This is a genomic window from Nocardia blacklockiae, assembly GCF_015477355.1.
GTDB classification, from domain to species: Bacteria; Actinomycetota; Actinomycetes; order Mycobacteriales; family Mycobacteriaceae; genus Nocardia; species Nocardia blacklockiae.
Genome location: NZ_JADLRJ010000001.1, coordinates 688,502 through 919,187, shown reverse-complemented (window position 1 = coordinate 919,187; position 230,686 = coordinate 688,502). Strand labels below are relative to the sequence as shown.

Annotated in this window: 201 protein-coding genes (2 of these 201 cut by a window edge); 98 read left to right on the top strand and 103 right to left on the bottom strand. The window is 72.0% G+C overall.

Translation table 11 applies throughout. The annotated features are described in order from the left end of the window. The 5 genes from IU476_RS04005 to IU476_RS03985 all read left to right on the top strand — a co-directional run. Positions 1-753 carry the 3' portion of a histidine phosphatase family protein gene (locus IU476_RS04005; RefSeq protein WP_195096563.1) on the top strand. Its footprint begins 9 nt before the window's first position, so only the last 753 of its 762 coding nucleotides appear in the window; the start codon falls outside the window, past its left edge; its stop codon occupies positions 751-753. A 24-nt stretch (positions 754-777) separates the two neighbouring features. Beyond that, complete coding sequence (locus IU476_RS04000; RefSeq protein WP_195096561.1) at positions 778-1,362, top strand: DUF3090 domain-containing protein; 585 nt, start codon at positions 778-780, stop codon at positions 1,360-1,362. 4 nt (positions 1,363-1,366) lie between these two features. Then, positions 1,367-2,227, top strand: coding sequence for an SCO1664 family protein (locus IU476_RS03995; RefSeq protein ID WP_195096559.1), 861 nt, complete (start codon positions 1,367-1,369; stop codon positions 2,225-2,227). A 150-nt stretch (positions 2,228-2,377) separates the two neighbouring features. Next, positions 2,378-3,616 carry a cysteine--1-D-myo-inosityl 2-amino-2-deoxy-alpha-D-glucopyranoside ligase gene (gene mshC / locus IU476_RS03990; RefSeq protein ID WP_195096557.1) on the top strand — a complete coding sequence of 413 codons (1,239 nt, stop codon included), beginning with the start codon at positions 2,378-2,380 and terminating at the stop codon, positions 3,614-3,616. 88 nt (positions 3,617-3,704) lie between these two features. Further along, positions 3,705-6,656: a type II toxin-antitoxin system Rv0910 family toxin gene (locus tag IU476_RS03985; protein ID WP_324193852.1), complete on the top strand. Its 2,952-nt coding sequence runs from the start codon at positions 3,705-3,707 to the stop codon at positions 6,654-6,656. Between the two features lie 79 nt (positions 6,657-6,735). Here IU476_RS03985 and IU476_RS03980 read toward each other — a convergent pair whose 3' ends face one another. Beyond that, complete coding sequence (locus tag IU476_RS03980; protein ID WP_324193851.1) at positions 6,736-8,001, bottom strand: methyltransferase; 1,266 nt, start codon at positions 7,999-8,001, stop codon at positions 6,736-6,738. A gap of 311 nt (positions 8,002-8,312) precedes the next feature. On the opposite strand from IU476_RS03980, the gene IU476_RS03975 reads away from it, so the two are divergent. After that, positions 8,313-9,152, top strand: a complete 840-nt coding sequence (locus IU476_RS03975) for a patatin-like phospholipase family protein (RefSeq protein WP_195096552.1) — start codon at positions 8,313-8,315, stop codon at positions 9,150-9,152. 16 nt (positions 9,153-9,168) lie between these two features. Here the strand turns inward: IU476_RS03975 and IU476_RS03970 are convergent, their stop codons facing one another. After that, positions 9,169-9,801 carry a Pr6Pr family membrane protein gene (locus tag IU476_RS03970; protein ID WP_324193850.1) on the bottom strand — a complete coding sequence of 211 codons (633 nt, stop codon included), beginning with the start codon at positions 9,799-9,801 and terminating at the stop codon, positions 9,169-9,171. Between the two features lie 334 nt (positions 9,802-10,135). Between IU476_RS03970 and IU476_RS03965 the strand changes: the two genes are divergently transcribed. The 6 genes from IU476_RS03965 (at position 10,136) to IU476_RS03945 (ending at position 17,746) form a co-directional block, all read left to right on the top strand. Continuing rightward, positions 10,136-11,404, top strand: coding sequence for an MFS transporter (locus IU476_RS03965; protein ID WP_195097449.1), 1,269 nt, complete (start codon positions 10,136-10,138; stop codon positions 11,402-11,404). A gap of 100 nt (positions 11,405-11,504) precedes the next feature. Beyond that, complete coding sequence (locus IU476_RS03960) at positions 11,505-12,869, top strand: MFS transporter (protein ID WP_195096550.1); 1,365 nt, start codon at positions 11,505-11,507, stop codon at positions 12,867-12,869. A 29-nt stretch (positions 12,870-12,898) separates the two neighbouring features. Continuing rightward, a complete protein-coding gene (locus IU476_RS03955; RefSeq protein ID WP_195096548.1) occupies positions 12,899-13,558 on the top strand; it encodes a response regulator transcription factor in 660 nt (219 codons plus the stop codon). Positions 13,559-13,562: 4 nt separating this feature from the next. Further along, positions 13,563-14,978 (top strand): sensor histidine kinase, encoded by a 1,416-nt coding sequence (locus IU476_RS35870; RefSeq protein ID WP_228822987.1) that lies wholly within the window; start codon positions 13,563-13,565, stop codon positions 14,976-14,978. Beyond that, positions 14,975-15,889, top strand: a complete 915-nt coding sequence (locus tag IU476_RS35865) for a TAXI family TRAP transporter solute-binding subunit (RefSeq protein ID WP_324193849.1) — start codon at positions 14,975-14,977, stop codon at positions 15,887-15,889. The genes IU476_RS35870 and IU476_RS35865 overlap by 4 nt, the downstream gene beginning before the upstream one ends. A 180-nt stretch (positions 15,890-16,069) precedes the next feature. Continuing rightward, entirely contained in the window at positions 16,070-17,746 is a 1,677-nt protein-coding gene (locus tag IU476_RS03945; protein ID WP_195096546.1) for a serine/threonine-protein kinase, read from the top strand. Positions 17,747-17,765: 19 nt separating this feature from the next. On the opposite strand, the gene IU476_RS03940 is transcribed toward IU476_RS03945, so the two are convergent. Next, positions 17,766-18,287 carry a L,D-transpeptidase gene (locus IU476_RS03940; RefSeq protein WP_195096544.1) on the bottom strand — a complete coding sequence of 174 codons (522 nt, stop codon included), beginning with the start codon at positions 18,285-18,287 and terminating at the stop codon, positions 17,766-17,768. A gap of 641 nt (positions 18,288-18,928) precedes the next feature. Here IU476_RS03940 and katG (IU476_RS03935) point away from each other — a divergent pair. Then, positions 18,929-21,160, top strand: a complete 2,232-nt coding sequence (katG, locus tag IU476_RS03935) for a catalase/peroxidase HPI (protein ID WP_195096542.1) — start codon at positions 18,929-18,931, stop codon at positions 21,158-21,160. Positions 21,161-21,334: 174 nt separating this feature from the next. Next, complete coding sequence (locus IU476_RS03930) at positions 21,335-22,741, top strand: FAD-binding oxidoreductase (RefSeq protein ID WP_195096540.1); 1,407 nt, start codon at positions 21,335-21,337, stop codon at positions 22,739-22,741. A gap of 4 nt (positions 22,742-22,745) precedes the next feature. On the opposite strand, the gene IU476_RS03925 is transcribed toward IU476_RS03930, so the two are convergent. Beyond that, positions 22,746-23,618 (bottom strand): P1 family peptidase, encoded by an 873-nt coding sequence (locus IU476_RS03925; protein WP_324193848.1) that lies wholly within the window; start codon positions 23,616-23,618, stop codon positions 22,746-22,748. Positions 23,619-23,991: 373 nt separating this feature from the next. On the opposite strand from IU476_RS03925, the gene IU476_RS03920 reads away from it, so the two are divergent. Both IU476_RS03920 and IU476_RS36970 read left to right on the top strand, forming a co-directional pair. Further along, positions 23,992-26,244: a serine/threonine-protein kinase gene (locus IU476_RS03920; protein ID WP_195096536.1), complete on the top strand. Its 2,253-nt coding sequence runs from the start codon at positions 23,992-23,994 to the stop codon at positions 26,242-26,244. Positions 26,245-26,342: 98 nt separating this feature from the next. Next, a complete protein-coding gene (locus IU476_RS36970) occupies positions 26,343-26,996 on the top strand; it encodes a metal-dependent hydrolase (protein ID WP_369123132.1) in 654 nt (217 codons plus the stop codon). Here the strand turns inward: IU476_RS36970 and IU476_RS03910 are convergent. Further along, complete coding sequence (locus IU476_RS03910; RefSeq protein ID WP_195096532.1) at positions 26,934-27,803, bottom strand: MmyB family transcriptional regulator; 870 nt, start codon at positions 27,801-27,803, stop codon at positions 26,934-26,936. The two genes, IU476_RS36970 and IU476_RS03910, sit on opposite strands and share 63 nt — an antisense overlap. 101 nt (positions 27,804-27,904) lie before the next feature. On the opposite strand from IU476_RS03910, the gene IU476_RS03905 reads away from it, so the two are divergent. Then, entirely contained in the window at positions 27,905-28,621 is a 717-nt protein-coding gene (locus tag IU476_RS03905; protein ID WP_195096530.1) for an SDR family oxidoreductase, read from the top strand. An 80-nt stretch (positions 28,622-28,701) separates the two neighbouring features. Beyond that, positions 28,702-29,196: a phosphoribosyltransferase gene (locus IU476_RS03900; RefSeq protein WP_324193847.1), complete on the top strand. Its 495-nt coding sequence runs from the start codon at positions 28,702-28,704 to the stop codon at positions 29,194-29,196. Positions 29,197-29,260: 64 nt separating this feature from the next. On the opposite strand, the gene IU476_RS03895 is transcribed toward IU476_RS03900, so the two are convergent. The 5 genes from IU476_RS03895 to IU476_RS03875 form a co-directional block, all read right to left on the bottom strand. After that, positions 29,261-29,752, bottom strand: coding sequence for a peptidylprolyl isomerase (locus IU476_RS03895; RefSeq protein ID WP_195096528.1), 492 nt, complete (start codon positions 29,750-29,752; stop codon positions 29,261-29,263). Between the two features lie 147 nt (positions 29,753-29,899). Beyond that, on the bottom strand, positions 29,900-30,286 hold the full coding sequence (gloA2, locus tag IU476_RS03890) for an SMU1112c/YaeR family gloxylase I-like metalloprotein (protein ID WP_195096527.1): 387 nt from the start codon (positions 30,284-30,286) through the stop codon (positions 29,900-29,902). Positions 30,287-30,467: 181 nt separating this feature from the next. Beyond that, positions 30,468-31,331: a fructosamine kinase family protein gene (locus IU476_RS03885; protein ID WP_195096526.1), complete on the bottom strand. Its 864-nt coding sequence runs from the start codon at positions 31,329-31,331 to the stop codon at positions 30,468-30,470. A 14-nt stretch (positions 31,332-31,345) separates the two neighbouring features. Continuing rightward, a complete protein-coding gene (locus IU476_RS03880; RefSeq protein ID WP_195096525.1) occupies positions 31,346-32,131 on the bottom strand; it encodes a helix-turn-helix domain-containing protein in 786 nt (261 codons plus the stop codon). A gap of 62 nt (positions 32,132-32,193) precedes the next feature. Next, positions 32,194-33,057 carry an NmrA family NAD(P)-binding protein gene (locus IU476_RS03875; RefSeq protein ID WP_195096524.1) on the bottom strand — a complete coding sequence of 288 codons (864 nt, stop codon included), beginning with the start codon at positions 33,055-33,057 and terminating at the stop codon, positions 32,194-32,196. Positions 33,058-33,167: 110 nt separating this feature from the next. On the opposite strand from IU476_RS03875, the gene IU476_RS03870 reads away from it, so the two are divergent. The 9 genes from IU476_RS03870 to IU476_RS03830 all read left to right on the top strand — a co-directional run bounded on the left by IU476_RS03870 (position 33,168) and on the right by IU476_RS03830 (position 39,561). After that, entirely contained in the window at positions 33,168-34,016 is an 849-nt protein-coding gene (locus IU476_RS03870) for an SDR family NAD(P)-dependent oxidoreductase (RefSeq protein ID WP_195096522.1), read from the top strand. Between the two features lie 64 nt (positions 34,017-34,080). Then, entirely contained in the window at positions 34,081-34,590 is a 510-nt protein-coding gene (locus IU476_RS03865; RefSeq protein ID WP_195096520.1) for a GtrA family protein, read from the top strand. Between the two features lie 103 nt (positions 34,591-34,693). Further along, positions 34,694-35,482, top strand: coding sequence for an SGNH/GDSL hydrolase family protein (locus tag IU476_RS03860; RefSeq protein WP_324193846.1), 789 nt, complete (start codon positions 34,694-34,696; stop codon positions 35,480-35,482). 84 nt (positions 35,483-35,566) lie between these two features. Further along, positions 35,567-36,046, top strand: coding sequence for a hypothetical protein (locus IU476_RS03855; protein ID WP_324193845.1), 480 nt, complete (start codon positions 35,567-35,569; stop codon positions 36,044-36,046). 196 nt (positions 36,047-36,242) lie between these two features. Beyond that, a complete protein-coding gene (locus tag IU476_RS03850) occupies positions 36,243-36,776 on the top strand; it encodes a copper chaperone PCu(A)C (RefSeq protein ID WP_195096518.1) in 534 nt (177 codons plus the stop codon). Beyond that, complete coding sequence (locus IU476_RS03845; RefSeq protein WP_195096516.1) at positions 36,769-37,965, top strand: Dyp-type peroxidase; 1,197 nt, start codon at positions 36,769-36,771, stop codon at positions 37,963-37,965. Before IU476_RS03850 ends, IU476_RS03845 begins: the two co-directional genes overlap by 8 nt. Before the next feature lie 161 nt (positions 37,966-38,126). Beyond that, positions 38,127-38,405 (top strand): hypothetical protein, encoded by a 279-nt coding sequence (locus tag IU476_RS03840; RefSeq protein WP_195096514.1) that lies wholly within the window; start codon positions 38,127-38,129, stop codon positions 38,403-38,405. Next, complete coding sequence (locus IU476_RS35860) at positions 38,402-38,731, top strand: hypothetical protein (protein WP_228822986.1); 330 nt, start codon at positions 38,402-38,404, stop codon at positions 38,729-38,731. The genes IU476_RS03840 and IU476_RS35860 overlap by 4 nt, the downstream gene beginning before the upstream one ends. Positions 38,732-38,844: 113 nt before the next feature. Next, complete coding sequence (locus IU476_RS03830) at positions 38,845-39,561, top strand: 5-formyltetrahydrofolate cyclo-ligase (protein WP_195096512.1); 717 nt, start codon at positions 38,845-38,847, stop codon at positions 39,559-39,561. Positions 39,562-39,570: 9 nt separating this feature from the next. On the opposite strand, the gene IU476_RS03825 is transcribed toward IU476_RS03830, so the two are convergent. Next, positions 39,571-40,533, bottom strand: a complete 963-nt coding sequence (locus IU476_RS03825) for a GlxA family transcriptional regulator (RefSeq protein ID WP_195096510.1) — start codon at positions 40,531-40,533, stop codon at positions 39,571-39,573. 93 nt (positions 40,534-40,626) lie between these two features. Here IU476_RS03825 and IU476_RS03820 point away from each other — a divergent pair, with 93 nt between their 5' ends. Then, the gene (locus IU476_RS03820) at positions 40,627-41,091 is read left to right on the top strand and encodes a nuclear transport factor 2 family protein (RefSeq protein ID WP_195096508.1); all 465 of its coding nucleotides are present in this window, start codon (positions 40,627-40,629) and stop codon (positions 41,089-41,091) included. An 11-nt stretch (positions 41,092-41,102) separates the two neighbouring features. Here IU476_RS03820 and IU476_RS03815 read toward each other — a convergent pair whose 3' ends face one another. Together IU476_RS03815 and IU476_RS37220 are read right to left on the bottom strand one after the other, a co-directional pair. Beyond that, complete coding sequence (locus IU476_RS03815) at positions 41,103-44,474, bottom strand: ATP-binding protein (protein ID WP_195096506.1); 3,372 nt, start codon at positions 44,472-44,474, stop codon at positions 41,103-41,105. A gap of 149 nt (positions 44,475-44,623) precedes the next feature. Continuing rightward, positions 44,624-44,959 carry a WhiB family transcriptional regulator gene (locus IU476_RS37220; RefSeq protein ID WP_195096504.1) on the bottom strand — a complete coding sequence of 112 codons (336 nt, stop codon included), beginning with the start codon at positions 44,957-44,959 and terminating at the stop codon, positions 44,624-44,626. Between the two features lie 247 nt (positions 44,960-45,206). Here IU476_RS37220 and IU476_RS03805 point away from each other — a divergent pair, with 247 nt between their 5' ends. Both IU476_RS03805 and IU476_RS03800 read left to right on the top strand, forming a co-directional pair. Continuing rightward, on the top strand, positions 45,207-45,563 hold the full coding sequence (locus IU476_RS03805; protein WP_195096502.1) for a hypothetical protein: 357 nt from the start codon (positions 45,207-45,209) through the stop codon (positions 45,561-45,563). Positions 45,564-45,705: 142 nt separating this feature from the next. Next, positions 45,706-48,315 (top strand): winged helix-turn-helix domain-containing protein, encoded by a 2,610-nt coding sequence (locus tag IU476_RS03800; protein WP_195096500.1) that lies wholly within the window; start codon positions 45,706-45,708, stop codon positions 48,313-48,315. 84 nt (positions 48,316-48,399) lie between these two features. Here the strand turns inward: IU476_RS03800 and IU476_RS03795 are convergent, their stop codons facing one another. Both IU476_RS03795 and IU476_RS03790 read right to left on the bottom strand, forming a co-directional pair. Further along, a complete protein-coding gene (locus IU476_RS03795; RefSeq protein WP_195096498.1) occupies positions 48,400-50,142 on the bottom strand; it encodes a SulP family inorganic anion transporter in 1,743 nt (580 codons plus the stop codon). Continuing rightward, positions 50,061-50,477 (bottom strand): DUF7144 family membrane protein, encoded by a 417-nt coding sequence (locus IU476_RS03790; protein WP_195096496.1) that lies wholly within the window; start codon positions 50,475-50,477, stop codon positions 50,061-50,063. Before IU476_RS03790 ends, IU476_RS03795 begins: the two co-directional genes overlap by 82 nt. A gap of 226 nt (positions 50,478-50,703) precedes the next feature. Here IU476_RS03790 and IU476_RS03785 point away from each other — a divergent pair, with 226 nt between their 5' ends. Further along, positions 50,704-51,072 carry a PLDc N-terminal domain-containing protein gene (locus IU476_RS03785; RefSeq protein WP_195096493.1) on the top strand — a complete coding sequence of 123 codons (369 nt, stop codon included), beginning with the start codon at positions 50,704-50,706 and terminating at the stop codon, positions 51,070-51,072. Beyond that, positions 51,069-52,892: a glycoside hydrolase family 15 protein gene (locus IU476_RS03780; protein WP_195096491.1), complete on the top strand. Its 1,824-nt coding sequence runs from the start codon at positions 51,069-51,071 to the stop codon at positions 52,890-52,892. The genes IU476_RS03785 and IU476_RS03780 overlap by 4 nt, the downstream gene beginning before the upstream one ends. Here IU476_RS03780 and IU476_RS03775 read toward each other — a convergent pair. Beyond that, positions 52,889-53,581 (bottom strand): diiron oxygenase, encoded by a 693-nt coding sequence (locus IU476_RS03775; protein ID WP_195096489.1) that lies wholly within the window; start codon positions 53,579-53,581, stop codon positions 52,889-52,891. The two genes, IU476_RS03780 and IU476_RS03775, sit on opposite strands and share 4 nt — an antisense overlap. 139 nt (positions 53,582-53,720) lie before the next feature. After that, on the bottom strand, positions 53,721-54,071 hold the full coding sequence (locus IU476_RS03770) for a hypothetical protein (RefSeq protein ID WP_195096487.1): 351 nt from the start codon (positions 54,069-54,071) through the stop codon (positions 53,721-53,723). 353 nt (positions 54,072-54,424) lie between these two features. Between IU476_RS03770 and IU476_RS03765 the strand changes: the two genes are divergently transcribed. Next, entirely contained in the window at positions 54,425-55,411 is a 987-nt protein-coding gene (locus IU476_RS03765) for a glycosyltransferase family 9 protein (RefSeq protein ID WP_195096485.1), read from the top strand. Here the strand turns inward: IU476_RS03765 and IU476_RS03760 are convergent. Beyond that, positions 55,393-55,722 carry an ArsR/SmtB family transcription factor gene (locus IU476_RS03760; protein WP_195096483.1) on the bottom strand — a complete coding sequence of 110 codons (330 nt, stop codon included), beginning with the start codon at positions 55,720-55,722 and terminating at the stop codon, positions 55,393-55,395. The genes IU476_RS03765 and IU476_RS03760 overlap by 19 nt on opposite strands. 185 nt (positions 55,723-55,907) lie before the next feature. On the opposite strand from IU476_RS03760, the gene IU476_RS03755 reads away from it, so the two are divergent. After that, on the top strand, positions 55,908-56,594 hold the full coding sequence (locus IU476_RS03755) for a M23 family metallopeptidase (RefSeq protein ID WP_195096481.1): 687 nt from the start codon (positions 55,908-55,910) through the stop codon (positions 56,592-56,594). A 1,047-nt stretch (positions 56,595-57,641) separates the two neighbouring features. On the opposite strand, the gene IU476_RS35855 is transcribed toward IU476_RS03755, so the two are convergent. Continuing rightward, complete coding sequence (locus IU476_RS35855) at positions 57,642-57,995, bottom strand: hypothetical protein (RefSeq protein ID WP_324193844.1); 354 nt, start codon at positions 57,993-57,995, stop codon at positions 57,642-57,644. A 216-nt stretch (positions 57,996-58,211) separates the two neighbouring features. Between IU476_RS35855 and IU476_RS03745 the strand changes: the two genes are divergently transcribed. Next, on the top strand, positions 58,212-58,547 hold the full coding sequence (locus IU476_RS03745; RefSeq protein ID WP_187688593.1) for an RNA polymerase-binding protein RbpA: 336 nt from the start codon (positions 58,212-58,214) through the stop codon (positions 58,545-58,547). Positions 58,548-58,619: 72 nt separating this feature from the next. Here the strand turns inward: IU476_RS03745 and IU476_RS03740 are convergent, their stop codons facing one another. The 8 genes from IU476_RS03740 to IU476_RS03705 form a co-directional block, all read right to left on the bottom strand. Then, positions 58,620-59,402, bottom strand: coding sequence for an ABC transporter permease (locus IU476_RS03740; protein ID WP_195097441.1), 783 nt, complete (start codon positions 59,400-59,402; stop codon positions 58,620-58,622). Between the two features lie 113 nt (positions 59,403-59,515). Then, a complete protein-coding gene (locus IU476_RS03735) occupies positions 59,516-60,505 on the bottom strand; it encodes an ATP-binding cassette domain-containing protein (protein ID WP_195096476.1) in 990 nt (329 codons plus the stop codon). Beyond that, a complete protein-coding gene (locus IU476_RS03730; RefSeq protein ID WP_195096473.1) occupies positions 60,502-74,253 on the bottom strand; it encodes a non-ribosomal peptide synthetase in 13,752 nt (4,583 codons plus the stop codon). Before IU476_RS03730 ends, IU476_RS03735 begins: the two co-directional genes overlap by 4 nt. Before the next feature lie 389 nt (positions 74,254-74,642). Further along, complete coding sequence (gene lnt, locus IU476_RS03725) at positions 74,643-76,337, bottom strand: apolipoprotein N-acyltransferase (RefSeq protein WP_195096471.1); 1,695 nt, start codon at positions 76,335-76,337, stop codon at positions 74,643-74,645. Further along, entirely contained in the window at positions 76,334-77,929 is a 1,596-nt protein-coding gene (locus tag IU476_RS03720; protein WP_195096469.1) for an amidohydrolase, read from the bottom strand. The genes lnt and IU476_RS03720 overlap by 4 nt, the downstream gene beginning before the upstream one ends. 52 nt (positions 77,930-77,981) lie before the next feature. Next, positions 77,982-78,464, bottom strand: a complete 483-nt coding sequence (locus IU476_RS03715; protein WP_195096467.1) for an FxsA family protein — start codon at positions 78,462-78,464, stop codon at positions 77,982-77,984. An 87-nt stretch (positions 78,465-78,551) separates the two neighbouring features. Continuing rightward, the gene (locus IU476_RS03710; protein WP_195096465.1) at positions 78,552-79,211 is read right to left on the bottom strand and encodes a response regulator; all 660 of its coding nucleotides are present in this window, start codon (positions 79,209-79,211) and stop codon (positions 78,552-78,554) included. A gap of 30 nt (positions 79,212-79,241) precedes the next feature. Beyond that, complete coding sequence (locus IU476_RS03705; RefSeq protein WP_195096463.1) at positions 79,242-80,450, bottom strand: sensor histidine kinase; 1,209 nt, start codon at positions 80,448-80,450, stop codon at positions 79,242-79,244. Between the two features lie 71 nt (positions 80,451-80,521). Between IU476_RS03705 and IU476_RS03700 the strand changes: the two genes are divergently transcribed. Continuing rightward, complete coding sequence (locus IU476_RS03700) at positions 80,522-81,289, top strand: TSUP family transporter (protein WP_195096461.1); 768 nt, start codon at positions 80,522-80,524, stop codon at positions 81,287-81,289. Positions 81,290-81,295: 6 nt separating this feature from the next. On the opposite strand, the gene IU476_RS03695 is transcribed toward IU476_RS03700, so the two are convergent. After that, positions 81,296-81,979 carry a TetR/AcrR family transcriptional regulator gene (locus tag IU476_RS03695; protein WP_195096459.1) on the bottom strand — a complete coding sequence of 228 codons (684 nt, stop codon included), beginning with the start codon at positions 81,977-81,979 and terminating at the stop codon, positions 81,296-81,298. Positions 81,980-82,185: 206 nt separating this feature from the next. Here IU476_RS03695 and IU476_RS03690 point away from each other — a divergent pair, with 206 nt between their 5' ends. The 6 genes from IU476_RS03690 to IU476_RS03665 all read left to right on the top strand — a co-directional run bounded on the left by IU476_RS03690 (position 82,186) and on the right by IU476_RS03665 (position 90,043). Further along, complete coding sequence (locus IU476_RS03690; protein WP_324193843.1) at positions 82,186-83,715, top strand: TldD/PmbA family protein; 1,530 nt, start codon at positions 82,186-82,188, stop codon at positions 83,713-83,715. Between the two features lie 52 nt (positions 83,716-83,767). Next, positions 83,768-85,174 carry a metallopeptidase TldD-related protein gene (locus tag IU476_RS03685; protein ID WP_324193842.1) on the top strand — a complete coding sequence of 469 codons (1,407 nt, stop codon included), beginning with the start codon at positions 83,768-83,770 and terminating at the stop codon, positions 85,172-85,174. Positions 85,175-85,334: 160 nt separating this feature from the next. After that, entirely contained in the window at positions 85,335-85,757 is a 423-nt protein-coding gene (locus IU476_RS03680; RefSeq protein WP_195096455.1) for a hypothetical protein, read from the top strand. Continuing rightward, the gene (locus tag IU476_RS03675) at positions 85,754-88,201 is read left to right on the top strand and encodes a hypothetical protein (RefSeq protein WP_195097573.1); all 2,448 of its coding nucleotides are present in this window, start codon (positions 85,754-85,756) and stop codon (positions 88,199-88,201) included. Before IU476_RS03680 ends, IU476_RS03675 begins: the two co-directional genes overlap by 4 nt. Further along, positions 88,201-89,022 (top strand): ESX secretion-associated protein EspG, encoded by an 822-nt coding sequence (locus IU476_RS03670; RefSeq protein ID WP_195096453.1) that lies wholly within the window; start codon positions 88,201-88,203, stop codon positions 89,020-89,022. Before IU476_RS03675 ends, IU476_RS03670 begins: the two co-directional genes overlap by 1 nt. Positions 89,023-89,077: 55 nt before the next feature. Further along, positions 89,078-90,043 carry a S1C family serine protease gene (locus tag IU476_RS03665; RefSeq protein WP_195097437.1) on the top strand — a complete coding sequence of 322 codons (966 nt, stop codon included), beginning with the start codon at positions 89,078-89,080 and terminating at the stop codon, positions 90,041-90,043. Positions 90,044-90,056: 13 nt separating this feature from the next. Here the strand turns inward: IU476_RS03665 and IU476_RS03660 are convergent, their stop codons facing one another. Next, positions 90,057-90,320: a helix-turn-helix transcriptional regulator gene (locus IU476_RS03660; RefSeq protein WP_195096451.1), complete on the bottom strand. Its 264-nt coding sequence runs from the start codon at positions 90,318-90,320 to the stop codon at positions 90,057-90,059. Between the two features lie 76 nt (positions 90,321-90,396). Here IU476_RS03660 and map point away from each other — a divergent pair, with 76 nt between their 5' ends. After that, complete coding sequence (gene map / locus IU476_RS03655; RefSeq protein WP_195096448.1) at positions 90,397-91,164, top strand: type I methionyl aminopeptidase; 768 nt, start codon at positions 90,397-90,399, stop codon at positions 91,162-91,164. A 6-nt stretch (positions 91,165-91,170) separates the two neighbouring features. Here map and IU476_RS03650 read toward each other — a convergent pair whose 3' ends face one another. After that, positions 91,171-91,872: a DUF8817 family protein gene (locus tag IU476_RS03650; RefSeq protein ID WP_195096446.1), complete on the bottom strand. Its 702-nt coding sequence runs from the start codon at positions 91,870-91,872 to the stop codon at positions 91,171-91,173. A gap of 104 nt (positions 91,873-91,976) precedes the next feature. Between IU476_RS03650 and IU476_RS03645 the strand changes: the two genes are divergently transcribed. Both IU476_RS03645 and IU476_RS03640 read left to right on the top strand, forming a co-directional pair. Further along, the gene (locus IU476_RS03645) at positions 91,977-92,567 is read left to right on the top strand and encodes a PadR family transcriptional regulator (RefSeq protein ID WP_195096444.1); all 591 of its coding nucleotides are present in this window, start codon (positions 91,977-91,979) and stop codon (positions 92,565-92,567) included. Positions 92,568-92,576: 9 nt separating this feature from the next. Beyond that, positions 92,577-92,960, top strand: coding sequence for a PPOX class F420-dependent oxidoreductase (locus IU476_RS03640; protein ID WP_195096442.1), 384 nt, complete (start codon positions 92,577-92,579; stop codon positions 92,958-92,960). Between the two features lie 9 nt (positions 92,961-92,969). Here the strand turns inward: IU476_RS03640 and IU476_RS03635 are convergent, their stop codons facing one another. The 3 genes from IU476_RS03635 to cobN form a co-directional block, all read right to left on the bottom strand. Further along, entirely contained in the window at positions 92,970-93,356 is a 387-nt protein-coding gene (locus tag IU476_RS03635; protein ID WP_195096440.1) for a PPOX class F420-dependent oxidoreductase, read from the bottom strand. 131 nt (positions 93,357-93,487) lie between these two features. Beyond that, a complete protein-coding gene (locus IU476_RS03630) occupies positions 93,488-94,027 on the bottom strand; it encodes a DUF8020 domain-containing protein (RefSeq protein ID WP_195096438.1) in 540 nt (179 codons plus the stop codon). 277 nt (positions 94,028-94,304) lie between these two features. Continuing rightward, positions 94,305-98,054 carry a cobaltochelatase subunit CobN gene (gene cobN / locus IU476_RS03625; protein WP_195096436.1) on the bottom strand — a complete coding sequence of 1,250 codons (3,750 nt, stop codon included), beginning with the start codon at positions 98,052-98,054 and terminating at the stop codon, positions 94,305-94,307. A gap of 351 nt (positions 98,055-98,405) precedes the next feature. Between cobN and IU476_RS03620 the strand changes: the two genes are divergently transcribed. From IU476_RS03620 to IU476_RS03600, 5 genes are all read left to right on the top strand, one after another. Beyond that, entirely contained in the window at positions 98,406-98,645 is a 240-nt protein-coding gene (locus IU476_RS03620) for a hypothetical protein (RefSeq protein WP_195096434.1), read from the top strand. A gap of 44 nt (positions 98,646-98,689) precedes the next feature. Continuing rightward, positions 98,690-99,871, top strand: coding sequence for a precorrin-3B synthase (gene cobG / locus IU476_RS03615; protein ID WP_195096432.1), 1,182 nt, complete (start codon positions 98,690-98,692; stop codon positions 99,869-99,871). 48 nt (positions 99,872-99,919) lie between these two features. After that, a complete protein-coding gene (locus IU476_RS03610) occupies positions 99,920-100,555 on the top strand; it encodes a precorrin-8X methylmutase (protein WP_195096430.1) in 636 nt (211 codons plus the stop codon). Next, positions 100,552-102,294, top strand: a complete 1,743-nt coding sequence (locus tag IU476_RS03605) for a precorrin-2 C(20)-methyltransferase (RefSeq protein WP_228822983.1) — start codon at positions 100,552-100,554, stop codon at positions 102,292-102,294. The genes IU476_RS03610 and IU476_RS03605 overlap by 4 nt, the downstream gene beginning before the upstream one ends. Before the next feature lie 225 nt (positions 102,295-102,519). Further along, complete coding sequence (locus tag IU476_RS03600) at positions 102,520-103,065, top strand: PadR family transcriptional regulator (protein WP_195096428.1); 546 nt, start codon at positions 102,520-102,522, stop codon at positions 103,063-103,065. On the opposite strand, the gene IU476_RS03595 is transcribed toward IU476_RS03600, so the two are convergent. The 4 genes from IU476_RS03595 to dprE2 form a co-directional block, all read right to left on the bottom strand. Next, entirely contained in the window at positions 103,056-103,790 is a 735-nt protein-coding gene (locus IU476_RS03595) for a cobalt-precorrin-6A reductase (RefSeq protein ID WP_195097434.1), read from the bottom strand. The genes IU476_RS03600 and IU476_RS03595 overlap by 10 nt on opposite strands. Before the next feature lie 2 nt (positions 103,791-103,792). Beyond that, entirely contained in the window at positions 103,793-104,392 is a 600-nt protein-coding gene (locus tag IU476_RS03590) for a DUF456 domain-containing protein (protein ID WP_195096426.1), read from the bottom strand. 110 nt (positions 104,393-104,502) lie between these two features. Beyond that, positions 104,503-105,756 (bottom strand): precorrin-6y C5,15-methyltransferase (decarboxylating) subunit CbiE, encoded by a 1,254-nt coding sequence (cbiE, locus tag IU476_RS03585; protein WP_195096425.1) that lies wholly within the window; start codon positions 105,754-105,756, stop codon positions 104,503-104,505. After that, on the bottom strand, positions 105,753-106,508 hold the full coding sequence (gene dprE2 / locus IU476_RS03580) for a decaprenylphospho-beta-D-erythro-pentofuranosid-2-ulose 2-reductase (RefSeq protein ID WP_195096424.1): 756 nt from the start codon (positions 106,506-106,508) through the stop codon (positions 105,753-105,755). The genes cbiE and dprE2 overlap by 4 nt, the downstream gene beginning before the upstream one ends. Positions 106,509-106,583: 75 nt before the next feature. On the opposite strand from dprE2, the gene IU476_RS03575 reads away from it, so the two are divergent. Then, positions 106,584-106,991, top strand: coding sequence for a PPOX class F420-dependent oxidoreductase (locus tag IU476_RS03575; protein WP_195096423.1), 408 nt, complete (start codon positions 106,584-106,586; stop codon positions 106,989-106,991). A 207-nt stretch (positions 106,992-107,198) separates the two neighbouring features. Here the strand turns inward: IU476_RS03575 and IU476_RS03570 are convergent, their stop codons facing one another. Then, on the bottom strand, positions 107,199-108,326 hold the full coding sequence (locus IU476_RS03570; RefSeq protein ID WP_195096422.1) for a M24 family metallopeptidase: 1,128 nt from the start codon (positions 108,324-108,326) through the stop codon (positions 107,199-107,201). 68 nt (positions 108,327-108,394) lie between these two features. On the opposite strand from IU476_RS03570, the gene IU476_RS03565 reads away from it, so the two are divergent. Next, entirely contained in the window at positions 108,395-109,360 is a 966-nt protein-coding gene (locus IU476_RS03565; protein ID WP_195096421.1) for a 5'-3' exonuclease, read from the top strand. Between the two features lie 99 nt (positions 109,361-109,459). Here the strand turns inward: IU476_RS03565 and IU476_RS03560 are convergent, their stop codons facing one another. The 13 genes from IU476_RS03560 to dop all read right to left on the bottom strand — a co-directional run bounded on the left by IU476_RS03560 (position 109,460) and on the right by dop (position 123,310). Next, complete coding sequence (locus tag IU476_RS03560) at positions 109,460-110,029, bottom strand: GNAT family N-acetyltransferase (RefSeq protein ID WP_195096420.1); 570 nt, start codon at positions 110,027-110,029, stop codon at positions 109,460-109,462. Positions 110,030-110,073: 44 nt separating this feature from the next. Continuing rightward, positions 110,074-110,811, bottom strand: coding sequence for a DUF4333 domain-containing protein (locus tag IU476_RS03555; protein WP_195096418.1), 738 nt, complete (start codon positions 110,809-110,811; stop codon positions 110,074-110,076). A gap of 164 nt (positions 110,812-110,975) precedes the next feature. After that, on the bottom strand, positions 110,976-113,669 hold the full coding sequence (locus IU476_RS03550; protein WP_195096416.1) for a DEAD/DEAH box helicase: 2,694 nt from the start codon (positions 113,667-113,669) through the stop codon (positions 110,976-110,978). Between the two features lie 2 nt (positions 113,670-113,671). Then, entirely contained in the window at positions 113,672-114,658 is a 987-nt protein-coding gene (gene tatC, locus IU476_RS03545; RefSeq protein ID WP_195096414.1) for a twin-arginine translocase subunit TatC, read from the bottom strand. Positions 114,659-114,747: 89 nt separating this feature from the next. Continuing rightward, positions 114,748-115,008, bottom strand: a complete 261-nt coding sequence (tatA, locus tag IU476_RS03540; protein WP_195096412.1) for a Sec-independent protein translocase subunit TatA — start codon at positions 115,006-115,008, stop codon at positions 114,748-114,750. Positions 115,009-115,071: 63 nt separating this feature from the next. After that, positions 115,072-116,118 (bottom strand): 2-dehydropantoate 2-reductase, encoded by a 1,047-nt coding sequence (locus IU476_RS03535; protein WP_195096411.1) that lies wholly within the window; start codon positions 116,116-116,118, stop codon positions 115,072-115,074. Further along, positions 116,115-117,125, bottom strand: coding sequence for a helix-turn-helix transcriptional regulator (locus IU476_RS03530; RefSeq protein WP_195096410.1), 1,011 nt, complete (start codon positions 117,123-117,125; stop codon positions 116,115-116,117). The genes IU476_RS03535 and IU476_RS03530 overlap by 4 nt, the downstream gene beginning before the upstream one ends. A gap of 13 nt (positions 117,126-117,138) precedes the next feature. Further along, the gene (locus IU476_RS03525) at positions 117,139-118,137 is read right to left on the bottom strand and encodes a helix-turn-helix transcriptional regulator (RefSeq protein ID WP_195096409.1); all 999 of its coding nucleotides are present in this window, start codon (positions 118,135-118,137) and stop codon (positions 117,139-117,141) included. A gap of 66 nt (positions 118,138-118,203) precedes the next feature. Beyond that, entirely contained in the window at positions 118,204-119,562 is a 1,359-nt protein-coding gene (gene pafA, locus IU476_RS03520) for a Pup--protein ligase (protein WP_195096408.1), read from the bottom strand. Between the two features lie 275 nt (positions 119,563-119,837). Beyond that, positions 119,838-120,623, bottom strand: a complete 786-nt coding sequence (gene prcA, locus IU476_RS03515) for a proteasome subunit alpha (RefSeq protein ID WP_195096402.1) — start codon at positions 120,621-120,623, stop codon at positions 119,838-119,840. Continuing rightward, positions 120,620-121,501 carry a proteasome subunit beta gene (gene prcB / locus IU476_RS03510; RefSeq protein WP_195097431.1) on the bottom strand — a complete coding sequence of 294 codons (882 nt, stop codon included), beginning with the start codon at positions 121,499-121,501 and terminating at the stop codon, positions 120,620-120,622. The genes prcA and prcB overlap by 4 nt, the downstream gene beginning before the upstream one ends. Then, positions 121,477-121,671 (bottom strand): ubiquitin-like protein Pup, encoded by a 195-nt coding sequence (locus IU476_RS03505; RefSeq protein ID WP_195096390.1) that lies wholly within the window; start codon positions 121,669-121,671, stop codon positions 121,477-121,479. The genes prcB and IU476_RS03505 overlap by 25 nt, the downstream gene beginning before the upstream one ends. Before the next feature lie 139 nt (positions 121,672-121,810). Further along, the gene (gene dop, locus IU476_RS03500; RefSeq protein WP_195096386.1) at positions 121,811-123,310 is read right to left on the bottom strand and encodes a depupylase/deamidase Dop; all 1,500 of its coding nucleotides are present in this window, start codon (positions 123,308-123,310) and stop codon (positions 121,811-121,813) included. A gap of 140 nt (positions 123,311-123,450) precedes the next feature. On the opposite strand from dop, the gene IU476_RS03495 reads away from it, so the two are divergent. From IU476_RS03495 to IU476_RS03485, 3 genes are all read left to right on the top strand, one after another. After that, positions 123,451-124,647, top strand: coding sequence for a DUF418 domain-containing protein (locus IU476_RS03495; RefSeq protein ID WP_195096382.1), 1,197 nt, complete (start codon positions 123,451-123,453; stop codon positions 124,645-124,647). 178 nt (positions 124,648-124,825) lie between these two features. Continuing rightward, complete coding sequence (locus IU476_RS03490) at positions 124,826-125,890, top strand: permease (RefSeq protein ID WP_228822981.1); 1,065 nt, start codon at positions 124,826-124,828, stop codon at positions 125,888-125,890. 5 nt (positions 125,891-125,895) lie between these two features. Beyond that, positions 125,896-126,636 (top strand): TIGR03943 family putative permease subunit, encoded by a 741-nt coding sequence (locus IU476_RS03485; protein WP_438943963.1) that lies wholly within the window; start codon positions 125,896-125,898, stop codon positions 126,634-126,636. Positions 126,637-126,726: 90 nt separating this feature from the next. On the opposite strand, the gene IU476_RS03480 is transcribed toward IU476_RS03485, so the two are convergent. Then, positions 126,727-127,443 carry a DUF6882 domain-containing protein gene (locus tag IU476_RS03480; protein ID WP_195096378.1) on the bottom strand — a complete coding sequence of 239 codons (717 nt, stop codon included), beginning with the start codon at positions 127,441-127,443 and terminating at the stop codon, positions 126,727-126,729. Positions 127,444-127,498: 55 nt separating this feature from the next. Next, on the bottom strand, positions 127,499-128,236 hold the full coding sequence (locus tag IU476_RS03475; RefSeq protein WP_195096376.1) for a TetR/AcrR family transcriptional regulator: 738 nt from the start codon (positions 128,234-128,236) through the stop codon (positions 127,499-127,501). 98 nt (positions 128,237-128,334) lie between these two features. On the opposite strand from IU476_RS03475, the gene IU476_RS03470 reads away from it, so the two are divergent. Beyond that, positions 128,335-129,291, top strand: coding sequence for an AurF N-oxygenase family protein (locus tag IU476_RS03470; protein WP_195096374.1), 957 nt, complete (start codon positions 128,335-128,337; stop codon positions 129,289-129,291). Then, the gene (locus IU476_RS03465; RefSeq protein ID WP_324193841.1) at positions 129,288-130,232 is read left to right on the top strand and encodes a DUF4873 domain-containing protein; all 945 of its coding nucleotides are present in this window, start codon (positions 129,288-129,290) and stop codon (positions 130,230-130,232) included. The genes IU476_RS03470 and IU476_RS03465 overlap by 4 nt, the downstream gene beginning before the upstream one ends. A 119-nt stretch (positions 130,233-130,351) precedes the next feature. Here the strand turns inward: IU476_RS03465 and IU476_RS03460 are convergent, their stop codons facing one another. From IU476_RS03460 to glnA, 4 genes are all read right to left on the bottom strand, one after another. Beyond that, positions 130,352-130,726, bottom strand: coding sequence for a nuclear transport factor 2 family protein (locus tag IU476_RS03460; RefSeq protein WP_195096372.1), 375 nt, complete (start codon positions 130,724-130,726; stop codon positions 130,352-130,354). A 93-nt stretch (positions 130,727-130,819) separates the two neighbouring features. Further along, positions 130,820-131,185: an arsenate reductase family protein gene (locus IU476_RS03455; RefSeq protein ID WP_228822980.1), complete on the bottom strand. Its 366-nt coding sequence runs from the start codon at positions 131,183-131,185 to the stop codon at positions 130,820-130,822. Between the two features lie 317 nt (positions 131,186-131,502). Continuing rightward, a complete protein-coding gene (locus tag IU476_RS03450) occupies positions 131,503-133,224 on the bottom strand; it encodes a DEAD/DEAH box helicase (protein ID WP_324193840.1) in 1,722 nt (573 codons plus the stop codon). A gap of 468 nt (positions 133,225-133,692) precedes the next feature. Next, positions 133,693-135,162, bottom strand: a complete 1,470-nt coding sequence (glnA, locus tag IU476_RS03445) for a type I glutamate--ammonia ligase (RefSeq protein WP_228822979.1) — start codon at positions 135,160-135,162, stop codon at positions 133,693-133,695. Positions 135,163-135,377: 215 nt separating this feature from the next. Here glnA and IU476_RS03440 point away from each other — a divergent pair, with 215 nt between their 5' ends. The 8 genes from IU476_RS03440 (at position 135,378) to IU476_RS03405 (ending at position 147,088) form a co-directional block, all read left to right on the top strand. Then, entirely contained in the window at positions 135,378-137,174 is a 1,797-nt protein-coding gene (locus IU476_RS03440) for an AMP-dependent synthetase/ligase (RefSeq protein ID WP_195096367.1), read from the top strand. A 17-nt stretch (positions 137,175-137,191) separates the two neighbouring features. Continuing rightward, entirely contained in the window at positions 137,192-138,373 is a 1,182-nt protein-coding gene (locus IU476_RS03435) for a PucR family transcriptional regulator (protein WP_195096364.1), read from the top strand. 373 nt (positions 138,374-138,746) lie between these two features. After that, positions 138,747-140,210 carry a condensation domain-containing protein gene (locus IU476_RS03430; protein ID WP_195096362.1) on the top strand — a complete coding sequence of 488 codons (1,464 nt, stop codon included), beginning with the start codon at positions 138,747-138,749 and terminating at the stop codon, positions 140,208-140,210. Then, a complete protein-coding gene (locus IU476_RS03425) occupies positions 140,201-141,655 on the top strand; it encodes a condensation domain-containing protein (RefSeq protein ID WP_195096360.1) in 1,455 nt (484 codons plus the stop codon). Before IU476_RS03430 ends, IU476_RS03425 begins: the two co-directional genes overlap by 10 nt. Beyond that, a complete protein-coding gene (locus IU476_RS03420; RefSeq protein WP_195096358.1) occupies positions 141,655-143,028 on the top strand; it encodes a condensation domain-containing protein in 1,374 nt (457 codons plus the stop codon). The genes IU476_RS03425 and IU476_RS03420 overlap by 1 nt, the downstream gene beginning before the upstream one ends. Positions 143,029-143,113: 85 nt before the next feature. Further along, positions 143,114-143,728 carry a TetR/AcrR family transcriptional regulator gene (locus tag IU476_RS03415; protein WP_195096355.1) on the top strand — a complete coding sequence of 205 codons (615 nt, stop codon included), beginning with the start codon at positions 143,114-143,116 and terminating at the stop codon, positions 143,726-143,728. A 51-nt stretch (positions 143,729-143,779) separates the two neighbouring features. After that, positions 143,780-145,342 (top strand): FAD-dependent monooxygenase, encoded by a 1,563-nt coding sequence (locus tag IU476_RS03410; protein WP_195096352.1) that lies wholly within the window; start codon positions 143,780-143,782, stop codon positions 145,340-145,342. Positions 145,343-145,591: 249 nt separating this feature from the next. Further along, positions 145,592-147,088: an alpha/beta fold hydrolase gene (locus tag IU476_RS03405; RefSeq protein ID WP_324193892.1), complete on the top strand. Its 1,497-nt coding sequence runs from the start codon at positions 145,592-145,594 to the stop codon at positions 147,086-147,088. Between the two features lie 13 nt (positions 147,089-147,101). Here IU476_RS03405 and IU476_RS03400 read toward each other — a convergent pair whose 3' ends face one another. The 5 genes from IU476_RS03400 to IU476_RS03380 form a co-directional block, all read right to left on the bottom strand. After that, positions 147,102-147,479: a nitroreductase family deazaflavin-dependent oxidoreductase gene (locus IU476_RS03400; protein ID WP_195096345.1), complete on the bottom strand. Its 378-nt coding sequence runs from the start codon at positions 147,477-147,479 to the stop codon at positions 147,102-147,104. 77 nt (positions 147,480-147,556) lie between these two features. Beyond that, entirely contained in the window at positions 147,557-148,429 is an 873-nt protein-coding gene (locus IU476_RS03395) for a 5-oxoprolinase subunit C family protein (protein WP_195097407.1), read from the bottom strand. A gap of 38 nt (positions 148,430-148,467) precedes the next feature. After that, entirely contained in the window at positions 148,468-149,103 is a 636-nt protein-coding gene (locus tag IU476_RS03390) for a 5-oxoprolinase subunit B family protein (RefSeq protein WP_195096342.1), read from the bottom strand. Beyond that, positions 149,100-149,846 (bottom strand): LamB/YcsF family protein, encoded by a 747-nt coding sequence (locus IU476_RS03385; protein ID WP_195096339.1) that lies wholly within the window; start codon positions 149,844-149,846, stop codon positions 149,100-149,102. The genes IU476_RS03390 and IU476_RS03385 overlap by 4 nt, the downstream gene beginning before the upstream one ends. Before the next feature lie 32 nt (positions 149,847-149,878). Continuing rightward, the gene (locus IU476_RS03380) at positions 149,879-151,144 is read right to left on the bottom strand and encodes an MFS transporter (protein ID WP_195096335.1); all 1,266 of its coding nucleotides are present in this window, start codon (positions 151,142-151,144) and stop codon (positions 149,879-149,881) included. A 164-nt stretch (positions 151,145-151,308) separates the two neighbouring features. On the opposite strand from IU476_RS03380, the gene IU476_RS03375 reads away from it, so the two are divergent. Further along, complete coding sequence (locus tag IU476_RS03375) at positions 151,309-152,037, top strand: GntR family transcriptional regulator (RefSeq protein WP_195096333.1); 729 nt, start codon at positions 151,309-151,311, stop codon at positions 152,035-152,037. A gap of 4 nt (positions 152,038-152,041) precedes the next feature. Continuing rightward, positions 152,042-152,560 carry an NUDIX hydrolase gene (locus tag IU476_RS03370; RefSeq protein ID WP_195096331.1) on the top strand — a complete coding sequence of 173 codons (519 nt, stop codon included), beginning with the start codon at positions 152,042-152,044 and terminating at the stop codon, positions 152,558-152,560. A gap of 16 nt (positions 152,561-152,576) precedes the next feature. On the opposite strand, the gene IU476_RS03365 is transcribed toward IU476_RS03370, so the two are convergent. Together IU476_RS03365 and IU476_RS03360 are read right to left on the bottom strand one after the other, a co-directional pair. Beyond that, positions 152,577-153,257: a TIGR00266 family protein gene (locus tag IU476_RS03365; RefSeq protein WP_195096328.1), complete on the bottom strand. Its 681-nt coding sequence runs from the start codon at positions 153,255-153,257 to the stop codon at positions 152,577-152,579. Positions 153,258-153,318: 61 nt separating this feature from the next. Beyond that, positions 153,319-153,594, bottom strand: coding sequence for a hypothetical protein (locus tag IU476_RS03360; RefSeq protein WP_195096326.1), 276 nt, complete (start codon positions 153,592-153,594; stop codon positions 153,319-153,321). 192 nt (positions 153,595-153,786) lie between these two features. Here IU476_RS03360 and IU476_RS03355 point away from each other — a divergent pair, with 192 nt between their 5' ends. Further along, complete coding sequence (locus tag IU476_RS03355) at positions 153,787-154,515, top strand: peptidylprolyl isomerase (protein ID WP_324193839.1); 729 nt, start codon at positions 153,787-153,789, stop codon at positions 154,513-154,515. Positions 154,516-154,543: 28 nt separating this feature from the next. On the opposite strand, the gene IU476_RS03350 is transcribed toward IU476_RS03355, so the two are convergent. From IU476_RS03350 to arc, 9 genes are all read right to left on the bottom strand, one after another. Then, positions 154,544-156,061: an ArnT family glycosyltransferase gene (locus IU476_RS03350; RefSeq protein WP_195096322.1), complete on the bottom strand. Its 1,518-nt coding sequence runs from the start codon at positions 156,059-156,061 to the stop codon at positions 154,544-154,546. Further along, positions 156,058-156,690, bottom strand: coding sequence for a TetR/AcrR family transcriptional regulator (locus IU476_RS03345; protein ID WP_195096319.1), 633 nt, complete (start codon positions 156,688-156,690; stop codon positions 156,058-156,060). The genes IU476_RS03350 and IU476_RS03345 overlap by 4 nt, the downstream gene beginning before the upstream one ends. Positions 156,691-156,744: 54 nt before the next feature. Further along, a complete protein-coding gene (locus IU476_RS03340; protein WP_195096316.1) occupies positions 156,745-158,274 on the bottom strand; it encodes a serine/threonine-protein kinase in 1,530 nt (509 codons plus the stop codon). A gap of 2 nt (positions 158,275-158,276) precedes the next feature. Beyond that, positions 158,277-159,521, bottom strand: a complete 1,245-nt coding sequence (locus tag IU476_RS03335; RefSeq protein WP_195096313.1) for a DUF7373 family lipoprotein — start codon at positions 159,519-159,521, stop codon at positions 158,277-158,279. A 32-nt stretch (positions 159,522-159,553) separates the two neighbouring features. Then, on the bottom strand, positions 159,554-160,936 hold the full coding sequence (locus IU476_RS03330; RefSeq protein WP_195096311.1) for a serine/threonine-protein kinase: 1,383 nt from the start codon (positions 160,934-160,936) through the stop codon (positions 159,554-159,556). Positions 160,937-160,957: 21 nt separating this feature from the next. Then, a complete protein-coding gene (locus tag IU476_RS03325; RefSeq protein ID WP_195096309.1) occupies positions 160,958-162,490 on the bottom strand; it encodes a serine/threonine-protein kinase in 1,533 nt (510 codons plus the stop codon). 4 nt (positions 162,491-162,494) lie between these two features. Continuing rightward, positions 162,495-163,736 (bottom strand): DUF7373 family lipoprotein, encoded by a 1,242-nt coding sequence (locus IU476_RS03320; RefSeq protein WP_195096306.1) that lies wholly within the window; start codon positions 163,734-163,736, stop codon positions 162,495-162,497. Between the two features lie 20 nt (positions 163,737-163,756). Then, on the bottom strand, positions 163,757-165,241 hold the full coding sequence (locus IU476_RS03315; RefSeq protein WP_195096304.1) for a serine/threonine-protein kinase: 1,485 nt from the start codon (positions 165,239-165,241) through the stop codon (positions 163,757-163,759). Positions 165,242-165,453: 212 nt separating this feature from the next. After that, positions 165,454-167,214, bottom strand: a complete 1,761-nt coding sequence (gene arc, locus IU476_RS03310; RefSeq protein WP_195096302.1) for a proteasome ATPase — start codon at positions 167,212-167,214, stop codon at positions 165,454-165,456. A gap of 182 nt (positions 167,215-167,396) precedes the next feature. On the opposite strand from arc, the gene IU476_RS03305 reads away from it, so the two are divergent. After that, the gene (locus tag IU476_RS03305) at positions 167,397-167,954 is read left to right on the top strand and encodes a WKL family lipoprotein (protein ID WP_228822978.1); all 558 of its coding nucleotides are present in this window, start codon (positions 167,397-167,399) and stop codon (positions 167,952-167,954) included. Between the two features lie 87 nt (positions 167,955-168,041). Here IU476_RS03305 and IU476_RS03300 read toward each other — a convergent pair whose 3' ends face one another. Then, positions 168,042-168,875, bottom strand: a complete 834-nt coding sequence (locus IU476_RS03300; protein ID WP_195096300.1) for a tRNA (adenine-N1)-methyltransferase — start codon at positions 168,873-168,875, stop codon at positions 168,042-168,044. Between the two features lie 52 nt (positions 168,876-168,927). Here IU476_RS03300 and IU476_RS03295 point away from each other — a divergent pair, with 52 nt between their 5' ends. Beyond that, complete coding sequence (locus IU476_RS03295) at positions 168,928-169,797, top strand: RecB family exonuclease (RefSeq protein ID WP_195096298.1); 870 nt, start codon at positions 168,928-168,930, stop codon at positions 169,795-169,797. A gap of 9 nt (positions 169,798-169,806) precedes the next feature. On the opposite strand, the gene hisG is transcribed toward IU476_RS03295, so the two are convergent. From hisG to IU476_RS03280, 3 genes are all read right to left on the bottom strand, one after another. Beyond that, complete coding sequence (gene hisG / locus IU476_RS03290) at positions 169,807-170,658, bottom strand: ATP phosphoribosyltransferase (protein ID WP_195096296.1); 852 nt, start codon at positions 170,656-170,658, stop codon at positions 169,807-169,809. 68 nt (positions 170,659-170,726) lie between these two features. Continuing rightward, positions 170,727-171,008: a phosphoribosyl-ATP diphosphatase gene (locus tag IU476_RS03285; protein ID WP_195097403.1), complete on the bottom strand. Its 282-nt coding sequence runs from the start codon at positions 171,006-171,008 to the stop codon at positions 170,727-170,729. Between the two features lie 48 nt (positions 171,009-171,056). Continuing rightward, positions 171,057-171,623: a GNAT family N-acetyltransferase gene (locus IU476_RS03280; RefSeq protein ID WP_195096294.1), complete on the bottom strand. Its 567-nt coding sequence runs from the start codon at positions 171,621-171,623 to the stop codon at positions 171,057-171,059. A gap of 199 nt (positions 171,624-171,822) precedes the next feature. On the opposite strand from IU476_RS03280, the gene IU476_RS03275 reads away from it, so the two are divergent. Then, positions 171,823-172,059 carry a hypothetical protein gene (locus IU476_RS03275; protein ID WP_195096292.1) on the top strand — a complete coding sequence of 79 codons (237 nt, stop codon included), beginning with the start codon at positions 171,823-171,825 and terminating at the stop codon, positions 172,057-172,059. Positions 172,060-172,093: 34 nt separating this feature from the next. On the opposite strand, the gene IU476_RS03270 is transcribed toward IU476_RS03275, so the two are convergent. The 6 genes from IU476_RS03270 to metH form a co-directional block, all read right to left on the bottom strand. Further along, complete coding sequence (locus IU476_RS03270) at positions 172,094-173,911, bottom strand: choline/carnitine O-acyltransferase (RefSeq protein ID WP_195096289.1); 1,818 nt, start codon at positions 173,909-173,911, stop codon at positions 172,094-172,096. After that, positions 173,908-174,732 carry a class I SAM-dependent methyltransferase gene (locus IU476_RS03265; RefSeq protein WP_195096288.1) on the bottom strand — a complete coding sequence of 275 codons (825 nt, stop codon included), beginning with the start codon at positions 174,730-174,732 and terminating at the stop codon, positions 173,908-173,910. The genes IU476_RS03270 and IU476_RS03265 overlap by 4 nt, the downstream gene beginning before the upstream one ends. A 12-nt stretch (positions 174,733-174,744) precedes the next feature. After that, the gene (locus IU476_RS03260; protein ID WP_228822977.1) at positions 174,745-175,677 is read right to left on the bottom strand and encodes a HalD/BesD family halogenase; all 933 of its coding nucleotides are present in this window, start codon (positions 175,675-175,677) and stop codon (positions 174,745-174,747) included. Positions 175,678-176,044: 367 nt separating this feature from the next. Continuing rightward, positions 176,045-176,713 carry an HAD family hydrolase gene (locus tag IU476_RS03255; protein WP_324193838.1) on the bottom strand — a complete coding sequence of 223 codons (669 nt, stop codon included), beginning with the start codon at positions 176,711-176,713 and terminating at the stop codon, positions 176,045-176,047. A 136-nt stretch (positions 176,714-176,849) separates the two neighbouring features. After that, positions 176,850-178,511 carry a serine/threonine-protein kinase gene (locus IU476_RS03250; RefSeq protein ID WP_195096287.1) on the bottom strand — a complete coding sequence of 554 codons (1,662 nt, stop codon included), beginning with the start codon at positions 178,509-178,511 and terminating at the stop codon, positions 176,850-176,852. 150 nt (positions 178,512-178,661) lie between these two features. After that, entirely contained in the window at positions 178,662-182,240 is a 3,579-nt protein-coding gene (metH, locus tag IU476_RS03245; protein ID WP_195096286.1) for a methionine synthase, read from the bottom strand. Between the two features lie 214 nt (positions 182,241-182,454). Here metH and IU476_RS03240 point away from each other — a divergent pair, with 214 nt between their 5' ends. Next, entirely contained in the window at positions 182,455-183,339 is an 885-nt protein-coding gene (locus IU476_RS03240) for a PAC2 family protein (protein WP_195096283.1), read from the top strand. Positions 183,340-183,446: 107 nt separating this feature from the next. Here IU476_RS03240 and IU476_RS03235 read toward each other — a convergent pair whose 3' ends face one another. Beyond that, the gene (locus tag IU476_RS03235) at positions 183,447-183,752 is read right to left on the bottom strand and encodes a hypothetical protein (protein ID WP_195096281.1); all 306 of its coding nucleotides are present in this window, start codon (positions 183,750-183,752) and stop codon (positions 183,447-183,449) included. 257 nt (positions 183,753-184,009) lie between these two features. Between IU476_RS03235 and IU476_RS03230 the strand changes: the two genes are divergently transcribed. From IU476_RS03230 to IU476_RS03215, 4 genes are all read left to right on the top strand, one after another. Beyond that, complete coding sequence (locus tag IU476_RS03230; RefSeq protein ID WP_228822975.1) at positions 184,010-185,200, top strand: helix-turn-helix domain-containing protein; 1,191 nt, start codon at positions 184,010-184,012, stop codon at positions 185,198-185,200. 275 nt (positions 185,201-185,475) lie between these two features. Next, positions 185,476-186,975: a TIGR02677 family protein gene (locus IU476_RS03225; protein WP_195097398.1), complete on the top strand. Its 1,500-nt coding sequence runs from the start codon at positions 185,476-185,478 to the stop codon at positions 186,973-186,975. After that, a complete protein-coding gene (locus IU476_RS03220; RefSeq protein ID WP_195097397.1) occupies positions 186,975-188,375 on the top strand; it encodes a TIGR02678 family protein in 1,401 nt (466 codons plus the stop codon). The genes IU476_RS03225 and IU476_RS03220 overlap by 1 nt, the downstream gene beginning before the upstream one ends. 75 nt (positions 188,376-188,450) lie before the next feature. Continuing rightward, a complete protein-coding gene (locus IU476_RS03215) occupies positions 188,451-192,656 on the top strand; it encodes a TIGR02680 family protein (RefSeq protein WP_195096279.1) in 4,206 nt (1,401 codons plus the stop codon). Positions 192,657-192,662: 6 nt separating this feature from the next. On the opposite strand, the gene IU476_RS03210 is transcribed toward IU476_RS03215, so the two are convergent. Further along, positions 192,663-193,250, bottom strand: coding sequence for a TetR family transcriptional regulator (locus tag IU476_RS03210; protein WP_195096277.1), 588 nt, complete (start codon positions 193,248-193,250; stop codon positions 192,663-192,665). A gap of 88 nt (positions 193,251-193,338) precedes the next feature. On the opposite strand from IU476_RS03210, the gene IU476_RS03205 reads away from it, so the two are divergent. The 6 genes from IU476_RS03205 to IU476_RS03180 all read left to right on the top strand — a co-directional run bounded on the left by IU476_RS03205 (position 193,339) and on the right by IU476_RS03180 (position 200,148). After that, entirely contained in the window at positions 193,339-194,535 is a 1,197-nt protein-coding gene (locus IU476_RS03205) for an MFS transporter (RefSeq protein WP_195096275.1), read from the top strand. A 364-nt stretch (positions 194,536-194,899) separates the two neighbouring features. Then, positions 194,900-196,336: an amino acid permease gene (locus IU476_RS03200; protein WP_195096273.1), complete on the top strand. Its 1,437-nt coding sequence runs from the start codon at positions 194,900-194,902 to the stop codon at positions 196,334-196,336. Further along, the gene (locus tag IU476_RS03195) at positions 196,333-197,430 is read left to right on the top strand and encodes an alpha-hydroxy acid oxidase (protein WP_195096271.1); all 1,098 of its coding nucleotides are present in this window, start codon (positions 196,333-196,335) and stop codon (positions 197,428-197,430) included. Before IU476_RS03200 ends, IU476_RS03195 begins: the two co-directional genes overlap by 4 nt. Further along, positions 197,427-197,807, top strand: a complete 381-nt coding sequence (locus IU476_RS03190; RefSeq protein ID WP_195096269.1) for a RidA family protein — start codon at positions 197,427-197,429, stop codon at positions 197,805-197,807. Before IU476_RS03195 ends, IU476_RS03190 begins: the two co-directional genes overlap by 4 nt. After that, positions 197,804-198,808, top strand: a complete 1,005-nt coding sequence (locus IU476_RS03185; RefSeq protein ID WP_195096266.1) for a class I SAM-dependent methyltransferase — start codon at positions 197,804-197,806, stop codon at positions 198,806-198,808. The genes IU476_RS03190 and IU476_RS03185 overlap by 4 nt, the downstream gene beginning before the upstream one ends. After that, positions 198,805-200,148, top strand: a complete 1,344-nt coding sequence (locus tag IU476_RS03180; RefSeq protein ID WP_195096264.1) for an FAD-binding oxidoreductase — start codon at positions 198,805-198,807, stop codon at positions 200,146-200,148. The genes IU476_RS03185 and IU476_RS03180 overlap by 4 nt, the downstream gene beginning before the upstream one ends. Here IU476_RS03180 and IU476_RS03175 read toward each other — a convergent pair. The 3 genes from IU476_RS03175 to IU476_RS03165 all read right to left on the bottom strand — a co-directional run bounded on the left by IU476_RS03175 (position 200,120) and on the right by IU476_RS03165 (position 202,189). Then, positions 200,120-201,142, bottom strand: coding sequence for a helix-turn-helix transcriptional regulator (locus IU476_RS03175; RefSeq protein ID WP_195096262.1), 1,023 nt, complete (start codon positions 201,140-201,142; stop codon positions 200,120-200,122). The two genes, IU476_RS03180 and IU476_RS03175, sit on opposite strands and share 29 nt — an antisense overlap. 135 nt (positions 201,143-201,277) lie before the next feature. Next, complete coding sequence (locus IU476_RS03170) at positions 201,278-201,529, bottom strand: hypothetical protein (protein WP_195096260.1); 252 nt, start codon at positions 201,527-201,529, stop codon at positions 201,278-201,280. Positions 201,530-201,706: 177 nt separating this feature from the next. Next, complete coding sequence (locus IU476_RS03165) at positions 201,707-202,189, bottom strand: M15 family metallopeptidase (protein WP_195096258.1); 483 nt, start codon at positions 202,187-202,189, stop codon at positions 201,707-201,709. A 178-nt stretch (positions 202,190-202,367) separates the two neighbouring features. Between IU476_RS03165 and IU476_RS03160 the strand changes: the two genes are divergently transcribed. Then, a complete protein-coding gene (locus tag IU476_RS03160) occupies positions 202,368-202,520 on the top strand; it encodes a hypothetical protein (RefSeq protein ID WP_195096256.1) in 153 nt (50 codons plus the stop codon). A gap of 28 nt (positions 202,521-202,548) precedes the next feature. Here IU476_RS03160 and IU476_RS03155 read toward each other — a convergent pair whose 3' ends face one another. Beyond that, the gene (locus IU476_RS03155; RefSeq protein WP_195096254.1) at positions 202,549-204,225 is read right to left on the bottom strand and encodes a fumarate hydratase; all 1,677 of its coding nucleotides are present in this window, start codon (positions 204,223-204,225) and stop codon (positions 202,549-202,551) included. A 235-nt stretch (positions 204,226-204,460) separates the two neighbouring features. On the opposite strand from IU476_RS03155, the gene IU476_RS03150 reads away from it, so the two are divergent. From IU476_RS03150 to IU476_RS03120, 7 genes are all read left to right on the top strand, one after another. Next, on the top strand, positions 204,461-204,973 hold the full coding sequence (locus IU476_RS03150) for a MarR family winged helix-turn-helix transcriptional regulator (protein WP_195096252.1): 513 nt from the start codon (positions 204,461-204,463) through the stop codon (positions 204,971-204,973). 128 nt (positions 204,974-205,101) lie between these two features. After that, entirely contained in the window at positions 205,102-205,995 is an 894-nt protein-coding gene (locus tag IU476_RS03145) for an STAS domain-containing protein (protein ID WP_195096250.1), read from the top strand. A gap of 14 nt (positions 205,996-206,009) precedes the next feature. Continuing rightward, complete coding sequence (locus tag IU476_RS03140; protein ID WP_195096248.1) at positions 206,010-206,384, top strand: STAS domain-containing protein; 375 nt, start codon at positions 206,010-206,012, stop codon at positions 206,382-206,384. A 35-nt stretch (positions 206,385-206,419) separates the two neighbouring features. Beyond that, a complete protein-coding gene (locus IU476_RS03135) occupies positions 206,420-206,803 on the top strand; it encodes an ATP-binding protein (RefSeq protein WP_195097396.1) in 384 nt (127 codons plus the stop codon). Then, positions 206,793-207,425: a SpoIIE family protein phosphatase gene (locus IU476_RS03130; RefSeq protein ID WP_195096246.1), complete on the top strand. Its 633-nt coding sequence runs from the start codon at positions 206,793-206,795 to the stop codon at positions 207,423-207,425. Before IU476_RS03135 ends, IU476_RS03130 begins: the two co-directional genes overlap by 11 nt. Next, on the top strand, positions 207,422-209,728 hold the full coding sequence (locus IU476_RS03125) for a SpoIIE family protein phosphatase (protein WP_195096244.1): 2,307 nt from the start codon (positions 207,422-207,424) through the stop codon (positions 209,726-209,728). Before IU476_RS03130 ends, IU476_RS03125 begins: the two co-directional genes overlap by 4 nt. Before the next feature lie 239 nt (positions 209,729-209,967). Continuing rightward, on the top strand, positions 209,968-210,306 hold the full coding sequence (locus tag IU476_RS03120; RefSeq protein WP_195097395.1) for an STAS domain-containing protein: 339 nt from the start codon (positions 209,968-209,970) through the stop codon (positions 210,304-210,306). A gap of 19 nt (positions 210,307-210,325) precedes the next feature. Here IU476_RS03120 and IU476_RS03115 read toward each other — a convergent pair whose 3' ends face one another. Further along, on the bottom strand, positions 210,326-211,363 hold the full coding sequence (locus IU476_RS03115; protein WP_195096241.1) for an LLM class F420-dependent oxidoreductase: 1,038 nt from the start codon (positions 211,361-211,363) through the stop codon (positions 210,326-210,328). A gap of 152 nt (positions 211,364-211,515) precedes the next feature. Between IU476_RS03115 and IU476_RS03110 the strand changes: the two genes are divergently transcribed. Next, complete coding sequence (locus IU476_RS03110; protein WP_195096239.1) at positions 211,516-212,172, top strand: cyclodeaminase/cyclohydrolase family protein; 657 nt, start codon at positions 211,516-211,518, stop codon at positions 212,170-212,172. A gap of 61 nt (positions 212,173-212,233) precedes the next feature. Here the strand turns inward: IU476_RS03110 and IU476_RS03105 are convergent, their stop codons facing one another. Beyond that, positions 212,234-213,496, bottom strand: coding sequence for an alpha/beta hydrolase fold domain-containing protein (locus tag IU476_RS03105; RefSeq protein ID WP_324193837.1), 1,263 nt, complete (start codon positions 213,494-213,496; stop codon positions 212,234-212,236). A gap of 223 nt (positions 213,497-213,719) precedes the next feature. Between IU476_RS03105 and IU476_RS03100 the strand changes: the two genes are divergently transcribed. Next, positions 213,720-214,460 (top strand): L,D-transpeptidase, encoded by a 741-nt coding sequence (locus IU476_RS03100; protein WP_195096235.1) that lies wholly within the window; start codon positions 213,720-213,722, stop codon positions 214,458-214,460. Between the two features lie 29 nt (positions 214,461-214,489). Here the strand turns inward: IU476_RS03100 and IU476_RS03095 are convergent, their stop codons facing one another. Then, a complete protein-coding gene (locus tag IU476_RS03095; protein WP_195096234.1) occupies positions 214,490-215,569 on the bottom strand; it encodes a hypothetical protein in 1,080 nt (359 codons plus the stop codon). A 130-nt stretch (positions 215,570-215,699) separates the two neighbouring features. After that, positions 215,700-216,554 (bottom strand): bifunctional 5,10-methylenetetrahydrofolate dehydrogenase/5,10-methenyltetrahydrofolate cyclohydrolase, encoded by an 855-nt coding sequence (locus IU476_RS03090; protein ID WP_195096232.1) that lies wholly within the window; start codon positions 216,552-216,554, stop codon positions 215,700-215,702. 368 nt (positions 216,555-216,922) lie between these two features. On the opposite strand from IU476_RS03090, the gene fabG reads away from it, so the two are divergent. The 3 genes from fabG (at position 216,923) to IU476_RS03075 (ending at position 219,070) form a co-directional block, all read left to right on the top strand. Beyond that, positions 216,923-217,651, top strand: a complete 729-nt coding sequence (fabG, locus tag IU476_RS03085; RefSeq protein WP_195096230.1) for a 3-oxoacyl-ACP reductase FabG — start codon at positions 216,923-216,925, stop codon at positions 217,649-217,651. A 132-nt stretch (positions 217,652-217,783) separates the two neighbouring features. Next, positions 217,784-218,224 carry a hypothetical protein gene (locus IU476_RS03080; RefSeq protein WP_195096228.1) on the top strand — a complete coding sequence of 147 codons (441 nt, stop codon included), beginning with the start codon at positions 217,784-217,786 and terminating at the stop codon, positions 218,222-218,224. Positions 218,225-218,347: 123 nt separating this feature from the next. Then, on the top strand, positions 218,348-219,070 hold the full coding sequence (locus IU476_RS03075; RefSeq protein ID WP_195096225.1) for a TetR/AcrR family transcriptional regulator: 723 nt from the start codon (positions 218,348-218,350) through the stop codon (positions 219,068-219,070). A 77-nt stretch (positions 219,071-219,147) separates the two neighbouring features. Here IU476_RS03075 and IU476_RS03070 read toward each other — a convergent pair whose 3' ends face one another. The 3 genes from IU476_RS03070 to IU476_RS03060 form a co-directional block, all read right to left on the bottom strand. Further along, a complete protein-coding gene (locus IU476_RS03070; protein WP_195096223.1) occupies positions 219,148-220,035 on the bottom strand; it encodes a hypothetical protein in 888 nt (295 codons plus the stop codon). 114 nt (positions 220,036-220,149) lie between these two features. Continuing rightward, complete coding sequence (gene katG, locus IU476_RS03065) at positions 220,150-222,378, bottom strand: catalase/peroxidase HPI (RefSeq protein WP_195096220.1); 2,229 nt, start codon at positions 222,376-222,378, stop codon at positions 220,150-220,152. Positions 222,379-222,424: 46 nt separating this feature from the next. Next, on the bottom strand, positions 222,425-222,829 hold the full coding sequence (locus IU476_RS03060) for a Fur family transcriptional regulator (RefSeq protein WP_228823153.1): 405 nt from the start codon (positions 222,827-222,829) through the stop codon (positions 222,425-222,427). Between the two features lie 117 nt (positions 222,830-222,946). Here IU476_RS03060 and IU476_RS03055 point away from each other — a divergent pair, with 117 nt between their 5' ends. Further along, positions 222,947-223,837, top strand: coding sequence for a TIGR03621 family F420-dependent LLM class oxidoreductase (locus IU476_RS03055; RefSeq protein WP_324193836.1), 891 nt, complete (start codon positions 222,947-222,949; stop codon positions 223,835-223,837). A 63-nt stretch (positions 223,838-223,900) separates the two neighbouring features. Here the strand turns inward: IU476_RS03055 and IU476_RS03050 are convergent, their stop codons facing one another. Further along, positions 223,901-224,701 carry a SigB/SigF/SigG family RNA polymerase sigma factor gene (locus IU476_RS03050; RefSeq protein ID WP_195096216.1) on the bottom strand — a complete coding sequence of 267 codons (801 nt, stop codon included), beginning with the start codon at positions 224,699-224,701 and terminating at the stop codon, positions 223,901-223,903. A gap of 263 nt (positions 224,702-224,964) precedes the next feature. Between IU476_RS03050 and IU476_RS03045 the strand changes: the two genes are divergently transcribed. After that, on the top strand, positions 224,965-225,102 hold the full coding sequence (locus IU476_RS03045) for a hypothetical protein (RefSeq protein WP_195096214.1): 138 nt from the start codon (positions 224,965-224,967) through the stop codon (positions 225,100-225,102). An 11-nt stretch (positions 225,103-225,113) separates the two neighbouring features. Here IU476_RS03045 and IU476_RS03040 read toward each other — a convergent pair whose 3' ends face one another. From IU476_RS03040 to IU476_RS03015, 6 genes are all read right to left on the bottom strand, one after another. Continuing rightward, positions 225,114-225,557, bottom strand: a complete 444-nt coding sequence (locus tag IU476_RS03040; protein ID WP_195096212.1) for an SRPBCC family protein — start codon at positions 225,555-225,557, stop codon at positions 225,114-225,116. Between the two features lie 112 nt (positions 225,558-225,669). Further along, complete coding sequence (locus IU476_RS03035) at positions 225,670-227,007, bottom strand: APC family permease (protein WP_195096210.1); 1,338 nt, start codon at positions 227,005-227,007, stop codon at positions 225,670-225,672. Between the two features lie 45 nt (positions 227,008-227,052). Then, a complete protein-coding gene (locus IU476_RS03030; RefSeq protein WP_195096208.1) occupies positions 227,053-228,120 on the bottom strand; it encodes an NAD-dependent epimerase/dehydratase family protein in 1,068 nt (355 codons plus the stop codon). 13 nt (positions 228,121-228,133) lie between these two features. After that, positions 228,134-228,922: an SDR family NAD(P)-dependent oxidoreductase gene (locus IU476_RS03025; protein WP_195096206.1), complete on the bottom strand. Its 789-nt coding sequence runs from the start codon at positions 228,920-228,922 to the stop codon at positions 228,134-228,136. Continuing rightward, a complete protein-coding gene (locus IU476_RS03020) occupies positions 228,919-229,266 on the bottom strand; it encodes a DUF2795 domain-containing protein (protein WP_228822974.1) in 348 nt (115 codons plus the stop codon). The genes IU476_RS03025 and IU476_RS03020 overlap by 4 nt, the downstream gene beginning before the upstream one ends. Before the next feature lie 208 nt (positions 229,267-229,474). Beyond that, positions 229,475-230,059: a cysteine hydrolase family protein gene (locus tag IU476_RS03015; protein ID WP_195096205.1), complete on the bottom strand. Its 585-nt coding sequence runs from the start codon at positions 230,057-230,059 to the stop codon at positions 229,475-229,477. Positions 230,060-230,200: 141 nt separating this feature from the next. Between IU476_RS03015 and IU476_RS03010 the strand changes: the two genes are divergently transcribed. Then, positions 230,201-230,686: the beginning of a GlxA family transcriptional regulator gene (locus IU476_RS03010; protein WP_324193835.1), read on the top strand. Its footprint extends 534 nt past the window's final position; 486 of the gene's 1,020 nt are visible here — the first part of the coding sequence; it begins with the start codon at positions 230,201-230,203; its stop codon lies off the right edge, out of view.

The window sequence follows — 230,686 nt, the reverse complement described above, 5'->3', positions numbered from 1 at the left end:
ATCCTGTTGCGGCACGGGGTGTCGACCTCGAACACCGCCGCGACCCTCGCCGGCCGCAGCCCCGGGGTGGATCTCACCGACCGCGGCCGCGACCAGGCCCAGGGTGTGGCGGAACGCTTGGCGGCGTTGCCGATCCAGCGGATCGTGCACTCGCCGCTGCTGCGCTGCACGCGCACGGTGGCGCCGCTGGCCGACAAGCTCGGCCTGGAACCGGTGCCCGAGCCGCGGCTGCTGGAGGTCGACTACGGCGAGTGGACCGGCCGCAAACTCGCGGATCTGGTCACCGAGCCGCTGTGGAAGGTGGTGCAGCGGCACGCCTCGGGCGCGGTGTTCCCCGGCGGGGAAGGGCTCGCGCAGGTGCAGTATCGTGCCGTGGCCGCCGTTCGCGACCACGATCGCGTCCTCGCCGAGCAACACGGGCGCGACGTGCTGTGGGTGGCGTGCACGCACGGCGACGTGATCAAGTCGCTGCTGGCGGACGCGTTCGGGATCCACCTGGACGGTTTCCAGCGCATCGTGGTCGAGCCGGCGTCGATGAGTGTGGTGCGGTACGCGCCGACGGGTCCGTCGGTGTGGCGGGTGAACGATACGGGCACCGACCTGTCGGCACTCGCGGCAACCGTCGAGCAACGCGGCGGCGAGCGGGCCGGGCCGGTGCCGGGCGGCGAGGTGGGACCCGTCGAGCAGACGGGCGCGGCCGCGCCGAGTACGGATAATGGGAATGCGGGAGCCCCCGATTCTCGTAGTGAGTAGTGCAGTCGGTTTCAGGAGGTGCAGATGGCCCGAGCAATCCATGTGTTTCGCACCCCCGACCGTTTCGTGGCCGGAACAGTCGGAGAGCCAGGCGATCGCTCCTTCTACCTGCAAGCCGTGGAGGAGCCCCGGGTGGTGAGCGTGCTGCTGGAGAAGCAGCAGGTCAAGGTGCTCGCCGACCGGATGGGGCTACTGCTGGACGAGGTGGCGCGCCGGTTCGGCGCGGAGGTGCCGCCGCAGGCGGCCGAGGTCAGCGACACCGATCCGCTGCAGATGCCGCTCGATGCCGAGTTCCGGGTCGGGACAATGGGTCTGGGCTGGGACGCCGACGCGGGCGCGGTGGTGGTGGAGTTGCTGGCGATCACCGAGACCGAGGTCGACGAATCGGTGGTGCTCGACGACACCGAGGAGGGCCCCGACGCGGTCCGGGTGTTCCTCACCCCTTCCCAGGCGCGGGAATTCGCGTTGCGGTCGACGAAGGTGATCGCCGCGGGCCGCCCGCCGTGCCCGCTGTGCGGGGAGCCGCTGTCGGCGAAGGGCCACATGTGCGTGCGCACCAACGGCTACAAGCGCGGCGACATCTTCGGCGCGGCGGATCTCGAGGAGTGAGGCGGTGAGCACCGACGGCGGCGCCGGCGATCCGTTCCACACCGGTGATCTGTCGGTGCTCGGGCGGGTGTCCACCGCCAGCAACCTGACCCTGGTGTGCGAGATCGGCGCGGACGGTTCGGTGCGCACCGACGGCCGCACCGCCTCGGAACATCTCGCGGCAGTCGATGCGTCGTTGCGCGTGGTGTACAAACCGGTGCGCGGCGAACGGCCCCTGTGGGATTTCCCCGACGGCACCCTGGCCGGGCGGGAGGTGGCGTCCTACCGGGTATCCGAGGCGCTGGGCTGGGGCGTGATCCCGGAGACGATCCTGCGCGAGGGCCCGCTGGGGCCGGGCATGGTGCAGCGGTGGGTGGAGTCGGTGGCGCCGCAGGACGGCCGCGCGGGCCGGCTGGATCTGGTGGACCTGGTGCCGCCGGGCGCGGTGCCCGCGGGGTTCCGGGAGGTGCTGCGCGCGGTCGACGGCACCGGTGAGGAGGTGTCGCTGGTGCACGCCGACGATCCGCGGCTGCGGCGCATGGCGGTGCTGGATGTGCTGCTCAACAACGCCGACCGCAAGGGCGGCCACGCCCTCGAGGGTGTCGACGGCGGCGTGTACGGGGTCGATCACGGCATCTGCCTGCACGCCGAGCCGAAGTTGCGCACGGTGCTGTGGGGGTGGGCCGGGGAGCCGGTGGAGGCGGAGTTGCTGGCCGATGTCGGCGCGTTGGTCAAGGCGCTGCCGGGCGGGCTGGGCGCGGAGTTGTCGGCGCATCTGACCGACGCGGAGATCGACGCGCTGGCCGCGCGGGGTCGGCGGTTGCTGGACGATCCGGTGATGCCGCTGCCGGTCAGCGCGCGCCCGATCCCCTGGCCGGCGTTCTAGGCGGCCGTTTCGGTGCTGCGTCATTGCAACCGTTGACTTTTGGCAGCGGCGGCGTCGGCGCAGGTCGTGCCGGGTGGCCGCGGGTGCGGTGGGAGCGCGGCGGGCGGGGGCGGCGCAGCCGGGCATCGATGCCACCTTTACCCTCGAATCATGCAGTCCTGGTCCGATATCGATGTGCCCGCCGTCCCCGGATCCGGACCGCCGTTGCGGTTGTTCGACACCGCCGACGCGCAGGTGCGCCCGGTGACGCCGGGCGCGACCGCCACCATGTACGTCTGCGGCATCACCCCCTACGACGCCACCCACCTGGGCCACGCCGCCACCTATCTCACCTTCGACCTGGTGCACCGGGTGCTGCGCGACGCCGGGCACCGCGTGCACTACGTGCAGAACGTCACCGATGTCGACGATCCGCTGTTCGAGCGCGCCGACCGCGACGGGATGGACTGGCGCGAGCTCGGTAGCCGGGAGATCGCGCTGTTCCGCGAGGACATGACGGCGTTGCGGGTGGTTCCGCCGCGCGACTACATCGGCGCGGTGGAATCCATCGGCGAGGTGGTGGAGCTGGTGGACAAGTTGCTGGCCTCGGGCGCGGCGTATGTGCTCGACGATCCCGAGTACCCCGATGTCTACTTCCGCCACGACGCCACCGAGCAGTTCGGCTACGAGTCGGGCTACGACCGCGAGACGATGGCGCGGTTGTTCGCCGAGCGCGGCGGGGATCCGCGGCGGCCGGGCAAGCGCGACGCGCTCGACGCGCTGCTGTGGCGCACGGCCCGCCCGGGTGAGCCGTCGTGGCCGGCGCCGTTCGGGGCGGGCCGGCCGGGCTGGCACATCGAGTGCGCGGCGATCGCGCTCAACCGCATCGGCCCCGAATTCGACATCCAGGGCGGCGGCAGCGACCTGATCTACCCCCATCACGAGTATTCGGCCGCGCACGCCGAGGCGCTGGTGGCGGGGCGGCGTTTCGCCAGGCACTACGTGCACGCCGGGCTGATCGCGCTGGACGGGGAGAAGATGTCGAAGTCGCGCGGCAATCTGGTGTTCGTGTCGAGACTGCGGCGTTCGGGGGTGGATCCGGGCGCGATCCGGCTGGGCCTGTTCGCCGGGCACTACCGGCAGGACCGGGAGTGGAACGATCAGGTGCTCGCCGAGGCGCTGGCACGGCTGGACCGCTGGCAGCGGGCGGCGGCGCTGAGTTCGGGCCCCGCCGCCGACGACACGGTGGCGCGGCTGCGCCAGCATCTGGCCGACGACCTGGACACGCCGAAGGCGCTGGCCGCGGTGGACTCCTGGGCGCGGCAGGCGCTGGATTACGGCGGCCCGGACCGGTCGGCTCCCGGCCTGGTCGCCGACGCGGTGGACGCGCTGCTGGGCATCCGTCTCTGACCCCGCCGGGGCGACCCGGCTTTGACTCGGCGAGACAAATGGTCATTAATGGTCTCAGGCTCGACGAGGAGGTTGGACGGTGGCACCTGTGCCTGATCGGATTCGTGCGCTGCGCACACAGCTCCGGGCCGGAGGCGCCCTGTTCACCGCGGTGCGCCGCGATCCGCGCATCGCCCGCGAGCTGATCGCGGGTTTGCGCGGCCGTCCCGCCGCCACCCCGGCCGAGGCGGTGCCCAGCGCCGAACGCCTGGCGCCGCCGGGGCTGGCGGAGTTCGTCAAGACCGCGCACGCCACCCAGGAGATCGACGCCCCGCGCGAGACGGTGCTGGCGTATCTGTCGGATCTCAACCGGCTGGGCGAGTGGTTCACCCTGCACACCGGGTGGCGCGAGGGCAACCCGGGCCCGGTGCGCGAGGGGCAGGCGTTCACCCAGCAGGCCCTGGTGATGGGGTTGCCCGCGGAGATCCGGTGGACGGTGCGCGCGGTGGGCCCGTCGGGGTTCGAACTGCGCGGCCAGGCGCCCCAGCACGTGCGGATCGGCTACTGGATCACCGTGTCGGGCACGGGTTCTCGGTCCACGGTGTATTTCGACGCCGGGGTGGCCGGGCCGCCGATCGAGGGCCCGCTGGGCGCGTCGGTGGCGCGCAGCCTCGGCGACGCGATGCGCGACTCGCTGGCGAAGCTGCCCGGCGCGCTGGCCGCCGCGGGCCCGCTGCGGTCGCGGCCCTCGCGGAAACCCGTGCCGCACACCGCTTCCGGCGTGGAGCTGGATCCGGACACGCCGGTGGTGGTGGGTGTCGGTCAGGTCGTGCAGCGCACCCCCGACCCCGCCTACGGTGATCCGGCCGGGCTGGCGGTGCGGGCGTTGCGGCGCGCCGCGGCGGACGCGGGCGGCGGGGAGGCGCTGCTGCGCGGCGCGGACGCGGTGTTCGCGGTGGCGTGCGCGTCGTGGCAGTACCGGGATCTGGGCGCGGTCGTCGCGCAGCGGCTGGGCGCCGACGGCGTGGACACGGTGCAGACCAGTCCGTTCGGCGGGGACGGCGGGCAGCTGGCGATCAACGAGGCCGCGGCTGCGGTGGCGGCGGGCGACTACGAGATCGTGCTGGTCACCGGCACCGAGGCGGGCGCCACCCAGGCCGCCGCCCAGCGTGCCGGAGTCGAATTGTCATGGCCGGAGCAGGGTCCGGGGGTGGCGCCGACCCGGACGATCGGTATCGACAAGGCCGCCAACAACGCCGCCGAGACCGCGGCGGGGCTGATCGCGCCGATCAACATGTACGCGCTGCTGGAATCGGCGAACCGCCACCGCCTCGGCCGCACACCCGCCGCGCACGCCCACGCGGTCGCCGAACTGTGGTCGCGACTGTCGAAAGTGGCCGCGGGCAACGAATACGCTTGGCAGCCACAGGAATTCAGCGCCGAGGAGATAGCGGCGGTGTCGGCGGACAACCGGATGGTGTCCACCCCCTACACCAAACTCGAGTGCGCGAACCTGACCGTCGACATGGCCAGCGGGCTCATCGTGTGCAGTGTCGCCGCCGCCCACGCCGCGGGCATCCCGCAGGACAAGTGGGTGTTCCTGCACGCGGGCGCGTCCGGGCACGACGAGTGGTTCACCAGCGAACGCGCCGAACTGGCCGCATCCCCCGCGATCCGGGCCCTGGGCGCGGCCGCGCTCGAACACGCCGGGATCGGCGTCGACGACCTCACGCACGTCGACCTGTACGCATGTTTCCCGGTGGCGGTGCAGATCGCGGCCCGTGAACTCGGGCTCCCGATCGACGACCCGGCCCGCACACCGTCGGTGACCGGCGGGCTGACCTTCGGCGGCGGTCCCGGCAACAACTACGGCGGGCACGCGGTGGCGAGCCTGATACCGAAACTGCGCGCCGAACCCGACACCTACGGCCTGGCCACGTCGCTGGGCTGGTATGTCACCAAGCACGCGCTGGGCGTCTACTCCGCGCGCCCGCCGCGCTCGCCCTACCGGCACCTGCGCCCGATCATCGAGCACCCGCCCGCCCGGCCCGCGCGCGACCACCACGACGGTCCCGCGGTGATCGAGGCCTACACGGTGCCCTTCACCCGCGACGGCTCCCCCGAACCCGCGGTGGTGAGCCTGATCGCCCCCGACGGCGCCCGGATCCTGTTGCGTAGCAACGACTCCGCGCTGACCGCGGAGTTCCTCGACGGCGACCTGCTCGGGCTGCCGGTCACGGTCACCGCGGGCCGCCTCGAGATCACCGGCCGCGACCGGGTCGAGCTGCTGCCGCCGCCCGCGCCGCCGGTACTGGTGGAACGCCGCGGACCGGTCACCATCATCACCGTGAACCGCCCGCAGGTCCGCAACGCCATCGATCTCGCCGCCGCCCAGGGCATCGAACGCGCCCTGGACGCCTTCGACGCCGACCCGGCCGCGCAGGTCGCGATCCTCACCGGCGCGGGCGGATACTTCAGTGCCGGAATGGATCTCAAGGCCGCCGCGCGCGGCGAGGTGCCGATGACCGAGGGCCGCGGCCCGCTCGGCATCACCGCGAAACCGCCGCGCAAACCGTTGATCGCCGCCGTGGAGGGCCCGGCGCTGGCCGGCGGCTGCGAGCTGGCGCTGTCGGCGGATCTGGTGGTGGCCGCGACCGATTCGACGTTCGGCATCCCGGAGGTCAAACGCGGCCTGGTCGCGGTCGGCGGCGGCGTGCTGCGCCTGGCGCAGCGGCTGCCCCGCGCGATCGCCTTGGAACTCGCGCTCACCGGCGACCCGATCACCGCCGCCCGGGCCGCGGCACTGGGCCTGGTCAACGAACTCGCCGAACCCGGCCACGCGCTGGAGGCGGCGCTGGCGCTGGCGCAGCGGATCGCGGTCAACGCCCCGCTGAGCCTGGCGGCGAGCAAACGCATCGTCGACGAGGCCGCCGATTGGACCGTGGCCGAGGCGTTCACCCGCCAGGGCGAGATCGCCGGACCGGCCCTGTCCTCGCAGGACGCCGCCGAAGGCATCCTGGCCTTCGCGCAGAAACGCGCGCCGGTGTGGAAAGGCCGCTGAGCGAGCAACCCCGCGGCCATGAACGAGGCCGAACTCTCCGGCCTCGTCTGCGACGGTAGAAGTTGCCGTTACGTGAAGGTCAAGCGCGCGGTGTCAGACGCCACAGGCTGACGGTTTCGGCGGCGCGCGCGGCGTGCAGCGGGTCGCCGGGGTCGGCGGCACGTGGGTGGCGGGGGCGGGTGTCGAGGCGGTTCACGACGCGCAGGCCCGCGGCGGTGATCGCGGCGGGGAGGTCGTCGGGTGCGCGCAGGCCGAGGTGTTCGGCGAGGTCGGACAGGATCAGCCAGCCTTCGCCACCGGGCGTGAGATGTGCGGGCAGGCCGTCGAGGAAGCCGCGCAGCATGGCACTGCCGGGGTCGTAGACGCCGTGGTCGAGGGCGGTGGCGGGGGTGCCGGGCAGCCACGGCGGGTTGCAGACGATCAGGTCGGCGCGGGTGTCGGGATACAGGTCGGCGGGGCGGATCTCGACGCGGTGCGCCACGTTCAGTCGTTCGATGTTGTCGCGGGCGCAGGCGAGGGCGCGCGGGGACAGGTCGGTGGCGAGGACGCGGGGGACGCCGCGGCGGGCCAGCAGCGCGGCGAGCACTCCGGTGCCGGTGCCGAGATCGAGGGCGGACCCGGCGTGCGGGGGCAGGGGCGCGCGGGCGACCAGGTCGACGTATTCGCTTCTGGTGGGGGCGAATACGCCGTAGTGGGGGTGGATGCGCGCGCCGAGCGCGGGCACGTGGACGCCGCGGTGACGCCAGTGGTGGGCGCCGAGTACGCCGAGCAGTTCGGTGAGCGGCACGCGCCGGGGGCTGGTCGGTGGTCCGTAGGCCTCGCGGCAGGCCTGCCGGACGTCGGGGGCGCGGCGCAGGGCGAGGTGGTAGCCGGGGTCGAGGTCGACGACCAGGCGGGACAGCAATTGTGCTTGGTGGGCGCGATGCCGGCGGTAGCGGGCGTATGCCTGGGCGGGATCTGTGGCACTTTCGTGCGCGGGGGTGAGCCTGCGGCGCAGGGCCGCGAGCAGCTGGCGGCCGTTGTGGTAGTCGCCGCGCCACAGCAGGGTGTGGTCTGTGCGGAGGAGTCGCAGGGCGGTGCGGGCGCGCATGCGGTCGTCGGCGACGACGAGGCTGGTTTCCGAGAGGTCGGTGAGGCCGGTGGCGGGGAGGACGGCTGCGCGGCCGGTGCCTGGGGTGCCGACGGGCCGGGTATGGCTGGTGTCGGGAGTGTCGCCGGAGCCGGGGGTCTCGAGGGGGCCGGTGTCGGTGCGGGCACTTGGTGTGCGAATTCGGCGGGTTTCGGGTGTGCCGGATTGTGTTGGCAGGCAGGGGTTTTGGCTGTGGGGTTCGGTCCGGGGGGACACGATTACTCCTCGCGATCGACCGTGATGGGGACGGTGAGCGCTTCGACGAGGAGCGGGGAAGGGCCGGCGTCAGTGCCGGGTGCTGGTGCCCGCGTCGAAGCGCGGGCGGCGGTCCCACAGAACCATGCCGGCTGTCATCACATGCCTTTCGTAGCAGCTGCCCGGGAGCCTACCGTGCCGGACTCGGCGGCGGCGACACGCGGTCCGGGCCGATCCGCAACCGACGTCACGCCGATCCCCCCGCTGATCCGACTGCGGTCCCGCGGCTCCGGCTGCCCGGGCCGGTCCGGGCTGTCGGTTAGGGTGACGCCATGACTGCGATGGCGCCCGACGGTTTCCGGTCCGCGCTGGTGCTCGGGGGCGGTGGGCCGGTCGGGATCTCGTGGATGGCGGGGCTGGTGACGGGCCTGCGGGCGGCCGGGGTGGATCCGGCGCGGGCCGATCGGTTCGTCGGCACCTCCGCCGGTGCGGTGGTGGGCACGGTGCTGGCCGGGGGCGGGGAGATCGCCGGGTTGTTGCGGCCGCCGTCGGAGGACGTGGCGCCGGTGCGGGCGGAGGTGTCGCAGATGTCGGCGATCCTCGCGACCGTGGCGGCGGAGAACCTGTCTCCGGCGCAGGCACGCCGCCGGGTCGGAGAGCTGGCTCTCGAGGCGCGGGTGGGCGATCCGGCCGAGCATGTGGCGCGGATCGCGGCCCTGATCGGCCGCACCGACTGGCCCGCGGGAGATCTGATCGTCACCTCGGTCGACGTCGCGACCGGGGAGCTGCGGGCGTGGACGGCGGCCGGGGAGGCGACGGTGGCGCAGGCGGTCGCGGCGAGCACCGCGGTGCCGGGAGTGTTCCCGCCGATTCCGATCGGCGACGGTCACTACATCGATGGCGGCATGCGCTCGCCGGTCAACGCCGACCTGGCCGCGGGCGCCGAGGTGGTGGTGATCGCGGAACCGCTCGCCCACATGTTCCCCCGCACCCGCGCCGACGCCGAATTGGGTTCGGCCGCAACGATTTCGATCGTCCCCGACACCCAGGCCATCGCCGCGTTCGGTCCGGACGTGTTCGCCCGCGCGGCACTGGTCCCCGCCTACGAGGCCGGTGTGCGCCAGGCCGCCGAGGCCGCGATCGCGCTGGGCGAGCTGTGGCCCGCGGCCTGAGCCGCAGGGCGAGCGGTCAGCGGCGCAGGCGGTCGCCGACCCGGCCGGCGAGGCGGTCCGCGCCGACGACGGCGAGCGCCAGGACCACGAATTCGACTGTCAGCACCACGATGTCGCGAGCCACCCCGCCGTAGCCGTGCGCGGCGGCGTCCAGGAACGGGTACGGGTAGCGGTTCACGAACTCCGGGAACAGCGCCCCGCGCACGAGCACGACCGCGGCGTATCCGATCGGGAAGCACAGCCACAGCGGCACGTCGCGCACCCGGGCGGCGCCGCGCGGGGGACCCAGCAGCCAGTCCAGCAGCACCAGCGCCGGGGTGAGGTAGTGCAGCAGGAAATCCGACCAGTGCGACAGCCGATCCGGGCCCTCGACGAGACCGGGCAGCGGGTTGGCGCCGTGCTGGAGGACGAAATGCGCGACCAGTCCGGTGATCGTGGTGTACAGCACCACCGCGCCGCGCAGCCGGGGCGCGGGCGCGTCGGCGGTGGCGCGCCGCCACATCCAGTAGAGCGCGCCGAGGTAGTAGCCGAGCGCGATCACGTTGCTGTCGACGGTGAAGTACACCAGCGAGCTCGTCCCCGTCGCCAGCCCCGCCCAGGCCGAGAGCACGATCAGCGCACGCCACCACATTGCCGGTCGGGTCCACACGGCCCAGCACACCTCCGTTCGTCGGTACCGCCGCACAACCTACCCACCCGGCGGCGGCCGACACGAAACCCGCACTTCCGCAGCACAGTTGCCCGCCTGAAAGCAATGTGATACCAATCACTTCGATGACTGTTCGCGCACGTCAGGTCACCCGCCGGACCAGCACGTATCGATAGCGCCCCGTTTGCCACCGGACCGGATCGGGTACCCCGGGACTCCGTGCCCGTGTCGACATCCTCGACCGGGTAGGTAACAACCGAAACAGGGGAGAGGAGCGCGCGTGACGAGCGCCGACCCGCAACCACAGCAACGCCGATCCGTCGCCGCGGCGGCCATGGGAAACGCCACCGAGTGGTACGACTACGGCGCCTACGCTGCCACCGCCGGATACCTCACCGACGCCTTCTTCCCCGGCAGCCTCGGCACCCTGGGCACCCTGCTCGGCTTCGCGATCTCCTTCGTGCTGCGCCCCCTCGGCGGCATGGTGTGGGGACCGCTGGGCGACAGGATCGGCCGCAAGGCCGTCCTGGCCACCACCATCCTGCTGATGGCCGGCGCCACCGGCCTGATCGGCCTGCTGCCCAGCCACGCCAGCATCGGCGTCGCCGCCCCGATCCTGCTGATCCTGCTGCGCGTCATCCAGGGCTTCTCCACCGGCGGCGAATACGGCGGCGCCGCAACCTATCTCGCCGAATCCGTCGACGACCGCCGCCGCGGCTTCCTCGGCAGCTTCCTGGAATTCGGCACCCTGTCCGGCTTCATCGGCGGCTCCGCGGTCGTGCTGCTCATGCAGGTGCTGCTCGACGACACCCAGATGGACCAGTGGGGCTGGCGCATCCCGTTCCTGCTGGCCGTGCCGCTGGGCCTGGTCGGCTGGTACCTACGCAACAAACTCGACGAATCCCCGGTCTTCACCGAGGTCGCCGAGCAGGAACAACCCAAGACCGGCCTGATCGAACTGGTCACCAAATACCGCCGCGAACTGCTCACCCTCGCCGGCCTGGTCATCGCCCTCAACGTGGTCAACTACACGCTGCTGGCCTACATGCCCACCTACCTGAACAAGACCATCGGCCTGGGCGACTCCCAGACCACCGCCATGGTCCTGATCGGGCAGCTGGTGATGGCGCTGGTGCTACCGATCTGCGGCGGCCTGTCGGACCTGTGGGGCCGCCGCCCGATGTGGCTGTTCTCCCTCATCGCGCTCGCGGTGCTGTCGGTGCCGCTGTACTGGCTGATGGGGCAGGGATTGGGCTGGGCCATCCTGGGATTCGTGATCCTGGGCCTGCTGTACGTGCCGCAGCTGTCCACCATCTCCGCGACCTTCCCCGCGATCTTCCCCACCCAGGTCCGCTACGCCGGCTTCGCACTGGCCTACAACGTGTCCACCGCCGCGTTCGGCGGCACCGCGCCGCTGATCAACGAATGGATCATCGACGAAACCGACTGGCACCTGTTCCCCGCCTACTACATGGTCGGCGCCTGCCTCATCGGCCTGGTCGCCTGGTTCTTCCTGCGCGAAACCGTCGGCGCCTCGCTGCGCGGCACCGAGGTCCCGCGCACCGACGAGATCCCCAAGGTCCCGAAGGTCGAAACGTCCTAAGCGACTGTTAGAAAACGGCCCGGACACTGTCGCACGGCCTGTGAGGACCGACACAGTGGTCTTTCGAACGACGCGATGCCGCGTCGGGAAGGAGACCCCTGTGACCACCACACAGCCGAGCCCCGGTGCGCCGGGCCGTGGCGGTGAACGCCGCGTCGTCGCCAACGTCCTGCGCGGCTCCATCGGCAACCTCGTCGAATGGTACGACTGGTACGTCTACGCCGCGTTCAGCGTCTACTTCGCGAAAACCTTCTTCCCCAAAGGGGATTCGACCGCCCAGCTGCTGTCCACCGCCGCGGTGTTCGCCGTCGGGTTCCTGATGCGCCCCATCGGCGGCTGGGCGCTGGGCCGCTACGCCGACCGCTTCGGCCGCCGCGCCGCCCTGACCCTGTCGGTCACCGTCATGGCCGCCGGCTCCCTGCTCATCGCCGCCACCCCCGGCTACCAGAGCATCGGCATCGCCGCACCCGCCCTGCTGCTGATCGCGCGGCTGCTGCAAGGACTGTCGGTCGGCGGCGAATACGCCACCAGCGCCACCTACCTGTCCGAGGTCGCCTCCCAGGGCAAGCGCGGCTTCTACTCCAGCTTCCAGTACGTCACCCTCGTCGGCGGCCAACTGGTCGCCCTCGCCGTGCAGATCGTGCTGCAGCAATTCCTCACCACCGCCCAACTGGACAACTGGGGCTGGCGCATCCCGTTCGTCATCGGCGCCGCCGGCGCGATCATCGTCATGATCCTGCGCCGCAGCATGGACGAATCGGCCGCCTTCCGCGCCGCCGCACAACAAGCCACGCCAGACCGAAACACGGGGGAGCAGACCGACACCGGCCGCGGCTCCCTGCGCGTGCTGCTGCAATACCCCCGCGAATGCTTGCTCGTGGTCGGGCTGACCCTCGGCGGCACCATCGCGTTCTACACCTACACCACCTACATGCAGAAATACATGATCAACACCTCCGGCATCGGCAAATCCACCGTCGCCTGGATCAACTTCCTCGCCCTGCTGGTGTTCGTGGTGCTGCAACCTCTCGCCGGCGCCCTGTCCGACCGCATCGGCCGCCGCAAACTCCTCGTGTTCTTCGGCGTCGCGGGCACGCTGGGCACCGTGCCCCTGATGACCGTGCTCGGTCACACCACCAACCCCGTCGCCGCCTGGGCGCTGATGATGACCGCGCTGCTGATCATCACCGGCTACACCTCCATCAACGCCATCGTCAAAGCCGAACTGTTCCCCACCGAAGTGCGTGCCCTCGGCGTCGGCCTGCCCTACGCGCTGACCGCCGCGATCTTCGGCGGCACCGCGGAATCACTGGCTCTGTGGCTCAAGAAGATCGGGCACGAATCGGTGTTCTTCTGGTACGTGTCGGCCACCATCCTCATCTCCCTCGTCACCTACTGGTTCATGCGCGAGACCTCCGCCGACTCGCCCATCGACGCCGCCGAGGAACACGCCCCCGCCCACTGAGCACACGACACTAGGGAAGAATCAGGCACGTGCAACTGGCAGTGGTGGAAGACGACGACGGCGTCGGCGACGCCCTGGTCGAGGCGCTCACCGCCCGCGGCCACACCGCCCAGCGCCTGCGCCGCGGCGCGGACCTGCTGATCGGCCACCGCGGCTACGACGCGGTCATCCTCGACCTCGGCCTGCCCGACGCCGACGGCATCCAGGTCCTGCGCCGCCTGCGCGAGGTCAGCACCGTCCCCGTCGTCATCCTCACCGCCCGCAGCGACGAACGCTCCATCGTGCGCGGCCTGCGCGGCGGCGCCGACGACTACGTCGTCAAACCGCCGCGCATCGCCGAACTGCTCGCCCGCATCGACAACGTCACCCGCCGCGCCGCCGCAGCCGCCGGACCCGCCACCCGCGTCGTCACCACCGGCGACGTCCGCGTCGACCTCGCCGCCCACCGCGTCGAGGTCGCCGGCCGCCCGATCGCGTTGACCGCCAAGGAATTCGAACTCGTCGAAGCCCTCGTCGAACGCCCCGGCGCCGCGGTCAGCCGCCAGCAACTGATGGACCGCATCTGGGGCGACGCGTTCGTCGCGGTCTCGCGCAGCCTCGACGTCCACATGACCGGACTGCGCCAGAAACTCGGCCGACCCGGACTCATCACCACCATCCGCGGCTACGGCTACCGCTGGGGCGAGTGACCGCATGCGGCGACGCGTCCTGGCGGCCCTGACCGCCTTCGCCACCCTCGCGGTCCTCGCCTTCGCGATCCCGCTGTGCCTGACCGCCGCCACCAGCCGCACCCAGCAACTGGTCCTCAACCGCACCGGCGACGCCGAATGGTTCGCCGCCCTCGCCGACGCCGCCGCCGGCACCGGCGACAACCGCGCCCTCACCGTCGAAGCCGGCCGCTACCACCAGCTCTACGGCGAGAACGTGCTCGTCGTCGACGCCCGCGGCGGCACCCTCGCCAACGCCGGCGTCGACGCCGCCAGCCCCGCCGTCGTCGCCGCGCTCGCCGCCGCCCGCCGCAACCAGCGCCCCGCACCGGTCGCCCAGCTCATGCCGTGGAGCCCCGCCACCGTCCTGATCGCCCGCCCCGTCGGCACCGGCGTCCAGGTCAACGGCGTCGTCCTCATCCAGGCCGCCACCGCCCGCGCCCGCACCGACATCCTGCGCACCTGGGGCGTGGTCGCCGCCGGCGGTCTCGCCGCCATGGTCGTATTCGTGGTCCTGGCGCTGGTCCTGTCACGCTGGGTGCTGCGCCCCCTGGCCGAATTGTCCGGCGCCGTCGAGAAACTCACCGAAACCCTGCCCAAACCGCGCCCCGAAACCGTCGGCCACACCACCATCACCCGCCGCCACGGCGGGCCACCGGAGATCCGCGCGGTCGCCGAATCCTTCGACGCCATGGCGTTGGCCGTCGCCGACTCCACCGAAGCCCAGCGCCAGCTCGTCGCCGACACCGCCCACGCCATGCGCAACCCGCTCGCCGCCCTGACCATCCGCCTGGACTCCCTGGAACCGGCCATCCCCGCGCACGCCGCGGCCACCTTCCGCGGCGCCACCGCCGAAGTCGAACGCCTCACCGGCCTGCTCGACGGCCTGCTCACCCTCGCCGTCGCCGAGGCCACCCCCGACTTCGACCCCGCCGCACCCGCCGCGGCCGCCGCCTGCGACGCCGTCGCGGTCGCCCGCGACCGCGCCGACGCCTGGCACAGCGCCTTCGACCACGCCGGGCTCACCCTCACCACCGACACCACCGCCGACCGCCTCGACACCGCCGTCGACGCCGACATCCTCGCCCAGATCCTCGATGTCGCACTGAGCAATTCGTGCCGCTACGCCGGCGCGGGCGCGCACACCCGCCTGCACGTCACCCGCACCGCCGACACCGTCACCCTCACCGTCAGCGACGACGGCGCCGGCGTGCCCGCCACCGAACTCGACCGCCTCACCACCCGCTTCTTCCGCAGCTCCACCGCCACCGCCGGCGGCTCCGGACTCGGGCTGCCCATCGCCACCGCACTGGTCAAGGCCCGCCACGGCCGCCTCGACGTGCGGCCGGTGGAACCGCACGGCCTCGCCGTGGTCATCTCGCTTCCGGCGGCCCGCTCGTGAACCGCCGCGGATTCCTCTGCGCCGCAACGGCGTTGGCCGCCGCCGGGCTCACCGGGTGCGGCGGCGACGGTCCGCCGACCGTGCGCCTGGCCGCCGGGGAGGTCGGCGGCTTCTATCACGCATTCGCCGTGCTGCTCGCCCAGGCCGCCGCCGAGGCGGGCACCCTGCGCGTCGAACCGGTCACCACCACCGGGTCGTTCGCCAACCTCGCCATGCTCGACCGCGGGGAAGTCGACGCCGCCCTGGCCCTGGCCGACTCCATCGAAGCCGATCCCGGCCTCGGCCATCTGCTCGCGGTGGGCCGCGTCTACGAGAACTACCTGCAACTGGTCGTCCGCGCCGACAGCCCGATACGGACCGCGGCCGCACTGCGCGGCACCCGGATCAGTCTGGGAGCCGCCGGATCGGGGGCGACCTTCACCGGCGAAAGACTGCTGCGCGCCGCCGGTCTGGACCCCGGCCGCGACGTGGAGATCACCCACCTCGCGCTGCGCGACGCGGTCACCGCGCTGCGGGACGGGGTCATCGACGCGCTGCTGTGGGCCGGCGGAGTGCCCACACCCGCCTTCGATGTGCCGCGGGCACTGCGCCTGGTGGATCTGGGTGATCTCGCGCAGCCCATGCGTGACCGGTTCGGCTATCTCTACGATCGTGTCGTCGTTCCCGCCGACGCCTATCCCGGGGCGGCGGCCGTGCGGACCATCGGTGTCGCCAACCTGCTGGTCGGCACCGCGGCACTGCCCGAGGACGCGGCCGCGGCACTCACCGAACTGCTCATCGCGCGACCGGAACGCCTGGTGCCCGCCGAGGCCGCCGGTACGCAGTTCCTGGATGTGCGGTCGCTGATCGGGACGGACGGGGTGCCGCTGCACCCGGGCGTGATTCCGGTGTATCGACGGCATCACGGGTGAAAGCGGGCGGGGCCCAACCCGTTTCGAATATGTCACTGTGACGATTTACGGGGATGTGCTGGCGGAAGCCGGGGGAGTGGCGGGACCTCCGGAGTTGCGCGACAGCGGGGGGCTCGTGTGGGATCAGGGGCACGCCGGCCACTCCACCGGCACGCGAGACCGGCGAAGGACACTGCACAGATGCGCCCACTGGGACCCGATGATCCGACCACCATCGGGCAGTACCGGCTGCTCGGCGTCCTCGGGTCCGGCGGCATGGGCCGGGTCTACCTCGGCCGCAACACCGGCGGCCGCACCGTCGCGGTCAAGGTCGTACGCCCGGACCTGTCCGACGACACCGAATTCCGCACCCGCTTCCGCCGCGAGGTCGCCGCCGCCCGCCGCGTCGCCGGACCCTACACCGTGCCCGTGCTCGACGCCGACGTCGACGCCCACCGCCCGTGGCTGGCCACCGGATTCGTCTCGGGACTCGCACTCAGCGACGCCGTCGAGGAATACGGGCCGCTGCCCGAACCGTCCCTGATCACCCTCGCGATCGGCCTGGCCCGCGCCCTGACCGACGTCCACGCCACCGGCCTGGTACACCGCGACCTGAAACCGTCGAATGTGCTACTGGCCGTGGACGGTCCGCGCGTCATCGACTTCGGCATCGCCCGCGCCGCCGACGACACCGCCCTCACCACCACCGGCAAGATCATCGGCTCGCCGGGCTACATGTGCCCCGAACAGATCACCGGCACCACCCCCGTCGGGCCCGCGGGGGACATGTTCGCCCTCGGCGGCCTGCTCGTCTACGCCGCCACCGGCACCGGCCCGTTCGGCACCGGCGACTCGGTCTCCATGCTGTGGCGGGTGGTCCAGGGCGAACCCCGCCTCGACGGCGTTCCCGCCACCCTGCGCCCCTTGATCGCGGCCTGCCTCGAGAAGGAACCCGAATCCCGGCCCACCCCCGCCGATCTCGCCGCCCGCCTCGCCCCGCTCGGCACCCCCGACACCCGCGGCTGGCTCCCGGCCCCCATTCTCGAGGACATCAGCCGCCGCGCCATCGCCCTGCTCGACCTCGAAATCATCACCCCGGCCCTCGACGCCCCGCAGACCCGGCCCGCCGACCCCGGCGGCTACCCGCAGCAGTCCGGGCCACAGCACCGACGGCCGGGACCGCCCGCACCGCCGACGCACCACCAGAGCGGCCCCTACGGCCATGAGGTCTACGGATCCTCGTCCGGCCCCCGCCCGGTGCCGCCCCAGGGCACGCCCTACGCGGACCCCACACTGCGCCGCGACCTCCCGCCGCCCACGCCGCCCTCACACCGTCCCCGTACGGCTCTGCTCGCCGTCGCCGCCGTGGTCATCCTCGCCGCCGGGGCTCTCAGCGCTTACCTCGCCTACCACCACAACACTGAAGCCGCCCCGTCCCCGCCGGTCGCCGACACCGGGTTCCCGGACTCCGCCACCGACTCCTACACCCCGGACACCACCGAAACCACCTCCGCCACAACCTCTTCCACGGCCCTGCCGAGCGACTACATCGGTACCTGGAAGGGGACGGCCACCGACGGGCTCGTCGCCTACAACATCGTCGTAGACCTCAAAGCGGGCAGCGTCGGCGACGAAGTCGGCACGGCCAGCAACACGAGCCGCAACTCCGGCCACACATGCGAACGCGCGGAGACCCTGACGGCCGCCTCCGCAGCCGAGATCACCTTGCGAGCGCGCCTCACCGGCGGCGACACCTCACCGCTCGGCTGCCAGGACGACGGGCAGTCGTCGACCCTGAGCCTGCTGCCCGACGGCAACCTCAATTACCGCATGCAGGGCATCGTCGGCAATATCGTGGGGACGCTGCGCAAGGGGTGACACCGCCGCGCAATCCCTTTCACACCACGAGTTCGAAGATGTCGCCGGGATTGACGTGGTTGTAGAGGGCTTCGGCGCCGTCGGGGGTCATGCGGATGCAGCCGTGGGATTGTTCTTCGATGGGGCCGATGTGGGTGGCGATGTCGCCGTTGAAGAACACCGCGAAACGCATTTCGGCGTTGTGCATGGTGCTCCAGTGGTAAATCTTCTTGAATGCGGCGCGGAATACGCCGGGGGGAGTCTCGTAGCCGGGGCGGCCGTGGGAGATGGGGGTGGGGCCGAAGACGACCTTGCCGTCGCCGTCGAGCAGCCAGGCCTCGTTGGTGGACAGCCGCATGCAGACCTTGGCGCCCTGCTGGGTGCACGGCGCGACGACCGGCGCGGGCGGAATCACCGGCGCGACGCCGGGAATGTCGGGGCCGCCGGGCCACAGCGGATCGGCCTGCGCGGGGCCCGCGAGCATCAGTCCGGCCGATGCCGCGCCGATACCCACGCACAGTGCCGACCGTGCCGTCCAACCGAGATAACGCTTGCCGCTCATCGAGTCACCGACCTCTCTAGCCATTACCCGCCGCCGGCAGGTGGCAGGACCTTCTCTCGAGCATCACGGACAAACCGGTATGGGCAATCCTAATGCGCTACTGTCGACCCTCGATCACAATTGATACCCACCCGATATCTTGACCCGCGCGGTATTTTTCCTACGCCAGCTCAGAGCTTGCCGACGCGATATCGGCGACGTTATTCAACCCTTATTACGTCACAGTGACGAATTGATAGTGGGTAAGCCGAACCCGGCGGGGAACAGGGCCGAGAACCCGAAAGGGGCGATCGGAAGAATTCCCGCCGAAGCGCGATATCGCCGAAAAGATCTTGATCAGGGTCGAGAGCATCCAGGACCTGAACCGCGTACGGCGCAGTCGACAGGACAAGATCGCCGGTTCGGGCGAGGATGGAGGCCGGCCCGGGGCGAGCAAGCGAAAACTGTTGCCACACAGCGCATCAACCTCGCCCCACGACCCCCGTTGTTGCGCCGATAATCAACATTATGTCAAGTAATGTCGAGCGGGCCTGCGTGGTTCTTGGTGAAGAGAACGTAATTTCCCAAACCCCTCCCTACTCATACTGGAATGAGTCATACTTCGGAACGCGTCCAGAGATCCAGCTCGAAAGGAACACGCTGTGCCCCAAGAACATCCGCCCATCGCCGAGGCCAACACCGAGCCCGCCGCCGGCGGCTGCCCCGTGGCGACCGGCCGGCTCAAGTACCCGACCGAGGGCGGAAGCAATCGCGACTGGTGGCCCGACCAGCTCAACCTGAAGATCTTGCAGAAGAACCCGCCCGCCGCCGACCCGATGGGCGAAGGCTTCGACTACGCGGCCGAATTCGCGACCCTGGACCTGGCCGCGGTCAAACGCGACATCGAGGCGGTGCTGACCGACTCGCAGGACTGGTGGCCCGCCGACTACGGCCACTACGGTCCCCTGTTCATCCGGATGGCCTGGCATGCCGCGGGCACCTACCGCGTGCAGGACGGCCGCGGCGGCGCCGGCGCGGGCATGCAGCGGTTCGCGCCGCTCAACAGCTGGCCCGACAACGCCAGCCTGGACAAGGCACGCCGGCTGCTGTGGCCGGTCAAGCAGAAGTACGGCCGCAAACTGTCCTGGGCGGACCTCATCGTCTACGCCGGCAACGTCGCCCTCGAGTCGATGGGCTTCGAGACCTTCGGCTTCGGCGGCGGCCGCGTGGACCGGTGGGAACCCGAGGAGGACGTGTACTGGGGTCCCGAGCACACCTGGCTCGGCGACGAACGCTACACCGGCGAACGCGACCTGGAGAACCCGCTCGCCGCCGTCCAGATGGGCCTGATCTACGTCAATCCCGAAGGGCCCAACGGCAATCCCGATCCCCTCGCCGCCGCCGTCGACATCCGCGAGACCTTCGCCCGGATGGCGATGAACGACACCGAGACCGCCGCGCTGATCGTGGGCGGCCACACCTTCGGCAAGACCCACGGCAACGGCAACCCCGACCTGGTCGGCCCCGAACCCGAGGCCGCGCCGCTCGAGGAACAGGGCCTGGGCTGGCGCAACGCCAACGGCACCGGCGTCGGCGCCGACACCGTCACCAGCGGCCTGGAAGGCACCTGGACCCCCACCCCGACCCGCTGGGACAACAGCTTCCTGGAAACCCTCTACGGCTACGACTGGGAGAAGACCAAAAGCCCCGCGGGCGCCTGGCAGTGGATCCCGGCCGGCGGCGCGGGCGCGGGCACCGTCGCCGACGCCCACATCCCCGGCAAGACCCACACCCCGGTCATGCTCACCACCGACCTGTCGATGCGGGTCGACCCGATCTACGAGCGCATCACCCGCCGCTGGCTCGAGCACCCCGAGGAACTGGCCGAGGAATTCGCCAAGGCCTGGTACAAGCTCACCCACCGCGACATGGGCCCCAAGTCGCTCTACCTCGGACCGCTGGTGCCCGAGGAGACCCTGCTGTGGCAGGATCCGATCCCGGCGGCCACCCACGAGGTGATCGGCGCGGCCGACATCGCCGACCTCAAGGCCCGGCTGCTGGACTCGGGTCTCACAGTGGCGCAACTGGTGTCGACGGCGTGGGCGGCGGCGTCGTCGTTCCGCGGCAGCGACAAGCGCGGCGGCGCCAACGGCGGCCGGTTGCGTCTCGAACCGCAGCGCGGGTGGGAGGTCAACGAACCCGACGAACTCGCGCGCGTCATCCGCACCCTCGAAGGCATCCAGGAGTCGTTCAACGCCGCGCAGACCGGGAACGTGCGGGTGTCGTTCGCCGATCTGGTGGTGCTCGGCGGTGTCGCGGCGGTCGAGAAGGCCGCCGCCGACGCGGGATTCGAGGTGACGGTGCCGTTCACCCCGGGCCGCACCGACGCCACCCAGGAGCAGACCGACATCGAATCCTTCGCCGCGCTCGAGCCGACCGCCGACGGGTTCCGCAACTACCTCGGCAAGGGCCACCGGTTGCCCGCGGAGTATCTGCTGGTCGACAAGGCGAACCTGCTGACGCTGAGCACACCGGAGATGACCGTGCTCGTCGGCGGCCTGCGGGTGCTGGGTGCCAACCACAAGCAGTCCGCGCTGGGCGTGTTCACCGACTCCCCCGGGTCGCTGACCAACGACTTCTTCGTCAACCTGCTCGACATGGGCACCCGGTGGGAGCCGTCCCCGGCCGACGACGGCACCTATGTGGGCAAGGACCGCCGCACCGGCGACACGAAGTGGACCGGCAGCCGCGTGGATCTGGTCTTCGGCTCGAATTCGCAGCTGCGGGCCGTGGCGGAGGTGTACGCGACCGATGACGCGAAGCGCAAGTTCGTCGACGATTTCGTCGCCGCGTGGGACAAGGTGATGAACCTCGACCGGTTCGACGTGCGCTGATCCCCCTCGCCACTGTGCGCCCCGCGAACTCGCGGGGCGCGCAGTCTTGCGGCGGGACGGGGGTGTCGCGCCGTCTACGCGCGGGTGCGCCGGGGACTTTCGGCCCTGACATCGAGTGGTAGCCGATTCCTATCGTGGATCGCGTGCTCGGCCGATCGTGAGGAGGCATCCGTCATGACCGCTCTCGGATTCGAGCCCGGCCGCGTGCGCGCCGAGATCGACGGGACGGTCCTCGTCCCGGGCGATCCCGGTTTCGACGAGGCCCGCCGCGTATGGAACGGCGACATCCACCGGATGCCGTCGATGGTGGTGCGGCCGACCTCGGCACGCGACGTCGCGACCTGCGTGCGGCGGCTCACCGACGCCGGCGCGGATTTCACCGTCCGCGGCGGCGGCCACAACTACGCCGGCCACGCCGTGGCCGACGGGGCCGTGATGATCGACCTGTCGATGCTCAATTCGGTTGTAGTGGATCCGGATTCGCGGCGGGCGCGGTGCGGCGGCGGCGCCACCTGGGCGCAGTTGGACGCGGCCACGCAGGTGCACGGGCTGGCGGTGACGGGCGGGTTCATCAGCGATACCGGAGTGGGCGGGCTGACGCTCGGCGGCGGGCTGGGCTGGCTGACCCGCCGGGCGGGACTGACCTGCGACAATCTGGTGTCCGCGCAGGTGGTGACCGCCGCCGGGGAGATCGTCACCGCCTCCGAGGAGGAGAATCCGGACCTGCACTGGGCGTTGCGCGGGGGCGGCGGCAATTTCGGCATCGTGACCGAATTCGGCTTCCGCCTGCACCAGGTGCCGCCGATGGTGCAGCTGACGCTGTTGTTCTGGACGCCGGAGGACGCCGCGGCCGGACTGGCGGCCGCACGCGACGCGCTGCCCGATCTGCCGCCCTCCTACGGGGTCGCGATGTTCGGGTTGTCGGCGCCGCCGGAACCGTTCGTGCCGGAGCACTTCCAGGGTCGGCCGGGGTGCGCGGTGGGCGTCGTGGGCTGGGCGGATCCCGCGCGGCTGGCCGCGGCCACGGCACCGTTGCGGGCGCGTGCGCCGAAACCGGCGTGGGAGCTGGTGACGCCGATCCCCTATCTGGCGTTGCAGCAGATGTTCGACGCGGCGGCCCCGTGGGGGCTGCGGTCCTACGAGAAGTCGCTCTACGTCGAGGAATTGAGTGAAGCGGTGCTCGAGGCGATCGTGGCCGCGGTGCCGCGCAAGAACTCCCCGCTCACCCTGGTGCCGCTCTTCCCGCTCGACAGCGCCTACTGCGAGACAGCCGACGAGGACACGGCGTTCTCGGGGCCGCGGTCCCCCGGCTGGGCGATCAACATCTCCGCCGCCTGTCCCGATCCGGCCGTGTTCGACGCCGAGCGCGCGTGGGTGCGGGCGCTGTGGGACACGCTGCGGGTGTACGCGCGCGACGACGCCGGCTACGTGAATTTCCTGGTGGAGAACGATCCGGAGCGGATCCGGCATTCCTACGGGGCGAAGTACGAGCGGCTGGCCGCGGTCAAGGCGGTGTGGGATCCACGAAACGTGTTCCGCCACAACGCGAATATCCCGCCGAACCCGGCGCTCGTGCCCTAGCCCGCTATTCGGGTGCGGTGGCGACCGAGCGGATGGCGTCGGTGACGGTGGCCAGGGCGAGCAGGCGGACGATGTCGACGTGGGCGGGGACCTCGCCGGTGGCGGCCGCGACGAAACCGTCGCCGTCGAAACGGGTGTGCGGCGGGGTGAGCGCGCGGGCCAGGCCGTCGTGGGCGCCTTGCGCGACGAGGTGGCAGGAGGTCTTGTCCAGGCGGGCGTTGGTGAGGACCACGCCGATGGTGGTGTGGGTGCGGGCGGTGGTGAAGTCGAAGATCTCGTCGAACAGCGGGAACGAGTCCAGGGTGATCTCGCCGGTGCCGTCGTCGATGTCGCCGAAGGCGTTCACCGCGCACAGGGCGCCGACCACCAGGTCGCCGTATTTCCGCTCGGCGTAGGCGAGGCCGCCGGGGCGGCGCTGCTCGGGGCCGCGCCACTGCGAGGTGTGGGCGCCGGTGCCCGCGCCGATCCGGCCGGACAGCACCTGCTCACCCGAAACAGCTCGAGCGGCAGCGTATCCGGAGTCGGCGGTGGGGCGGGCGGCGGCGTCACCGGCGGCCAGGTCGAACAGGGCGAGGGTCGGCACGATCGGCACCGGGCCCGCCGGGGTGGGCACGCCGCGCCCCTGCTCCCCGAGGTAGCGCAGCACCCCGTCCGCGACGGCCAGGCCGAACGCCGAGCCGCCGGTCAGCACCACCGCGTCGACGGCGACCACCGACTTGTCCGGGTGCAGCGCGTCCAGTTCCCGCGAGGCGGGCGCGCCGCCGCGCACCTCGCAGGACGCGACGGTGCCCTCGGGCAGGACGACGACCGTGCAGCCGGTGCGGCCGACCGGGTCGGTCCAATGACCCACTCGCACACCGGGAATCCCGATACCCACCCCGCGCTCCCTTCCCCGTCCGGCACGCACCTCGTCCGCACGCCACCGTACCGTGCGGACAGCCGGAGATGAGGACGGCCTGGCAAACCCCTCTCTGCGAGAACCGAACTCGGCCGGAGCATATCTCGCTATCGTGCACTGACGCCAGCCCGGGTCCGGCGCCACCCCACCCGCTCGTGCCATCGCATGCCCGGCCCCGCGACCCGCTGTGCCCGAGAACAAGGGGCTTGCACACCGCCCGCAACCGCCCGATGATGACCATCGACCTTCCGGCACCGCGTAACGGTATCGGCACACCGCCGATTACCGGCACGAGTGATCGAATAGTCTCGGGGCCGGGCCCGGGACCATTCCGAATTCGAAGCGAGCGACGATGGACGACGACCTCGGCGCGACCGCACCCCACCCCGGTGCCGACCGCGCGACCGCGACGCAGACGGCGTTGACCAGCCTGGTGGCGCTGTTCTCCGAACAGTGGCAAGCCACCGGCGCACCCCCGGACCTCTCCGCCCACCTGCCCACCGAACCCGCCCTGCGCCGCACCGCCCTCATCGAACTCATCAAGGTCGACCTCCAGGAACGCTGGCAACGCAGCGACGACGCCCTGCGCCTGGCCGACTACCGCGCCCGCTTCCCCGAACTCGCCGCCGCCCCACTGCCCCCCGACCTCATCTACGAGGAGATCAGCGCCCGCAGCCGCCGCGACGACGACCTCGACCTCACCGAGTACCGAGCCGACTACCCCACCCAAATGGCCCGCATCACCGAAGGATTCGACGTCGACGGCCTGCGCACCACCATGCTCGCCGACCCCACCGCCCTCGACGCCCTCGACACCATCAACCCCGGCGGCACCATCGACGACTTCGACCTGCTCCTCCCCCTCGGCCACGGCGCCTTCGCCCGCGTCTTCCTCGCCCGCCAGCGCTCCCTCAGCCGCCTGGTCGCGGTGAAGATCTCCCACGACCGCGGCACCGAACCCCAAACCCTCGCCCAACTCGACCACGACCACATCGTGCGCGTGTTCGACCAGCGCCAGATCACCGACCAGCACCTCAAACTCATGTACATGCAGTACGTGCCCGGCGGCACCCTGCTCGGCGTGCTGCGACTGCTGCGCCGCACCCCACCCGAACGCCGCTCCGGCCGACTGCTGCTCGAAGCCGTCGACGCCGCCGCCACCACCGGCGGCGTCCTCGAACCCCAACCCTCCGCCATCCGCGCCGAACTCCAGCGCCTCACCTGGCCCGAAACCGTCGCCTGGCTCGGCAGCCGCCTCGCCGCCGCCCTCGACTACGCCAACCACCGCGGCGTCCTGCACCGCGACATCAAACCCGCCAACGTCCTGCTCACCGCCGACGGCCTGCCCAAACTCGCCGACTTCAACATCAGCTTCAGCCGCCACCTGCCCGGCGCCAACCCCGTCGCCTACTTCGGCGGCTCCCTGCCCTACATGTCCCCCGAACAACTCGAGGCCTGCCACCCCCAGCGCGACACCACCGCCGCCGACCTCGACACCCGCAGCGACCTCTACGCCCTCGCCGTCGTGCTCTGGGAACTGCTCACCGGCAAGATCCCCTTCGACGACGACCACGGCGACGGCGAATCCGAACACTCGCTGCACGCCATGATCGAACGCCGCCGCCGGCCACCCACCCCCGCCGCCATCGACGCACTACCCCCCGACTGCCCCGCCGTCCTGCGCCACGCCCTGCTCACCTGCCTGGCCCCCGACCCCGCCGACCGCTACGCCGGCGGCGCCGAACTCGCCCACCAACTCGAACTCAGCCAGGACCGCGCCGCCCGCGACCTCGTCGACCCACCCGAACACAGCCTGCGCGCCCGCCTCAAGATGCGGCCCATGCCCGTGGTCACCCTGTCCAGCCTGCTCGGCCAGCTCCTCGGCGGCATGTATCTGGCGGCACACAACATCGGACTCATCCGCCACGAACTCGGCCCCGACGCCGCCACCCAGATCACCCGCCTGGGCTACCTGCTCATCGTCATCGCCTACCCGCTCGCCATCGCCTTCCTGCTGTACTGGTGCCGGCTGGTGCTGCTGGTCCCCGACGGCCTGCGCCGCGGCAGACAATTCGACCAGCCCACCCTCGCCAAGGCCCGCAGCGACACCCTCGCCTGCGGCGACCGCATCGCCGTGGTCACCTTCGCCGGCTGGATCACCGCCATGGGCATCTTCCTGGTCAAACTGCACACCCTGGGCACCCTGCCCGCCGGACTCACCGTCAACCTCATCGCCTCCAACCTCGTCGCCGCCGCGGTCGCCGTGGTCTACACCTACTTCCCCGTCACCTTCTTCATGCTGCGCTGGTACTACCCCGGCCTCGTCGCCGCCGGGCACACCACCGCCGACGACGTCACCCGGCTGCACCGCCTCGTCCGCCGCAGCCGCGTGTATCTCGGTGTCGCCGCGTCGGTTCCGCTGATCGGCGTCCCCGCCGGGCTGATGTTCCTCACCCCGCACCAGCAGCAGCTCGTCCTCGGCACCATCGTAGGACTGTGTGTCGGAGGGCTTTTCGCGTTCGCCATCGCCCTGCGCGCCTTCTACGCCCTCGAATCCGACCTGCACGCCCTCGACCGCATCGTCGACCCGCAACCGCACTCCTGACCACCGGCGGCCACCGGACCAAGATCGGCTAACCTGCCACGGTGCTAGGACATTCACATGCGACCAGTGGCGCACTGGCGTGGGCGGGAGCCGCTGCGGTGCTGCCACTTTCGATCCTGACCTACCCCGTGTTCCAGAACGGCGAGATCCGCACCGTCGACCTGCTGATGGGCACCTTCCTCACCGCCGGCGCCGCCCTGCTGCCCGACGCCGACCACCCCAACGGGACCATTTCGCATGTGCTGGGCCCCATCTCGCACACCGCCTGCCGCCTCATCTCCGCCGTCTCCGGCGGACACCGCCACGCCACCCACTCGCTGGCCTTCGTCGCCGCCGCCGCGTTCGGCACCTGGGCCGGCGAACACTGGATCGGCCGCTGGTTCACCCTCGGCCTGGTCTTCTTCCTGCTCGCGCTCGCCCTGCGCGCACTCAACCTGTGCCCGCCCGGCGAAGGCTTCCGCTCCTACTTCTCGGTCACCGTGCTCGCCGTCGCCGGCACCTTCGCCATGGACCACTGGATCTCCGACAAACCCTCCTGGCTGCCGTTCTCCGTCGGCCTCGGCGCCCTGGCCCACCTGCTCGGCGACTGCCTCACCGACCGCGGCTGCCGACTGCTGTGGCCGCTGAAACTGCGCTTCAGCCTGCCCGTCATCGACCGCACCGGCAACAAGGTCGAAACCTGGATCATCTCACCGCTGTTCGTGCTCGGCACGCTCGCCGTGCTCTGGTACATCGTCACCCACCAGCCCTAACAGGGCCACCGCGTCGCGATCCGGGCCCGGCGCGGCCTGGAACGCCACGAAGCGCTGACCGTCGCGGGCCGTCAGGATCTCCGAGGTCAGCGCGAACCGGCCCACCGCGCGATGCCGGAACACCCGCCGCGAGCCCCGTTTCGTCCGCACCTCGTAGTGCGCCCACAGATCGTCGAAATCCGCGCTCGCGGCACACAATTCCGCCGTCAGCGCCGCCAGGCCCGGCGACCCCGGGTCCGCGCCCTGCACCGTCCGCAGATGCGCCACGCAATCGCGCGCCATCCCCGGCCAGTCCTCGAACACCGTCCGCGCCGACGGGTGGGTGAAGACGTAGCGAATCAGGTTGCGCCGCCGCGGTTCCCAGTCGGTGATCCCGTCCAGCAGCCGCAGCCCTTCCGGATTCGCGGCCAACAGATCGCTCACCTGGTCGAGCACGAACGCGGGCGTGGGCCGCACCGACTCCAGCAACGCCACCAAACCCGGCCGCGCCGCCGCCGGTGCCGGACGGTCGCGAGAACGGCGATCGGCCACCGCCCGCGCCAAGTTGTAGAGGTGCGCGCGCTCGTCGTCGTGCAGGCGCAGCGCGGCCGCCAGCGCGTCCAGCACCGCCAGGCTCGGATTCGTGTCGCGGCCCTGCTCCAAACGGATGTAGTAGTCGACACTCAACCCCGCCAGCGTCGCGACCTCCTCGCGCCGCAAACCCGGCGTCTGGCGGCGGCCCGTCCCCGCGGGCAGGCCCACCTGCTCCGGCCGGACGCGGCCGCGGCGAGCCCGCAGGAAATCACCCAGCACGCGACGATCACTCACCCGACCAGTCTGCCCCGGCCCGCGGCCGCCGGGGTGGCCCCGCCAGGACCAGGCCCGCCACGGTCTCCCGGCCGGGCGCCGCGACGACCACAGTCGCCGACATGACCGACCTCTCCCACACCCTCGTCATCGGCGGCGGCTCCGGCATGGGCCACGCACTCGCCCACCGGCTGCTCACCGCCGGACACGAGGTCACCATCGCCGGACGCTCCACCGCACGACTCGAAGCCGCCGCCGCGACCCTGCCCGGTGAACGCCTGCACCTGCGGCAGGTCGACATCGCCGACGAGACCTCCGTCGAGCGCCTCTTCGCGGGCTTCGCCGCCCTCGACCACGTCGTCGTCACCGCCGCCGACATGAGCGCGGGATACGGTCCCCTGCAAGAACTTCCGCTCGCCGCCGCCCGCACCGTCCTCGACATCAAGGTGCTCGGCCCCTGGCTGGTCGCCAAGCACGCCGCGCCGCTGCTCACCGGATCGCTCACCGTCACCTCCGGCATCGCCGCCTACCGGCCCGCCGTCGGCGGCAGCACGGTCGCCACCGCCAACGCCGCCCTCGAAGGACTCGTGCGCGCCCTCGCACTGGAACTCGCCCCCGTCCGCGTCAACGCCGTCTCCCCCGGCTGGGTCGACACCCCCATCTGGGAGCAATTCGCCGGCGATGCCAAGGACGAACGGCTCGCCGCCATGGCCGCACGCCTCCCTGTCGCCCGCGTCGGCCGCCCCGACGACCTCGCCGCCGCCTTCCACGCCGTGCTCACCAACGAATTCCTCACCGGCACCGTGCTGCACGTCGACGGCGGCCACCGCCTCGTGTAGCGCGCGATCCGCGCATCGGCACCCGCCGGGCAACCGCGTCGACTAGGTTCGTCCCATCGACCATGGGAAAGGGGACGCGCGTGGCGGATCGGGAAGAACTCACCTGGGACCTGTTCGGCACGGCGAGCCGCGAACTCGCCGAACAGGTCGCCGACGACGGCTTCGAACCCGACCTGATCCTCTCCATCGCCCGCGGCGGCCTGTTCGTCGCGGGCGCGCTCGGCTACGCGCTCGACGTGAAGAACCTGCACGTGATGAACGTCGAGTTCTACACCGGCGTCGACCAGCGCCTCGACCTGCCCGTCATGCTGCCGCCCGTCCCCCAGGCCGTCGACCTCGCGGGCGCCCGCGTGCTCGTGGCCGACGACGTCGCCGACACCGGCGCCACCCTCAAACTCGTCCGCGACTTCTGCGCCGACAAGGTCGCCGAGGTCCGCTGCGCGGTCGTCTACCAGAAACCCCGCTCCGAGGTCGACTGCGAATACGTGTGGCGGCGCACCGACCGGTGGATCAACTTCCCCTGGTCCGTCCAGCCGCCCGTGACGCCCCGCGCCGCCCGCGTCCTCGACGCCTGAACCACCCCGGACACACCGAGGGCGGCCGACGCACCCAGTGCGCCGGCCGCCCGCCGTGCCGAACTCAGACCAGCTGGGCCGACGTGATCGTGATCGGCTCCACCGGCACATCCTGGTGTCCCCCACGGGAACCGGTACGCACGCCGTTGATCGAATCCACGACGTCGGTGCCGTCGGCCACCCGGCCGAACACCGTGTAGCCCCAGCCGTCCTGGCCCGGGTAGTTCAGGAAATCGTTGTTCGAGGTGTTGATGAAGAACTGCGCGCTCGCCGAATGCGGATCCGACGTGCGAGCCATCGCCACCGTGTACTTGTCGTTGCGCAGGCCGTTGTTCGCCTCGTTCTCCACCCGGTTCGGCGCCGGCTTCTGCTGCATGTCCGCGGTCAAGCCGCCGCCCTGCACCATGAAGCCCGAGATCACCCGGTGGAAAATCGTGCCCTCGTAGTGCCCGGCCTTCACGTAGTCCACGAAGTTCGCGACCGTCTTCGGCGCATTCTTCTCGTCGAGTTCGAGCGTGATGTCCCCGGCTGAGGTATTCAGCAGCACTTTGGTCATCCGGTCATCGTATGGGAGCCCTCGGGGCCGAGGGCGATGGGTATCCACCGTGAGGTGTGTCGAAATGGCGAGACGTGTTCCGACGAGCTGTAAATGGAGATACATGCGTCAATACGCACGTCTATATGTCGGTATCTTTTTACGGTCTCACGCTTCGTAGAGCTCCAGCGGCAGGTCGTCGGGATCGAAGAAGAAGGCGAAGCGCCTCCCCGTGTACTCGTCGCCCCGCACGTCCTCGGTGCGCACTCCCCTACCCCGCAGCTCCGCCAGCGCCGCGGCCACGTCGGCCACCGCGAAGGCCAGGTGCCGCAGCCCGCGCGCCTCCGGCCGCGACGGCCGCGCCGGCGGGTCGGGAAAGGAGAACAACTCCACCTGGCCGCCGTCCGGCAGCGCGAGATCCAGCTTGTGCGAACGACGTTCGGCCCGATAGTGCTCGGCGACCACCCGCAGGCCCAGGACCTCGGTGTAGAACGCCTTCGACCGCTCGTAGTCCGACGCGATGATCGCCGCGTGGTGGATCCGCAGTAGGTCCATGGGGCCGACGCTAGACCACCGCACCCCGGCGGGCGGCCCCTCCCCTGTTCTGTGCTGCTTTTGGGTGAGTCGGCCGGGTCGTGACGTTTCTAAAAGGCGGATTCACATGTTTAGATGCGCATATGTCCATTTAGGTATTTTTTATGGCTCTCCTTGGGGACCGATGGCGGCGTTGCAGCGGTTACCCGCGCAGCGTCGCCTCCGCCGCGTCGAGCGTCATCCCCCGGTACGAGTCGCCGAACAGCACCACGTGCACGAGCAGCGGGTACAGCTGATGCAGTGGAATCCGCTGTCGCCAACCGGGTTTCAGTGGCGCGGCCGCCTGGTAGGCGGCCAGGATCCGGTCGAGGTGCGGGGCGCCGAACAGGGCCAGCATGGCGAGGTCGGTCTCGCGGTGGCCGCCGTGCGCGGCGGGGTCGATGAGGCGCACGCCGTGCGCGGTCCAGAGCAGATTGCCCGACCACAGGTCGCCGTGGATGTGGCTCGGCGGTTCGGGATCGCCTGCCAGCGAGTCGATTTCGGCGATGACGCGGTCGAGCAGGCGGACGCCGTCAGGGCCCAGGACCGGTGCGGCGGCGGGCAGCAGCGGTGCCAGGCGGCGTTCGGCGTACCACCTCCCCCACTCCCCCGCTGTCGGCGTATTGTCTTGCGGCACAGTGGCGATGAAGCCGTTCCACGGTGCGCCGAAGGTGTCGGGACCGGACGCGTGCATGGCCGCCAAGGCGCGGCCGAACTCCTCTGCCGCCTGCGCCGAGGGTGTCGTCGTCTCGAGCCACGGCAGGATCAGAGTGCGGTCGTCCTCCCCCAGCACCGGTGGCACCGGGGCCGCCGCGCACTCCCCCAGCCAGCGCAGTCCGGCCGCTTCCGCGCGCACCGCGCCGCCGATGTCCGAATTGCCGTCGGTGGCCACGGCTTTCACGAAGACCTCGCGGCCGTCGGCGAGGCGGGCGCGGTGCAGGGTCCACGCGTGGCGGTGGCCGAGGTCCGAGAGCGTGGACACCGGAACGCCGAGCAGCTCATGTACGCGTGTCGCCGCATCGCTCATGGCGTCGATTGTCCCTATCCGGCGGAGGACAGGTCGCGCAGGTAGGCCGCGGTGGCGGGGTCGGCGGGGAAGAACGATTCGATGGCCAGCTCGGCGACCGTGACGTTCATGGGGGTGCCGAAGACGGTCATGGCGCTGAGGAAGGCCAGGTCCGTGCCGTCGTGGCGCAGGCGCAGCGGCACCACGGCCTGTTCGGGTTCGGGCAGGCCGGGCGGGTGCTCGCCGCCGGGGTACCCGCGCACCTCGTCGAGCAGCGCGGCCAGGTGCGGCGAGCCGGTGATCTCGATCTGGCGCTGCACGCGTTCGAACAGGTGCCCGCGCCATTCGGCGAGGTTGGTGATCCGCGCGGCCAGGCCGTCGGGGTGCAGGCTCAGGCGCAGCGCGTTGACCGGCGGGGTCAGCAGCGCGGCGGGGATGTCCTGGAGGAACAGGCCGGCGCTGGCGTTGGCGTCGACCATGTTCCAGTGCATGTCGACCGCCAGCGCGGGATGCGGTTCGTGGCCGACCAGGATCTGGCGCATGGCGGTGCGGACGGGCTCCATCTGCGGCGTGTCCAATCCGGGTTCGGCGTAGACCGGGGCGTAGCCGGCGGCGAGCAGCACCCGATTGCGTTCGCGCAGCGGGATTTCCAGTTCCTCCGACAGGTGCAGGACCATCTGGCGGCTGGGGGTGGCGCGCCCGGTCTCGATGAAACTGAGGTGGCGGGCGGAGGTTTCGGCGCGGCCGGCCAGTTCGAGCTGGCTGAGGCGGCGGGTGACCCGCCAGTGCCGGAGCAGGTCGCCTGCGGTCTGGGTTTGCACGGGCTCGATCGTACGGAGGCGCGTGCGGCGTGCCGATTACGCGCGAGGTAATGGCCCGGGTGTCAGCGGGAGCGGTGGGCGGCGAAGTGCGCGAGGGTGGTCGGCGGGTGGCCGCCGTACTTCTCGATGTCGGGGGTGACCTGGTACAGGCCGGTGCCCTCGCCGAGCAGGCGGAAGATCTCCCACAGTTTGGACAGGTGGTCGGCGGCGTGCGTGGAGCCGTAGAACTCGAGCGCCCAGCGGTGCCACCGGTCGGGCGGCACGTCGGTGTAGGTGCGGCCGAGCAGGCGGGCGGCCTCGCCGATGGGCAGGACGTCGCCGGTGAGCAGGACGACGGGGTCGGCGGGGCGGTCGGTGTCGGCGAGCAGGCCGGCGGCGACGCGGGCGACGTCGGCGGCCGCGATGAGCGGCAGCACGGTGGTGGGCGGGCCCATCGGCAGGGCCAGGCGGGTGCCGTCGCCGGTGTCGGCGATCAGGGCGAGGTTCTCGTGGAAGACGGCGGCGCGCAGGTGGACGGCGCCGATGTCGGCCCAGTCGAGGATCTGTTCGGCGACCCAGTGCTGGCGCATGCGCGGGGTGAGGGCCTGGGGTCCGGCGGCCAGTTGCGAGACGGCAACGACGCGGCGGACGCCGGCGTCGCGGGCGGCGACGGCGAAAGCGCCTGCGGCGTCGACCAATCCGTCGAGGACCGGGTAGGTGAAGTAGGCGTGGCGGACGCCGTCGAGGGCGGTGCGGGTGATGGCGATGTCGCGCAGGTCGCCGACGACGACTTCGGCGCCGAGGGCGCGCAGGGGTGCGGCGCGGTCGTCGTCGGTGTGCACGAGGGCGCGGACGGGGATGCCGCGACCCAGTAGCTGTGCGGTGAGGTGGCGGCCCGTGGAGCCCTGCGGTCCCCCGGCGGCGCCTGTCACGAGTACCGGCTCCATGCGGTCACCGTACCGGGACGCGGAGTGCCGCGGAGGCGGTTTCGGGGCTCGTAGGGGGTGGTTCGCGAGGGCGGGACAGGGGGCGGGTGGTTCTGGCATGGTTGACGGGCATGAAGACGATCCTGATTACGGGGGCGACGTCAGGCATCGGGTTGGCGGCCGCTCGGCAGCTCGCCGCGGGGGGCGATCGGCTGGTGCTCGTGGGGCGCAATCCGGACAAGCTGGCGGTGACGGCCGAGCAGGTGCGCGCGGCGGGGGCCGGTGCGGTGGACACGCTGGAATGCGATGTGTCGTCGCAGGATTCGGTGCGGCGGCTGGCGGGCGCGGTGCTGGAGTCGTGCCCGCGGCTGGATGTGCTGGCCAACAACGCGGGCGGGTTCTTCTTCCGGCGCGGCACGACGGCCGAGGGTGTCGAGTCGACGTTCGCGACCAATCATCTGGGCGGGTTCCTGCTGACGGAGTTGCTGCTGGAGCGGCTGGTGCACAGTGCGCCGGCGCGGGTGGTGTTCACCTCGTCGGTGATGCATTACGGGGCGAGCCTGGATCTGGACGATCTCGGTTACGCGCGCGGGTATTCGGGGCAGAAGGCGTACAGCCGGTCGAAGTTGGCGAATGTGCTGTATGTGCGGGAGTTGTCGCGGCGGTTGGCGGGAACGCGGGTGACGGTCAACGCGTTTCATCCGGGTGCGGTGTCGACGGGGATCTGGGATGTCGCGCCGTGGTTCGCCAAACCGTTCATGGAGGTGGCGCGGCGGGTGTTCATGGTGTCGGCCGAGGAGGGCGGGCGGCGGCTCACGGCGTTGGCCACCGATCCGGATCTGGAGGCGGTGACGGGCTGCTATTTCCAGAAGGGGCGGGTGAAGGCGCCGTCGCGGGTGGCGCAGGACGACGAGCTGGGTGCGCGGTTGACGGCGGTGTGCGCGGGGTTGGTTGGGTTGCCCGCGCCGTCGCGGCCGTGACGGCTCGAGGGGTTCGCGGGTGCGTGGGTCGGCGCGTGGCGGCGGGCGCGGTTATGGTGGTGCCGTGTCGCTGGTGCAACCCGTCCTCGATCGGCTGCCGGAGAATTATCGCGCCCTGCTGGTCCGTCATCAGGAGCTGATGAAGTTCGCGGTGGTCGGCGCCGTCACGTGGTTCGTCGATACCGGGACGGTGTACGCGCTGAAATTGACGGTGCTGCAGGACAAGCCGTTGACGGCGCGGGCGTTCGGGGTGCTGATCGCCACGATCGTGTCCTACATTCTGAATCGGGAGTGGTCGTTCAGTGCGCGGGGCGGGCGGCAGCGGCATCACGAGGCGGCGTTGTTCTTCGCGGTGAGTGCGCTGGCGATCGTGGTGACGTTGGTTCCGCAGGCGATCTCGCTGTATGTGTTCGACATCCGGGTGCCGCAGGTGAGTGCGGCGACGCAGGCGGTGGCGAATTTCGTGACGGGTCAGATTCTGGGTGTGCTGCTGGCGATGGCGTTCCGGTTCTGGGCGTTGCGGCGGTACGTGTTCCCGGAGGAGTTGCGCGCGGCCGAGCTCGAGTTGCTCTGAGCCCGCTGTCGGGTAGCCGTCATCCGGTGGCGGGCCGGTGTACCCGTGGTGTTTTCCGCGTGGTCGTACGCTGTGCTGCCGCAGGGCTCCGCGGGAGGTGAAGGTGACGTCGGAAATCGCAGTGGCGCAGCCGGTCAGGCGTTTCGTCGCGCTGGGTGACAGTCAGACCGAGGGTATCGGTGATCCGGACGGGCGGGGCGGGCATCGGGGGTGGGCGGATCGGCTGGCGGCGTTGCTGGCGGGGTCGTGTCCGCAGTTGGCGTATGCGAATTTCGCGGTGCGGGGGCGGCGGGCGGGTGAGATCCGGGCGGAGCAATTGGGTCCGGCGTTGGCGGCGGCGCCGGATCTGGCGGCGGTGGTGGCGGGGATGAACGATCTGATCCGGCCGCGGTTCGATCGCGACGCGGTGCTGGCCGATATCGATGCGATGCTGGCGGCGCTGACGGCGGCGGGGGCGCGGGTGGTGACGTTCACGTTTCCCGATATCGGCGGGGTGGCGCCGATCGTGCGGCCGTTGTCGGCGCGGGTGCGGGAGATGAATGCCCGGATGCGGGAGCTGGCGCGGCGGCCGGGGGTGGTGCTGGTGGATTTCGAGCCGGTGGCGGCGACGACGGATCGGCGGGTGTGGGCGGAGGATCGGTTGCATCTCAATCCGCTGGGGCACGATCTGGTGGCGCGGGCGGTGGCCGAGGCGTTGGGTGTGCCGGGGGCCGACGGCGGGTGGCGGCAGCCGTTGCCGCCGTGCCGGCGGGAGTTTCCGGAGTTGGTGGCGGCGGAGTTGCGGTGGGTGGCGTTGCATATGGCGCCGTGGATCGGGCGGCGGTTGCGTGGGGTGTCGTCGGGGACGCGGGTGACGGCGAAGCGGCCGCTGTTGCTGCCGGTGTCGGACTGAGCGGGTCGGTCCGGGGGCGTGCGGGTTTCGCGGGTGCGGGCGGGGTCGTGGGCGGTGGCCGGGGGGTGACCTTAGGATGAGCGGGTGCGGTCGACGACGGATCCTGCGGCGCGTTTGCGTGGTGCGTCCGTGGGTGCGGCCGCGGGGGTGGTGAGTATCGCGGCGCACGCGCTCGGTGGCGGGATGGTGACGCCGGGTTCGGCGGCGGTGGCGCTGCTGGTGGCGGCGTGCACGCTGATCGGTGTGCTGGTGGCGGCGGCGGGTGGCGGGTTGCCGCGGTTGCTGGTGTTGCTGGCGGTGGGGCACGGGGCGTTGTCGGTGGCGCCGGGGCATTGTCATCCGGCGGTGTTCTCGCCGGGGATGCTGGTCGCGCACCTGGTGGCGGTTCCGGTGGGTGCGGTGGCGGTGCGCGGTGCCGAGGTGGCGTTGCGGCGGGTGTTGTCGCGGGTGTGGCGGGTGGTGGGGGCGCGGCGGTTGTTGTGGAGTTCGGGGGTGGGGCGGCGGGGGCCGCCGGGGGTGGTGGCAGGTGTGTTCATTCGGCCCGGTGTCCGGGTGTTCGGTTAGGCGCGTCGCTGCCTATAGACGTCGCTGCCTTTAGACACTGTCCACGGTGGGTGTGGGCCTGCGCTGTCGCTCTCGTAAAGCCTTGGACGCGAAGGGTTTTGGCGTCGGCATAGGCGTCGGTCCGCGGGCCTGGCGCGCGGGTGTGCACATCTGGTTCGGACGGTGTTCTCCCCCAATCTCTCGAACTGGAGTTTTCATGTCTGTTTCTACTTCTGTGCGCTGGGCCGGTGTCGCCGCCGCGGCGTTCGTGGTGCCCGTGCTGGTCGCCGGTTGCTCGTCGGAGCAGGCCGCCGCGCCTGCCGCGCAGGCGAATTCGGTGGTGGTGACCGAGCAGTGGATCAAGGCCGCCGATCAGGGGATGTCGGCGGCGTTCGGTGAGCTGACCAATTCCTCGGATGCCGAGGCGCAGATCGTCGACGCGACGAGTCCGGCGTCGGCGCGGATGGAGATTCACGAGACGGTGGCCGCCGAGGGCGGGAAGGTGATGCGGCCCAAGGCCGGTGGCCTGGTGGTGCCGGCGCACGGGTCGGTGTCGCTGGCCCCGGGTGCGGATCACCTGATGTTCATGGATCTGACGGGGCCGTTGCGGACGGGTGCGGAGGTGCCGGTGACGGTGAAGTTCGCCGACGGTTCCAGTGCGACGTTCACCGCGCAGGTGCGGGATTTCCCTGGCAACAAGGAGAACTACGCTCCCGCCGGCGAGGCGAGTTCGGCCGCGCACGGTGGCTGAGCGGAGACTGTCGCGGCGGCGTCTGCTCGGTGGGGGCGCCGTCGCGGCCGGGGCCGCGGGGGCGGCCGGGATCGGCTGGGGCGCTACGCGTTCCGCCGGGTCCGGGCCGGGCGCGGATCCGGCGGTGGCGGTCGAGCCGTTCTACGGCCGGCATCAGGGCGGGGTGGCGACCGTGCCGCAGTCGCACGCGGCGTTCGTGGGTCTGGATCTGCGGCCGGGCACCGGGCGCGAGGACATCGTGGGGTTGTTGCGGATCTGGACCGGCGACGCGGCGCGGCTGACGGCGGGGCGGCCGGCGCTGGCCGATACCGAGCCGGAGCTGGCGGCGCGGCCCGCGCGGCTGACGGTGACGATCGGGTTCGGGCCCGGGTTGTTCGACGCGGCGGGGCTGGCGGCGGCGCGGCCGCCGTGGCTGCGTCCGCTGCCGGGTTTCCCGATCGATCGGCTCGATCCGGCGTTCTGCGGGGGTGACCTGCTGTTGCAGGTGTGCGCGGACGAGGTGACGACGGTGGCGCACGCGGTGCGGGTGCTGTGCAAGAGCGTGACATCGCTGGTGTCGGTGCGGTGGGTGCAGCGCGGCTTCCGGGACGCGCCGCGCGGGTCGACGATGCGCAATCTGATGGGTCAGGTCGACGGCACGGTCAACCTCGCGCCCGGTTCCGCCGAGTTCGATCGGCTGGTGTGGGACGACGGGGCGGTGCGGCCGTGGCTGTCGGGTGGCACGTCGCTGGTGTTGCGGCGGATCGCGATGCATCTCGACACCTGGGACGAGCTCGATGTCGAGGGCCGGGAGCTCAGTGTGGGGCGCCGGGTCGCCACGGGTGCGCCGCTGACGGGGACCCGGGAGTTCGACGAGCCGGATTTCGCGGCGGTGGACCGGTTCGGTATTCCGGTGATTCCGGCGTCGTCGCATATCGCGCGGGCGCATCACGTCACCGAGTCCGAGCGGTTCCTGCGGCGCGGCTACAACTACGACGACGCGCCCGCGCCCGGTGCGGTGTCGAATTCGGGGTTGTTGTTCGCGGCGTATCAGCGGGATGTGGACGCGCAGTTCCTGCCGGTGCAGCGGCGGCTGGCGGAGTTCGACGCGTTGAACACGTGGACGACGCCGGTCGGGTCGGCGGTGTTCGCGGTGCCGCCCGGGGCGGAGCCGGGCGGGTTCGTCGGGCGGTCGCTGTTCGAAGGCTGAGCGGCGTGCGGGCCGGGTCCGGCAGCGGGTGCTGCGGCGCACGGCGTGCGGGTATGCGTCGGGTGCGCCGCGGTAGCCGGGCCCGGGCCGTCCGCGGTGGGTGCCGAATGCGCCTGACGTAACGCCCCCAGCAGGGGTTACTACGCGCGTAGTATCGGCGTATGGGTTTCGAGTGGCCGGATTGGGCGACGGCTCACCTGGTCGGCATCGAGACCTCGGAGGTTCGGCAGATCCTCGCCAGTGCGCGGCGGTGGCCGCGGCGGGCCGCCGACGGCACGGTCGAGGTGCTCACCCTGTGGGGCCGCACCGACGCCGGTCGCCCGCTCATCGTCGCCGCGCGCCGGCGGGACAGCTGGACGTGGTTGATCATCGGCGCCCGCGTGATGCGCGCGGACGAGTTGAGGGTGTTCGAACAGTGGGAAGAGGAGAACCGGCGATGAGCGACAAGGACCTGCCATCCACCCCCCAGGAGGTCACGGCGTTCCTGGACCGGTTGACCTTCGGTGACGCCCCGGTGCCCGCGGATCAGGTGCCGCCGCCGCTGCGTCCCGACGAGGACATCATGATCACCAGTTCGATCCGGTTGCCGCTGCGGCTGCACGCCCGGCTCAAGGAGCTGGCCGCCGAGCGCGGCATCGGGCTCTCGACGCTGGTGCGCGAATGGCTGGAGGCGGCCATCGCCGAACTCGACGACGATCAGCTCATCTCCCGCGCCGAGGCCCGGATGGCCCTGGCGCGGCTGCATGCCCCGCGCCGCGCCGGCTGAGCCGGTCCGTGCCGCTGCGGCTCGTGCGGGGCCGGGGCCGTCGGCGGGCGGGCGCCCGGACGATCAGCGGACCGTCCCGCGGTGCCGACGGCTACGAGACTAGGAGTGGCGCAGTGAGTGTCGATCGAGCGAAACAGGCCGTGCGCGAACGGATCTGGTCGTTGCTGGCGCGGGAGCGGGTGATCCCGCCGGAGGCGCCGTGCAACATTCCGGAGTTCGACGGGGCCGAGGCGGCGGCGGCGCTGCTGGCGGAGTTGCCGGAGTGGTCGGCGGCGCGGGTGGTGACCACCGTGCCCGATACCGCGCAGTTCCCGGTGCGCCGGCGGGCGCTGGAGGCGGGGAAGCCGATCTACATGGCGTGTCCGCGGCTGGCCGCGGCGAAACCGTTCTATCTGCTGGATCCCGAGCGGCTGCCGGTGCCGCCGGCCAAGGCGGCGCGCAAGGACACCGCCGCGCTGGTGGCGCGGAACGTGGAGGTCGACGAGATGCGCCCGGTCGATCTGATCGTGCTGGGCAGTGTGGCGGTGAATCGGCGGGGGGTGCGGCTGGGCAAGGGCGCGGGCTACTCCGATATCGAGATCGCGCTGCTGCAGGAGGTCGGGCTGATCGACGCCCACACCACGATCGCCACCACGGTGCACGGGTTGCAGGTGGTGGAGGAGGAGTTGCCGGAGGCCGAGCACGACTGCCGGCTCGATCTGATCGTGACGCCGGAGTCGGTGATCCGGTGCGCGGAGCCCTATCGCCCGGCGGGGCTGGACTGGGATGCGCTGCCGCCGGACAAGATCGCCGCGATCCCGGCGCTGGCCGCGCGGTACGCGCTGCGCTGAGGCGGGGTGTCAGGCGGGGCGGGCGGCGGTGCGGAAGCGGGCCCGGTACGCCGAGGGGGTGACGCCGAGGTGGCGCAGGAAGGCGCGGCGCAGCGATTCGTCGCTGCCCAGTCCGCAGCGGCGCGCGGTCGCGGTGACCGATTCGCCGGATTCCAGCATGGCCTGGGCCGCCTCGAGCCGGACCGATTCCACGAAAGCGGCCGGGGTGGTGGCCAATTCGTCGCGGAACAGGCGGGTCAGCTGGCGTACGCCGACGCCCGCGCGGGCGGCCATGGCGGGCAGCGAGTGGTGGCCGGCCGGGTCGGCGAGCACGGCCTGCTGGACGGTGCGCAGTTCCGCGCGGCGCGGGGCCGGGGTGCGCGAGGCCACCGAGAACTGGGACTGGCCGCCGGGGCGTTGCAGGAACACCACCAGGTCGCGGGCGACCTCGCGGGCCAGGTCGGCGCCCTCGTCCTCTTCGAGCAGTGCCAGGCACAGGTCGAGGGCCGCGCTGACGCCCGCGGAGGTGGTGACCGCGCCGTCGCGCACGTAGATGGCGTCGGGTGCGACGGTGATCGAGGGGTAGGCGCGGGCCAGTGTGGCGGCGTGGCGCCAGTGGGTGGTGGCGCGGCGGCCGTCGAGGACGCCGGCCTGGGCGAGGGCGAAGGCGCCCGTGCACACCGACGCCACCCGCCGCGAGCGACCGGCGAGCCGGGTGATCGCGGCGAGCAGTGCGGGCGGGGCCGGGCGGCGCGGCAGGGCGGGGGCGCCGGGGACGAGCAGGGTGTGCGGACGGTCGAGGTCGGCGTAGGCGGCGTCGACGTGCAGCCGGGTGCCCGAGGCGGTGTCGACGGGCTCGCCCGCCGGTGAGCACAACACGGTCCGGTAGTGGCCGCCCAGGGTGTTCGCGGTGCTGAACACCTCCAGGACCGCGGACACGTCCAGCAGTCGCACGCCGTCGAAGGCCAGCACGGCCATCTGCCTGTTCACCATGCCTCGACGGTAGCAATCGGCGGTGTCCGAATGTGTGGGGTTCCTGTCCGGATGGTCATGGCCGGCGTGCGTGCGCGGGACGATGCTGAAGGCATGGATACCGACCGCCCTCCCCTGCCGCCGTTCACCGACGAGACGGCCGCCCGCGCGAAAGTGCAACTGGCCGAGGATGCCTGGAATACTCGCGACCCGCGCCGGGTGGCGCTGGCCTACACCCCGGATTCGGTGTGGCGTAATCGCGACGAGTTCGTCACCGGCCGCGACGAGATCGTCGCCTTCCTCACCCGCAAGTGGGAGCGCGAACTGGATTACGCGCTGCGCAAGGAGCTGTGGGGGTTCCGCGGCCACCGCATGGCGGTGCGGTTCCAGTACGAGTGGCGCGACGCGGCGGGCGGGTGGTGGCGCAGCTACGGCAACGAACTGTGGGAGTTCGACGACGCGGGGTTGATGCGGCGGCGTGAGGCGAGTATCAACGACACCTCGATCACCGCGGCGGAGCGTCGGATCTTCGGTCCCCGGCCGGACGCGGAACGCGGTGTGGCGCTGCCGCTTCGGTGAGGGGGTGCCGTTCAGCCGCAGACCAGTTCCGGGTCGGGGTTCTCGGCCGCGTCGCTGCGGTCGGCCGCCGCCTCGGAGTCCAGGTTCTCGAGGTCGGCGCGGAGGCGGCGGACCAGGGCGGCGGCGCGGCGGCGGAAGGTGCGGGCCGCGGCCGGGTCGCCGGTGAGTTCGGCCAGATCGGCGAGGACGTCGTCGACCGGGCCGAGAACGGTGGTGCCGCACGCCAATCCGACCATCGTGCCGGAGTGGTCGCGCAGCCGCGCCAGCAGGTCCGCGGCCGCGCCGGTCTCGCCGAGCGCTATGGCGGTGCGCGCGCGGAACACCGCGGTCAGCGGAAAGTAGAAGTCCGGGCGGACGACCGGGTGGCGATGGAACACCGCGCGGGCCCCGTCGCGGTCGCCCGCGTGCGCGAGGGTCAGCGCGTACAGCTGCGCGACCAGGTCCGGTTCCACGGCGTAGAGCGCGCCCACCCGCTGTGCCAGCCCCGACAGGTCGCCGCGCGCCCACGCCACCGTCAGCGCACCGGCGAGCAGCGCCTCGTCCTCGTTGGCTACGCCGGACTGCCGCAGCCGGGCGTCGAAGCGCCGGTATTCGGCGGCGGCGGCCTCGAGGTCGCCGCGCAGCACCGCGGTCACGGCGGTGAACGCCTGCAGCAGGTCCAGCAGCGGGCGCAGCTGCCCGGCGGAGGCGTATTCGAGGGCGCGCGCCGCGTGAGCCGCAGCCGCCGGGAGGTCGGTGTCGCGGCACGCGGCGCGGAAGCGCAGGTAGTGCGCGACGGCCTGATATTCGGGCAGGTGCGCGGCGCGGGCGGCGCGCAGCAGGTCGTCGGCGACGCGACCCCAGCCGTCCAGCATCGCGGGGCCGGTGACGGCGTAGGCCAGGGCGTTGAGCGCCGCGCAGCGCAGTTCCGCGTCCCGGGTCCGCTCGGCCGCCGACACCGCCGCCACCGCCCATCGGTGTACCCGGTCGGCGTCGCCGGCCGCCTCGGACTCCAGCACCAGGGTGAGCAGCAGCCGGGCCCGTTCCTCCGGCGAATCCGCTTCGGCCAGTGCGGTTTCCAGGGCGCGCAGCAGGTCCGGGTCGGGGGTGCGCCAGTCGCGGACGCCCCAGACGACCGGGGCCCGCCAGCAGGTCAGTGCCCACACCAGCAGGGCCCGGTCGCCGAGCGATTCGGCGAGTTGCACCGCCCGGGCGCGCGCGTTACGGGCGGGGCCGGTGCGGCCGCTGTAGGCCAGGGCCGCGGTGAGCGAGCACAGCGTGGCCACCATGGCGGCGCGGTCCTCGGGGTCGGCGGTCTCGCCGCCGTGCCCGGCCAGCTCGTGCAGGGCCAGCGCCGCCTGCCACTGTTCGGCCGCGCCCGCGCGGGTGCCGACGCGGTGCGCGGCGGCCAGCACGTAGCCGAGGGCGACCGGGGCCGTGGCCCGGGTGGCGCCGCGCGCGGCGTGCTGGGCCAGTCCGGTCAGGTCGGCGGCGTCGCCCGGGCCGTCGTGGCGGCGGCGCAGGAATTCCACGGCGGCCCAGTGCATCCGGCGGCGGCGCAGCGGCGGGATGCCGTCGTAGACGGTGTCGCGGATCAGCGCGTGGTCCAGCGCGATGCGGCCGTAGGCGTCGAACCCGACCAGCCCGGCCGCGGCCGCGGTGTCGACGCCGTCGACCACCTCCCCCTCCTCCGCGCCCGCCAGCGCGGCCAGCGCGTCCAGGTCGATCGCGCGCCCCCACACCGCGAGGTGCTGCAGCACGGTGAGCGCGCCCGCGGGCAGCCGGTCGATGCGTTCGCTCAGCACCGCGCGGACGCTGCCCGGCAGCACCCGCGACTCCCCTTGCGCCACCATGTATTTCGACAGTTCCCGGACGAACAGCGGATTGCCGCCGGTGCGGCGGTGCAGCGACTGCAGCGCGTCGCGGTCCAGGGCGACCAGTCCCGCGCCCCGCGCCACCGCCCGCGTGCCGGTCAAGTCCAGTCCCGCCAGTTCGATGCGTTCGGCGACCCGGTCGGCCAGCGCCGCCTCGGTGGCGCGCAGCGGCGACGGCAGCTCCGGGCCGCGCGCGGTCACGATGACCAGCACCGGCTCGCGGTGCAGCCAGCTCACCAGCTGCCGCAGCACCTGCAGGCTGGCCGCGTCCGAGCGGTGCATGTCGTCGAGGACGATCACCACCGGCCCGGTTCCGGCCTGCTCCCGGCACCGCTTCGCCACCGCCCGCACGATCGTGAACGGGTCCGCGGTGTCGGCGAAGTCCTGCGACAGCACCGATTCCCCGCCGAGCTCGGCCAGGATCTCCCGCCACATCCACGCCGCGGGCGCGCCGTCGACCTCGGGAACTTTGGCGTAGGTGGTGGTCCAGCCCGCGTCGGCCAGCTCCGCGGCCACGGCGCACACCAGGGTGGTCTTGCCGGCGCCGACGTCGCCGAGCACCCACACCAGGCGGGTGCCCGAGGCGCGCACCGCGTGCGCGGCCGCCGTGATGGCGGTGTGCTCGACGGGATAGCAGCTGGTGTCCGACGCCGGGGGCGGCTCGTCGTCGGGGGTGTCGGGCGGCGGCAGCCGCGGCACCGGCGCGGGGCGCAGCGGCGCGGTCCGCGACTCGTCGGGCGCGAAGTCGGGCACGACCGTGTGGTTGAGGAACGCCGATTCCAGTGCGGCCAGGCGCGGGCCGGGATCGATGCCGTACTCCGCGCGCAGATAGTCGCGCACCCGCCGCACCGTGGCCAGCGCCTCCACCTGCTGGCCCTGCCGGTATTGGGCCAGGGCCAGCAGGCGCGCACTCTCCTCGCGGCCCGGGAATTCCTCCACCTGCCGGCGCAGCACCGCCACCACCTCGCCGACGCGATCCAATTCCAGTGCGGCCTGGGCGCGCATCTCGATCGCGGTGGCCCGCAGATCGGTCAGTCGCGCTGATTCCGCGCCCGCCCACGACGCGTCGGCGAACGATTCGAACGCGGCCCCGTGCCAGCACGCCAACGCGGCGTCGAGCATTCGATATCGTTCCGCCGCGGTGGGCGGTCCGGGGGCCGCGTGCACGCGGTCCTCGTATTGCCGCAGCAACGCCTCGAACCGCCACGCGTCGACATTTCCCGAATCCAATCGCAGCGCGTACCCGCTGCCCTCGGAGACGAGAATCCGCGCGGGCGTGCGCGGTCTTCGCGTGGGTTCCAGGATTCTGCGCAGATTGTGGATTTGGACCTGTAGCACCGAGGGCGCGTGCGGCGGCGGGGAGCCTTCCCACACGTCTTCGACCAACCGGTCCGCGCCCAGCGATTTACCACCGGCCAGTACCAACCGACCGAGTATCGCTCGTTGCCGGCCCGCGCCGATGCGGGCGGTCCTGCCACCGAGCAAGACCTGCAATGGACCGAACACCTGAACCTGTGGATCCGACATCATCTCGCGACGCCCCTCCGACCCGTTGGGCTGGCAAAGCACGAATAATCTTCAAAGTAGTTCGGTAAATTACCGTCGGCCGCGCGGGTTGACAAATCCACCCCGACCTAGATAGTCCAGCAAACTGCTTGAGCGACAACAAGTTCCGCGTTTCACGCCGGAATCTCCGCGAACCCGCAGAGGTCACACATTCGCTGTCCGGATTCCGGCCCGACGAGCCGCCAGCAGCGCAGACAACGCCGCAACCGGCCGCGCCCGGTCGCCATGACGCGCAATTGCGCGGCGCTGTCGCGATCACCGGCCGGCCATACTCCGGCCGCTATCCCACCCGGAACCCCGACTGCCAGCGAATGCCTGGCGCAGTCGGCCGCGACCGAACACCGGCGGCAGTAAGCGAGTGCTTGCCGCGGGTCTCCCCGCGGTGGCGGCGGCGGATGAAAGAGCCCCGGCACCGCGTCGCGGCAGGCCGCCTCTTTTCGCCAGTTCACACGATCACCTCCCGTTCCCGTCCCGCCCGAGCGGATGCCCCGCCCGCCGCCCGGCCGGGCGCCGCGGAATGCGGCCACTGTATTCACGGTAAAGCCCGAAATCCGCACCGCACCGAATTACGAAACGACAACGAAATAGATCCGAAGTCACCGGTAAGTGTCCCGAAATCAGTGCGGAAGAAATACGGAAGCCGACCGTCGGAAAATCCTCCGGAATATGTCTCCACTATCGGAGGAGTTGACGGACATGGATATACCGGTACCCGCGGGACCGCCCGCCCGCCCGAACGCCGACCACACGCGCGGCCCCGTCCTGGTGGGCCTGCTCGCGGTCGCCGACCGGGTCATGGAACTCGCCGCCCAGTTGCTGTCGGCCCCCGACCCGGGCGGTCCCGCGCCGGGCCGGGCGCTGCCCGCGACGCCGGAGCCGCCCGATCCCGGCTGGTATCGCGACCGCGACGGCGACATCTGGCAGAAGACCCCGGCGGGCTGGCGGCTGCACCTGCAGCACGGCGTCGCGGTGGACAGCGCCTCGACGTGGGACTGGGCCGACGGGCACGTGTGCGACTACGCGCCGTTCGTCCCCGTGCCGACCGGGATCTGAGCCGCCGCGCACCCCGGGCGCGCGCCCGGGGTGCGGGTTGCCCGGAGTCCGCCGAAAGAATTCCGGAAGCGCGCTGCCGAACACTGTGCTGGCCATATTTCGACAGCCGAATGCGGTTCCTCGCGAATCCAGGGAGGGGCGGATGCCCGAATCATCCATTTCGACGAGTACGACGTTTCCGCAATTCGCATTCCCGGTCGTTCCGCGACCGGAATTGTACGGTCGCCTCGACGCCGCGACGGCCGGGCGCGGCGGCGGCCCGGTGCTGCTGGTCACCGCCGCGGCGGGCACCGGCAAGACGGTGCTCGTCGCCCAGTGGGCCGGGCGGCACCTGCGCGGCGCCCACCCCGGCCTGCGGGTCGGGTGGGTGCGCGCGTCCGCCGCGCCCGGCCTGCACCGGGCGGTGCCCGCGGCCCTCGGACTGGCCGACCCCGGGCGGCAGAACGGCGAGACAGCCTCCGCCGCAACGCTTCTCGAAGACGACGAGACAGCCTCCGCCGCAACGCTTTCCGGAGACGGCGACCCGCGGGACCGGGCGGCGCGGCTGCTGGCGGCGGTGCACGACCACGCCCGCCCCACCGTGCTGGTCATCGACGACGCCCACGCGCTCACCGCACCCGCCGACCTCGCCTACCTGCAACGGCTGGTGACCGGCGCGCCGCCCAACCTCACCACCGTGCTGTCCGCGCGGCACGAACCCGCCCTGCGCTGGCACGCCGTGGACCTCGACCGGCGCGTCTCCCGGGTGCACGCGGGCGACCTGGCGTTCAGCGAGGACCGCGCCGCGCAGCTGTGCCGCCAGCGCCACCGCGCCCTCACCGGCGGGGAACTGGCCATGCTGATGGGCCTGACCCGCGGCTGGCCCGCGCTCATCACCCTCGCCGCCGGACACCTCGCCGCCCGCGACGACGGCGCCACCGCGCTCACCGAACTGGCCGAGGCGCCCGCGCCGATCGCGCACTTCCTCAGCGACGAGGTCCTCGCGCCGCTGCCGGACCGCCTTCGCCGCTTCGCTCGGATCACCAGCGTCCCAGGCGCTTTCACCGCCGCCCTCGCCGAACGGCTCACCGGCGAGGACGCCGTGCCGGTGCTGCACGAACTGACACGCCTCGGTTTCCCGATGACCCGCCACGCCCGCGACGGCGACCTCTGGCACACCTACCACCCGCTGCTGCGCACCCACCTGCTCGCCGAGGCGCGCCGCGACCACGAGGTCGACACGCTGCACCTGCGCACCGCCGACTGGTACCGGACCGCGGGCCTGCCGCGCTCGGCGCTGCACCACCTGCTGCGCACCCCGCACGCGCCGGAACTGCCGGAGTTCCTGCGCGGCAACGGAATCCGGCTCGTCCTCGACGGACAGGGCCCGGATCTGTTCCGCCAGCTCGACCGCGCCGGAGTCGCCGCGGGCGAGCCGCTGCTGCACGCGCTGCGCGCCGTGGACGCCCTCGAACGCCACGACGTCGCCGAGGCCATCACCCGCCTGGACCTGCTGCACCGCCGCCCCGACGGCACCGGAACCCTCGCCCCCGACACCTGGATCGCGCTGCTGACCTCCGCGGTGAGCGCCGGCATCGCCCTGGCCACCGGGGTAGGGCTCGCCGAGTTCCGCATTCCCGCCCGCGTCCCCGCCACCGGGCAGCCCGAGATCGACGGCTACGCGGCACTGCGCTTCGGCACCGTCGCCCTCGCCCACGACGACCTCGCCACCGCCGACCGGCAGCTGCGGCGCGCCCTGGCCCTGGCCGACTGCGCGGACAACCCCCGCCTGGCCGTGCGGACCCGGGTGCGGCTGGCCGCCGTCGCCGGCGTGCGCGGCGCCACCGGCCGGATGCGCGGGCACGCCGACCACGCGCTCGCCGTCGCCGCCCGGCACGGACTCGGCGAGTACACCGAAACGCAACGGGCACAACTACTCTCGGCGTTCGGCGGCTACCTGCGCGGAGAGCAGGCGCCGCGCCCGGGGTCCACCGGCACACCGGGGCGGCATCTCGAGGTCGTCGCCGCCCTGCTCGACTTCGACGTCGCCGCGGACAGATACACCGCCGCCGAAACCCTGCGCCGCGCCACCGTGGTCCTGCTGCGCCGCCCCCTGCCGCAACCCACCGTGGCCGCCCGGCTGCTCCCGCACGTGGTGTGCGCGCTGCTGCGCGTGGACGCCGCGCACTCGGCGCGGCTGCTCATCGAACAGGCCGGCACCGTCCTCGGCGACACCCCCGATCTCACACTGGCGCGCGCCGCGCTCACCCTCGCGCAGCGGCCCGCCACCACCCACGCCCTCGTCGAGCCGCTGCTCGCCACCGCCGGGCCCGCGCCGAACGCGATCACCGCGTGGGTCCTCGACGCCGCCGCGCACGCCGCGCTCGGCAACGCGCCCCAGGCCCGCACCGCCATCACCGCCGCCGTGCGCCACGCCGCGCCGCAACGCCTGCTGCGCCCGTTCCTCGACGTGCCCGGCACCGCGCAACTGCTCGACGCGCACAGCGAAACCTTCGGCCACGACAACGATTTCGCCGCCCGGATCCGCCGCCACCCCGCCCTCACCCGCAGCCACCACCCGCCCCGGCTGACCGCCAGCGAACGCACCGTCCTCGACCAGCTCCCCTCCGGCCGCACCGCCCAGCAGATCGCCGAGGTCCTCGGCGTGTCCATCAACACGGTGAAAACCCACCTGCGCGGCATCCACGCCAAATTCGGCACCAGCAACCGCGCCGACGCGCTGGACTCGGCACGGCGCACCGGGCTGCTGTGAGCGCGCGGTCTCGCACACCGAACCGGCTGCGGCACAACCGATGTCACCACACACCGCGACACCTCAGCCGGGCCGCCGCCGCGCTCAACCGGGCGTACCCGCCACCGCCGCGCGCACCGTCGGATAGACGCGGATCGGGCCGCCCGCCGCCCACGCCTGGGCCGAGGCGTCCCCCGCGCGGGCCGTGCGGCGCACCAGGCGGACCGCGATGCCGCGCCAGGCCAGGGCGGCGCTCAGCTCGCCCAGGGTGCGGGCCGCGGTCACGTCGATCACCGGGCAGTCGTCGGTGTCGAGGACCACGAGTCTGGTGCGCGGGGTGCACAGCGCGGCGACCCGATCGCGCAGGCGGTCCGCGTTCGCGAAATGCGCCGCCGACTCCACCCGCACCATCAGCACGCGGGTGTCCCGTACGCCCTCGGCTCCCGCAGGCGCGACAGCGGGGACGTGGCCGGTGCCGGACGCCACGAGCGTGGGCTGGGTGCAGCGGTGCAGCAGCAACAGCAACGCGCAGCACAGGCCGACCAGCAGGCCCGCCAGCACGCCGAGCAGCGGGACGGCGACGGCCGTCGCCAGGGCCGCCGCGCAATCGGCGCGCGCGGTGTCGGCGTAGATGCCCGTGCGCCGCTCCCGCCAGATCCGCAGCAGCCGGCGCAGATCGGCAGGATCGGCCAGCCGCACCGCCGCCGCGATCGCGATCACCGCGACCACCGTCCGCGGCAGCCCCTCGAACATGCCGGTGAGCGTCAGCAGTGTCACCAGCGTGAGCGCCGCGACGACCAGCCCCGCCCACCGGCTGCGCGCGCCCGCGCCGCGCAACATCGCCGTCTGCGCCGGGCTCCCGCCGACCAGCAGCCCCGAACACAGCGCCGCACCCACATTCGCCAGGCCCAGCCCGAACAGCTCCCGATGCGCCGCGACCCGGTAACCGTCCTGCACCGCAAGGCGTTCGGCGACGGCCAGCCCCTCGGCGAAGGCGAACACCAGCACCGCCAGCGCCGGCCCCAGCACCACGAGCAACTCGCGCGGCGCGATCGCCTGCGGCCACCCCAGCGGCGGCGGCCCCGGTTCCAGGCGCTCCACCGCGAGCATCCCCGGCTCGCCCCACAGCAGCAGCCGCGCCACCGCCACCCCGGTCACCGCCGCCGCCAGCGACGCCGGCACCAGCGGCAGCCACCGCTGCAACACCAGCACCAGCACCAGGCAGCCGCCGCCGAGCACCGCCGCCCGCCACTGCCACGACTCCGCCTGCGACAACGCGAAACAGGCCTGCCGCCAAGGCAATCCGTGCGTCCCCGGCACACCCAGCAGCGCGGGCAACTGCCCGATCACCACCACCACGGCCAGCCCCGCACCGAACCCGCGCCGCACCGGCCGCGGAATACCGGCGCCGACGAACCCCAGCCGCAGCCCGCCCGCGACCACCCCGGCCACACCGCACACCAGCGCCACCCCCGCGAGCACCGCCACCGGCCGCCCGCCCGCGACCACCAGCGGCGCGGCCACCGCCGCCGACAGCGCCGCGGTCACCGGGGTCGGCCCCACCACCAGCTGCCGGGACCGCCCGGCGAGCGCGTAGAGCAGCAGCGCCGGCGCCAGCGCGTACAACCCGGCCGTCAGCGGCAGCCCGGCGATCGCGGCGCACGCCAGCGCCTCGGGCACCGCCGCCGCCCACACCGCGAACCCCGCCACCGCGTCCGCGCGCCACCGGGCCGGAAGCCGGTGCGGCACAGCGCCGATCGGCCCGATCAACGCGCCCGCGACCGGATGTGCCAGGTCGCCACCGCCCAGATCACCACCACATCCAGCAGGATCACCAGGAACGACCACGCCGGGAAATACGGCAGCGACATGAAATTCGCGACGATCGACAGCGCCGCCACCGCCATCGCCGCCCACCGGGCCCACCGCGCACCGCTCATCAACCCGATCCCGGTGAGCACCAGCACGATGCCCACCGCGATGTGAATCCACCCCCACGCCGTGGTGTCGAACCGATACACGTACTCCACGCCGACCACATACAACTGGTCGGCGCCCACCGCGGAAATGCCCTGCAGAATATCGAGCACCCCGACGGTCACCAGCAGAATTCCCGCGGCGATCACCCCCGCGGGAACCTCCGTGCGATGCGACACCGGCTCGATGTCCGCGCTCTCCTTCATGACCCAACCCCTTCCTGACGGTCGTGGACGCACCTACGAACCTGCGCCGCGCCGCCGGAATCGGCTTCCCCCGAATCGGATGAACCCACCGCGAATTCCCGCGCCCCGGACCGGAATTCATCCGCCGCGAACGAAGAGTCCGCAAAACCGCTCCGGCACAGTCGTATTCCGTACGCTCGCCGCCGCGCGCCGCCCCGGCGCGCGGCCGGAGGAAAGGATGTGGGAGATGTCGTTCTGGGACATCGTCTGGTTCATCATCGTCAGCTTCTTCTTCGTCGCGTACCTGATGGTGCTCTTCTCGATCCTCGCCGACCTGTTCCGCGACCACCGGCTGCCGGGCTGGGCGAAGGCGCTGTGGGTGGTGTGCCTGCTGTTCGTGCCGTTCGTGACCGCGCTGATCTATCTGATCGTGCGCGGCCGGGCCATGGCGGAACGCTCGGCCGCCGACCTACGGCGCCGCCAAGAGGCCGAGGCCGACTACATCCGCCGCGTCGCCCGCGCCGACAGCCCGCCGCTGGCCGACGCCGCCCGGCTGCACGACGAGGGACTGCTCACCGACGCCGAATTCGACCGCATCACCAGGAGGTTCACGTGAGCGACTACCCACCGATCGCCGACCACGGCCTGATCGGCGATCTCCAGACCGCGGCGCTGGTCACCGTCGACGGCACCGTCGACTGGTTCTGCAGCCCCCGCTTCGACTCGCCCAGCGTGTTCGCCGCGCTGCTGGACCACCGCCGGGGCGGGCACTGCCGGATCCGGCCCGCCCAGCGGCCCTACCGCAGCATGCAGATGTACTTCCCCGACACCGCGATCCTGATCACCCGCTTCCTCACCGAGGAGGGCACCGGCGAGGTCGTCGACTTCATGCCGTCCGCCGGCCACACCGGCACCGGCGAGCACCGGCTGGTGCGGATGCTGCGCTGCGTGCGCGGGCACCTCACCTTCGAACTCGACGTCGCGCCGCGCTTCGACTACGGCCGCCGCGCCCACGTCACCACCGCGACCGCCGACGGCGCCACCTTCGACGCCGGCGACCTCGGCCTGACCCTGCACGCGGTGCGCGAACCCGGCGACACCCGTCTCGCCCAGGTCCAGGTCACCGAGAACGCCGCACTGCACGCCCTGCTGCCGCTGGCCGCCGGGCAGGTCCGCGGGTTCGTCCTCGACACCGGCACGCCGCGGCCCCCGCACGCGATCCCCGTCGGCGACATCGAGGCGTTGTTCGACGACACCGTCCGGTTCTGGCACACCTGGCTGGCCCGCTGCACCTACCGGGGGCGCTGGCGCGAACAGGTGCACCGCTCGGCGATCACCCTCAAACTGCTCACCTACGCCCCGACCGGCGCCCTGGTCGCCGCGGCCACCGCCGGACTGCCCGAACAGCTCGGCGGCGAACGCAATTGGGACTACCGCTTCACCTGGATCCGCGACGCGTCGCTGTCGATCTCGTCGCTGCTGGCCCTCGGATTCACCGACGAGGCCGCCGCGTTCGCGCAGTGGCTGCGCGCCCGCTACCGCGACACCGGCGAACCGCTGCAGATCATGTACCGGGTCGACGGTTCGGCGCGGCTGCGCGAGGAAACCCTCGACCACCTCGAGGGCTACCGCGGCTCGCGGCCCGTGCGGATCGGCAACGACGCCGCCGGGCAACTCCAGCTCGACATCTACGGCGAACTGCTCGACGCCCTCTACCAGGGCGACCGCCGCGGCCTGCGGATCGGCCACGACGGCTGGCAGTCCGTGACCGGGCTGCTCAAATGGCTCACCGTGCATTGGGACCAGCCCGAGGAGGGGATCTGGGAAACCCGCGGCGGCCGTGCCGAATTCACCTACGGCCGGGTGATGAGCTGGGTGGCGTTCGACCGCGCGCTGCGCCTCGCCGCCCGTCACGGCCTGCCCGGCCCCGTCGACCAGTGGCGGCTGCAACGCGACCTCATCCACCACCAGGTGTGGGCGCAGGGCTGGCATCCGCGGCGGCGCGCGTTCGTCCAGCACTACGACAGCGAGGTGCTCGACTCGTCGCTGCTGCGCATGGCGCAGGTCGGGTTCGTCGCCCCGCGCGACCCGCAGTGGCTGTCCACCCTCGCCGCGATGCGCGAGGAACTGGTCACCGACAGTCTCGTGTACCGCTACGACCCCGAGGCGGCGCCGGACGGGTTGCGCGGCAACGAAGGCACGTTCTCGCTGTGCACCTTCACCTACGTCACCGCGCTCACCCACGCCGGCGAGCTGGAACAGGCGCGGCTGGTGTTCGAGAAGATGCTCACCTACGCCAACCACGTCGGCCTCTACGCCGAGGAGATCGGGCTGACCGGCGCGCAGCTCGGCAACTTTCCCCAGGCCTTCACCCATCTCGCGCTCATCGATGCCGCGCTGGCGCTCGACGCCGCGCTCGACCGCGCCGGCGGCTAGGGCCGCAGTTCGGGGTGCAGGACCAGCGCGTGGGCGGCCGCGTGCGCCGCAGCCAGCGCCCACCGCAGCAGCGGATCGCCCACCGGCGCACGGGCATTCACGGCGGCGACCAGTTCGTCGCGGGCCTGTTCGAGGTGCCGCAGTCCCGTGTGCAGTCGCAGCCGGGCCGTGTGCCGGATGCGCGTCTGCCGCCGCGGGTCGTCGGCGAGCGCGGTCGCCAGCTGGGCGGCGGTCTGCTCGGCCAGCAGCAGCACGCCGGAATCTTCCCGGCCCGGCGGCAGCCACGTCGCGGCCAGCCGCAGCACGGGCGGCGGCTGACCGGGGCCCGGTCCGGTGGCCGCGACCAGCCGCAGGAACATCACCGAATTGCGGTGCGAGCGACCATGATCCGGCACCGACTCGGCCGGTAACCGCAGCAGCACCGACTGCGCGGACATCCCCGCCGTCAGCTGCCGCACCCACTCGCGCCGGCCGAGATCGCGGCGCTGGGCGGGGTGCAGCCGCCGCCACAGCCAGCTGCCGTACAGCGAGACCCGGTGGCGGGCACAGTGATCCAGGTCGGCCGAGGGCAGATACGAGACCGGGACGGACGAGTCGCGGGCCGCGGAGTGCGGCTGCGGCCCGAACCGGCGCGCCGGGATGCGCGGTATCGCGAAGGCGGGGAGATGATCATGATCGCTGTCGGACATCGTTGTCCCTCACGAGCTTCGCCGGATGACCGGAATCGCACGGTGAGCAGGCCTGCGGTCCCGAATACAGTCACGAGTGTGAGCGCCGTTACACCGCTTGTCAACGCGCCCCGGCAGCCGCCACTGCCGTACCGCGAGCTCAGGTCCAGAGCACGGCCACGAGCACGTTCACGATCGCGAGCCCGCCCGCGGCGTCGGCCATCCACGCGATCGTCTTCCCGCGCTTGGCGTCCGCGTGCGCCACCTCGGCCAGGCCCGCCACCGCCACCGCGATCACCAGCTTGACGACGACCTTGGCCATCACCAGGTTCTTGTCCAGCGAGTCGATGCCGTCGGCCATGCCCACCAGCGCCAGGCCGGTGAGGATCTGCGCCCGCGCGCCCCAGACCATCACCTCGTTCACCTTCGGCCGCCCCGACGCGTAGCCGCCGATGACGGCGGCCAGGCCGAGCAAGTGCGCCGCGACGACCAGGTTGTACACGAATGTCATGACCGCACAGCCTAGTTGATCGACACCCCGTCAACGACACTCGGTAGTAGTAGGAATCACCGTCTTTCGGACGATGCGCATCGGCCGCCGCCGAAACATACCGCCGAGCCCGTGATTGAGCCGCCCGTACGCGGGAAACCGGCCGATAAGTTGCCCAGACCCCGCCGCCGGAAGTCCGTCCCCGGCGAGTAGCGCGCCGCGACGCCGATCGCCGCGATTACGCGTTTCGCTGTCGCATGCCTCGGGTAGTCCTCTCCAAGTGGCTCTCTCAAGTCCATGCCGTGTCCTGCGGGCACGGGGGCGAAGTGGGTCGGGTTGTCGTGGGTCGCTCGGTGGATGGCTAGGAGAAGAGGGTGGCGGTTGTACTCGTGCTGCGCGCACGCGGACTCGGTGATCTGCTCACCGCGGTCCCGGCACTACGCGCGCTGCGCCGGGCCAGGCCACATGATCACATCGCGCTGGCCGCGCCGCACCGGCTCAAGCCGATCGTCGATCTGATCGCGTCCGTCGACGCGATGGTGCCCACCCCGGACCCGGAGAGCCTGCGCTACGACGGCGAAGCCCCGGCGCTGGCGGTCAACCTGCACGGCGCCGGCGCCGAGGGCATCGTGGAGTTGGTCAAGACCAATCCGCGCCGCATCCTCACCTACCGCAACGCCGCCTTCCCCGAGCTGGCCGGGCCGGCCTGGCAGCAGGACATGCACGACGTCGACCGCTGGTGTCACCTCCTGGAAGCCGACGGCATCGCCGCCGACCGCCGCAACCTCGGCCTGGTCCCGCCGGTCGCCACCACCAGCCACCGCGACTGCGTCGTCGTGCACATCGGCGCCGGGTCCCCCGCCCGGCGCTGGCCGCCCGAGCGTTTCGCCGCCGTGGTCCGCCACCTGCTGGTGCAGGGCCGCGAGGTGGTGCTCACCGGCGACGAATTCGAACGCGAGATCGCGCTGAACATCGCCGCGCGCGCCGGGCTGCCGCACCGGCAGGTCCTCGCCGGGCAGCAGAACCTCATCGAGCTATCCGCGACCGTCGCCGAGGCCGCGCTGGTGGTCTGCGGCGACACCGGCGTCGCGCACCTGGCCACGGCGTTCGGCACCCGGACCGTCCTGCTGTTCGGGCCCACCGCCCCCAGCCACAGCGGCCCGCCGCCGCACCTGCTGGGCCGCCACGTCGTGCTGTGGGCCGGGCGCACCGGCGACCACCACGCCGACACCCCCGACCCCGGCCTGCTCGAGATCAGCGTCCCCGAGGTGATCGACGCCATCGACAAGCAGTTCCGCAAGCGGCCGTGGCCCGGCGCCGAACCCGATCGGCGCAGCCCCACCTACCGCCGCGTGGGCTGAGCGCCGCCCGCCTGCGACAGCGCCGCCGCGTACGCCGCCAGCGCGCTCGGCCAGAACTGCTCCAAGTAGTCGCGGGCGTCGGCCAGCCCGCGCGGATCCAGCGAGTACAGCCGCCGGTTGCCGTGCGGGCGCACCATCACCAGCCGCGCCGCGCGCAGCACCCGCAGATGCTGCGAGACCGCCGAACTGCTCACCCCCACCACGGCGGCCAGCTCCCCCACCGCGCGCGGCGCCTGCGGCAGCGCCTCGAAGATGGCGCGGCGCGTCGGATCGGCCAAGGCCGTCAGCGCACGCACTCCGTTAGTCTGCACTAACACAGACTGCGCCGCCCGAGGGCGTTCGGTCAACTCCCGCGCGGTCTCGGATCGGCCCCGGTCGGCGCGGGCTTACCTGCGCTTCGTCAGCGGAACCGGAGAGATCGTCTGCGGGTTTGCCGGGCTGTGACGGTCACGACACGAGGCCGGAACCGGGCGGGAACTGTCGTAGGTTGCGAGCCATGCCCGTGACCGTTCCGTTATCTTCGCGCCGGGCCCGCCGTGCTGCCCGGGCCGTCGCGCTCACCGCCGTCGTCGGGGCCTCGGTGGGGACCTTCACCGCTGTCGAGGGCCGGGGAGACAGTTCCGCGGCCGGACTGGCGGCCGTGCGGCAGTCGCTGCCCGCCGTGGCGACCGTCGAATCGCCGGTATCTGCAACGGCCGCCGCCGTGGCCGAGCCGCCCGAGGCCGTACCCCCCATGCCCGTCGAGTGGGCGATGGCCAAGGCCGCCAAGGACACCCGGCCGACCACCGTGCGGCCCGTCGCCGGAGCGCTCAGCTCCGTGTTCGGACTGCGGTGGGGGGCATTGCACGGCGGGATCGACTTCGCCGACGCACTGGGGGCTCCGATCGCGTCGGTGACCGACGGGGTCGTCATCGAGGCCGGGCCCGCGTCGGGGTTCGGGATGTGGGTGCGGGTGCGGCAGGACGACGGGACCGTGGGGGTTTACGGGCATGTGAACGACGTGCTGGTCGGGGTCGGTCAGCAGGTGCGAGCCGGGGATGTCATTGCGACCGTGGGGAATCGGGGATATTCGACGGGGCCGCATCTGCACTACGAGGTGTGGGCCGGGGAAGGCGGGGAGAAGATGGATCCGGTGCCGTGGCTGGTGGGGCGCGGGATCGAAGTGGGGGGTGTGAGGGACTGAGGTGAGGTAGTACCGAGGTAGTGGGTGGGGACAGCACTCGAGGGGGACGTGGTTGTGGGGGCGGGGTTCCTAGGTTCGTGGCATGTCCTCGATTGCTGGTTCCGTTGCCTCTCTTCGGCGTTCGCATCGGCCGCTGGTTGCGGCCACCGGGCTGATGGGGGTGTTGGCGCTGTTCTGTCTGGGAGCCATGGTCGTCGATCATCGGCAGTTGCTCGGTGAGTCGGTGTGGCTCAAGCCGTTCAAGTTCGGGGTGGCGTTCTTTCTCTACTCGGCGACGTTGGCGTGGTTGTTGTCGTTGCCGCACAAGGGGGCTCGGGCCACCTGGTGGCTGGGGACCGTGTTCGCGGTGACGGGGTTCGTCGACGTCGGGTTCATCGTGCTGCAGGCCGCGCGGGGCACGTTCAGCCACTTCAACGCCGACCACACCGACCGGGTGAACGACATCGGGCAGATCGTGTTCGCCTCGGGGGTGCCGGGGTTGTTCGTCGCCAACCTCGCGATCGTGCTGATTCTCGCGTGGCAGCGCATCCTCGACCGGCCCACCACCCGCGCCGTGCACGCGGGGCTCGCGCTCGCGGTCGCGGGAATGGCGCTCGGCTACCTCATGGGCTTCACCGGCGAGCAGACCGCCCGCGACGCCGACGGCCACCCGGTGCCACTCGCCGCGGGGCACACCGTGACCCACACCCAGGACCCCGTCCGCGACAGCGGCGGCGGCATGCCGGTCACCCACTGGAGCACCACCGGCGGCGACCTGCGCGTCCCGCACTTCGCCGGACTGCACGGCATCCAGGTGCTGCTCGCGGCCGTGGTGACGCTGGCCTGGCTGGCGCGGCGGCACCCGTGGCTCACCGAACGCGCCCGCGCCCGCCTCGTCGGCGTGCTCGCCGTCGGGTACGCCGGACTGCTCGCGGTCCTGCTGCGCCAAGCCCTGCGCGCCCAGCCGCTGCTGCACCCGGATCCCGAGACGGCGCTCACCGCGGCCGGAATCGGCCTGGCATCCGCCGCCGCCGTGGTCGCCATCGCGCTGCGGGCTCGCCGCGACGCTCAGCGCAGCCGCTCGGCCTCTTTCGTCAGCGCGACCAGCGTGGCGGTCAGCTCGGCCAACTCGGCGGCGTCCGCGCCCTCGGCGACGGCGGTGGCGACATCCTCGGCCGCACAGCGCGCGGCGAACCAGCGGTCGGCCAGATCGGCGGCCTCCTGAGCGCTCAGCACCACCGAGTCCTCCGGAATCCCGGTGCCCTCCAAGCCTTTCCGGTGCTCGTAGGCCCGTTGACGGCACGACTGGCGGCAGTACCGGCGGCGGCGGCCGACCTCCGATTCGGCGATCTCGCGGCCGCACCACAGGCAGGACACGCGGCGATCGGGGACGTTACGGCCTGACCTGGGCGTACAAAGCACGCCGGACACGATAGCCCCGCGCGGGCCGAACGCAAACGACTCGCCGGGCGAACCGCCGCGGCGCCCCGACCGGCCCCGTATCCGGCACCCCGGCGGCGTGCGCCGGCGGAAACCACTAGAATATTCGGGTTGACCGTCGCCGGGAACTGAAGTAGGCCGTCGCGCGTTCACACTTGTGTAGAAACGTTGCCGACAGGCTAGAGAGGACCGCACACCATGGCAGATCGCGTACTCCGAGGCAGCCGGCTCGGAGCGGTGAGCTACGAGACCGACCGCGACCACGACCTGGCGCCGCGTCGGGTGGCGCGGTACCGGACCGACAACGGCGAGGAATTCGATGTCCCCTTCGCCGACGACGCCGAGATCCCGCCCACCTGGCTGTGCCGCAACGGCCAGGAAGGCATCCTGATCGAAGGCACCACCCAGGAGCCGAAGAAGACCAAGCCCCCGCGCACCCACTGGGACATGCTGCTGGAGCGCCGGTCCAAGGACGAACTGGAGGAACTCCTGCAGGAGCGCCTCGAACTGCTCAAGACCCGTCGCGGACGCTGAATCCCGCGGCCGCACAGGCGAATGCCCCCTCGGTCTGCGGACCGAGGGGGCATTTTCGTTTCCGATCGCCGGTCAGTGACTGGCCACCTTGCGGTACTGCAGCAACGCCAGCGGCACCGCCACCGCCAGGATCGCCAGCGAGCACGCCACCGCGTACAGCACGCAGTGGTCGGCGGCCCAGCCGTGCGGCGGCGTGAACGACGGCGGCGCGCCGTTGTCGAACAGCTCGCGGCCCGCCGCCGCCACCGCCGTGATCGGATTCCACGCCGCGATCGTGCGCAGCGGCCCCGGCAGCGTCTCGCTCGAGATGAACGCCGAGGACACGAACGTCAGCGGGAACAACCAGATCAGCCCGGCGCTCTGCGCGACCTCCACACTCGGTGACAGCAGCCCGGTCAGCGCGCCCACCCACGACATCGCGAAGGCGAACAGCAGGATCACCCCGAACGCCAGCGCGGCGTCGACGAGGCCGCCGTGGATGCGCCAGCCCACGACGTACCCGCAGCCGACCATGACCGCCAGCGCGAGGATGTTCACCACCAGATCCGACAGCGTGCGGCCCATCAGCACCGCCAGCCGCGACATCGGCAGCGTCCGCATCCGGTCGATGATGCCCTTCTGCAGATCGTTGGCCAGCCCGACGGTGGTGAACGCGGCGTTGAACGCGACGGTCTGGGTGAAGATGCCCGCCAGCAGGAACTCGCGGTACTGGCCGCCGCCCAGCGACGCGCCGAAGATGTAGGCGAACAGGAACACGAACATCAGCGGCTGGATGGTCGCGGTCACCAGCAGCGTCGGCACCCGCAGGATGGTCAGCAGGTTGCGGTAGGCGACGATGGCGCTGTCGCGGAACACCCGCACCGGCGCGGAGATCTCGCCGACGCCCCGCTCCACGGCCGGCGCGGTCGCCGCGTCCGCGCTCGAATCCTCTTGTCCCGCTACGGAATCCGCGTCGAGCTCGGCGGTCTTCACGACATGATCTCCTCTGCTACGTCGTCCTTCTGGGGTGCGGCCGCGGGAGTGGCGGGTGTGCCGGTCAGCGACAGGAACACGTCGTCGAGGCTGGGCCGGTGCACCTCGGCGTCCACCACGCACACGCCGGCGTCGTCGAGGCGGCGCAGCGCCTCGACCATGGTGCGCGAACCGTCGCCCACCACCACCGACACCTCCTCGGTGCCGGGCTCGTGCGCGGGTTCCCCGACGCCGACCTGGGCCAGCACCGACAGCGCCGGCTGCGGGTCCTGCCCGGAGGCCAGGGTCACCGTCAGCCGGTCGCCGCCGATGGAGGTCTTCAGCTCGTCGGCCGAGCCGCGCGCGATCACCCGGCCGCGGTCGATGACGGTGATCCGGTCGGCCAGCAGGTCCGCCTCCTCCAGGTACTGCGTGGTGAGCAGGACGGTGGTGCCGTCGTCGACGAGTTCGCCGATGACGCGCCACATGTCCAGGCGCCCACGGGGATCCAGGCCGGTGGTCGGCTCGTCGAGCACCACCACCGCCGGGCGGGCCACCAGCGCGCCCGCCAGGTCCAGCCGCCGCGCCATGCCGCCGGAGTAGGTGCCCGCGCGCCGGTCCGCGGCGTGCTCGAGGCCCAGCGCCGACAGCAGTTCGCCGGCGCGCACCGCCGACTGCCGGTGCGACATGCCGTACAGCCGCGCCACCATCCGCAGGTTCTCGAACCCGGACAGGTTGGCGTCGACCGCGGCGTACTGCCCCGACAGGCCGATGCGGGTGCGGGCGCGCGCGGGGTCGCGCAGCACGTCCACCCCCGCCACCCGCACCCGCCCCGAACTCGGGGCGAGCAGCGTGGTCACGATGCGCACGGTGGTCGTCTTGCCGGCGCCGTTGGGGCCGAGCAGGCCCATGACGGTGCCCGACGGTATCTCCATGTCCATCCCGTCGAGGACGCGCACCCGGCCGTAGTACTTCACCAGGTCGGCGACCTCCACCGCCAGACTCATGCCCGCTTCTCCTTCGCGTCGTCGGCTCGTGCGTCTTCCCTCGCCGCGCCACCTCCGGACGCGGTGCCCGCCAAGCGGTCTCGCAGCACCGGGCCGATGATCGCGAGCGCCTCGGGGGTGGTCATCCCGGAATGGCGGCAGCGCACCTTCCGGTCCTCGATCGTGCCGGTGACGAACGGCTGCCAGGCCGCGGCGCACCGGGTCGGGTCGGCCCGGTTGATCTCGTCGTCGGCGGCGGTGAAGAACAGCAGGTCGCCGTCGAACACGCGCGGCCGGAAGCCGTGCGCGAGCACCGCGCCGTTGGCGTAGCCGTTGTAGAGCCGCTGCAGGTGCTCGACGGTCAGCGCCGCGAACGGGCCCGGCCGGTTGCGCAGCAGCTCCGCCGCGTCGCGCAGGGTCAGGCGCGGATCCACCGCGTGGTCGCCGCCGAGCAGGTCGCTGCCGAACTCGCCGATGATGTCGGCGACGCCCGGGATCGCGTGCTCGAGCCATTCGTCGGACAGCTGGTAGCTGTCCATCAGGGCCAGCAGCTCCACCCGGTCCCCCGCGCGCTGCAACTGCACCGCGATCTCGTGTGCGATCAGGCCGCCCAGCGACCAGCCCAGTAAGTGGTACGGGCCCTGCGGTTGGACCGACTTGATGTGTGCCACATAGTTTCTCGCGGCCTCCACGATCGAGTTGTCCTCGTCGCCGCCGCTCACGTGCGGCGCCTGCAGGCCGTACACCGGACGGTCGGCGGGCAGGTGCGCGAGCAGGCCCGAATAGCACCACGCCAAGCCGATCGCCGGGTGCACGCAGAACAGCGGGGCCGCGCCGGTGCCCGTGGCCGGGCGGATCGGCAGCAGCGGCTCCAGGGCCAGGGCCAGCGCGTCGCCGGCCGACGCCGCCAGGCGCCGCGCGATGGCGGCCGGGGTGGACTCGCCGAACATCAGTTGCACCGGCAGCTCGATGCCCGCCGCGCGCACCTGCGCCACCACCTTGGTCGCCAGCAGTGAGTTGCCGCCCAGTTCGAAGAAGCCGTCGTCGGCGCCCACGGTGTCGACGCCGAGCGCCTCGGCGAACGCCGCGCACAGCGCCTCCTCCGCCGGGTTCGACGGGGCCCGGTAGCCGCTGCGGTTGCCGAACACCGGTTCCGGCAGCGCCGCGCGGTCCAGCTTGCCGACCGGGGTGAGCGGCAGCGCGTGCAGCAGCATGATCGATTGCGGCACCATGTAATTCGGCACCAGCTCGGCGACGTGCGCGTGCAGCGCGGCCGGGGTCGGGGTGCGGCCGGGGTGCGGCTTCACATACGACACCAGCGCGGTCGCGCCCGCCGGGGTGCGGTGGCCCAGCGTGGTCGCGAACTCCACGTCGGGATGTGCGGCCAGGGCGGCGTCGATCTCGCCGAGTTCGATGCGGAACCCGCGAATCTTCACCTGGTGGTCGGTGCGGCCGGCGTATTCGAGCGCGCGGTGGCCGTCGCGGTCGACCCAGCGCACCAGGTCGCCGGTGCGGTACATGCGCTCGCCCGGTTTGCCGAACGGGTTGGCCGGGAAGCGCTGCGCGGTCATGCCCGGGCGGTCCAGGTAGCCGCGGGCCAGCGCCGGGCCGGCCAGGTACAGCTCGCCGGTGACGCCGTCGGGCACCGGGTGCAGGCGGGCGTCGAGGACCGCGGCGTGCACGCCCCGGATCGGCGCGCCGATGGTGATGGGCACGCCGGGCGTCATCGGCTCGGAGATGACCGTGACGATGGTCGTCTCCGTCGGGCCGTACACGTTGTAGAGGTTGCGGCCCGGCGCCCACCTGGCCACCAGCTCCGGCGGCAGCGCCTCGCCGCCGACCAGCACGTGCCGCAGGTCGGTGACGCCGTCGGGGTCCGCGGTGCCCAGCGCGGAGGTGGTGATGAACGCGTGGGTGATGCGTTCCTCGGCCAGCACCCGGGTCAGTTCCGCGCCGCCGTAGACGCCCGGCGGGGTGATCACCAGCGTCCCGGCCCCGCCGAGCGCGAACAGCAGGTCCAGCATCGCGGCGTCGAAACTCGGCGTGGCGAAGTGCAGGATGCGGCAGCCGGGCCGGACGCCGAAACGCTGCGCGGTCTCGGCGGCGAAGTTGGACAGGCCGCCGTGCGTGACGACGACGCCCTTGGGCACGCCGGTCGAGCCGGAGGTGTAGATGACGTAGGCCGGGTGGTCGGTGCGCAGCGCGGTGCGCCGCTCGGCGGGATCGATCGGCGCGTCGGAGGTGCGCAGCACCCGCCGCCGGAACGAGGGCGCGTCGAGGACCGTCCAGCTCGTGCCCTCGGGCATCCGCTCCCGGTGCGCCGCGAGCGTGATGCCCAGCGCCGCACCGGAATCGGTGAGCATGTGGCGGATCCGGTGCTCGGGATAGTTCGGGTCGACCGGGACGAACGCCGCGCCCGCCTTGGCGACCGCGAGGGTCACCGCCACCGATTCCGCCGAGCGCGGAATGCCCAGCGCCACCAGGGTTTCCGGGCCGACGCCCAGCGCGATCAGCACGCGGGCGAGGCGGTTGGTCCACCGGTCGAGGGCGTCGTAGGTGATCTGGGTGTCCCCCGCGCGTACGGCCACCGCGCGCCGGCTCACCGCGACCGCCGCGTCGAACACCTCCGGCAGGGTGACCGGGTGGCCGGCCGCCGCGCCGCGCACCGGCGCCAGGCCCGACCACTCGGCCGGGTCCAGCAGTTCCAGATCGCCTACCGGCAGGGTGGGATCGGCCGCGGCCGCGGTGAGCAGCCGCACGAACCGCTGCCCGAGCCGGGCCGCGGTCGCCTCGTCGAACAGGTCGCGGGCGTAGTTCACCGACACGGTGATGCCGCCCGGTTCCCGCGCGCCGGGACCCGGGCCGGGCCTCCACGATTCGGTGAGGGTGAACTGCAGGTCGAATTTGGCGATGCCCGGGTCGGCGTCGGCGGCCTCGACGCGCAGGCCGGGCAGCTCCAGCACCCGCACGGGCTCGTTGCGCACCGACAGCATCACCTGGAACATCGGGTGGTGCGACTGCGAGCGCGCCGGGTTCAGCACCTCCACCAGCCGCTCGAACGGGACGTCGGCGTGCGCGAAGGCCTCGAGATCGGTGTCGCGGACCGCGTGCAGCAGATCGGCGAACGACAGGCCGCCGTCGAGGCGGGTGCGCAGCACCAGGGTGCCGACGAACATGCCGACCATCGGGTCCAGCGCCGGGTGGCCGCGCCCGGCGATCGGGGTGCCGACGGCGATGTCGTCGGCCGCGGTCAGCCGGTGCAGCAGGGTGGCCAGGGCGGCGTGCAGCACCATGAACATCGTGACGCCGTGCTGCCCGGCGACCGCCTGCAGTTCCCGGTGCGTGCGGGCGTCGATCGCGCAGTCGACGGTGCCGCCCCGGTAGCTGGGCACCGGCGGGCGCGGGCGGTCGGCGGGCACGGTCAGCAGTTCGGGCAGGCCGTCGAGCGTGCGGCGCCAGTAGTCGAGCTGGCGGGTCGCGGTGGAGTCCGGGTCGTCCTCGCTGCCGAGCGTATCCCGTTGCCACAGTGTGTAATCCGCGTACTGGACCGGCAGTTCCGCCCACTGCGGGGACTCGCCCGCCGCGTGCGCCCGATAGGCGGTGGCCACGTCGGCGGCCAGGGGTTCCAGCGACCAGCCGTCCATCGCGATGTGGTGCACGACCAGCACCAGCACGTGGTCGTCGGCGGCGAGCCGCAGCAGCCGGGCACGCAGCGGCACCGTGGTCGCCAGGTCGAAGCCGGTCGAGGCGAAGCGCCGCACCTCGGCGGCCACCGCCGCCTCGAGCGCTTCGGGGCTGGGTGCGGGTGCGGCCTCCGCAGAACCGTTCGAGGATAGTGCGGACGTGGTGGCCGCGGGACCACCGGGCCGGGACGTCGCCTCGGTGAGGTCGAGGACGGTGAGGGGGGCCGCGGCCTCGGTGAGGTCGAGGACGCGCTGGAACGGCTCGCCCTCGAGTTCGGGGAAGACGGTGCGCAGGGTTTCGTGCCGTTGCTGCACCGCGTGCAGGGCCGCGCGCAGGGCGTCGGGATCGAGGGCACCGCGCAGCCGCAAGGCCACCGGGACGTTGTAGACGCCCGCGACCTCGTCGCCGGCCGCGGCGTTGAACCGGTTGAGGAACCACAGCCGGCGTTGAGCGGCCGACAGCGGAACCCGTTGCGGGCGTGCGCGCCGGGACAATTCGGGCGTGGTGTCGGCGCTGCCGCTGTCGAGCCGGGCGGCCAGCGCCGCGACGGTCGGCGCGGCGAAGACCGCGCGGACCTCGAGCCGCGTGCCGGTGGCGGCGGCCAGCCGCGACACCAGCTGGGTGGCGAGCAGCGAATTGCCGCCCACGTCGAAGAAGCTGTCGTCCGCGCCGATCGTCTCCGCGCCGACCAGTTCGGCGATCACCTGGGCGACCAGGCGCTCGGTGTCGGTCTCGGGCGCGCGCGCCACGGTGCCGAGCAGTTGCGGCTGCGGCAGCGCGGCCCGGTCCAGCTTGCCGACCGGGGTCAGCGGGATGGTGTCGAGCACCGTGAGACTGCTCGGAACCATATGGGCGGGCAGGTGTGCCGCGACGTGGTCGCGCACCGCCTCCAGGTCGACCGCGGCCGGGTCCTGCGGCTGCACATAGGACACGATCCGCCGGACCCCGGCGATCTCGCGAACCTCGGTGTGCGCGAACCGGATTCCCGGGTACCCGGTGAGCACCTCGCTGATCTCGTCGAGTTCGATGCGGAACCCGCGCACCTTGACCTGGTGGTCGGTGCGGCCGAGGTACACGATCTCGCCGCGGTCGTTCCAGCGCACCACGTCGCCGGTGCGGTACATGCGCGCGCCCGCGGGCCCGCAGGGGTCGGCCACGAACCGTGCCGCGGTCAGGCCCCACCGGTCGAAGTAGCCGCGGGCCAGGCCCTGCCCGCCCAGGTACAGCTCGCCCGGCACGCCGACCGGGACCGGGCGCAGCCGCTCGTCGAGCACCAGCGCGCGGGCCCCGCGCACCAGGGTGCCGATCGTAATCGGCTCGCCCGGAGTGAGCGGGCCGGACATGGTAATCACCACGGTCGTCTCGGTCGGGCCGTAGCCGTTGAACATCAGGCGGTCCGGGGCCCAGCGCGCGACCAGCTCCGCGCTCAGCGCCTCGCCGCCGACCACCAGCGAGCGCAGGTGGGGCAGCGGCCAGCGGTCGTGATCGATGGTGGCGAGCGCCGCCGGAGTCATGAAGGTGTGGGTGACCCGTTCGCGGTCCATCAGTTCCGCGAGTTCGTCGCCGCCGTACACGTCGGGCGGGCAGATGATCATGGTGGCGCCCGAGCCGACGGCCAGCAGCAGGTCGAACAGGGCCGCGTCGAAGCTCGGAGTGGCGAAATGCAGTGTGCGCGAATCGCGGTCGACGCGCATCCGGTCGCGGATCTCGTCGGCGAAGTTGGACAGCCCGGCGTGGGTGACGGCGACGCCCTTGGGCTTGCCGGTGGATCCGGAGGTGTACACCAGGTACGCCAGGTCGGAGGTCCACACGGTGTGGACGCGGTCGGCGTCGGTCACCGTGGCCGGGTCGGCGTGCTCGATCTCGGCGAGCAGGTCCGGGTCGTCGAGCAGCAGCCAGTGGGTCTGCGCGCCGCCGGTGGCGGCCTGCCGCAACCGGTCCCGGTGCGCGGCGAGCGTGATCCCGGTCCGGCAGCCGGCATCGGCCAGCATGTGGCGCACCCGGTCGGCCGGGTAGTTCGGGTCGACCGGCACGAACGCCGCACCCGACTTCGCCACCGCCAGCATCGTCACCACCGATTCGACGGACCGGGTCAGGCCCATCGCCACCCGGTCGCCCGCGCCCAGGCCGCGGTGGATCAGCACGCGCGCCAAGCGGTTCGAGTACTGGTCGACCTCGGCGTAAGTGAGTTCGACCGCGCCGGAGCGCAGCGCGACGCGAGCGGGGTGCAGGTGCGCGGTGGCGGTGAAGTAGTTCGCGAGGCTGCACTGCGGGGTCGGGACGGGGCCGTAGGCCGGGGCCAGCTGGGTGCGCTCGCGCTCGGTGCGGGCGTCGACGTCGCCGACCCGGATGCGGGGGTCGGCCGTCACGGCCGCGCAGACCAGGTTCAGCCGATCGGCCAGCGTGCGCACCGTGTCCTCGTCGAAAAGCTCCGCCGCGTAGACGAATTCGAACGCGCGGCCGAAGGATTCGGCGTCGGGCAGCACCCGCAACTCCAGGTCGAACTTGGCCGTGGCGATGTCGAGTTCCTCGGCGCGCAACCGCAGGTTCGGCAGTTCCAGGGCCGGGACCTGCCCGTCCTCGACGGTGAGCGCGACCTGCAGCAGCGGGCGCAGCGCGCCGGCGCCGTGCCCCAGTTCCTGCACGATCCGCTCGAACGGCAACTCCGCGTGGGCCATCGCGGCCAGTTCGCCGTCGCGGTCGATCTGCACCTGTTCGACGAAACTGCGCGCCGGATCCACGTCCGAGCGCAGCAGCAGCGTGTTGACGAACATGCCGACGAGGTCGTCGAGCCGGGTGTCGGAGCGGCCCGCGACCGGCGTGCCGATCACGATGTCGCGGCCGCCGGTGGTGATGCGCAGCAGCACCGCCAGCGCCGAGCGCAGCACCATGAACAGGCTCACGCCCTGGCTGCGGGCCAGCGCCTCCAGCCCGCGCTGCACCTCGGCGGGCACCTCGAACCGTACGGTCCCGGCGCGCTGGGTGGGGTGCGCGGGGCGCGGCCGGTCGTAGGGCAGGGGCAGTTCCTCCGGCAGGTCGGCCAGCGTCTGCCGCCAGAACCGCAGCTGGGTGGCGGCCGGGCTGGCCGGGTCGGTCTCGTCGCCGAGGCATTCGCGTTGCCACAGGCTGAAATCGGCGTACTGCACCGGCAGCGGCTGCCAGGCCGGTGCCGCGCCCCCGCGCCGCGCGGTGTAGGCAACGGCCAGGTCCCGGGTCAGCGGGATCAGCGACCAGCCGTCGGCGGCGATGTGGTGCAGCACGATACCCAGCAGGTGGCTGCGGGAACCGGTGCGCAGCAACGTCATCCGCAGCGGGATCTCGCGGGTGAGGTCGAAGCCACGCTGGGCGAGGGCGCGCAGCGCCCGCTCGGCGCCGGCCTCGTCGGCGGCGACCGGCTCCAGGACCGGCAGGCAGCGGTCGAGATCCAGGACGCGCTGGTAGGCGCCGGAGCCCTCGGTGTCCTCGGGGAAGATCGTGCGCAGTACCTCGTGGCGGACCATCAGGTCGCCGAGCGCGGCGCGCAGCGCGCCCACGTCCGGTTCGCCGTCGATGCGGATCACGAAAGCGATGTTGTAGGCGCTGGATTCGGGCGCGTAGCGGTTGAGGAACCACACCCGCTGCTGCGGCAGCGACAGCGGGACCCGCGCGGGCCGCGGGGTACGGGCGGTGAGCGGCGTGCGCCGGGTGCGGGGCGCCTCGGCCAGATGCGCGGCCACACCCGCGACCGTCGCGGCCTCGAAGATGACCCGCACCGGCAGGTCGACACCGAACTCCGCGTGCAGCGCCGCGGTGAGGCGAGTGGCGAGCAGCGAGTTGCCGCCGGCGTCGAAGAAGCTGTCCTCGGCGCCGGGCATCGGGTGGCCGAGCACCGCGGCGAACACGTCGGCGACGCGCCGCTCCAGCTCCGACTCGGGCGGTCGGGACGGGCCCGCGCTGACGAACTCCGGTGCGGGCAGGGCCTTTCGGTCCAGTTTGCCCGAGGGGCCGATCGGCACCTGGTCGAGCACCGTGATCGCGGCCGGGACCATGTAACCGGGCAGCCGGCGGCGCGCGGTCGCCAGCACCGCCGCCGGGTCGACCGCGCCGTCGGCGGTGACATAGGAGGCCAGCCGGGTGTCGCCGTGCTCGCCGTGGTGGACGACGGTGAGCGCGAACCGCACGCCGGGATGCTCGCGCAGCACGTGGTCGATCTCGCGCAGCTCGATGCGGAAGCCGCGGATCTTCACCTGGTCGTCGGCGCGGCCGAGGAAGCGCAGCTGCCCGGCCTGGTCGGCGACGACGAGATCGCCGGTGCGGTACATGCGTTCGCCGCGGCGGCCGTGCGGGTTGGCGGGGAAGCGCTGCGCGGTGAGGCCGCGCCGCCCCAGGTAGCCGCGGGCCAGGCCGGGGCCGGACAGGTACAGCTCGCCGGGGATGCCGGGCGGCACCGGATGCAGGCGGTGGTCCAGCACGAACAGCCGCATGCCGCGCACCGGCAGGCCGATCGACACCCGCGCGCCCGCGGTCATCGGCCCGGTCGCGGTGGCCGCGACCGTCGCCTCGGACGGGCCGTACATGTTGTGCATGCGGTGTCCGGCGGTCCAGGTCCGGACCAGTTCCTCGGGGCAGGCGTCGCCGCCGACGATGACCGCCTCCAGCTCGTCGAGGCCGTCGGGCGGCACGGTGGCCAGCGCGGCCGGGGTGACGAAGGCGTGGGTGACCCGTTCGGTGCGCAGCAGCCGCGCCAGTTCGGCGCCGCCGTAGAGGCCGGGCGGGGCGACCACGACGGTGGCGCCCGCGGCGAAGCCGAGCAGCAGCTCCAGCACCGAGGCGTCGAACGACGGCGACGAGAAGTGCAGGGTGCGTGCGGAATCGGTGACGCCGAACAGATGCATCTGCTCGTGCGCGAGGGAGGCGAGCCCGGCGTGGGTCACCACCACGGCCTTCGGCGTGCCGGTCGACCCGGAGGTGTAGATGAGGTAGGCGGGGTGCGCGACCCGCAGCGGGTGGTGGCGGTCGGTGTCGGTCACCGGCGTGGCCGGGGACCGCTCGACCGCGGCGGCCAGCTCCGGGGAGTCCATCAGCAGCCAGTCCACGTACTGCTTGCGGTGCCGCCCGCGCCGGACCGGCCAATCCGGCATGGCCGCAGCGCATTCGGCGTCGGTGAGCCCCAGCATGGCGCCGGAGTCGGCGAGCATGTGCGCGATGCGGTCGGCGGGATAGTCGGGGTCGACCGGAACGTAGGCGGCGCCGGTCTTGGCGACCGCCCACACCGCGGTGATCGAGTTCAGCCCGCGCGGCAGCGCGATCGCGACGACCACTTCGGGTCCCGCGCCGTGCTCGATCAGTACGCGCGCCAACCGGTTCGACGCCTCGTCCAACTCCCGGTAGGTGGTGTCGACGCCGAGGTGGCGCACGGCGACCGCGTCGGGCAGCCGTTCCGCGGTCTCGGTGAGCAGGCGGGCCAGGGTGATCGCGGGTTCGCCGGGCGCGCCCTGGATGGGGACGAGCTTGCCGTTCTCGCGGGCGTCGAGGATGTTCAGGTCGCCCACCGGTACGTCGGGCGCGGCCACCGCGGCCGCCACCAGGCGGACGAACCGCCGCGCCAGCGCCTCCACCGTGACGGCGTCGAAAACGTCGGTGGCGTAACCGAATTCGGCCTTCAGCGGGCTGGTGTCGTCGCTCTCGGACTCGTGCACGGTCAGCTGCAGGTCGAATTTGGCGACGGCGACGTCCATCGGCAGCACCCGGGCGGCCACCCCGGGCAGGTCGATGCGCAGCTCCGGGGTCTTCTCGTAGGACAGCATGACCTGGAACAGCGGGTGCCGTCCGGCGTCGCGGGCGGGGTTCACCACCTCCACCAGCCGTTCGAACGGCACGTCGGAGTTGGCGAAGGCGTCCAGGTCGGTTTCGCGCACCCGGTCGAGCATGCGGTCGAACCCGGCGGCGGGGTCGACGGCGGTGCGCAGGACCAGCGTGTTGACGAACATGCCGACGAGGTCGTCGAGCGCGGGGTCCGAGCGGCCCGCGATCGGGGTGCCGATCGCGATGTCGGTGGTGTTGCACAGCCGGGCGAGCAGGGTGGCCAGCGCGGCGTGCAGCACCATGAAGGTGCTCACGCCGCGTTCGGCGGCCAGCGTCGCGATCGCGCGGCGGGTGGCGGCGGGGATGCTGAACGGCACGGTCGCGCCCTCGGCGCCGCGGTGCAGCGGCCGGGGGCGGTCCATCGGCAGGTCGAGCTGGTCGGGCAGGTCGGCCAGGGCGGCGCGCCAGTACGCGAGCTGCCGCGACAGCGCGCTGGTGGGGTCGTTCTCGTCGCCGAGCAGTTCGCGCTGCCACAGCGCGAAGTCGGCGTACTGCACCGGCAGCGGCCGCCACTGCGGGGCGGTGCCGGCGGTGCGGGCGGCGACCGCGGCCATCAGATCGCGGGCCAGCGGCGCGACCGACCAGCCGTCGCCGCAGATGTGGTGCAGCACAACGAGAAAGACGTGCGTGTCCGGGCCGGTGGTGTACAGCGCGACCCGGATCGGGGCCTGGCTGCGCAGGTCGAAGCCGTAGCCGGCGTACTCGGTGGCCAGCGCGAGCGCGTCGGTGCCGGTGGCGTCGATCGGGTCCAGGCTCAGCGGGATCTCCGCGGCCGGGTGCACCACCTGCACGGGGCCCTGGACGGCGGCGGGCGTGTCCCCGATCGGGGCGTCGGGGAAGGTGGTGCGCAGGCTCTCGTGCCGTTCCAGCACGTCGACCAGCCCGGCGCGCAGCGCCTCGATGTCCAGCGGGCCGGTGAGTTCGACCGCGAGGGGCATGTTGTAGGCCGCCGCGTGCTCGGCGAACCGGTTCAGGATCCACAGCCGCTGCTGTGCCAGCGACAGCGGGATGTGCTCGGGACGGTCGGCCGCGCCCAGCACCGGCGACGCGGCGTCGGGGCCGTGGGTGTCCAGGCGGTCGGCGAGGGCGGCGACGGTCGGCGATTCGAACAGGTCGCGGATGCTCAGGCCCGCGCCGAAGGCGCTGTTGACCCGCGCCACCACACGCGCCGCGGTCAGCGAGTTGCCGCCGAGGTCGAAAAAGCTGTCCTCGACACCGATCTCGCCGCCGCCGAGGACCTCGCCGACGATGGCGGCCAGTTGCCGCTGCACCTCGGTCCGCGGGGCCGCGGCCGGGCCGGACGCGCGCCGCGCACCGGTGTCGGGGGCGGGCAGGGCCTTGCGGTCCACTTTGCCGTTGGCGCTCAGCGGCAGTTCGTCGAGCACGATCAAGTGGGCGGGGACCAAGTGGCTCGGCAGGGTGCGGCGCAGTGCGGCCAGCAGCGCGGCGGGCTCGGCCGCGGCGGCCGGAGCGAGCACGGCGTAGGCGACCAGTTCGTCGCCGCCGGGCGCGTGCTGCGCGACGCAGACGGCGCGGGCCACCCGCGGGTCGGCCAGCAGCGCCGCCTCGATCTCGCCGAGTTCGATGCGCACGCCGCGGATCTTGACCTGGAAGTCGCTGCGGCCCAGGTATTCCAGCACGCCGCCGGTGTCGTCCTGTCGCCACCGCACCAGGTCGCCGGTGCGGTACAGGCGGCCGCCGTCGGCGAACGGGTCGGCGACGAACCGCTCGGCGCTCAGCCCCGGGCGGCCGAGGTAGCCGCGGGCCAGCTGCACACCGGCGAGGTAGAGCTCACCGGTCACGCCGGGCGGCACCGGCCGCAGCCGCTCGTCGAGCACGTAGGTGCGGGTGTTCCAGATCGGGGCGCCGATCGGCACGCTGTCGTCGGCGGGGTCGCACCGCCACGCGGTGACGTCCACCGCGGCCTCGGTCGGGCCGTAGAGGTTGTGCAGGGCGGGCGGCTCGTCGCCCAGCGCGGCCCGGAAGTCGCGGACGGTGGCGGCCGGCAGCGCCTCGCCGCTGCAGAACACCCGGCGCAGGCCGGTGCAGCCGCGCACATCGCTGTCGGTGACGAACACCGACAGCATCGACGGCACGAAATGCGCTGTGGTGACGCCCTTCTCGGCGATCAGCGCGGCCAGGTAGGCCGGGTCGCGGTGCCCGTCGGGCGCGGCGATCACCAGCCGCGCGCCGACCTGCAGCGGCCAGAAGAACTCCCACACCGAGACATCGAAGGTCGCGGGGGTCTTCTGCAGCACCACGTCGGTCTCGTCGAGGGGGTAGGCGTGCTGCATCCAGCGCAGGCGGTTGACGATCGCGGCGTGCGAGACCCCGACGCCCTTGGGCCGGCCGGTGGATCCGGAGGTGAAGATCACGTAGGCCAGGTGGTCGGGGCGCAGCGGGGTCCAGCGGTCGGCGTCGGTGACCGGCTCGGCGGCGAACCCGGTGGTGTCGAGGGTGTCGATGTCGAGCCGATCGGCGGTGGGCGGCAGCGCGAGTTCGACCTCCGAGGCGGTGAGCACGCACAGCGGGCGTGCCTGGTCGAGCAGGTGCCCGATCCGCTCGGCCGGGTGGTCGGGATCGATCGGCAGGTAGGCGGCACCCGCCTGGACGATCGCGTACATGCCCACGAGCAGGTCCAGGCCGCGCCGCAGCGCCAGCCCGACCACCGTGTCGGGGCCCGCGCCGCGGGCGATCAGCAGCCGCGCCAGCCGGTTCGCGCGGGCGTGCAGCTCGGCGTAAGTCATTGTCTCCGCGCCGAATTCGAGTGCGGTGGCCTCCGGGCAGGCGGCCGCGCGCGCGGCGAACAGGCCCGCGAGGGTGCCCTCCTGCGGTGCGACCGTCGTCGAATTCCAGTGCCGCAGTACGAGTTCGCGTTCTTGCGGGGTGATCACCGGGACCGACGTGGCGGGGGTGTCGGGGTCGGCGGCGAGCAGGCGGGCGAGGAAATCCAGGAACCGGACGTGGTGGCGGTCGAGTTCCGCGCCGGTGTAGAGCTGCGGGTTGGCCTCGAAATCGACGTGGATGCGGTTGCCCGCGCCGTTGTAGAGGTTGATCGACAGGTCCTCGACCGGGCCGGTGGACAGCACGTTGAGCGACCCGACCAGGCTGCCGAAGCGCAACTCGCTGTGGAACAGCATGATGTTGACCATCGGGCCGAAGAAGCCGCGCGCGTCGCGGGAGTAGCCGCAGTCGCGGCGGATGTCGTCGTGGCGGTAGCGCTGGTGCCGCAGCGCGCCGGTGATCTGCAGCTCCGCGGCCTTCACCACCTCGCGCACGGTGGTGGTGTCGTCGAAGCGGATCCGGATCGGCACCACGTTGGACACCACGCCCGCCGAGCGGCGCAGCGCCACCGTGGTGCGCGCCGACACCGGCAGGCTCAGCACCACGTCCGGGTTCCCGGTGGCCGCGCGGACGTAGCAGGCCAGCGCGGCCACGAACAGCGTGGAGTTCTGGGTGTCGAAGACGCCGGTGGCCGCGCCGAGATCGGCCTCGACCGCCGCGGGCAGGGTCGCGGCCGCGATGCGGCGGCCCGCGTCGGGCGTCGCCGCGGCGATGCCGGTGGCGGACAGGCTGATCGGCGCGCCCACCCCGGCCAGCTGCTCGGACCAGTACTCGCGGTCGGAGCGGAAGCGGCCGGTCTCCCGGTAGGTCGTCTCCCCCGCGTACAGCTCGGCCAGCGGGGTGGCGCGCGAGGCGACGGGCGGGGTCCGGTTCTCCAGGGCCGTATAGATTTCCGCGGTGCGGGTGAGGGCGTTCATCGCGCCGAAGCCGTCGATGAGGATGTGGTGGCCGCGGGAGTACCAGATGTAGTCGCGCGCGCCGAGGCGCAGTACGACGTTGGTGGTCAGTGGGTCGCGTTCCATGTCCATGGGCGTGCTGGCGTGCTCGTTCATCCAGCGCAGCGCCGCCGCGCGCGGGTCGGCCTCGTGCCGCAGATCCACCCGGGCCCAGCCGGGCCGGCGCGCCGGATCGATGACTTGCTTGGGGACGCCGTCGATCTCGAGCAGGCGCACCTGCCCGACCTGTGCCTCCGCGCCGAACCGTTCGATGGCGTACAGCAGCCGGCCGACGTCGAGGTCGCCGTGGATCTCGACGTACTGCGCGATGGTCAGCGGGACGTCCGGCCGGATGCGCTGGGCGTACCAGATGGCGGTCTGCGCGGGCGACAGATCGAAGGGCTGTGCTGAGAATTCGCCGGAAGAGCATTGGGCTACGCGATCCGTGGCCAATGAACTCATCAATCACTCCGTTCTGACGCTGTTGACGCAACTCCCCGAGCCCTCGAGAACGACGCTGCGGCGGATGCGCGCACGCATCCGCCGGAGGACGTGATCCACGCCCTATGATTCGGAGCATCGAGTCGGGCGGATCGGTAGCGATCTCGAGTTGTTTCACTTCGAACCACGATGGCGCAGCGAACTTTTAGCCAGTTACCTTTGCGCAAGCCACAAGATTTTGCCGGAAAACGCACAGAAAACGCGGTAGATCGCCACCTCGAGCAGACTCGGCCGAGAGGCACGCAATGTCAGGGCGAATCGCGTGCGACATCGCGGACCGGCGGCTGGCGGCCGCACCGGTCCGGCGGTGTCCCGGGTGTGCGCTGTTCGGGGTGAGAAGGTGTGCGCGGCTAGTGGTGCGCCCGGTCGCCGGGGGCGTCCTCATCGACCGGATGCTCGGGCGGCGAGATTCGCCGCCGGGTAACCACAACCACGACAACAGCCGCGGCAAGAATACACAACATCCGCTCCGGCCACGGCCCCCAGCGCGTGGCGGGTGTCGTGGCGGTGCGCAGCGGCAGCGTCGCCTCCAGTGCCGCCGGAACGAATTTCGGCGTCTGCCGCGCGAGCGCGCCGTCGGCGGTGACGATCGCGCTCACGCCACTGGTGGCCGCGACGACCAGCGCGCGGCCGTGTTCGACCGCGCGGACGCGGGACATGGCCAACTGCTGATAGGTCATCTCGCTGTCGCCGAAGGTGGCGTTGTTGGTGGGCACGGTCAGCAGCTCGGCGCCCGCGCGCAGCGAGTCCTCGAAGGCGCGGTCGAAGGCCACCTCGTAGCAGGTGGCGACGCCCACGGCGATCGGCGGGCCGCCGCTGGCGGGTTGCGCGTGCACCACGCCGTCGCCGTGGCCGGGCACGAAATATCCGGCGCGGTCGGCGTATTCGGAGAAGTGCCGGAAGAAGCCGCGCAGCGGCAGGTACTCGCCGAAGGGCTGGATGATCCGCTTGTCGTGGCGCTCCCCCGGCCCGGCCGTGCCGTTCCACACCAGCACCGAGTTGGTGGTGGTGCGGTCGGAGTTGACGAGCACCGCGCCGACCAGGATGGGCGCGTGGATCGCGGCCGACACGGCGCCGATCTCGCGCGCGGCGTCGGCGTTGCGCAGCGGGTCGATGTCGGACGAATTCTCCGGCCAGATCACCACATCCGGCTGCCGGGCCTGCCCGGCGGCGACGGCGCGGGCCAGTTCCTCGGTGCGGCGGACGTGGTTGTCGAGCACGGCGCGGCGCTGGGCGTTGAAGTCCAGCCCGAGCCGCGGCACGCTGCCCTGGATCGCAGCGACCGTGATCGGCCGGTCACCGTCGTCCGGGGCGGGCAGCGCGGTCCGGAGGATCACTCCGGTACCGGGGATGATAGCCACAAGGATTGCGACAGTGCCAATTCCGGCCACCCATCCGGGCCCCCGGCGGTCGCCGAGCCGAATCGCGAAGGCCGCCAGCAGGGTTCCGGTGAGCGCCACGGCGAAGCTCACGCCGGGCGCGCCGGCGAGCATCGCCAGCGGCAGGTACCAGCCGTCCGCCTGGCCGAAAGCCAGTCGTCCCCAGGGGAATCCGCCGAAGGGGAAACTCGAGCGACCCCATTCGGTGAGCGTCCACAGCGCCGCCACCCACAGCGGCCACCCGGGCTGCCCGCTCACCAGCCGCGCCAGCAGCCCGAACAGGCCCACGTACACCGCGCACGCCGCCGACAGCGCCAGCCACGGCACCGGTCCCACGTAGATCCCGGTCCACGGCAGCAGCGGCACGAAGAACGCCAGCCCCGCGACGAGTCCGTACCCGAACCCGCCGCGCAGCCGCCCGGGCCCGCGCACCACCAGCGTCAGCACCGCGATCCCCAGCGGGGCGAGGTACCAGCAGGTGCGCGGCGGGAAGCTGGCGTAGATCAGCAGTCCCGCGACCACCGCGCCGAGCGTCCGCGAGGCCACCGGAAACCGGGCGACCAGCGCGCCCGGACGCCTGAGCAGTCCCCGGACGCCTTCTCCCCCAGGACGTTTCGCGGCATCCGGGGCGCGGCGCGCGGCGGAGTCGGCGGGCACCGCGGTCATGCCTGGTAGATGGTGGTGCCGGAGTGGACGGTGCGCAGGCAGCGGGGTGGTTTTACACCCGGGTCGAGCGGGGGCAGGCCCGGGACGCGCGAGCGCGGGTCGGTGGACCAGCGCTGCACCTTGTCGGAGGCGGCGGCGACCACCAATTCGGTGGCGTCCCATACGGCGTAGGAGGCGGGGGCGCCGGGGACCAGGGTGCCCGCGACGCCGTCGCGCACGCCGCCCGCCCGCCACGCACCGCGGGTGGCGGCGGCGAAGGCGGCGCGCGGGGAGATCCGATGGCCGGGGGTGCGGTGGTGGGCCGCGGCGCGCACGGCCTCCCACGGGTCGAGCGCGGTGACGGGAGCGTCGGAGCCGAGGGCGAGGGAGATGCCCGCGGCGGCCATGGCGGAGAACGGGTTCAGGGCGGCGGCGCGCTCGGGGCCCAGGCGGGTGGCGTACATGCCGTCCGGGCCGCCCCACTCCGCGTCGAATCCCGGTTGCACGCTGGCGATCACGCCGCAGCCCGCCAGGGTGGCGATCTGTGCGGCGTCGAGCAGTTCGGCGTGTTCGACGCGATGCCCGCGGGCCGCGACCGCGGGGCCGCCGAGCGCGGCGGCGACCTGCGAGAAGCCTTGTGCCACCGCGTCGAGCGCGGCGTCGCCGATGGCGTGGAACCCGGCCTGCACGCCCGCCTCGGTGCAGGCGCGCACGTGCGCCGCCACCGCCTCGGCGTCCAGGTAGCCGACGCCCGCGGTGTCGCGGTCGGCGTAGGGGGCGCGTAGCCACGCGGTGTGCGAGCCGATCGAGCCGTCGACGAACAGGTCGCCGGCCAGGCCGTGCACGCCGAGGTCGGCGACGAGCGCGCGGGCCTCCTCGGCGCTGCGCACCGCCTCGCCCCAATACGCGCGCACCTGCACGCCGTGCGCGAAGTCGAGCAGTTCGGTGACGTCGGCGCGGCCCGAGATCTGCGGTCCGGCGCACTCGTGCACGGCCACGATGCCGTGCGCGGCGGCGTGGTCGAGCGCGGCCCGCCGGGCGCGATCGCGCTGCGGGCGGTCCAGTGCGTTCAGGGCGCTGGACCGCACCAGGTGGTGTGCCTCGGCGCGCAGCGGCTCGCCCGGCGTGTAGCCCGCGGCCGCAGTCACCCGCGGCACCGCGTCGAGCAGCGCCGAGGAGGCGACGGCCGAATGCGCGTCCACCCGAACCAGATACACCGAGCGGCCCGGCCCGGCGGCGGCGTCGATCTCCTCCACCGAGGGCGGGCGCCCCTCCGGCCAGCGGGTCTCGTCCCAGCCGTCGCCGAGCACCGCCCCGGGGTGCCGCAGCGCGTAGTCGCGCACCAGGTCCAGGCAGTGGGTCAGGGAGGTCGCGCGGGACAGGTCCAGTCCGGTGAGTTGCAGGCCCAGCGCGGTCACGTGGACGTGCGGATCCACGAAAGCCGGTGCCACGAAAGCACCGTCGAGTTCGAGCACCTCGGCGTCGGGATACAGCGCCCGCCCCGGCCGGTCGGCCCCCAGCCACACGACGGTCCCGTCGGTCACCGCCATCGCCGTGGCATCGGGTGAACTGGAACTGTAGATGCGTCCGCCGACCAGCAACTGGGTACTCACGGCAGTCCAGTGTGCCCCATGCCCGCGGCGCGGCCGGCCGCGGGCGAGCCGGTCAGCGGCCGTCGAGCAGCGGGCGGCCCGCGCCGCGGCCGTCGTCGTAGTACTCGTGCACAACGACGCCGTCGACGACGTCACCGGTCGGCTCCACGACCACGCCGCGATAGCCGGTCGCCATCGACAGCCGATCGATGCGGCGAGTGGCGAACGCCGACACCAGCGGCCGCAACAGCGCGCGGGTGGGCAGCAGCAGGAGCAGGCCGGCGACGGAGGTCAGCAGGCCCGGCACGAACATGAGTACGGCGCCGAGGGCGACGAGGACGCCGTCGGCGACCGCGGTCCCGGGCGCGATCTCGCCGCGGCCGGCGCGGCGGAACCGGTCGAACACCCGGCGGCCCTGCGACCGCACCAGGATCAGGCCCAGCCCGGATCCGGCGATGAGCAGCAGGATGGTGGGCACGACGCCGATCAGGTGACCGACCGCCACCAGTGCGGCGATCTCGACGACGAGGTAGAGCGCGAACAACAGGGCGGGCATGGCGGTCCTTTCGAAACGATCTACCCGTGCAACGTCCGGGCCGCCCGTTTTTCTCCCGCTCTCGCTGAGTTCCCGCTGAGAATGCGGTCAGGCGCCCGGCCGCACCAGCCCGGTCTCGTAGGCCAGCACCACCGCCTGCACCCGGTCGCGCAGGTTCAGTTTGGTGAGGACGCGGCCGACGTGCGTCTTGACCGTCGCCTCGGACAGGAACAGCTCGGCGGCGATCTCGGCGTTCGAACGGCCGGCGGCGATCTGCTCGAGCACCTCGCGCTCGCGGGCGGTGAGCACGTCGAGCACCGCGGGGTCGCGCATGCGGGCCGGGTCCTCGGCGATGAGCCGGCCCAGCAGCCGCTTGGTCACCTTCGGCGACACCACCGCGTCACCGGCGGCGACGCTGCGGATCGCGGAGATCAGGTCCTCCGGCGGCGTGTCCTTGAGCAGGAAGCCGCTGGCGCCGGCCCGCAGCGCGCCCAGCGCGTGCTCGTCGACGTCGAACGTGGTCATCACCAGAACCCTGCTGCCGCAACCGGATTCGAGGATCTGCCCGGTGGCGGTGACGCCGTCGACGACCGGCATCCGGACATCCATCAGCACCACGTCGGGCCGCAGCTCGCGGGCGCGGGCGACCGCGGCGGCGCCGTTGTCGGCCTCGCCGACCACCTCGACGTCGGGGTGGGCGCCGAGCACCATCTTCAGCCCGGCGCGCATGAGTTCCTGATCGTCGACGACGAGAACGGTGATCGGCACGTCCACAATCTATCGGCAGCCGTCGCGACGCTATTCCCGCGACTCGCGAACCAGCGGGATGGTGGCCCGCACCCGCCACCCGCCGGACGCGCGGCGGCCCGCCTCGAGGGTGCCGCCGAGCACGGCGACGCGTTCGCGCATGCCGACCAGTCCCAGGCCGCTGCCGCGCAGCGTGGCGCGCGCGACCGGGTCGGCGGTGGACGCCGCGGCGGTCGGCGGCCCGGCCTCGGCGGCGTGGCCGAGGTCGTCGACCTCGACGAGGACGTCGCTGTCGCGGCGGCGCACCCGCACCCAGGCCTTCGGGTCGGGCCCGGCGTGGCGGAAGGTGTTGGTCAGCGATTCCTGCACGATGCGGTGCACGCCGAGACTGACCTCCGGCGCGACGTCGTCGAGTTCGCCGGTCAGTTCCAGTTCCACCGCCAGTCCCGCGCTGCGCATCATGCCGACCACCTTCGCCAGTCCCGCGGTCCCGTGCTGGGGCAGTTGCTCGGGGGCGTGCTCGGTGCGCAGCAGGGCCACGGTGCGGCGCAGTTCGCGCAGGGCGTCGCGGCCGGTGGCGGCGATGGTGCGCAGTGCCTGTTCGGCCGCGTCCGGGTCGCGGCGCAGCGCGAATTTCGCGCCGTCGGCCTGCACGATGATGACGCTCACCGCGTGCGCGACCACGTCGTGCAGTTCGCGGGCGATGCGGGTGCGTTCGTTGGAGACGGCCTCGTGCGCGCTGCGGTCCCGGTCGTAGTCGGCGACCGCGAGGCGGGCGGCCACCTCGCGGTCGTAGGCGTGCCGGGCGCCGAGGAACTCCGCCAGCGTCCAGCACAGCGCGTAGTACATGACCAGGAATCCCACCGTCGACCAGACGGCCTGGTCCAGTACCACGATCGCGAGCACGTCGTCGACGATCAGCGCCGCCAGGTACAGCAGCCCCTCGCGCCGGCCCACGTAGGCGACCAGCGTGTAGAGCATGATGCCGACCGCGACCAGCGCCGGCGGCGCGAGGTCCTTGCCGGTCACGTAGCTGAGCGCGGTGTCGGTGACCGCCAGCGCCAGCAGTGCCGCCGCGCTCGCGCGCGGAGCGCTGCGCCGCCACACCACCGGCAGCGGCACCAGCAGCGACATCACGATGTACAGCGGCTCGTAGTGCTTGCCCGGCACCAGCGCCAGGTCGAGCAGCACCAGCGCGAGCGCGAGCATCGAGTCGGCCACCATCGGCTTGCCACGCAGCCACAGACTGAATCGACGCACCTGCTCAGCCTAGGTCCCGTCGGGAGCGAACCGGATTTGCCGGATCATCCCACGTCTGGTTGTCTCGGCCGGTGGATCTCGGAGAATGGGCGACGTTGCTCGCGGCCTCGACGGCGGCGGGCTGGGTGGACGCCGTGGTCGGCGGCGGCGGGCTGATCATTCTGCCCACACTGTTGCTGGTGGCGCCGACGCTCGCGCCGCAGACGGCGTTGGGCACCAACAAGATCGCCGCGTTCTCCGGGACCAGCGCCGCGGTCGCGACCTTCGCGCGCAAGGTGCCGATGCGCTGGCGGCTGCTCGTGTCGGGCGCGGCGATCGCGGCGGTGGCGGCCGCGGCCGGGTCGGCGGCGGTGGCGCTGATCGACCGCGAGTACTTCATCCCGATCGTGATGGTGGTGCTGATCGGGGTCGCGCTGTTCGTGACCGCGCGGCCCTCGATCGGCGTCACGATGGCCACCCACCCGCCGACCCGCCGCCGGACCATCCTGGTCGTCGCGCTCGCGGCCGGGCTGATCGGCTGCTACGACGGGCTGCTCGGTCCGGGCACGGGCACGTTCCTCATCATCACCTTCGCCACCCTGCTCGGCACCGAGTTCGTGCGGGCGGCCGCGATGGCGAAGGTGATCAACTGGGGGTCCAATCTCGGCGCGGTCGTGTTCCTCGGCGCGACCGGTCACATCATCTGGACGCTGGGGCTGGCCATGGCGGCCGCGAATATCGCGGGGGCCGTGGTCGGTTCGCGCATGGCGCTGGCGCGCGGCGCCGGGTTCGTCCGGGCCGTGCTGCTGATCGTGGTCGTCGCGATGGTCGCCCGCCTGGGCTGGCAGCAGTTCGGCTGAGCTGCGTCAGCAGCGGGCCTCGGCCATCATGTGACGTATAGAGCGGGTCTCGGCCGGTGCCGGCTGGGGCTGGGTCAGCCAGGGCGCCAGCACCTTCGTGGTGGTCTCGCGGATCTTGCGGTGCAGGCGTTCGCCGTCCTCGAGGGCGTGGCGGCCGGAGAACAACACGGTCAGCGCTCCCGACACCGCGCCCACCACGGCGCCCACCAGCGCGGCGGCGCCCACCTCGTCGAGTTCCTCGGGGAACGCCGCGCGCAGCTGCCGGGCGATCTCCTGCTGTGCGGCGAGCTGGGCGTGCGCGGCGCGGCCGCTGACCGCGGGCACCGTGCGCGAAACCTGCGCGCGCAGGACGGAGATGCGGGCGGCGAGGTCGTCGCCGAGATGGTCGCCGGGGTTGTCCCCGGCCGCGCGTAAGGCCCGTAACAACACCTCGACGGGGCGTTCGTCCGGGCGGCGGGTGGCGATGGCGTGCACCGCGGCGCGCACCCGCTCGTCGGGTTCGGGGAAGAGCAGTTCCTCTTTGCTCTCGAAGTAGTTGAAGAAGGTTCTGGTGCCCACCTCGGCGGTCGCGGCGATGTCGGCGACGGTGGTCGCCTCGTAGCCACGGGACTCGAACAGGTCGACGGCGGCCTCGAGGAGGGCACGGCGGGTGCGTTCCCGCTTGCGGTCACGGAGTGCGGATGGCGGCACGCGGGCACACGGTACGGCATGGATCACGACACACGCGGTAACCGAGGCGTCGGCGCGTGCCTCTCATACTGCGCCACCCCACATTTCGTGCATGTTTGCATCGCGTGCAGGCTTGCACGGCGTGTCGTGCGGAGCGGCGGCGCGGCCCGGGACCGCGGCCCGAATGCGGTTGAACGACCGGTCGGCAACCGATTAGCGTGTCCGGGGTGAGCATCGCATCCCGGGTGGTGGACGAGCAGTTCCGCGCCCTGCCGCTGGCCGCGCTGGCCGAGGCCGCGCTCACCGCGGCCCGCGCCGCCGGCGCCTCGCACGCCGACCTGCGCGTGCACCGGCTGGTCACGCAGTCGATCCGGTTGCGCGACGGCCGGGTCGAGGCGATCGGCAACTCCACCGACGTCGGTCTCGCGGTCCGCGTCGTCGTCGACGGCACCTGGGGTTTCGCCTCGCACGCCGACCTGTCGCCGGGCACCGCCGCCGAGGTGGCGCGCCGCGCGGTCACCGTCGCCACCACCTTGCGCGCGCTCAACCGCGAGCGGGTGGAACTCGCCGACGAACCGGTGTACCGCGACGCCACCTGGGTCTCGTCCTACGAGATCGACCCGTTCGCGGTGCCGACGCCGGAGAAGGTCGCGCTGCTGCAGGACTATTCGGAGCGGCTGTCGGCCGCCGACGGCGTCGACCACGTCACCGCCGCCGTGCTCCAGGTCAAGGAGCAGACCTTCTACGCCGACACCGCGGGCTCCTCGATCACCCAGCAGCGGGTGCGGCTGCATCCCGAACTGGAGGCGATCACCGTCGACCCGGCCGCGGGCGTGTTCGAGACCATGCGCACCGTGGCCGCGCCGGCGGGCCGCGGCTGGGAGTACGTCACCGGCGCCGACGGCGTCTGGGACTGGCACGGCGAACTGGCGCGCATCCCGGAGTGGCTGGCGGAGAAGGTGAAGGCGCCCAGCGTCGTCGCGGGCCCCACCGACCTGGTGATCGACCCCACCAACCTGTGGCTGACCATCCACGAGTCGATCGGCCACGCCACCGAGTACGACCGCGCCATCGGCTACGAATCCGCTTACGCCGGAACCTCTTTCGCGACCCCCGACCAGCTCGGCACGCTGCGCTACGGCACCCCGGTCATGCACGTGACCGGCGACCGCACCCAGGAGCACGGCCTGGCGACCGTCGGCTACGACGACGAGGGCGTGGCGGGCCAGCGCTGGGACCTGATCCGCGACGGCATCCTGGTCGGCTACCAGCTCGACCGGGTGTTCGCCCCGCGGCTGGGCCTGGACCGCTCCAACGGCTGCTCCTACGCCGACTCCGCGCACCACGTGCCGATCCAGCGGATGGCCAACGTCTCGCTGCAACCGGATCCGGTGCGCGACACCACGACCGAGGAACTGATCGCCCGCGTCGAGAACGGCATCTACATCGTCGGCGACAAGTCGTGGTCGATCGACATGCAGCGCTACAACTTCCAGTTCACCGGGCAGCGGTTCTTCCGCATCCGCGACGGCCGCCTGGCCGGGCAGCTGCGCGACGTCGCCTACCAGGCCACCACCACCGAGTTCTGGGGCGCGATGGAGGCCGTCGGCGGGCCCTCGACCTGGGTGCTTGGCGGCGCGTTCAACTGCGGCAAGGCCCAGCCCGGGCAGGTGGCGGCGGTCAGCCATGGCTGCCCGTCGGTGCTGGTGCGCGGGGTCAACGTGCTCAACACCCGCGCCGAGGCCGGGCAGTCGTGAAGCGGACGGTGACAGCGCGGCCGGTGCCGCCGCGCGCGAGCGAGGTGGAGTCGTGAACGCGGACAACGGACTTCCCGCCGCGGAGGTCGTCGAGCGGGCGCTGCGAGCCTCCCGGGCCGACGAGGCCGTGGTGCTGGCCACCGACGCCTACGACACCTCGCTGCGGTGGGCCGGGAACTCGATGACCACCAACGGCTCCTCGGTGTCGCGGGAATGGGCCGTGGTCTCGATCTTCCGCGACGGGCCGCACGCCGCGCGGGTCGGCAGCGTCGCCGCCACCAGCGTCGACCCCGCCGACGTCGAGGCCGTGGTGCGCGCCAGCGAGGACGCCGCCCGCACCGCCGCGCCCGCCGCCGACGCCATGCCGCTGCTGGACCCCGACGCCGCCGGCGGTCCCGACGCCGAACTGCCCTGGGCGGGCGCGCCGGGCACCACCGGCATCGAGGTCTTCGAACCGCTCGCCCGCGACCTCGCGTCCGGATTCGACGGTGCCGACCGGCTCTACGGCTTCGCCCACCACCAGCTGCACTCCACCTGGCTGGGCACCTCCACCGGGCTGCGCCGCCGCTGGGTCCAGCCCACCGGGTCGGTGGAGATCAACGGCAAGCGCGGCGCGGGCGCCGATCTGGCCAGCGCGTGGGTCGGCACCGGCACCACCGATTTCGCCGACGTCGACGTGCCGGCGCTGCTCGCCGAGCTGTCGCGCCGCCTCGACTGGTCCGCCCGCCGCGTCGAGCTGCCCGCCGGCCGCTACGAGACGCTGCTGCCGCCCTCCGCGGTCGCCGACCTGATGATCTACCTGATGTGGACCATGGAGGGCCGCGGCGCCCACGAGGGCCACACCGCCTTCGCCCGCGCGGGCGGCACCCGAATCGGCGAGCGGCTCACCGACATTCCGCTCACCCTCTACTCCGATCCGGGCGCGCCGGGGCTCGAATACCGTCCGTTCGTCGCCACCTCGGCCTCGTCGGAGGCGCTGTCGGTGTTCGACAACGGCCTCACCGCGCGGCGCGCCGACTGGGTGCGCGAGGGCGTCATCGAGTCGCTGATCTATCCGCGCGCCACCGCCGCCGAATTCGACGCCTCCGTCACGGTGCCCGGCGAAAACCTCCTGATGACAGGCGGTTCCGAGGCGACCCTCGACGACATGATCGCCCGCACCGAGCGCGGGCTGCTATTGACCTGCCTGTGGTACATCCGCGCGGTGGACCCCGCGACGCTGCTGCTCACCGGGCTCACCCGCGACGGCGTGTACCTGGTGGAGAACGGCGAGGTCACCGCCGCGGTCAACAACTTCCGCTTCAACGAGAGCCCCCTGGACCTGCTGCGCCGGGTCGGCGAGGCGGGCGCCACCGAGGTCACGCTGCCGCGCGAGTGGAAGGACTGGTTCACCCGAACGGCCATGCCGCCGTTGCGGATTCCCGATTTCCACATGTCGTCGGTGAGCCGGGCCACCTAGTCCCGCGCCACCGCTCCGGCGGCTCGCTACCGCCCCCACGGCGCGCGCCGGTGTGGCAGAATCGCCCCACCGGCACGGCCGGTCCGCACGTGCGGGAACCAGGGTGGGCCCCACTGCGTCGAATCGTTGAGAGACACGCACGTAGTCGTACGGGGGCAGCATGGTAGATGACAGCGGACACCAGGTCTTCGGCCCGCTGATCGAACAGGCCAGGACGGGTGCGGTGGCGCTGCGAGCCGACCCGCAAGCCTTCCTCGCGCTCGATCGGGCGATGGAACAGCGCAAGACGGAGATCCGGGCCATTCAGCAGCTGGTGCAGCGGGTCGACCAGCACGAGGTCTGGGGCCTGGGCGAGCAGTCCCCCGTCCTCACCTCGGCGCGGACACTGGTGGGGCGGTTCCGGGCGAAGGGCGCGGGCGGAGACGCCAGCGCCTACGACGCGCTCGAGGGACACTGGCAGGTCGCCGACGAGGTGCAGAGCCTGTTCCGCACCATCCGCGAACGCCTGCAGCAGACCGACAGCGAGTTCGCGGCCCGATTCCGCGCCATCGCACCGGGTTCCGCGAACGGGGGCGCGCAATGACCGGATACGACCAGCCGGGCATCACCAACCCGGAGAACGTGGACGCGCTGACCCACCAGCAGATCTACGACGCCTTCCAGACCGTGGACGACCGGACCGCCGAGGTCGTCACCACCTGGCAGCAGGCCCGCGACCAGTGGCGGGAGTCGACGACGCAGCTGGTGCAGGCCGTGCGTTCCGCCGTCGACGGCCGCTGGACGGGCGTCGCCTCCGAGACCGCGGTACAGGCGCTGTCGGACTACGGCGCCCGCGCCGGGCAGCTCGCCGAGCTGTTCGACCAGACCGGTCAGGTGGTGGCGAACACCGCCCTCGCCGCCCTCACCACCAAAGCCTTTGTGCCCCAACCGGTTCCCGTGACCGCGGACCAGACCAAGGACCCCACCGGCTACGACGGACAGACGCGCGCGGCCCAGCAGGCGCAGGACGACGCCCGCCAGATCATGCAGCAGCGTTACGTCGTCCCGTTCCTCGACCAGGACGCGCGGCTGCCCGCGTTTCCGGCGGCCGTGTCCCTCGCCGGGGACGAGGCCTCGTCCGGGCCCCTGGACGCGTTGCTGTCGGGCACCGGGTGGTCGCCGACCGGTGCCGCGCCGACCACCGCCGCGTCGGCGGGGACCAACGGGAGTTCCGTTGCGCCGCGGGTCGATCCGGTGAGTTCGCTGCTCGGCAATGTCCCGGGGCTGACCGGCGGCACGGCCGCGGACGGTGCTCCCTCGCTGTTCGGCACCCGGCCCGCGAAACCGGATTCGCACGGGCCGCTCGGGCTGGGGACGACGCCGGGTACCGGGCGACCTGTGCCCGGCGCCGGTACGCACAACGGCAGTGGGCACGGGGCGCCGCAGCCGCATGCCGAGCGGCCCGCCGGGGCCGAGAAGCCGTCGCCGCGGCCGGGGCACGCCGGGCCGGATTCGGGCGAGCCGGGGCCCAAGCCGGTCGATCACGCTGTTCCCGATCGGCCTCAGCACGGTGGCGGCACTGGCACTGGCACTGGCACTGGCACTGGCACTGGCACTGGCACTGGCACTGGACCGATTGTGGTGCAGCCCGAGCCTGTGCACGATGGGCCCGCCGAGACTGCTGCCGCGTCCAGTTCTCATACCGGCGCTTCGGCCAGCGGCGGGTCCGGTGGCGTGGCGCAGTCGCCGAACAGCGGTGCGCCGGTGCAGCATTCGCCGTCGCAGGGTCCTGCGGGACCGTCCGGGTCGGGCGCACCGTCGCCTGCCGCACCGGCTCCCGCTCAGCCGGGCCCACTTTCGGCCACGCCGGGTACGGGTCCCGCTCCACTGTCCACCGCACCCGGCCCGGCACCCGCGCCTTATTCCACCGCGCCCGGTCCGGTGCCCGGCCCGCTGTCCGCCACGCCCGGTCCGGTGCCCGCCCCATTTTCCACCGGGCCTGGTCCGTTCTCCGGTACGCCGACTCCGAACGCGCCGTCCGTGCCTCCGGTCGCCCCGGTGCCGCCGGTCGCGCCCGGTGGTCCCGGCGCGCCGGTTCCTGCGCCCTCGCCGCAGCCGTCGGCACCGGTGGGGCCGCCGCAGGGGTCGGGGGTGCCCGCGCCGACGCCGCACGCGCCGGGTGCGGCCTCGCCCGGCGGGCCGGTCCTCAAGCCGGTACCCGCGGTTCCGCCACCGGCGGCTCCCCCGGTGCCTACGCCGAATCCGCCTGTGCCCTCGCCTACTCCGAGCGCCCCGGTCCCGAAGATGCCCGGTTTCGAGCCGCCGGTCCCGCCGAACCCCGCGCCTGCCGACCTCACGCCGTACACCGCGGCGGGCGCGACAGCGGTCGGCGGCACCGCGGCGGCGGAACTCGCCCAGTCGGCGGACAACCCGCTTCCCCGCGTCCCGCGCCTGCGCACCCGCTTCCAGGGCGACCGCGACCGTTTCGGCATGCGCTTCGACCGACATCACGAAACCGACTCCGACACAACCGAACCCGATGCCCTCCTCCCCGGCCCGGACACCACCGACCCCGACATCACCGATGGCGAAACGCCGCCCACAGCGCACACCGGCCGACCCGACACGCTCACGACCGCCGAAGACGAAACCACAACCGCGGGCGACACCGGCCAAGCCGACATCCTCACAACCGCCGAGGACGACGAGCCCCCGACCGCTGTCGGCACCAGCGAACCCGACACCATCACGACCGCCGGGACGCCGCCGGAGGCGGTCATCGGTGGTTCGGAGACGGTCGCTGCCGCCGGAACCATCGGCGCGGAGGCCGTCGAGTCCGCGCCCTCCGGGGTGCTCGGCGCGCGCCGCGGGCGGCATGCCGCGCCGGACGGCGAGGAATCTCACACCGGGCCCTCGGGGGCCACGAGTGGCGGCGACCAAACCGCTTCCGGCACCATCGAATCCGTATCGGAGGATACGGTGCCCTCGCGCGGTTCCTCAGCAGCACCGGACACGTACCGCAATGTCCCACCCGTGATAGGTGAGTAATGGCGTCCTGGTCGTTCGATGAAGAAGAATTCGCGGCCCTGTGGTTCGGGCCGGCGAACGACCGCATGCTGTACCCCCTCGATTACCTCTCCCGTTTCAGCCATGTCAACGAACGCGACCGGTTCTGGGCGCAGGTCCGGCACGAGTACTCCGAGCGCGGCCGCCTGAGCTGGAACGAGGCCGATCTGCTGCGCCGCGCCTTCACCGTGCTGACCGAACCGGAGGTGTGGGCGGAGGTGCACGGGGTGTCCGACGAGTCCGGCCCGATCCGGGTCGCCGCCGCCCGGCACGACCGCCACGCCGCGCTGGCCATGCAGTTCACCCGCCGCGGCCGGATCGAACTGTCCATCACCGCCGCCGATCGACTACCCGACCGGCTCGCGATGCTGCTGCCCGAACGGCCGCCCGGCACCCGGCCGCCGGAGGCGTTCGTCGCCGCCGACCTGTATCCCGAGCGGCAGCCCATCCTGCGCTACACCGGCGAGTCGACGCCGCTGCAGCGCTACACCCGCCTGATCCGCCGCCCCGCCACGGGCGCGGGCGTCTTCACCGTGTTCCGGGGGCCGCGCCGCCAGGGCCTGCGTCCGCCCCGCAAGGTCGGCACCGTGCGCTGGTACGACATCGAGGACGACGGCCGCTACATGGAGACCGGCAGCCGCACCATCACCGTCCGTCCCGCCGACACCACCACCGTCCGCGGCGCGGTCACCCGGCTGCTCGACCACGCGCTGCTCGAATTCCGTGAGTACGTCGAGGATCTCGGCGCACTCGCGCCCCAGCGGGTCGTCGACGGCCCGGCGGCTCCCGAACTACACCCCTGAAATCCCGCGAATTGCGCTGCGCGCGAACACGCACGCGATGCCGCGATGGCAGCGGATGCTGGAAGGACAGCGGTGTAATCATGTAATCGGAAGGGTGATCGTCGTGGACGACGAAGCGCTCGACGCCTATTCGCGGACGGTCGTCACCGTCGCCCGCGAGGTGACACCGCACGTGGCGAGTGTGCAGACGCGGCGGGGCGGCGGGTCCGCGGTGGTGTTCACCGACGACGGCTACCTGCTCACCAACGCGCACGTGGTCGGCTCGGATCGCAAGGGCACCGCCGTCTTCGCCGACGGCGGCGAGGCACCGTTCGAGGTGGTCGGCGTGGATCCGCTGTCGGATCTCGCGGTCCTGCACGCCCGGGGCGACTCACCCGCCGCGGCGGCGCTCGGCGACGCCGACGCCCTGGTCGTGGGGCAGCTGGTGGTGGCGGTGGGCAGTCCGCTCGGGCTGGCGGGCTCGGTGACCGCGGGTGTGGTGAGCGCGCTCGGGCGGTCGGTGCCGGTCGGCACGCGCCGCACCACCCGCGTGATCGAGGACGTCATCCAGACCGACGCGGCGCTGAATCCCGGCAATTCCGGTGGGGCGCTGGCCGATTCGTCGGGACGCGTGGTCGGGGTGAACACCGCGGTGGCGGGGATCGGACTGGGCCTGGCCATTCCGGTCAATGCCACCACCCGCCGCATCGTCGACACCTTGCGCACCGACGGCCGCGTGCGCCGCGCCTACCTCGGCGTCGTCGGCGCGCCCTCGCCGCTGCCGGACGCCGTCGCCGCGCGCACGGGGCGGCGAGCCGCGCTGCGCATCGTCGAAGTGGTGCGCGACGGGCCCGCCGACCGCGCCGGCCTGCGCCGCGGCGACCTGATCCTGACCGTGAATCGCGCGGAAATCCGTGACGCCCAAGGCATTCAGCGACACCTGTTCGCCGAGACGATCGGCCGTCCACTGCCGGTCACCGTGCTGCGCAACGGCGCGATGGTGGACGTGATCGCGGTGCCGACCGAACTGACCGCCGACTGACCCGCGGGCCCCGCTACGCCGATTCGGCCAGCGCCGCGGACTGCCAGATGTCGGCCAGCTCCTGCAGCGGCACCTCGAGCGCCCGGCTCAGACCCACCACCGTGCCGAACGCGGGACTCGGCAGCCGGCCGGACTCGATCTTGCGCAGCGTCTCCGGGGAGATGCCGGCGGCGCGGGCCACCTCGGCCGGGTCGCGCTGCGCCCGCGCGGCCCGCAGATACGCGCCGAGGCGGCGACCCGCCTCGACCTGCGCGGGAGTGAGGGGGAGGCGAACCATGCGGCCAGACTACGGTTGGTATTCAAATACCGCAAGCGCTAGGGTTGGTATTTAAATACCGAACGAAAGGACGCTCGTGGTCGAGTTGAAAACCCCCGCCGAGATCGAACGCATGCGGGTCACCGGGCAGTTCGTCGCCGGCGTGCTGGCCGAACTGCGGGAGCGCGCGCAGGTCGGGGTCAACCTGCTGGATCTGGAACAGCATGTCCGGGAACGGATCCGGGAGCGGGGCGCGGTCTCGTGCTACTGGGACTACTCCCCCTCCTTCGGCCGCGGCCCGTTCCGCAACACCGTCTGCCTGTCGGTGAACGACGCCGTGCTGCACGGCCTTCCGTTCGACTACGCACTGCGCGACGGCGACGTGCTCAGCATGGATCTCGCGGTGAGCATCGACGGCTGGGTCGCCGACGCGGCGGTCACGGTCATCGTCGGCACGGCCGACGAGCAGGACCGCCGCCTCGTCCGCACCACCGAGCAGGCCCTGGCCGCGGCGGTCGAAGCGGCGCGGCCCGGCAATCGGATCGGCGACATCTCAGCCGCGATCGCCGCGGTCGCGCGCGGCAACGGCTACCGCGTCAACACCGAGTTCGGCGGCCACGGCCTGGGCCGCACCATGCACGAGGACCCGCACGTCGCCAACGACGGCCGCCCCGGGCGCGGCATGGTCCTGCGGCCGGGGCTGACCGTCGCCCTGGAACCGTGGCTCGCCGCCGGCACCGACCGGATCGTGACCGACCCCGACGGCTGGACGCTGCGCTCGGCCGACGGTTCGCGCACCGCGCACTCCGAGCACACCGTCGCCGTCACCGAGGACGGCCCGCTCGTGCTGACTCTCGCCGCCTGAGCGCCCTCACTCCCCCGGCAGCGGCACACCCGGGTACTCGGCGCGCAACGCGGCCTTCTCCTCGGCGGTCAGCGTCAGCTCCGCGAGTTCGGCCTGCCGTCGCGCCGCGGCCTCGGAATCGCCTGCGACCGTGTGGATATCGGCCAGCATGGCCAGTGCGCGACCGCGCTCCAGCGCGGAGGCGATGCGCGCGAACCGCCGCAGCCCCACCTCGACCACCTTGACCGCCGCCGCCTCGTCGGTCTTGAAGTCCCGCAGGATCCGCGCGTTGTCGAGCACCCGCGCGAGTCCGGTGAGCGCGCGCGAACCGCCGTATTCGACCTCGGGTTCGTCGCGCTGGATGTAGGTGATCGAATTCCCGGCCGGGTCGACGACGGTGAATCGCGTCTGTCCCGGCCGGAATCGGGTGATGCGGGGCGCGCCGCGCGCCGGAACCCGCCCGTACGTCCGGCGCAGGCACTCGGTGAACTCCGCATGCCAGCGCGCGGCGTCGTCGATCAGCACCAGACACCCCACCCGGGCCTCCTCCGCGCTGCCGCCGTGCTCCGGCATCGGGCCGAAATGCACCTGGCACCCGTCGCGCTCGATCACGCCGTAGGAATAGGGCCTGGTCTGCTCGTGGGTCACCGCGTACCCGAGCGCCCGGTAGAACTCCAGCGTGACCGCGAGGTCACCGCTCCAGAGCATCGGAATCGAAGTGGCTGTCACCCGTCCCCTCCTTCCAGTATTCAAATTTGACTAGCGAACGGTAGGTCGGCTGGCTCGGGAAGTCAAGTTTGACTAGCATGACGCGGTCGAGCGAAGGGAGAGTCGTGGCCGCCGTGCGCCTGCTCGTGCTGGGAGTGATCCGCCTGCGTCAACCCACCTACGGGTACGCGGTGCGCCAGGAGTTGCTGTCGTGGCGGGCCGAGACGTGGACCAATGTGAAGCCGGGGTCGATCTATCACGCGCTCAAACAGCTCACCGCCGAGGACAAGTTGCGCGCGGTGCGTACCGAGGACAGCAGCCAGGGCCCCGGGCGCACCCTGTTCGAACTCACCGATTCGGGCGAGGCCGAGTTCTTCGAGCGCCTGCGGGAGGCGCTGACGAGCGTGGACATGGAGGAACTCGGGGCGGGCATCGCGTTCATGGACGCCCTGCCGCGCCCGGACGTGGTCGAGTTGCTGACCGCGCAGCGCCGCGCCACCGCCGCGATCCGCGACGAACTGCTGGCGATGGTGCCGGAATATCCGGGCCGCGACGACGCGCCGTACTTCCCCGACCTGCTGGAACTGTGGAGCGGCGTGTTCGACAACTTCACCGGCTGGACCGCGCGGCTGCTGCGGCGGCTCGAGGACGGCGAGTACCGCATGGCCGGCGAACCCCCGCGCCCGTCCGCCGCGGCGGCGGACCCGGACCGTTAGGCTGCCCGGGTGGACAATCCCTTCGGCGCCGCCGGCACCGCGAATTACGTTCTGCTGACCACGTTTCGCAAGGACGGCACCCCGGTCGCAACGCCGCTGTGGGCGGCGCTCGACGACGGCAAGCTCTACGTCTGGACGGTCGCCGACAGCTGGAAGGTCAAGCGCATCCGCCGCAATCCGGCGGTCACGCTCCAACCGTGCGGCGCCACCGGCACCCCGCGCGGCGAGATCGTCGAGGCGACCGCGCGGGTGCTCGACGACGCCGGCAGCGAGCGGGTGCGCCGGCTGATCAAGCGGAAGTACACCGTGCAGGGCTGGCTGGTCGTCACCGGCAGCGTGCTGCGCCGCGGCCGCCGGGGCACCGTCGGCATCGAGATCACGCCGAAGGGCTAGGCGCGCAGGCTATTCCGCGGCCCGCGGGGTGACGGACAAGCCCACCGAGCGATCCTTGCCCAGGAACAGTTTGTGCCCCCGCACGGCGAGCGTGCCGAGCACCCCGTACTTGCGCCCGATCACGCCCCGCACCCGCTCGGTGCCGTCCTCGTCGAGCACCTCGGCGGTGCCCGCGACGATCTCCCCGCCGGCGGTGCGGCCGCGATTGTCACAGACCTGGAGCGTCACCGACGGGTTGCGGCGGATCCGCTTCACCTTCCAGGTCTTCGGGTTGGTCCAGATCACCAGGCGGTCGCCGTCGGGCGCCACCCACACGGGGGTGCCGACCGCGGTGCCGTCCTTCTTGTAGGTCGTCAGCAGCGCGTACTTCGCTTGCGCGAGATCGTTCCAGGTCATGCCGCCCACGCTACGGCGGCGCGGCCGCGACCACATCCGTCGGCGGGCGCACGACCCGGTACGCCTGCGGGCGTAGGGGTCGGCCGCCGGGCTGCGCGGCCCCGGCGGCCGACCCCGGTACGGCTATCGGGTCACGGCTGGTTGGCCCCGATCGCCCCGCCGATGAGCCCGCCGACGATGCAGCCGAGGATCGCGCCGACGCCGAAGAACCAGACGCCGATCACGATCCCGATCACGCAGCCCAGTGCGGCGCCGCCCGCGATCTGGCCGGGACTGCCGATGTTCTGCAGCGCCACGGTCTGCGGCGTCGGCGCGCTGATGTCGGCCGGACTCTCCGGCCGCACCGTCAATGTCGTTGCGGCGGCGTCGAGTTCGGGCGTGACGTGCACGGTCCGGCCGGCGGCCTGATAGGTCAGCGGCACCGTGGCGACCTGCGCGCCGTTGGGCGCGTAGACCGCCACCGCGTCGGGCACGACCTCGAACCGGCCGGACGCCAGCGTGGTGCTGACCGCCGACCGGTCCTGGGCCAGCGTCGTCGTGTAGGCCACGCCCTGGTCCGCGCCGCTGAACGAGGGCCCGGCCACACCGGCCTCGCCGTGCGCGGTGGCCCCCGCGATACCGAGCGCGGCGGCCGTCACGACCGCGGTGGCGGCGAATTTCGCTATTCTCATGATTCGATTCCTGTACCTGAAGGAACCGATTCGCCGACGGCCGCGTGCTGTTTCCGAGCAGGAGCGCACCACTCGCCCGTGCGGCGAATCCGATTCGTGGTGAATTGTCCTTCGGGATGACCTCATCCACCGCCCGGTGATATTTCTCCGGGCGGCCGTCGCGACAATTCTCATGGTCCGCTCAGGGCGCGCCGGGACCAAGCCCCCGTTTCATGGGGCCGGTGGTCTCGGACTCGAAAACGCCGGTGCCGCAAGATCGTTCACGACCGGCCGGGCGTCACTCCAATTCGCCCTCGGTCTCCAGGTACACCTGACGCAGCCGTTCCAGGGTTTCGGGCTCGGGGTGCTCCCACAGCTTGCGCTCGGCGGCCTCCAGCAGCCGCTCGGCGATGCCGTGCAGCGCCCACGGATTCGACTGTTCCATGAACTTGCGATTCACGTCGTCGAAAACGTAGCTCTCCGAGAGCTTCTCGTACATCCAGTCGGCGACGACATTCGTGGTGGCGTCGTAGCCGAACAGATAGTCGACGGTCGCGGCCATCTCGAAGGCGCCCTTGTAGCCGTGCCGGCGCATCGCCTCGAGCCACCGCGGGTTCACCACCCGAGCCCGGAAGACGCGGGTGGTCTCCTCCGACAGCGTGCGGGTGCGCACCGCGTCGGGGCGGGTGCTGTCGCCGATGTAGGCCTCGGGGTTGCTGCCGGTCAGCGCGCGCACCGCCGCCACCATGCCGCCGTGGTACTGGAAGTAGTCGTCGGAGTCGGCGATGTCGTGCTCGCGGGTGTCGGTGTTCTTGGCCGCCACCGCGATCCGCCGGTACGCCGTGCGCATGTCGTCGGCCGCCGGGACGCCGTCCAGGCCGCGGCCGTAGGCGAAGCCGCCCCACGCGGTGTACACCTCGGCGAGGTCGTCGTCGGTGCGCCAGCTCTTGGAGTCGATCAGCTGCAGCAGTCCCGCGCCGTAGGTGCCGGGCTTGGAACCGAAGATGCGGGTGGTGGCGCGGCGTTCGTCGCCGTGCCCGGCCAGGTCCGAACGCGTGTGCGCGCGAACGTAATTCGACTCGTCGGGTTCGTCGAGGGCGGCGACCATCCGCACCGCGTCGTCGAGCAGGGCGAGCACGTGCGGGAAGGCGTCGCGGAAGAAGCCGGAGATGCGGACCGTGACATCGATGCGGGGGCGGCCGAGTTCGGCCACCGGGATCGGTTCCAGGCCGGTGACGCGGCGGCTCGCCTCGTCCCACACCGGCCGCACGCCCAGCAGCGCGAACACCTCGGCGATGTCGTCGCCGGAGGTGCGCATGGCCGAGGTGCCCCACACCGACAGCCCGACCGAGCGCGGGTAGTCGCCGTGGTCGGCCAGATAGCGCCGCAGCAGCGAATCCGCCATGGCCTGACCGGTTTCCCAGGCCAGCCGCGAGGGCACCGCCTTGGGGTCCACGGAGTAGAAGTTGCGCCCGGTGGGTAGCACGTTGATCAGCCCGCGCAGCGGCGAGCCGCTCGGGCCCGCCGGGATGAAGCCGCCGTCCAGGGCGTGCAGGATGCGCGCGATCTCGACGCCGGTCCCGCGCAGTCGCGGCACGACCTCCGTCGCGGCGAAGCGCAGCACCGCGCGCAGGGTGTCGACCCGGTCGGCCGGCACCGCGATCGAGCCCGCCTCCGCCGGTGCGCCGCTCTCGCCGCGTCCCGGCGATTGCGCTTCTGGCACAGTCTCTTCCGGGGCGAGCGCTTCCGGGGCAGGCACGGAATCGACCACTGCGGAATCGACCGTCGCGGAGGAGACCGTCACGTACCGGTCCAGCACGTCGTCGACCGCCTCGGCCGACCAGTCCGCGGCCTGCAACGCGGCGAGCAGGGTGCGGGCGCGGGCCTCGACCGCGTCCACCCGCTCGCGGGACTCGTCGCCGGATTCGCTGAGCCCCAGCGCTTCTCGCAGTCCCGGCACCGCGATCTCGCCGCCCCACAGCTGCCGGGCGCGCAGCATCGCCAGCACGAGGTCGAGTTCACCCTCGCCCGCGGGGGCCTGCCCCAGCACGTGCAGGCCGTCGCGGATCTGCACGTCCTTGATCTCGCACAGCCAGCCGTCGACGTGCAGCAGCATGTCGTCGAAGACGTCCTCGTCGGGCCGTTCGGTCAGGCCCAGGTCGTGGTCCATCTTCGCGGCGCGCATCAGGGTCCAGATCTGCTGGCGGACCGCGGGCAGCTTGGCCGGGTCCAGCGCGGAGATGTTGGCGTGCTCGTCGAGCAGCTGCTCGAGCCGCGAGATGTCGCCGTAGGTCTCCGCGCGGGCCATCGGCGGGATCAGGTGGTCGACCAGGGTGGCGTGCGCGCGCCGCTTGGCCTGGGTGCCCTCGCCCGGGTCGTTGACCAGGAACGGGTAGATCAGCGGCAGATCGCCGAGCGCGGCGTCGGTGGCGCAGGCCGCCGACATGCCGAGGGTCTTGCCCGGCAGCCACTCCAGGTTGCCGTGCTTGCCCAGGTGCACCATGGCGTCCGCGCCGAAACCGCCCGCCTCCGGGGCGGCCGCGATCCAGCGGTAGGCGGCCAGGTAGTGGTGGCTCGGCGGCAGGTCCGGGTCGTGGTAGATGGCGACCGGGTTCTCGCCGAAACCGCGGGGCGGCTGCACCATCAGCACCACATTGCCGAAACGCAGTGCCGCGATGACGATTTCGCCGTCCGGGTCCGCCGACCGGTCCACGTACAGCTCGCCCGGCGGCGGGCCCCACGCCTCGATCACGGCCTCGCGCAGCTCGGCGGGCAGCGTGTCGAACCACTGCGCGTACCGGCGCGCGCCGATGCGAATCGGGTTGCCCTCCAGCTGTTCCGCCGTCAGCCAGTCCGGGTCCTGGCCGCCGGCGGCGATGAGGGCGTGGATGAGCGTGTCGCCGTCGCGTTCGTCGAGACCCGGGATCTCGCCGGGCGCGCCGAGATCGTAACCGGCGGCACGCATCTCGGTCAGCAGCCGGATGGCGCTGGCCGGGGTGTCCAGCCCGACCGCGTTGCCGATGCGGGCGTGCTTGGTCGGGTACGCCGACAGCATCAGCGCGATCCGCCGCCGCTCGACCGGCAGGTGCCGCAGCCGCGCGTGCCGCACCGCGATGCCCGCCACCCGCGCCGCGCGCTCCGGGTCGGGCACGTAGGTCGCCAAGCCGTCGACGTCGAACTCCTTGAACGAGAACGGGACCGTGATGATGCGGCCGTCGAATTCCGGCACCGCGACCTGGGTGGCGACATCCAGCGGGGAGAGCCCGTCGTCGTTGTCCGCCCACTGGTCGCGGGCGCTGGTCAGGCACAGGCCCTGCAGGATCGGCACGTCGAGGTCGGCGAGCGCGCCGATGTCCCAGGCTTCGTCGTCGCCTCCGGCGGTCGCGGCCGCGGGCTTGCTGCCGCCCGCCGCGAGCACGGTGACCACCAGCGCGTCCGCGCCGCGCAGCGTGTCGATCAGGTCCGGTTCCGCGGTGCGCAGCGAGGCGCAGTACAGCGGCAGCGGCCGCCCGCCAGCGTCCTCGATCGCGGTGCACAGCGCGTCGATGTAGGCGGTGTTCCCGGCCAGCTGCTGGGCCCGGTAGTACAGCACGGCGACCGTCGGCCCCTCGACCTCGCGGGCGGTCCGGTGCAACTCACCCCAATTGGGCAGGTGCACGGGCGGTTCGAAGCCGTGTCCCGTAAGCAGCACGGTGTCGGACAGGAAGTGGTGCAGCTGACGCAGGTTGTCCGCGCCGCCCGCGGCCAGGTAGTTGTGCGCGTCGGCGGCGACGCCGCCCGGGACCGTCGAGCACTCCATCAGCTCGGCGTCGGGCGCCATCTCGCCGCCCACCGCCACCACCGGAATCCCGCTGGCGCGCAGCGTGTCCAGGCCCTCCTCCCAGGCGCGCCGGCCGCCGAGGATGCGCACCACCACCAGGTCCGCGCCGTCGAGCAGCGCGGGCAGATCCTCGGGCAGCAGTCGCGCGGGGTTGGCCAGCCGATAGTCGGCGCCGCTGGCCCGCGCGGACAGCAGATCGGTATCGGAGGTGGACAGCAGCAGAATCACGGTTCGGCCTTCCTCGGGTGACGCGCCCAGCTGGGAGTTGACGCCCGCCAGGAGGGTCTGACTGTCACAGTGGCGCGACCGCACCGGAATTGCACCGGTTTCCTCGTGCTGAGCGAGCCTCCGGATGCTACCGCGCGGCCGCCGCGCCACTGTCGGGCCACCACCTCTCCACCGGGGCGACGGCTCGGCGTGCTCGGACCGTGATCTGGCCGGCGGGTGTGCATCGAACCGGCAACGACCGGCGGTGACCGCGTGTCACGACACGGCGTGTCGGCGTACGCTCGCGATATGCCCAACTCGCCCGGATGGGCCCGGCGGAACCGCTTCGCCGCCTGGTCAGGAATTGTTTGCATGATGATTGCGGTCGCATTGCTGGCCATGGCGTTGGCGGCCGCGGCCGGGCACCGGGGCGATCTGCTGCTGATCGCCGCGGGCGTGTGCGCGGCGGTGGCGATCTTCGGTTTGCTGGCCTTCCAGTCGACCTCGCGCCGCGACCGTCTCGACCAGCACGAGCGGCCGCATCTGCTCGACGAGAGCTACGTTCCGCGACCGTCGTGGAAGAACGTCCGCGGCGAGTCCGACGAGCAGTGACGCCGATCCGGTCCGCGCGGCGCGGGTCGTAGGCTGGACGGATCATGACTCGCTCCGTGCCCGATTCCTGCCCCGGCGTGCTGCGGCTGCACCAGGCCGCCGACGGACCGCTGGCCCGCATCCGGTTGCCCGGCGGCGCGCTGCGCCCGGCTCAGTTGCAGGCATTGGCGGAGGCGGCGCGCGACCTCGGCGACGGGCAGCTCGAACTCACCTCTCGCGGCAATGTGCAGGTGCGGCGGGTGCGCGACGCCGCGGCGCTGGCCGCGCGGCTCGACGCCGCCGGCTTGCTGCCCGCCCCGGCCCACGAGCGGGTGCGCAATATCGTCGCCTCGCCGCTGTCCGGGCGAGTCGGCGGGTGCACCGATGTGCACGCGCTGGTTCCCGCCCTGGACGAAGGCTTGCGGGCGGACCCGGAACTGGCCGAACTGCCGGGCCGGGTGCTGTTCACCCTCGACGACGGGCGCGGCGACGTGAGCGGCCTGGGCGGCGACCTCGGCGTGCACGCGGTGGACGGGGAGCGGTACGCGCTGGTGCTGGGCGGGCGCGACACCGGCGTGCGGGTCGCCGCGGCCGACGCGGTGGCCACGATGCTCGCCGCGGCCCGCGGTTTCCAGGCGCTGCGCGGGGAACGCTGGCGGTTGCACGAGATCGACGACGGTCCGGCGCGGGTCCTGTCGAGGCTCGGCCTGACGGCTACCGCGGAGCCGCTGACTTTCGGTGCGCGCCACGACATTCCCATCGGCTGGCACGACCAGTCCGACGGTCGCGTGGCGCTCGGCGCGGGCGTGCCGCTGGGCAGTCTGCCCGCCCGCACCGCGGAATTCCTCGCCGCCGTGGAACGTCCGGTGTTCATCACGCCGTGGCGCAGCCTCGTGCTCGCCGATCTCGACGAGTGGGCGGCCGAACAGGTGGTCCGGGTACTCGCGCCGATGGGCCTGATCTTCGACGCGGAGTCGCCGTGGCTGCTGGCGACCGCCTGCGCCGGGCAACCCGGATGTGCCAAGTCCCGCACCGATATTCGCGGAGAGGTGGCGGCGGCGGTCGCCGAGGGGCGGGTGGTGGCAGGCTCCGCACCCACACCGCAGGCCGGGGCGCGGGCGCTGGATCTCGTCGTGGCCGGGCGGCAGCACTGGTCGGGTTGTGATCGACGCTGCGGGCGGCCGCGGGGTGCGGTCACCGATGTGGTGGCCGAGGCGGACGGGTATCGGGTCACGCCGCCGAGCTAGCCAGGGTGGTGCGCGGGTGCCGGTCCGCGGGTGCTTAGGGTGAACACCATGTCCGATGTGCGTGCCGACTACCTCACCGACGGGGCCGAGATCTATCGGCGCTCGTTCGCGACCATCCGGGCCGAGGCCGATCTGGCGCGGTTCCCGGACGACGTCGCGCAGGTGGTGGTGCGGATGATCCACGCGTGCGGGCAGGTCGACCTCGCCGCCGACGTGGACCACAGCCCCGACGTGGTCGCGAAGGCGCGGGCCGCGCTGCGAGCCGGGGCGCCGATCCTGTGCGACGCCACCATGGTCGCCTCCGGCGTCACCCGCAAGCGGCTGCCCGCCGACAACGAGGTGCTCTGCCTGCTCGCCGATCCCCGCGTGCCCGAGCTGGCGCGGGCCATGCACAACACGAGATCGGCTGCCGCACTGGAACTGTGGCGCGACCGCCTGGACGGCGCGGTGGTCGCGATCGGCAACGCCCCCACGGCCCTGTTCCACCTGCTCGACATGCTCGACGCCGGAGCCCCGCGCCCCGCCGCGGTGCTCGGCATCCCCGTCGGCTTCGTCGGCGCCGCCGAATCCAAGCAGGCCCTCGCCGAGTACGGCGGCCCCGAATTCCTCACCGTGCACGGCCGCCGCGGCGGCAGCGCCATCACCGCCGCCGCGCTCAACGCGATTGCGAGCGAACAGGAATGAGCGAGGGGAACGGCACCACGGGAACCCCGGGGGCACAAGGCACCCTGGGCACCACGGGAAACCAGCGTGCGAAAGGCAAGTTGGGCACCGCGGGAGCCGAGGGCGCGAAGGGCGAGCTGGACGGCACCACGGGAACCGAGGGAGCGAAGGGCGAGCTGGACGGCACCACGGGGACCGAGGGTAAGGGCAAGCTCTGGGGCATCGGGCTGGGGCCTGGTGACCCGGAACTGGTGACGGTGAAGGCCGCGCGGCTCATCGGGTCGGCCGATGTGGTCGCTTTCCACAGTGCTCGGCACGGGCGGAGCATCTCGCGGGGGATCGCCGCGCCGTACATGCGGCCGGGGCAGCTCGAGGAGCACCTGGTCTACCCGGTGACCACCGAGACCACGGATCATCCCGGCGGTTACCAGGGTGCCATCGACGAGTTCTACGAGCAGGCCGCCGCCGTGCTCGCCGCGCATCTCGAGGCGGGGCGTACGGTCGCGCTGCTCGCGGCGGGCGACCCGCTGTTCTACAGCTCCTACATGCACATGCACCGCCGGCTGGCGGACCGGTTCGAGGCCGAGATCGTTCCCGGGATCACGTCGGTCAGCGCCGCGTCGGCCGCGCTGGGCACCCCGCTCGTGGAGGGGGAACAGGTCCTCACCGTGCTGCCCGGCACGCTGCCCGCGGACGAACTCACCCGCCGCCTCGCCACCACCGAGGCCGCCGCCGTCATGAAACTCGGCCGCACGTATCCCGGTGTGCGGCAGGCTCTCTCGGACTCCGGGCGGCTGGCTGACGCCTACTACGTCGAGCGCGCCAGTACCGGCCGCCAGCGCGTCCTGCGCGCGGCCGACGTCGACGACGCCGATGTCCCGTATTTCGCCATCACGCTCGTCCCGGGTCCGGAGCCCACCACGCCTATTCCCCTGACTCCCGCTGTGCCACAAGATTTCTCCACCGGCGTGCACACATCGGATACACCCGAGTCCGGCACTGGTGATGCCGCCGTCGGCGAGGTGGTCGTGGTGGGGCTGGGTCCCGGAGCGGCGGAGTGGACCACGCCCGAGGTGAGCCGGGCGCTGGCGGAGGCCACCGACATCGTCGGGTACACCACGTATGTCGACCGGGTGCCGGTGCGGGCGGGGCAGCGGCGGCATGCCAGTGACAATCGGGTGGAGTCCGAACGTGCCGCCATGGCACTGGATCTCGCCGCGCGGGGCGCTCGGGTGGTCGTCGTCTCCTCCGGCGATCCCGGAGTGTTCGCCATGGCCGCGGCCGTCGTGGAGGAGTCGGCCGACCCGCGGTGGCGCGAGGTTCCGGTCCGGGTACTGCCGGGCATGACGGCCGCGAGCGCGGTCGCCTCCCGCGTCGGCGCGCCGCTGGGGCACGACTTCGCGATGCTGTCGCTGTCGGACCGCCTCAAGCCGTGGGAGGTGGTGGCCCGCCGCATTGCCGCGATCGCGGCCGCCGACATGGCCCTCGCCGTCTACAACCCGGCCTCCTCGCAGCGCACCTGGCAGGTCGCGGCCATGCGCGATCTGCTGCTCGAACACCGCAAGCCCGACACACCGGTCGTCCTCGGCCGCGACGTCGGCGGACCCGCCGAATCGGTGCGCGTGGTGCGCCTGGCCGACCTCGATCCCGGCCAGGTCGACATGCGCACGCTGCTCATCGTCGGTGCCTCGACCACCACCGCCTTCGACACACCCGCCGGCACCAGGGTCTACACCTCCCGCCGCTACGAACCCAGCTGAGCGCCATCCCTCCCGCGCGCACCCGCCGGACGGGTCCGGTACCGTTGCCCGGACCGGGAGCAATCCCGCCGCGACCGGGGTCGGGCACGCTCGATCTTCCCGTCCGGCGGGCCGCGGAACGGCGGCGGTGCAGGGGTTTCGCCGCGATCCGCCGGACAGTGCTGCGGTCCGGTTTACGCACGGCTAATATTCCAATGTAGAAGGTTGTCGTGGGAAGGGGCTGGAGTGGCCGAGGTCTCGTCGAAGCGGGGGCTGAACTCGACCGCGGCGTCGCTGCTGGGGTTTCTGCACGAGGGGCCGATGTCGGGCTGGGACCTGGTGAACCTCGCCCAGGACCGGATCGGGGATTTCTGGACCATCACCCAGAGCCAGGTGTATCGCGAGCTGGCCGCGATGGACAAGGCCGGCCTGGTCGACAAGGGCGAGCCAGGCGCGCGCGACCGCACGCCGTATCACCTCACCGACGCCGGGCGCGAGGCCTTCGCGGAGTGGATCGCCCGCGACCCGGGCGCCGAGACCATCCGGGTGCCGCTGCTGCTGACCCTGTCGTTCGGCGAGTTCGTGGAACCCGCACGCCTGGACCGGATCATCGCGGCCAACCGGCGCATCCACGAGCAGCGCCTGGCCGGATACCTCGACAGCGACGAGGAGGAGATGTCGCGCTGCGAACGGGCCACCCTGGATTTCGGCATCGGCTACGAGCGCGCGGTGCTGGAGTGGTTCGATCGCCTGCCCGCACTGCTGGACCGCCCGGCGCGATCTCAGGCCTGAGCGCGCAGCCAATCGCGCACGGCCGCAGCCGTTTCCGCCGTCACCGCGCCCGGCGGCAGCGGCGGGCGGTCGATCATCACCACCGGCACGCCGCGGTTCCGCGCGGCGGTCAGCTTCGCGGCCGTGAGGTCGCCGCCGCTGTCCTTGGTGACCAGCACGTCGATGCGCCGGTCGGTGAGCAGCCGGAGTTCGTCGGCGACGGTGAACGGACCGCGGGCCAGCAGCAGCTCGTGGTCGGGCGGCACCGGGCCGGTCGGCGGGTCGATGGCGCGGATCAGGAACCACGCGTCCGAGTGCGCGAACGCGCCGACGCCTTGGCGGCCGATCGTGAGAAACACCCTGTCACCCGACGCCGCAACGGTTTTCGCGGCCGCGTCCAGGTCCGGGACGCGGGTCCACCGATCCGCGGACGTCTCCCGCCACCCGGGCCTGCGCAGGTGCACGAGAGGAATCCCGGCCGCCGCCGCGGCGGTGGCCGCGTGGCCGGACATGGTGTCGGCGAAGGGGTGCGTCGCGTCCACGACGGCGTCGACGGCATTGTCCGCCAACCAGTTCCGCAGTCCCGCCGCTCCCCCGAAACCCCCCACGCGCACCGCGCCCGCGGGCAGCACGGGCTCGCGAACGCGACCGGCGAGCGAGGAGACGATCTCGAATCCTCGCTCGCCGGTGACGATCTCGGCCAGCTCCCGGGCTTCCCGGGTGCCGCCGAGGATCAGGACCTTCAGGACTACTGCCCCGCGAAGTAGGCCTGGCCCGCGTCGATGAGCGAGGGCCCACCGGCGACGAGCAGACCGATGACCGCGCCGATCAGCGCGCCCGGGATGAGGCCGAAGCCCAGGAAGAAAAAGCCGATCAGGGCGCCGATCACGGCGCCGACGGCCGCGCCGAGCGAGGCGTGCTGCAACTCGGCGAAGAACCACTCCTGCGCGGAGACGTCCTTGATCTGGGCCACCGAACCGGCGGTCGGGGTGAGGGTCAGCCGGCGGCCGTCCTCGTCGATCGCCGCGGCGACCTCGCGCTTCTGGTCGCCCGACTGCACCGCGAGCGGGTACTGCATGACGGTCTCGCCGGCCGCGTTGGTCAGGCTGACCACCTTGGCGCTGTCGTCGAGGGTGAAGGCGCCGCCGGTCACCGTGGTCACCACCGACTTGGCGGCGGCGTCGAGCTGGGTGACGTAACCGACGCCGCGGTCCTCGCCCTGCACCGACGGCGTGGCCTGCTGCTCCTGGCCGGCCGGGGCGGCGGGCTGCGCGTAGCTGGTGCCGGCCGCGATGCCGGTGGCCGCGATGGCGATCAGCGCGGTGGCGGCGAACTTCTTGTACTTCATCTATCTCCCCATCAGGAAAACGACGTTCCGACACGAAATCGGAATCCGGGGACCGACAATACCCGGTGTCCAGTTCGGTGTTCACCCCCAGGATTGGGGGCGGCCGCGATTCACCCGATCTTTGTGACCGACCACTGGGTGACGGGCAGGTGCGGCCGCCAGGCCGTGAAGCCGCCCAACGGTTCCGCGCGCTGGATCTGGATCTTCCGCAGCGCGCCGCCGTGGGCCGCCGCCCAATTCACCAGCGCCGCTTCCGATTCCACCGTGACCGCGTCGGCGACCAGGCGGCCGCCGGAACGCAGTCGCGCCCAGCAGGTGTCGAAGACGCCGGGCTGGGTCAGGCCGCCGCCGAGGAAGATCGCGTCGGGGGCCGGCAGGTCGTGCCCGTCGAGTTCGGCGAGGACTTCACCGCGGACGTCGACGCCCGGAACGCCCAGCGCCGCCGCGTTTTCGGTGATCTGCGCGCGGCGCGGCGCCGAGCGCTCGAAAGTGACGGCGCGGCAGGCGGAATGGGTGCGGCACCATTCGATGGCGATCGTGCCCGAGCCGCCGCCGACATCCCAGAGCAGTTCGCCGGGGGCGGGGGCCAGGGCCGACAGCGCCAGGGCGCGCACCTCCGCCTTGGTGAGCTGGCCGTCGCCGCCGTACGCGCTGTCGGGCAGTCCGGGGATCCTGGTGAGGCGAGCGGCCGCCGGGTCGGCGACGCAGTCGACGGCGACGAGGGCGAGCGGGTCGCCCGGTGGCTCGGACCAGGTTTCGGCGACGCCGGGCACGAGGCGTTCGGCGGGGCCGCCGAGTTGTTCCAGCACCGTCATGGGTGATTGCCCGAAGCCGTTGTGTGCCAGTAGTTCCGCCAGTCGCGCCGGGGCCTTCTCGTCCGGGATCAAGACCAGGATCCGGCGGCCGTCCGCCAGTTCCGGCAGCACAGTCGCGAGCGGGCGGCCCACCGCGCTCACGACCGGCGTCTCGGCCAGGCTCCAGCCCAGCCGGGCGCACGCCAGCGAGGCCGAGGACGGCTGCGGCAGGACGCGAAGGGCTTGCGGCCCTACGAGTTTCGTCAAGGTCACGCCGATGCCGTAGAACATGGGGTCGCCGCTGGCCAGCACGCAGACACGGTGATCCCGCTGCGCCGCAAGCAGTTCCGGTAACGCGGGGACCAAGGGCGAGGGCCAGCTCATCCGCCGCGGCCGGTCTGCCTCCGCCGGGATCAGCGTCAACTGCCGCGCCGACCCGAACACCACGTCGGCCGCCGAGACCGCCCGCCGGGCCGCCTCGCCGAGACCGGCCCACCCGTCGGCTCCGATTCCCACCACGGCAATCGGCCGCTCCACCGGCCAGGTCGGCACCACGGCGGGCTCGCTCATCGCGGGAGCCGCCGCCAGATCGCCTGGGGCACGCAGCGGGCCACGACGTAGACGAAGCGGAGGATGCCGGGAACCCACAGGCGGGCGGTGCGGCGGCGCAGGCCCGTGACGACCGCGTCGGCGACCTGCTGCGGGGTGCTGGCGAAGGGGGCCGGGTCCATGCCCTCGGTCATCTTGCCGATCACGAAGCCGGGGCGGACCAGCAGCAGGTGAACTCCGCTGCCGTGCAAGGCGTCCGAGAGCCCGCTCGCGAACCCGTCGAGGCCCGCCTTGGCCGAACCGTAGACGTAGTTGGCGCGCCGCACCCGCACTCCGGCGACCGAGCTGAACGCCACGATCTGCCCGCTGCCCTGGGCGCGCAGCAGATTCGCGAGGACGGTCAGCACGCTGATCTGGGCGACGTAGTCGGTCTGCGCCACCGCGACAGCGGCGGCGGGATCGCGTTCGGCGGCGGCCTGGTCGCCGAGGATGCCGAAGGCCAGTACCGCGACGCCGAGGCGGCCGTGGTCGGCGGCGACCTTCTCCAGCAGCGGCTGGTGACCGGCCACGTCGTCGGCGTCGAATTCGACGGCGTGGACGGCCGTCGCGCCGGCCCGCTCCAGCCGCGCGCGCGGTGCGGCGAGGTCGCCGCTGCGGCGGGCCGCCAGCACCACCACGCGGCCGGGGGCGAGCCGCTCGGCGATCTCGAGTCCCATCTCGCTGCGGCCGCCCAGCAGCAGCACCACACCCTCGTCGACATCGCGTCCGCCCATGGCGCCCAGTCTGCCAAACCGCCCAGTCGCACCGCCCGGCGCGCCCGGGCGGGCCGTCTTGCTAGCGTCGCGGTCATGACGAGCGCCGATACCCGGATCGAACTGTCCCCCGCCGCCCTCGAGTTCGTGACCGAACGGCACCTCGCCACGCTCACCACGCTGCGCGCCGACGGCACCCCGCACGTGGTCGCCGTGGGCTTCACCTGGGACGCCGAGGCGGGCGTCGCGCGCGTCATCACCTCCGGCGACACGGTCAAGGCCCGCAATGCCCGCCTGCGCGGGTACGCCGCCGTCAGCCAGGTCGACGGCGCCCGCTGGCTCACCCTCGAGGGGCCCGCCGAGGTGCTCACCGACCCCGCCGCCGTCACCGACGCCGAGCACCGCTACGCGGCCCGCTACCGCACTCCCCGCGAAAATCCCCGCCGCGTGGTCATCGCCATCCGCGCCCGCCGCCTGCTGATCAGTAGCCGTCTGCACGACTGATACGCGCTGCGGCGCTGCAGGTTTGCGAGGGTATGCGCGCCACCAGGGTTCGCGAGGATTGCGCAGCACCGGTTTTCGCGCAGGGATGCACCGCACCGGGTTCGCGAGGATTCGCGCCGCACCGGATTCGCTCGGATTTCGGCACGGGCCGGGTTCGCTCGGATTTCGGCACGCACCGGGTTCGCACGGAATCCGGCACGGGCCGGTTCAGACCGCCGTCAGGCCGTGGGGGCGCTGGTTCATCGGCTCGCAGCCGTCCGGGGTGACCACGACGATGTCCTCGATGCGGGCGCCCCATTCGCCGGGGAAGTAGAGGCCGGGCTCGATGCTGAAGGCCATGCCGGGCTCCAGGACGATGTCGTTGCCCGCGACGATGTAGGGCTCCTCGTGCACCGACAGGCCGATGCCGTGGCCGGTGCGGTGGATGAAGTTGTCGCCGAAACCGGCCTCGGACAACGGGTTCCGGGCGGCGGCGTCGATCGACGCGGCGGTGACGCCGGGACGCACCGCTGCCACGGCGGCGGCCTGGGCCTGTTCCAGAGCGGCGCAGCGGGCGGCGACCTCCGAGTCGGGCTCGCCGAGCACGTAGGTGCGGGTGGAGTCGGAGAAGTACCCGGGCTCCACGGGGCCGCCGATGTCGACGACCACCACGTCGCCCGCCTCGATGCGGCGATCCGACACCGCGTGGTGCGGGTCGGCCCCGTGCGGGCCGCTGCCGACGATCACGAACTCGGCCGCGGTGTGGCCCTCCTCGATGATCGCGGCGGTGATGTCGGCGGCCACCTCGGCCTCCGTGCGGCCCGGCCGCAGCCACTCGCCCATCCGCGCGTGCACCCGGTCGATGGCCGCGCCGGCCCGGCGCAGCGCCTCGATCTCGCTGTCGTCCTTGCGCATTCGCAGTTGCCGCAGCACCGGCGTGGCCGAGACCGGCAACGCGGTCAGGGTGTCGGCGATGGGCAGCAGGTGCAGGGCGGGCATGGTGTCGTCCACCGCCACCCGCGCCCCGGCGTTCAGAGCCGACTTCACCACCCGGTACGGGTCCACGCCGTCGGTCCAGTCGAGCACCTGCAGACCCAGTTCGCCCGCGGCCGACCCGCCCAGCGACGCCAGCTCCAGCTTCGGGATCACCACCGACGGCGTCTCCCCGCTAGCCGGGATCACCAAGCACGTCAGCCGCTCGAACGACTGCGCCCGCGACCCGAGCAGGTACCGCAGGTCCGGACCCGGCGTGATCAGCAGCGCGTCCAGTTTCGCGGCCCGGGTCAGCTGCGCCGCCCGCTCCAGCCGCTTGCCGTAGACCTCCGCCGTGAACCGTGCCTCCGATTGCGCGCTCATAGCTCCCGACGTTACGCCACACGCGACTTCGCGCGGGTCTGTCGGGGCGATCGGCTAGCGTCTCGGGCATGAGCTCACCTGCCGCCGGTCCGCTGCTGCTGCTCGACGGGGCCAGCCTGTGGTTCCGGGCCTTCCACGCCATCCCGGAGAAGATCACCGCGCCCGACGGGCAGCCGGTGAACGCGGTGCGCGGCTTCACCGACATGGTCGCCGCGCTCGTCACCCGCCACGCGCCCGCGCGGCTGGTGGTGTGCCTGGATCTGGACTGGCGGCCCCGGTTCCGGGTCGACCTGCTGCCGTCCTACAAGGCGCACCGCCTCGACGCGGCGGCCGACGCCGAGCCGGGCGCGGAACAGGTGCCCGACACCCTCACACCGCAGGTGGACATGATCCTCGGCGTGCTCGCCGCGGCGGGCATCGCGACCGCGGGCGCCGAGGGCCTGGAGGCCGACGACGTCATCGGCACCCTCGCCACCCGCGAGCGCACCGCCGAGACCATCGTCGTGAGCGGCGACCGCGACCTGCTCCAACTGGTCCGCGACGAGCCCGCCCCGCCGGTGCGGGTGTTCTACGTCGGCCGCGGCCTGGCCAAGGCGGAGCTGTGGGGCCCGGCGGAGGTCGCCGCGAAATACGGTGTGCCGCAAGAGAACGCGGGCCCCGCCTACGCCGACATGGCGACGCTGCGCGGCGACGCCTCCGACGGTCTCCCGGGCGTCGCGGGCATCGGCGACAAGTCCGCCGCCTCCCTCATCTCCCGCTTCGGCAGCCTGGACGCGCTCATCGCCGCCGTCCACGACCCGAACGCCGATCTGGCCCAGGGTGTCCGAGCGAAACTGAAGGCCGCCGACGACTACTTGAAGGCCGCGGCCCCGGTCGTCCGCGTCGTCCGAGACGCCGACGTCCACCTCTCCGGCCCCGACCTCCTCCCCACCACCCCCGCCGACCCGGAAGGCCTACAGTCCCTCGCCGCCGCCTACAACGCCGAGAGCCCGATCAAGCGGTTGATTCAGGCCCTGGCGTCCCGCACGGCCTGACCGACGCACGCGCGTCCGAAAGCCTTTGCCCGCCACGGCCTTCGGCGCTCCGCAGCCGAAGCGCTTGCGCCTCTTCGGCTTTCCGCCGCGGCCTGCGCGTCAGGAACTCCAGGCCCCCTCTCCCGGCAACGCGGCATACAGGACAGTGTCGCGGCGTGTGCCTTGAAAAACCATGTGCGAACGGAGGATTCCCTCCTGGACGAACCCGCACCGCTCCGCGACACGTCGCGAGGCCGTGTTCTCGGGCGCACAGGTGAGTTCGACGCGCGCCAGGCCGAGATCGTCGAAGGCCCAGCGGGTCAGCAGCCACACGGCCCGCGTCGCCGCGCCCCGGCCGCGGGCGTCCGCCGCGAGCCAGTATCCGATCGCGGCGCGGGCCTGGTCGCGGTCCACGTCGTACAGCGACACCGAGCCGAGCAGGTGCGCGGTGTCCGCGGCGGACGCGATGGCCAGGGAGAGATCCGTGCCCGCCTGCCGGGCGGGTTCCGCACCGGCGAAGCGCCCGCGCACGTGCTCGAGCGTGCACGGCTCGGTCAGCGGCCAGGAGAAGCGCAGGCACTGCGGATCGGAGAAGGCGTCGAACCGCCACGGCACATCGGCGGCGCGCCACGGCCGCAGGGCCACCACTTCGTCGGCGAGCGGCGGATCGGGAAAGGGCAAGGGACTCACGGCCGTTCGCGCCCCGCCCGCGAGCGGGACGGGGCGCAACCCACTCAGTTCGGGCGGCCGACCTCGTAGGTGCCGTCGTCCTTGGTGATCTTGACGGTGACCTTCTTCTGTTCGCCGCCGACCTTCAGGGTGCAGTCGAAGGACTTGCCGACCTCGACCTTCTGACCGGAGGGGCAGCTGACGTTCTGGACGTCGTCGATGCCGTAGGAGTCCTTGAGCACCTTCTGCACGCCGTCCTGCACCGCCTTGTTGTCCAGCTTGTCGCTGGAGAGGAAGACGACGCCCAGCACGACCGCGACCACGACCACCACCAGTGCGACGACGCCGCCGATGAGCGGGCCCTTCTTCGACTTCTTCGCACCGGTCGGTTGTAGTCCGGGTTGCTGCTGGCCCCACTGCTGACCGGGCTGCTGCTGACCCCACTGCGGCTGACCCGGCTGCTGCGGCGGCTGCTGGCCCCACTGCTGCTGTGTCGGCTCCCAGGCCTGCTGCTGCGGGGGCTGCTGCTGCGGCCAGGACGGCTGGCTCTGCTGACCCCACTGCGGCTGCTGCGGCGGCTGGCCCCACTGCTGACCGGGCTGCTGCTGACCCCACTGACCCCCGCCCTGCTGCCCTCCCCACTGCTGGGTGGGCTGCGCGCCGCCGGGCTGCTGGCCCCACTGCTGAGTGGGACCGGCCTGGCCGGGGGGCTGCTGCTGCCCGCCGCTCCACTGCTGGGTCGGATCGTTAGGGCGTCCCTCCCCTGGACCAGGGGTGTCGCTCGGTCCGTACGGGCCGCTCATCTGCCTGCCTCCACTCGCACTCGTCGTACTCACGCTTGCCCCCCGAGTGAGGTCGTCACTGCCTCACCACGGTCGGTACACGCAAGCATCCAATCACAGTCGATTGCGCCGCGTCCGGATTGGCGTCGTTCGCGTGGTTCCCGCTCGCGGCGCGGCCACTCCCGCTAGGCCGCGTCGACGGCCACCACGCCGCGCCGGATCGCCTTCACCGCCTTGGCCGCGGTGGCGGCGACCTCGGTGTCGTCGGCGGTCTGGTGGATCTGGTCGAGCAGATCGATGACCTGCCGGCACCAGCGCACGAAATCGCCCGCCGACAGTGGACTGCCCTGCTCCCCACTGGCGAGCAGCGAATCGGCCAGGCTGTCGCCGCGCGCCCACTTGTACACGCCGGTGAGGAAGCCGAGGTCCGGTTCGCGGGTGGGCGCCAGCTTGTGCCGGGCCTCGTCGGTGCGCACCTGGCTCCACACCCCCACGGTGGCCCCGACGGCCCGGCGGATCGGCGGCGTGGGACCGGCCGGGCCGAGGTACCCGCCGCTCTCCTGCCGCGACTCGTACACCAGGATCGACACCACCGCCGCCAGCTCGGCCGCGCCGAGCCCGCGCCACAGGCCCTCCCGGAGGCATTCGGCGACAACGAGATCCGCCTCGGTGTAGATGCGCGCGAGCCGCCGGCCGTCGGCGGTCACCTCGCCGCCGTCGACGTAGCCGCGTTCCTCGAGCAGCCCGACGATCCGGTCGAAGGTGCGCGCCAGCGAATTGGTCGTGGCCGCCACCTTCTGCCGCATCGACTCGGTCTCGCGCTCGAGCCGGGTGAACCGTTCGCCGATGCGCGCCAGCTGTTCCCGGTCGGGGCGGGTGTGCGCCGGATGCGAACGCAGGGCCCGCCGCAGGTTCTGCAGTTCCCGGTCGTCGCCGCCCTTGGACCGCGTGCCGCGGCGCTGCCGCCCCGGCGCGCTGATCCCGGTGCTGCGCAGCGCCGAGGCGAGATCGCGGCGGGTGCGGGCGGTGCGGTGGTCGACGTGGCGCGGCAGCCGCATCCGGCCCAGCGGCTGCGCCGGGGTCGGGAAGTCGGCCGCCGAGATCCGGCCCGCCCACTTGTCCTCGGTGAGCACCAGCGGCCGCGGATCGCCCGGGGACGCATCGGGTTCCAGGATCACCGCCAGGCCCTGGCGGCGACCGGACGGGATGGCCACCACGTCGCCGCGGCGCAGCGAGGTCAGCGACGCCACCGCCGCGCCCCGGCGGTCGGCGCGGCCCTGGCGTTCCAGATCCTTCTCGCGCTGCTTCACCCGCTCGCGCAGCGACAGGTACTCGAGGAAGCTCTCGTCCCCGATCTGCGAGCGCAGCTTGCGCACCTGTCCCTCGTTGCGTTCGATGCCGCGCACCAGGCCGACCACCGACCGGTCGGCCTGGAACTGCGCGAAGGACCGCTCCAGCAGCGCCCGCGACTCGGCCGCGCCCATCCGGTCGATCAGATTGATCGACATGTTGTAGCCCGGCCGGAACGAACTGCGCAGCGGATACGTGCGCGTGGACGCCAGGCCCGCGACCGCGCTGGTGTCGACATCCGGGTGCCACACCACCACCGCGTGCCCCTCGACGTCGATGCCGCGCCGGCCCGCCCGGCCGGTGAGCTGCGTGTACTCGCCGGGGGTGAGTTCGGCGTGGGTCTCGCCGTTGAATTTCACCAGCCGCTCCAGCACCACCGTGCGGGCGGGCATGTTGATGCCCAGTGCCAGTGTCTCCGTGGCGAATACGGCCCGCACCAGGCCGCGCACGAACAGGTCCTCCACGGTGTGGCGGAAGGCGGGCAGCATGCCCGCGTGATGCGCCGCCAGGCCGCGGTGCAGCGCCTCGCGCCACTCCCAGTAGCCCAGCACCTCGAGATCGGTCTTCGGCAGGTCCCCGGTGTGCTTCTCGATGATCTCGTCGATCACCTCGTGGTCGTCCTCGCGGCTCAGGTCCAGCCGGGAGCGCAGGCACTGGGCCAGCGCGCCGTCGCAGCCCGCGCGGCTGAAGATGAACGTGATGGCCGGCAGCAGGCCCTCCTGGTCGAGCACGGCCAGCATCTCCGGGCGCGGCAGCGGACGGTAGAACCGGCGCCCGCCGCCGCGGCCGCGCGGCCCGCCCCAGCTCTCCATCCGGTCGGCCTGCTCGCGGTGTTTGATGTAGCGGACCAGGTCCTCGTCCACCAGCACTTTCTGGTCGCTGGACTGCTGATCGAACAGGTCGAACATCTTCCGGCCGACCAGCACGTGCTGCCACAGCGGCACCGGGCGGGTCTCGTCGACGATCACCGCCGTGTCGCCGCGCACCGTCTCCATCCAGGCGCCGAACTCCTCGGCGTTGCTCACCGTCGCCGACAGGCTGACCAGGCGCACGTCCGGCGGCAGGTGCAGGATGACCTCCTCCCACACCGCGCCGCGGAACCGGTCGGCGAGGTAGTGCACCTCGTCCATCACTACGTACGAAAGGCCTTGCAGCGCATCCGAACTCGCGTAGAGCATGTTGCGCAGGACCTCGGTGGTCATCACCACGACCGAGGCGTCCGGGTTCAGCGACTGGTCACCGGTGAGCAACCCCACCGAGGCGCGGCCGTAGCGCTCGACCAGGTCGGCGTACTTCTGGTTGGACAGCGCCTTGATCGGCGTGGTGTAGAAGCATTTGCCGCCCGCGGCCAGCGCCAGATGCACCGCGAACTCGCCGACCACGGTCTTTCCCGCGCCGGTGGGCGCGCACACCAGCACGCTGTGCCCGCCCTGTAAGGACTCGCACGCCTGCCGCTGGAACGGGTCGAGCGTGAATTTGAGCTCCGCGGCGAATGCCGCGAGTTCGCCGGAAAGCGACCGTAGTGTCACCGTCAGAGGGTATCGGAGTAGTCCGACACGGGGCGTGGGGTTTTGTCCGGCCTCGCCCCGACCGGCTCGGCCGGGGACACCGGTTCGGGCGCGGCGACCGGCGCGGCCCCGCCGACCTCACTCGGCCGATCGTCCAGCGGGGAGGCCTCGTCGTCGGACAGCTTGCTCCAGTCGTCCCTGCGGGCGCGCCGCCGGTCGTTGAGCCGCGCGATCTGCACCGCCACCTCGAACAACACCGTCAACGCACCGGCCAGCGCCAGCATCGAGAACGGGTCCTGCGGGGTCACCACGGCCGCGAACACGAACAGGCCGAAGATCAGGCCGCGCCGCCACTTCTTCAGCTTCTCGTAGCTGAGCACGCCGATCATGTTCAGGCCCACGATCAGCAGCGGGGTCTCGAAGCTGACGCCGAAGATGATCAGCAGCTGAATGATGAAACTGAAGTACTGCGAACCGCTCAGCGCCGTGATCTGCACATTGCTGCCGATGCCCATCAGGAAGCTCAGCGCGTGCGCGACGACCCAGTAGGCCAGCACCGAACCGGCCACGAACAGCGCCGCGCCCGCGGTCACGAAGCTCAGCGCGTACTTGCGTTCCTTCGCGTAGAGGCCCGGGGTGATGAACGCCCACAGCTGATACAGCCACACCGGGCAAGCCATCACCACACCGGCGGTGAGGCCGACCTTGAATCGCAGCATGAACTGCTCGAACGGCGCGGTCGCCAGCAGCCGGCAGGCGCCGTCGGGGCTCAGCGCGGCCCGCTGCGAGGCGGGCAGGGCGCAGTAGGGTCCGCGCAGAATGTCACCGAGACTCTCGACGCCCAGGAAACCGTACTGGTACCACAGGAAACCCAGCACCGTGGTGAGCGCCACGGCCAGCAGCGACTTCAGCAGCCGCGACCGCAGTTCGTGCAGGTGCTCGACCAACGACATGGTGCCGTCGGGATTGGTCCTGCGCCGACTGCGCCGGGGGTCGAACGGAATGCGCATGGAAGTGGCTGCCTCGCTGCTCGCCTGTCACCGGATCCGGACACAACGCGACCCGGGATGATCGCGTCATCCCGGGGTCGGCGACTCTGCTACGCCTTGTGCGTTTCCGGATTCGGTTGCGCCACCGGCGTGGTGGACGACGGCTGGGCCGGCGGCAGTTCCTGCGCGGGGGCCTTGGCGGGCTGCTCCGGCTGCTTCGAGCCGTCGGATTGCATCTCGCTCATCTCGCTCTTGAAGATGCGCAGCGAGCGCCCCAGGCCCCGGGCCGCGTCCGGCAGGCGCTTGGCGCCGAACAGGACCAGCACCAGCACCGCGATGATCAGCCAGTGCGTCGGGCTGAGTGAACCCATCGATAACCTCCAAAGACTGTGGTACGTCCGATGCTACCGGACCGCGGAGCGCGAACCCGCTCGTCAGCTCTCGGTCGCCGGATGCCGGGCGGTGTGCGCGCGGGCCTCCTGCAACTGTGCCAGCAGCTGCGGGCCGCTCCACGTCCGGGTGTCGCCGTGCTCGGCGGCCTCGACCAGCTCCACCAGCCGCGCGTTCACCGGGGTGGGCGACCCGACCATCCGGCCGAGGTTCACGATCTCCCCGCACAGCCAGCCGATCTCGGTGCGCCGGCCGCGGGCCAGGTCGTCGGCCATCGACGAGCGGGCCATCGGGTCCACCGCCAGCACGCTGCCCGCCACCCGCGTGAACAGCGCGTCCGGGACCGTGAGCAGCTGCGCCATCAGCGCGGGCGGCAGCACGGTCAGCCGGGCGGGCCGGATGCGCGCGCGGCTCATCACGGCCAGCGCCTCGCGCTGCGCCAGGGCCAGGCAGCGGCGGTAGTCGCGGTCGGCCAGTTGCTCGCGCAGCGGCCGCCCCGACAGCGCGTTGATCGGATTGTTCAGGTTCAGCAGCAGTTTCGCCCACTGGACCGGACGCAGGTCGGCGTGGCGGCTCAGTTCGAGGCCGCCGCGGCGGAACAGCGGCGCGAACCGTTCGAGGGCGGCGTCGTCGGTCACGGCGAGCCCGCCCTCGGTGCCGCGGTGGAAACGGCCGCCGTCGTGGTGCACGACGTTGAACATCACCATTCCGGCCAGCACCACGCAGGACGGCAGGATCTCGCGGATCGCGCTGTCGTTGCCGATGCCGTTCTGCAGGCTCAGCACCACCGTGCCGGGGCGGACGCGGTCGGCGAGCTGCCGCGCGGCCTCGGCGGTCTGCGCGGATTTCACGGTGATCAGCACCAGGTCGGCGGCGTCGGCGTCCTCGGGCGCGGTGGCGACCCGGAACGCCGAGGGCGCCACCCGGTCGTCGCCGCCGTCGAGGTCGGTCAGCCGCAGACCGGTCCGGGCGATCTCGTCGAGCAGCCGCGGGCGGCCGACGAAGGTGACGTCCGCGCCCGCGGCGGCCAGTTTCCCGCCCACGAAGCTGCCGACGCTGCCGGCGCCGAGCACGGTCACGCGAAAGGTCACGCGGGCCCGACCTCCTCGGTCACGGTGGTGTCGTACCCGGCGCCGCCCGCCTCGGCCAGCGCGCCGTAGGCCGCCAGCGCCGCGCCGGACCGATCCCGCACGGCCCGCACCAGTTCCGCCGGGCCCAGCACCGTCACGCCCGACCCGAAGCCCAGCAGCAGCCGCGCCATCCAGTCCAGGGTGGCGAACCGCATCGTCGCCTCCACGCTGCCGTCCTCGTGCACGGCCACCCGGTGCATCGGATATTGATCGAGGACCCAGCCGTAGTCGGCGTGCACGAGCAGGCGGGCGAGCGGGATCGCGGGATCGTCGGAGAACAGGTCCAGGGCCGCGGACTCGTCGGTGGCATGGCTCGGCGGGCGGGCGGGTTCGTCGAGCTGGGTCGCCTCCTCGATGCGATCGAACCGGAACAACCGCACGCCCTCCGCCTGCCGGCACCACGCCTGCAGGTAGGAGTTGTTGTCCACCAGCACGATTCGGATCGGATCGACGACGCGCTCGGACACCACGTCGCGGCTGGCCGAGTAGTACACCAGGCGCAGCGCCCGGCCGCTCGCCAGCGCCGAGCGCACGGTCGTCACCGCGGGCGCCTCCACCGGCGCCGGTTCCGGACCGGCCGCCCGCACCGGGTCGCCGGCGATGGCGGATTCGATCTTCGCCATCGCCGAGCGCGCCGCGGTCGGGTCGACCATGCCGGGCAGGTCGGCGATCGACCGCAGCGCCACCAGCACGGCCGTCGCCTCGGTGGAGGTCAGCCGCAGCGGGCGATCGATGCCCGCGGAGAAGGTGACCTCGATGCTCTCCTCGGAGAACGACAGGTCGATCAGGTCACCGGGACCGTAGCCGGGCAGCCCGCACATCCACAGCTGGTTCAGGTCGTTCATCAGCTGCTTGGTGGTGACGCCGAGTTCGCCCGCGGCCTCCGCGGCGCTGATGCCGGGGTTGGCCAGGAAGTACGGCACCATGTTGAGCAGCCGCGACAGCCGCGTCGACAATCGACTGCTCATGCCCTCGCCCCTGTCACGAAGCCCCTACTTCCGTCCCCTCGAGCACCGACCGCAGCCGGGCGACGACGTCCTCGCGCAGGTCGGCCGGCGCGAGGACCAGCGCGTCGGGGCCGAGCCCGGTGATCAAGCGCGCCAGCCAGTCCCGCGAGCGGACCGGGACCTCGACGATGGTGCCCGGCCGGCCGCCGAGCTCGCGTTCCTCCACGGCCGCGCCGAGACGCCGGACGTCCTGGCCGCGGCCTTCGGCGACCCACACCGTGGCGCTGCCCGTCACCTGCGCCGCCCCGGTCACCCGCGCGACGATGGTGCGCAGGTCCACGCCGTCGGGTTTGTGCACCGCGTTCTCCGGGCCGTAGGCGGTGACGTCGTCGCCGATGCGGGACAGGCGGAAGGTGCGGGTCGCGTCGCGGTCGCGGTCGTGCCCGACCAGATACCACCGGCCGTGATGGGTGACCACACCCCACGGCTCCACGTCGCGCATCAGATACGGCGCGTTGTGCGACATGCGGTGCTCGAAGCGGACCGCGCGCCCGGCGTCGATCGCCGAGAGCAGCCGGCCCAGCGCCGCCTCCGAGCCGCGGGTGCGCGCGGGCACCGCCGGGACCGAGGACAGCGTGGCGTCGGACTCCACGTGGATACCCGCCGCCCGCAACTTGAGCAGCGCGCCCTCCGCGGCGTTCGCAAGCTCCGGGGACTCCCACAGCTGCACGGCCACCGCGACCGCGGCGGCCTCCTCGCTGGTCAGATCGATGTCGGGGAGCTCGTAGGCGTCCCGGTTGATGCGATAGCCCTCCTGCGAGGAGTACCGGCTGACCTGGCCCACCTCCAGCGGGATGCCGAGATCGCGCAGTTCGTTCTTGTCGCGCTCGAACATCCGGCTGAACGCCTCGTCGCTGGCGGAGTCCTCGTATCCGGCGACACTGTCGCGGATCCGCTCCGCGGTCAGGAACTGCCGGGTCGACAACAGCGCGATGACCAGATTCATCAGCCGCTCGACCTTGGATATCGCCACGCGACACAGAGTAATCAACGTGCGCCGACGCATGCGCGTCGGCGCACGATTACGTCCCCGATTCGCCTACATCGAGGCGATCAAGCGGTCCACGCGCTCGTCCACCGAACGGAACGGGTCCTTGCACAGGACCGTGCGCTGGGCCTGGTCGTTCAGCTTCAGGTGGACCCAGTCGACGGTGAAGTCGCGGCCGGCCTCCTGGGCGGCGGTGATGAAATCGCCGCGCAGTTTGGCGCGGGTGGTCTGCGGCGGCGTGGTGACCGCGGCGTCGACCGCCTCGTCCTCGGTGACCCGCTTGGCCAGGCCCTTGCGCTGCAGCAGGTCGAACACGCCGCGGCCGCGCTTGATGTCGTGGTAGGCCAGGTCCAGCTGGGCGATCTTGGGATCGGACAGGTCCATGTTGTAGCGGTCCTGGTAGCGCTGGAACAGCTTGCGCTTGATCACCCAGTCGATCTCGGTGTCGACCTTCGCGAAATCCTGCGCCTCCACCGCGTCGAGGGTGCGGCCCCACAGGTCCACCACCGCGTCCACCTGCGGGTCGCGGTCGCGATTGCGCAGGTGCTCGACCGCGCGGGCGTAGTACTCGCGCTGGATGTCCAGGGCGCTGGCCTGGCGGCCACCGGCCAGGCGCACCGGGCGGCGGCCGGTCAGGTCGTGGCTCACCTCGCGGATGGCGCGAATCGGGTTGTCCAGCGCGAAATCGCGGAACGACACCCCGGCCTCGATCATCTCCAGCACCAGTGCCGCCGTGCCGACCTTCAGCATGGTGGTGGTCTCGGCCATGTTCGAGTCGCCGACGATGACGTGCAGGCGCCGGTACTTCTCGGCGTCGGCGTGCGGCTCGTCGCGAGTGTTGATGATCGGGCGCGAGCGCGTGGTCGCCGAGGACACCCCCTCCCAGATGTGCTCGGCGCGCTGCGACAGGCAGAACGTGGCCGCCTTCGGCGTCTGCAGCACCTTGCCGGCGCCGCAGATCAGCTGGCGGGTGACCAGGAACGGCAGCAGCACATCGGAAATCCGGGAGAACTCGCCGGCCCGCACGACCAGGAAGTTCTCGTGGCACCCGTAGGAGTTGCCGGCCGAGTCGGTGTTGTTCTTGAACAGGTAGATGTCGCCGCCGATGCCCTCCTCCGCCAAGCGCTGCTCGGCGTCGATCAGCAGCTCCTCCAGCACCCGCTCACCCGCTCGGTCGTGGGTGACCAGCTGCACCAGGGAGTCGCACTCGGCCGTGGCGTACTCCGGGTGGGAGCCGACGTCGAGGTACAGACGGGCACCGTTGCGGAGGAACACGTTCGAGCTACGGCCCCAGGACACCACCCGGCGGAACAGATACCGGGCCACCTCGTCGGGGCTCAACCGACGGTGTCCGTGGAACGTGCACGTCACCCCGAACTCGGTCTCGATCCCCATGATTCGTCGCTGCACACCATCGACATTACAGCCATGCCCAGCCCGAAACGGGGTGTCGCGCGGATGCGGATGCATACGGGTTCACAACAATTGCATCGGCGTCGCCTTCGGCGACGCGGGTTTGCGGTCCCTGGTGGCTCGGTTTTCGGGGGTCGCTGCTTGCTCCTTCGTCGCTTGCGCAGCGACCCCCGAAAACCGAGCCGGACCGCAAACCGGGGAGGTGAGCAAGGGGCGTAGATGCGAGATGCCCCCTGCATCCGTGGGAGGCAGGGGGCATGTCGTCGGTGCCGCTAGGCGTTGGAAGGGTCTCCGGCACTGGGGGTTTCGGGGCCGGAGTCCTTCGGTTCGGCCTTGCTCCCGCCCGCCTTCTCGTCGACGAGCAGGGCCTCCAGCTGGGGGCCCGCGATGCGGCGGAACGCCCGCCGCGGACGGGCCTGCTCGAGGGTCGCCACCTCGAGGGTTCCCACGCCGAGCACCCGCTTGTCCTTGTCGCCCTCGGGGGTGCCCTTCTGCAGCGCCTCCAGCGCCAGCTTGATGGCCGCGCGCAGGTCCAGGCCGGGCTGGTAGGTGTCCTTGAGCGCGCTGACGATCGGCTCGGTGTTGCCGCCCATCACCACGTAGTCGCGCTCGTCGACGATCGACCCGTCGAAGTTCACCCGGTACAGGACCGCGCTCTGCGCCTGCTCGGGATACCCGACCTCGCCGATGCAGATCTCCACCTCGAACGGCTTGAGCTGATCGGTGAAGATCGAACCGAGCAGGGACGCGAACATGTTCGCCAGCGCCCGGCCGGTCACATCCCGCCGGTCGTACTGGTAGCCGCGCAGGTCGGCCTGCAGAATGCCGTGCCGGCGCAGGTTCTCGAACTCGTTGTACTTCCCGACCGCGGCGAAACCCACCCGGTCGTAGAGCTCACTCACCTTGTGCAGCGTCGCCGAGGGGTTCTCGGCGACGAACAGCACACCCTTGTCGTACACCAACACCACGACACTGCGGCCCCGTGCGATGCCCTTGCGCGCGAGCTCGGTCTTGTCGCGCATGATCTGCTCGGCCGACGCGTAGTACGGCAGTGTCATGCTGTGGCGCTCCCTTCCCGATCGGACGCCGCCCGCCGCTCGACGATCGACCGCGCGATCTCCGCCAGCCGGTCGTCCGAAACCTCGTCCGCCCCTTCGGCGTTGATGGTCACCGCCGTGGGGAAGATGTTGCGCATCAGGTCGGGACCGCCGGTGGCGGTGTCGTCGTCGGACGCGTCCAGCAGCGACTCGACGGCGATCCGCAGTGCGTTCTCCTCGTCGATGTCGCGGTGGTAGGTCTTCTTCAGCGACGACTTGGCGAACATCGAGCCCGAGCCCACGGCGGTGTAGCCGAAGCGCTCCTCGCTGCGGCCGCCGACCACGTCGTAGGACACGATCCGCCCGGCCCGGTCCGGGTCGGTGGCCTCCAGGTCGTAGCCGACCAGGATGGGCACCACGGCCAAGCCCTGCAGGGCGGCGGGCAGGTTGTCGCGCACCATCTTCGACAGCTTGTTGGCCTTGCCGTCGAAGGTCAGCGGGACGCCCTCGATCTTCTCGTAATACTCCAGCTCCACGGCGAACAGCCGGATCATCTCCACCGCCACGCCCGCGGTGCCGGCGATGCCGGCCGCGGAGAACGTGTCGGTGATGTACACCTTCTCCATGTCGCGGCTGGCCAGCAGGTTGCCCTGGGTGGCCCGCCGGTCGCCCGCGATCAGCACGCCGCCGCGGTAGCTGACCGCGACGATGGTGGTGCCGTGCGGGGCGATATCCTGCGACGCCGCCCCACTCGGGGCGGCGCCCGCACGACCGAAACCGTTGCCGGGCAACAGATCCGGGGCATGCTCCCGCAGGTGTTCGGAGAAGGAGGACAGGGCGTACCCCGGTTGGAGCCGCAGGGGGTCACCTGGTGTCACTGGCCGCCTTTCTGAACATATGCGCGCACGAAGTCCTCCGCATTCTCCTCGAGCACATCATCGATCTCGTCGAGCAGGTCGTCGGTATCCTCCGCCAGCTTCTCGCGACGCTCCTGCCCCGCGGCCTCCGCGCCGACCGCATCGTCGTCCTCGTCGCCGCCACCGGCGCGCTTGGTCTGCTCTTGTGCCATAGCAGCCGACCTCCTCTGTACTGATATCGGCGAGCATCGGAGAAGATCCGATGCTCGTAGGTCAACACTACCCAGCGTCGGCGGCAACATGCCGGATTACATCGCAATGTGCCCCGCCCGCGACCGCGCGGCAGCCGGGTCAGGTGGTGAGTTGCTCGACCAGTTCCGCGGCGGTGTGCACACCGTCGAGCAGCTTGCCGACGTGCGACTTGGTGCCGCGGCGCGGTTCCAGGGTGGGAATGCGGACCAGGCTGTCGCCGCCGAGGTCGAAGATCACCGAATCCCAGCTGGCGGCCGCGATGTCGGCGCCGAAGCGGCGCAGGCACTCCCCGCGGAAGTAGGCGCGGGTGTCGGTCGGCGGGGCGGTCATGGCGTCGACGACCTGCTGCTCGGAGACCAGGCGCTGCATCGAGCCGCGCGCAACGAGGCGGTTGTACAGGCCCTTGTCCAGCCGGACGTCGGAGTACTGCAGGTCCATCAGGTGCAGTTTCGGCGCGGCCCAACCCAGGCCCTCGCGGCTGCGCATGCCCTCGAGCAGGCGCAGCTTCGCCGTCCAGTCCAGCAGGTCGGCGGTCTCCATCGGGTCGCGCTCGAGCAGGTCGAGCACGTGCGCCCACTTCTCCAGGATGTCGGTGACGCGGGCGTCGTCGGTGCCTTCGCGGCCGTGGAACTTCTCCGCCCGGTCCAGGTAGATCCGTTGCAACGCAAGGCCGGTCAGCTCGCGGCCGTCGGACAGCGCCACCGTGGCGCGCAGCGTCGGGTCGTGGCTGATGGTGTGCACGGCCGTGACCGGGCGGGCCAGCTGCAGGTCCGACAGGTCCTCCCCCGCCTCGATCAGGTCCAGCACCAGCGCGGTGGTGCCGACCTTGAGGTAGGTGGACCATTCGGCGAGGTTGGCGTCGCCGATGATGACGTGCAGGCGGCGGTATTTGTCGGCGTCGGCGTGCGGCTCGTCGCGGGTGTTGATGATGCCGCGCTTGAGCGTGGTCTCCAGGCCGACCTCGACCTCGATGTAGTCCGAGCGCTGCGACAGCTGGAAACCGGCCTGGTCGCCGGACTGCCCGAGGCCCACCCGCCCGGACCCCGACACCACCTGGCGGGACACGAAGAACGGGGTGAGGCCGACGATGATCTGATTGAACGGCGTGTCGCGGTTCATCAGGTAGTTCTCGTGGGTGCCGTAGGAGGCGCCCTTGCCGTCGACGTTGTTCTTGTACAGCTGCATGCGGGGCGCGTTCGGCACGCTGGAGGCGTAGCGGGCGGCGGCCTCCATGACGCGTTCACCCGCCTTGTCCCAGATGACCGCGTCCAGCGGGTCGGTCACCTCGGGCGCGGAGTACTCGGGGTGGGCGTGGTCGACGTAGAGCCGGGCGCCGTTGGTGAGGATCATGTTGGCCGCGCCGACCTCGTCGGCGTCGATCACGGGGGCGGGTCCGTTGAGCCGGCCCAGATCGAAACCGCGAGCGTCGCGCAGCGGGGATTCCACCTCGTAGTCCCAGCGGGTGCGCTTGGCGCGCGGCACGCCCTCGGCCGCCGCGTACGCCAGCACCGCCTGGGTGGAGGTGAGAATCGGGTTGGCCGACGGCTCGGTAGGCGTGGAGATGCCGTACTCGACCTCGATTCCGATGATGCGCTGCATGACTCGAGCCTAGGCGACCGGCGGACGCTCGGGGTGATCCCGGTGCCCGTCCGGCCCGGCCGGATCGGTCGCGAGGAGGACGCCGGAGTCCTCCGAAGGGCGGACGACCAGGGCAATACAGTCGTATGAGAATGGTCGGCATGACCGAATCGCTCGCCCGGGCCGACACGCCCGGCTCCGATCTCGCCGCAGCCCGCCCCGCCCGCCTGCCGGCGCTGGACGTGCTGCGCGGCATCGCCATCCTGGGCACGCTGGGCACCAACGTCTGGATCCTCACCGATCCCGAGGGAATCATCGGCTACCTGAAGGATCTAGGCGGCCCCGAGGGCGCGTGGGGCTGGACGGAGCGGGTGCTGCAGCAGCTGGCGCAGGGCAAGTTCCTCGGGCTGCTCACCGTCATGTTCGGCATCGGCCTGGCCATTCAGCAGCGCTCGGCGGTGCGGGGCGGGCGCGCCTGGCCGGGGAAGTATCCGTGGCGGGCCGCGCTGCTGCTGCTCGACGGGCTGCTGAACTTCCTGTTCGTCGCGGAGTTCGACGTGCTGATGGGCTACGCGGTCACCGGCGCGGTGGTGGCGTTTGCGCTCGCCACCGGGCCGCGGGCGCAGCGGCGCTGGCTGTACGGCGCGGCCGGGGTGCACCTGGTCCTGCTGACACTGATCGGTGTGCTGATGGCCGTTGCGGCGCAACCGGATTCGGGTGCGCGGCAGCCGCTGGATCCGAATCCGTATGCCGACGGGTCGTTCTGGGACCTGGTGCTGTTCCGGGTGGAGAACGCCGGGATGTTCCGGATGGAGCCGCTGTTCGTGTTCCCGATGTCGGTGGCGTTGTTCCTGCTCGGCGCCAGGCTGTTTCGGGCGGGGCTGTTCGAACCCGCGGGCGCGCCGCTCCGGCGGCGCTTGATGATTCTCGGGTTCGGCGTCGCCGCGCCGCTGGATCTGGTGCTGGGCGTGTGGAACGGGGATTTCGTGCTGTTCACCCGGTACGGGACCGCGCCGCTGGTGTCGCTGGGCATTCTCGCCGCGGTCGCGCGGTTCTATGTCGGGCGCTCGCGCACCGGGTTCGCGGGCAGGCGCTTCGCCGAGGTCGGGCGGATGGCGCTGAGCTGCTACATCCTGCAGAACCTGGTGGCGTCGGCGCTGTGCTACGGCTGGGGGCTCGGGCTCGCCGCGCGGGTCTCCCCCGACGCCCGTGTGCCGTTCACCGTGGCGGTGTATCTCGGGGTGTGCGCGGTGATGCTGGTGTTCGCGCACGTGTGGTTGCGGCGGTTCGAGCGGGGGCCGGTGGAGTGGTTGTGGCACAACAGTTATCGGGTGCTCGCGCGGGAGCGGGCGGCGTAACCGGGGCACCTCGATTCCGGTCTCGTCAGGCGTGCGAAGCCGAGATGTCACCCCGCTGTGCGATCATCGCTCGTGTTCGCTTCCGGTGACTCCCGGGTCTGCTCGGGCGGTTCGGGAAGCGGGCGGGCGCTCGGTATCGGTCGGAACGTCGTCAGCAACGGGGGTATACGCAGTGTCGATGCCGCATACGGGGTCGAGGCCGGGCACGCCGCCCGAGGCCGTGCCGGAGCCTTCGGCACCACCGGAGCGGGGCGGGGCCACGTACCGGCCCGCGCCGCGCTTGTCGTCGACGTATGTGCTGGCCGGATTACTGGCGCTCGGCTTCGTCTTCGCGGGGCCGATCGGCGGGTGGTTCGATGCCGAGGCGACATGGGGCACGGGCGCAACGGTTTTCACCGGCGTGTTCGTGCAGGCCGTGCCGTTCCTCGTGCTCGGCGTGGTGATCAGCGGGGGCATCGCGGCGTTCGTGTCGCCGGATCTGCTGCGGAAACTGCTGCCGCGCAACGAGACCGCGGCCATCGGCGTGGCCGGGCTGGCCGGGATCGCGCTGCCGGGCTGCGAGTGCGGGGCGGTGCCGGTGTCGCGGCGGCTGATGGACCAGGGCGCGCCCGGCGCCGCGGCTTTCGCGTTCCTGCTCTCCGCGCCCGCGGTCAATCCCGTCGTGCTGATCGCGACGGCCGTGGCGTTCCCCGGCGAGCCCGGGATGGTGGCGGCGCGGTTCGCCGGTTCGCTGGCCACGGCGCTGGTCATGGGTTTCCTGTGGGCGCGGTTCGGGCGGCCGGAATGGTTCACCGCGCGGCCGCACGGGCACGAGCACTGGACGCCCGGGCGCTCGCGGTGGCAGGTGTTCACCGAGGCCGCGCGGCACGACTTCCTGCAAGCCGCAGCGTTTCTCGTGGTCGGCGCCGCCGCGGCGGCCGCCCTGCACGTGCTCGTCCCGGCCGACTGGTATCGCCACCTCGGCGGGCAGCTCGCGGTGTCGATCCTGGTGCTCGCGGTGCTGGCGGTGGTGCTGGCGCTGTGTTCGGAGGCCGACGCGTTCGTCGCGGCGAGCATGTCCGGGCTGCCGCTGCTGCCGCGCCTGGTCTTCCTGGTGGTGGGCCCGGCGGTCGACGTGAAACTGTTCGCGATGCAGGCGGGCACGTTCGGGCGGCGCTTCGCCCTGCGGTTCGCGCCGATGACCTTCGCCGTGGCCACCGCGTGCGGCGCGCTGGCCGGTCTGCTCTTCGTGGGGGCGCGATGAACCGGGTGACACAGAATTTCGTGCTGCTGCTGATCGGCGGCGCGGTGACGAAGATCGCGCTGGACGACACCTACCTGCGCTACGTCAAACCCGGCCTGCAGCCGTACCTGATCGCCAGCGGCGTGGCGCTGACCCTGCTGGCGCTCGTCGCCATCGGGCGCGACATCCGGACCGGTTGGGCCGCGGCCGATTCCGACCACCAGCACACCGGCCGCCCGCAGTGGCTGCTGCTGGCGCCGATCGCGGCCCTGCTGATCGTCGTGCCGCCCGCCCTCGGCGCGGGATCGGTGCAGTCCGGCAGCACCGCACAGGCCAGCGTCGGCACTCCCGCGAGCACCGACGACGGCAAGTTCCCCTTCGGACCGCTCCCCGCGGGCGACGCCCCGACGCTGCGCATGTACGACCTGATCGACCGCGCCTCCTACGATTCGAGCGGCGAACTCGACCGCCGCGAGATCACCGTGCTGGGCTTCATCGTCCGCACCGAGAACGACGGCGCGCCGCGCACCGACGGCACCAGCGGCGGCGTCGACCTCGGCCGCCTGGTCATCACCTGCTGCGTCGCCGACGCCCAGCTCCTGCGCGTCCATCTGGCCGGGGTCATCGATCCCCCGCCGGACGACACCTGGGTCTCGGTGCGCGGCAAGGTGGAACCGAACAGCGCCCGGCCCGAGACACAGATGACGCCCACCCTGCACGTCACCGAGATGCACCCCGTCGCGACGCCCGCCCGCGTCTACGGCTGAGCCCCACAGCATTTACGAGAGAGCCCCGACACGCTGCCCGCAGCCACCGCGACGGCACCCGGTGCCGACAGCGCCCGGCGGGTCCGCGCCCTAGGTCCGCTTCGCGTGCACCGTGCCGATGCGGCCGTCGGCGTCGAATTCGACCGTGCCGAAGATGTCCGGACCGGTGAAGGTGAGGTGGCGGCGGGTCGCGTCGAGCGTGGCGGTCAGGCCGCGGCGGCGCAGGTAGCTGCGCACCGCGCGGCGGTGGTCGGACAGGCCGACACCGGTGGCACCCCGGGTCAGGATCTCGGCGATCCGGGCCGGTTCCGGTTGCGGCAGCCGGAATTCCGGGTGCTCGACGAGGAACGCCGCGCGGGCGCCCGCCTCCCCCACCACCGCGGTGTACCCCATCCAGTGGCCGGTGATGATCTTCGCGGCCTCCATCAGCACGCCGACGACCTGCGCCGGCTCCGGCCGCGTCCCCGACACCGTGGCGAACGGCAACTCGGCCGACGCCAGCTCGTTGATCCGGTGCTGAACCCCGAAGTACCGCACCGCTTTCGCGACCGCGGTCACCGGCTCCGGGAACCCCAGCGGGTTCGCCCACGACCACAGCCACGACTCCGCCTCCGGGGCCGCGGTGCCCAGCAGATGCACCTCCGTGCACGCGAACGTCGCCTCGGCGGCGACGAATTCGAACCGCCCGCCCGCCAGATCGCAGCGCCAGGAGTGCTCTCCGAGCAGATCGGTGAGATGCATCTGGTGCTCCAGCGAGAGCAGGGCGGCATCGTCGAGCAGGTCGATCAGGGTCGGTGTTGCGAGCACCGCTGCGACATTAGTGAAACCGACCGTCACGCACCACAGATGCGTCCGGCGGCGCTCACGAAACCTGCTGCACGCGCGGCGCTTCCGCCCGCTCCAGCAGCTCGGAGACCATGGTGTCGCGCTGCAGCGGAACACCCAGGCTGCGCGCGTTGCCCTCGAAGATGGCCAGCACCGAGGCCGAGACGATGCCCACCACCTGCTCGGAGGCGAGCGAACTCGCGGCATCCGCGCGCCAGCCGTTGACCACCCCGTCGACGAAGCCGATGATGCCCAGCGCCATCGGCCGCGCCCGGTCGGTCTCGATCCCGAATCGCGAGAGCGTGGTGGCGAACAGGTCCGACAGCTGACCCCCGATCCGGTCGCGGGCGCCGGCCAGCGCCGACGACGAATCACCCTGCGGCGCACCGCCGGCCAGGAATCGGTGCAGGCGCGGGTGCCGGTCCACCCAGCCGACGTAGGTGCCGACCGCCCCGCGCACGGCGTCCTTGAGCGTGCCGTCCGCCCGCAGCGTCGGCATCAGCTCCGCCAGCAGCGACTCCAGGATGCGGCGGCGGATCTGCTCGTCGAGGTCGGCGCGGCCGTCGAAGTGGCGGTAGACCACCGGGCGCGGCAGCCGCAGCCGGTCGGCGATCTGCTGCACCGACACCTCGACGCCGTGCTCCTCGATCACCGCGATCGCCGCGTCGAGCACCTCGGCGCGACGCTGCTGCTTGTGGCCGTGCCAGCGCGTGCTGCGGCCGTCGACGGCCGCGCCCGTCCGGCGCGATCCGGACTTTCCGCTGGTCTCGGTCACACCGCCACGATACTCGCCGCCCTATTGACCGATACATGGTGTCTCACTAATCTGAGTGTTACAGCCTGTATCGGTAATCGAGCATTGGGAGAGCTGTCATGGACAACGATGTCGTGCGGCGCCCGCGCGTCCCCGGGTCGCGGCGCACGCCGCCGGAGGCCGCGCGCGGGACCGCCGCGCTGCCCGCGGAGTCCTTCGCGCAACGCCTGCTCACCGGATCGGTGCGCAAGTCCTACGATCCGGTGGTCGACCTGGACTGGGACGCGTCGCTGGATCCGGAGAAGTTGTTCCTGCCGCCGGAGGTGGTGTCGCTCTACGGCACCGCGCTGTGGGAGTCGATGACGCCGGAACAGCGCCGCGAGCTGTCGCGGCAGGAGCTGGCGAACGTGCTGTCGGTCGGCATCTGGTTCGAGAACCTGCTGAACCGGCTGCTGTTGCGCGAGTTGATGAACGGCGACCCCACCACCCGGCACTCGCACTACACGCTCACCGAGATGGGCGACGAGTGCCGGCACATGATGATGTTCGGCAAGCTCATCGACCGTATCGAGGCGCGGCCCTACTGGCCGCGGCGGCCCGCGCGCCTGGCCATCTCGGGATTGCAGCTGTTCCTGCGCGGCTCGATGACGTGGGTCGGCGCGCTGGTCGGCGAGGAGATCTTCGACGCCCTGCAGCGCCGCACCCTCGACGATCCCGAGTTGCAGCCGCTGGTCTCGCGGGTGATGCGCATCCACGTCACCGAGGAGGCCCGTCACATCGGCTTCGCGCGGGACGCGCTGGCGCGGCGGGTCCCGGCCATGTCGCGGGCCGAACTCGCCTACACGCGGCTGTGTGTCGCGGTGGCCGCGCCGCTGTTCGTGCATCTGATGACCAACCGGCACATGTACGAGCGGGCGGGCCTGGACGGCCGGGCGGCGCGGCGGGTGGCGCGCGCGAACCCGCATGCCAAGCGCGCGCTGGGCAGCGGCGCGGCGAATCTCGGTGCGTTCCTGGACAAGCAGGGGCTGATCGGGCCGGCCGGGCAGTGGCTGTGGCGGCGGCAGGGGCTGCTGTGACGGCCGAGATCGTGGTCGTCGGCGCGGGGCTCGCCGGTCTCGCGATGGCGGCCGAGCTGCGGCGGGCCGGGATCGCGGACTTCGCGGTGCTGGGCGAGGCACAGGGTGCGGCTCTCGACTTCGACGAGGAGGCCGATCGCTGGACCGTCCGCACCGCCGACGGACGCGGGCTGCGGCCGCGGCTGGTCGTGGTGACGGCGGGGTCGCCGCACGACCCGGCGCGGTTCGCCGGGTTGCACATCACGGGGACGCGCGGCCTGTCGCTGCGGGACGCATGGAGTGCGCGGCCCTCGGCGTTTCTCGGTGTGGCGGTGCACGGGTTCCCGAATCTGTTTCTCGTCGCGGGGCCGAATTCGCCGGTGGGACAAGGGCGGACGGGGCCGGTGCTCGAGGCGCAAGCGCGGTACATCCGGCAGGGCGTGCAGCTGCTGCGCCGCAGTGCCGCCGATCGCATCGAGGTGCGGTCGGCGACCCAGCACGAGTTCGAGCGGCGCGTTCGTGCGAGACGGCTTGGTGCGCAGAGCGTTTCGAATCAACGTAGCGAGGAGACGGTCGGCTGGCCAGGGTCGTCCGCGTCCTACCGGCGTGCCGTGCGCCGTCTCGATCCACGGCATTTCGATCTGACCGTTGCCTCGGAACGCGTTGCGGCCTACGAGTATTCGGGTCCCGCGCTGCTGGACGCGCCGGGTGCGGAGGTCCCGGTGACGGTGACGCTGAACGGTCATCCCGATCCGATCGACGGCCGGTACCACTGGTACGGGCGGGTTTCGGCGGCGGACGGGTCGGAGCTGCCGGATCCGGGTCGCGGGCACGTGCACCTCACGCTGCCGGGCGGCACTCCCGCGGCGGCGACGCTGCAGGAGCGCGACCCGTGGGGCAACCTGCGCATCACCGGGGTCGGCGCGCCGCCGTTCCCGCTGGAGTCCGCGGCCGCGCACTGAAGCGGCCGGGCTCATGTCGCCCGTGCCGCCGGAAATCCTTCTACCGCAACGCAACTCGGTGCGCACGGGGAGCGGCGGACCGCTGAGGGATCCCCGTGCGCACCGATGTCTCCGGGCCGCTAGGCGGGCACCTTGTCCAGGAAGCCGTGGACCTGTGCGATGCGGCCCCCGTCCAGGGCGATCACGTCGAAGCCCACCACCAGGGCCTCGCCGCCGGGAGCGCCGAGATTCCAGGTGAACCGGGCGATGCCGTGGTGGCCGTCCACCCGGTCGCCCAGGGTGAACCGCAGGCCCGCGAACTGCTGCTGGGCGCCGGCGATCACCTGGTCGATCGCGTCGAGCCCCGTCACCGACGCCAGCGGGTCGGTGTAGGTGGCGTCCGGGGTGTAGACCTCCGCGAGCAGGGCGCGCCGCTTGTCCGCGTCCTGCTCGTTCCACGCGTCGATGTAGCGCTGGGCGATGGTCCGGTAGTCGTTGCTGTCGTATTCGCTCATGACACCAGCATCTTCGAGCGGGCGGGCGAAGTCGATTACGCGTCAGGTAATGCCGGGGCTACCCGAACACGCTGCGGGACAACGGTCCTCGCGTCACAGCACCGACTTCAGCGTCTGTTCGTCGCGGGCGACGACCGCGTGCCCGTCGGGCGTGGCGATGATCGGCCGCTGGATGAGCTTCGGGTGCAGCGCCAGCGTCTCGATCCAGTGCTCGCGGTCGGCGGGCGTGCGCGCCCACCCGGCGATTCCGAGTTCCTTCGCCTCGTCCTCGCCGGTGCGGGTGATGTCCCACGGCTCCAGCCCGAGCTTGTCCAGCACCGCGCGCAGCTCGTCGGCACTCGGCGGATCCTCCAGATACCGCCGCTCGGTGTAGGCGACCCCCGCCGCGTCCAGCGCCGACTTCGCCGCCCGGCTCTTCGAACACCGCGGATTGTGCCAGAACTCCATCTCCTCAGCCATCCCCGAACCATACCGACCAGTGCAACGGAGCTACACGTACTCCCTGCCCGTCACCCCGGCTACGACCACCGCCGAGCAGGCACCCGCGCCCCCTCCGCACTGCTCGTCGAGACAGCGGATGCAGTACGAGGCCCGAGGGCAAACAGCACCGACGACGTGCCCGCGGAGTTGGCGGCCACCAGCGCGGTGAGCAAGAAACCGGCATGGGCCACAGAAGTGCAGGCGGGCGCGGGAAGCGCAGCAGGTACGGGCGCGGGCCCGGCCGTCGAAGGACGGCCGAGCCCGCGGGCAGTGCGTGTATTCGGTTGTGGGGCAGGCTATCCGCGGCGGCGGGAACCGCCGCCGGTGCGGGAGAAGCCAGCCAGGCCGCCGGTGCTGCCCGCCGGGGCGGCGTTGCCGGTGCCGGTGCGAGAGCGGGATGTGCCGCGGGCACCGGTGGACGCACCCGTGCGGTCCGCGGTGCGGTTTCCCGTGTGGTCGGTGCCGCCGTGGCGAGTGCCGGGCTGGCGGTCGGTCTTGCCGCCGCCCGGGCCGTGGCTCACCGAGGTGCGGCGCGAATGGCGTTGCGGCGCATTGTCGGTGCGGGTGTGGCCGGACGCGGCGTCGCCCGCACCGGCGGGTGCGCCGTTGCGGCGGCCGGACGAGGCGCCGTCGCCGTGGCGGCGGCCGGTGGGTGCGCTGTCGCCGCGGCGGAATTCGCCTCTCGCCTCCGCCCTCCGGCCGCCGTTCGCCGGAGCGCCGCGACGGCCGCGGCGGGCGGGTGAGTCACCGCCGCGGCCGCGGGGCTGGGTGTCGCGGCGAGCGGGGTCGGGTTGCGGCGCGGGCGGGGCGGCGGTCACCAGCGGGGCGATGTCGCCGACCAGTTCCGCGACGGGGGCCGAGTCGGCCGTGACGCGTTGCGGCCGTACGGAAATGGTGGCCTTGCGCATCAGCGCCGCCATGTCCTTGCGCTGTTCGGGCAGCACGATGGTGACCACGTCGCCGGCGCTGCCCGCGCGGGCGGTGCGGCCCGAGCGGTGCAGGTATGCCTTGTGCTCGGCGGGCGGGTCTACGTGCACGACCAGTTCGACGTCGTCGACGTGCACGCCGCGCGCGGCGACGTCCGTGGCGACCAGCACCTTCGCGTCGCCGGAGGCGAAGACCGCGAGGTTGCGGTCCCGCGCCGCCTGGGCGAGGTTGCCGTGCAGGTCGACGGCGGGGATGCCGGCGGCGGTCAGCGTCTTGGCGAGGCGGCGCGCCTGGTGCTTGGTGCGCATGAACAGGATCCGGCGGCCGGTCCCGGAGGCCAGCTTCTGCACGAGGTCCTTCTTGACGTCCTGGCTGCCCACCTCGAACACGTGGTGGGTCATGGCGGCGACCGGCGAGTTGGTCTCGTCCACCGAGTGCAGCACGGCCTTCGGCAGGAACCGCTTGACCAGCTTGTCGACTCCGTTGTCGAGGGTCGCCGAGAACAGCAGCCGCTGCCCGTGCGCCGGGGTGGCAGCGAGGATGCGGGTGACGCCCGGCAGGAAGCCGAGGTCGGCCATGTGGTCGGCCTCGTCGATCACGGTGATCTCGACGGCGTCGAGGCTGACCAGCCCCTGGCCCATCAGGTCCTCGAGCCGCCCCGGGCAGGCCACGACGATGTCGACACCGGCCTGCAGCGCCCGGACCTGCCGATGCTGCGAGACGCCGCCGAAGACGGTCGTGACACGCATCGAGTAGGGCAGCACGAGCGGCTCCAGCGCCGCCGCGATCTGGGTGGCCAGCTCTCTGGTCGGCGCGAGGATCAGCCCGCGCGGCCGGTTCGCGCTGCGGTGGCCGCCGGCCAGCCGCGCGACGGTCGGAATCGAGAAGGCCAGGGTCTTGCCGCTGCCGGTCTTGCCGCGGCCGAGCACGTCGCGCCCGGCGAGGGTGTCGGGCAGGGTGTCCGCCTGGATCGGGAAGGGTGTCGCGATGCCGGCCCGTTCGAGGGCGCGGACCAGCGGGTCGCGCACGCCGAGCGCGGCGAAGGACGGGGACCGGTCGGTCGAGCCGTCGGCAGGCAGGGATGAATTCACGGTTGTTGCAGTGTCTTTCGGACATGGGCGCCCGCGTCGCGCAGTGGAACGAGATCCGCGCCGGGGCACTCGGGTGGCGAAATTGCCGATGGGCAATATCGGTATCGCCGCAAGGAAAGCCGGTGCCACACAGCTGGGGGCTGGTGCGTAGGGATAGCAATCTACGACGCCGGGTGTGAGTCACACCCTCCGAAGAGTGTAGCTCGAGTATTGCCGGAACTACGACCGGGTGTAGTCATCATCACCGTGCGCGTGTCGCGGCATGGTACATCCGACGCGATCTTGTTTCACGTGAAACCTTTGTGCCACAACGGTTTTCGGCGAAAACAGGTGCCGAACGGGCGGCCCGCGGGCAACGTGGCGGACCGTGCGGCCGAAGGCCGTGACGGGTTCCAGAGGTTACACGGCGCGGGCGGACGCGGGCGGAGACACGCCTGGCGAGTCTCGCAATCGGCTCCCGGGGCCGCCTCACACGTCGAAGTAGAGCTCGAACTCGAACGGGTGCGGGCGGACGTTGATCTCGGCGATCTCGGAGTCGCGCTTGAGCCGGATCCAGGTGTCGATGAGGTCGCCGGTGAACACGCCGCCCTGGGTCAGGTATTCGTGGTCGGCCTCCAGCCGATCGATGACCGCGGCCAGGCTCGGTGGCGTCTGCACGACCTCCGCGGACTCCTCCGGGGTCAGTTCGTAGAGGTCCTTGTCGATCGGGACCGCCGGCTCGATCTTGTTCATGATGCCGTCCAGCCCGGCCATCATCATCGCCGCGAACGACAGATAGGGATTGCCGGAGGAATCCGGGCAGCGGAATTCCAGGCGTTTGGCGGCGGCGCTGGTCCCCGTCACCGGAATGCGGACCGCGGCGGACCGATTGCGCTGGCTGTACACCAGGTTCACCGGCGCCTCGAAGCCCGGCACCAGCCGCTTGTAGGAATTGACCGTCGGATTCGTGAAGGCCAGCAGCGACGGCGCGTGGTGCAGCAGGCCGCCGATGTAGTGCCGCGCCAGATCCGATAATCCGGCGTAGCCCGCCTCGTCGTAGAACAGCGGTGACCCGTCCTTCCAAAGCGATTGGTGCACATGCATTCCCGAGCCGTTGTCGCCGAACAGCGGCTTGGGCATAAAGGTGACCGTCTTGCCGTGTTCCCAGGCGGTGTTCTTGACGATGTACTTGTACAGTTGCAGATCGTCGGCCGCGGCCAGCAGCGTGTTGAACCGGTAATTGATCTCGGCCTGCCCGGCGGTGCCGACCTCGTGGTGCCCCTTCTCCAATTCCAGGCCCGCCCGCTGCAGCTTCGTGCACATGGCGTCGCGCAGGTCCACGTCGTGGTCGTAGGGGGCGACCGGGAAGTACCCGCCCTTGGCGCGGATCTTGTAGCCGCGGTTCACACTGCCGTCCGGATCGTATTTCTCGCCGGTGTTCCAGTCCGCCGACGCCGAATCCACCTCGTAGAACGAGCCGTTCATGGTGGTGTCGTAGCGCACGGCGTCGAAGATGTAGAACTCCGCCTCGGGCCCGAAATAGGCGGTGTCGGCGAGGCCGGTGCTGCGCAGATATTCCTCGGCCTTGCGCGCGACATTGCGCGGGTCGCGGCTGTAGGCCGCCCGGGTGTGCGGGTCGTGGACGAAACAATTGACGTTCAGAGTCTTGGCGGCGCGGAACGGATCGAGCCGGCAGGTGCGCAGGTCGGGCAGCAGCAGCATGTCGGATTCGTGGATCTGCTGGAATCCGCGCACCGACGAGCCGTCGAAGGCCAGCCCCTCCTCGACCAGTTCGGGGCCGAACATGGTGGCCGGGATCGAGAAATGCTGTTCCACCCCCGGCACATCGCAGAATCGCACGTCGACGTACTCGACGCGCTGGGCCCGGATGAATTCGGCTACGCCGTCGGCGGTGGGGGTGATCACCGGTAACTCCTCTCCTCGTCGCCCGTCCACCATACGGCGTCGCCGACTCGCTCGAGCGCGAATCACGCTGTGTAACAAGATCATTGGCGATTCTGGGCACACCCGGCCGACGCCGGTTCGTGCACAGTGCACAAGGCCCTCGTAAGGCGGCTGCCCGATTGCCGGTACCGCCGCGTACCGGCGGCACGGTCTGCTGGAGGCGACACCGCGGTCGGGTGACCGCGACCTTCGTGAGCCAGAGGTGGGTTGTGAGTTCATCGACGGCGGCCGCCGCGCCGCGCACCCTGTGCGAGGCGTTCCAGCGCAATGTGGCCCGCCATCCCGAGGCCGTGGCCATCCGCACCCGCGGCGACGGCGTGCGAATCACGTGGCGCGAGTACGGATCCCGGGTGCGCGCGCTCGCCACCGGGCTGGCCGCGCTCGGCGTCGGACGCGGCGGGACCGTCGCGCTGATGCTCACCAACCGGCCCGAATTCCACCTGTGCGACACCGCCGTGCTGCACACCGGGGCGACCCCGTTCTCGGTGTACAACACCAACCCGCCGGACCTGCTGGCGTATCAGTTCGGCAATGCCGGGAGCCGCGTGGTGATCTGCGAGCGGCAGTTCGCGCCCGCGGTGCTCGACGCCGTGGAGCGGGCGCGGGCGCGGGGTCACCGCGTGGAGCACGTCGTCTGCGTCGACGGCACGCCGCCCGGAACCCGCGCCCTGGCCGAGGTGGAGAACACCCCCGCCCCCGGATTCGACTTCGAAACGTCTTGGCGCGCAGTGTCTCCCGAGGACCTGCTGACGATCGTGTACACCTCCGGCACGACCGGCCGCCCGAAGGGCGTAGAGCTCACCCACACCAATTTCCTGGAGAACGCCCGCGTTGTCGACGAGTTCGGCGGCGGCGGCGTCGAGGACCGAGTGGTGTCGTACCTGCCCGACGCCCACGCTGCCAATCGCTGGTTCGCCCACTATCTCAATCTGCTCGAGGGCAGCGCGATCACCACCGTGCCCGACCTGAAACAGGTCCCCGAGGCGCTGCTCGAGGTTCGGCCCACGGTGTTCCTCGGGGTGCCGCGCGTGTGGGTGAAAGTCAAAGCGGCCCTGGAGGATCGGCTCGCGGCCGAGAACCCGGTGCGGCGGGCGCTGGCGCGCCGGGCGATCGCGGCGGGCCGGGCCCACGCGCGGGCAATCTCCGACGGCCGCGCGCCGACACCCCTGGAGACCGTGCGCTATCGCCTCGCCGACCGGCTCGTGCTGTCCACCCTGCGCGCCCGGCTCGGCCTGGACCGGGTGCGCATCGCGGTGACGGGCGCGGCGCGGATCCCCCGCGACACCCACGAATTCTTCCTCGGCCTGGGCCTGCCGCTGTGCGAGGGCTACGGCCTGACCGAATGCACCGCCGGCGCCACCGTGACCCGCCCCGGGCGCATCCGGATGGGCACCGTCGGCACCCCGCTGCCCGGCGCCGAGATCAGGATCGCCGACGACGGCGAGGTGCTGATCCGCGGCGCGATGGTGATGCGCGGCTACCGCGGCGACCCCGAGGGCACCGCCGCGGCGATCGACGCGGACGGCTGGCTGCACACCGGCGACATCGGCGTCCTGGACCCCGACGGATGCCTGCGCATCGTCGACCGCAAGAAGGAACTCATCATCAACGCGGCCGGGAAGAACATGTCCCCCACCACGATCGAGAACGCGGTCACCGAGCACACGCCGCTGGCCGGCGCGGTCGCGGTCATCGGCGAGGGCCGCCCCTACAACACGGCGCTGATCTGCCTGGACCCGGACCTGTCCGCCGCCTTCGCCGCGCGCCACGGCCTACCCGCCGACACCGCCGCGCTGGCCCGGGAACCGCGCGTGCGCGCCGCGCTCGAGGCGGGCGTGGCCGCGGCCAACGCCACGCTGTCGCGGGTCGAGCAGATCAAGCGGTTCGCCGTCCTGCCGGAGATCTGGCAGCCCGGCGGCGAGTGCCTGACACCCACCGGCAAGCTGCGGCGCAAGCCGATCGCGGCGGCCTATGCCGATACGATCGAAGCCCTGTACGCCCCGTGACCAGGACGGAGGAAGCCGTGGAGTCGCCCACCCGGGACCGCGCCCTGGCCGCCCTGTCCCGGCGCGCGGGCGCGCTGATGCGGGAGTTCTCCGATTCGATCCCGCCGTATCGCAGCATCCCGCGCTCGCTGGTCATGCCCGGCTGGGAGCGCGGCGCGAAGCTGAACATCGAGCTGTTCTTCGACTTCCTGCGGCACGGGCAGCCACCCGGACCGGACGACACCCGCGAGCTGGTGGAGCTGGCCGTGGATCGTGTCCGCGACGGCGAACCCCTCGAAGAGGTGCTGGGCAGATACCGCGAGGGCGCGGAGTTCCTCTACGACCGGCTCTGCGCGGCGACCGCGGGCGCCGAGCGCGAACTGCTCGCCGACGCGGCGCTGCCGCTGCTGCGCTACGTGACGCTGGTGGTCGAGCGCATCGCCGCCGCGTGCGTGCGGCGCGCCCACGACCCGCGCTGGGAACTGCTCGAACGCCGCCGCACCCTGGCCGACGCGCTGCTCACCGGGCGCGACCCGGTGGAATGGGCCGACGAACCGGTGATCGCGGTCCCGGAGGCGTTCCTGGTCGCGGTGTTCCGGCTCGGCACCGGCGGCCGCCCCGGCGCGGGCACCAGCGAACTGCGGCACCGCATCGAAGCCGTGCCCGGCGTGTTCCTGCGCCTGGACAGCGGCGGCTGGACCGCGCTGGTGCCGCTGCCGCCCGGCGACGACGGCACCGCCGCGAGCGCGAGCCTGGCCGCCCGGCTGCCGTCGCGCGCGGCCGGGCAGCCGCCGCCGTGCTGGGTCGGCGTCGGGACCGCCCGCACGCGCGCCGCGGTCCCGGCGGTCTTCGCCGAGGCCCGCACGCTCGCGGAACTGGGCCGCTGCCTGGACCGCCCGGAACCGCTCTGCCGCCGCGCGGAGCTGCAATTCGAGTACCTCGTGGCTTCGGGCGTCGCCGCGCGACCGGGTCTGGCGACGGTGCTGGCCCCGCTCGACACCCAGCCGCTGCTGGCCGAGACCCTCGAGGTGTTCGTCGACAGCGGGTTCAATCAGCTGGCCACCGCCCGCCAGCTGTCGATCCACCGCAACACCGTCACCTATCGGCTCGCGCGGGTGCACGAACTGACCGGACTGGACCCGCACCGGCCCACCGACGCCATGACCCTGTCCGCGGCGCGGATCGCCCGCCGGCTCGAACTCGCCGCTTTCGCCCCGTAGTGCCCGCGTTTCCGGCGTAAAGATTCGGCGAAGCCCACGTGAATTCCGGCTCTCGCGCAAGCGACGAATCCTGTGAGTGCAACTTCGCGCGCGATATATGACATGTCATAACAAGAGCATGGGATGTTTCTGACCGAAATTAACCAGACGATTGCCGACCCTTTTCGAAGGACCACTTCTTTACGGTGATCGAGTTCACGCACGCATCCCCTGGTCGAATGTCCTAGAGTCGTCGGCATTCCGGCGAACGACGAGGTCACCGGTAAATTCACACAACCGAAGCACGCCGCCGAACGCGTGCCGACATTTCCCGCGTCGAACCGGAAAACCGCTTCCGTTCGAAATTTTCTGACACATCGGATGAGGGATGTTCATGGAATTCGTCGAACTGGCCGATTATCCGCTGCGCACCGGCCGTGTCACGGAATGGCAGGCCGCCGCGGACACCCACTGGGCGGACTGGCCGCGCGACGCCCGCGCGGTCTCCCACAACCACGAGCACCATTTGCGAGAAGCGCTCGAGCACAACCGGATCCGCGCGCACCGGCACTGCTGGCTCGGGTGCGTGGTGCGCATCGACGGTCCGCTGGACCGCCGCGCCTGGGGTGCCGCGCTGACGGCCTGGTTCGCCCGGCACGAGTTGCTGCGCAGCCACGTCGCGATCGAGGGCGGGCGGACCGCCCGCTACACGCTGCCGCCCGGCCGGGTCCGGGTGCGGGCCGCCGACGCCGGGCGCCCGGCGTCGGCGATGTCGGCCTACCGCCTCGTGCAGCAGCTGCTCGACGAGCGCACCTCGCCCCTGGACTGGCCGTCGCACGTGTGCGTCACCGTCGAGGACCGCGACTCGTTCACCGCGGTGGTCGCCGCCGACCACGCTGTGATGGACGGGTACTCGACCACCACGATCGGCGGCGAACTGCGCGAGCTCTACGACGCCGCGCGCGTCGGGGACCGGCCCGCGCCGACGCCGGTCGCGAGCTATCTCGACTTCTGCGAGGTGCAGCGCAGTCGCGCCGACGCCGCCGGACCCGAGCATCCCGCTGCCGCGCTCTGGCGTGAATTCCTCGCGGGCGCAACGGGTCACGAGGCGGTGCCGGGCGATTTCGCCGCCGCCGGGCGACGGCCCGTGCTCCCGGCGGCGGCCGTCCCGCACGCGGCTCCCCAGCGCACCCTGGCGATCGAGGTGCTCGACGCCGCGGCCGCCGACCGCGCCGCCGCGCACGCGCGCGCACAGGGACAGAGCCTGGCCGCGGTGCTGCCGGCCGCCTTCGCCGCCGCGCACGCCGAACTCACCGGCGGCCGCGAGTTCCGCGCCGTGCTGCCCCTGCACACCCGCGACGAACCGCGCTGGGCCGACAGCCTGGGCTGGTTCGTCGGCCTCGCACCGTACCGGGTCGATTGCGCGGCAAGCGGTCTGGCCGAACTCGTCGGGCCGTCCGGCGCCGAGCTGTGCCGGGTCCGCGCCGCCGCCACGGTGCCCTTCGGGCGCGTGTGCGAACTCCTGGACATCCGGCCGCGGGTCTCACTCATGGTGTCCTACATGGACATTCGCGCGACGCCGGGCGCGCCGGACTGGCCCGGTTCGGACACCCGGTGGCTGCGTAGCCGCACCCGTTCGGCCGACGAGTTCTTCTACTGGTTCCTGCGCACGCCGGACGGGGTGACGCTGAATCTGCGCTACCCCGGCACCGCGCGCGCCACCCGGGCCGTGCACCGCCACGCGCTGCGGGTGCGGCGGCTGCTGGCCGACTACGCCCGCGACGGCGACGCCCCGCTGCACCGCACCGACCCGCCCGCCACCCACACCTTCGGACAAGGAGCGTCGACATGGAGATGATCCACCTCACCGACTGGCTGCCCAAGCCCGGCGAACTGCTCGAATTCCGGCCCACGCCCGCGGCGGTCGCGGCGGCCGCGGCGGCCCCGGTCTCCCCGGAACCGCCGTCGTTCATCCAGGAGTTCCACCTCCGGTACTGGCAGCGCCGACGCCGCGACAGCACGCCCGCCGACCTCGGCCGCGACGTGCGCTCCGAACTGTCGATGTGCTTCAGCATCGCCACCCCGCTCGACCGCGCGGCACTGCGCCTGGCGGTCACCGACTTCCTGCGCCGCCACGACAGCCTGCGCTGCCGGTTCGACGACAGCGGCGCCACGCTCACCCGCCACGTCGTCGCGCCCGAGGCCGTCGAGGTCGAGACGACGGCCCTGGGCGTCTACTCCTCCGGCGAGGCGCTGCGCGATCGGCTCGCCGCACGCTTCCGGGCGCCCGACCCGGCCGCCTGGCCCGCCTTCGCGTGCGGCGCGATCGACCACGGCGACGACGGCTTCACCGTGTATCTCAGTCTCGACCACGCCTTCTCCGACGGCGCCTCGCTGATCTCGGCCATCGCCGAGTTGTACGGGCTCTACACCGGCCACGCCGCGGGCGCGTCGCCCGTGCTGCCGCCGGCGGCCGACTACGGCGAGTACGCCCGCCGCGAACGCGACACCGTCGACGCGCGGCCACCGGAACTCGAACGGCTGGCCCGCCTGCTCGCCGACAACGCCGACCACATCCGGCCCACGCCGTGGGACCTGGGCCTCGCGCCCGGCGAGTTCGGCGCCAGCACCGGCCTGCGGTTCGACCTGCTCACCGGCGCGCAGTGCGAGGCGTTCGGCACCGCCTGCGCGGCCGCCGGGGGTTCGTTCACCGCCGGCCTCTACTCCGCGATCGCCTTGACCGAACTCGACATCGCCGGGCGCACAAGCTATCTGGGCCTGAACGTGCTCGGCACCCGCACCGATCCCCGGTTCCAGTTCACGCAGGGCTGGTTCGTCAATCTGCTGCCCGTGGCGTTCGAGGTGGGACGGACCGCGCGGTTCACCGATCTCGCCGGACGCGCCCGGTCCGCGCTGCACGACATCAAATCGCTCACCGGCATCCCGCTGCTCGCCGCGCTGCCCCGCGCGGCCGAACTCGCCGGGCGCGAACTGCCGCCGGTCCGCGACTGGCCCTGGGTGTCGTACATGGACATGCGGCCGGTCTCGGGTGACCTGCTCGAACGGTCGATGCCCGGCCTGCACGGCATTCGCGGGCTCGGCTCGTCCTCGCGGATCGGGCAGCCCTCGCCGCTGTGGTTCAACCGCGAGGCCGAGCGCGTGCACGTCGCGGTGATGTTCCCGGACACCGAGCGGGCGCACGACTCGGTCACCGCCTATCTCGAGCGATTGCGCACGGTGCTGCGCGCGGTCGCCGAGACCGGCGAATTCACCACCGCGGCACCGGGTTCCGAGGTGCCGTGATGCGCCTGGCGTTCCTCGATCAGCTCGCGATGGCGCCCGGGACGCTGCTCGAGTGGGCGGTGTCGGCCGAACCCGGCCCGGCACCGGATCCGGCGCCGCCCACCTCGAATCAGCGGCTGCATCTCACCGCCGACCGCCCGACCTCGTGGCTGGCCGCCACCTTCGACGTACCCGGTCCCGTCGACGCGGCGGCGCTGCGGGCCGCGTTCGCCGCCTGGCTGCCGCGCCACGACGCGCTGCACTGCTGCTTCACCCCGCCCGCCGAATCCGGCGAGACGGTCCTGAAGCTGGTGTCCGACAACGATATCCGGCTCACGCCCCGGCCGCCGCGGCCGGCCGAGTCGGAGCGGGAGCTGCGGCGGGTGCTCGGCGCGCGCCTGGACGCGGCCTGCGCGCCGTTCACCTTCCCGCCGTACTTCCTCGGCGCGGTCAGCCGGCCCGGCGTCTCGACGATCGTCTGCGGATTCGACCACGCCGTGTGCGACGCGTGGTCGATCACCCTCGCCGTCACCGAACTCGACGGGCTGTACCGGACCGCCTGCGACGACGGGCCGGACGCCCTGCCCGCCGCCGTCGCGGCGCTGCCCGAGGCCGGCAGTTTCCTGTGCTACTCCACCCGCGAGGCGGCCGCTCCGACCGCGGCCGCGCGGGCACTGCTGCACGAGTGGCAGGAGTTCCTGCACGCCGCCGGTGACGATCTCCCCCACTTCCCCCTCGATCTCGGCGTGCCCCCGGGCGCGCTCGCACCGCCGGGCGGGGACGTGCGCACCGTGCTCACCCGGGACGCCGTCGCCGCGCTGCACCGCGGCGCCCGCGCGCAGGGCCACTCGGTGTTCGCGGTCGTGCTGGCGGCCGTCGCGCACGCCGTCGCAAAACTGGGCGGCGGCGCGCACACCGATCTGGTGTTCCCGGTGCACACCCGCCGGGAACCGCGGCACCACAACACCTTCGGCTGGCTGGTGGCCAACGCGCCCGCCCGCATCCACGCCGACGCGGACCCGGCGGCCGCGGTCGCGCGCGCCGCCGCGGCCGTCCGTGCCGGGCAGCGGCTGGCGCGCCTGCCCGCCGTCACGGTCGTCGAGTCGATGGGATCGGACCTGCGACGGCGTCGGCACGGCCTGTTCAGCGTGTCCTACACCGACTACCGCCACCTGCCCGGCGGGTCGCGCAGTGAGTTCGGGCGCACCCTCCCCCGGGAGGCGACCCAGCTCAGCCGCGCCCTGCCCGTCGACGACGTGCAGTTGTGGTTCGCCCGCACCGACGACGGACTGTCGCTGCGGACCCGGTTCCCCGACACCACGCTCGGGCGCGAGGTGGTCACCGAATTCCTCCGCGTACTCACCGATCTCGTACGAACGGCCGCACGCGGCTAGGGCAACAGCGCGGTAATTGCCCACTAGGCAAATTTTCCTGAAGAGAATACTTGCCTAGTGGGCATCTTTGCGGCACGATAGTGGCATGACCGATCAGACATCCCTCGGGCTCCGCGAACGCAAGAAGCGCGACACCCGCCGCGCCCTGAGCGACGCCACCTTGGCGCTGGCGTTCGAGCAGGGCCTGGAGAACGTGGTGCGCGAGGACATCGCCGCCCGCGCGGGGGTCTCGGTCCGCACCTTCAGCAACTACTTCGCCAACAAGTACGAGGCACTGGCCTACCGGCAGATCGAGCGCATCCAGCGCACCATCGAGCTCATCCGCACCCACCCGGGCGAGGGGCCGATCTGGGAGATCGTCACCGAGGCCGTGCTCGAACCGTTCGTAGCCGAGCTGGGTCCGGCCGCCGCGCCGACACCCGCGCAGCTCACCGAGGTCGCCAAGCTCGTCCAGGCGCCCGAGACCCAGGGCGTGCTCACGCGCACCCTGGTCCAGGACCTGACCGCCGCCCTCGCGGAGCGCACGCACACCGACCCGAAGCGGGACCTCTACCCTCGCCTGCTCGCCGGCGCGGTCATCGCCGCCTACGAGGCCGCGAGCGAGAACTACGCGGTCTGCGACCCGCCGGTGCCCATCACGACACTGCTGCGCCGCGCCCTGTCGTCGCTCGCCGCGGGCCTGCCCGCACCGCCGTCCTGACTCCTTCCGCACCACCGTTCCAACCGATATCGAACTGGGGGCTCACCCGCCATGCCCGAAACACCAACCGACGTAATCATTTCCGGCGGAGGCCCGAACGGTCTCCTGCTCGCCTGCGAACTCGCCCTGGCCGGGGTCCGGCCGGTCGTCCTGGAGCGGCTGCCCGCGCCGTCCGACGAGCAGCGCGCCAACGGCATCATCGGCCAGGCGCCGCGCCTGCTGGCCATGCGCGGCCTGTTCCGCGAGGACACCACCAGCGACCGCCCCGACCCGCACGCCCACCCGGATCCCATGCCCGCGTACATGTTCAGCGGTCTGCGCGTGTGGCTCGGGGAAGCGGAGAACAGTCCCATCTACGGCATGCCGATCCAGCAGCCCGCGTTCGTCCGGTTGCTCGCCGAACGCGCCGCCGAACTCGCGATCGACGTCCGCTGGGGCCATGCCCTGACCGACGTCCGCGCCGCGGGCGACACCGTCACCGTCGACGTGGCGGGCCCGGACGGAGAGTACGAACTCACCGCGCGTTTCCTGGTCGCCGCCGACGGCGGCCGCAGCCCGGTGCGCAAGCGACTCGGCATCGACTTCCCCGGCGTCACCGACGATCGGCGGGTGTCCCGGCTGGGCCACGCCACCGTGCCCGCCGAGTGGCGCACCGGCGACGGCGGCGTGGAGATTCCCGGCGCGGGCCGATTCTCCTTCGGCCACAACCGGATCGAGGGCGGCATGTTCATGTTCGCCGAGCTGACGCCGGGCAAGCCGCTGATCGGGATCACCGAGTACGAGCGCGAACCGGTCGCGGACGAGGAGCCGATGACCTTCGCGGAGTTGCGCGCGAGCCTCGAGCGGCTGCTCGGGGCCGAGGTGCCGATCACGCCGCCCGAGGGGCCGGGCCCGCACGCCCTGCGCCGCATCACCGGGCAGAACACCCGCCTGGCCGAAACCTATCGCGCGGGCAACGTCTTCCTGCTCGGCGACGCCGCCCACGTCCATTCCGCCATGGGCGGGCCCGGATTGAACCTGGGCTTGCAGGACGCGTTCAATCTCGGCTGGAAACTCGCCGCCGAAATCCGCGGGTACGCACCGCCCGGCCTGCTCGACACCTACCAGAGCGAGCGCTACCCGGTCGCCGAACGCGTGATGATGCACAGTCTTTCGCAGACCGCGCTGATGGCGCCCGGGCCGGAGGTGACCGCGCTGCGGCGGCTGTTCGACGAACTGCTCCAGGTGCCGCAGGTGTCCGCGCACATCGCGCATCTGCTCGCCGGGTCGGATGTCCGCTACGACATCGGCGACGACCACCCGCTGTCGGGCCGTCTGGTCCCGGACGTGACGGTCGAGCTCGACGGCCGGGCGGTGCGGATCGCCGAATTGTTCCGGTCGGCGCGGCCCGTGCTGCTGGACTTCACGGGCACGCTCGGCGACGCGGCGGCGGGCTGGGCCGACCGCGTCGACGTCGTCACCGCCTCCGCCGCCGCGCCGCCCGCGGCCGCGCTGCTGATCCGTCCCGACGGCTATGTCGCCTGGGCCGCAACCGAACCCGGCGATCCGGGGCTTCCCGAGGCACTCGCCCGCTGGTTCGGCACGGCGTCGGCGGCCGTGCCCGCGAGCGCCTGATCACCAGGCAACCCGCAACCGCGTCCGGCCGCGCGACGCCACGGCACCGTGTGGTCGGCAGCCACTACCTCCTTCGGCCACGCGACGCCACGACGCCGTGTGGTCGGCAGCCCACTACCTCCTTCGGCCACGCGACGCCACGGCATCGTGTGGCCGCACGACGGCGGTGCCGCCTCCCCACACCCGGCGGCAGCGCCGTCCACCCGCTACGGTGACCGCGATATCGCGGGCGAAAGGCGAAGTGGCTTGGTGGCGAACCTGTTCCGGGTCGTGGTCGGTGTGGCGACGGCAGGGGCGCTGCTGGCGCTCCCGGGGGCCGGGCCGGATCGCGACCGGCCGGACTGGTTCTACCACCAGCGCGTGACGTGGAGCGCCTGCGGCAGTGCGGATCTCGACGCCACCGGTACGCAGTGCGGGTCCGTGCGGGTGCCCCTGGACTACACGCGACCGCTGGGGCGCACCCTCACGGTGGCCGTCTCGCGCACACCGGCCACCGATCCGCAGCGCCGCCGGGGCGTGCTGCTGTCGAATCCCGGCGGACCGGGCGCGGCCGGACTGGATTCGGTGAGCCTGCTCGGCGACGTGCTCGACGCGACCGTGCGCGCCGAATTCGATTTGATCGGCATGGATCCGCGCGGTGTCGGACGGTCCGGGGGCGGCCGGCGCTGCGGCTGGCCGGTCGGCGAGATGGTGCACGCCGCGGGGCCCGACCTCGCCGGATTCCTGCACGACACCGGGCAGGCCGCGGCGATGGCGACCGGCTGCGTCCTCGGCGACCCCGCGGCCGCGCGGCACCTGACCACCCGCAACACCGCCCGCGACATGGACGTCGTCCGCGCCGCCCTGGGCGAGCGGTCCGTCAGCTATTTCGGCGTCTCCTACGGCACCTACCTCGGCGCGGTGTACACCCAGATGTTCCCGCAGCACAGCGACCGGATGGTGTTCGACAGCGCGATCGACCCCGACCGGTATTGGCAAGGGCTGGTGCGGGATTGGGGCCCGGCGGACGAGGCCGCGCTGGACGACTGGGCGACGTGGGCGGCGGGCCGCGACGACGCCTACCACCTAGGGAACACGCCGCAGCAGGTGCGCGGCACCGTCGAGGACCTGCTGGCGAGCGCGGCGCGACAGCCGATCGTCCTCGACGGGTTCGCCGTCGACGCGCACTGGCTGCCGTTCGTCCTGCACAACCTGCTCAACAACTTCCGGTCCAACGAGGCCCTGGCCGACACCGTGCGCGAACTGGCCGACCACGTGGGCGGCGGCCCGGACACCGCGCGCACAGCGCGGCTAGCGGCCGTCTTGGCAGCCCTGCGCGACGAGGAGAACGCGGAGCTGGCGTTCGTCGCGTGCGGCGACGCGCCCGCGCCGACGGATCCGCAGTGGTACTGGGACGCGATCGAGGCCGCCCGGCCGACCCAGCCGGTGTTCGGCGCGCTCGCCGGGAACATTCAGCCCTGCGCCTTCTGGCCGCGCCCGGCCGAACCTGCGACCACCGTGCGCAATGCCGTTCCGGCGCTGATCCTGCAGGCCACCGGTGATCCGCGCACACCCTACGCGCACGGCGTGCACCTGCATCGCGACCTGTCCGCCTCGCGGCTGGTCACCCTGCGCGACGTCCGCATCCACATGACCTTCCGCCCCGAGCTGAGCGGCTGCGTCAACGACGCCGTGAACACCTATCTCGGCACCGGCGTCCTCCCCGATGCCGATGTCGTCTGCGCCGCCGACCAACCGAAACCCTAGCGGCGCAACCGATTCAAGCCCGCGGCGCTTCCACGTAGAACTCCGCGCCCAGCGCGCTCAGCGCCTGCCGCACACCCGGCGGCGCCCAGCTCACCCGGGCGTCGTGGCGCACCACCGGATCGCGGACGGTCACCGTGCGGCCGCCGGTCTCCAGCTCGAATTCGCCCGCGGCCAGAATGTTCTTCAGCCAGTCCACTTCCCGCCCGTAGGTGAGCGCGATACGATACGTGCCGTCCTGGGAGAACAAGGTAATCGGCGTCCGGTACACCCGCCCGGACCGACGGCCGCGGTGCACCACGATCGCCAGACCGGGGGCGCGTCCCGCCACCAGATTCGCGACGCGGTTGGTGACCTTCCGGTTGAATCTGGCGAGCGCCTGCGGAAACGGCATCGGCTTCCCCTCTCGAACGTCCCTGCGAGGCACAGGCTACGCCCGACTCGCGGCGCGCGCTCCCGAGCGGCGGCGGGCTAGGGCGTCCAGGGCCGCAGCCGCACCCGCTGACCGGGGCGCACCTGGGCCAGCAGATCCACATCGGCGTCGAGCACCGTGCCCACCACCGGATATCCGCCGGTGATCGGGTGGTCGGCGAGGAAGACCACCGGCTGCCCGGACGGCGGAACCTGGATGGCGCCCAACGGCATTCCCTCGGTCGGCAGTTCCGCGTCGCCGAGTCTGGTCAGCGGCGGGCCCTCGGCGCGGTCGAGGCGCACGCCGACGCGGTCGGTGTCGGTGGAGACCTGCCAGTAGCCGGCGAACAGGTCCGCGGGCCGGTGGAACCAGTCGTCACGCGGGCCCAGCCGCACCCGCGCGGTGACCGGACCGGTGGTCGGCGCGGCGACGGGCGCCACCTCGACCGACGGCCAGTCCGCGGGCGGCGGGCCGATCGGCAGCACGTCGCCCGCCGCGAGCGGCGCGGGACCCAGCCCGGCGAGGGTGTCGCGGCTGCGCGAACCGAGCACCGGCGGCACGTCGACACCGCCGCGCACCGCCACATAGCAGCGCAGCCCCGCCGTGGCGATGCCCAGTTCCAGCCGCTGCCCCTCCGCCAGGTACAGCACCGACGCGTGCGCCTCGGGGCGGCCGTCCACGGTGAGCGGCGCGGGCGCACCGGTGACCGCGACCACCGCGGGCTCGGGGAACTCCAATCGCAGTCCGCCCAGCGCGCATTCGATCGCCGCCGCCGACTCCGGGTTGCCCACCAGCCGGTTCGCCAGCGCGAACGAGCGCCGGTCCGCGGCGCCGGACACCCCGACGCCCGAGTGGAACCAGCCCGGGCGGCCCAGGTCCTGAATCGTGGCGAGCAGTCCGGGCGCGGCGACCCGCACGCTCGCACCGGAGATCGCGCTCCTGCGCCGGACCGAGTGCGCCACAGTGCTTCTCACGATTCCTCCCGCACGAATCGGACCCGCGCGCCGGGTCGCAGCAGCGCCGGCTCCGCGCGGTCGAGATCCCACATCCGCACCCGCGTGGTGCCGATGAGCCGCCAGCCACCCGGCGTGCTGCGCGGATAGACCGCGCTGTAGCCGCCCGCCAGCGCGACCGACCCGGCCGGCACCGCCGTGCGCGACCGGTCGCGCCGCGGCACCGGCAGCCCCGCGCCCTCCGATTCCAGATAGCCGAAGCCCGGCGCGAAGCCCAGGAAGGCGCAGCGCCATGGCGTCCCGGTGTGGCGTTCGATCAGCTCGGGCACCGAAATGCGAAGCAGCGCCGCGGTTTCGGCGAGGTCGACGCCGTCGTAGCGCACCGGGACCAGAATCGGCTCGGGCGCGTCGACGTGCTCGGCGGGCCGCGCCGCCACCCTTTCCGCCCGCTCGCGCAGCCGTGCCTCCACGACCTCCGCGCGTGCCCGCGGCGTCAGCGTGACGAGCACCGTCTCGGCCGCCGGGACGTAGTCGCACACGCCCGCGACCGGGCGCCGCCGCAGGTCCTCTACCAGCCCGGCCAGCACGGCCGCGTCGGGCGGGACCAGCAGCAGCGCGCGGTCGCCGGCGGGCAGGACGCGCAGCCCGCTCACGTGAACGCCCCGACCTCGATGCCCTTGCCCGCCAGCGCGTCCCGGATGGTCCGGGCCATCGCCACCGCGCCCGGCGAGTCGCCGTGCACGCACAGGCTGGCGGCCGGCACCGCCACGGGCGCGCCGTCCGCGCCCCGGGCCGCGCCGTCCACCGCGATCGAGAGCGCCTGGGCCACAGCGGCTTCCGGGTCGAGCACACTGCCCGGCGTGCCGCGCGGGACGAGTGCGCCCGCCGGGGTGTAGGCGCGGTCGGCGAATCCCTCGGCGTGGAAGGCGATTCCGGCGTCCGCCGCGGCCGCGGCCAGCTCCGACCCCGGCAGGCCCAGCAGCGCGAGACCGCCGTAGGTCGTCAGCGCGCCGACGACCGCGTCGGCGACCTCCCGGTCCGCCGAGGCCGCGTGGTACAGCGCCCCGTGCGGTTTGACGTAGCGCACCCGGTCGCCCGCCGCGCGCGCGAACGCGTCCAGCGCGCCGATCTGGTACAGGCACTCGTCGGCCAGCTCGCGCGGGGGCACGGCCATCGCGCGCCGCCCGAATCCGGCCAGATCCCGATAGGACAGATGCGCCCCGATCCGCACGCCGCGGGCCACCGCCAGCTCGCAGGTCCGCCGCATGATCGCCGGGTCGCCCGCGTGGAAGCCGCAGGCGATGTTGGCGCTGGTGACGATTTCGAGCAGGGCGGCGTCGTCACCCATGGACCAGGCGCCGAAGCCCTCGCCGAGATCGCTGTTCAAGTCCATCATCGCACTCACCCGCCCTCGCGTAGTCGGTTGTCTCACAGCAGGTCCCGGCCGCGCGTCTCGGGCAGCCCGCACAGTGCCAGCACCGCGAGCGCGTACCCGAACGCCCCGAACAGCATGGCACCCGCCAGCCCCAGCGTCGTCGAGGCCAGGTACCCGACCACGGTCGGGAACACCGCGCCCACCCCGCGGCCGAAGTTGTAGGTGAAGCCCTGCCCGGTGCCGCGGGTGGCGGTCGGGTACAGCTCCGCCAAGTATGACCCGAAGCCGGCGAAGATGGCCGAGGTGGAGAACCCGAGCGGCACCCCGAGCACCAGCACGAGGGTGTCGGCGCCGGCCGGAATCCGGGTGTAGGCCACCATGAACACCACCGACAGCACCGCGAACAGCTGGATGTTGCGCTTGCGGCCGAGCCGGTCGGTGAGCACCCCGCCCGCGACGTACCCGAGGAACGCGCCGGCGATCAGAAAGAACAGATAGCTCCCGGTGCCGACCACGTCCAGGTCCCGGCTCTTCTTCAAGTAGGTGGGCAGCCACGTCGCCAGCGTGTAGTAGCCGCCCTGGACGCCGGTGGCCAGCAGCGCCGCGAAGACCGTGGTGCGCAGCGACTCCGGGCCGAAGACCGCGGTGAACGGCACCCGCTCGGCCGCCTCCGCGCGCCGCTCGGTGACCACCTCGGCATCGGTGACCGACCGGCGCACCCACACGATCAGCAGCGCCGGCAGCGCGCCGGTGAAGAACAGCACCCGCCAGGCCAGCGCCTCGTCCACCACCTCGAACACGACCGTGTACACCGCCACGGCCAGCGCCCAGCCGACGGCCCAGGCGCTCTGCACGAAGGCCACCGCGCGGCCGCGGGTCTCCGGCGCGGCGTACTCGGCGACCAGGATCGCCCCGGCCGCCCACTCCCCGCCGAAGCCCAGGCCTTGCAGCGCCCGGAACACCAGCAGCGACTCGAAGTTCCAGGCCAGCCCGCACAGCACGGTGAACAGCGCGTACACCGCGATGGTGAGCTGCAGCGTGCGGACGCGGCCGATCCGGTCGGCGAGCACACCGGCCAGCGCGCCGCCGATCGCCGAGACCACCAGGGTGACGGTGGTCAGCAGGCCGGAACGGCCGGTGTCCAAGCCGAAGTACGCCGCGATCGCGCCGAGCGCCAGCGGCAGCACCTGGAAGTCGTAGGAATCCAGGCCGTAGCCGCCGAAAGCGCCGAAGAACGCGCGCTTGCCGACGCCGCTCAGGCTGCGGAACCAGGCGAAGGCTCCGGCGGACGGCCGGGCATGGGTGGGCATGGTCGTCATGATGACCCCCTCGGATCTGTCGCGCCGGATGTGGCGCAGATCTCTATCGTAGAAATCGTTGAACGATCCTGCAATACCACGACCGGATCGTTCCGGAATTCGGCCGCGCGGCGGGTACTGTCGAACTCACACCATCGCCCCGCCGAGCAGGAGGAGGACCGCCGATGACGTCGGCGTCTGCCGGAACACCGCCCGGCGCGACCGCCGGGAGCTACGCCGCCCTGGCCGCGCGCCGCGACCGGCTCGACCGCGCCAGCCGCAGCGCGCAGGTCGCCGATATCGTCCGCGACGGCATCCTGGACGGGTCGTTCCTGCCCGGCACCCGGCTCTCGGAGCCCGATATCTGTGCGGCGCTGCAGGTTTCGCGCAACACGCTGCGCGAGGCCTTCCGCACGCTGATCGAGGAGCGGCTGGTCGTGCACGAGCTCAACCGCGGCGTGTTCGTGCGGGTGCCGACCGCCGAGGACGTCGCCGAGGTCTACAAGTGCCGGCGCATCGTGGAATGCGCGGCGCTGCGCGACCATCCGCGCACCGGCGCCGACCTGGGGCCGCTGCGGGCGATCCTGGACCGCGCGGATCGCTGTGCGGCACAGGGCGACTGGACCGGCGTGGGCACCGCCGACGTCGAATTCCACCGCGCTGTCACGGCATTGAACGACAGCCGCCTGCTCGACGCGCTGATGTCGAACGTCTGGAACGAACTGCGGCTGATCTTCCACGTGGTGTCGGACCCGAACACCTTCCACGAGCCCTACCTGCGGCGCAATCACGAGGTCTGCGACACGCTGGAGCGGGGCGAGGCGGCGGCCGCGGCCGACATGCTCGCCGACTACCTCGGTGACGCCCAGGCCCAGATCCTCGCCGCCTACGCCGCCCTCGGCCGGGAGGGCTGACCCGGTGGGCGAGGTGATCGCGGTCTACGACCGGTCGGGCCGGGAGATCGGCAGCGCCGAGCGGTCGGTCGTCTACGCCGAGGGCCACTGGCACGCCAGCGCCGGGGTGCTGGTCCGCTCCCGCGACGGCGCGCGGCTCTACGTGCACCGGCGCACCGACACCAAGGCGGTGTTCGCCGGGATGCACGACTGCCTCGCGGGCGGTGTGCTCGCACCGGGCGAAGACCCGGCGGAGGCGGCGGTGCGGGAGCTGGCCGAGGAACTGGGCATCGCGCTCGGCCCGGACGACGACCGCCCGCTGCCGCTGGCGAGCGCGTCCTGGGACGGCACGTGGCGCGGCGCCCCCATGCGCTGCCACCTGTTCGCCTACGAGCTGCGCTACGACGGCCCGGTGCGCCACCAGCCCGAGGAGATCGCCGACGGCTGGTGGTGGACCGACGCGGAACTGCGTGCGCGCCTGCGGGATCCGGACTGGCCGTTCGTGCCCGACACCCGGGTCCTGATCGCGGACCTGCTCCGCTGACGCGCCGCGGCGGCCGCTACCCCGACGACGTGACCGCTCCGGCCCACGCCGCGAAGGCGCCCGGATTGCGCGTCTGCAGCAGCACCCGGCCGGGCCCGGTGAAGTCGAACACCAGGCCCTCCCCCGACTTCAGCGATTGCAGCGACCGCCCCGACACCGCCCGCCGGATCGTGAACCGCACGGCGAGGTCGTAGGCGACGACGTGGCCGCTGTCGATGGTCACCGGTTCGCCGGGTCGCAGATCGATCACGTCCACCGCGCCGAACACCCCCAGCACCACCTCGCCCTGCCCGTGCGCCCGCAGCCCGAAGCCGCCCTCGCCGCCGAACAGGTTGGCGAACCCCGCCCACTGCGTCTCCACCTGCACGCCCTGGGAATTGGCGATCCAGCTGCCGCGGCTGATGAAGAACGGGCGGTCGGCGACGATCGGCAGCGCGAGCATGTCACCCGGCAGGGCGGGCGCCACGTCCACCCAGCCGCCCTCGGGGGGCGCGGTGAACGTCGAGACGAAGAACGACTCACCGGCCAGCACCGACCGCTTGAGGCCGGCGAGGATGCCGCCCTCGGCCTTGGCGGCCAGCGTGACACCGGCCGAATGTGCCACCATGGCACCGCTTTCCACCCGCATCGGCTCACCGGCGGCCAGTCGGCAGCGCGCGATGGTCGACGAGGGGTTGTGCCGCAACTCCACCTTCACAGTCGCGAACGTTAGCACCGGGAGATATCGGTCCGGTCGAGGTCGGCGGCCGCTCGCGGCGTCAGAGACGGACTGTCTCCGAACGCATTCCGTCCGGGCACCCGGCGTCCATCGCGGCGGCGCCGCGCGGCGGGAGTGCCCAGGTGACCGGCATCTCGATCCACGGGCACACCACGGTGCCGGTGATCGTCACGGTGTCGGGGGTGCTGTTGTAGCACACCGACTGCACGCAGTAGACGCCCGCGGGCACCTCGGCGGCGGCCGGCCCGGCGGTCGCGGCGGCCAGGCCCGCCAGCGCCGTGCACACCCCGGTCACGCCGAATGCGATGCGATTCATGCTTGCTCCGTTCTCGCCCGGCCGCGCCGGATCGGTGGTCACCGACGAGCAATGTGGTCGATACTCTAACCCCGGACCGCGTCCCGGCAGCGGATCTCGATCGATTCGCCGCTTCCTCCACCGCCGCGCGCCGGCCGTGGAATGATGCCGGGCGAATCGCCTCATGCCCCGACACCAAGGAGATCCGACCCGGTGAACAGCGCCCCGCACCTCTCGCAGACCGATGCCGAACACGCCGAGCCGCCGGTTCGCAAGCAGCGCAAGACCTTGCGGCGGATCGGGTTCGTGGCCGCGGGGGTGGCGCTCGCGATCCTCGTCACCGGGCGGGCCGACGCGGCGCCCGAGCCGCGCCACACGGCGGCGCCGGGCTGCATGACCGCCTCCGGCGCGCAGCCCAACGGCAAGCAGTGGCCCGCCGAGCCGGCCCTGTCGATCGATACCGCCGCCGCCTACACCGCGACGCTGCAGACGAACTGCGGCGCGCTGGCGGTGGACCTGGACGCCGCCCGCGCGCCGCGCACCGTGAACTCCTTCGTCTTCCTCGCCGGGGAGCAGTACTTCGACCACACCCGCTGCCACCGCCTCACCACCGAGGGCATCTTCGTGCTGCAGTGCGGCGATCCCACCGGCACCGGCAGCGGCGGCCCCGGCTACCGGTTCGACGACGAGAACCTCTCGGGCGCAACGTATCCGGCGGGCACCGTGGCGATGGCCAACGCGGGGCCGAACACCAACGGCAGCCAGTTCTTCCTGGTGTACTCCGACAGCCGGCTGCCCGCGAACTACACCCCGTTCGGGCGGGTGAGCGCCGGGATGGACGTGCTGCAGAACATCGCCGCGGGCGGCACCCGGGACGGTTCGGGCGACGGCGCGCCCGCCACGGACGTCGTGTTCGAGAGCGTGACGGCCCAGCACAGCTGAGCCGTCACGATGCTCGCGTCCCCCGGCCTCAGCCCAGGCGCAGCAGACCGTCCCACATCCGCGACCACGGTTCGCGCGGGCCGTCGCAGCGCCAGATGGTCACGTCGCGGCTGATGCCGGGGTAGCCGAGGCGGGCGTCGGAGCGGCCCGCTGCGGTCACCCGCTCGAACCGTGACCGCAGGTCGTTCTCGTCGCCGCCGACCCACAGCACCGTCGTCGCCGAGTCGGGCGGCGTGCCGAAGTAGCCGAAGCCGCGGTTGGGGCTGTACACGGCGGGCAGGCCGTACTCGGCGCGGTCCACGTCCAAAGCGCTTGCCTGCCAATAGCCGTCGGCGATCACCACGACACCGGCGCGCTCCGGTTCCGGCAGGGAGTGGTAGGCCGCCTGTGTCGCCGCGCGCAGTTCGGGCCAGCCGAACTTGCCGTACAGCCCGATGTCCAGGCCGACCTTGTCCCCGCTCGGCTCGATGTCGGACTCGGGCTGCCACGGCAGCGACCACAGCACCACCAGCACCGAGGTCACCGCGAGCGCGACCGACAGTACCCGCCGCCACCGGCCCGGCCGGTTCGTCCACCACACCGCGCCCGCGCTCATCACCGCCGCGTACGCGCCGACCGGATAGTAGGGCCGCCCGTCCAGCGCGGTGAAGACGACCATCAGCAGCGGCAGCGCGAGCGCGAGAAACCGATACGGGCGCAACGGTTCCCAACGGAGCAGGCCCACCAGCCCGCACGCCAGGAAGAACACTCCGAGCACCCCGGCGATCAGCAGGGCCAGCGGCACGAACGTCCACCGGCCGCCCACCTCGGCCTGCTCCGCGGCCACCTGCGCGCCCATGCCCAGCTGCGGCCAGCCGTGCCGCGCCTGCCACAGCAGGCTCGGCGCCATCGTGACCGCCGCCAGCGCCGCGCCCCACCACAGCGCCGGGCGGCGCAGCAGTTCCCGCGGCCCGAATACCAGCACCCCGGCGGCGATCGCGACCCACAGGAACGGCACCAGCCATTTGACCTGCAGATCCACGGCCGTCACCAGCGCCGCCCACAGCAGCAGGTGGTCGCGCCGGGTCCGCACCCACCGCACCACCAGCCAGGTGAGCAGCACCCACAGCGCGGTGTCGACGGAGTTGGTGGACAGCTGCGTGCCCTGCACGAGCAGGAACGGAGACCCGGCGTAGGCGAGCGCGGCCAGCACCTGCGCGCCGCGGGCACCGCCGAACTCGCGGGCCAGCTGCGCGCTGAGCACCAGCGCCACCAATGTGATCGCGACCGACGGAAGCCGTTGCGCCACCAGCGAACCCGGCGCCGCCAGGTCCATCAGCCGGGCGATGGCGGGCACCAGCGGGCCCTGGTCGGCGTAGCTCGCCGCCAGCCGCCGCCCGGCGGAGACGAAATACAGTTCGTCGCCGAAGAATCCGTACCGGCCGATCGACAGCAGCAGCGCCACCGCGGCGGCCGCCGTCACCAGGGCGACCGGCACGGTCGCGAACGGAGGGCGGTCCGCGGTCGGATCCGGCTGGGGCGCTGTGGTTGTCACCGTGGTCGTCATCGCGAGGTTTCCTTCCGGGTGGCCAGGTCGTAGAGCCGGCACAGATGGGCCGAGTAGGCGGTCAGGTCGAAATCCGCGGCGCGGATCGCCCGCCCGGCCGCACCGTCGATGGCGTCGCGGATCGATTCGGCCATCGCGACAGGGTCGAACTCGCCGAACACGCCGCCGCGCTGGCCGTCGGTGAGGAGGTCCACCAGCGGTTGCTTGATTTCCTGTTCGCCGTCGCCCCCGGCGAACCGCAATTGCCCGTCGGCGTCGCGCAGGTTGATCACCACATCGGTCAGGGCCGCCACGTATTTGCGGTTGGCGTCGATGAATTCGAGATTCGACCGGATGTAGGCGAGCACTCGCTCCCGGGGCCCCTCCGCCGCCGTCACGGCCGGGGCGATCTGCTCGGCGGCCGAGACGTAGAGCTGCACCACCAGCTGCTCCATCAGGTCGTCCTTGCCGTCGAAGTGGTAGGAGATGACGCCCTTGGAGATGCCCGCCTGCCGGGCGATCCGGGCCAATGACGCGTTGCCGTAGCCGAATTCGGCGATGACGTCCACCGCGGCGGCGATGATCTGCCGCCGCCGCGCCTCCTCGATGAACGACCGCCGTTGGCCGTCCGGACTATTTTCTGGCCGCATGGCCAAATTTTAGGGCATGCGGCCAGGGGCCGTCATGCCCCGGATTCCATGGGGCTAGATCGGTGCGCCCGCCCACCAGCGATCGCGCAGGTCCGCGCCGGACGCGCCGCCCAGCGCGAGCAGCTGGCAGTAGTCGCGGCCGGGGTCGTCGAAGGTCACCAGCACGGTTCCGGAACGCTCGCCGCGGGGGTTCGGCACGTCGCCCCAGACGAGTCGGCCCCTACCCGAGAGCCGCTGCCAGGTCTCGTCGCCGAGGATCGTGGTGCCGGACTGCAAGGTGGGCTGCTCCACCTCGTGGCGATCGGCATTGCACCGCACCACCAGCAGTTCCAGCGGATTGCGGTCGCCGTTGCAGTTCAGGCGGGTCTGGCCGGTGGCGGGCACGTTCACGTCCGCCGGTCGACCCTCCGCGCCGAGCGCCGCGCACCGCATCCCCTGGTACCCGGCGGCGTCCGGCGCCGAGGGCAGCAGCCCGGGGAAGGCGTCGGTCATGTAGGTGTGGCTGCCCCAGGTGTTGCGGGCGGCGGTCGTCGTGGCGGGGCGTGCGGAGGTGGCGGTCGTGGACGGCGACACCGCCGTCGGCGTGCCTTCGGTCGAGTTCCGTTGCAGCACGACCACACTCGCAACGACCGCGACGACCGCCAGCAGCAGGGCGCCCGCGATCAGCGGTCCGCGCCGTCGTCGCGACGCCACGGGCGCCGGGGAATACGGGACCGGTGGAGGCGGCGGCACCGGGGCCCGTGCCGTACCGAACGCGGCCGCCGCGTCGGCTGCCAGTGCGCCGCAGGACTGGTAGCGGGCATCGGGGTGTTTCGCCAGCGCCCGGGCGATGACGGTGTCGATCGCCGGGGGCAGTTCGGGCCGGAGCGCGGTGGGACGCGGGGGCGGGTCGTCCAGGTGGGCCGCCAGCACCGCGGCCGCGGTCGCGCGGGGGAACGGTTTCGCGCCGGTGAGCAGTTCGTACAGGGTGCAGCCGAGCGCGTAGACGTCGGCGCGGTGGTCGACCCGGTGGGCCATCAGCTGTTCGGGGGCGGCGTAGGCGAGGGTCGCCACCACCGCGCCGGTCGCGGTGAGCACCGTGGGGTCGCCCACGGACCGGCCGATGCCGAAGTCGGACACCAGCACTCGATCGTGCCGCCCGTCGCCCGCGCCCAGCAGCAGATTGCCCGGTTTGACGTCGCGGTGCACCAGTCCGGCGCGGTGCGCGTCGTCCAGGCCGCGTGCCGCCTGCGCCACGATGGCCACCGCGCGCAGCGGCGGCACGGCGCCGCCGCGCACCAGTGCCGCCGCGTCGCCGCCCTCGACGTACTGCATGGCGATCCACAGCCGGCCGTCCTCGACGCCGCGGTCGTGCACGGCCACGATGTTCGGGTGGTTCAGCCGCGCCACCAGTTCGGCCTCGCGCACGAACCGGGCCCGGTACTCGGCGTCGCCGCTGTGCTCGGCCGACAGCACCTTCACCGCGTCGCGGCGCGGCAGCCGGGGATGGCGGGCCACGTACACCGTGCCCATTCCGCCGCCGCCGAGGACCCGTTCGATCACGTACCCGGCGAACACCGTCCCGGGAAGCAGCCTGTCGCGCATCGCTATTCGCTCCGGGCCAGGAGCAGGTACTGCGCCGAGATCCGGTGCCGGGCGTCGTCGGCGGTGCGCGAGTACACGATCGCCTCGTACCGGCCGTACACCAGCCGGCACGCGAAGCGCGCCGAGATCGGCGGGCTGGACAGGGATTCCATGCAGCGCGCATCCGGAATACCGGCGGGCCCGGGCAGCTGGCGCGTCCCCGGTTCGGTCAGCTCGTCGGCGGCGTCGTCGTATTCGCGGCGGGCGGTGACCGCGTCGGGTAGGCGCAGCAGAGTATGCAGGCCGTTGACCGCGAGCACCATGCCGATCCCCTCGGCCGGCCGCTGCCAGCTGCCGTACCGGTGGGTGGCCCGCGGACCGTAGACGAGGCCGGTGGTGATGAAGGTGCTGGACCAGCCCGCCTCGGGGCCGTAACGCTTGGTGATCACCTTCGGCCACGGCCAGACACCGGGCGCCTCCGGCAGCAGGCGAGCCAGCATGCCGTCCGGATCCAGCGGCAGGGTCGCGAAACGGTCCGGCGGGGTGGGCCGGAAATCGTCCAGCCGGGTCCGCTGCGCGGTGAAGGTCGTGCTCGCCAGTCGTCGCAGTGCCTCGAGGTCGGTGGTCCGCTCCCCCGCGAGCACGCTGACCACGAAGTCGCCGTACGCGGCGGTCGCGGCCAGGGTCGGCACGCTCGGGCGCCAATGTCCGTGTGCCTCGGGGTGTTCCGGGATCGGGACCGGAACATTCTCAGGGCTGACGGCGGCGTCGACGGCATCGATCTCACCGGCGGCGGCCCGGGCGGCACCGGGATCGGGGAATCGCAGCAGCAGCACGGTCAACAGCCGGGCGCGGCCGACGGCCAGGTCCACAGCGATCCCGGCGTCCATGCCGCCGACGGAGAAACCGGCCAGCATGCCGTGCCGTTCGAGCACGGCCCGCACCGGTTCGGCGAGGAAGCCGGCCTGCGCGGGCGTCGGGATCGGGACCGAGGCCACCGAACCGAGGCCGTGGGTCAGCGCCGGATCGATCTCCACCGGGTCGACCACCGCCTCGCCCATCCGCACCGACTCCAGGACCCGCCCGGATCGCTCGTCGACGTCGCGGGGCGCCACGAGCAGGTCTGTGCCGTAGGGGCCGATGTCGATCGTCGCCCGGTCGGGGCCGAGCCGGGCCGGTGTGCCCGCGACGGTGCAGCCGGTCGCCAGCAGCAGCGCCGCACCCACCGCCGAGACCACCGGTAGGTAGCGAATACGTAAGCGCCGCACCGGTTCTCGTTCCTTCGTCGTAGTCCGCCCGATCACACCGGCACCCCCGGCCAGAACTTCGTGCGCAACTCCTCGCCGGACACCATCGCGTTCATCTGCAGCCGACAGAAGCTCCGCCCGGGGTCGTCGAAGTACACCTCGATCCGGCCCCGCCGCGGGCCGGTGCCGCCGACGAGGTAGTCGCCCCAGCGCAGCTGGCCCGTCCCGGACGACCGCGCCCACCGCTCGCTCCCGGCGACGGCCCACTCGACCGACTGCGGGCGCACCCGCGACCGGTCGGCCAGGCATTCGATGACGATGCCGACGAGCGGGTCGGCGTCGCCGCCGCAGAGCACCCGGGCCACGCGCGCCGGTTCGTACAGCGACACCGCCCGCAGCTCACCGTCGACGGGTGTGCAGCGGGAGAGGTCGTCGAATCCGATGCCGTCGACCGAGACCGGCAGCACGTTCGGAAACGCGTCCGCCACATAGGCGTACGCGCCCCACAGCGCCGCCTTCAATTCCGGCGAGCGCGCGCTCGTGGTGGCGGTCGGGTGGGCGGCCGTGTCGTCGGTGCGGGTCACGGCCCACACCGACACTCCCGCCGCCAGCAGCACCACCGCCAGCACGAGGGCGACCGGCAGCAGCGCCCGTCGCCGCCGCTCGGACGGCTTGCTGCCGGGGTCTGCGGCAGCCGCCACCGCGGCGGCCAGGGCGCGGCCGTCGGGGTACCGCTGCTCCGGCCGCGCCGCCGTGGCGCGCGCGACCACCTCGTCCATCGCGGCGGGCACCCAGGGGTTCGCGCGGGACGGACGCGGCACGGCCGCACCGGGTTCCGGCGCGATCCCGGTCAGCAGCCGGTACAGGACGCAGCCGAGGGCGTAGATGTCGGCCCGGTGGTCCACCGGCTCCCCGGCGCGTTGTTCGGGCGCCGGGAAGGCGACCGGTTCGGCCGGAGCGCGGGCGATGCCGTATCCGGTGAGCAGGACCTGATCGGCCTCGCCCGGCCGTTCGACGACCCGAATGTCCGCGGGCTTCACATCGCCGTGGCGCAATCCGGCCCGATGCACCTCGTCGAGCCCGCGCGCCGCCGCGGCCACGATGTGCGCCGAGCGAGCGACGTCCACACCGCCGTGCTGGGCCATGGACTCGGCGTCGACCCCGTCGACGTGCCCGGTGGCGACCCACAGCCGCCCGTCCCGCTCGCCCGCGTCCAGTACCGGCACCAGGTTGGGGTGCCGCAGCCGCGCGGCGCGCTCGGCCGTGCTCAGGAAGTACGCGCGGAAACCGGCGTCGGGCGCGGCGGTCCGGACGGTGATCTCGTCGACGCGCTCCGAGCCGACCCGGCGCGCGAGGAGAACCGTTGTGCCGCCGGCACTTCCGAGTTCGCGTTCGACGCGGTAGCCGCCGAAGGTCGTGGCGTCACCGTCCGTCATGGTCGTTCCCTCCCGCACCCGTCACAGCGGCGTCCCCGGCCACCAGTGATCGAGGAGTTCCTGTCCGGTGGACCCGTCCCGGCCCGACACGGAGAGCTGGCAGAAATTGCGTGCGGGGTCGTCGAATTGGATCCCCAGGAAGCCGTACGGACCGTGCTCGCCCGCGATGTCGCCCCACACGATGCGCCCGGTGCCCGAAGGGCGTGCCCAGCGCTGGTCGCCGGCGATCGCCACGTCCGCGTAGCGCGGCAGCGTGGTCGGCGCGCGGTTGGCATTGCACATGACCGACAGGTTGTCGAGCGGGTTCGTGTTGCCCTGGCACGACAGCTCGGGATATCCCTCGCGGGGACCGGCGTCGAGCGCGATCTGCCGGAAGTCCTTGCTGTCCACCACGATGCAGCGCATCCCGTCGTACCCGCTCCCGATGGGACCGGCGGGCAGGAAGCCGGGGAAGGGCTCGACGAGATAGGCGTACCGGCCCCACGACACCGCGCTGCTCGCTGTCGACACCGGCGGGGTGGTCGCGGCGCTGCTCGCCGCAGGGGCGGCCGCCGGTGGATCGTCCGACATCGTCGTCACCGCCACGATGCCCGCGACCACCGCCAGCACGCCGACCAGCGCCGCGACGGCCCAGCGCAGGCCCCGGCGCGCGGGCCGAGGTGGCGTGAAGACCGGCACGGAGACCGGCGGCGGGGGCACGGCCGCGCCGCCCGCGATAGCGGCCAGGTCCGCCGCCAGCGCACCGCAACTCGGGTACCGGTCGCGCGGGTTCTTGGCCAGCGCCCGCGCGATCACCGCGTCGAAGCCGGGCGGCAGACCGGGAACGTGCGCGGACGGCCGGGGCGGCGGGTCGTTCAGGTGCGCGTGCATCACCGCGGCCGGTGTCGGCCGGGGGAACGGCTTGCTCCCGGTGAGCAGCTCGTAGTACGTGCAGCCCAGCGCGTACACGTCGGCCCGCTGATCGACGGGCCCGGCGGTGATCTGCTCGGGCGCGGCGTAGGCCACGGTCGCCAGCACCGACCCGGTCTCGGTGAGTCCGGTGGTCTCGGTGGCGCTGCGCGCGATGCCGAAGTCCGACACGTACACCCGGGGCGGCTCGGTCGCGCCGCGGGACTCCAGCAGCAGATTCGCGGGTTTCACGTCGCGGTGCAGCAGTCCCGCGCGATGCGCCGCGTCCAGTCCGCGGGCCGCCTCGGTGACGATGTGTGTCGCCAGTCGCGGCTCGAGGCCGCCGGGCGTGCGGCGCAGCGCCTCGGCGGCATCGATGCCCTCGACCAGTTGCATGGCGATCCAGAGCCTGCCGTGTTCGATGCCCCGGTCACGCACCGCCACGATGTTCGGATGGTCCAGCCGCGCGGCCAGTTCCGCTTCGCGGCCGAAGCGCGCGCGGTATTCGGGGTCCGCGCCCAGCGCCTCCGGCAGCACCTTCACCGCGTCGAAGCGCGGCAACCGGGGATGCGCGGCCAGGTACACCGTTCCCATCCCGCCCGCGCCCAGCACTCGGTCGATGCGATATCCGGCGAAAATCACGCCGGGAGAGAGGGTTTCGGACATCCGACTATCCGCCGTTCACCAACAGCCCGTACTGCGCGGCGATCTTCTGCTGCGCCGTCGTCAGCTCGCGGGCGACCAGGGCGGCGGTGTAGCGCCCGTACACCACGCGGCACAGGAATCTGGCCTGACGCAGTTCGTCCGGCTGCAGCGACTCCCAGCACGCGGTGTCGACCGCGCCGGCGGACGGCGGGACCGGCACCATGTCGCCGGACTCGCGATCCTTGCGCGTCGCCGCCTCGAAGGCCCGCCGCGCGGCCGCGGCGTCGGCGAATCGGTCGACCACGTTGAAGCCGTTGGACGCCCGCAGCTCGATCGGATGGTCGTGCTTCTTGCGCGAGCCCGCGAGCCACGCCGCGCGCGGTCCGTACACCACGCCGTGGCCCAGTACCGAGGCGTTCCAGCCGGCGTTCACATCCTGGCTCAGGACCGTGACGGCGGGGTAGGACCAGCGCCGCGGGGCGTCAGGCACCATGCGCCGGACCATGCCGTCCGGGTCGAGCGGCAGCGTGGCCAGCCGGTCCGCGGGAGTCGCCGCGAACTCGCGCAACCGCGGCACCTGCGCGGCGAAAGCCTTGGCGGCCAGCGTGTTCAGTGCGTTCAGGTCCGTTGTGGTGTGTCCCACCAGCAAGCTGATCACGTACGGACCCTCGGCGAGCGTGGCCGCCAGCGTCGGCACGGCCGGACGCCAATGCGCGTGTGCCGCGAGGTGGCCCGGAACGGGCACGCCGACATTGTCCGGGCTGACGGCGGCATCGACGGCATCGATGTCCTTCGCGGCGCGCCGGGCGGCATCGTCGTCGGGGAAGCGCAGCACCATCGTGGTCAGAATGCGCGCACTGCCGATCACCGGCCCGTGACCCGTCGGTGCGACGTCGGTGCCGTCCACCTCCGCTCCGGCGAGCATCTTCTCGCGTTCGAGGACCGCGCGCACCGGACTCGCGAGGAGCACGGACGCGGTGGCCGGGGTGGGCAGCGGCGTGGCTTGGGTGGCGCTCGCCCCATGGGTCAGTGCCGGGTCGATCTCGACGGGATCGGCCAGCGCCTCCATCATCCGCACCGACTCGAGCACCCGGCCGTAGCGCTCGTTGCCGTTCTCCGGGACGTCGAGCGGTTCGACGCCGTAGGCGCCCGCGTCGAGCGAATGCGGATCGGGATAGTGCGGGCGTGGTCGTCCGTCGGTGGCGCAGCCCGCGACCAGCAGGAGCGCGAGGGCCGCGAGGCCCGCGGCACGGGATGCGGTCGTCACGCGACCGGGCCTTCTCGTCGTCACAGCGGCGCGTCCGTCCACCAGAGCCGCCGCACCTCGGCGCCGGTCGTCGCGTCCCCGATGACCTCCAGGCGGCAGTGATTGCGGCCGGGATCGTCGAAGTACACCTCGAGCACACCCAGCGCGCGCTTCCGCAGCCGCGGACTCGCGATGTCCAGGTAATTCTCGACTCCCCAGAACAGGTGGCCGGAACCCGAAGGGCGCGTCCAGCTCTCGTCGCCCTCGACGACGGCGAAGGAGCGGACCGGCGCGATCGGCGACCGGTCGGCGTTGCAGTACACGTCCAGCTCCAGCACCGGGTCCAGGTTTCCCAGGCACAGCAGATGGCCGACCGGCACGGGCTTGTCCAGGTCGCCGTTCTCGCCGCGCTCGATGATCGGCGCGCAACCGGCCATTTCCTGATACCCCACCCCGTTCGGCATCGGCGGCAGCAGGTCGGGGAACGTCTGCGGGATGTAGGCGTAGGTGCCCCAGGCGCTCGGCTCGATCGTGCCGGTGACCGGACGGCGGTCGGCCGCGCGAGTGGAGTTGTCGGAGCCGGAGTGCACCAGTCCGTAGCCCGCGATCGCGGTCACCACGACGACGACCGCGAGTGCCGCGGCGAGCAGCCCGAGCCGGACCGGCCGCCGGGACGGCGCACCGTGCCCGGCCGCCGCGGCCTGCGCCGCGGCCGCGAGTTCGCCGCAGCTGGCGAACCGGTCGGCGGGCTTCTTGGCCATCGCCTTGGCGACGACGGCGTCGAATCCGGCCGGCACCCGGGGATTGCGCCGCGACGGCCGCGGCGGCGGTTCGTGCAGGTGCGCGTACATCACCGACCCCGCGCTGTTGCGCGGGAACGGCACCGTGCCCGTGAGCATCTGGTAGAGCGTGCAGCCCAGCGCGTACACGTCCGCGCGCCGATCCACCGGTTCGCCGCTGATCTGCTCGGGCGCCGCGTAGGCCAGGGTGGCCGACAGCCCGCCCGTGCCGGCCAGGGTCGTCGAGTCGTCGGCCGGGCGGGCGATGCCGAAGTCGGTGACCAGCACCCGGTCCGCGCCGCCGGGCTGCTCGGCGATCAGGATGTTGGCGGGTTTCACGTCGCGGTGCAGCAGTCCGGCCCGGTGGATCTCGTCCAGGCCCGCGGCCACCTCGGACACGATGCGCACCACCCGCGCCACGTCCAGCACCGCGGGCCCGCGCCGGATCAGCTGGGCCAGGTCGCCGCCCTCGACGTACTGCATGGCGATCCACAGCCGGCCCTCGTGCTCGCCGCGATCCCGGATCGCGACCAGATTGGGATGCTGCAGGCGCGCCGCGATCTCCGCCTCCCGCAGGAAACGCGCGCGGAAGGCGGCGTCGCTCGCGTGCGCGTCCGCCAGCACCTTCACCGCGTCCTTGCGCGGCAGGCGCGGATGCTGCGCCAGGTAGACCGTGCCCATGCCGCCCGCACCGAGCTTGCGCTCGATGCGGTAGCCCGCGAAGGCCGCGTCCTCGGCGACGTCCAACGCGCTCTCCCCTCCCCGAATCCAGTTATGAGCAACTGTCCCGCAACCAAAGTCGTTGCGGGACAGTTGCCCTCACCCCGAAGTACTCGTTACCGCGGGCACGATACCTTGCATTCCGAACTCTCGCCGGACCCCAATTCCCCCGTCCCGGGGACAGACGACGCCGGGGCCGCGCCTCCGAAGAAGCACGGCCCCGGCGGGTTCGCGGTGTGTTACAGGTACTGACCCGTGTTCGACTCGGTGTCGATCGCGCGGCTGGCACTGGCGTTCTTGCCGGTGACCAGCGTCCGGATGTAGACGATCCGCTCGCCCTTCTTGCCCGAGATGCGGGCCCAGTCATCGGGATTCGTGGTGTTGGGCAGGTCCTCGTTCTCCGAGAACTCGTCCACGATCGAATCGTAGAGATGCTGGATGCGCAGGCCGGGGTTGCCGGTCTCGAGCACGGACTTGATCGCGTACTTCTTGGCCCGGTCCACGATGTTCTGGATCATGGCGCCGGAGTTGAAGTCCTTGAAGTACAGGACCTCCTTGTCGCCGTTGGCGTAGGTGACCTCGAGGAAGCGGTTGTCCTCGCTCTCGGCGTACATCCGGTCGACGACCCGCTCGATCATCGCCTGCACGCACTTGGCGCGGTCGCCGCCGAACTCGGCGATGTCGTCGGCGTGCAGCGGCAGGGTCTCGGTCAGGTACTTGGAGAAGATGTCCTGTGCCGCTTCGGCGTCCGGGCGCTCGATCTTGATCTTCACGTCCAGGCGGCCGGGCCGCAGGATGGCCGGGTCGATCATGTCCTCGCGGTTGGAGGCGCCGATCACGATCACGTTCTCCAGGCCCTCGACGCCATCGATCTCCGACAGCAGCTGCGGGACCACCGTGGTCTCCACGTCCGACGACACGCCCGAGCCGCGGGTGCGGAAGATCGAGTCCATCTCGTCGAAGAAGACGATCACCGGGGTGCCCTCGGACGCCTTCTCCCGGGCGCGCTGGAAGATGATCCGGATGTGGCGCTCGGTCTCGCCCACGAACTTGTTCAGCAGCTCGGGACCCTTGATGTTGAGGAAGAAGGACTTGGCCTCCTTGGCGTCCTCACCGCGCGCCTCGGCGATCTTCTTCGCCAGCGAGTTGGCCACCGCCTTGGCGATCAGCGTCTTACCGCAGCCGGGCGGGCCGTAGAGCAGCACGCCCTTGGGCGGGCGCAGCGCGTACTCGCGGAACAGATCCTTGTGCAGGAAGGGCAGTTCCACCGCGTCGCGGATCTGCTCGATCTGACGCGACAGGCCGCCGATGTCCTCGTAGTCGACATCGGGGACCTCCTCCAGGACCAGGTCCTCGACCTCGGCCTTGGGGATGCGCTCGAAGGCGAAGCCGGCCTTGGTGTCGACCAGCAGCGAATCGCCCGCCCGCAGGCGGCGGACCGGCTGGTCCGGGTCGTCGAGGTCGTCGATGTCGACCAGTTTGGTCAGGGGGCCCGACAGCCAGACCACCCGCTCCTCGTCGGCGTGCCCGACCACCAGGGCCCGGCGGCCGTCGTCGAGGATCTCGCGCAGGGTGCCGAGCTCACCGGTCTGGTCGAAGTGGCCGGCCTCGACGACGGTGAGCGCCTCGTTGAGGCGGACGCTCTGCCCGTAGTGCAGCGTCGACGTGTCGATGTTCGGTGAGCACGTCAGGCGCATCTTGCGCCCCGAGGTGAACACGTCGACGGTCTGATCGTCGTAGACACCGATGAGCACGCCGTAACCACTCGGCGGCTGGCCCAGCCGGTCGACCTCCTCGCGCAAGGCGACGAGTTGCTGGCGGGCCTCCTTCAGGGTGTCCATCAGTTTGGTGTTGCGAATTGTCAGCGAATCGATGCGCGCTTCCAATTCCCGCGAGCGATCAGGGGTGTCGGCGAGTTGCCTTCGGAGTGCAGCCGCCTCGGCGCGTACTGCCTCGAGTTCCCTCCAGGCCGCCGAATCCGAATTCTCGATGGGGCTCATGATGCTGCTCCTCCCAGTCCCGGTCTATCAACGCTACCGGGCGCGAACCGTTCTCGCTTTCCGACATGGTTTCGTCGTGATCACATCTCTGCTGCGGTCGGCGGCCGGAGGACCATGTTAGCCTCCCCTAACTGTTTCCGGTGACGGATGTCGCCGGACCGAGCCGAAAGGTGTGTTACTCGATGCTCCTTCCCACCGGTACCCGTTGTAGTGGCAACGTCGCACACACGGTTCGTGTTTCCCGAATTCGTCTTGCCACGGCTACCGTTTGCGCGGCCCTCGCCGTTACCGGTATCACAGCATGCGGGTCCGACACGTCCGACGATTCGGCGGCCGCGACCACCACCGCGGCCGCGAGCAGCGCGGCCGCCACCTCGGCCCACCAGCACGGCGACGCCGCGGCCCCCACTCCCGAGGCGCTGCAGGCGACCCTGGACGGCTTCGTGGATCCGGCGAAACCGACCGCCGACAAGGAGAAACTGGTCGTCGACGGGTCGAAGCGCACGGCCAACATCGACACCATGACCCAGGGCCTGGCCAACTACGGCAAGATCACCTTCGCGGTCTCCGACGTGAAGATCGAGGGCGAGAACGCGACCGCCCAGGTGGTCATCACCTCCCCGCACGGCCCCGCGCCCGCCATGCCGATGACCTGGCAGCACTCCGACGCGGGCTGGCAGCTCTCCGACGCCTCGGCCTGCCAGATCCTCGCCATGGGCAAGGCGCCCTGCCAGGCGTAGTCCCGCCCCGCGCGCAACGACTGTGGCCTTCGCTCCGGCGCCCGGAGCGAAGGCCACAGTCGTTGCGCGCCAAGGTGTCCCGCCCGGTCAGCCCTTGGAGGGGCGGCGCTGCGGGCGCGGCGGCGTGACGCCGTCGGCCAGGCGGCGCGCGCTGACCAGGAAGGCGGTGTGCCCCTGCATCCGGTGCTCCGGGCGCACGGCCAGGCCGACCACGTGCCAGGGGCGCACCAGCGACTCCCAGGACCGCGGCTCGGTCCAGCACTGCTGCTGCCGCAGCGCCTCCACGACCTCCGAGAGCTGGGTGACGGTCGCGACGTAGACGATCAGCACGCCGCCGGGGATGAGCGCCCGCGACACCGCGGGCAACGCGTCCCAGGGCTTGAGCATGTCCAGCACCACCCGGTCGACCTGCCCGCCGTCGTAGTCCGCGACGTCGCCGATCGTCAGATCCCAGTTAGCCGGTCGTTCGCCGAAGAACCGCTCCACATTGCGCACCGCGTGCTCGGCGTGGTCCTCGCGGATCTCGTAGGAGACCACCCTGCCCTCCGGCCCGACCGCGCGCAGCAGCGAACAGGTCAGCGCGCCCGAGCCGGCGCCGGCCTTGAGCACCCGGGCGCCGGGGAACATGTCGCCCTCGTGCACGATCTGCGCGGCGTCCTTCGGGTAGATCACCGCGGCGCCGCGCGGCATCGACAGCACGTAGTCCACCAGCAGCGGCCGCAGCGCCAGATAGGGTGTGCCGTTGGCGGATTGGACCACGCAGCCCTCGTCGGCGCCGATCAGCTCGTCGTGGCGGATCGGGCCCTTGTGGGTGTGGAACTCCTTGCCGGGTTCCAGCACCACGGTGTGCTGACGGCCCTTGGCGTCGGTCAGTTGCACCCGGTCACCGCTGGTGAATGGACCGGTCCGTCTGGCCGTCATGGATCTCCGTTCTTCGGTGTTTTTGTCGGTGCCCCCGGATAGCCTGCCAGGTATGACTGCGCCCCCGACCACGACCCCGGACCCGGCAACCCCGGTATCCCCCCGGCCGGCCCTGTCACCGTCGCGGGCAATGGATTTCAAACAATGTCCCCTGAAATACCGATTACGTGCGATCGATCGCATTCCGGAACCGCCGGCGCGGTATGCGGTGCGCGGCACGGTGGTGCACGCGGTGCTGCAATCGCTGTACGGGTTACCGAGCGGTGAACGTGTCCCGGCGCGGGCGGCGGCACTGGTCACACCCTCCTGGGAACGTTTGCTCGAAGATCGCCCGGAGGTCGGTGAGCTGGTCGCCGAGGGCGGCCCGGACGAGTTCCTCGGCGAGGTCGGCCGACTCGTCCAGGCCTATTACCGCCTGGAGGACCCGACGGCGTTCGACCCGGAGTCCTGCGAGTCGCTGATCGAGGTGGCCCTGGCCGACGGCTCCCCGCTGCGCGGATACGTCGACCGCATCGATGTGGCCCCCACGGGCCAGTTGCGGGTGGTGGACTACAAGACCGGCCGCTCCCCTGGCCCGCTGGGCGAGAACCGGGCACTGTTCCAGCTGAAGTTCTACGCGCTCATCGTGTTGCGCACGCGCGGCATCGTCCCCGCCCAGCTGCGCCTGATCTACCTGTCCGACGGCCAGATCCTCACCTACGCGCCCGACGAGGCGGAGCTGCTGCGCTTCGAGCGCATCCTGTCGGCGCTGTGGGCGGCGATCAGCGCGGCCGGGCGCACCGGGGAGTTCCCGCCGAACCGCAGCCGGCTGTGCGGCTACTGCGACTATCAGCCGCTGTGCCCGGCGTTCGGCGGCACCCCGCCGCCGTATCCCGGATGGCCCGGCGGCACACCGGAATTCGCGGGCGGGCCGCCGGGGTGACCGGTCGCGTCAGAACGCCCGGCAGGAGCGGATGTCGGTGGCGAGGATGGCCTTCGCGCCGAGTTCGGCGAGCTGGTCCATCAGGTCGTTGCCCTGGCTGCGCGGCACCAGGGCGCGCACGGCGACCCACTTCTCGTCGGCCAGCGGCGAGACGGTCGGCGACTCCAGGCCGGGCGTGATGCGCGCCGCCGCGTCGAGCAGTTCCTTGGGGCAGTCGTAGTCGAGCATGAGGTACTGCTGCGCGAACACCACGCCCTGCACCCGGGCGACGAGCTGGTTGCGGGCCTTGTCGCTGCGGTCGGAGCCGGCGGCCTCGATGAGCACGGCCTCGGAGTCGCACAGCGAGTCGCCGAAGGCCACCAGGTTGTGCTGGCGCAGGGTGCGGCCGGAGCCGACCACGTCGGCGATGGCGTCGGCGACCCCGAGCTGGATGGAGATCTCCACGGCGCCGTCGAGGCGGATCACCTCGGCCTCCACACCGTGGCGCCGCAGGTCGCGCAGGACGAGATTGGGATAGGAGGTGGCGATGCGCTTGTCGTGGAGGTCGCCGACCTTCCATTCGCGGCCGGCGGGCGCGGCGTAGCGAAAAGTGGAGCGGCCGAACCCGAGGCTCAGCCGCTCCTGCACCGGCGCACCCGAATCCAGCGCCAGGTCTCGTCCGGTAATACCCAGATCCAGCTCGCCCGAACCCACGTAGATGGCGATGTCCTTGGGGCGCAGGAAGAAGAACTCGACCTGGTTGGCGTTGTCGAGCACCGACAGGTCGCGGGAATCGGTGCGTTTGCGGTAGCCGGCCTCGGTGAGGATCTCGACGGCGGATTCGGAGAGGGCGCCTTTGTTGGGGACTGCGACGCGGAGCATGGGGGTGTCCTTTCGGGACTCGTGACGGAGGGTTCGCGCGTCCCGCCGGGCGTCCGGCGGGTTATCCGTCACAGATGTCGGTACACGTCCTCGAGTCGCAGCCCGCGGCCCACCATCAGCACCTGGACCCAGTACAGCAGCTGGGAGATCTCCTCGGCCAGCGCCTCGTCGCTCTCGTGCTCGGCCGCCAGCCAGACCTCGCCGGCCTCCTCCAGAACCTTCTTGCCCTGCGCATGCACGCCGGCGTCCAATGCCGCCACGGTTCCGGACCCCTCGGGGCGGTTGACCGCACGATCCTGCAGCTCGGCGAACAGGGCTTCGAAGTTCTTCACGAGGAGCCATTGTTTCAGATGCCCGCGTACGTTCCGCAATCGAGTGTCGGGCCGCCGCGCGGGCGGTCAGGCCGTGCCGGTGGGCCGGTCGATGCGGTAGACGTAGTGGCTGCCGTCGTCGATCGGGTTGTCCGGCGGGAGGTACCCGGCGCCGACGCGGCGCATCCCCGCCTTCTCCAAGGCGCGCCACGAGGCGCGGTTGGCGGCGCTCACGGGGACGATGAGGCAGGCGGCGTCCGGGTATTCCGCCCAGGTGCCCGCGATGACCGCGCCCAGCATGGCCGTGCCGAGCCCGCGGCCGATGCGCTCGGGGTCGCCCACGAGATAGTCGAGGGACGCGGCTCCCGCCGGGACCTCCACTACCGGCGTCAGCTCCGCCAGGTACTCGGGATAGTCGGCCAGCCGGCAGCGCTGGACCAGGCCGACCGGCTCGCCGCCGGTGGACACCAGCAGGTCCTCGGCGGGTTCCAGGCCGTGGGCGGCCGGGCCGAAATCGCGTGCCACCGCGTCGGCGGTGTACTCGTGGTTCCACCAGCGCCGCACGTGCGGTTGCGCGAGCCAGCGGGCGAGCAGCGGGAAATCCGCCGGGACGACCCGCCGCCACGTGAAAGCCGGTGCGCGAGTGCCGTTCACGTCCTTCACGCTAGCCCGCCGACGCGGCGGCCGACAGTCGTTTTCGCCGGTCCCGGGTCCGCGTGCGGCCTCGGCGCGCCGGAGGGGTGCGGGAATCCGGCGGAACTTGGGCGCGTCGCTTGCGCCCGGTTACCGTCGGTGGGTGCCGGGCGGACTGCCTTCGCCCGGCGGTCGATCGTCACACCGTCAGGGGGAACGTATGAACAGCACCGCCGTGGGGAATCACCCGCGCCCAGGCTCTTCCGGCCCGGACTCGCCCCGCCCGGCCTTGTCCGGCGCGGCCGCGGTCTCGGCCCGGCACAGTCCCGAACTCGCCGAGCTGCGCGCGGCGCACACCCGCCTCGCCGAGTCGCTGGACGAGCTGAAACGCCTGAGCAATGCCCGCCATACGGCCACCACCACGATGCTGCAGGCGGTGCTGGACCGATTGGCGTAGGCCGGGACCCACACGGTGGATCCCGGCCGCCCGGTCACCCGGCCGAGGTGAGCAGTTCCTCGATCTCGCGCACGGCGACGCGCAGCTGGTCGGCGAACTCGTGCATCTGCGCCGCAACGGATTTCGGGGTGGCCAGGTAGAGGTTCCAGCGGTCGGGCAGCAGGACGTAGGCCACGCCGATGCACTTCTGGCTCGTGCACCCGAAGCCGAAGTACTGGATGTTGGCCGACGGCGCGGAACTCGTGCTCAGGTAGTCGTCGCGGGTGATGATCCAGCCGGGGCTGTCGTAGAACGGCATCGGCTCGGTGGCGCCGAGCTGTTCGCCGCGGCGGCGCTGGATCAGTTGCAGCTCCCACAGGTGCTGTTCCGGCGCGGCGCCGCGCTGACAGTCCTTGGCGCGCTGCACGTGCGCCGCGGCCGCCGCCTGCAGCCGCGCCCGCTTGGTGTCGGCGTCGGCCTGCGGATCGTCCATGGCCGCAACGAATTCCAGCATCTGCGGGGTGACCACACGCATCGCCTCGGTGCGGCCGTTGCGGTACTGGCGGGTGGCGATGGACTCGTAGGTGGCGCCGGTGAGGCCTTTGCTGCGCCGGTGCGCGAGCTGATAGCTCAACTGCGCGAAGGCATCCGGCGACATCCCGAGTTCCTTCGCGCGGTTGGCGCCGAATTCGTCGAAGGACACGGTGAGCGTGGCGTTGTCGGCCGCGTACTGGGCGAACGACGCCGCCGCGGCGGAGATCTCGCCGCGCAGCGCGTCGTCGAGGACGAACTCGACCGGCTCCACCGCGGGCAGTCCCTGCGCCCGGGCGCCGGACCGCTCGGCGTGCTCCTCGACGGGCGTCTCGAGCAGCGCGTCGACGAACGAGAGGATGGTGGTGCCGTCCAGGCCGCAATGTTCCACGTTGATGCCCGCGCTGCCGTCGGCGAAGACGACGAACGACACCGCCTTGTCGAACCACCGGTTGCCGCTGTCGCCGTGCAGCAGCTGGTCGCACGCGTGCTGGACGTCGCGCGGCGCGAAATCCTCCAGGCACACGCAGAACAGCGCGGTCTCCACGGTCTCGAGTGCCGCCACATTGGCCGGCTCGGCTCGCAGCGCCGTGCGCACACCGGCCCACTCGGCGCGGGCCATCGTGGTGAGGTGGCCCACCGAGGTGTTGGTCGGCGCCCGGCGGGTGCCCGCCTTCATCACCGCGCACAGGCCGTCGGCGAGATCGTCCTGGCCGTACGGCGCGCCGCCCGGTGCGATCACGTCCATCCGGAACATGTTGCCGCGGTAGAAGACCACGATGTGCCGCGACTGCGAGGGGCCCGGCTCCTCGTCGCTGTAGGGCACCCGCACGCTGTCCTGCGGATCGCCCGGGATGCGGGTCTCGGCGAACAGGTACTTGTTCTGCGCCATCGACAGGTGCTGCCCGCGCTGGGTGACCGGCGGGATCGCCTCCGAGTCGAGCTGGACCTTGTAGTCCACGGCCGCGGTGATGATCGCCGCCGCGCGGTCGGCCTGCTGGTCGGAGGTCGACCGGGCCAGCGGGGTGTCGTCGCGGAACAGGAAGAAGAAGTTGGCGTTCAACGCGATCCGGTCGCGGCGGCCCAGGTAGCGCGCCGGCCAGAACTCGTCCAGCCAGCTCTGCACGCCCGGCTCGGCGTCGAACCGCTCGAGGTCGGCGTGCAGCACCCGGGCCGGGCCGTCCGGCCGCAGCAGGTCGGCGACGGCCTGTTCGGTCGCGGCGCGCTCGTCCTCGGTCAGCAGCGGCGCACTCCACTCCAGGAAGCGCGCGCAGCTGTCCTCCAGGGTGGGCAGCGGCACGCGGGGCAGCTGGTCGTCGAAGGCGAAGGTGCGGTCGGTCACGGGCGGTCCTCGTCTGTGGTCGGTCGGTCGTCGGGAATGCAGAGGTGCAACTGGGCGTGCAGCCACCCGTCCGCTTCCAGGCCGGTCGGATCGATGCCGTTGGCGGACAGGGTGTTCAGCACTTGGGTCTGCTCGGCCGGCGAGGCGAAGCGGCGCTGGCGGAAGGTGCCGGGTACCCGCTCGATCCGGTACCCGAGGTCTCCCAGCTGCTTGGCGATCGGCTCGAAGTCGAACATCCGCAGCACGAAGTGTGCCATCCAGGGCAGCCGCGTGCCGTGCGCACGGGCGACCCGGAGCAGGGTGCGCTCGGTGACGTAGCCGACGCAGCCGGTGGAGATCACCAGATCCGCGCCGGCCAGCACCCGGCGCTGCGGTTCGGTGGGGTCGCCGGCCTCGAGGTCGGCGTGCACGGTGTCGTGCAGGAAGCCCGCGGAGACCGCGTAGGACAGCGCCGGCGCCGCGGCGTCCATGCCGATGAAGCGGACCTCCGGCTGCCGGTCGACGGCGGCGAGCCGGGCCCGGTCGCGCGCGATCCGGGCGGCGGTGTCGCCGTCGCGGTAGTGCTCGGCCAGTTCGGCCACCGTGGTGTCCAGGCGCAGGAGCGCGGCGTTGACGCCGTAGGAGCACCCGATGTCGAGCACGGTGGGCGCGGCGCCGGTCGCGGCGCGATAGTCCGCGATGATCCGCTCGAAGTGCGGTTTCGCCAGTTCCGGAATGCAGTAGTCCAGATCGGCCATCCGGCGGTAGTAGGCGGATGGATCGGGGCGGTCGTAGATGTCGTCGAACGACGCTTTTCCGGTGCTGTCCAGCGAAACCGGCACGGGCGCTTCCTCTCAGTCGAGTAGTCGGTCGCCGCGGACCGCATTGCCGGCCGCGGCGAGATGATCCGGGAGCACCCGTCCGAACAGTTGCCGGGTGCGTTCGACGTTGCCGACGACGCCGGCCTGCTCGCTGTAGGCGAAGATCGCGGTGTGCCGCTGCGCGGTGCCCTCCACCGGCGACACCCGGTGCAGCGAGAACCGGCCCTGGAACAGTTGCAGGTCCCCGGGCCGCAGGCGTAGCCGGCGGATGAGATGGTCGCCGCCGCCGGTGAGGACGGCGCGCACGTCCTCGAGGTGCTCGGCCTCGGGCGAGCGGATGGCGGGGCAGTATTCGAAGACCCCGCCCGCCTCCGGGGCGCGGGTCAGCATCGAGACGGTGAAGGCGTTGGTGTCGAAGTGCCAGGGGTGCGACATGCCCGGCGCGACCACGTTCAGGCACAGGCCGGCCAGCGGGTCGGCGAATTCGTGCAGTTCCGGCAGGCCGAAGCAGTCGGCGACGAAGCGCTGGAACGCCGGGCTGGTGTAGAGCTGCTGGATCAGGGCCTCGGCCGGGATGAGATCGCGTGCGACGAAGGCGTTTCCGCGTTCCAGCACGATATTGCCCGGGTGGTCCGGCGGCAGGTCGGCGTCGAGGGGGATGTTGTAGGCGTTGACCTTCTCGACGGTGTAGTAGGCGTGCGGCGCCAGCGCGTCGCCCTCGGTGCGCAGGGTGTCCAGCAGCTCGGGGCGGATGAAGCCGCTCAGTACGCAGCAGCCGTCGGCCGCGAGATCGGCGCGGGCGCGGGCCACCACCTCGTCCCAGCCGGCGCTGCCGGGCGCCCCCAAGGGATACCGACCGGTATCGACCGTACGGTCGAGAGCCGACCGATCGGCTTGTCCCCCAGCCTGTTCGGAGCCGTCTCCGGCCACCCCGCGTCCATCGGCCCGCTCCCCGGTCGAAGTCATGCAGCCCATTCTGTACTGCCGCTCGAGAAAGCGCCCGGGATTCACCAAGATCACTGTCAAACCTCACATACACGCGAGTAACGGTGTGCGCCAGAGCTATTCCCGTGTACAGCCGCTGCCGCCCACACGCCCACCGCCGCGCACGCCGCCCCCGAGCCCCCGACCTGCGCACGCGAAACAGCCAGCGGCGAACGAGAATTCGGAATCGCCGACCGTGTGCATTCCGGTACCCACAACGCCCCCGCGCCAAACCCCTTTGGTGTCGGGTACCCGCGCGGCACGGTGCCCCGCGGGCCGAGCTTCGCGCCAGGGAAGTGCTTACCGCGGCAGCGAGCTTCGCTCCGAGGGAAGTGTCGTACCGCCGCGCCTAGCCGCGTGCCGCGTGTACCTCGCGGAGTTCGTCGACGGTGAGGCCAACCAGGGAGTCGCGGAAGGTCAGGTCGGGGCGGCGGGGGACCTCGATCTCGCAGGGGACGACCAGGACGGCGCAGCCCGCGGTGGCGGCGGAGTGTGAGCCGGTCGGCGAGTCCTCCACGGCCACACAGTGTTCCGGGGCGACGCCGAGCAGGTCGGCGGCCCGGCGGTAGGGGTCGGGGGCGGGTTTGCCGTGGGTGACCTCGTCGCCGCACACGGTCACGTCGAAATAATCGCGGCCGAGGGTGTCCAGGCACAGCTCGGTGAGGGCGCGGGTGGTGTTGGTGACCAGACCGCAGCGCAGGCCGGCGGCGCGGACGGCGGCCAGCGCGTCCTCGGCGCCGGGCCGCCACGGCACCGGGCCGGACATCAGTTCGGTCACCCGCCGGTGCAGCCGGTCCCCCGCCGCGGCCAGCGCGGCCGGGTCCGGCTCGAGGCCCAGGCCGGCGAAGATGATGCGCAGCGCGTCGTCGGAGGCCGCGCCGATCAGGGCGTGGCGGGTCGCGTCGGTCATCGGGCCGCCGAGTTCCAGCGACAGCTCCCGCACGCCGATGTCCCAGAGCTTCTCCGAATCCAGCAGGGTCCCGTCCATATCCCAGAGGACGGCGGCGAGTGCCGGCACGAGCTATCGGCTCCATTCAGTGATCGGTGGCGTGCCACGCGCAAAGGTGCCTCGGACGCGGTGTGGTCCGGCGGGTTCGCGGTGGCGGGCGGCGCCAGTCTAGTTGATCTCCGGCAAACCTCCGGAGGTCGGTGGCTCAGCCGCGCTGGGAGTCGACGATCAGCGCCCGGCCGCCCTCGTTGGTCACGCGGAACCACCGCTGCTCGGATTCCTGCCGCCCGTTGCGGTAGTAGTAGGTGACCGTGGCGGACGCGCGGTCGCCGTTCTGCACCACATTCGACACGCTCACGCCGCTGAACTGGCTCCAGAACCGGACGTAGGAGTCGTATCCGCCGGTCTGCGCCTGATACGACGGCGACAGCAGCGACCAGGCGCCGCTGGTGTTGCCCGGCAGCATCCCGTAGTAGTTCGAGACGAACGCGCTGGCGCTGACCGGTTGCGGCGGGGCCGTCGTGGTGGTCGGCGGGACCGTGGTGGTGCTGCGCGGAGCCGACGAGGTCGCGCTCGGCGTGCTCGACGGCGCGGCGGTGGAACTCGGCGGCGGCGCGCTGCTCGAGGTGGCCGGGGCGCGGGGCGGCTGCGCGTCCTCCCCCGGCGGGATCGCCGCCGCCGACGGGGCCGGGGCCGCGGCCTGCGACGACCCGCCGTCGGCCACGGTGCCACCGCCGTTGTCGTTGCCGCGCAGCGCGAACACCACGCCCACGAGCACGACCAGCACCACACCGGCCGCGGCGGCCAGGCCCAGCACGCGCCGGTTCCCCAACGCCGCCGCGAGCGGCTTGGATTGTGCCGCAGGGGAATTCGCGGGCAGCGTGCCGGGCGTCGGCGCGGCGCCCGCGGCCAGGTGCACGGTCGGGTCGTTCGCGGCGGCCGTCCCCGCGAGCACGGTCGTCGCGGCGGCGTCCGCGGTCGCGGCGGCGTCCAAGGGCGCGCCGGGCTTCGGCAGGATCTTGGTCGGCGTCTTCGGCGGGGGCGCCGCGCGTCCGTCGGCCACCGCCGCCAGCGCGGTCTGGGCCTCGCGCATGGTGGGCCGGTTGCCCGCGTCGGCGGCCAGCAGCTCCATCAGGACCGGGCCCAGCGCGCCGGCCCGCTGCGGCGGCGGGACCTGCGCGCGGGCCACCGAGTGCAGCACCGCGAGGGGGTTCTCCCCTTCGCCGAACGGCGGCGTGCCCTCGACCGCCGCGTACAGCGTGGAACCCAGCGCGAACACGTCCGACGCCGGTTCGGGGTTCTCCCCGCGCGCCACCTCGGGCGAGAGGTAGGCGGGGGTCCCGGCGAGGAAACCGGTCGAGGTCACGGTGACGTCGCCGACGGCCCGGGAGATGCCGAAGTCGGTGATCTTCGCGGTGCCGTTGTCGGCGACCAGGATGTTGGCGGGCTTCACGTCGCGGTGCACGATGCCCGCGTCGTGGGCCACCGCCAGCGCCGCGGCCACCTTCGCGCCGATCCGCGCCACCTGCTGCGGATCCAGCGGACCCCGCTCCCGCATCACCGCCGCCAGGCTCTGGGCGTCGACGAACTCCATGACCAGCCACGGCTGGCCGTCCTCCTCGGCGACGTCGAACACCGTGACCGCGTTCTGGTGGTGCAGCCGCGCCGCGATCCGGCCCTCCCGCATGGCCCGCAGCTTCGCCTCGAGCGCCTGGGAGCGTGTCAGACCGGGAGCCAGCAGCAACTGCTTCACCGCGACCGTGCGGCGCAGCCGCACATCGGTGGCCCGCCAGACGACCCCCATCGCCCCCGTCCCGATGGGATCACCGAGCCGGTAGCGTCCCGCGATCAGCCGGTCTGACGTCATGTTGTTGTACCCCTTACACACTCACGCAGTGTCCGTACACGCCACGAGCGGATGCCCTGCGTGGGGACGCTCCGCCGTCGCCTCCGGACCTGACCGCTCGTGTCGGGCCACCTGCCACATTGCGCGTGAAACCCGGAAACCTCGAAAAGTCTACGCGTTGAAATACTTTGCTTCCGGATGCAACAGGACGAACGCGTCCGTCGACTGCTCCGGATGGAGCTGCAACTCCTCCGACAATGTCACACCGATGCGCTCGGATTCCAACAGCGACACCAGCTTCGCGCGATCCTCCAGGTCGGGGCAGGCGCCGTAGCCGAAGGAGTAGCGGGCGCCGCGGTAGCCGAGCTTGAAGTAGTCCTGCACGTCGGCCGGGTCCTCCTCGGACACCGAATGTCCTTCCAGCACAAGCTCTTCGCGGACCCGGCGGTGCCAGTACTCGGCCAGCGCCTCGGTCAGCTGCACGCCGATGCCGTGCACCTCGAGATAGTCGCGGTAGTTGTCCTGCGCGAACAGCTCGTTGGCGAAATCGGCGATGGGCTGGCCCATGGTGACCAACTGGAACGGCAGCACGTCCACCTGACCTGTTTGCGCCGCCAATTCGCGGGAGCGCACGAAATCGGCTATGCACAGGAAACGGTCGCGTTGCTGGCGCGGGAAGGTGAACCGGTACCGCTCGGGCGCGCCCGGGTCGGGCTGCTCGAGCACGATCACGTCGTCGCCCTCGGAGACGGCGGGGAAGTACCCGTAGACGACCGCGGCGTGCTGCAGCACGCCCTCGGCGGTGAGCCGGTCCAGCCAGTACCGCAGCCGGGGACGGCCGTCGGACTCCACCAGTTCCTCGTAGCTGGGGCCGTCGCCGCCGCGCTGCCCGCGCAGCCCCCACTGCCCCAGGAACAGCGCGCGTTCGTCGAGCAGGCCCGAATACTCGGCCACCGCAAGGCCTTTCACCACGCGGGTGCCCCAGAACGGCGGCACCGCGACCGGCAGGTCGGCCGCCACGTCGGAGCGCGCCGGCACCTCGACCGGGGTCTCCTTGGCCCGGCGCTCGGCGGCGATGCGCTGGGACCGCTCGTGGCGGGCCTTGCGCTCGGCGGCCTTCTCCCGTTCCGCCGCGGCCGCCGGGCTGTCGTCCTCGACGCCGCCGCCGCGCTTGCGGGTCATGATGTCGTCCATCAGGCGCAGGCCCTCGAACGCGTCGCGCGCGTAGTGGACGTCGCCCTCGTACACGTCGGTCAGGTCGTTCTCGACATATGACCTGGTCAGCGCCGCGCCGCCGAGGAGTACCGGGAACTGGTCGGCCATCCCCCGGGTGTTCAGCTCCTCGAGGTTCTCCTTCATCACCACCGTGGACTTCACCAGCAGGCCCGACATGCCGATGACGTCGGCCTTCTTGTCCACGGCGGCGTCGAGAATGGTCGCGATCGGCTGCTTGATGCCGAGGTTCACCACCTCGTAGCCGTTGTTGGACAGGATGATGTCGACCAGGTTCTTGCCGATGTCGTGCACGTCGCCCTTCACCGTGGCCAGCACGATGCGGCCCTTGCCCGAATCGTCGGTGGCCTCCATGTGCGGTTCCAGGTACGCGACGGCCGCCTTCATGACCTCGGCGGACTGCAGCACGAACGGCAGCTGCATCTGGCCCGACCCGAACAGCTCGCCGACGGTCTTCATGCCCGACAGCAGCGTCTCGTTGATGATCTTCAGCGGCGGCACCTCGGCCATCGCCGCGTCCAGGTCGGCCTCCATGCCGGCCTTCTCGCCGTCGACGATGCGCCGTTCCAGCCGCTCGAACAGCGGCAGCGCCGCCAGCTCCTCGGCCCGCGAGGCCTTGGACGAGGCCGTCGACACGCCCTCGAACAGCGCCATCAGCTTCTGCAGCGGGTCGTAGTCCGGGTCGCGGCGGTCGTAGATCAGATCGAGGGCCACCTGACGCTGTTCCTCGGGGATGCGCGCGATGGGCAGGATCTTGGAGGCGTGCACGATCGCCGAATCCAGGCCGGCCTGCACGCATTCGTGCATGAACACCGAGTTCAGCACCTGCCGCGCGGCCGGGTTCAGGCCGAAGGAGATGTTCGACAGGCCCAGGGTGGTCTGCACCTCGGGGTGGCGGCGCTTGAGTTCGCGGATGCCCTCGATGGTCTCGACGCCGTCGCGGCGGGACTCCTCCTGCCCGGTGCCCAGGGTGAAGGTGAGCGTATCGATGATGATGTCGCTCTCGTCCAGGCCCCAGTTGCCGGTGATGTCGGCGATCAGCCGCTCGGCGATCTCGACCTTCTTCGCGGCCGTGCGGGCCTGGCCCTCCTCGTCGATGGTCAGCGCCACGACCGCGGCGCCGTGCTCGGCGACCAGCCGCATGGTCTGCTGGAATCGCGACTCCGGGCCGGCGCCGTCCTCGTAGTTCACCGAGTTCACCGCGCAGCGGCCGCCGAGATGTTCCAGACCGGCGCGCAGCACCGGAGTCTCGGTGGAGTCCAGCATGATCGGCAGGGTGGACGCCGTCGCCAGCCGGCTCGCCAGCTCCGACATGTCGGCGGTGCCGTCGCGGCCCACGTAGTCCACGCACAGGTCCAGCATGTGGGCGCCGTCGCGGGTCTGGTCCTTGGCGATGTCGAGGCACTTCTGCCAATCGCCCGCGAGCATCGCCTCGCGGAAGGCCTTGGAGCCGTTGGCATTCGTGCGCTCGCCGATCATCAGCACCGACGCGTCCTGCTCGAACGGCACCGCCGTGTACATCGAGGACACGCTCGGCTCGTGCCGCGGCGCGCGCGGCGCGGGCGACACCTCCGCCACCGCCGCGGCGACCTGGCGGATGTGCTCGGGCGTGGTGCCGCAGCAGCCGCCCACCAGCGCGAGCCCGAACTCGGTGACGAAGCCGTGCAGCGCGGCCGCCAATTCCTCAGGGGTGAGCGGGTATTCGGCGCCGTGCGCGCCCAGCACGGGCAGGCCGGCGTTCGGCATCACCGAGACCGGCAGCCGCGCGTGCTTGGACAGGTGGCGCAGGTGCTCGCTCATCTCGTCCGGGCCGGTGGCGCAATTGAGACCGATCATGTCCACGCCCAGCGGCTCGATGGCGGTGAGCGCCGCGCCGATCTCGCTGCCGACGAGCATGGTGCCGGTGGTCTCGACCGTGACGTGCGTGATGATCGGGATGCGGCGCCCGGCCCGCTCCATCGCGCGCCGGCTGCCCGTGACCGCCGCCTTCACCTGCAGCAGGTCCTGGCAGGTCTCGATGAGGACCGCGTCGGCGCCGCCGTCGAGCATGCCCAGCGCGGCCTCGGTGTAGGCGTCGCGCAGCGCCGCGTAGGGAGCGTGGCCGAGCGTGGGTAGCTTGGTGCCCGGGCCCATCGAACCCAGCACGTAGCGCGGGGTGCCGTCGGCGGCGGGGCCCATCTCGTCGGCGACCTCGCGGGCCAGCCGGGTGCCGCGCTCGGACAGGTCGCGGATGCGGTCGGCGATGTCGTAGTCGGCGAGGTTGGGCAGATTGCAGCCGAACGTGTTGGTCTCCACCGCGTCGGCTCCGGCCTCGAAGTACGCGCGGTGGATCTCGCGCAGCACGTCGGGGCGGGTTTCGTTGAGGATCTCGTTGCAGCCCTCCAGCCCCCGGAAATCGTCCAGCGACAGGTCCGCTGCCTGCAGCATGGTGCCCATCGCACCGTCGCCGACCACGACACGGCGGGCCAGCGTGTCGAGCAGGGTGGTATCGAACTCGGCGCGTGAGGACAGAGACATGTATCCAAGGGTAGTGGGACGCCCCGACAGTACTGATCACGGAGCCTGCCCCCGACCTGCCCGAGTGCTCCGCACCACAGCTGCCCCTATGTACCCGTTCGGCTTCCGCGGGCGCGCGCCGCGCGGCTCCGGTCCCGGTCCGGCGGGTTCGGCCGACACGCGCGTCGGCACATATGCCGTGAAGGGTAGGGCCTGGACGCCGTAGGCTGACCGGGTGAACCCCAGTGCATCACCCGATCCGGAACTGCCGACGCTGCGCGATCCGGTGCTCGTGGCCGCCTTCGAGGGCTGGAACGACGCGGCCGACGCCGCCAGCGGCGCCGTCGAACATCTGGAACTGATCTGGGACGCCGAACCACTGGCCGAACTCGACTCCGAGGACTACTACGACTACCAGGTGAACCGGCCGACCGTCCGCCAGGTCGACGGCGTCACGCGCGAGATCCAGTGGCCGTCGACCACCCTGTCGGTGTGCTCGCCGCCCGGCAGCGCCCGCGACATCGTGCTGCTGCACGGCATCGAGCCCAACATGCGCTGGCGCAGCTTCTGCCACGACATCCTGGAACTGACCGAGCAGCTGAAGGTCTCCACGGTCGTGATCCTCGGCGCGCTGCTCGCCGACACCCCGCACACCCGCCCCGTCCCGGTCACCGGCACCGCCTACAGCAAGGAGGCGGCCGAGCGGTTCAATCTGGAGCAGACCCGCTACGAAGGCCCGACCGGCATCACCGGCGTGCTCCAGGACGCCTGCGTGCGCGCCGGCGTCCCGGCGGTCTCGTTCTGGGCCGCGGTGCCGCACTACGTGTCCCAGCCGCCGAACCCGAAGGCCACCATCGCGCTGCTGCGCCGAGTGGAGGACGTCCTCGACATCGAGGTCCCGCTGGGCGAGCTGCCGGCCCAGGCCGAGGACTGGGAGTCCGCGGTCGACGAGATGACCGCCGGGGACGAGGAGGTCAGCGAGTACGTCCGGTCGCTGGAGGAGCGCGGCGACGCGGCGATCGATCTGAACGAGGCGATGGCCAAGATCGACGGCGACGCCATCGCCGCGGAGTTCGAGAAGTATCTGCGCCGCCGCGGACCGGGCGGCTTCAGCCTCTGACGCCACCGCCCGAACGGCCCGTCTCCCAACCGGATTCGGCGAGGGTGGTGGCCGCGCGGGCGGTGGCCGCGGTCAGGCAGGTCCGGGGGCGGCCACCGGCGCGGGCCTCAGCACTCCATGGTCCACACCCGCGCCTCCGCGTCCTGAGCCAGCTTCGCGATCAGCATCTCGCGCGGAATCGTCTGGCCGGCAAAGTGATCGAGTGACGGCACCACCACGTGGTGGGCGTCGGCACGCTTGAGTTCGGCCGTCAGCTCCGCGAACGCGGCGCCGTCACCCTGGGTCGATTCATGGAACGTGGCGGCGAAGCAGAGCCCCTGGTTGGCGGCGAGGACGCACATGGCGTCCTCGAGCTCGTCGCTGTGGCCGTCGGCCAGATCGTCACGCACGTATCCATAGATCAACGCTTGCACCCGAACCTCCGTGTGGATGTGGACAGGGACTCGCTGTTCTCTTGTCGGTACCGCGTACATCGGTGGTGCTGATGCCGTACCGACCGGTACGGCACCGGGCCGGCAAACCGCCCACTTCGAGCATGCGCCCTTCGCGAATGCAAGTGCAGATGTCAATCCGCTGACATCCGCATGCCCTATCCGGGCCATCTCGCGTTAACTGGTGGGATACTACATACGTGGCCGCTGGTGACGATCGACCCGTCTGGGCTGTCAGGATGCGTTCCGAACGCGATGCCAGGGGGTGGTCACAGGCCGAAGCCGTCCGCGCCATGCGCGCCAAATCGTCACACAACCTGCCGACGGACAGTACCCTGCTGCGGAATTGGCGCCGCTGGGAGTCGGGCGAGTCGCGGCCGGACGACTTCTACGCCCCGATCATCGCCGCCGCCTTCGACACCGTCACCGCGGCGTTCTTTCCGAAGGCCCGCCCGAATCGGGACGACGAACTGCTGTCGTCAACGGGGATGGACACTTTGGAGTTCATCGGGCGGCTGCGGATGTCCGACGTCTCCTCGGCCACCCTGGACGCCATACGCATCACCGCCGAGCGGCTGTGCAGCGAATACCCGTGCACCGACCCCCATGAACTGCACGCCGAGGGCACCGCGTGGCTGCGCCGCATCACCTCGCTGCTCGACGGCCGCCTCACCCTCGCCCAGCATCGCGAGGTGCTGGTGCTCGCGGGCTGGGTGGCGCTGCTGGTCGGCTGCGTCGACTACGACCTGGGCTGGCGCACCGCCGCCGAGGCCACCCGGCGCGCGGCGGTGTCGCTGGGCCAGGAGGCCGAGCATGCCGAAATCATCGGCTGGGGAGCGGAAATGGCCGCGTGGTTCGCGCTGACCCAGGGCAACTACCGCGGCGCGATCGAGGCCGCCGACGCCGCTCTGGCAACCACGCAGCGTCTCGGCGTCGGCGTGCAACTGGCCGCGCAGCAGGCGAAGGCGTACGCCCGGCTGGGCGACCGCGGGCGGATGGAGTCGGCGCTGAAACAGGGTCGAGCGATCCTGGAGCAACTGGACCATCCGGCGAATCTGGACAATCACTTCGTCGTCGATCCGCAGAAATTCGACTTCTACGCCATGGATTGCTGCCGGGTCGCCGGGGACGACGTACTCGCGGAAAAGTATGCGCGGCAGGTCATCCGGAACTCGACCGGCCCCGACGGCGCGCTGCGCAAACCGATGCGGTTGTCGGAGGCGCAGCTGACCCTCGCGGTGGTGGCGGTGCGCGGGCGTGATCTGGAGCTGGCCGTCGACGAGGGCCTGCGCGCCTTCGCCGGGCGGCGGCGCTCGCTGCCGTCGCTGCTGTGGATCGCGGGCGAGGCGGCGCGGGAGATGATCGAGCGCTTCCCCGGCGACCCGCGCACGCACATGTACCTGGACCAATTGCGGTCGCTGGCGAACTGAGCGCGCGGTCGGCGGCGTGGCGGCGCGCCGAGGCCGGGCACGGCGTCATCGTGTCGGTGGGCGGTACTACTCTCATGCCGGTGACCGAGTCCGCTGAAGGATTGCTGCCCGACGCCGCCGCCGCGTCCCGGGGCGCCCCGGCGGCTACCCGCGCGCCGGACGCCGCCCTGTTCGACGGCGCCACCGTGGAGCGGGGCCGGGTCGTGTTCGCGCCATTGGGCCTCGACGGCGCCGCGGAGCCCGTGCCGCTCGAGGGCTCCGCGATCGGCGAGCGGCTGCGGCTGTTCTCCTTCGCCACCGCCGAGAAGCGCGGCGAATACCTGTGGGTGCTACGGGCATTCGATCATGCCCGCGCCGCCTACGTGGTGCTGCTGCACGCCAGCGACGTGGCCGAGACGCTGGCCCGCTTCCCCGAGGCGCCCCGGCTCACCGCCGGCGAGGTCGGCCCGCTGCTCGAACAGCTGCACCAGTGGGGCGTGCTGGAACGCAGCTACGACGGCAGCCGCGCCGCCACCCTCGCCGAATACCGCAACCGGCACTTCGTGTATCAATTCTCCCGCTCCGGCTACCAGGCCTACCGGGCGGTGGCGGAGGTGCTGGGCGCCCGGCTGGACGAGGCGTCGCTGTCGCGTCTGGTGCTGCCCGAGCTGCTGTCCGACCTGGAGGCGCTGGCCCGCGCGAACCGCACCGGCGACGCCGAACGGGTCTACCGCATCCTGAACCGGCTCGACACGGCGCTGTCCGAACTCGCCGACCGGGCCGCGCACTTCTATCTCACCCTCGGCGATCTGGTCCGCACCACCGAGGCCACCCCGGAATCGTTTCTCGCGCACAAGGACGCGCTGCTCGCGCACATGCGCGAATTCAGCATGGATCTGGCCCGTTTCGCGCCGCGGCTGGCCGCGGCCATCGCCGAGGTGGAGGACACGGGCGTCGACGAGCTGATCGCCCGCGCCGGCGCGTGCGACGAGCGGGTGCTGCTGAGCGTGCCCGAACGCGAGGCCGACTGGCGGGCCCGCTGGCAGGGTCTGCGCGGCTGGTTCGTCGCCACCGCCGCCGAGGTCGGTGCGGGCGAGGGCAATCCGGCCACGGAGGCGGAGCGGCTGCGCGAGGCCACCATGAGCGCGATCGCCGCGGTGCTGTCGCTGCTGCGCCGGGTCACCGAGACCCGCAAGGGCGGGGTGAGCCGCGAGTCGGCGCTGCGGCACCTCGCGGGCTGGTTCACCGCCGCGCCCACCGCCGAGAGCGCGCACGCGCTGTTCGACGCGGTGTTCGGGCTCGGCCGCCCGCGCCACCTGGCCATGGAACATCCCGACGCCGACGTCATCCCGGCGCTCCGATCCTGGTGGGACGCACCGCCGTTGGAGATCGCCCGCACCCTCGCCGAGACCGGTCGCCCGCCGTCGCCGGGCGCGCCCGCGCGTATCCAGCGCAACGACGCGGGGGTCCGCCGCCTGCGCGAGGAGCAACTGGACAAGCAGCGCGCCCGCGCCGAGGCGGCCCGCTCGCTCGCCGCCGCCGACGTGCACGAACGGCAGCTCGACGAGCGCGAGACCGAGGTGCTGCTGCGCCTGCTGGACGCGGCGTCCACGGCGTGGGTGCCGGTCAGCGGCCGCGTCGGCACCACCGGATCCGACAGCGGGGTGACGCTGACGGTGCGCGAGCACGCGGGCTCCACGGTGGTGCGCACGGCGCGCGGGCTGTTGCACCTGAACAACCGGCGGCTGGAGGTGCGCGAGAACGCCCGCGCCCGTGGCGGATCCGGGCGGTCGTGATGCACGCGCGCACCATCGATCCACTCGCCCTGGACAGCTATCAGCGCGCCGCTCGCGTCGTCCTGGCGAACCACCTGATCACCCGCACCTTCCCGGACCGCATCGCGCTGCCGCTGATCCGGCGCTGGGCCACCGAACTGCGCGAGGACCTGGCCGAGCTGTTCGGCTATCGGCTCGAGGTCACCGAGACCACGGCGCGGCTGTTCCCGGTGCAGGACCGGCTCGACGCGGGCCGCCCCGCCCGCACGCCCGCCGAGCGGGTCTTCGATCGACGTCGCTACGCCTATCTCGCGCTCGCGCTGGCCGCGCTGGGCCGGGCGGGTGATCAGATCACCTTGTCGGAGTTGGCCGATCAGGTCGCGGCGTACGCGACCCGGGTCGAGGGCCTGGAGCTGGCCACCGACCGCGCCGCGGATCGGGACGCGTTCGTCGACGCGGTGGCGTGGCTGGCCGCGCGCGGCGCGCTGACCCTGGCCGACGGGGACGCCGGCGGCTGGGCCGCCGACCCGGAGGCGGGCGAGGCGCTCTACGACATCGACCGCTCGGTCGTGTTCGCGATCTTCCGGCCGCCGCGGGTGCTGCAGCACCTGCACAGCGTGCGCGGATTGCTCACCGACGACAGCGATCCCGGGCCCGCCGCCGCGGCTCCGCAGTCGCGCGCCGCCGCCGCGCGCCGGGTGCGCCGCGCGCTGGTCGAGTTGCCGGTGGTGTACGCCGAGCGGTTGCCCGCCGACGAGGCCACGCTCCTGGGCACCGAGAAGCTGGTGTCGGAGGTCGAGTTGCTGACGGGTCTGCGAGCCGAGCGGCGCGCGGAGGGCGTCGCGCTGATCGACGTGTCGGGCCGGTTCTCCGACGTCCGTTTCCCCGGCACCGGCACCCTCGCCCAGGTGGCGCTGCTGCTCATCGGCGAGATCGCGGATCTGGTGCTGGACATCGACAATCCCGTCCCGCGCCGGCCGCTGCCCGCGCCCGGCACCGCGCTCGCCGAACAGCTGGATGTCGCCATTCCGGAGTCGACGGTGTTCGCGCCGCTGCTGGTCGACACCGAACCCGACGAGGCCGAGGACATCGCCGACCACTCCGGCGAGGAGGCCGAGATCCCGGAGCATCCGGTGGTCACCACGCAGTGGGTCGGCGAGACCGTGCAGGCGCTGACCGACCGCTACGGTTCCACCTTCGCCGCCCAGTGGCAGGCCGACACTCCCGGCCTCACCCGCGAGGTCGTGGCGCTGCTGACGCGCCTGGGCCTGGTCGAGGTCGTCGACGAGGGGCTGGTGGTACTTCCCGCGCTGGCCCGCTACCGCGGCGCGGTCGTGACGGTGCGCACGCGCGCCGAATCCGAATTGTTCGCCTCGGCAACGAAACTCGGCGCGCACGCCGTCCCGGCCGGTGACGCGTGAGCGCCCGCCGACACACCCGGCGCCCCGCGCGGGCCGCGGCAATCGACACCGGAATGGAAGGGGACGGCTGAGCTGATGGGGTCCATTCATGGCGGCGTGCGGTTCGTCCCCACCCGGGCGGGCATCATCAATCTCTGGGACTACCGCGACCAGGAGTTCTGTTTCGCCGACGGCCGCCTGGTGCTGCGCGGGCCCAACGGGTCGGGCAAGACCAAGGCGCTCGAGGTGTTGTTCCCGTTCGTGTTCGACGGGCGCATCGAGCCGCGGCGGCTGAACCCGTTCGCCGGCGAGGAACGGACGATGAAGTCGAACCTGTTGTACCGCAAGCAGGAATCGGCGTACTCGTATGTGTGGATGGAGTTCGCGCGCGGGCACTGGGACGATCCGGAGGTCGTCACGGTCGGCATCGGCATGCGCGCCACCCGCTCCTCGGACAAGGTGACGCGCTGGTATTTCGTCGCCGACGGCCGAGTGGGCGTGGACTTCTCGCTCATCGGCGGCGACGACCGCCCGCTGACCCGCAAGCAGCTCGCCGAGCAGATCGGCACCGACGCGATCACCGACCGGCCGGTCGACTACCGCGCCGCCATCGACGCGCGCATGTTCGGCCTCGGGTTGCAGCGCTACGACCAGCTGATCAACCTCATCCTCACGCTGCGTCGCCCGCAGCTGGCCAAGAACCTGGACCCGCGCGGCCTGTCGCAGGCCCTCACCGACGGCCTGCGCCCGCTCGACGATCAGCTGATCCTCGACGCCGCCCGCTCCTTCAGCGATATGGAGGAGGTGGGGCGCACCCTCGAGGGCCTGGTGCAGGCCGACACCGCCACCCGCGCCTTCGTCGACGTCTACCGCAAATACCTGGGCGTGCAGGCGAAGTCGGACGTCGAGCAGGTGCGCGCCCGGCTGGAGACCGTCACCCACAGCAGTACGGCACTGTTCGCCGCCACCACGCTGCGCGAGCGTCGCGAGAGCGAGCGGGCGGCCGCCGAGGTGCGGGCAGAGGAGGCCGACCGCGCTTACGAGCAGGCCCTCGCCGACCGGGAGACCTTGCAGCGCTCCAGCGCCTACGAGGGCAAACAGCAGCTCGACGACCTCGCCGACGCGGTGCGCCGCCTGGAGACCTCCGCGGCCGTGCACCGCGACAAGGCGACCAAGGCGCAGCAGGCGGTCGACCAGCGCGCCGGGGAGGCCGAACGCGGCCGCGCCGCCGCCGAATCCGCCGCCGCCGCCCTGTCCCGCGGCGAGGACGAGCTGCGCGCCGCCGCCGAGGAGGCCGGGATCGCCTGGTCGGCCCTGCCCGAACAGGCTCGCGCCGAACAGCTCACCACCACCGTGCGCGGCCACGCCGAGGAGCGCGACGCCGACGTGCGCGCGGTCCGCCAGGCCCTCACCCTGGTCGACACCGCCGCCGCCGACCGCGCCCGCACCGAACGCGCCGCCCAGCGCGCCGTCGAGCAGCGCGACGCCGCCACCGCCGCGCTGGCCGAGGCGGAGGCCGCGGTCACCCTCGCCCGCGCGAATACCGCCGCGGCGCTGCGGGATTGGTGGGAGGAGCAGCGCGAGGTGCTCTCCCCCGTGCGGTCCGGCCTGTTCGAGGCCCTGGACGCGGCGCTCGGCGCGGCGGGCGCCGACGACGCCGCCACCCTCGCCGAGGTCCTCGCCGAACGCACCGAACCACTGACCGAGGAGATCCGCGCCCGCCGCCAGCACGCCCGGACCGCCGCCGCGCAGGCCGCCGAACGCGCCGCGACGCTGCGCGCCGAGCACGGCCAGGTCGCGGCCGAACAGGACGACGCCCCACCGGCTTTCGCCGCCCGCACCGACGACCGCGCGGGCCGGCCGGGCGCGCCGCTGTGGCGGCTGGTCCGTTTCGCCGACGATGTCGGGCCCGAGCAGGCCGCCGGCCTCGAGGCCGCGTTGCAGGCGGCCGACCTGCTCGACGGCTGGGTGTGCGCGGACGACGAACCGCCGCCGCACGATTCGGACCTGTTCCTGGTCCCGCTGCCGGAATCGGCGCGTCCGGCCGGGCGCACCCTCGCCGACGTCCTCGTCGTCGAGGAGGATTCGGGCGACCTCGCCGTGCCCCACCGAGCCGTCGCCGACGTGCTGTCCTCGATCGCCCTCTCCGACACCGGTTTCGCGGCGGCCGGGCAGGTCGCGGTCGGCGGTGACGGCCGGTTCCGCCAAGGTGTGCAGGTGGGCCGCCATACAAAACCGCACGCCGAGTTCATCGGGGCCACGGCGCGGGCCCGGCGCCGTGAGTTGCGGCTCGCCGAGTTGGCCGCCGCCATCGAGGCCGCCGAGCAGGCCGAGCGCGACGCCCGCGCCGAAGAAGCCGCCGCCACCGCCGAATTGGCGCGGATCGCCGCCGCCGCCAAGGCGCTGCCGCGCACCCACGGCGTCACCGCGGCGCTGCGGTCGGTGGCCGAGGCCGCCGGCATGCTGCGCTCCCGCTCGGAGACCGCGGCGCAGGCCGAGCGGGACCTGGACCAGGCGGTCGCCGAGTTCGCGGCCGCCGACAAGAAGGTGCGTGCTGTGGCCGCCGCGCACCGAGCGCCGCGCGACCCGGCCGAACTCGACGCGCTGGCCGCGGCGATCCGACACTTCGAGAACACCGGCACCGCGCTGCTGCGGCTGCGCGGCGACCACCAGCGCGAGCACGAGCGTGCCCGCGAGGCCGACGACCGACTCGCCGAATCCCGGGACCTGGCCGAGGCTTTCGCCGAGGAGGCCGAGGCGGCCCGCGCCGGTTACGAGGAACAGCTGCGCAAGCTGGAGACGCTGCGCGAGGCGCTGGGCGCGGGCGCCGCCGACATCGACCGCGAACTCGACCAGGCCCGCGCGCGCATCGACGCCGCCCGCGCGGAACAGAAGGCGGCCCGCAAGGCCGCCGCCGACGCCATCGAGGGCGTGGGCACCGCGGAGGGCGCCTACCGGGCCGCGCACGACGCGCTCGGCACCGCGCTCACCGAACTGCTCGCCGACGTGAAACACCTTGCGCCCTATGCCCGCCCGGATCTGCTGAGCCTGCTCGGCGCGCCCCCGGACAGCCGCTGGCCCAGCAGCGACGCGGCCTGGTCCACACCAGAGCAGCTGCTCTACCGGATCGAGACGACCGGGCCCGGCAGCGGTCCCCCGCGGGTGCTGCCGGACGAGGTGCACGAGCTGTTCGAGAACCTCTCGGCCGCAACGAGTTCGGTACGGGCCGGCGAGGCCGCCCGCAAGTCCACCCGCAGTGCCGTCACCGCGGCGCTGCAGGAGTTCGACGCGGCCCTGGCCGCCGCCCGCCAGGACTACCGGCTGCAGTGGGACGCCGCCGACGGCCTCACGGTGGTGCAGGTGCACGACGACCAGGGCGCCGCCGCGCTGGCCGATTTCGCCGACCGCATCGCCGCCGCCCGCTCCGACCAGGAGCTGCTGCTCACCGACGCCGAACGCCGCATCCTCGAGGACGCGCTGCTGACGGGGCTGGCCCAGCAGATCCACGAACGCACCTCCGACGCCCGCGATCTCATCACCCGGATGGGCACCGAGATGAAGCAGCGCCGGATGTCCTCGGGCAACACCATCGGCGTGCACTGGGTGCTCGCCGACAACCTGTCCGAGTCCGCGCGCGCGGTGTGCAAGCTGCTCGACCGCGACGCCTCCGACCTCGCCCCCGAGGACCTGGCCACGATCCGCGCGCACTTCGCGGCCGAAATCCGGGCCGCGCGCGCCGCGCACCCGGAGCGCTCGTATCCCGAAATCCTCGCCACCACTTTGGATTACCGCGCCTGGCGGGTGTTCTCGTTCACGCTGATCACCGCCGACGGCACCGAGGACCGGCTCACGGTGGCCCGCCACAGCGCCCTGTCCGGCGGCGAGCAGTCGGTGTCGCTGCACCTGCCGCTGTTCGCGGCCGCGCACGTCATGCTGGACTCCGCGGATCCGCAGGCCCCGCGCCTGCTGGCGCTCGACGAGGCGTTCGCCGGCGTCGACGACAACGGCCGCAGCGAATTGCTGGGCCTGTCGGTCGATTTCGACCTGGACCTGTTCATGACCGGCTACGACCTGTGGATCACCTACGACCACGTCCCGGCCTGCGCCCACTACGACCTGGCGCACTCGGCGGCCGAGAACACCGTGAGCGGCACGCTGCTGGTGTGGGATTCGAAGGACCTGCTGGCCGAACACGACGGCTCGGACCTCACCGCGGCGCTGGGTTCGCCGAACCGGCGGCGCACCCCGCACACCGTCGAGGGCGGCATCACCTTCGACGAGGCCTTGGAACTCGGTTCCTGACCGCGCTCACACCGCGATGCCCAGCGCCCCCGCGACCGCGCGGGTGAGGTGGTCGGTGACCTCGGCCGCGGACCAGTGCCGGTGTTCGGTGAGGTCGTAGACGACGCGTTCGTCGAAGATGGTGATCCACAACAGGACCGCGTAGGTAAGGTCGTGTTCGGTGGTGTTACCCGCGCGGGCCAGGGCGTCGAGCACGTCGGCGAGGTGGTCGTACAGCGCGGTGATGGAGTCGTCGCCGTCGGCGAGGCGTTCGACGAATCCCTTGCTGCTGCGCACATATCGCACGGCCGGGCCCCACTGCGTCGCCTGCTCGACCCAGGTGGCGCAGCAGCGGTGGAACCGCCGCACCGGCTCCAGGCCGGGGTCGACCGCGGCCAGCGCGGCGATCAGCTGTTCGATGGCCCGATGGTGGAAGGCCTGCATGGCGTCGTGCGGCGTCGGGAAGTGCCGGTACGCCGTCGCCACCCCCACCCCGGCCGCCGCGGCCAGCTCCGGAATCGAGAAACCGACGCGACCGGATCGCAGCAGGTTCTGGACCGCATCGATCAGCAGCAGGCGACTGCGCTGAGCGTCGCTGCGGGTGTTCACTGGCACCTCACCATCCTGCACCACCGCTCGAGTAGAGAAGTTCTTCTCAGTTGTCTATTCTTAGTCGAGAAGATCTCCTCACTTAGGGGGTGCGATGCGGGCAGTCGCTCCGGGTGCGCTGTTTGTGCTGATCATGGCGCAACCCAATCTCGCGACCGGGATGATGCCGTACTACCGGCACGCCTGGGCGCTGGCGCCGTTGCTCGTCACCGTGATCTTCGCGGCCTACCTGTTCGCGCTGACGCCGACGCTGTCGGCGCTCGGCACGCCGCCGTCCCGCGCCGGATGGTGGTGGCGGATCGGCGTCGGCGCGCTGTTCGGCGTCGGCGCGGATGTGGCGATGGCCCTGGCGCATTCGGCGTGGCCGGCCTGCCTGGCGCGGGTCTGCGCCGGGCTGTCGGTGGGGCTGGTGACGGGCTCGCTGGCGGGGCTGATCCTGGAGCGGCGCGGCGAAGGGGGCCGCACCGCGATGGCCAGCGCCACCGTGTTCGGGTCCGCGCTCGGCACCGTCGCGGCCGCGGCCGTCGCCCAGTATCTGCCCGCGCCCGGCGTGACCGTCTATGTCCTGCACGCGATCTCGTTGACCGTCGTCGCGGCGGCCGTGCTGGCCGACCGGGCCGCCCCGGCCCGCTCCGAGCCGGGGACGGCCGGGCGGGCGCCGACCCCGGGCTCGGAGTCGCCGCTCGCCGGATACCTCGCGGGCGTCGCGGCGTGGGTGTCGGCCGGGCTGGTGGTCGCGCTGCTGCCCAGCTACGGCGCCGAGCTGCTCGGCACGGCGAACCTGGCGGTGCTGGCGTTGCCGGTGACGCTGTACCTGGTGAGCGCGTGGGTGGCGCAGCGCGTGCTGGCGCCGAACGCGCTCGTCGCGGAACCGGTGACGGCGCAGGTGATCATCGTCGCCGGTGTCGCGCTGGCCGCCGCCGTGTCCTGGTTGCCGTACCTGGCGCTGCTGCTGTGCGGCGGGGTGGTCGCGGGGTGCGGCCAGGGCCTCGCCTATCGCAGCGGGTTGCGCATCGTCAGCGCGGCCACGCCGCCCGACGGGCATGCGAGGGCCGCGTCGCGTTACGCCACGGTCGCCTACCTGTGCGCCGCGGTGGCGACGGTCGGGTTCGGCGCCGTGGCGACGCTCGGGTCGATGCGCGACGCCGTGCTCGCGGCCGCCGCGGTCCTGGTGGCGGTCGCGGCCGCCACCGCGCTCGTCCGCCGGCGCGCAACGGCGCGCGCCGCGGGCCCCACGGAGGCGCGCGAGACGGCGACGGCCGCAGCGGCTTTCGTCACACGTCCGCAATAGGCGACGACTCGGCCGGGTCTTCCGCCCGGCGGGTTCCGCATAATCCGAGCGCCCGTGTCGAAAACAATTCGGCGGGCGCCAGGCACAATTTCGTCCGAATCAACGGTCCGGAACGATATCGAGAAGGCGAGGACACCCGGCCGCGTTCGCGGCAGCACATTCGCCGACAATTCCCATAGCTGTTGCCGAACCAGCCCGAGCAGGCACTCGGGCCGCATTTCCCTGCGCGTATATTGCTGTTCCGCAATATCTTTCACGACTTGCGGGAAACGGTTTCGTTACACGAGTTCACCCGCACACAAAATACGGCTGCTTAACTCGATACATATCACTCGAAATACATTCCCAGCGAATGGATTCCACCATGGCAGCACCCACCAGGACCGGTTCCGCGCTGCGCCGGACCGCCGCGTTCCGCTTGCGCGATACCGAATTCCCCGCGTCCGCGGACGGCGCCCTTGTCCGCAGCCTCGGCCGCGTCGACCTGATCGCGATGGGCGTCGGCGCGATCGTCGGCGCGGGCATCTTCGTGACCACCGGCGTCGCGGCCGCCACCAAGGCCGGTCCCGCGATCATGCTGTCGTTCGTGCTGGCCGGGGCCATCTGCGTGCTGGTGGCGCTGTGCTACAGCGAATTGGCCGCCATGACACCGGCGTCCGGCAGTGCTTATACCTACACCTATTCCACCATGGGTGAGGTCCCGGCATTTCTGGTCGGCTGGAATCTACTGCTCGAATACGCGGTCGCGGCGGCGGCGGTGGCCATCGGCTGGTCGGGATTGTTCGCCGCCGCATTGGATTCTCTGTTCGGCATCACGCTGCCGACGGCGATCACGGCGGGGCCCGGGCAGGGCGGCGTCGTCAACCTGCCCGCCGTTCTCATCGTCGCGGCGCTCGTGGCCGTCCTGGTATTCGAGGTGAAAGTGGCCGCCGCGGTGGTGAAAACACTCGTGGCGCTGACGATCGGGGTGCTGGTCCTCGTGGTCGCCGTGGGGTCGCCGCATGTTAATTCCGAGAATTGGACGCCGTTCGCGCCATTCGGCGTGCACGGCATCGCGGCCGGCGCGGCGCTCGCGTTCTTCGCGTATCTCGGTTTCGACATCGTCGCCACCTCCGCCGAGGAAACGCGCGACCCGCGCCGCGATCTGCCGTGGGGCATCATCGGCTCGGTGGTGATCGCCACGGTGCTGTATGTGGCCGTCAGCGCCGTATTGATCGGCGTAGCACCGTATTCCACGCTCGACAACGCCGCGCCGGTGGCGACCGCGCTGGCGGCGATCGGGGCCGGCTGGATCGGCAAGGTCATCCTGGTGGCCTCGGTGGTCGCGCTCACCAAGGGCCTGCTCATGCTGTTCTACGGCCAGACCCGCCTCGTGTTCGCCATGAGCCGCGACGGCCTGGTGCCGAAGGCGCTGTCGCACACCGGCGCCCGGCACGTGCCGGTGCGGCTGAGCTTGGTGCTGGGCGCGGTGGTCGCGGTCGTGGCGGGCCTGCTGCCGATCGACACCGTGGCCGAGCTGGTCAATATCGGGGCGCTGTTCGCCTTCGTCGTCGTGGCACTGGGCGTGGCGCTGCTGCGCCGGACCGATCCGGACCGGCCGCGGCCGTTCCGGGTGCCGCTCATGCCCGTGGTCCCGATCGCCGCCGTCGCCGGATGCGTGTGGCTGGCAACCACTTTCGAGGCGCTCACCTGGCTGCGCTTCCTGGTCTGGACGGCTGCCGGGGCCACGCTCTACCTCACCTACGGACGCCGCCACTCGGTGGCCGGCCGCCGCACCGTCGTCACCGGAGGCGCCGCATGACCGCCCAGCTCGACAGCTTCTACCCCACCCGGGTCGCCTTCGGCACGCACGAGGAGATCCACCGCGCCGCCGCGGCGGCCCTGCCCGCCGACGTCTGGGACTTCGTGGAGGGCGGCGCGGGCCGGGAGACCACGCTGCGCGCCAACCGGGAGGCGTTCGATCGCTGGCGCATCCTGCCGGAGCCGATGAGCGGGGTCGGCGACCCGTCCACCCGCACCGAGATTCTCGGCCTGCCCCTCGAAACTCCCGTGCTCACCGCCCCGTTCGGCGGCGACGCCATGTTCCACCCCGACGGGCACCTCGCGGTCGCCCGGGCCGCTCAGCAACACGGAGCGCTGTCGATCGTGCCGGAGGCCGGCAGCTTCTCCTACGAGCAGGTGCGCGATGCGGGTCCCGCCGCGGCCCGCATCGCGCAACTGCATCCCTTCGCGCACGCCGCGGCCGTGGCCGAGCGCGTGCGGCGGGCCGGGTTCGAGGCGCTGTGCGTCACCGTGGACTGCCCGGTCGGCGGCTTCCGCACCCGCAATATGGGCAATCGCTTCGACCCCGACCTGCGGTACTTCGCGGGCAACCTCACCGGCGAGAACGGCGCGCCCGGGGTCGCGGAGGTGTTCGGCCAGTTGCTCAGACACGGTGGGACCGTGTGGGATTGGAGCCGGCTGGCCGATGCCGCCACCGGCTTCGGCCTGCCGTGGATCGCCAAGGGCATCCTCACCCCGGAGGCGGCCGTGCGCGCCGCCGCGCTCGGGGCGGCGGCGATCGTGGTGTCCAATCACGGTGGCCGCCAGGTGGATCCGGCGCCGGCCAGTCTGGCCATGCTCCCCGGCGTGCGCGCCGCGGTCGGCCCGGCGCTGCCGATCCTGTTCGACAGCGGCGTCCGCACCGGCAGCGACATCTTCCTCGCGCTCGCCCTGGGCGCCGATGCCGTGATCATCGGCCGCTCGGCGATCTACGGGCTGGCGGCGGGCGGCGCGCCCGGGGTGGCGCGAGTGCTCGAGCTGCTCACCGAGGAACTGCGGACGCTGATGATCCTGGCGGGCGCGCGGACGATCGCCGACATCGACCGCCACCGGATCGGGCGGGCCGAGCCGTGAGCGCGTACGGCGGCGGCACGCGGCCTTTCCCCTTGGCGCGCAGCGCTTCCGGGCTGCTGTTCACCTCCGGCCTGGCCGCGGTCGACCCCGCCACCACGACCGTCTCGGCGACCTCGTTCGAGGAGCAGGCCGCCGAGGTGTTCCGGCAGCTCGACAGCGCCCTGGCCGCCGCGGGCAGCACCCGCGCACACGTGCTCAAAGTCGAGTGCCACCTGTCCGATCGGCGGTGGTTCCCGGCGTGGAACACCGCCTTCTCCGAGTATTTCGCCACGGCCGCACCGGCGCGGACCACCCTCGTCTCCACCCTGCCCCTCGACGGGCTGCTCATCGAAATCCAGGCGATCGCCGTCGCCGCGCACCAGGAAGATCGATCATGACCGCAGTGACACCGCTCGTAGCCTCGCACTCCGCCGTCGGTGACTTCACCATCCGGGACGTCATCGAGGGCCAGACCGCCGGCCAGCTCATCGTCGCCGCCGACGACTGGGGCTGGTGGGCAACACTTCTCGCCGGCGAGACCATCGCGCCGACCACCGGCATCCAGCAGACCGTCGCCGACGGGCTGATCCGCGCCGGGTTCCTGCACCGGCGCGGACGCCGCTACCAGCTCACCCACACCGGACACGACGTCGGCAAGAACCGCGGCTTCGTCCGGGTCGCGGTGCGCGGGTGGGAGCCGACCTTCCGGCAGCTGTCGGACAGTCCGCACCGCGCCTACATCCCCGCCGCCACCGCACCCGGCGAGGTGGCGCGCGGCTGCACCGACATCGGCCGCCGCCGGCCGGAGATCTTCGAGACCATCGGCCGCGCCATCGACGCCGGCGCGCCCGGGTGCACCATCGACCTCGGCTGCGCCGACGCCGGCCGCATCCGGGCCCTGACGGGTCTGGCCGCGCGCGAACGGTTCGTCGGCGTCGATATCGAGGCGGGCGTAATCGACACGGCCGCCGCCGAATTCGCGCGGCTCGGGCTCGACGACCGGGTCGAACTCCTGGCCGGTTCGGTGCAGCCCGGACCGCGCCCGCCCGCCTGGCTCGACGCCGTGGACCGCGACTCCGTCACCACCGCGATGTCGTTCTTCCTGCTCCACCAGCTGGCCAGCGACGGGGCGGGCATCGCCACGGTGCTGCGCGGGTGGATGGACTGGTTCCCCAACGTGCGGCGGCTCGTGATCGGCGACGGCTACCTGCTGGAGGCGCCGCAGTGGACGCAGCAGCCCTGGTTCTCCCCGACCTACGAGATCTACCACGCCATCACGGGCGTGCGCTTGTGGACGCGGCAGGAGTACGAGGACGCGTTCGCCGCCCTCGGCTGGACGGTGACCCGGCGCATGGAGGACCACACCATGCTGGTCACCACGATTCTGGAACGCGGGTGACGACCGTCGACCGCCCGCCGCTCGAGATCGACACCCGCCCCGGGGTGCTCGAGCAGTGCACCGCCGACGAGACCGGCCGCCCCGGCCGCCGCCCGCGCGGCATCGCCTACGCGGCCGGTCTCGACGACGTCCTGGCCATGACCCACTGGGCGCGGCGGACCCGCACGCCGCTCATCGCCCGCGGCGCGGGCACCAGCCTGGAGGGGCATCTGCTCGCCCGCGGCGACGAACTGGTGCTGGACCTGTCGAGAGCCGATGTGATCCTGGACCTCTCCCCGAGCGATTTCACCGCGACCGTCCAGCCCGGCGTCACGCGGACCCGACTCAACGCGGCCGCCGCCGCTCACGGGCTGCAATTCACCGTGGACCCCGGCGCGGACGCCTCGCTCGGCGGCATGGCCGCCACCAACGCCAGCGGCACCACCGGCGTCCGATACGGCGGCATGCGCGCGAATGTGCTTGCCCTGCAGGCGGTCTTCGCCGACGGCACCGCGGCGCGGCTGGGCCGGGCGGTGCGCAAGACCGCGAGCGGCTACGCGCTCAAGGACCTGCTGATCGGGTCCGCGGGCACGCTGGGCATCGTCACCGAACTCACCGTGCGCCTGCACCCGATCCCCGAATTCGTACGCGCGCTGCGGATCTCGTTCCCGGCCGTCGAGGACGCGGTCGACGCCGCCGTGGACCTGCTCGGGCTGGCCCTGCCGGTCAGCCGGCTCGAACTCGTCGACTCGCGAAGCATGGCGGCGGTCAACGCCTTTCGCGGGACGAGCTATCCCGAGTCGCCCGCGCTCTTCGTCGATGTGGAGGCCGCCTCGGCCGCGGCCGCCGACTCCGTCGAGGGCGAGATCCAGCGCGTCTCCCGCACGTACGGCGCGCTCGACCTCGCCCGGGCCGGGACCCACACCGAGCGGCACGCGCTGTGGGAGGACCGGCATGTGCTGTTCTTCGCGCTGAAGGCGCGCCATCCCGGGCATCGGTTCCTGGTGACCGACACCGCCGTGCCGTTCTCCCGCATCGCCGGAGCGGTCGCCGCCGCCACCCGGCTCGGCGCCGAACTCGGCTTGGACGTGAGTGTGGCCGGGCACATCGGCGACGGCAACGTGCACGCGGTCGCGCCCTACACCGACGCGAGTTACGCCGCGGCACAGCGTTTCTCGGATCAGGTCGTGCGGCATGCCCTCGCCGTCGGCGGCACGGCGAGCGGCGAGCACGGCATCGGGCTGGCCAAGAAGGAGTACCTGCGCGCGGAGCACGACGCGGCGGTGGACGTGATGGCGGCGATCAAGCGGTCCCTCGACCCGCTCGGGCTGCTCAATCCTGGCAAGATTCTCGACGCCTGACATGCGGCGCGCGACGCTGGGCGTCGGCGGCCGGTGTGGGCAGGGCGCGATCTATCATGTCGCGGAGGGTGCGCAGTTCCCTTTGCAGTTCCGGGGATTCGCGCACCTCGAAGGGGGCGGCGAGGGCGAGGAGGCGGGCGGCAAGCCACTGCGGGTCGTCGTCGCGGGCGGCACGCAGTCGGCAGGTCCCTTCGCCGGTGGGGGTCAGGGCATCGGAGGTTTCGCCGAGCCGGCCCGAAACACGGTGTGCCGGGGCGTGGATGGTGACGTCGACGTGGTATTCCGGTGTGCCCCAGTCGGTTCGGTTGCCCGCGAGATAGGCCGCGGCGTCGGCGGCGGGGAGGGTGCGCGGGGTGTAGCGGGCGCCGGTCGGCTGGGCGCGGTCGACACGGTCGACGCGGAAGCTGCGCCAGCCGTCGCGGTCGAGGTCGTAGGCGACCAGGTACCAGCGGCGGCCGCGCACGGCCAGTCCGGCCGGCTCGGTGTGCCGCCGCGTCTCGGCACCGGCGGCGTCGCAATAGGTGAAGCGCACGCGCTCCCGGTTGGTCACCGCGGCGGCCAATGCGCCCAAGGTTTCCGGATCGGCTTGCGGCCCGGTGCCGGTGGCGGCCGCCGTCGCGGTGCTCACCACGCGCACGCGGCGGCGCAGCCGGGCGGGCAGCACCTGCTCCAGTTTCGCCAGCGCCCGCACCGACGCCTCCTCGATTCCGGCGACCGCCTGCCCCGCAGCCGCGCGCAGTCCGACGGCGACCGCCACCGCCTCCTCGTCGTCGAGCAGCAGCGGCGGCATCGCGGCCCCGGCGGCCAGCCGGTACCCGCCCGCCGCGCCCATCGTCGCGTCGATCGGATAGCCCAGCGCCCGCAGCCGATCGATATCGCGGCGCACCGTCCGGTCGGTCACCCCCAGCCGCGCGGCCAGCTCGCTCCCCGGCCATTCCCTGGGTGTCTGCAACAGGGAAAGAAGGCGGAGCAGGCGTGCGGGAGTGTCGGTCATGCTCGCGATTGTGCCGCATATCTAGGAACGGGATCGTCCTAGATACGCTTGCGCGCGAGAACTCACAGTCCTAGACGCGAGAACCCATCAGTCCTAGATGCCCGCCGCGCGAGAACCTCTGTCGCCCAAGGCCGTTCAGTGCGCGGGGACGGCCGGGAGGGCCCCTTCGGTGGGCACCACCACGGCCGGGGAAGGGCCGCTCACCTCGGCGGGGCCGGGCTGGGCGTAGCCGAGCCAGCCCGTGCCGACGAAGACGGCGAGCAGCAGCGCCGTCGGCAGGTCGAGCAGCAGCCAGCCGGGCGTCCAGCCGGGCACCAAGGGTTCGGGGTGCGCGGCCCGCTCGATCGGTACCGACCAATAGTCCGCGCCGTACACCCGCCGTGTCACCGAACCTCCATCGCCTCGCACCGTTTCGGACATCCGACCGTTTGCCGGAAACCCGCCCGGCTGTCCAGGATGGCCGATTCGCGGGTCCGCCACACCGGTAACGCACAGGACGATCGGCGTGTCCGCGGAATGCGGACGGCAAACCGGAGGATTGCTGGCCGCGCGAGGGCGCTCGGGTCAGCGCACGCTGGCGTCGGGGATGCGCGCGGGGCACTCCCCGCCGGGGACGGTGGTCATCTCGAAGTGCCAGTACTCGTTGTCGAACGTCCGGCACAGGCCCCAGCGGCTGCCGTTGGCCTCGAGCCAGCGCGCACCCTCCTCGGGGCCCACGTCCACGGCCTTGCCCTGCACGTGCGTGGACTCCTCGGGCGGCAGCACCCAGCGGCGCGCGGCGTCCGGACTGCCGTAGGTGGCGAGGCCGTCCTGCCACAGCTCGTTCTGCTGTTCGGGCGTGCGGTAGCCCGAGGTGATCGACAGCGGCACGCCCTCGGCGTGCGCCTGCCGCTCGGCGAGCGTGTAGGCCGCCGCTAGCGCCGGGTCGAGACCCGCTGTGCCCTCGGCGGATTCGCTGGACACCGGCGCGGCCTGCCCGAGCGGCGCCGCCCAGCCGCCGATCCCGATGCCGACGACCAGGACCGACCCCGCAACTCCACGCAACATGCGGAAGATCCTAACCGCGCCTTTCGGCTATCGGTTCGCAAACCACGTTCGTTCCCCAGGAGGCCGCCGCGACCGGGCGACTTCGTCGAATCAGCGTGTTCGCGAGCGGGAATCGCCACCGACCAGCTACCGTGGCAGGCGTTCGGTGGTCTGTCGCTCCGACGGTCAGGAGGGTGTCATGGCTCTTCCCGTGACGGCGCACGTGCTCGTTTCCCTCGCGGCGGCGCTCGGCGCCACGGCGCTGGTGGCGCTCACCTCCCGCGCCCCCACGAGAACCGATTCCGGCGCCCGCGACAACTACGTCAGGGCACTGCGCACCCGCGACAGGTGACCCCGGCCGCCGGTGCGCTCCCCGGTGCTCAGACCCGTTCCTTGGACCGCGTGCGCACCCGCAGCGCGATCGGCTTCTGCGTCTCGGCGAAGAAGTCGTTGCCCTTGTCGTCGACGACGATGAAGGCCGGGAAGTCCTCCACCTCGATCTTCCACACGGCTTCCATACCCAGTTCGGGGTACTCGAGGACCTCGACGTTCTTGATGCAGTCCAGCGCCAGCCGGGCCGCGGGCCCGCCGATCGAGCCGAGGTAGAACCCGCCGTGCTCCTTGCACGCCTTGGTCACCTGGGCCGAGCGATTTCCCTTGGCCAGCATGACATGTGAGCCGCCGGCGGCCTGGAACTGGTCGACGTAGGAGTCCATCCGGCCGGCCGTCGTCGGGCCGAACGACCCGGAGGCGTACCCGTCGGGCGTCTTGGCCGGACCGGCGTAATAGACGGCCATGTCGCGCAGGTACTGCGGCATCGGCTCGCCCGCGTCCAGGCGCTCCTTGATCTTGGCGTGCGCGATGTCGCGCGCCACCACCAGCGGACCGGTCAGCGAGAGCCGGGTCTTCACCGGGTACTTCGACAGCTCGGCCCGGATCTCCGACATCGGCCGGTTCAGGTCGATGCGCACCACGTCGCCGCCCAGGATGGCGTCGGTCTGCTCCGGAAGGTATTGCGCCGGTTCGCGTTCCAGCTGCTCCAGGAACACGCCCTCGGCCGTGATCTTGGCCAGCGCCTGCCGGTCCGCCGAGCACGACACCGCGATCGCCACCGGGCAGCTCGCGCCGTGCCGCGGCAGCCGGACCACCCGCACGTCGTGGCAGAAGTACTTGCCGCCGAACTGCGCGCCGATGCCGAAGGACTGGGTCAGTTTGAAGACCTCCTCCTCCAGCGCCAGATCCCGGAAGCCGTGCGCCGCCATCGATCCCTCGGTCGGCAGGTTGTCCAGGTAGTGCGCCGAGGCGTATTTCGCGGTCTTGAGCGCGAATTCCGCACTGGTGCCGCCGATCACGACCGCCAGGTGATACGGCGGGCAGGCCGCGGTGCCGAGCGAGCGGATCTTCTCGTCGAGGAATTCCAGCATCCGCGTCGGGTTCAGGATGGCCTTGGTCTCCTGGTACAGGAACGACTTGTTCGCCGACCCGCCGCCCTTGGCCATGAACAGGAACTTGTAGGACGGATGCGCGGGATCACCTGCGGCGGAATACAACTCGACCTGCGCGGGCAGGTTCGAGCCGGTGTTCTTCTCCTCCCACATGGTCAGCGGCGCGAGCTGGGAGTAGCGCAGATTCAGCTCGGTGTACGCGTCGTAGACGCCGCGGCTGATCCACTCCGCGTCGTCGGCGCCGGTGAGCACGCCCTCGGACTTCTTGCCCATCACGATCGCCGTGCCGGTGTCCTGGCACATCGGCAGGATGCCGCCCGCGGAGATGTTGACGTTCTTCAGCAGGTCCAGCGCCACGAACCGGTCGTTGCCCGAGGACTCCGGATCGTCGATGATCCGGCGCAGCTGCGCCAGGTGCGCGGGGCGCAGGTAGTGGCTGATGTCGTGCATGGCCTCGGCGGTCAGCAGCCGCAGCACCTCCGGCTCGACCTGCAGGAAGGTGCGCCCGCCGGCCTCGAACGTGCGGACGCCCTCGGTGGTCAGCAGCCGGTAGGGCGTCTCGTCGGCACCGGTCGGCAGCAGATCCGAATACAGGAACTCAGGCGCGGACACGTTTCGCACACTCCTCGACGAGTGGCTGCGGCGCACAGGCGCTCGGGCAGCCGGATGAATCCAAGCGGTTCGACTGTAACCAGCACCGGGTGACCGCCGGATCTCAGGCAAGCCTAATCTCATCGGCGGGCATATGAGGTTGCACCTTCAACAGTCGGGGTGTACCTGTCGTCAGGAGTGGTCGCCGAGGCCGGGGAGGCAATAGCATGACGCATCAGGGACCTGGAGAGGAATCGTGACCGAACCCCGTTGGCTCGACGATCTCGAGAAGCGCGCCTGGCTCGGCTTCGTGTTCACCCGCGACCTCATCGCCGCGGCTGTCGGACGCGATTCGCTACGCGCCTCGAATCTCACCTATGTCGAGTACACGGTCCTGGCCCGGCTCGCCGACGCCCCCGACCACCGGCGCAGCTTCGCCGAACTGGCCGCCGTACTGGAGTGGTCGCAGAGCCGGCTGTCCCACCAGATCACCCGGATGGAGAAGCGCGGCCTGGTCGCCCGCGAGTCGATCCCCGACGACGCCCGGCGCACCGCCGCGGTGCTGACCGGCAAGGGCGCCGACGTGCTCGACACCGCCGCTCCCGCGCACGTCGACAGCGTGCGCCGCAACATGATCGACGTGCTCGACCGCGACCAGCTGGCCGCTCTCGCCGACATCTACGACACCCTGCTGGCCCACCACCGACGAGCGGGCGACCAGCAAACCGCCGCCACCCGGGCCCCGCAGGACGGCGGAAACCTCGCGTGACGGCGATGTTTGTTTTGTGTCCCATCGGGTATCGGGTAAGACTAGGCTCGTAATGGCATGCTGTTAGCAGCCGTGCGAGCCACCTGACGAGTAGCCACCTACCCTTACGAAAGGGGCAGGAGTTTCCAATGTCCGACGTGTCCATCGGCCTGCCGCCGGATTCCCGGCCGACCGGCCAGGTCGACAACCTCCTCCCGGAGTTGGTCGAACACCTGCGTCAGAATCGCACCGAGCTTCGTGAGGAATGGGCGCGCCGCATCACCGACGCGCAGCTGCTGACCGCCATGACCCCGGAGGAGATCTTCTCCGAGGCCACCTCGGTCTACGACAACTACGTCGAGGTGCTGGAAACCGGTAGCGTCGAGGCGCTGCAGGCCTACGCCCGCGACCTGTCCGAGCGCATCATTCCCCGCGGCGTCGAGACCGACGAGGTCATCGGCATCGTGCTGCTGTTGCGAGATGTGCTGGCGCGCAGCCTGTTCGAGAAGTACCAGTCGAACTTCGACCTGCTCAAGCGGGTGCTCGACGCCTACGAACCGGCCGCCAACCGCATCGCCAACACCGTGGCCGTGTCCTTCGTGCAGGAGCGCGAGCGCGTCATCCGCCAGCAGCAGGAGGCCATCCGCGAGCTGTCCACGCCGGTGCTGCAGGTGCGCGAGCAGCTGCTCATCCTGCCGATCATCGGCGTGCTCGACAGCCAGCGCGCCCGCCAGCTCACCGAGCAGCTGCTGCGGGCCATCCGCGCCAACCGCGCGAAGCTGGTCGTCATCGACATCACCGGTGTGCCGTCGATCGACTCGACGGTGGCCAACCACCTGGTCCAGACGGTCGACGCGTCGGGCCTGATGGGCGCCAGCGTCATCATCACCGGCCTGTCCTCGGAGATCGCCCTGGTCCTGGTGACCATAGGCCTCGATCTATCGAAGATAAAGGCGGTCGGCGACCTGCAAGGTGGCATCGAGGAGGCGGAGCGGCTGCTCGGCTACGAAGTCTCCCGTGTGACCGATCGACACGGACGCTGACGCGGGGCGCGCCCATGCCGGTACCCATTCTGAAACAGGGCACCTACCTCATCGCGTCCGTGCAGTCGGCACTGACCGATGCCGATACCGAGCGGCTGCAGGACGACTTGATGAAGTACGTCAGCAAATACCGCGCGAAAGGCATCATCGTCGACGTCACCGCGATCGATGTGATGGACTCCTTCGCCGCCCGTTCGCTGCGCACCATCGTGCACATGACGAAGCTGCGCGGCGCCCAGACCGTGATCGTCGGGCTGCAACCGGAGGTGGCATTCGCCATGGTCCAGTTGGGCCTGACCTTCGAAGACATGCACACCGCGCTCGATCTCGAGGAAGGGCTGGCCTGGCTCAACAGAAAGTTCTCCACCTTCCAGCGAGATGGTTCGTGACCGTGACCGCCGACAACGTGGTGATCGCGGTCAAGATGTCCAACGACATCGTGACCGCACGTCAGGCCGGGCGTGAACTGGCTGCCAAGCTGGGCTTCACGCTCACCGACATCACCATGATCTCGACCGCCATCTCCGAGGTGGCCCGCAACATCACCAGTTACGCGGGCACCGGCGAGATCCGCGTGACCGTGGAGGAGCGCGAGGGTCGGCGCGCGCTCGTCGTGCAGGCCCAGGATCAGGGGCCGGGCATTCCCGATATCGCCCGGGCCCTCGAGGACGGCTATTCCACCGGGCGGGGCCTGGGTCTGGGCCTACCGGGTGCGAAACGATTGATGGACCGGCTGCTCGTGGAGTCCGCGCCGGGTCAGGGGACGCTGGTGGAGATGTGGAAGTGGGTACCCACCGGTGTTCGATGACGGTTTCATCGGCGCGGTCGAATGGGCCGTCGCCGGCCGTGCCCTACCCGGTCAGAAGGTGTCCGGCGACCGGTCGATCGTGCTCGACGCGGGCGGCGGCGCCGTGCTGTTCGCGGTGCTCGACGGCCTCGGGCACGGCACCGCGGCCGGTGAGGCCGCCGACCGCGCCGCGCAGGTGCTCTCGGAGAACCGCGCCGAACCCCTCGACGTGCTGATGGTGCTGTGCCACCGCGCGATGGCCGACACCCGCGGGGCCGCGGTGTCGCTGGCGCTGTTCGGCTCCGAGGACCAGCTGCACTGGCTCGGCGTGGGCAACGTCGATTCGCGCGTGGTAACCGCGGGGCCCGGCAAGCCCGTGGTGCGCGCGACCGCGCTGCTGACCGGCGGCATCGTCGGCTATCTGCTCCCGCCGAATCTGCAGACCCAGGCAGTGTCGGTGCGGCCGGGCGATCTGCTGCTGATGTCCACCGACGGCATCGTCGACGACTTCGTCGACGCCATCGACATGGCCAAGTCCACCGCCGACATCACCGCCGACATCCTCGGCCGGCACGCCAAGGACACCGACGACGCCCTGGTGCTGGCCGCGCGGCACCGCGGGCACACGGAACCACTGCCGTGAGCGCCGTGCTGGCGGCCTTCCGCGACGCCTACGCCAATGCCCTTCGCCTGCACCTGGATTCGCCGACGCAGAACACCCTCGCCGAGGGCTACGAGCTGGGCCGGCGGGCGCTGGTGGAGGGCGTGAGCATCCTCGATCTCACCGAGCACCACTTCCGGCTGCTCGACCGCGCCGGTCTGGTCGAGACCGGCCGCGGCACCGACACGGGCACTCGCTCCGAGGCCGCGCTGGAGTTCCTGCTGCAGACCTTGGCCGCGCTGGACGTGGCGACCCGCGGCTTCCTCGACATCAACCGCAGCTACGAGCTGCAGCGCCTGCGCACCGAAGATCTGGAGGGCCGCGACGCCTTCCGCACCGCGCTGGTGGAGTCGCTGCAGGACGGGTTCTTCGTCGCCGATTCGCGCGGCACCCTCACCGAGGTCAACTCCGCGTTCGGCGCGATCACCGGCTACGGCGCGGACGGGGCGCCCTACGCGCTGCCGCATCCGTGGGCGGCCGAGGAGGGCTCGAAGTATCCCGACCTGGGCACCGAGGCCGCGCGGTTCGTGATGCCGGTGCGCCACCGCGACGGGCGGCGGCTGTGGCTGGCGGTGAGCACCTCGTCGCTGGTGACGCCGGAGGACGGCGAGCGCCTGTTCGTCGGCACCATCCGCGACGTGACCGCCGAGCACGACGCGCAGGCCCGCGACCAGGCGGTGTCGCGGCTGGCCACCGCGGTGGCGGGCGGCACCAGCGTGGTCGAGGTGCTGACCGTCGGGCTCGAGGAGCTGCGGCGCGCGATCGGCGCGGAGACCGCGGTGGTGTCGGTGTGGCCGAACCGCCAGACCGGGCCGGAACTCTACGTGTCGGGCCCGGTGTCGGACGCCGAGGACAGCGACCCGGCGACCGGTCCGGGCGAATCGTCCACCGGCGGAACCGAATCCGCCGCGGCGGTGTCGCGCCAGGTGCTCGACGCGCGGGCCCGCGCGCTGCTGGACCGGGCGCGGGTGCGGCCGGGCCGGACGATGTTCGCGATCCCCGAGGGCGCCTCCACCTCCGAGGGCATCGTGGCGCCGCTGGGCGAGACCGGCGACGCCGCGCTGTGGTTGCGCTTCGCCGCGCCGCGCGCCATCTCCGCCGGCGACTGGGCGCTGTTCTCGCTGCTGGTCGGACATCTGAGCCTGGCGGTGCAGCGCGCGCGCAACTTCGACGCCGCCCGGTCCACGTCGCTGACGCTGCAGCGGGCGATGCTCGGTCCGATCGAGCTGCCGCCCCGCTTCTCGGTGCACTACGAACCCGCGCTGCCGCCACTCGAGATCGGCGGCGACTGGTACGACGTGGTGCAGCTGCGCGACGGCACCATCGGCGTCGTGGTCGGCGACTGCGTCGGGCGCGGTCTGTCCGCGGCGGTGGTGATGGGCCAATTGCGCACGGCCGCAAGGGCTCTGCTACTCCGCGGGGCCGGGCCGGCGCAGCTGCTCGCGGAACTGGACACCGTCGCGGGCAGCATCCCGGGCGCCATGTGCACCACGGTCTGCGCCGCCATCCTCGATCCCGAGCGCGGCCTGATCCGCTACTCCAGCGCCGGCCACATGCCGCCGGTGCTGGCCGCGCCGGGCAGCAAGGGCCGCCTGCTCGAGGGCGGGCGCGCGGTGCCGCTGGCCACCTTCGACACGCCGCAGCGTCCCGAGGCCACCACTCCCCTGGCGCCCGGCGCGACGCTGGTGCTGTTCACCGACGGCCTGGTGGAACAGCGCGGCATCGATATCGACATGCGCTTCGACGAGCTGGCCGACGAACTGTCGAGCGCGGCGGAGCACCCGCCCCGCGAGGTCGCCGACGCGGTGCTGTCGCGGCTGCGTCCCGCCGGCGGCTACGACGACGACGTCGCCATGGTGGTCTACCGGCAGCCGCCCCGGCCGCTGCGCGTGGACGTCCCCGCCGAGGCGAGCCGCCTGGCCGCCCTGCGCCGCGAGCTGGCGGCGTGGCTCAGCGCGGCCGCGGTGCCGCAGGAACTGGCCGCCGATCTGGTGGCCGCCGCCAACGAGGCGTGCAGCAACAGCATCGAGCACGCCTACCTCGGCTCGGCGCCGGGCCGGATGGAGCTGACCGCCGACTGCAAGCTGGACCGGGTCACCATCGACGTCACCGACACCGGCGTGTGGCGGCCGCTGCCGGCGGATCCGGGCCCGCGCGGGCGCGGCATCGCCATGATGCGCGCGCTGACCGACGAACTGGTCATCGACGACACCGGCGACGGCACGCACGTGCGCATGATCGTCACGCTGCCCGCGGTCGCCTTCTCCGCCGCCAGCCGGGTGTGACACGTGACAACGCCACGGTGCGCTGCGGCACTGCCCGTCACAGAGGTGACACTCCGGCGCAATCCCGCCAGTGCCCGCGCACAACAAACGGAACACCCGGTATACCTGGGGTTTTCGCGTAACGGGACACTACGAAACGCCTACCAAAACGACGACGATGCAGCGAGGAGAGCTGGTTCATGGCAGATTGTCTTGATGTGACCAACACTTCCGGAGACGCGAACCCCCTCGCCGACGCGATGACCACCTCGGTCTCGGTGCACGACGAAGCGACCGTCCTCACGGTGGCCGGTGAGGTCGACCTGGCGACCGCACCCGCGCTGGAGAACGCGATCGAGGCGACGCTGGGCGGCGACCCGGCGGCCTTGATCATCGATCTGTCGCAGGTGACCTTCCTGGCTTCCGCCGGCATGGCGGCCCTGGTCGGTGCGCACCAGCGGGCCGGGCAATCGACCCGCATCGCGGTGGTCGCCGACGGACCGGCGACGGGACGCCAGCTCAAGATGACGAACCTCGACCAGGTGTTCGCCCTGCATCCCACCCTCGACGAGGCCCTGACGGGCCTGCGCGACCGCTGAGGCCGCGCAGGCCGGGTCCTCAGACCAGATCGCGCAGCTGCTCGATCAGCTCGACCCGCTCGGCGGGCGTGCTCGCCAGCGGGACCACGTTCAGCACGGTGACGCCGGCTTCGCGGAACGCCGCGATCCGTTCCTTCACGAAGCCGGCCGAGCCGATCAGCGAGATGTCGCGGACCAGGTCGTCGGGCACGGTCCGGGCGGCCGCGTCCTTCTCCCCCGCCAGGTACAGCTCCTGGATGCGGTCGGCCTCGGCGCCGTAGCCGTACTTGGTGGCCAGGGCATGGTAGAAGTTCTTGCCCTTGGCGCCCATGCCGCCGATGTAGAGCGCCAGGTGCGGCTTGACGAATTCGCGCAGGCCCTCGACGTCGTCGCCGATGGCCAGCGCCGGGCCGGCGTACACGTCCAGCTCGCCGAGCGCCGGGTCCCGCTTCGCCTTACCGGCGGACAGGGCCTCGCCCCAGACGTCCTGGGCCTTCTCGGGCAGGAAGAAGATCGGCTGCCAGCCCTCCGCGATCTCCGCCGCGAGTTCGACGTTCTTCGGGCCGAGCGCGGCCAGCAGCACCGGAATGCGTTCGCGCACAGGGTGATTGATCAGTTTGAGCGGTTTGCCCAGGCCGGTGCCCTGCCCGGCGGGCAGCGGCACCGTGTAGTACTTGCCCTCGAATTCCAGGCGCTCGCGCCGCCACACCTTGCGGCAGATCTCCACGACCTCGCGGGTGCGGCCGATCGGAGCGTCGTAGGGCACGCCGTGGAAGCCCTCGATCACCTGCGGGCCCGACGCGCCCAGGCCGAGGATGTAGCGGCCGTCGGAGACGTAGTCCAGACCGGCGGCGGTCATGGCGGTCAGGGTGGGCGTGCGGGTGTACAGCTGCAGGATGCCCGACGCCAGCTGCACGCGATCGGTCTTGGCGGCCAGGTAGCCCAGCCCGCTGACGGCGTCGTAGGAGTACGCCTCGGGCACGAAGGCGATGTCCAGTCCGGCCCGTTCCAGGTCGGCGACCTCGGCCGCTACCTCTTTGAAGCCGCCCGCATAGTTGATGCCCAGTCCGATACGCATGGAACCGAACCTACCCATTCTCTCAGCGCCGGTCGCGCGCAGGGCCGCGCCGGAACCGTCCGACACGCGGGCTCCCGGCGGTGCGCGCCGCGCCGACCGGTACGGTTGTCGGCGAACCGCATGCCGATCTTCGAAACGGGAGGCCCCGCAGCATGTCTCAGGACACCACGTCGTCGCCGCAGACCACGACGTTCGGGGAGGCGGAGATCGGGCGGTACCTGACGGACCTGGCGGCGAAGATCCCCGCACCCGGCGGCGGCGCGGTCGCCGCGCTGCACGCCGCGCAGGGAGCCGCGCTGGTGGCCATGGTGGCGCGCTACACCACCCGCGCCAAGGACGCCGACAACCGCCCGGCGATCGACCGCATCATCGCCGCCGCCGACGCCGCCCGCGAGCGCGCGCTGGCCCTGGCCGACGCCGACGCGGCCGCCTTCACCGCGGTCGGCGCGGCCTACAAGCTGCCCAAGTCGACCGACGAGGAGAGCGCCGCGCGCGCCGAGGCCATCACGACCGCGCTGCTGCAGGCCGCCCGCGTCCCGGCCGCCGTGGTCGCCGAGGCCGACGAAATCCTTTCGCTGGCAACCGATCTGCTCCCGATCGGCAACCCCAACGTGGTCACCGACATCGGCGCGGCCGCCGACGCCGCCCGCGCCGCCGCCACCTCCTCCCAGCTCAACATCGCCATCAACGTCACCTCCCTCGGCGCGGACCACGGCGCGGAGTTCGCCCCCGTCCTGCGCACCGTCGAGGAGATCGTCGCCCGCGCCGACGCCCTGCACGCCGACGTCGTCACCGCCGTCACGGGCTGAGGGCGGCGCACGGTTCCGGCGTGCGCGGGTACCGATTCACTCCGCCCCTCGCGTCCGGAACTCAGTGGCGGGTGTGGCGGTCCAGCCAGTCGAGGGTGATAGCGCGGCCCACCTGGGCGCCGGTGTTGAGGACCTCGGTGTCGAAGCCGTGGTCGAGGTAGGGCAGTTCGACGTAGCGGTTGGTGATGCCGGCGGCGGTCAGCTCCTCGGCGAAATCGGCTGTGTGCGAGGCGAAGACGAGGTGGTCGCCGCGGCCGTGGAACAGCAGGGTGGGCGGGGCGGCGGGGGTGATCTGGGGAGCGGAGTCGGTCGCGGCGTAGCGGTCCGGGAATTGCGCGGCCGGGCCGCCGAGGTACTGCCGGGCCAGCGCCTCGCCCTCGGCGGTGTCGGCGGCGGAGGCGGTGAGGTCCACCGCCGGGTAGACGGCGACCACGGCGCTGATCTTCGGCAACTCCGCGGCGGTGCCGCAGCTGGGTCGTAGACGGCCCGCGTTCACCTTGTACGCGACGTTGATCGCCAGGTTGCCGCCCGCCGATCCGCCGAAGGTGGCGACGCGCTCGAGGTCCCAGTGGTATTTCCGGGCGTGCGCGGCGGCCCAGGTGAGCGCGCAGCCGACGTCGGCGTCCTCGGTGTTCCAGCGCGGGTGCCCCGCGTCCGACAGCCGGTAGTCCACGTCCAGCACCGCGTAGCCGTGCTCGGCGAGCCAGTGGTGGTAGGGATTCGGCCCTCGGCTGCCGCCGACGAAACCGCCGCCGTGGATGCTGACGACCAGCGGCGCGGGCGCGGGTCCCGCGGCGGGCAGGTACAGGTCCGCCCGCACCGGCTCCCCGTCGAGGGTCGCGTAGGTGACCGTCTCGTTCGGCGATTTCCCCGCCGCGACCAGGGGCGCGGGCGCGAACAGCACCCACCGGCCGGTCGCCGTGTGCGCCGACAGCACCAGGCCGACGCCCGTGACCACGCACATCACCAGGCCCACCGCGGCCACGCCCGTCACCGACCGCGCGGGCCACGTCGCCCGCAGCCGCACACCCAGCAGCGCCGCGATCACCGCGGCGGCGGCCAGCACCGGATTCCAGGAACCGAGCCAGTCGCGGAACCAATCGAGACCGAGCACGAAGTACTGGGCGAAGCCCACCCGCAGCAGCGGCCCGGTCCAGCGCACCGGCACCAGCGCGAACAGCTGCGCGAGCACCGTGTAGAGACCGAGCAGCGCGGCCACACCCAGCAGCGTGCCGCGCACCGGCGACCACCAGCGCGTCCGCGCACGAGGCCGCTCCTCGGCCGCCGCCCCGCCCGTCCCGGCATCCCGCTCGCCCTGCAGCACGATTCCCGATGCTACGGAGCCGCCCCCGACCCCGCTGACCAACCGTCCGTTATGCCTGGTTACCTCGAGATCGACGGGGTACGTCAATAACAGACGGTCGGCCGCGAGAGACGTTGCGACAGGCCGCATTTTGATTACGAAGCGGCTACTTTCCGGAGGCAAATATGATCATGAAGTTTTAAGATGAACGTCTCATAACCACACCACCTGAGGGGGTGGAGCCATGCGGAACATGATTCGACACCTGTTCCTGGCACTCGTGATCGCGACTCTCGCCGCGGTCACTTCCGGCACAGCGGCCGCGGCGCGGGTGGCGCCGCAGTTGTCGCCCGTGCAATCCATCACACCGGCCGCCGGCGCGGTCGTCGGCATCGCGCATCCGGTGACCGTTCGATTCGCCACCCCGGTCGCCGACCGCGCCCGCGCCGAGCACGCGGTCACGGTGGGCGGCCTGGACGGCTCGTTCACCTGGAACAACGACACCGAGCTCGTCTGGCAGCCGGCCGGATTCCTGCCCGCCAACGCCCGGCTGACGGTGAGCGCCGGCAACGCCCGCACGGACTTCCGCACCGGCGGCGGCACCACCGCCGAGGCCGACATGTCCGCGCACACCTTCACCGTCTACGTGCCCGGCGAGGCGCCGCGGGTGATCCCGGCGTCGATGGGCAAGCCCGGCCGGGAGACGCCGGTCGGCACGTTCCCGGTGATGGAGAAGTTCCGGACCATCACCTTCGATTCCCGGACCATCGGCATTCCGCTCAGCGATCCGGAGGGCTACCTGCTCACCGGTGAGTTCGCCGAGCGGCTGACCTCGGGCGGTGTCTTCGTGCACTCGGCCCCGTGGTCGGTCGACGCGCAGGGTAATTCGAACGTCAGCCACGGCTGCATCAACCTGCCGCCGGACGACGCGCAGTGGTACTACAACAACGTGAGCGTGGGCGACCCGGTCACGGTGCACTGGTGAACAAAGGATGCCGTGGTCCCGGCACGCGGTCACGGCATCCGCGGCCAGGCCTTCGCCGCGAGCGCCTCGGCGGCGCGGCAGGCCTCTTCCATATTCCCGGTGGGCGTCTCCACCAGCAGTGACGCGTTCTCCACCAGCTCTTTCGGCGCGGGATAGTCCAGCTGAAAGAGCTGGTTGCCGGGCCACGAGGGCCAGGTGCGACCCGCGAGGACGGCCACGCACGCGGTGCGGACGGTCGTGATCCGGTGGATGACGGTGTCGCGGCCCGCGATGGTGGTCCGGGTGTCGTCCGGACCGGACGAGCGCGGCGGCGCGACGTCGAGATGGGTGCGGAACAGGACCTCGGCGCGGCGGCCGTCGTCGGCCGCGGAGCGCCGGCCGCACTCGTGTGCGGCGCGATGCCCCGGGCGGTCGGCGCGCCGCCCCGGGAATTCCACCGCGGCGGTGACGTCGGCGTCGGTCAGGGCCGCGCAGAGATCGACCCGGCCCTGCGAATCCGGCGGGAAGTCGAGTTTGCCGATCGTCCCGGTGTGCAGCACGGTGAGCAGCGCGCGCGTCGCCCGATCCGCGGCGGGGCAGGGGTCGGCCCGGTCGCCGGTCGGCCGCTCCGCGTGGGACCGGATCGAGAAGGAGCTCTCCGCGGCATACACCACGCGGGCGCATTCACCCGGTTTCGCCGTCCGCTCCTCGGCGACCTTCCAGTTCCCTTCGTCGCGCACGGTGTACCGGTCGTCGTGCGCGAGATCGCCTGTGCCGCGCTGACTTTTGCTCACCACCACCGTGAGCAGCCGGGGGCTGTCGGGCAGGTCGACCGAGACCTCGCACGTGTCGAAGTCGTGCGGTTTGATCTGCAGGCGCGGCCGGCCGGACTTGTCGCGCTCGGCCAGGTCCGCGTACATCTCGGGGGTGAGGTAGCCGCACGGGTCCCAAGCGAAGTTGTCGCCGTCGGACTCGTGGCCCGCGCCCGCCGGGGCGGCCCGCCCGGCCGTGGTGCCGCGGCCGATCAGATACACCCCCGCCGCCCCGCAGGCGGCGAGGACCAGCACGACCGCGAGCACGATCGGCGCCACCGACCGGCGCGTCCGGTCCTCGGACTGTCGCACACTCATCGCCTCCCCCTCGGACACCGCCGGTGCGCACGCCGCCCGGCCCGGAACCGCTTCCGGCGCAACGGATCGCACGCGCGTCCCGGCACCGCGTTCATCGCCCCGGACGATACCGTCCCGCGCCCGGCCGCTACTACTCCCCGCGCGCGGTCTCGGCCGCCACGACCACGTGCCGCATGAGCAGCGCGGTGGTCACGGGTCCCACGCCACCCGGAACCGGGCTCAGCGCACCGGCTCTGCCCTCGACGGAAGCCGCGTCCACGTCGCCGACGATGCCGCCGTCGGGGCCCTCATTGGTGCCCACGTCGATCACCGCGGCGCCCGCGCGGACGTGGTCGCCGGTGATGAGGCCCGCGCGCCCGGCGGCGGCGACCACGACGTCGGCGGCCGAGGTGACCGCGGGCAGATCCGCGGTGCGCGAATGACAGACGGTCACGGTCGCGTTCTCCGCCAGCAGCAGTTGCGCCAGCGGCTTGCCGACCACGTTGGAGCGCCCGACGACCGCGACATGCCTTCCGGCGAGCGGGATTCCGTGATGCTTCGCCAGTTCGACCACGGCCTCGGCGGTCGCCGGCGGGAAGCCGGGCAGACCGGTCGCGAGCAGGCCGAGCGACAGCGGGCTCACGCCGTCGACGTCCTTGGCCGCCGCGATCGCGACGCTCACCTCGTCCAGCGCCACGCCCGCGGGCAGCGGCGTCTGCAGCATGACGGCGTCGACGGCCGGGTCCGCGCTCAGCTCCGCCAGCTTCGCGCGGATCGCCTCGGCCGTCGCCGTGGCTCCGAGATCGACCGTGTCGCAAGCGATTCCGAGCCGGTCGGCGGCGCGCTGCAGCGATTTCACATACCAGCCGCTGGCCGGATCGTCGTTGGCCACGACCAGCACCAGCCGCGGCGCGGCCCCCTGCTCGGCGCGCGCGGCGGCGCGCTGTTTCGTCTCGGCGTTGAGGGCGGCGGCAAGGTCCTTGCCGGTCAGCGAAGTCGTGTCCACGACCTCCCACCTTAACGGGCAGCGGGCGCCCCCTCGCGAACCGCCCGCACCCGGCGCTGTCACTTCCGGGCGAGGCGACCCACGGGAACACCCGCCCACCCGCCGCACCGCCGGGTTCCGCACGCGAGACGCCGGACCGCGCGAAGACCGTATTACCAACTGTAAGTTGATTTCACGACATGTCACCACGGCATCGACCGCCGCGTTCCGCCCGCTCACAACGCGCTTGCACGGTGACCGGGGCGGCCATAGAGTGATCTCCCGGACAGATACCGTTGCGCTTACGATATCGCCCACGACAGCTATCTTCCGGCGACCGGTCGTCCGCGCGCGGAGCCCGGACGAGTCGGCGGCGAGAAGGGGTTGTCATGTCGCTTCTCAGCGGGCGGGTCGCCGCGGTCACCGGCGGCGCGACGGGCATCGGGTTCGCCATCGCGGAGACGTTCGTGCGCGCGGGGGCGCGGGTCGTGGTCGGCGATCTGAGCTGCGCCGGTGTGCGCGAGAAACTGGGTTCCGAGGTGGTGCGGGCCGTGCGCTGCGACGTCACCCGCGCCGACGACGTCTCGGCGCTGCTGGCCACGGCGGTCACCGAATTCGGCGCCCTCGACGTCATGGTGAACAACGCCGCCCTCACCCGCGACGCCGGCATGCGGACCATGACCGAGCACGAATTCGACCAGGTGATCGCGGTCCAGCTCAAGGGCGCCTGGCACGGCACCCGGCTGGCGGCGGCGATCATGCGCGAACGCAAGCGCGGCAGCATCGTCAACATCTCCTCGCTGTCGGGCAAGGTGGGCGTCGCGGGTCAGACCAACTATTCGGCGGCCGAGGCCGGAATCGTCGGCCTGACCAAGGCCGCGGCCAAGGAGACGGCGCGACACGGGGTGCGGGTCAACGCGATTCAGCCCGGGCTGATCCGCTCCGCCGCGACCGCCGCCGTGCCCGCGGTCGTCTGGGAGCGACAGGTGGCCGAGGTGCCCATGGCCCGCGCCGGCGAGCCGGACGAGGTCGCGAACGTGGCGCTGTTCCTCGCCTCGGACCTGTCGTCGTACATGACCGGCACCACCCTGGAGGTCGCCGGCGGCCAGTTCGTGTAGCACCGGCGAGAACCCGATTCTCTCGCGCGTAGTCGCGAAAGACCGTGCGAGCACACCCTTGTGACCGACTACTGAATGCAATACAGTTACAGGGACAAGAATGGCATTTCCGGTTTCGGGCAAGGAGACATCATGAGTGGCTTCGACATCGCCGGTCTCTCACCCCGGACGGCGCAGGCGCTGATCGCGGCGGGCGCCGACCTCGCGCAGGAGGTGCGCGAGAAGGTGCTGCACAGCCCGCGCCCGGTGTTCCTGCACTACGTCGAGCAGACCTTCGACAATCTGGTCCGGACGTTCACGCTCGGCCTCGACCCGAGGCCCACCACGCCCGCCCAGCAGCTGTGCCTGCACCTGATGATCACCCGCGCCGCGGCGTCGGGCGAGCTTGCCGACCTGTCCCGGTTGCACCGGGCACTGCTGCCCGATCGCGAGCACGAGCACCTGGCCCGCATCGGCCGTGTCCCCGGAAACCACACGGCGGCCTACGATTTCGTCGCCCTCGCCGACGCGCTCACCGGCCCCGGCGTGAACGCCTTCTTCGCACCCCTCGAGCAGGACGACCTCGTCGCCTGACGGCTTCCGCGCCCACCGAATGCCCCGCGGTACGGGCTACGGTTGCGGGTACCATCGCAGTTGCTGTCGGTTACCCGGTCCGGGTTCGACTACGGAGCATACGGCACGGAGGTGGGCGCGGACATGGCGAAGCGGGCGGCCGCGGAGAAACGGCCCCGGCGCGAGCGCGGCTCCCTCAACCCCGAGGACATCCTCGACGGCGCCTTCGCACTCGCGGAGGAGGTGTCGCTGGACAATCTGAGCATGCCGATGCTGGGCAAGCACCTCGACGTCGGCGTCACCAGCATCTACTGGTACTTCCGCAAGAAGGACGAGCTGCTCGCCGCGATGACCGATCGCGCGCTGCGCCAATACCTCTCGGCCGTCACGCCGTTCGTCGAGGCGGGCGACTGGCGCGAGTCGCTGCGCGCGCACGCCCGCACCATGCGCGCGACGTTCCTGGACAACCCGATCCTCTGCGACCTGATCCTGTTCCGGTCGGCGCTCAGCGCACAGGCCGCCCAGCTCGGCGCGCGGCAGACCGAGCAGGTGATCGCGCACCTCGTCGCGGCGGGCCTGACGGTCGAGGAGGCGGTGGACACCTACTCGGCGATCCAGTTGCACGTCTGCGGATCCGTTGTGCTGCAACGGCTCTACGACAAGAACCGGGAGGCGCGGGCCGGTTCCGGCCGCTACTACGAGAACCCGGCCATCTCCCCGGAGACCACGCCGCTGCTGGCCCGCGCGAGCGCCCTGGGGCTGCACAGCAGCGCACCGGACGACCGCAATTTCGAATACGGCCTGACCTGCCTGCTCGAACACGCCGGGCGGTCGGCCGCGGCGCGAGCGGACGGCGCTGCGGAGTAGCCGCCCTGGAGGTGTCGGCGGACACCTGTGCGTGGCACCGCGAGAGCGCTTGTCCGACAGAGTCTTTCGAAGCCCGCTCAGGCCGGGAGGGTGGCGGCGAGTTTGGCGCCGGCGGCCTGGGTGTCGGCGAGGATCTGCTGGGTGCCGCCGACGGCGCGGTCGAGCGCGGTGAGCGCGAAGGTGTTGGGGTCGATGCCGCGGGGCGAGGCGTCGGCGTGGCGGTTCAGGCCGTCGACGGTGTTGGCGAGCGTCGTGTGGGCCGCGGCGGAGGAGGCGGCGGCCACGCGCACCGCGTCGGCGACCTGCCGGTCGCTCGCGTCGGTCGCGGCGACGGTGCCGTCGAGCGAGCGGCGGGTCGCGTCGTAGGTGTCGATGCCGCTGCGACCCTGCGGCGCTCGCAGCGTCGAGGACGACTTGACCGGGGCGGCAGTGTATTTCGTGGCCGGACCGGGGCCGCCGAGCACCGACGACGCCTGGCCGAACAGGCCGGGCAGCTCGTTGTAGAGCGCGTCGACCTTCGGCGCCAGCCCGGCCGGTTTGCGAACCTCGGGCACCTCCGCCGCCGACGTCTGCCGCTCGCGCTTGTTCGAGACCGAGCGCGCGAACCCGCTGCCCGCGCCGGCCAGCACCGCCTGCGGGATGCTGGGGCCGAAGGTGTTGCGGAACCGCGCGATGCGGTTCGCGGGCCGCCAGCCGGCGCGGCTCTCGGCGGCGATCTTGTCCAGCAGCTTCGCGCCCAGTTTCCCGCCGAGGCGGCCGCCCAGCCCGCCGAGCGCGGCGCCCATCACGGTGTCGGTGAGGGTGTCGGCCGAATTCTCACCGTGCACCTTGGCGTCGAGATATCCGCCGATCGCCCCGCCGACCGCGCCCCCGATCATGCCGCCCAGCGGGCCCGGCACCAGCGCCGCGCCGAGCACCGGCAGGCCGACGGTCAGCGCGACATCGGCAACGACCTTGAAATCCATTCCCCGGCTCCCCGTTTCGCACCGTTGCGCTCATTCTCGCACTTCCCACCAGCGGGCAGGGAACGGACTCGGGCCGGTACCCGCGGGTACCGGCCCGAGATCGTGCGGAAAGGCTCAGAGATCGAAGCGGTCGTTGTTCATGACCTTGGCCCAGGCGGCGAGGAAGTCGCGCAGGAACCGCGGGGTGGCGGTCCGCTGGGCGTAAACCTCGGCGACGGCGCGCAGTTGCGAGTGCGAGCCGAAGACCAGGTCGTTGGCCGTGGCGGTCCACCTGGTCTGCCCGGTGGCCCGGTCCACGCCGACGTAGACGTTCTCCTCCGACTCCGACGCCTTCCACTCGGTGCTCTGGTCGAGCAGGTTGACGAAGAAGTCGTTGGTGAGCGTGCCGGGACGGTCGGTGAACACGCCGTGCGCGGTGCCGCCGTAGTTGGCGCCGAGCGCGCGCAGGCCGCCGAGCAGGACCGTCAGTTCCGGCGCGGTCAGGTCGAGCATGTAGGCCCGGTCGACGAGCAGGCGCTCGAGCGGCGCCTTCTCCCCCGCGCGCACGTAGTTGCGGAAGCCGTCGGCGCGCGGTTCGAGCACCGCGAACGACTCCACGTCGGTGTTCTCCTGGGTGGCGTCCGTGCGGCCGGGCGCGAAGGGCACCGTGACGTCGTGGCCGGCGTCCGCGGCCGCCTTCTCGATCGCCGCGGCCCCGGCCAGGACGATCAGGTCGGCCAGCGAGACCCGCTTGCCGCCCGCGGCCGACCCGTTGAAGTCCTGCTGGATCTGCTCCAGCACGGGCAGCACCTTCGCCAGTTCGGCGGGTTCGTTGACCTCCCAGCTGCGCTGCGGCTCGAGCCGCAGGCGCGCGCCGTTGGCGCCGCCGCGCTTGTCGGTGCTGCGGAAGCTCGCCGCCGACGCCCACGCGGTCTTCACCAGCTGCGGCACCGACAGGCCGGACTCGAGCACCTTGCCCTTGAGCGCCGCGATGTCCTGCTCGTCGATCAGCTCGTGGTCGACCGCGGGCACCGGGTCCTGCCACAGCTGCGGTTCGGGCACCCACGGGCCCAGGTAGCGGCTGATCGGGCCCATGTCGCGGTGCAGCAGCTTGTACCAGGCCTTCGCGAACGCCTCGGACAGCTCCTCGGGGTGCTCGAGCCAGCGGCTGGTGATCTCGCGGTAGATCGGGTCCTCGCGCAGCGCCAGATCGGTGGTCAGCATGGTGGGCGTGCGGGCGGGCCCGTCGAACGGGTCGGGGATGGTGCCCGCGCCCGCGCCGTCCTTGGGCTTCCACTGCCAGGCCCCGGCGGGGCTCTTGGTCAGCTCCCACTCGTAGCCGTAGAGGTTCTGCAGGAAGCCGTTGCCCCAGCGGGTCGGCGTGGAGGTCCACACCACCTCCAGGCCGCTGGTGATGGCGTCGCCCGCCTTGCCCGAGCCGTAGGAGCTCTTCCAGCCCAGGCCCTGCTGCTCGATCGGGGCGGCCTCGGGTTCGGCGCCGACCAGCTCGGGATCGCCCGCGCCGTGGGTCTTGCCGAAGCTGTGCCCGCCGACGATCAGCGCCGCGGTCTCCTCGTCGTTCATCGCCATGCGGCCGAAGGTCTCCCGGATGTCGCGCGCCGCGGCCACCGGGTCCGGACGGCCGTTGGGCCCTTCGGGATTGACGTAGATCAGGCCCATCTGGACCGCGCCGAGCGGACCCGACAGCTCCCGGTCGCCGCTGTAGCGCTCGTCGCCGAGCCAGGTGTCCTCCGGACCCCAGAAGACCTCCTCGGGTTCCCAGATGTCGGGTCGGCCGAAGCCGAAACCGAAGGTCTGGAAGCCCATCGACTCCAGCGCCACGTTGCCCGCGAACACCAGCAGGTCGGCCCAGGAGATGCTGTCGCCGTACTTCTGCTTGACCGGCCACAGCAGGCGGCGGGCCTTGTCGAGGTTGGCGTTGTCGGGCCAGCTGTTGAGCGGGGCGAAACGCTGGGCGCCCTGCCCGCCGCCGCCGCGGCCGTCGGCGATGCGGTAGGTGCCCGCCGCGTGCCAGCTCATCCGGATGAACAGGCCGCCGTAGTTGCCGTAGTCGGCCGGCCACCAGTCCTGCGAATCGGTCAGCACCGCCGCCACGTCGGCCTTCAGCGCCTCGACGTCGAGCTTGGCGAACTCCGCGGCGTAGTCGAAGTCCTCGCCCAGCGGGTTGGACTTCGACGAATGCGCGTGCAGCACCGAGACGTCGACCTGCTCGGGCCACCAGTCCCGATTGGTGCGCGGGCGGTGGTCGGTCTTGGGCGTCGGCGAGGGAATCGCCGGGTTCTCACTCTCGCTGGTGCTGTGAGTGGCGGTGTCGGGAGCGGGCGGTCGGCTTTCGGAGGTCACGGCATTCCTTCCTGGACGAGTGATGCGAGCTGCGATCCGAGACTGCTCAGCCGGCTTGTGCCCCAGCACAATCCGGGCACAAACCCCAATAGATGACCTCGGCCTCGTCGATCGAGTAGCCGCGGTCGTCGGACGCGGTCAGGCAGGGCGCCTCGCCGACCGCGCAATCGACATCGGCGATCGCCCCGCACACGCGGCAGACGACGTGATGGTGATTGTCGCCGACCCGCGATTCGTAGCGCGCCACCGAACCGGACGGCTGGATACACCGGATCAGTCCGGCGCCGGTGAGCGTGCGCAGCGAGTCGTACACCGCTTGATGCGACACCGTCGACAGACTGGCCCGCACGGCACGGATGATCGAGTCCGTGTCGGCGTGCGGATGATCGTGCACCGCGCTCAGCACCGCGACGCGCGGGGCCGTGACGCGCAACGAGACTTCCCGCAGCATCTGCTGGAAATCCGCCGTGGTACGCACAGTCGAGAGTCTGGTCCCTTCTCTGGAACGAGTCAAGCATGGGGCTTCCGACCGGCGCGGCCGGTCGGCGCGATCGGCTAGCGTGGGAGCGTGAACGAAGATCGGAAGACCTTGGCGCCGCGACCCTTTCGATTCGCCGTCGGCCTGCACGGCGCGGACTCGCGCGCGCAGTGGCGGGACAAGGCGCGCCGGGCCGAGGACCTCGGCTACGACGTGGTCCAGCTGCCCGACCACCTCGGCATGACCGCGCCGTTCCCCACGCTGATCACGCTGGCGGAGGCCACGACGCGGGTGCGGGTGGGCACCATGGTGCTCAACGCGGGCTTCTACCGGCCCGCCCTGCTGGCTCGCGAGGTCGCCACGGTGGACCAGCTCACCGACGGCCGGCTCGAGTTCGGCCTCGGCGCGGGACCGGATTTCGCGGCGCCCGAGTTCGAGGCGGCCGGGCTGCCGTTCCCGAGCGGCCGCCGGCGCATCGAGTTCCTGCGCGAGACTGTCACCGAGCTGCGCGGGCTGTTCGCGAACGGGCATCAGCCGCCGGTCCGCCGACACATCCCGCTGCTGATCGCCGGGCGCGGCGACCGGCTGGTGCGGGTGGCGGCCGAGCACGCCGACACCGTCGCGCTGGCCGGGGTGCCCGTCGACGCGGGCCTCTCCTCGCGGCAAGCCGGCCTCGACGCGCTGGCCCGCCGGGTGGAGTTCGTGCGCGAGGCGGCGGGCGACCGCTTCGCCGGCCTCGAACTGGGCATGACCGTGCTGACGGTGGAGGAAGGCGGCGAGACCGACCTGACCATGCCGCGCATGTTCCACGCGCAGCTGTCCGACACCCAGCTGACCTATCTGCCCGGCGTGCTGCGAGGGTCGCCGCAGACCATCGCCGACACTCTGCGCCACTACCGCGACGCTTACGGGATCACCCATTTCTCGGTGGCCGAACCGCGGATGTCGGCGCTGGCACAGGTGATCGAACACCTGCGGTGAGCGCCGCCGGGCGGCCGCACCGGTGAACGCGGTGGGCGCGACACGCGCGCCCACCGCGGCAACTCACTCGCCGAAGGCGTGTTCGCGCAGGGTCGCCAAGGTCTGCGCGAGCAGGCGGGAGATGTGCATCTGCGACACGCCGAACTGCTTGGCGATCTCCGACTGGGTCTGTCCGCAGAAGAAGCGCAGGTAGAGCAGCTGCCGCTTGTCCTCGGGCAGTTCGGCGAGCAGCGGGCCCGCGACGATGGCCTGTTCGGTCAGTTCGTATTCGGGATCCTCGCTGCCGACCGTCTCCGCCACCGAGGCGGCGGTACCGGAGGTCTCGTCGCCGGTGCGGGCGTCCATCGAGTCGGCGCGGTAGGCGTTGGACGCGAGCAGCGCCTGGACCACCTCATTCATGTCGACGCCGAGCTTGAGGGCGATGTCCACCGCCCGCGGCGTGCGGCCCAGCCGCTGCGCCAGCGTCTCGACCGCGGGCCCGATGAGCTGCTGAGTTTCCTTGGTGCGCCGCGGCACCCGCACCGACCAGGTGTAGTCGCGGAAATGCCGCCGCACCTCGCCCATGATGGTGGGCACGGCGAAGGCGAGGAACGAGTCCCCGCGTGCGGGGTCGAACCGGTCGATCGCGAGTACCAGTCCCACGCTCGCGATCTGGTGCAGGTCGTCGTAGGTCTCGCCGCGGCCGGCGTACCGGCGGGCGATGTGGTCGGCCAGCGGCAGGCACCGCCGCACGATGTCGTCGCGTAGCGCGCGCCGTTGCGCGCAGTCCGGCGGCAGGGCCGCCAATTCCTTCAGAGTCGATTCGATGCCGTCATAAGGGTCGTGGCCACGTCGACCTCGATCCGGGGCGAGTTCGATTGTCACTGCGCCACCTCCAGCGGCTTCGTCTGCGAAAAGAACCGGCTGGATACTCAACCGGCAGATCCCGCGAGCCGCACGGCCAGTCTTCCAGGCCTGCCGGTTCACCACCAGTGCGGTATACGCACTGTGCACGCGATCGCCAGGCCAGAAAACGAAAACTCGGCACCGAACGGTTTGCGTGACCGACGACGGGAACGGGTTTGTGCGAGGTGGTGCCGGGTAGAGCCGCGACAGGGGTTGTCCGCCGTGCGGAAAGGTGCACCGATATGGAATTTCTGTTGATACTGCTCGTCATTCCCGTCCTGGTCGCCATCATGATGATTCGGCGCCGCAGGTCCGACCGGGTGGCACGGGAGCAGGACCAGATCATGGGCAACGAGGGCAGCCGCAAGGCCGATATCTGACCGTCGCGCGCTCAGTGCCGGTGCGTGCCGCGGGCGATGGAGGACAGTCTGGCCAGCGATTCCTTGTTGCGGGGACGCAGCAGCAGCGCCTGCGCGGGCTCTGGCGCGAACCGTCCCGGGCCCGCGGTCGCCTGTTCGATCATGCGCACGTCGGTGACGCCGGGCTCCGCCTCGGTCAATTCCATGCGCACGGTCGCCGCGCCGAACGGCCACAGTCGCGCCTCGAGTTCGAGTGCATACGGCGGATCGACGGTCAGCACCTTGGTGGTGTCGCTGACCATGAACGGCCACGGCCCCACGCTGTGATGAATTCGCGTGCCGGGTGCGGGCCAGCCGTCGTCGACGTCGCGAATATGCGACGCGCCCACCACCCAATTGGTGTAGGACCAGCCGTCGGCGAGCACGTCGAATATCGCTTGCGCCGAGACGGGTATACGCAATTCCACTTCGGTCATCAGCACTTCGCTTTCGTCGTCGGCTCCGTCGCGGCGCGACCGGATCTCCTGTCCCGACTACCGCGCGCCGATGCCGACAAACTTGCGGCCGACGCGAATACGGGTTCGCGCGCTAGGAATTCGTGCCGGATTCGGCGGCGACGGGAGCCGGGTCCGGGCGCGCGCCGGAGCGGCGGCGGCGCACGGCGTTGACGACCGCGAGCAGCACGCCCAGGCCGACCAGGATCGAGCCGCGCGCCCACACCTGCGCGCCGATGCGCGTGAACAGGAACAGGCACGACGCCAGGCCCAGCCACGGCACCACGGTCGGCACGCGGAAATGCGGACGGTCGCCCGGGTCGCGGCGCTGGATGAGGACCGCGGCGTTCACGGCCGAGAACACCACGAGCAGCAGGAGCACAAGGGTTTCGGCGAGGGTGGCGACCTCGCCGGTGAGCGCGAGCGCGAGGGAGATGCCGGAGGTGACCAGCACCGCGACCCACGGCGTGCGGCGGCCGGGCAGGACCCGCGCCAGCACCGCGGGCAGCAGGCCCTCGCGGGCCATGCCGTAGGCCAGCCGCGAGGCCATGATGCCGGTCAGCAGCGCGCCGTTGGCGACCGCGACCAGCGCGATGACGCTGAACAGCCGTTCGGGCACCACATCGGCCGCGCGCACCACCTCGAGCAGCGGTCCGCTGGAGCGCGCCAATTCCTCGGTGGGCACCACGGCACTGGCGACGACGCCGACCAGCACGTACACCACCCCGGCGGTGAGCAGCGCACCGAACAGCGCGGTGGGATAGGAACGCCGCGGATCGCGAACCTCCTCCGCGAGATTCACCGAGGTCTCGAAGCCGACGAAGGAGTAGAAGGCCAGCACCGTGCCCGCCAGGACGGCCGGGACCGGCCCGTGTTCCGCGGTGCCGACGTGGGTGAGCCGGGCCGGGTCGGCGTCGCCGCGCGCCATCAGCCACAGTCCCAGTCCGATGATCAGCAGCAGTCCGCAGAGTTCGATCAGGCTCGCCGCGACGTTCGCGCCCAGCGATTCCTTGATGCCGCGGATGTTCAGCAGCGCGAGCGCGGCCAGGAACACCACCACGACCGCCACCATCGGGGTCGATACCAGCGCCTGCAGATAGTCTCCGGCGAACGCCCGGCTCAGCGCGCCCACCGACACCACGCCAGCGGCGAGCATGCAGAATCCGACCAGCGATCCGGCGGCCGGGCCGAGCGCCTTGGTGACGTAATGCGCCGACCCGCCCGCCCGCGGGTACTTGGTCGCCAGTTCCGCATAGGACGCCGCGGTCAGCGTCGCCAGGCCGAGCGCGATCGCCAGCGGCAGCCACACCGCACCGCCCGACGCCTGCGCCACGGTGCCGACCAGCACGTACACACCGGCGCCGAGCACATCGCCCAGGATGAAGAAGTACAGCAGCGGCGTGCTCACGGCGCGCTTCAAGGCAGTGGCCATACCGACCACATACCCGCGCGGGGACCGTCGAAGCCGCCACGCTCATCAGGGGTCGTCGGGCGCGAGGTCCTGACTCTGGTGTGTGGGCAGGCCGATTCGGCCGTGCGGGCGTTCGGGTGCGAGCGGATCGGACGGTCCGGTCCGCCCGGCTCGCATCGCCGCGGCGAGTTCCGAGCACACGGCGGTGGCGTCGTGCCGGGGCCGCCAGCCGAGTTCGCGGCGCGCCCGGGCGGGGTCGACGAGGCACGCGCGGTCGGCGAGCGCGAGCCATCCGGGGTGCAGGGGTTGCAGCCCGAGCCGCCAGCTCGCCCGGGCCGCGGCGAAGATCAGGGTGCGCGGCCCGGGGACGCGCCGGCCGCCGAACGTGGCGGCGAGTGCGCGGGCGGACAGTACCGGTTCGGCGGCGAGATTGAACGCTCCCCCGGCACGCTGCCGGAGCACGAGCGCGATGGCCGCGGCGACGTCGTCGGCGTGCACGAGTTGCAGCCGCAGGTCCGCCCAGAGCGGGATCGGCAGCCACCGCCGCCCGATCACCGCGCGCGGAAACCAGTGCGGCAGTAGCCAATCGGCGAGTTCTCCGGCGGCGTCGCCCTGCGCGATGCCGCACGGTCGCAGGCGGGCGACCCGGGTCCCGGCCGCCTGCCGCTCGAAGGTGTCCAGTTGCGCTTCCAGCAGCGCCTTGCCGCGGCTGTAGGCGCTGCCGGGAACACCGGTCAGGGGCGCGTCCTCGGTGACGCGCTGCCAGCGCGCCGCCGGACGGTAGGCCGCCGCGGAGGACGCGCACACCAGGTGCGGCACACCCGCCGCCGCGGCCGCCCGCAACACCCGCGCGGTGCCGACGGTGTTGGTCCGGTGCATCGGCGGCTCGTCCCGGTGCGGGTGGACCGCCCACGCGAGATGCACCACGGCGGCCGCGCCCGCGAAGGCGTCGGCGAGGACCGGGTCGGCGGCGGGATCGCCGATGTCGCAACGGATCCAGCGCGCCCGCGAGTACGGCGCGCGGTCCGGCGGCGGCACGCGCCGGGCGATGCCGACCGGTTCCGTCCCGGGGTCGAGCGAGCGCAGCAGCGCGGTGCCCACATTGCCGGTCGCACCGGTGACGACGATCTTCATGCGCCCCGGCGTCTCACGCCCGGAAGCTCCGCGCGGGCGCGGAAACCAGGTGGTGGGCCTTCGCTTTGAGGGTGTCGGGCAGCACCCGCGTGACCAGTCCCGCGGCCTTGGTCGCGAACGAACCGGCCACGACCTTCTGGTCGCCGCGCAGCAGCGCGTCGACGCCCTGGCGCGCGACAGTGTCGGGACTTTCCTTGGGCCCCTGCCCCATTCGGCTCGACAGCAGCTTCGCGCGGCGGAAGAAGTCGGTGTCGGTGGGCCCGGGCAGCAGTGCCGTCACGGTGACGTGCGTGTCGCGCAACTCCTCCCGCAGCGCCTCGGCGAACGACTGCACGAACGACTTCGACGCCGCGTACACCGCCTGGCGCGGGCCGGGCGTCATCGCCGCGACCGAGGAGGTGAACAGCAGCTTGCCCGCGCCCCGCTCGACCATGCCGGGCAGCACCAGTTTCGCGAGATGCACGGTGGAGCGGACGTTCACGTCGACGATGTCGAGTTCGTCGGCGAGCTCGGTCGCCACGAACGGGCCGCCGCGCCCGACGCCCGCGTTGAACGCCACGGCGTCCAGGTCGCGGCCGCCGGCGGTCGCGGCCCGATACAGTTGCCGCACACCGTCTTCGGTGCGCAGGTCGGCGCGGACCGGGCGCACCTCGGCGGTGCCGTCACGCAGGGTCGCGGCCGCCGCGTCGATCGACTCGTCCTCGGCGGCGACCACGACGTCGTAGCCGCGGCCGACGAATTGCTCCGCCAGCGCGAAGCCGATGCCGCGCGAGGCTCCCGTGACGAGCGCGAGTGGTCTCATGTCGTGCCTTCCCACGGGCCGCGCCGCTCAGCTGCCGCGATTCTCGCCGAGTTCGTCGACGATCGGGCTGGGGGCACGTCCTTCTCCTGCTGGGCCAGGCCCGGGTGCGTGTGGGTGCGCCGCTGGGCCGCTCGGTCGGCGGGATCGTTCTCCGGGTCGAGATCCACCGACTGCAGCACCTCGCCCACATTGGCGTAGGACACCGGCGGAATGGCGCGCAGGGCGCGCACGGTGTTCTCGGCGGCGCCCGCCCGGTCGGCACAGCGCACCAGCTGGTCCTTGTCGGCCGGGAAGTCGGCGTCGGAGAGCGCCTTGCGCACACTGACGGCATCGGTGGTCACCATCACGGGCCTCCTCGCGGTCGGGGTTTGCCGTTCGAGTGGGCGCACTACCCGGCACGCGGTCCGGCAAACGCGGACGCTCCCCGGCCGCCTCGCCCGGCGACGGCCGACAGGCCGTGGTCGCGCCGATACCGACCGGGCGAGGTGCCGAGTGGGCCGCCACCGGACCGGCGCACTGAAAAGCGCCCGCGCGCTGCCCGATACGGCGGAGTCAGCCCAGTTCGTCGGGCGACGCGACGACGACACCGTAGAGGTCGGCGATGGTGGCCAGCGCGCTGTCGTGCACCTGGCGGGCATCCAGGTCGGTGCCGGCGACCGGGAGCGAACGGGTCGCGGTGGCCGCGGCGACCACGGTCGGGCGGTGGCCGCGCAGGAAGGCGCCCTGCGCGGTGAACGCCACGCACATGTGCGTCATCCACCCGGCGACGACCACATCCTGGCCCTCGGGGAGGTGCGCGCCGAGGTCGGTGCCGTGGAACGAGTCCGGGGCCTGCTTCACGACGACGCGCTCGCCGTCGATCGGGGTGAGGCGGGGATGGATCTGCCCGATCTCGGCGCGAATGTCGTACGGGGTGCCCGCGCCGCCGTCGTGGATCACGTGCACGACCTGGGCGCCCTCGCGGCGGGCGCGGTCGAGCAGCCGCGCGGCCGCGTCCAGGGAGGCCTCCCACCCGTCGAGTTCCATGACGCCCGTGGTGTAGGTGTTCTGGAAATCGATCAGCAGCAGGGCCGAATCGGCCAGTTTCGCCGGCGACTGGTCCAGGCCGTTGAGTTCGCGCAGTGTGATTCGGGACATGGGGATACCGCCTCGGGTGATGGGAGTGGATCGGCGCGCCGGGTGCGTCGGCCGTGCTCACTACGCTAGGCAGCGCCCACTGTGTCGGCAATGACGCATAAGATGCAGATTCCGACATGGCCCAGAGGTGAAGGAGTCGCCGTGCCGCACCCGCCGAGACGCATCGTCGTCGTGGTCTTCGAGGGGGTGGACCTGCTCGACGTCACCGGCCCGCCCGAGGTGTTCGCGCTGGCCCGCCGCGAAACCGACGACGCGCACTACGAGGTCCTGCTGGCCGCGCGGACGCTGGATCCCGTCACCACCGGCGCGGGCGTGCGCGTGCTGCCCGACCTCACCGTGGCCGAAGCCGCCGCCGGTCGCATCGATACGCTGATCGTCCCGGGCTCGGTCGAGATCGATCACGAGCGGCGGGTGCGGCCCGTGGTCGACCCCGAACTCGTCGCCTGCGTGCGCGCGCTCGCGGACCGCGCCCGGCGGGTGGCCTCGGTCTGTGTCGGCGCGCACCTGCTGGCGGCGGCCGGGCTGCTCGACGGCAAGCGCGCCACCACGCACTGGTCCACCGCGCGCCGCCTCGCCCACGACCATCCCGAGATCGAGGTCGACGCGGACCCGATCTTCATCCGGCAG

Excerpts from the sequence above, each read along its gene's own strand:
- IU476_RS03490 (WP_228822981.1), top strand. The coding sequence starts at position 124,826 with ATGCCGCATACGGGGTCGAGGCCGGGCACGCCGCCCGAGGCCGTGCCG.
- IU476_RS03665 (WP_195097437.1), top strand. The coding sequence starts at position 89,078 with ATGCTGGAAGGACAGCGGTGTAATCATGTAATCGGAAGGGTGATCGTC.
- IU476_RS03895 (WP_195096528.1), bottom strand. The coding sequence starts at position 29,752 with ATGACCAAAGTGCTGCTGAATACCTCAGCCGGGGACATCACGCTCGAA.
- IU476_RS03340 (WP_195096316.1), bottom strand. The coding sequence starts at position 158,274 with ATGCGCGACAGGCTGCTTCCCGGGACGGTGTTCGCCGGGTACGTGATC.
- IU476_RS03250 (WP_195096287.1), bottom strand. The coding sequence starts at position 178,511 with ATGACGTCAGACCGGCTGATCGCGGGACGCTACCGGCTCGGTGATCCC.
- IU476_RS03800 (WP_195096500.1), top strand. The coding sequence starts at position 45,706 with ATGCCCGAATCATCCATTTCGACGAGTACGACGTTTCCGCAATTCGCA.
- mshC (WP_195096557.1), top strand. The coding sequence starts at position 2,378 with ATGCAGTCCTGGTCCGATATCGATGTGCCCGCCGTCCCCGGATCCGGA.
- IU476_RS03770 (WP_195096487.1), bottom strand. The coding sequence starts at position 54,071 with ATGACATTCGTGTACAACCTGGTCGTCGCGGCGCACTTGCTCGGCCTG.
- IU476_RS03400 (WP_195096345.1), bottom strand. The coding sequence starts at position 147,479 with ATGCCGTTTCCGCAGGCGCTCGCCAGATTCAACCGGAAGGTCACCAAC.
- IU476_RS03415 (WP_195096355.1), top strand. The coding sequence starts at position 143,114 with ATGACCGATCAGACATCCCTCGGGCTCCGCGAACGCAAGAAGCGCGAC.
- IU476_RS03020 (WP_228822974.1), bottom strand. The coding sequence starts at position 229,266 with ATGGTGACCACCGATGCCGTCAGTGTGCGCAAGGCGCTCTCCGACGCC.
- IU476_RS03305 (WP_228822978.1), top strand. The coding sequence starts at position 167,397 with ATGCTCCTTCCCACCGGTACCCGTTGTAGTGGCAACGTCGCACACACG.
- IU476_RS03135 (WP_195097396.1), top strand. The coding sequence starts at position 206,420 with ATGTCCAACGACATCGTGACCGCACGTCAGGCCGGGCGTGAACTGGCT.
- IU476_RS03715 (WP_195096467.1), bottom strand. The coding sequence starts at position 78,464 with ATGCCCGCCCTGTTGTTCGCGCTCTACCTCGTCGTCGAGATCGCCGCA.
- IU476_RS03330 (WP_195096311.1), bottom strand. The coding sequence starts at position 160,936 with ATGACGGACGGTGACGCCACGACCTTCGGCGGCTACCGCGTCGAACGC.
- IU476_RS03220 (WP_195097397.1), top strand. The coding sequence starts at position 186,975 with ATGCACGCGCGCACCATCGATCCACTCGCCCTGGACAGCTATCAGCGC.
- IU476_RS03035 (WP_195096210.1), bottom strand. The coding sequence starts at position 227,007 with ATGGCCACTGCCTTGAAGCGCGCCGTGAGCACGCCGCTGCTGTACTTC.
- IU476_RS03095 (WP_195096234.1), bottom strand. The coding sequence starts at position 215,569 with ATGAGTGTGCGACAGTCCGAGGACCGGACGCGCCGGTCGGTGGCGCCG.
- IU476_RS03630 (WP_195096438.1), bottom strand. The coding sequence starts at position 94,027 with ATGAGAATAGCGAAATTCGCCGCCACCGCGGTCGTGACGGCCGCCGCG.
- IU476_RS03670 (WP_195096453.1), top strand. The coding sequence starts at position 88,201 with ATGGCGTCCTGGTCGTTCGATGAAGAAGAATTCGCGGCCCTGTGGTTC.
- IU476_RS03140 (WP_195096248.1), top strand. The coding sequence starts at position 206,010 with ATGCCGGTACCCATTCTGAAACAGGGCACCTACCTCATCGCGTCCGTG.
- IU476_RS03850 (WP_195096518.1), top strand. The coding sequence starts at position 36,243 with ATGTCTGTTTCTACTTCTGTGCGCTGGGCCGGTGTCGCCGCCGCGGCG.
- arc (WP_195096302.1), bottom strand. The coding sequence starts at position 167,214 with ATGAGCCCCATCGAGAATTCGGATTCGGCGGCCTGGAGGGAACTCGAG.
- IU476_RS04000 (WP_195096561.1), top strand. The coding sequence starts at position 778 with ATGGCCCGAGCAATCCATGTGTTTCGCACCCCCGACCGTTTCGTGGCC.
- tatA (WP_195096412.1), bottom strand. The coding sequence starts at position 115,008 with ATGGGTTCACTCAGCCCGACGCACTGGCTGATCATCGCGGTGCTGGTG.
- IU476_RS03430 (WP_195096362.1), top strand. The coding sequence starts at position 138,747 with ATGGAATTCGTCGAACTGGCCGATTATCCGCTGCGCACCGGCCGTGTC.
- IU476_RS03100 (WP_195096235.1), top strand. The coding sequence starts at position 213,720 with ATGCGGAACATGATTCGACACCTGTTCCTGGCACTCGTGATCGCGACT.
- IU476_RS03185 (WP_195096266.1), top strand. The coding sequence starts at position 197,804 with ATGACCGCAGTGACACCGCTCGTAGCCTCGCACTCCGCCGTCGGTGAC.
- IU476_RS03385 (WP_195096339.1), bottom strand. The coding sequence starts at position 149,846 with ATGATGGACTTGAACAGCGATCTCGGCGAGGGCTTCGGCGCCTGGTCC.
- IU476_RS03945 (WP_195096546.1), top strand. The coding sequence starts at position 16,070 with ATGCGCCCACTGGGACCCGATGATCCGACCACCATCGGGCAGTACCGG.
- IU476_RS03300 (WP_195096300.1), bottom strand. The coding sequence starts at position 168,875 with ATGACGGCCAGACGGACCGGTCCATTCACCAGCGGTGACCGGGTGCAA.
- IU476_RS03785 (WP_195096493.1), top strand. The coding sequence starts at position 50,704 with ATGTCGTTCTGGGACATCGTCTGGTTCATCATCGTCAGCTTCTTCTTC.
- IU476_RS03145 (WP_195096250.1), top strand. The coding sequence starts at position 205,102 with ATGTCCGACGTGTCCATCGGCCTGCCGCCGGATTCCCGGCCGACCGGC.
- IU476_RS35860 (WP_228822986.1), top strand. The coding sequence starts at position 38,402 with ATGAGCGACAAGGACCTGCCATCCACCCCCCAGGAGGTCACGGCGTTC.
- IU476_RS03195 (WP_195096271.1), top strand. The coding sequence starts at position 196,333 with ATGACCGCCCAGCTCGACAGCTTCTACCCCACCCGGGTCGCCTTCGGC.
- hisG (WP_195096296.1), bottom strand. The coding sequence starts at position 170,658 with ATGCTCCGCGTCGCAGTCCCCAACAAAGGCGCCCTCTCCGAATCCGCC.
- IU476_RS03635 (WP_195096440.1), bottom strand. The coding sequence starts at position 93,356 with ATGACCTGGAACGATCTCGCGCAAGCGAAGTACGCGCTGCTGACGACC.
- IU476_RS03570 (WP_195096422.1), bottom strand. The coding sequence starts at position 108,326 with ATGAGCGCGCAATCGGAGGCACGGTTCACGGCGGAGGTCTACGGCAAG.
- IU476_RS03575 (WP_195096423.1), top strand. The coding sequence starts at position 106,584 with ATGACGAGCGCCGATACCCGGATCGAACTGTCCCCCGCCGCCCTCGAG.
- fabG (WP_195096230.1), top strand. The coding sequence starts at position 216,923 with ATGTCGCTTCTCAGCGGGCGGGTCGCCGCGGTCACCGGCGGCGCGACG.
- IU476_RS03030 (WP_195096208.1), bottom strand. The coding sequence starts at position 228,120 with ATGAAGATCGTCGTCACCGGTGCGACCGGCAATGTGGGCACCGCGCTG.
- IU476_RS03015 (WP_195096205.1), bottom strand. The coding sequence starts at position 230,059 with ATGTCCCGAATCACACTGCGCGAACTCAACGGCCTGGACCAGTCGCCG.
- IU476_RS35870 (WP_228822987.1), top strand. The coding sequence starts at position 13,563 with ATGCGGCGACGCGTCCTGGCGGCCCTGACCGCCTTCGCCACCCTCGCG.
- IU476_RS03380 (WP_195096335.1), bottom strand. The coding sequence starts at position 151,144 with ATGACGACCATGCCCACCCATGCCCGGCCGTCCGCCGGAGCCTTCGCC.
- metH (WP_195096286.1), bottom strand. The coding sequence starts at position 182,240 with ATGTCTCTGTCCTCACGCGCCGAGTTCGATACCACCCTGCTCGACACG.
- IU476_RS03025 (WP_195096206.1), bottom strand. The coding sequence starts at position 228,922 with ATGAGACCACTCGCGCTCGTCACGGGAGCCTCGCGCGGCATCGGCTTC.
- IU476_RS03110 (WP_195096239.1), top strand. The coding sequence starts at position 211,516 with ATGTCTCAGGACACCACGTCGTCGCCGCAGACCACGACGTTCGGGGAG.
- IU476_RS03610 (WP_195096430.1), top strand. The coding sequence starts at position 99,920 with ATGTCCGATGTGCGTGCCGACTACCTCACCGACGGGGCCGAGATCTAT.
- IU476_RS03820 (WP_195096508.1), top strand. The coding sequence starts at position 40,627 with ATGGATACCGACCGCCCTCCCCTGCCGCCGTTCACCGACGAGACGGCC.
- IU476_RS03790 (WP_195096496.1), bottom strand. The coding sequence starts at position 50,477 with ATGAAGGAGAGCGCGGACATCGAGCCGGTGTCGCATCGCACGGAGGTT.
- IU476_RS03905 (WP_195096530.1), top strand. The coding sequence starts at position 27,905 with ATGACCGACCTCTCCCACACCCTCGTCATCGGCGGCGGCTCCGGCATG.
- IU476_RS03605 (WP_228822983.1), top strand. The coding sequence starts at position 100,552 with ATGAGCGAGGGGAACGGCACCACGGGAACCCCGGGGGCACAAGGCACC.
- IU476_RS03675 (WP_195097573.1), top strand. The coding sequence starts at position 85,754 with ATGACCGGATACGACCAGCCGGGCATCACCAACCCGGAGAACGTGGAC.
- gloA2 (WP_195096527.1), bottom strand. The coding sequence starts at position 30,286 with ATGGACCTACTGCGGATCCACCACGCGGCGATCATCGCGTCGGACTAC.
- IU476_RS03045 (WP_195096214.1), top strand. The coding sequence starts at position 224,965 with ATGGAATTTCTGTTGATACTGCTCGTCATTCCCGTCCTGGTCGCCATC.
- IU476_RS03745 (WP_187688593.1), top strand. The coding sequence starts at position 58,212 with ATGGCAGATCGCGTACTCCGAGGCAGCCGGCTCGGAGCGGTGAGCTAC.
- IU476_RS03275 (WP_195096292.1), top strand. The coding sequence starts at position 171,823 with ATGAACAGCACCGCCGTGGGGAATCACCCGCGCCCAGGCTCTTCCGGC.
- IU476_RS03735 (WP_195096476.1), bottom strand. The coding sequence starts at position 60,505 with ATGAGTCTGGCGGTGGAGGTCGCCGACCTGGTGAAGTACTACGGCCGG.
- IU476_RS03940 (WP_195096544.1), bottom strand. The coding sequence starts at position 18,287 with ATGAGCGGCAAGCGTTATCTCGGTTGGACGGCACGGTCGGCACTGTGC.
- IU476_RS03815 (WP_195096506.1), bottom strand. The coding sequence starts at position 44,474 with ATGATGTCGGATCCACAGGTTCAGGTGTTCGGTCCATTGCAGGTCTTG.
- IU476_RS03530 (WP_195096410.1), bottom strand. The coding sequence starts at position 117,125 with ATGAGCAGTCGATTGTCGACGCGGCTGTCGCGGCTGCTCAACATGGTG.
- IU476_RS03505 (WP_195096390.1), bottom strand. The coding sequence starts at position 121,671 with ATGGCACAAGAGCAGACCAAGCGCGCCGGTGGCGGCGACGAGGACGAC.
- IU476_RS03075 (WP_195096225.1), top strand. The coding sequence starts at position 218,348 with ATGGCGAAGCGGGCGGCCGCGGAGAAACGGCCCCGGCGCGAGCGCGGC.
- IU476_RS03870 (WP_195096522.1), top strand. The coding sequence starts at position 33,168 with ATGAAGACGATCCTGATTACGGGGGCGACGTCAGGCATCGGGTTGGCG.
- IU476_RS03345 (WP_195096319.1), bottom strand. The coding sequence starts at position 156,690 with ATGCGGCCAGAAAATAGTCCGGACGGCCAACGGCGGTCGTTCATCGAG.
- IU476_RS03260 (WP_228822977.1), bottom strand. The coding sequence starts at position 175,677 with ATGACTTCGACCGGGGAGCGGGCCGATGGACGCGGGGTGGCCGGAGAC.
- IU476_RS03115 (WP_195096241.1), bottom strand. The coding sequence starts at position 211,363 with ATGCGTATCGGACTGGGCATCAACTATGCGGGCGGCTTCAAAGAGGTA.
- prcA (WP_195096402.1), bottom strand. The coding sequence starts at position 120,623 with ATGACACTGCCGTACTACGCGTCGGCCGAGCAGATCATGCGCGACAAG.
- IU476_RS03930 (WP_195096540.1), top strand. The coding sequence starts at position 21,335 with ATGACCGCTCTCGGATTCGAGCCCGGCCGCGTGCGCGCCGAGATCGAC.
- dop (WP_195096386.1), bottom strand. The coding sequence starts at position 123,310 with ATGCAGCGCATCATCGGAATCGAGGTCGAGTACGGCATCTCCACGCCT.
- IU476_RS03040 (WP_195096212.1), bottom strand. The coding sequence starts at position 225,557 with ATGACCGAAGTGGAATTGCGTATACCCGTCTCGGCGCAAGCGATATTC.
- IU476_RS03920 (WP_195096536.1), top strand. The coding sequence starts at position 23,992 with ATGGACGACGACCTCGGCGCGACCGCACCCCACCCCGGTGCCGACCGC.
- IU476_RS03175 (WP_195096262.1), bottom strand. The coding sequence starts at position 201,142 with ATGACCGACACTCCCGCACGCCTGCTCCGCCTTCTTTCCCTGTTGCAG.
- IU476_RS03555 (WP_195096418.1), bottom strand. The coding sequence starts at position 110,811 with ATGAGCGGCCCGTACGGACCGAGCGACACCCCTGGTCCAGGGGAGGGA.
- IU476_RS03325 (WP_195096309.1), bottom strand. The coding sequence starts at position 162,490 with ATGTCCGAAACCCTCTCTCCCGGCGTGATTTTCGCCGGATATCGCATC.
- IU476_RS03230 (WP_228822975.1), top strand. The coding sequence starts at position 184,010 with ATGCGTTCCGAACGCGATGCCAGGGGGTGGTCACAGGCCGAAGCCGTC.
- cbiE (WP_195096425.1), bottom strand. The coding sequence starts at position 105,756 with ATGAGCGAGCCCGCCGTGGTGCCGACCTGGCCGGTGGAGCGGCCGATT.
- IU476_RS03070 (WP_195096223.1), bottom strand. The coding sequence starts at position 220,035 with ATGGATTTCAAGGTCGTTGCCGATGTCGCGCTGACCGTCGGCCTGCCG.
- IU476_RS03825 (WP_195096510.1), bottom strand. The coding sequence starts at position 40,533 with ATGGTGAACAGGCAGATGGCCGTGCTGGCCTTCGACGGCGTGCGACTG.
- IU476_RS03160 (WP_195096256.1), top strand. The coding sequence starts at position 202,368 with ATGGCTCTTCCCGTGACGGCGCACGTGCTCGTTTCCCTCGCGGCGGCG.
- IU476_RS03080 (WP_195096228.1), top strand. The coding sequence starts at position 217,784 with ATGAGTGGCTTCGACATCGCCGGTCTCTCACCCCGGACGGCGCAGGCG.
- IU476_RS03350 (WP_195096322.1), bottom strand. The coding sequence starts at position 156,061 with ATGACGACCACGGTGACAACCACAGCGCCCCAGCCGGATCCGACCGCG.
- IU476_RS03165 (WP_195096258.1), bottom strand. The coding sequence starts at position 202,189 with ATGTTGCGTGGAGTTGCGGGGTCGGTCCTGGTCGTCGGCATCGGGATC.
- IU476_RS03495 (WP_195096382.1), top strand. The coding sequence starts at position 123,451 with ATGACCGAATCGCTCGCCCGGGCCGACACGCCCGGCTCCGATCTCGCC.
- cobG (WP_195096432.1), top strand. The coding sequence starts at position 98,690 with ATGACTCGCTCCGTGCCCGATTCCTGCCCCGGCGTGCTGCGGCTGCAC.
- IU476_RS03660 (WP_195096451.1), bottom strand. The coding sequence starts at position 90,320 with ATGGTTCGCCTCCCCCTCACTCCCGCGCAGGTCGAGGCGGGTCGCCGC.
- IU476_RS03215 (WP_195096279.1), top strand. The coding sequence starts at position 188,451 with ATGGGGTCCATTCATGGCGGCGTGCGGTTCGTCCCCACCCGGGCGGGC.
- IU476_RS03565 (WP_195096421.1), top strand. The coding sequence starts at position 108,395 with ATGAGCTCACCTGCCGCCGGTCCGCTGCTGCTGCTCGACGGGGCCAGC.
- IU476_RS03680 (WP_195096455.1), top strand. The coding sequence starts at position 85,335 with ATGGTAGATGACAGCGGACACCAGGTCTTCGGCCCGCTGATCGAACAG.
- IU476_RS03120 (WP_195097395.1), top strand. The coding sequence starts at position 209,968 with ATGACCACCTCGGTCTCGGTGCACGACGAAGCGACCGTCCTCACGGTG.
- IU476_RS03420 (WP_195096358.1), top strand. The coding sequence starts at position 141,655 with ATGCGCCTGGCGTTCCTCGATCAGCTCGCGATGGCGCCCGGGACGCTG.
- IU476_RS03425 (WP_195096360.1), top strand. The coding sequence starts at position 140,201 with ATGGAGATGATCCACCTCACCGACTGGCTGCCCAAGCCCGGCGAACTG.
- IU476_RS03060 (WP_228823153.1), bottom strand. The coding sequence starts at position 222,829 with ATGCTGCGGGAAGTCTCGTTGCGCGTCACGGCCCCGCGCGTCGCGGTG.
- IU476_RS03460 (WP_195096372.1), bottom strand. The coding sequence starts at position 130,726 with ATGAGCGAATACGACAGCAACGACTACCGGACCATCGCCCAGCGCTAC.
- lnt (WP_195096471.1), bottom strand. The coding sequence starts at position 76,337 with ATGACCGCGGTGCCCGCCGACTCCGCCGCGCGCCGCGCCCCGGATGCC.
- IU476_RS03620 (WP_195096434.1), top strand. The coding sequence starts at position 98,406 with ATGATGATTGCGGTCGCATTGCTGGCCATGGCGTTGGCGGCCGCGGCC.
- IU476_RS03775 (WP_195096489.1), bottom strand. The coding sequence starts at position 53,581 with ATGTCCGACAGCGATCATGATCATCTCCCCGCCTTCGCGATACCGCGC.
- dprE2 (WP_195096424.1), bottom strand. The coding sequence starts at position 106,508 with ATGGGCGGACGCGATGTCGACGAGGGTGTGGTGCTGCTGCTGGGCGGC.
- IU476_RS03455 (WP_228822980.1), bottom strand. The coding sequence starts at position 131,185 with ATGGCTGAGGAGATGGAGTTCTGGCACAATCCGCGGTGTTCGAAGAGC.
- glnA (WP_228822979.1), bottom strand. The coding sequence starts at position 135,162 with ATGGTGGACGGGCGACGAGGAGAGGAGTTACCGGTGATCACCCCCACC.
- IU476_RS03805 (WP_195096502.1), top strand. The coding sequence starts at position 45,207 with ATGGATATACCGGTACCCGCGGGACCGCCCGCCCGCCCGAACGCCGAC.
- IU476_RS03975 (WP_195096552.1), top strand. The coding sequence starts at position 8,313 with ATGACTGCGATGGCGCCCGACGGTTTCCGGTCCGCGCTGGTGCTCGGG.
- IU476_RS03840 (WP_195096514.1), top strand. The coding sequence starts at position 38,127 with ATGGGTTTCGAGTGGCCGGATTGGGCGACGGCTCACCTGGTCGGCATC.
- IU476_RS03875 (WP_195096524.1), bottom strand. The coding sequence starts at position 33,057 with ATGGAGCCGGTACTCGTGACAGGCGCCGCCGGGGGACCGCAGGGCTCC.
- IU476_RS03200 (WP_195096273.1), top strand. The coding sequence starts at position 194,900 with ATGGCAGCACCCACCAGGACCGGTTCCGCGCTGCGCCGGACCGCCGCG.
- IU476_RS03965 (WP_195097449.1), top strand. The coding sequence starts at position 10,136 with ATGGGAAACGCCACCGAGTGGTACGACTACGGCGCCTACGCTGCCACC.
- IU476_RS03885 (WP_195096526.1), bottom strand. The coding sequence starts at position 31,331 with ATGAGCGATGCGGCGACACGCGTACATGAGCTGCTCGGCGTTCCGGTG.
- IU476_RS03755 (WP_195096481.1), top strand. The coding sequence starts at position 55,908 with ATGCCCGTGACCGTTCCGTTATCTTCGCGCCGGGCCCGCCGTGCTGCC.
- IU476_RS03410 (WP_195096352.1), top strand. The coding sequence starts at position 143,780 with ATGCCCGAAACACCAACCGACGTAATCATTTCCGGCGGAGGCCCGAAC.
- IU476_RS03360 (WP_195096326.1), bottom strand. The coding sequence starts at position 153,594 with ATGAATCGCATCGCATTCGGCGTGACCGGGGTGTGCACGGCGCTGGCG.
- IU476_RS03590 (WP_195096426.1), bottom strand. The coding sequence starts at position 104,392 with ATGAAGTACAAGAAGTTCGCCGCCACCGCGCTGATCGCCATCGCGGCC.
- IU476_RS03205 (WP_195096275.1), top strand. The coding sequence starts at position 193,339 with ATGCGGGCAGTCGCTCCGGGTGCGCTGTTTGTGCTGATCATGGCGCAA.
- IU476_RS03470 (WP_195096374.1), top strand. The coding sequence starts at position 128,335 with ATGGACAACGATGTCGTGCGGCGCCCGCGCGTCCCCGGGTCGCGGCGC.
- IU476_RS03730 (WP_195096473.1), bottom strand. The coding sequence starts at position 74,253 with ATGAGTTCATTGGCCACGGATCGCGTAGCCCAATGCTCTTCCGGCGAA.
- tatC (WP_195096414.1), bottom strand. The coding sequence starts at position 114,658 with ATGCGCATTCCGTTCGACCCCCGGCGCAGTCGGCGCAGGACCAATCCC.
- IU476_RS03295 (WP_195096298.1), top strand. The coding sequence starts at position 168,928 with ATGACTGCGCCCCCGACCACGACCCCGGACCCGGCAACCCCGGTATCC.
- IU476_RS03375 (WP_195096333.1), top strand. The coding sequence starts at position 151,309 with ATGACGTCGGCGTCTGCCGGAACACCGCCCGGCGCGACCGCCGGGAGC.